General features: G+C 69.1%; 224 protein-coding genes and 3 tRNA genes (2 of these 227 only partly in view). 116 read left to right on the forward strand and 111 right to left on the reverse strand.

Features of this window, described 5'->3' with window-relative positions:
• Together B378_RS0105590 and B378_RS0105595 are read left to right on the forward strand one after the other, a co-directional pair.
• On the forward strand, positions 1-40 hold the final stretch of the coding sequence (locus tag B378_RS0105590; protein ID WP_017342831.1) for a glutaredoxin. It extends 305 nt beyond the left edge of the window; the window shows 40 of its 345 coding nt (coding positions 306-345); its start codon lies off the left edge, out of view; its stop codon occupies positions 38-40.
• Positions 41-220: 180 nt separating this feature from the next.
• Entirely contained in the window at positions 221-790 is a 570-nt protein-coding gene (locus B378_RS0105595; RefSeq protein WP_017342832.1) for a hypothetical protein, read from the forward strand.
• A gap of 11 nt (positions 791-801) precedes the next feature.
• On the opposite strand, the gene B378_RS0105600 is transcribed toward B378_RS0105595, so the two are convergent.
• Together B378_RS0105600 and B378_RS0105605 are read right to left on the reverse strand one after the other, a co-directional pair.
• Positions 802-2,076, reverse strand: coding sequence for an RNA-guided endonuclease TnpB family protein (locus tag B378_RS0105600; protein WP_017342833.1), 1,275 nt, complete (start codon positions 2,074-2,076; stop codon positions 802-804).
• A gap of 188 nt (positions 2,077-2,264) precedes the next feature.
• Positions 2,265-3,506 carry a PLP-dependent aspartate aminotransferase family protein gene (locus B378_RS0105605; RefSeq protein ID WP_017342834.1) on the reverse strand — a complete coding sequence of 414 codons (1,242 nt, stop codon included), beginning with the start codon at positions 3,504-3,506 and terminating at the stop codon, positions 2,265-2,267.
• A 181-nt stretch (positions 3,507-3,687) separates the two neighbouring features.
• Here B378_RS0105605 and B378_RS0105610 point away from each other — a divergent pair, with 181 nt between their 5' ends.
• A complete protein-coding gene (locus B378_RS0105610) occupies positions 3,688-4,404 on the forward strand; it encodes a diphthine--ammonia ligase (protein ID WP_017342835.1) in 717 nt (238 codons plus the stop codon).
• Positions 4,405-4,439: 35 nt separating this feature from the next.
• Here the strand turns inward: B378_RS0105610 and B378_RS0105615 are convergent, their stop codons facing one another.
• The 3 genes from B378_RS0105615 to B378_RS0105625 form a co-directional block, all read right to left on the reverse strand.
• A complete protein-coding gene (locus tag B378_RS0105615; RefSeq protein WP_017342836.1) occupies positions 4,440-5,693 on the reverse strand; it encodes a Glu/Leu/Phe/Val dehydrogenase in 1,254 nt (417 codons plus the stop codon).
• Between the two features lie 155 nt (positions 5,694-5,848).
• Entirely contained in the window at positions 5,849-6,736 is an 888-nt protein-coding gene (locus B378_RS0105620) for a CoA ester lyase (protein ID WP_017342837.1), read from the reverse strand.
• Between the two features lie 605 nt (positions 6,737-7,341).
• Positions 7,342-8,298 (reverse strand): hypothetical protein, encoded by a 957-nt coding sequence (locus B378_RS0105625; protein ID WP_017342838.1) that lies wholly within the window; start codon positions 8,296-8,298, stop codon positions 7,342-7,344.
• A gap of 145 nt (positions 8,299-8,443) precedes the next feature.
• Here B378_RS0105625 and B378_RS17035 point away from each other — a divergent pair, with 145 nt between their 5' ends.
• From B378_RS17035 to B378_RS0105650, 5 genes are read left to right on the forward strand one after another with little or no spacing between them, the layout of a single operon-like run.
• Positions 8,444-8,620: a hypothetical protein gene (locus B378_RS17035; protein WP_004596155.1), complete on the forward strand. Its 177-nt coding sequence runs from the start codon at positions 8,444-8,446 to the stop codon at positions 8,618-8,620.
• Between the two features lie 39 nt (positions 8,621-8,659).
• Complete coding sequence (locus B378_RS0105635) at positions 8,660-9,457, forward strand: hypothetical protein (protein ID WP_017342839.1); 798 nt, start codon at positions 8,660-8,662, stop codon at positions 9,455-9,457.
• A gap of 18 nt (positions 9,458-9,475) precedes the next feature.
• Positions 9,476-9,799, forward strand: coding sequence for a hypothetical protein (locus tag B378_RS0105640; protein ID WP_017342840.1), 324 nt, complete (start codon positions 9,476-9,478; stop codon positions 9,797-9,799).
• Positions 9,800-9,823: 24 nt separating this feature from the next.
• Positions 9,824-10,345, forward strand: a complete 522-nt coding sequence (locus B378_RS0105645; protein ID WP_017342841.1) for a nucleoside deaminase — start codon at positions 9,824-9,826, stop codon at positions 10,343-10,345.
• Positions 10,342-11,457 (forward strand): carbohydrate kinase family protein, encoded by a 1,116-nt coding sequence (locus tag B378_RS0105650; protein ID WP_017342842.1) that lies wholly within the window; start codon positions 10,342-10,344, stop codon positions 11,455-11,457. Before B378_RS0105645 ends, B378_RS0105650 begins: the two co-directional genes overlap by 4 nt.
• Positions 11,458-11,478: 21 nt before the next feature.
• Here the strand turns inward: B378_RS0105650 and B378_RS0105655 are convergent, their stop codons facing one another.
• Positions 11,479-12,306, reverse strand: a complete 828-nt coding sequence (locus B378_RS0105655) for a BtpA/SgcQ family protein (protein ID WP_017342843.1) — start codon at positions 12,304-12,306, stop codon at positions 11,479-11,481.
• A gap of 76 nt (positions 12,307-12,382) precedes the next feature.
• Here B378_RS0105655 and B378_RS0105660 point away from each other — a divergent pair, with 76 nt between their 5' ends.
• The 3 genes from B378_RS0105660 (at position 12,383) to B378_RS0105670 (ending at position 13,821) form a co-directional block, all read left to right on the forward strand.
• Entirely contained in the window at positions 12,383-12,847 is a 465-nt protein-coding gene (locus B378_RS0105660) for a hypothetical protein (protein ID WP_017342844.1), read from the forward strand.
• 77 nt (positions 12,848-12,924) lie between these two features.
• Positions 12,925-13,272 carry a 4a-hydroxytetrahydrobiopterin dehydratase gene (locus tag B378_RS0105665; RefSeq protein WP_017342845.1) on the forward strand — a complete coding sequence of 116 codons (348 nt, stop codon included), beginning with the start codon at positions 12,925-12,927 and terminating at the stop codon, positions 13,270-13,272.
• 66 nt (positions 13,273-13,338) lie between these two features.
• Positions 13,339-13,821, forward strand: coding sequence for a hypothetical protein (locus B378_RS0105670; protein WP_017342846.1), 483 nt, complete (start codon positions 13,339-13,341; stop codon positions 13,819-13,821).
• Positions 13,822-13,843: 22 nt separating this feature from the next.
• Here the strand turns inward: B378_RS0105670 and B378_RS0105675 are convergent, their stop codons facing one another.
• The 4 genes from B378_RS0105675 to B378_RS0105690 all read right to left on the reverse strand — a co-directional run bounded on the left by B378_RS0105675 (position 13,844) and on the right by B378_RS0105690 (position 16,871).
• The gene (locus B378_RS0105675) at positions 13,844-14,758 is read right to left on the reverse strand and encodes a hypothetical protein (protein WP_017342847.1); all 915 of its coding nucleotides are present in this window, start codon (positions 14,756-14,758) and stop codon (positions 13,844-13,846) included.
• The gene (locus tag B378_RS0105680) at positions 14,755-15,063 is read right to left on the reverse strand and encodes a DUF5827 family protein (RefSeq protein ID WP_017342848.1); all 309 of its coding nucleotides are present in this window, start codon (positions 15,061-15,063) and stop codon (positions 14,755-14,757) included. Before B378_RS0105680 ends, B378_RS0105675 begins: the two co-directional genes overlap by 4 nt.
• A gap of 602 nt (positions 15,064-15,665) precedes the next feature.
• A complete protein-coding gene (sod, locus tag B378_RS0105685; RefSeq protein ID WP_017342849.1) occupies positions 15,666-16,265 on the reverse strand; it encodes a superoxide dismutase in 600 nt (199 codons plus the stop codon).
• Between the two features lie 522 nt (positions 16,266-16,787).
• Positions 16,788-16,871, reverse strand: a tRNA-Ser gene (locus tag B378_RS0105690).
• Positions 16,872-16,968: 97 nt separating this feature from the next.
• On the opposite strand from B378_RS0105690, the gene B378_RS0105695 reads away from it, so the two are divergent.
• A complete protein-coding gene (locus B378_RS0105695; protein WP_017342850.1) occupies positions 16,969-18,195 on the forward strand; it encodes a type I restriction enzyme HsdR N-terminal domain-containing protein in 1,227 nt (408 codons plus the stop codon).
• Between the two features lie 44 nt (positions 18,196-18,239).
• Here the strand turns inward: B378_RS0105695 and B378_RS0105700 are convergent, their stop codons facing one another.
• Positions 18,240-18,995, reverse strand: a complete 756-nt coding sequence (locus B378_RS0105700; RefSeq protein WP_017342851.1) for a DUF2064 domain-containing protein — start codon at positions 18,993-18,995, stop codon at positions 18,240-18,242.
• A 99-nt stretch (positions 18,996-19,094) separates the two neighbouring features.
• A complete protein-coding gene (gene idi, locus B378_RS0105705) occupies positions 19,095-19,709 on the reverse strand; it encodes an isopentenyl-diphosphate Delta-isomerase (protein ID WP_017342852.1) in 615 nt (204 codons plus the stop codon).
• A 106-nt stretch (positions 19,710-19,815) separates the two neighbouring features.
• Here idi and B378_RS0105710 point away from each other — a divergent pair, with 106 nt between their 5' ends.
• Positions 19,816-21,267 (forward strand): ATP-binding protein, encoded by a 1,452-nt coding sequence (locus tag B378_RS0105710; RefSeq protein ID WP_017342853.1) that lies wholly within the window; start codon positions 19,816-19,818, stop codon positions 21,265-21,267.
• A 459-nt stretch (positions 21,268-21,726) separates the two neighbouring features.
• Here the strand turns inward: B378_RS0105710 and B378_RS0105715 are convergent, their stop codons facing one another.
• Complete coding sequence (locus B378_RS0105715) at positions 21,727-22,302, reverse strand: class I SAM-dependent methyltransferase (RefSeq protein WP_017342854.1); 576 nt, start codon at positions 22,300-22,302, stop codon at positions 21,727-21,729.
• A gap of 70 nt (positions 22,303-22,372) precedes the next feature.
• Between B378_RS0105715 and B378_RS0105720 the strand changes: the two genes are divergently transcribed.
• The gene (locus B378_RS0105720) at positions 22,373-23,002 is read left to right on the forward strand and encodes a GNAT family N-acetyltransferase (protein WP_017342855.1); all 630 of its coding nucleotides are present in this window, start codon (positions 22,373-22,375) and stop codon (positions 23,000-23,002) included.
• Here B378_RS0105720 and B378_RS0105725 read toward each other — a convergent pair.
• From B378_RS0105725 to B378_RS0105735, 3 genes are all read right to left on the reverse strand, one after another.
• Positions 22,999-23,511, reverse strand: coding sequence for a TspO/MBR family protein (locus B378_RS0105725; RefSeq protein ID WP_017342856.1), 513 nt, complete (start codon positions 23,509-23,511; stop codon positions 22,999-23,001). The two genes, B378_RS0105720 and B378_RS0105725, sit on opposite strands and share 4 nt — an antisense overlap.
• A 36-nt stretch (positions 23,512-23,547) precedes the next feature.
• Positions 23,548-24,564: an AI-2E family transporter gene (locus tag B378_RS0105730; RefSeq protein WP_017342857.1), complete on the reverse strand. Its 1,017-nt coding sequence runs from the start codon at positions 24,562-24,564 to the stop codon at positions 23,548-23,550.
• A gap of 105 nt (positions 24,565-24,669) precedes the next feature.
• A complete protein-coding gene (locus B378_RS0105735) occupies positions 24,670-25,266 on the reverse strand; it encodes a DUF6149 family protein (protein WP_017342858.1) in 597 nt (198 codons plus the stop codon).
• A gap of 156 nt (positions 25,267-25,422) precedes the next feature.
• On the opposite strand from B378_RS0105735, the gene B378_RS0105740 reads away from it, so the two are divergent.
• The 6 genes from B378_RS0105740 (at position 25,423) to B378_RS0105765 (ending at position 31,249) form a co-directional block, all read left to right on the forward strand.
• Complete coding sequence (locus tag B378_RS0105740) at positions 25,423-26,001, forward strand: DUF1684 domain-containing protein (protein ID WP_017342859.1); 579 nt, start codon at positions 25,423-25,425, stop codon at positions 25,999-26,001.
• 142 nt (positions 26,002-26,143) lie between these two features.
• Positions 26,144-27,382, forward strand: a complete 1,239-nt coding sequence (locus B378_RS0105745) for an NAD(P)/FAD-dependent oxidoreductase (RefSeq protein WP_017342860.1) — start codon at positions 26,144-26,146, stop codon at positions 27,380-27,382.
• Positions 27,383-27,490: 108 nt separating this feature from the next.
• The gene (locus tag B378_RS0105750; protein ID WP_017342861.1) at positions 27,491-29,686 is read left to right on the forward strand and encodes a PAS domain S-box protein; all 2,196 of its coding nucleotides are present in this window, start codon (positions 27,491-27,493) and stop codon (positions 29,684-29,686) included.
• A 92-nt stretch (positions 29,687-29,778) separates the two neighbouring features.
• On the forward strand, positions 29,779-29,994 hold the full coding sequence (locus tag B378_RS0105755) for a hypothetical protein (RefSeq protein ID WP_017342862.1): 216 nt from the start codon (positions 29,779-29,781) through the stop codon (positions 29,992-29,994).
• Positions 29,995-30,114: 120 nt separating this feature from the next.
• Positions 30,115-30,531 (forward strand): hypothetical protein, encoded by a 417-nt coding sequence (locus tag B378_RS0105760; RefSeq protein ID WP_017342863.1) that lies wholly within the window; start codon positions 30,115-30,117, stop codon positions 30,529-30,531.
• 43 nt (positions 30,532-30,574) lie between these two features.
• Complete coding sequence (locus B378_RS0105765; protein WP_017342864.1) at positions 30,575-31,249, forward strand: molybdenum cofactor biosynthesis protein B; 675 nt, start codon at positions 30,575-30,577, stop codon at positions 31,247-31,249.
• Positions 31,250-31,261: 12 nt separating this feature from the next.
• Here B378_RS0105765 and trpG read toward each other — a convergent pair whose 3' ends face one another.
• The 6 genes from trpG to B378_RS0105795 all read right to left on the reverse strand — a co-directional run bounded on the left by trpG (position 31,262) and on the right by B378_RS0105795 (position 37,487).
• On the reverse strand, positions 31,262-31,855 hold the full coding sequence (gene trpG, locus B378_RS0105770) for an anthranilate synthase component II (RefSeq protein WP_017342865.1): 594 nt from the start codon (positions 31,853-31,855) through the stop codon (positions 31,262-31,264).
• Positions 31,852-33,555, reverse strand: coding sequence for an anthranilate synthase component I (gene trpE / locus B378_RS0105775; RefSeq protein WP_017342866.1), 1,704 nt, complete (start codon positions 33,553-33,555; stop codon positions 31,852-31,854). The genes trpG and trpE overlap by 4 nt, the downstream gene beginning before the upstream one ends.
• Positions 33,552-34,196 carry a phosphoribosylanthranilate isomerase gene (locus tag B378_RS0105780; protein WP_017342867.1) on the reverse strand — a complete coding sequence of 215 codons (645 nt, stop codon included), beginning with the start codon at positions 34,194-34,196 and terminating at the stop codon, positions 33,552-33,554. Before B378_RS0105780 ends, trpE begins: the two co-directional genes overlap by 4 nt.
• Positions 34,196-35,248, reverse strand: a complete 1,053-nt coding sequence (gene trpD / locus B378_RS0105785; RefSeq protein ID WP_017342868.1) for an anthranilate phosphoribosyltransferase — start codon at positions 35,246-35,248, stop codon at positions 34,196-34,198. Before trpD ends, B378_RS0105780 begins: the two co-directional genes overlap by 1 nt.
• Positions 35,249-35,388: 140 nt before the next feature.
• Positions 35,389-36,090 carry a universal stress protein gene (locus tag B378_RS0105790; protein WP_017342869.1) on the reverse strand — a complete coding sequence of 234 codons (702 nt, stop codon included), beginning with the start codon at positions 36,088-36,090 and terminating at the stop codon, positions 35,389-35,391.
• Between the two features lie 113 nt (positions 36,091-36,203).
• Positions 36,204-37,487 (reverse strand): tRNA pseudouridine(54/55) synthase Pus10, encoded by a 1,284-nt coding sequence (locus B378_RS0105795; protein ID WP_017342870.1) that lies wholly within the window; start codon positions 37,485-37,487, stop codon positions 36,204-36,206.
• Between the two features lie 123 nt (positions 37,488-37,610).
• On the opposite strand from B378_RS0105795, the gene nth reads away from it, so the two are divergent.
• Positions 37,611-38,294 carry an endonuclease III gene (gene nth / locus B378_RS0105800; protein WP_017342871.1) on the forward strand — a complete coding sequence of 228 codons (684 nt, stop codon included), beginning with the start codon at positions 37,611-37,613 and terminating at the stop codon, positions 38,292-38,294.
• Between the two features lie 157 nt (positions 38,295-38,451).
• Entirely contained in the window at positions 38,452-39,006 is a 555-nt protein-coding gene (locus B378_RS0105805; RefSeq protein WP_017342872.1) for a DoxX family protein, read from the forward strand.
• Positions 39,007-39,150: 144 nt separating this feature from the next.
• On the opposite strand, the gene B378_RS0105810 is transcribed toward B378_RS0105805, so the two are convergent.
• Together B378_RS0105810 and B378_RS0105815 are read right to left on the reverse strand one after the other, a co-directional pair.
• Positions 39,151-39,588, reverse strand: a complete 438-nt coding sequence (locus B378_RS0105810; protein ID WP_017342873.1) for a universal stress protein — start codon at positions 39,586-39,588, stop codon at positions 39,151-39,153.
• Between the two features lie 26 nt (positions 39,589-39,614).
• A complete protein-coding gene (locus B378_RS0105815) occupies positions 39,615-40,718 on the reverse strand; it encodes a sulfite exporter TauE/SafE family protein (protein ID WP_017342874.1) in 1,104 nt (367 codons plus the stop codon).
• Between the two features lie 401 nt (positions 40,719-41,119).
• Between B378_RS0105815 and B378_RS0105820 the strand changes: the two genes are divergently transcribed.
• From B378_RS0105820 to B378_RS0105835, 4 genes are all read left to right on the forward strand, one after another.
• A complete protein-coding gene (locus tag B378_RS0105820; RefSeq protein WP_017342875.1) occupies positions 41,120-42,199 on the forward strand; it encodes a glutamate--cysteine ligase in 1,080 nt (359 codons plus the stop codon).
• A 95-nt stretch (positions 42,200-42,294) separates the two neighbouring features.
• Positions 42,295-42,915: a winged helix-turn-helix domain-containing protein gene (locus tag B378_RS0105825; RefSeq protein WP_017342876.1), complete on the forward strand. Its 621-nt coding sequence runs from the start codon at positions 42,295-42,297 to the stop codon at positions 42,913-42,915.
• A gap of 75 nt (positions 42,916-42,990) precedes the next feature.
• On the forward strand, positions 42,991-43,485 hold the full coding sequence (locus tag B378_RS0105830; protein ID WP_017342877.1) for a phosphopantetheine adenylyltransferase: 495 nt from the start codon (positions 42,991-42,993) through the stop codon (positions 43,483-43,485).
• Between the two features lie 32 nt (positions 43,486-43,517).
• Positions 43,518-43,973 (forward strand): hypothetical protein, encoded by a 456-nt coding sequence (locus B378_RS0105835; RefSeq protein ID WP_026046189.1) that lies wholly within the window; start codon positions 43,518-43,520, stop codon positions 43,971-43,973.
• 24 nt (positions 43,974-43,997) lie between these two features.
• Here B378_RS0105835 and B378_RS0105840 read toward each other — a convergent pair whose 3' ends face one another.
• The 5 genes from B378_RS0105840 to B378_RS0105860 all read right to left on the reverse strand — a co-directional run bounded on the left by B378_RS0105840 (position 43,998) and on the right by B378_RS0105860 (position 47,206).
• A complete protein-coding gene (locus B378_RS0105840) occupies positions 43,998-45,446 on the reverse strand; it encodes an FAD-dependent oxidoreductase (protein WP_017342879.1) in 1,449 nt (482 codons plus the stop codon).
• Between the two features lie 141 nt (positions 45,447-45,587).
• The gene (locus tag B378_RS0105845) at positions 45,588-46,025 is read right to left on the reverse strand and encodes an RNA-binding protein (RefSeq protein ID WP_017342880.1); all 438 of its coding nucleotides are present in this window, start codon (positions 46,023-46,025) and stop codon (positions 45,588-45,590) included.
• Between the two features lie 21 nt (positions 46,026-46,046).
• Positions 46,047-46,235, reverse strand: coding sequence for a hypothetical protein (locus B378_RS0105850; protein WP_017342881.1), 189 nt, complete (start codon positions 46,233-46,235; stop codon positions 46,047-46,049).
• A 98-nt stretch (positions 46,236-46,333) separates the two neighbouring features.
• Positions 46,334-46,915 carry a hypothetical protein gene (locus B378_RS0105855; protein WP_017342882.1) on the reverse strand — a complete coding sequence of 194 codons (582 nt, stop codon included), beginning with the start codon at positions 46,913-46,915 and terminating at the stop codon, positions 46,334-46,336.
• 96 nt (positions 46,916-47,011) lie between these two features.
• Positions 47,012-47,206 (reverse strand): methytransferase partner Trm112, encoded by a 195-nt coding sequence (locus B378_RS0105860; RefSeq protein ID WP_017342883.1) that lies wholly within the window; start codon positions 47,204-47,206, stop codon positions 47,012-47,014.
• A 144-nt stretch (positions 47,207-47,350) separates the two neighbouring features.
• On the opposite strand from B378_RS0105860, the gene B378_RS0105865 reads away from it, so the two are divergent.
• Positions 47,351-47,632 carry a ribonuclease P protein component 4 gene (locus B378_RS0105865; protein ID WP_017342884.1) on the forward strand — a complete coding sequence of 94 codons (282 nt, stop codon included), beginning with the start codon at positions 47,351-47,353 and terminating at the stop codon, positions 47,630-47,632.
• 20 nt (positions 47,633-47,652) lie between these two features.
• Here B378_RS0105865 and B378_RS0105870 read toward each other — a convergent pair whose 3' ends face one another.
• From B378_RS0105870 to glpK, 5 genes are all read right to left on the reverse strand, one after another.
• Positions 47,653-48,333 (reverse strand): phosphoglycolate phosphatase, encoded by a 681-nt coding sequence (locus B378_RS0105870; protein WP_017342885.1) that lies wholly within the window; start codon positions 48,331-48,333, stop codon positions 47,653-47,655.
• Between the two features lie 135 nt (positions 48,334-48,468).
• A complete protein-coding gene (locus B378_RS17410) occupies positions 48,469-48,600 on the reverse strand; it encodes a hypothetical protein (protein ID WP_256364742.1) in 132 nt (43 codons plus the stop codon).
• 365 nt (positions 48,601-48,965) lie between these two features.
• Entirely contained in the window at positions 48,966-50,138 is a 1,173-nt protein-coding gene (locus B378_RS0105875; RefSeq protein ID WP_017342886.1) for a Cdc6/Cdc18 family protein, read from the reverse strand.
• A 320-nt stretch (positions 50,139-50,458) separates the two neighbouring features.
• Entirely contained in the window at positions 50,459-51,595 is a 1,137-nt protein-coding gene (locus tag B378_RS0105880) for a hypothetical protein (protein WP_017342887.1), read from the reverse strand.
• Positions 51,596-53,134, reverse strand: a complete 1,539-nt coding sequence (glpK, locus tag B378_RS0105885; protein WP_044965504.1) for a glycerol kinase GlpK — start codon at positions 53,132-53,134, stop codon at positions 51,596-51,598.
• A gap of 380 nt (positions 53,135-53,514) precedes the next feature.
• Between glpK and glpA the strand changes: the two genes are divergently transcribed.
• The 14 genes from glpA to B378_RS0105955 all read left to right on the forward strand — a co-directional run bounded on the left by glpA (position 53,515) and on the right by B378_RS0105955 (position 67,129).
• The gene (gene glpA, locus B378_RS0105890) at positions 53,515-55,317 is read left to right on the forward strand and encodes an anaerobic glycerol-3-phosphate dehydrogenase subunit GlpA (RefSeq protein WP_017342889.1); all 1,803 of its coding nucleotides are present in this window, start codon (positions 53,515-53,517) and stop codon (positions 55,315-55,317) included.
• Positions 55,317-56,696, forward strand: a complete 1,380-nt coding sequence (gene glpB, locus B378_RS0105895) for a glycerol-3-phosphate dehydrogenase subunit GlpB (RefSeq protein WP_017342890.1) — start codon at positions 55,317-55,319, stop codon at positions 56,694-56,696. Before glpA ends, glpB begins: the two co-directional genes overlap by 1 nt.
• On the forward strand, positions 56,693-58,270 hold the full coding sequence (locus B378_RS0105900) for an anaerobic glycerol-3-phosphate dehydrogenase subunit C (protein ID WP_017342891.1): 1,578 nt from the start codon (positions 56,693-56,695) through the stop codon (positions 58,268-58,270). Before glpB ends, B378_RS0105900 begins: the two co-directional genes overlap by 4 nt.
• Positions 58,271-58,428: 158 nt before the next feature.
• Entirely contained in the window at positions 58,429-59,394 is a 966-nt protein-coding gene (locus B378_RS0105905; RefSeq protein ID WP_017342892.1) for a hypothetical protein, read from the forward strand.
• Positions 59,395-59,475: 81 nt separating this feature from the next.
• On the forward strand, positions 59,476-60,882 hold the full coding sequence (locus tag B378_RS0105910) for an ASPIC/UnbV domain-containing protein (RefSeq protein WP_017342893.1): 1,407 nt from the start codon (positions 59,476-59,478) through the stop codon (positions 60,880-60,882).
• Positions 60,883-61,018: 136 nt separating this feature from the next.
• On the forward strand, positions 61,019-61,219 hold the full coding sequence (locus B378_RS0105915; protein WP_017342894.1) for a hypothetical protein: 201 nt from the start codon (positions 61,019-61,021) through the stop codon (positions 61,217-61,219).
• Between the two features lie 98 nt (positions 61,220-61,317).
• Positions 61,318-62,043: a ribosome assembly factor SBDS gene (locus B378_RS0105920; RefSeq protein WP_017342895.1), complete on the forward strand. Its 726-nt coding sequence runs from the start codon at positions 61,318-61,320 to the stop codon at positions 62,041-62,043.
• 96 nt (positions 62,044-62,139) lie between these two features.
• On the forward strand, positions 62,140-62,625 hold the full coding sequence (locus B378_RS0105925; protein WP_017342896.1) for a YbaK/EbsC family protein: 486 nt from the start codon (positions 62,140-62,142) through the stop codon (positions 62,623-62,625).
• Positions 62,626-62,753: 128 nt separating this feature from the next.
• Positions 62,754-63,779: a metal ABC transporter solute-binding protein, Zn/Mn family gene (locus B378_RS0105930; RefSeq protein WP_017342897.1), complete on the forward strand. Its 1,026-nt coding sequence runs from the start codon at positions 62,754-62,756 to the stop codon at positions 63,777-63,779.
• Between the two features lie 103 nt (positions 63,780-63,882).
• On the forward strand, positions 63,883-64,623 hold the full coding sequence (locus B378_RS0105935; RefSeq protein ID WP_017342898.1) for a metal ABC transporter ATP-binding protein: 741 nt from the start codon (positions 63,883-63,885) through the stop codon (positions 64,621-64,623).
• A complete protein-coding gene (locus B378_RS0105940) occupies positions 64,623-65,681 on the forward strand; it encodes a metal ABC transporter permease (protein ID WP_017342899.1) in 1,059 nt (352 codons plus the stop codon). The genes B378_RS0105935 and B378_RS0105940 overlap by 1 nt, the downstream gene beginning before the upstream one ends.
• Positions 65,682-65,768: 87 nt before the next feature.
• Entirely contained in the window at positions 65,769-66,053 is a 285-nt protein-coding gene (locus tag B378_RS0105945) for a hypothetical protein (protein ID WP_017342900.1), read from the forward strand.
• A gap of 79 nt (positions 66,054-66,132) precedes the next feature.
• The gene (locus tag B378_RS0105950; protein WP_017342901.1) at positions 66,133-66,576 is read left to right on the forward strand and encodes a hypothetical protein; all 444 of its coding nucleotides are present in this window, start codon (positions 66,133-66,135) and stop codon (positions 66,574-66,576) included.
• A 37-nt stretch (positions 66,577-66,613) separates the two neighbouring features.
• On the forward strand, positions 66,614-67,129 hold the full coding sequence (locus tag B378_RS0105955) for a DUF123 domain-containing protein (RefSeq protein WP_017342902.1): 516 nt from the start codon (positions 66,614-66,616) through the stop codon (positions 67,127-67,129).
• Between the two features lie 44 nt (positions 67,130-67,173).
• On the opposite strand, the gene B378_RS0105960 is transcribed toward B378_RS0105955, so the two are convergent.
• The 3 genes from B378_RS0105960 to B378_RS0105970 form a co-directional block, all read right to left on the reverse strand.
• Positions 67,174-67,656 (reverse strand): acyl-CoA thioesterase, encoded by a 483-nt coding sequence (locus B378_RS0105960; RefSeq protein ID WP_017342903.1) that lies wholly within the window; start codon positions 67,654-67,656, stop codon positions 67,174-67,176.
• Between the two features lie 82 nt (positions 67,657-67,738).
• The gene (locus tag B378_RS0105965) at positions 67,739-68,197 is read right to left on the reverse strand and encodes a bifunctional nuclease family protein (protein ID WP_017342904.1); all 459 of its coding nucleotides are present in this window, start codon (positions 68,195-68,197) and stop codon (positions 67,739-67,741) included.
• A 67-nt stretch (positions 68,198-68,264) separates the two neighbouring features.
• A complete protein-coding gene (locus B378_RS0105970) occupies positions 68,265-68,987 on the reverse strand; it encodes a winged helix-turn-helix domain-containing protein (RefSeq protein WP_017342905.1) in 723 nt (240 codons plus the stop codon).
• Positions 68,988-69,113: 126 nt separating this feature from the next.
• Between B378_RS0105970 and B378_RS0105975 the strand changes: the two genes are divergently transcribed.
• From B378_RS0105975 to B378_RS17040, 4 genes are all read left to right on the forward strand, one after another.
• On the forward strand, positions 69,114-70,889 hold the full coding sequence (locus tag B378_RS0105975) for a TraB/GumN family protein (RefSeq protein ID WP_017342906.1): 1,776 nt from the start codon (positions 69,114-69,116) through the stop codon (positions 70,887-70,889).
• Positions 70,886-71,560 (forward strand): Zn-dependent protease, encoded by a 675-nt coding sequence (locus B378_RS0105980; RefSeq protein ID WP_017342907.1) that lies wholly within the window; start codon positions 70,886-70,888, stop codon positions 71,558-71,560. Before B378_RS0105975 ends, B378_RS0105980 begins: the two co-directional genes overlap by 4 nt.
• 75 nt (positions 71,561-71,635) lie before the next feature.
• Entirely contained in the window at positions 71,636-72,709 is a 1,074-nt protein-coding gene (purM, locus tag B378_RS0105985; RefSeq protein ID WP_017342908.1) for a phosphoribosylformylglycinamidine cyclo-ligase, read from the forward strand.
• Positions 72,710-72,815: 106 nt separating this feature from the next.
• Positions 72,816-72,977: a hypothetical protein gene (locus B378_RS17040; protein WP_017342909.1), complete on the forward strand. Its 162-nt coding sequence runs from the start codon at positions 72,816-72,818 to the stop codon at positions 72,975-72,977.
• Between the two features lie 43 nt (positions 72,978-73,020).
• On the opposite strand, the gene B378_RS0105995 is transcribed toward B378_RS17040, so the two are convergent.
• From B378_RS0105995 to B378_RS0106060, 14 genes are all read right to left on the reverse strand, one after another.
• Positions 73,021-73,560, reverse strand: a complete 540-nt coding sequence (locus B378_RS0105995; protein ID WP_017342910.1) for a CBS domain-containing protein — start codon at positions 73,558-73,560, stop codon at positions 73,021-73,023.
• Positions 73,561-73,634: 74 nt separating this feature from the next.
• Entirely contained in the window at positions 73,635-74,012 is a 378-nt protein-coding gene (locus B378_RS0106000) for a DUF555 domain-containing protein (protein WP_017342911.1), read from the reverse strand.
• Positions 74,013-74,106: 94 nt separating this feature from the next.
• The gene (locus B378_RS0106005) at positions 74,107-75,105 is read right to left on the reverse strand and encodes an isocitrate/isopropylmalate family dehydrogenase (protein ID WP_017342912.1); all 999 of its coding nucleotides are present in this window, start codon (positions 75,103-75,105) and stop codon (positions 74,107-74,109) included.
• A 4-nt stretch (positions 75,106-75,109) separates the two neighbouring features.
• Entirely contained in the window at positions 75,110-75,733 is a 624-nt protein-coding gene (gene leuD / locus B378_RS0106010; protein WP_017342913.1) for a 3-isopropylmalate dehydratase small subunit, read from the reverse strand.
• On the reverse strand, positions 75,733-77,193 hold the full coding sequence (gene leuC / locus B378_RS0106015) for a 3-isopropylmalate dehydratase large subunit (RefSeq protein WP_017342914.1): 1,461 nt from the start codon (positions 77,191-77,193) through the stop codon (positions 75,733-75,735). Before leuC ends, leuD begins: the two co-directional genes overlap by 1 nt.
• Positions 77,194-77,269: 76 nt before the next feature.
• Positions 77,270-78,328, reverse strand: coding sequence for a ketol-acid reductoisomerase (ilvC, locus tag B378_RS0106020; RefSeq protein WP_017342915.1), 1,059 nt, complete (start codon positions 78,326-78,328; stop codon positions 77,270-77,272).
• A gap of 31 nt (positions 78,329-78,359) precedes the next feature.
• Complete coding sequence (ilvN, locus tag B378_RS0106025) at positions 78,360-79,076, reverse strand: acetolactate synthase small subunit (protein WP_017342916.1); 717 nt, start codon at positions 79,074-79,076, stop codon at positions 78,360-78,362.
• Entirely contained in the window at positions 79,073-80,887 is a 1,815-nt protein-coding gene (ilvB, locus tag B378_RS0106030; protein ID WP_017342917.1) for a biosynthetic-type acetolactate synthase large subunit, read from the reverse strand. Before ilvB ends, ilvN begins: the two co-directional genes overlap by 4 nt.
• A gap of 409 nt (positions 80,888-81,296) precedes the next feature.
• Positions 81,297-82,457 carry a LeuA family protein gene (locus tag B378_RS0106035; RefSeq protein ID WP_192812436.1) on the reverse strand — a complete coding sequence of 387 codons (1,161 nt, stop codon included), beginning with the start codon at positions 82,455-82,457 and terminating at the stop codon, positions 81,297-81,299.
• A gap of 425 nt (positions 82,458-82,882) precedes the next feature.
• Complete coding sequence (locus B378_RS0106040; protein WP_017342919.1) at positions 82,883-83,698, reverse strand: ABC transporter ATP-binding protein; 816 nt, start codon at positions 83,696-83,698, stop codon at positions 82,883-82,885.
• Complete coding sequence (locus tag B378_RS0106045) at positions 83,682-84,551, reverse strand: ABC transporter permease (RefSeq protein WP_017342920.1); 870 nt, start codon at positions 84,549-84,551, stop codon at positions 83,682-83,684. Before B378_RS0106045 ends, B378_RS0106040 begins: the two co-directional genes overlap by 17 nt.
• Position 84,552: 1 nt before the next feature.
• Entirely contained in the window at positions 84,553-85,530 is a 978-nt protein-coding gene (locus B378_RS0106050) for an aliphatic sulfonate ABC transporter substrate-binding protein (protein ID WP_017342921.1), read from the reverse strand.
• 298 nt (positions 85,531-85,828) lie between these two features.
• Complete coding sequence (locus B378_RS0106055; RefSeq protein WP_017342922.1) at positions 85,829-86,107, reverse strand: hypothetical protein; 279 nt, start codon at positions 86,105-86,107, stop codon at positions 85,829-85,831.
• A 40-nt stretch (positions 86,108-86,147) separates the two neighbouring features.
• Positions 86,148-86,690 carry a carboxymuconolactone decarboxylase family protein gene (locus tag B378_RS0106060; RefSeq protein ID WP_017342923.1) on the reverse strand — a complete coding sequence of 181 codons (543 nt, stop codon included), beginning with the start codon at positions 86,688-86,690 and terminating at the stop codon, positions 86,148-86,150.
• Between the two features lie 227 nt (positions 86,691-86,917).
• Here B378_RS0106060 and B378_RS0106065 point away from each other — a divergent pair, with 227 nt between their 5' ends.
• From B378_RS0106065 to B378_RS0106075, 3 genes are all read left to right on the forward strand, one after another.
• Complete coding sequence (locus B378_RS0106065) at positions 86,918-87,847, forward strand: 1,4-dihydroxy-2-naphthoate polyprenyltransferase (RefSeq protein WP_017342924.1); 930 nt, start codon at positions 86,918-86,920, stop codon at positions 87,845-87,847.
• Positions 87,844-88,995, forward strand: coding sequence for a mandelate racemase/muconate lactonizing enzyme family protein (locus tag B378_RS0106070; protein WP_017342925.1), 1,152 nt, complete (start codon positions 87,844-87,846; stop codon positions 88,993-88,995). Before B378_RS0106065 ends, B378_RS0106070 begins: the two co-directional genes overlap by 4 nt.
• Before the next feature lie 112 nt (positions 88,996-89,107).
• A complete protein-coding gene (locus B378_RS0106075; RefSeq protein ID WP_017342926.1) occupies positions 89,108-89,572 on the forward strand; it encodes a DUF5799 family protein in 465 nt (154 codons plus the stop codon).
• A gap of 45 nt (positions 89,573-89,617) precedes the next feature.
• On the opposite strand, the gene B378_RS17045 is transcribed toward B378_RS0106075, so the two are convergent.
• Both B378_RS17045 and B378_RS0106085 read right to left on the reverse strand, forming a co-directional pair.
• On the reverse strand, positions 89,618-89,767 hold the full coding sequence (locus tag B378_RS17045; protein WP_017342927.1) for a hypothetical protein: 150 nt from the start codon (positions 89,765-89,767) through the stop codon (positions 89,618-89,620).
• A 110-nt stretch (positions 89,768-89,877) separates the two neighbouring features.
• Positions 89,878-92,025: a hypothetical protein gene (locus B378_RS0106085; RefSeq protein WP_017342928.1), complete on the reverse strand. Its 2,148-nt coding sequence runs from the start codon at positions 92,023-92,025 to the stop codon at positions 89,878-89,880.
• Between the two features lie 143 nt (positions 92,026-92,168).
• Here B378_RS0106085 and B378_RS0106090 point away from each other — a divergent pair, with 143 nt between their 5' ends.
• A complete protein-coding gene (locus B378_RS0106090) occupies positions 92,169-93,224 on the forward strand; it encodes a phosphotransferase family protein (RefSeq protein ID WP_017342929.1) in 1,056 nt (351 codons plus the stop codon).
• Positions 93,225-93,254: 30 nt separating this feature from the next.
• Here B378_RS0106090 and B378_RS0106095 read toward each other — a convergent pair whose 3' ends face one another.
• Complete coding sequence (locus B378_RS0106095; protein WP_017342930.1) at positions 93,255-94,052, reverse strand: aldo/keto reductase; 798 nt, start codon at positions 94,050-94,052, stop codon at positions 93,255-93,257.
• A 130-nt stretch (positions 94,053-94,182) separates the two neighbouring features.
• On the opposite strand from B378_RS0106095, the gene B378_RS0106100 reads away from it, so the two are divergent.
• Entirely contained in the window at positions 94,183-95,088 is a 906-nt protein-coding gene (locus B378_RS0106100; RefSeq protein ID WP_017342931.1) for a DUF5821 family protein, read from the forward strand.
• 42 nt (positions 95,089-95,130) lie between these two features.
• Here B378_RS0106100 and B378_RS0106105 read toward each other — a convergent pair whose 3' ends face one another.
• Positions 95,131-96,651 (reverse strand): aldehyde dehydrogenase family protein, encoded by a 1,521-nt coding sequence (locus B378_RS0106105; RefSeq protein WP_017342932.1) that lies wholly within the window; start codon positions 96,649-96,651, stop codon positions 95,131-95,133.
• Positions 96,652-96,740: 89 nt separating this feature from the next.
• Here B378_RS0106105 and B378_RS0106110 point away from each other — a divergent pair, with 89 nt between their 5' ends.
• Both B378_RS0106110 and B378_RS17280 read left to right on the forward strand, forming a co-directional pair.
• Positions 96,741-97,478, forward strand: a complete 738-nt coding sequence (locus B378_RS0106110; RefSeq protein ID WP_017342933.1) for a helix-turn-helix domain-containing protein — start codon at positions 96,741-96,743, stop codon at positions 97,476-97,478.
• 345 nt (positions 97,479-97,823) lie between these two features.
• Complete coding sequence (locus B378_RS17280; protein WP_237738321.1) at positions 97,824-98,204, forward strand: hypothetical protein; 381 nt, start codon at positions 97,824-97,826, stop codon at positions 98,202-98,204.
• A gap of 406 nt (positions 98,205-98,610) precedes the next feature.
• Here the strand turns inward: B378_RS17280 and B378_RS0106130 are convergent, their stop codons facing one another.
• Complete coding sequence (locus B378_RS0106130; protein ID WP_017342936.1) at positions 98,611-99,492, reverse strand: proline dehydrogenase family protein; 882 nt, start codon at positions 99,490-99,492, stop codon at positions 98,611-98,613.
• A gap of 181 nt (positions 99,493-99,673) precedes the next feature.
• Between B378_RS0106130 and B378_RS0106135 the strand changes: the two genes are divergently transcribed.
• Genes B378_RS0106135 through B378_RS0106160 form a run of 6 tightly spaced genes read left to right on the forward strand, consistent with a single transcriptional unit; the run spans position 99,674 to position 105,656 of the window.
• A complete protein-coding gene (locus B378_RS0106135) occupies positions 99,674-100,999 on the forward strand; it encodes an ABC transporter substrate-binding protein (RefSeq protein WP_026046194.1) in 1,326 nt (441 codons plus the stop codon).
• 9 nt (positions 101,000-101,008) lie between these two features.
• On the forward strand, positions 101,009-101,968 hold the full coding sequence (locus tag B378_RS0106140; protein ID WP_017342938.1) for a branched-chain amino acid ABC transporter permease: 960 nt from the start codon (positions 101,009-101,011) through the stop codon (positions 101,966-101,968).
• Positions 101,965-103,146 carry a branched-chain amino acid ABC transporter permease gene (locus B378_RS0106145; protein WP_017342939.1) on the forward strand — a complete coding sequence of 394 codons (1,182 nt, stop codon included), beginning with the start codon at positions 101,965-101,967 and terminating at the stop codon, positions 103,144-103,146. Before B378_RS0106140 ends, B378_RS0106145 begins: the two co-directional genes overlap by 4 nt.
• Positions 103,139-103,927, forward strand: coding sequence for an ABC transporter ATP-binding protein (locus B378_RS0106150; protein WP_026046195.1), 789 nt, complete (start codon positions 103,139-103,141; stop codon positions 103,925-103,927). Before B378_RS0106145 ends, B378_RS0106150 begins: the two co-directional genes overlap by 8 nt.
• Positions 103,928-103,935: 8 nt before the next feature.
• On the forward strand, positions 103,936-104,688 hold the full coding sequence (locus B378_RS0106155; RefSeq protein WP_044965613.1) for an ABC transporter ATP-binding protein: 753 nt from the start codon (positions 103,936-103,938) through the stop codon (positions 104,686-104,688).
• Positions 104,689-104,720: 32 nt separating this feature from the next.
• A complete protein-coding gene (locus tag B378_RS0106160) occupies positions 104,721-105,656 on the forward strand; it encodes a DMT family transporter (RefSeq protein ID WP_017342941.1) in 936 nt (311 codons plus the stop codon).
• A 37-nt stretch (positions 105,657-105,693) separates the two neighbouring features.
• On the opposite strand, the gene B378_RS0106165 is transcribed toward B378_RS0106160, so the two are convergent.
• Positions 105,694-106,491 (reverse strand): RIO1 family regulatory kinase/ATPase, encoded by a 798-nt coding sequence (locus tag B378_RS0106165; RefSeq protein WP_017342942.1) that lies wholly within the window; start codon positions 106,489-106,491, stop codon positions 105,694-105,696.
• Between the two features lie 47 nt (positions 106,492-106,538).
• Positions 106,539-108,950 (reverse strand): beta-glucosidase, encoded by a 2,412-nt coding sequence (locus B378_RS0106170; RefSeq protein WP_237738322.1) that lies wholly within the window; start codon positions 108,948-108,950, stop codon positions 106,539-106,541.
• A 90-nt stretch (positions 108,951-109,040) separates the two neighbouring features.
• Between B378_RS0106170 and B378_RS0106175 the strand changes: the two genes are divergently transcribed.
• Complete coding sequence (locus B378_RS0106175; protein ID WP_017342944.1) at positions 109,041-110,189, forward strand: acyl-CoA dehydrogenase family protein; 1,149 nt, start codon at positions 109,041-109,043, stop codon at positions 110,187-110,189.
• 40 nt (positions 110,190-110,229) lie between these two features.
• On the opposite strand, the gene B378_RS0106180 is transcribed toward B378_RS0106175, so the two are convergent.
• Positions 110,230-110,820: a hypothetical protein gene (locus B378_RS0106180; protein WP_017342945.1), complete on the reverse strand. Its 591-nt coding sequence runs from the start codon at positions 110,818-110,820 to the stop codon at positions 110,230-110,232.
• A gap of 145 nt (positions 110,821-110,965) precedes the next feature.
• On the opposite strand from B378_RS0106180, the gene B378_RS0106185 reads away from it, so the two are divergent.
• Positions 110,966-111,472 carry a halocyanin domain-containing protein gene (locus tag B378_RS0106185; protein ID WP_017342946.1) on the forward strand — a complete coding sequence of 169 codons (507 nt, stop codon included), beginning with the start codon at positions 110,966-110,968 and terminating at the stop codon, positions 111,470-111,472.
• Positions 111,473-111,531: 59 nt separating this feature from the next.
• Here B378_RS0106185 and B378_RS0106190 read toward each other — a convergent pair whose 3' ends face one another.
• Entirely contained in the window at positions 111,532-112,050 is a 519-nt protein-coding gene (locus B378_RS0106190; protein WP_026046196.1) for a hypothetical protein, read from the reverse strand.
• A gap of 180 nt (positions 112,051-112,230) precedes the next feature.
• On the opposite strand from B378_RS0106190, the gene B378_RS0106195 reads away from it, so the two are divergent.
• Complete coding sequence (locus B378_RS0106195; protein ID WP_004596324.1) at positions 112,231-112,506, forward strand: cytochrome C oxidase subunit IV family protein; 276 nt, start codon at positions 112,231-112,233, stop codon at positions 112,504-112,506.
• A gap of 815 nt (positions 112,507-113,321) precedes the next feature.
• Here B378_RS0106195 and B378_RS0106200 read toward each other — a convergent pair.
• Positions 113,322-114,809 (reverse strand): aldehyde dehydrogenase family protein, encoded by a 1,488-nt coding sequence (locus tag B378_RS0106200; RefSeq protein WP_017342948.1) that lies wholly within the window; start codon positions 114,807-114,809, stop codon positions 113,322-113,324.
• A 196-nt stretch (positions 114,810-115,005) separates the two neighbouring features.
• Between B378_RS0106200 and B378_RS0106205 the strand changes: the two genes are divergently transcribed.
• On the forward strand, positions 115,006-115,755 hold the full coding sequence (locus tag B378_RS0106205) for a GNAT family N-acetyltransferase (protein WP_017342949.1): 750 nt from the start codon (positions 115,006-115,008) through the stop codon (positions 115,753-115,755).
• 63 nt (positions 115,756-115,818) lie between these two features.
• On the opposite strand, the gene B378_RS0106210 is transcribed toward B378_RS0106205, so the two are convergent.
• Together B378_RS0106210 and B378_RS17050 are read right to left on the reverse strand one after the other, a co-directional pair.
• On the reverse strand, positions 115,819-116,811 hold the full coding sequence (locus B378_RS0106210; RefSeq protein WP_017342950.1) for an NAD-dependent epimerase/dehydratase family protein: 993 nt from the start codon (positions 116,809-116,811) through the stop codon (positions 115,819-115,821).
• Between the two features lie 83 nt (positions 116,812-116,894).
• Positions 116,895-117,038: a hypothetical protein gene (locus B378_RS17050; RefSeq protein ID WP_017342951.1), complete on the reverse strand. Its 144-nt coding sequence runs from the start codon at positions 117,036-117,038 to the stop codon at positions 116,895-116,897.
• A gap of 79 nt (positions 117,039-117,117) precedes the next feature.
• Here B378_RS17050 and B378_RS0106220 point away from each other — a divergent pair, with 79 nt between their 5' ends.
• Complete coding sequence (locus B378_RS0106220) at positions 117,118-117,657, forward strand: zinc ribbon domain-containing protein (RefSeq protein ID WP_017342952.1); 540 nt, start codon at positions 117,118-117,120, stop codon at positions 117,655-117,657.
• Positions 117,658-117,696: 39 nt separating this feature from the next.
• Here the strand turns inward: B378_RS0106220 and B378_RS0106225 are convergent, their stop codons facing one another.
• Positions 117,697-120,195, reverse strand: a complete 2,499-nt coding sequence (locus tag B378_RS0106225; RefSeq protein ID WP_017342953.1) for a cbb3-type cytochrome c oxidase subunit I — start codon at positions 120,193-120,195, stop codon at positions 117,697-117,699.
• Complete coding sequence (gene coxB / locus B378_RS0106230; protein WP_017342954.1) at positions 120,192-120,980, reverse strand: cytochrome c oxidase subunit II; 789 nt, start codon at positions 120,978-120,980, stop codon at positions 120,192-120,194. Before coxB ends, B378_RS0106225 begins: the two co-directional genes overlap by 4 nt.
• 252 nt (positions 120,981-121,232) lie before the next feature.
• Here coxB and B378_RS0106235 point away from each other — a divergent pair, with 252 nt between their 5' ends.
• Positions 121,233-121,655: a hypothetical protein gene (locus B378_RS0106235; RefSeq protein WP_017342955.1), complete on the forward strand. Its 423-nt coding sequence runs from the start codon at positions 121,233-121,235 to the stop codon at positions 121,653-121,655.
• A 46-nt stretch (positions 121,656-121,701) separates the two neighbouring features.
• Here the strand turns inward: B378_RS0106235 and B378_RS0106240 are convergent, their stop codons facing one another.
• Together B378_RS0106240 and B378_RS0106245 are read right to left on the reverse strand one after the other, a co-directional pair.
• Positions 121,702-124,200, reverse strand: a complete 2,499-nt coding sequence (locus B378_RS0106240; protein WP_017342956.1) for an RND family transporter — start codon at positions 124,198-124,200, stop codon at positions 121,702-121,704.
• A gap of 60 nt (positions 124,201-124,260) precedes the next feature.
• Entirely contained in the window at positions 124,261-125,976 is a 1,716-nt protein-coding gene (locus B378_RS0106245) for a COG1361 S-layer family protein (protein WP_017342957.1), read from the reverse strand.
• 184 nt (positions 125,977-126,160) lie between these two features.
• Between B378_RS0106245 and B378_RS0106250 the strand changes: the two genes are divergently transcribed.
• Positions 126,161-126,916, forward strand: coding sequence for a TetR/AcrR family transcriptional regulator (locus B378_RS0106250; RefSeq protein ID WP_017342958.1), 756 nt, complete (start codon positions 126,161-126,163; stop codon positions 126,914-126,916).
• Between the two features lie 32 nt (positions 126,917-126,948).
• On the opposite strand, the gene B378_RS0106255 is transcribed toward B378_RS0106250, so the two are convergent.
• The gene (locus tag B378_RS0106255; protein WP_017342959.1) at positions 126,949-127,650 is read right to left on the reverse strand and encodes an HD domain-containing protein; all 702 of its coding nucleotides are present in this window, start codon (positions 127,648-127,650) and stop codon (positions 126,949-126,951) included.
• Positions 127,651-127,834: 184 nt separating this feature from the next.
• On the opposite strand from B378_RS0106255, the gene B378_RS0106260 reads away from it, so the two are divergent.
• Positions 127,835-128,761, forward strand: coding sequence for a cation diffusion facilitator family transporter (locus B378_RS0106260; RefSeq protein ID WP_017342960.1), 927 nt, complete (start codon positions 127,835-127,837; stop codon positions 128,759-128,761).
• A 69-nt stretch (positions 128,762-128,830) separates the two neighbouring features.
• Positions 128,831-129,541, forward strand: a complete 711-nt coding sequence (locus B378_RS0106265; RefSeq protein WP_017342961.1) for a YqjF family protein — start codon at positions 128,831-128,833, stop codon at positions 129,539-129,541.
• A 524-nt stretch (positions 129,542-130,065) separates the two neighbouring features.
• Here the strand turns inward: B378_RS0106265 and B378_RS0106270 are convergent.
• The gene (locus B378_RS0106270; RefSeq protein WP_026046197.1) at positions 130,066-131,355 is read right to left on the reverse strand and encodes a Glu/Leu/Phe/Val dehydrogenase; all 1,290 of its coding nucleotides are present in this window, start codon (positions 131,353-131,355) and stop codon (positions 130,066-130,068) included.
• 181 nt (positions 131,356-131,536) lie between these two features.
• Here B378_RS0106270 and B378_RS0106275 point away from each other — a divergent pair, with 181 nt between their 5' ends.
• Together B378_RS0106275 and B378_RS0106280 are read left to right on the forward strand one after the other, a co-directional pair.
• On the forward strand, positions 131,537-132,001 hold the full coding sequence (locus B378_RS0106275) for a PH domain-containing protein (protein ID WP_017342963.1): 465 nt from the start codon (positions 131,537-131,539) through the stop codon (positions 131,999-132,001).
• Complete coding sequence (locus B378_RS0106280; RefSeq protein ID WP_017342964.1) at positions 131,998-134,013, forward strand: PH domain-containing protein; 2,016 nt, start codon at positions 131,998-132,000, stop codon at positions 134,011-134,013. The genes B378_RS0106275 and B378_RS0106280 overlap by 4 nt, the downstream gene beginning before the upstream one ends.
• A gap of 18 nt (positions 134,014-134,031) precedes the next feature.
• Here B378_RS0106280 and B378_RS0106285 read toward each other — a convergent pair whose 3' ends face one another.
• Positions 134,032-135,177, reverse strand: coding sequence for an acyl-CoA dehydrogenase family protein (locus B378_RS0106285; protein ID WP_017342965.1), 1,146 nt, complete (start codon positions 135,175-135,177; stop codon positions 134,032-134,034).
• Positions 135,178-135,354: 177 nt separating this feature from the next.
• Here B378_RS0106285 and B378_RS0106290 point away from each other — a divergent pair, with 177 nt between their 5' ends.
• Positions 135,355-136,416: a phytoene/squalene synthase family protein gene (locus B378_RS0106290; protein WP_017342966.1), complete on the forward strand. Its 1,062-nt coding sequence runs from the start codon at positions 135,355-135,357 to the stop codon at positions 136,414-136,416.
• A 52-nt stretch (positions 136,417-136,468) separates the two neighbouring features.
• Here B378_RS0106290 and B378_RS0106295 read toward each other — a convergent pair whose 3' ends face one another.
• The 3 genes from B378_RS0106295 to guaB form a co-directional block, all read right to left on the reverse strand.
• Complete coding sequence (locus B378_RS0106295) at positions 136,469-138,463, reverse strand: DEAD/DEAH box helicase (RefSeq protein WP_017342967.1); 1,995 nt, start codon at positions 138,461-138,463, stop codon at positions 136,469-136,471.
• A gap of 70 nt (positions 138,464-138,533) precedes the next feature.
• Complete coding sequence (locus B378_RS0106300; RefSeq protein WP_017342968.1) at positions 138,534-139,118, reverse strand: HalX domain-containing protein; 585 nt, start codon at positions 139,116-139,118, stop codon at positions 138,534-138,536.
• Between the two features lie 176 nt (positions 139,119-139,294).
• Positions 139,295-140,782 (reverse strand): IMP dehydrogenase, encoded by a 1,488-nt coding sequence (gene guaB, locus B378_RS0106305; RefSeq protein ID WP_017342969.1) that lies wholly within the window; start codon positions 140,780-140,782, stop codon positions 139,295-139,297.
• Between the two features lie 523 nt (positions 140,783-141,305).
• Between guaB and B378_RS0106315 the strand changes: the two genes are divergently transcribed.
• From B378_RS0106315 to B378_RS16340, 5 genes are all read left to right on the forward strand, one after another.
• A complete protein-coding gene (locus tag B378_RS0106315; protein WP_017342971.1) occupies positions 141,306-142,316 on the forward strand; it encodes a DUF5794 domain-containing protein in 1,011 nt (336 codons plus the stop codon).
• A 105-nt stretch (positions 142,317-142,421) separates the two neighbouring features.
• Positions 142,422-142,649 (forward strand): DUF5795 family protein, encoded by a 228-nt coding sequence (locus B378_RS0106320; RefSeq protein WP_017342972.1) that lies wholly within the window; start codon positions 142,422-142,424, stop codon positions 142,647-142,649.
• A 105-nt stretch (positions 142,650-142,754) separates the two neighbouring features.
• Complete coding sequence (locus tag B378_RS0106325) at positions 142,755-143,735, forward strand: hypothetical protein (RefSeq protein WP_017342973.1); 981 nt, start codon at positions 142,755-142,757, stop codon at positions 143,733-143,735.
• An 89-nt stretch (positions 143,736-143,824) separates the two neighbouring features.
• A tRNA-Trp gene (locus tag B378_RS16710) sits at positions 143,825-143,999 on the forward strand.
• A gap of 401 nt (positions 144,000-144,400) precedes the next feature.
• Positions 144,401-144,616, forward strand: a complete 216-nt coding sequence (locus B378_RS16340) for a hypothetical protein (RefSeq protein WP_082224245.1) — start codon at positions 144,401-144,403, stop codon at positions 144,614-144,616.
• Between the two features lie 927 nt (positions 144,617-145,543).
• Here B378_RS16340 and B378_RS0106335 read toward each other — a convergent pair.
• From B378_RS0106335 to B378_RS0106350, 4 genes are all read right to left on the reverse strand, one after another.
• Positions 145,544-145,744 (reverse strand): hypothetical protein, encoded by a 201-nt coding sequence (locus B378_RS0106335; protein WP_017342975.1) that lies wholly within the window; start codon positions 145,742-145,744, stop codon positions 145,544-145,546.
• Between the two features lie 102 nt (positions 145,745-145,846).
• Positions 145,847-146,044, reverse strand: a complete 198-nt coding sequence (locus B378_RS0106340; protein ID WP_008445671.1) for a DUF5800 family protein — start codon at positions 146,042-146,044, stop codon at positions 145,847-145,849.
• Positions 146,045-146,159: 115 nt separating this feature from the next.
• On the reverse strand, positions 146,160-146,408 hold the full coding sequence (locus tag B378_RS16350; RefSeq protein WP_026046198.1) for a hypothetical protein: 249 nt from the start codon (positions 146,406-146,408) through the stop codon (positions 146,160-146,162).
• A gap of 140 nt (positions 146,409-146,548) precedes the next feature.
• A complete protein-coding gene (locus B378_RS0106350; RefSeq protein WP_017342976.1) occupies positions 146,549-146,731 on the reverse strand; it encodes a DUF5786 family protein in 183 nt (60 codons plus the stop codon).
• 169 nt (positions 146,732-146,900) lie between these two features.
• Between B378_RS0106350 and B378_RS0106355 the strand changes: the two genes are divergently transcribed.
• Entirely contained in the window at positions 146,901-148,109 is a 1,209-nt protein-coding gene (locus tag B378_RS0106355; RefSeq protein ID WP_017342977.1) for a polymer-forming cytoskeletal protein, read from the forward strand.
• Positions 148,110-148,218: 109 nt separating this feature from the next.
• Here B378_RS0106355 and B378_RS0106360 read toward each other — a convergent pair whose 3' ends face one another.
• Entirely contained in the window at positions 148,219-148,986 is a 768-nt protein-coding gene (locus B378_RS0106360) for a ribonuclease H-like domain-containing protein (RefSeq protein WP_017342978.1), read from the reverse strand.
• A 98-nt stretch (positions 148,987-149,084) separates the two neighbouring features.
• Here B378_RS0106360 and B378_RS0106365 point away from each other — a divergent pair, with 98 nt between their 5' ends.
• Together B378_RS0106365 and B378_RS0106370 are read left to right on the forward strand one after the other, a co-directional pair.
• Complete coding sequence (locus B378_RS0106365) at positions 149,085-149,843, forward strand: glycerophosphodiester phosphodiesterase (RefSeq protein WP_017342979.1); 759 nt, start codon at positions 149,085-149,087, stop codon at positions 149,841-149,843.
• A gap of 26 nt (positions 149,844-149,869) precedes the next feature.
• A complete protein-coding gene (locus B378_RS0106370) occupies positions 149,870-150,601 on the forward strand; it encodes an SOS response-associated peptidase (RefSeq protein WP_017342980.1) in 732 nt (243 codons plus the stop codon).
• A gap of 31 nt (positions 150,602-150,632) precedes the next feature.
• Here the strand turns inward: B378_RS0106370 and B378_RS0106375 are convergent, their stop codons facing one another.
• Together B378_RS0106375 and B378_RS0106380 are read right to left on the reverse strand one after the other, a co-directional pair.
• Positions 150,633-152,096 (reverse strand): small ribosomal subunit Rsm22 family protein, encoded by a 1,464-nt coding sequence (locus tag B378_RS0106375; RefSeq protein WP_017342981.1) that lies wholly within the window; start codon positions 152,094-152,096, stop codon positions 150,633-150,635.
• 52 nt (positions 152,097-152,148) lie between these two features.
• Positions 152,149-152,922, reverse strand: a complete 774-nt coding sequence (locus tag B378_RS0106380) for a prephenate dehydrogenase (RefSeq protein WP_017342982.1) — start codon at positions 152,920-152,922, stop codon at positions 152,149-152,151.
• Between the two features lie 151 nt (positions 152,923-153,073).
• Here B378_RS0106380 and B378_RS0106385 point away from each other — a divergent pair, with 151 nt between their 5' ends.
• On the forward strand, positions 153,074-154,129 hold the full coding sequence (locus tag B378_RS0106385; RefSeq protein ID WP_017342983.1) for a M42 family metallopeptidase: 1,056 nt from the start codon (positions 153,074-153,076) through the stop codon (positions 154,127-154,129).
• Positions 154,130-154,199: 70 nt separating this feature from the next.
• On the opposite strand, the gene B378_RS0106390 is transcribed toward B378_RS0106385, so the two are convergent.
• A complete protein-coding gene (locus B378_RS0106390; protein ID WP_017342984.1) occupies positions 154,200-155,543 on the reverse strand; it encodes an MFS transporter in 1,344 nt (447 codons plus the stop codon).
• Positions 155,544-155,636: 93 nt separating this feature from the next.
• The gene (locus B378_RS0106395; protein ID WP_017342985.1) at positions 155,637-156,317 is read right to left on the reverse strand and encodes a DsbA family protein; all 681 of its coding nucleotides are present in this window, start codon (positions 156,315-156,317) and stop codon (positions 155,637-155,639) included.
• A gap of 106 nt (positions 156,318-156,423) precedes the next feature.
• Between B378_RS0106395 and B378_RS0106400 the strand changes: the two genes are divergently transcribed.
• On the forward strand, positions 156,424-156,819 hold the full coding sequence (locus B378_RS0106400) for a DUF5779 family protein (protein ID WP_017342986.1): 396 nt from the start codon (positions 156,424-156,426) through the stop codon (positions 156,817-156,819).
• Between the two features lie 64 nt (positions 156,820-156,883).
• Here B378_RS0106400 and B378_RS0106405 read toward each other — a convergent pair whose 3' ends face one another.
• Complete coding sequence (locus B378_RS0106405) at positions 156,884-158,500, reverse strand: long-chain-fatty-acid--CoA ligase (protein WP_017342987.1); 1,617 nt, start codon at positions 158,498-158,500, stop codon at positions 156,884-156,886.
• 99 nt (positions 158,501-158,599) lie between these two features.
• Here B378_RS0106405 and B378_RS0106410 point away from each other — a divergent pair, with 99 nt between their 5' ends.
• From B378_RS0106410 to B378_RS0106425, 4 genes are all read left to right on the forward strand, one after another.
• Positions 158,600-158,839, forward strand: coding sequence for a hypothetical protein (locus B378_RS0106410; protein ID WP_017342988.1), 240 nt, complete (start codon positions 158,600-158,602; stop codon positions 158,837-158,839).
• A gap of 158 nt (positions 158,840-158,997) precedes the next feature.
• Positions 158,998-159,072 (forward strand) — tRNA-Met (locus B378_RS0106415).
• A gap of 253 nt (positions 159,073-159,325) precedes the next feature.
• Entirely contained in the window at positions 159,326-159,937 is a 612-nt protein-coding gene (locus B378_RS0106420) for a translation initiation factor IF-2 subunit beta (protein ID WP_017342989.1), read from the forward strand.
• 73 nt (positions 159,938-160,010) lie between these two features.
• On the forward strand, positions 160,011-161,186 hold the full coding sequence (locus B378_RS0106425; protein ID WP_017342990.1) for a Xaa-Pro peptidase family protein: 1,176 nt from the start codon (positions 160,011-160,013) through the stop codon (positions 161,184-161,186).
• A gap of 42 nt (positions 161,187-161,228) precedes the next feature.
• On the opposite strand, the gene B378_RS17055 is transcribed toward B378_RS0106425, so the two are convergent.
• From B378_RS17055 to B378_RS0106440, 3 genes are all read right to left on the reverse strand, one after another.
• Positions 161,229-161,381 (reverse strand): hypothetical protein, encoded by a 153-nt coding sequence (locus B378_RS17055; RefSeq protein ID WP_017342991.1) that lies wholly within the window; start codon positions 161,379-161,381, stop codon positions 161,229-161,231.
• A gap of 78 nt (positions 161,382-161,459) precedes the next feature.
• Complete coding sequence (locus tag B378_RS0106435; protein WP_017342992.1) at positions 161,460-163,865, reverse strand: ATP-dependent DNA helicase; 2,406 nt, start codon at positions 163,863-163,865, stop codon at positions 161,460-161,462.
• Between the two features lie 115 nt (positions 163,866-163,980).
• The gene (locus B378_RS0106440) at positions 163,981-164,637 is read right to left on the reverse strand and encodes an HAD family hydrolase (RefSeq protein ID WP_017342993.1); all 657 of its coding nucleotides are present in this window, start codon (positions 164,635-164,637) and stop codon (positions 163,981-163,983) included.
• Positions 164,638-164,776: 139 nt separating this feature from the next.
• Between B378_RS0106440 and B378_RS0106445 the strand changes: the two genes are divergently transcribed.
• Complete coding sequence (locus tag B378_RS0106445) at positions 164,777-165,244, forward strand: TIGR00725 family protein (RefSeq protein ID WP_017342994.1); 468 nt, start codon at positions 164,777-164,779, stop codon at positions 165,242-165,244.
• A 9-nt stretch (positions 165,245-165,253) separates the two neighbouring features.
• Here B378_RS0106445 and B378_RS0106450 read toward each other — a convergent pair whose 3' ends face one another.
• Both B378_RS0106450 and B378_RS0106455 read right to left on the reverse strand, forming a co-directional pair.
• Positions 165,254-166,330, reverse strand: a complete 1,077-nt coding sequence (locus tag B378_RS0106450; RefSeq protein WP_017342995.1) for a HAMP domain-containing sensor histidine kinase — start codon at positions 166,328-166,330, stop codon at positions 165,254-165,256.
• Positions 166,331-166,437: 107 nt separating this feature from the next.
• Complete coding sequence (locus tag B378_RS0106455; protein WP_017342996.1) at positions 166,438-167,592, reverse strand: cobalamin-independent methionine synthase II family protein; 1,155 nt, start codon at positions 167,590-167,592, stop codon at positions 166,438-166,440.
• 183 nt (positions 167,593-167,775) lie between these two features.
• Between B378_RS0106455 and B378_RS0106460 the strand changes: the two genes are divergently transcribed.
• Both B378_RS0106460 and B378_RS0106465 read left to right on the forward strand, forming a co-directional pair.
• On the forward strand, positions 167,776-167,976 hold the full coding sequence (locus B378_RS0106460; protein ID WP_007993996.1) for a hypothetical protein: 201 nt from the start codon (positions 167,776-167,778) through the stop codon (positions 167,974-167,976).
• Positions 167,973-168,188 carry a hypothetical protein gene (locus B378_RS0106465; RefSeq protein WP_017342997.1) on the forward strand — a complete coding sequence of 72 codons (216 nt, stop codon included), beginning with the start codon at positions 167,973-167,975 and terminating at the stop codon, positions 168,186-168,188. The genes B378_RS0106460 and B378_RS0106465 overlap by 4 nt, the downstream gene beginning before the upstream one ends.
• A gap of 1,205 nt (positions 168,189-169,393) precedes the next feature.
• Here the strand turns inward: B378_RS0106465 and dph2 are convergent.
• Positions 169,394-170,437, reverse strand: coding sequence for a diphthamide biosynthesis enzyme Dph2 (gene dph2, locus B378_RS0106470; RefSeq protein WP_017342998.1), 1,044 nt, complete (start codon positions 170,435-170,437; stop codon positions 169,394-169,396).
• Positions 170,438-170,615: 178 nt separating this feature from the next.
• On the opposite strand from dph2, the gene B378_RS0106475 reads away from it, so the two are divergent.
• The 4 genes from B378_RS0106475 (at position 170,616) to B378_RS0106490 (ending at position 173,236) form a co-directional block, all read left to right on the forward strand.
• Positions 170,616-171,293 (forward strand): alpha/beta hydrolase, encoded by a 678-nt coding sequence (locus B378_RS0106475; RefSeq protein ID WP_017342999.1) that lies wholly within the window; start codon positions 170,616-170,618, stop codon positions 171,291-171,293.
• A 71-nt stretch (positions 171,294-171,364) separates the two neighbouring features.
• Positions 171,365-171,739, forward strand: coding sequence for a YlbF family regulator (locus tag B378_RS0106480; protein ID WP_017343000.1), 375 nt, complete (start codon positions 171,365-171,367; stop codon positions 171,737-171,739).
• 49 nt (positions 171,740-171,788) lie between these two features.
• Positions 171,789-172,511 (forward strand): P-loop NTPase, encoded by a 723-nt coding sequence (locus B378_RS0106485; protein WP_017343001.1) that lies wholly within the window; start codon positions 171,789-171,791, stop codon positions 172,509-172,511.
• 104 nt (positions 172,512-172,615) lie between these two features.
• Positions 172,616-173,236: a hypothetical protein gene (locus tag B378_RS0106490; RefSeq protein ID WP_017343002.1), complete on the forward strand. Its 621-nt coding sequence runs from the start codon at positions 172,616-172,618 to the stop codon at positions 173,234-173,236.
• 26 nt (positions 173,237-173,262) lie between these two features.
• Here B378_RS0106490 and B378_RS0106495 read toward each other — a convergent pair whose 3' ends face one another.
• A complete protein-coding gene (locus B378_RS0106495; protein WP_017343003.1) occupies positions 173,263-173,523 on the reverse strand; it encodes a hypothetical protein in 261 nt (86 codons plus the stop codon).
• A 109-nt stretch (positions 173,524-173,632) separates the two neighbouring features.
• Positions 173,633-174,568, reverse strand: a complete 936-nt coding sequence (locus B378_RS0106500; RefSeq protein ID WP_017343004.1) for a peptidylprolyl isomerase — start codon at positions 174,566-174,568, stop codon at positions 173,633-173,635.
• 176 nt (positions 174,569-174,744) lie between these two features.
• On the opposite strand from B378_RS0106500, the gene cyaB reads away from it, so the two are divergent.
• Complete coding sequence (cyaB, locus tag B378_RS0106505; protein ID WP_017343005.1) at positions 174,745-175,344, forward strand: class IV adenylate cyclase; 600 nt, start codon at positions 174,745-174,747, stop codon at positions 175,342-175,344.
• Positions 175,345-175,362: 18 nt separating this feature from the next.
• Here the strand turns inward: cyaB and B378_RS0106510 are convergent, their stop codons facing one another.
• Positions 175,363-175,848 (reverse strand): MaoC family dehydratase, encoded by a 486-nt coding sequence (locus tag B378_RS0106510; RefSeq protein WP_017343006.1) that lies wholly within the window; start codon positions 175,846-175,848, stop codon positions 175,363-175,365.
• A gap of 227 nt (positions 175,849-176,075) precedes the next feature.
• Between B378_RS0106510 and B378_RS0106515 the strand changes: the two genes are divergently transcribed.
• The 3 genes from B378_RS0106515 to B378_RS0106525 all read left to right on the forward strand — a co-directional run bounded on the left by B378_RS0106515 (position 176,076) and on the right by B378_RS0106525 (position 180,353).
• Entirely contained in the window at positions 176,076-177,002 is a 927-nt protein-coding gene (locus tag B378_RS0106515; protein WP_017343007.1) for a PHP domain-containing protein, read from the forward strand.
• 79 nt (positions 177,003-177,081) lie between these two features.
• Complete coding sequence (gene glp, locus B378_RS0106520; RefSeq protein ID WP_017343008.1) at positions 177,082-178,338, forward strand: gephyrin-like molybdotransferase Glp; 1,257 nt, start codon at positions 177,082-177,084, stop codon at positions 178,336-178,338.
• Positions 178,335-180,353, forward strand: a complete 2,019-nt coding sequence (locus tag B378_RS0106525; RefSeq protein WP_017343009.1) for a molybdopterin biosynthesis protein — start codon at positions 178,335-178,337, stop codon at positions 180,351-180,353. Before glp ends, B378_RS0106525 begins: the two co-directional genes overlap by 4 nt.
• On the opposite strand, the gene B378_RS0106530 is transcribed toward B378_RS0106525, so the two are convergent.
• From B378_RS0106530 to B378_RS0106540, 3 genes are all read right to left on the reverse strand, one after another.
• A complete protein-coding gene (locus tag B378_RS0106530) occupies positions 180,323-180,820 on the reverse strand; it encodes a PaaI family thioesterase (RefSeq protein WP_017343010.1) in 498 nt (165 codons plus the stop codon). The genes B378_RS0106525 and B378_RS0106530 overlap by 31 nt on opposite strands.
• Positions 180,821-180,893: 73 nt before the next feature.
• Positions 180,894-181,889, reverse strand: a complete 996-nt coding sequence (locus B378_RS0106535) for a hypothetical protein (protein ID WP_017343011.1) — start codon at positions 181,887-181,889, stop codon at positions 180,894-180,896.
• Positions 181,886-183,562: a histidine kinase N-terminal 7TM domain-containing protein gene (locus tag B378_RS0106540; RefSeq protein ID WP_017343012.1), complete on the reverse strand. Its 1,677-nt coding sequence runs from the start codon at positions 183,560-183,562 to the stop codon at positions 181,886-181,888. The genes B378_RS0106535 and B378_RS0106540 overlap by 4 nt, the downstream gene beginning before the upstream one ends.
• Before the next feature lie 145 nt (positions 183,563-183,707).
• Here B378_RS0106540 and B378_RS0106545 point away from each other — a divergent pair, with 145 nt between their 5' ends.
• The 8 genes from B378_RS0106545 (at position 183,708) to tgtA (ending at position 191,631) form a co-directional block, all read left to right on the forward strand.
• A complete protein-coding gene (locus B378_RS0106545; RefSeq protein WP_017343013.1) occupies positions 183,708-184,472 on the forward strand; it encodes a lipoate--protein ligase family protein in 765 nt (254 codons plus the stop codon).
• Positions 184,473-184,538: 66 nt separating this feature from the next.
• The gene (locus B378_RS0106550; protein WP_004596146.1) at positions 184,539-184,943 is read left to right on the forward strand and encodes a 30S ribosomal protein S6e; all 405 of its coding nucleotides are present in this window, start codon (positions 184,539-184,541) and stop codon (positions 184,941-184,943) included.
• 10 nt (positions 184,944-184,953) lie between these two features.
• The gene (locus B378_RS0106555) at positions 184,954-185,421 is read left to right on the forward strand and encodes a hypothetical protein (protein WP_017343014.1); all 468 of its coding nucleotides are present in this window, start codon (positions 184,954-184,956) and stop codon (positions 185,419-185,421) included.
• 75 nt (positions 185,422-185,496) lie between these two features.
• On the forward strand, positions 185,497-186,582 hold the full coding sequence (locus B378_RS0106560; RefSeq protein WP_017343015.1) for an Lrp/AsnC family transcriptional regulator: 1,086 nt from the start codon (positions 185,497-185,499) through the stop codon (positions 186,580-186,582).
• Between the two features lie 31 nt (positions 186,583-186,613).
• The gene (locus B378_RS0106565) at positions 186,614-187,327 is read left to right on the forward strand and encodes a bifunctional precorrin-2 dehydrogenase/sirohydrochlorin ferrochelatase (protein WP_017343016.1); all 714 of its coding nucleotides are present in this window, start codon (positions 186,614-186,616) and stop codon (positions 187,325-187,327) included.
• Positions 187,324-188,664, forward strand: coding sequence for a glutamyl-tRNA reductase (gene hemA / locus B378_RS0106570; RefSeq protein WP_017343017.1), 1,341 nt, complete (start codon positions 187,324-187,326; stop codon positions 188,662-188,664). The genes B378_RS0106565 and hemA overlap by 4 nt, the downstream gene beginning before the upstream one ends.
• A 629-nt stretch (positions 188,665-189,293) precedes the next feature.
• Positions 189,294-190,070 carry a Nif3-like dinuclear metal center hexameric protein gene (locus tag B378_RS0106575; protein ID WP_017343018.1) on the forward strand — a complete coding sequence of 259 codons (777 nt, stop codon included), beginning with the start codon at positions 189,294-189,296 and terminating at the stop codon, positions 190,068-190,070.
• An 82-nt stretch (positions 190,071-190,152) separates the two neighbouring features.
• Positions 190,153-191,631 carry a tRNA guanosine(15) transglycosylase TgtA gene (gene tgtA, locus B378_RS0106580; RefSeq protein ID WP_017343019.1) on the forward strand — a complete coding sequence of 493 codons (1,479 nt, stop codon included), beginning with the start codon at positions 190,153-190,155 and terminating at the stop codon, positions 191,629-191,631.
• A gap of 93 nt (positions 191,632-191,724) precedes the next feature.
• On the opposite strand, the gene B378_RS0106585 is transcribed toward tgtA, so the two are convergent.
• Entirely contained in the window at positions 191,725-192,057 is a 333-nt protein-coding gene (locus B378_RS0106585) for an uS10/mL48 family ribosomal protein (protein WP_004596139.1), read from the reverse strand.
• Between the two features lie 173 nt (positions 192,058-192,230).
• On the opposite strand from B378_RS0106585, the gene B378_RS0106590 reads away from it, so the two are divergent.
• The 3 genes from B378_RS0106590 (at position 192,231) to B378_RS0106600 (ending at position 193,987) form a co-directional block, all read left to right on the forward strand.
• On the forward strand, positions 192,231-192,677 hold the full coding sequence (locus B378_RS0106590; RefSeq protein WP_004596138.1) for a bis(5'-nucleosyl)-tetraphosphatase: 447 nt from the start codon (positions 192,231-192,233) through the stop codon (positions 192,675-192,677).
• A gap of 83 nt (positions 192,678-192,760) precedes the next feature.
• Complete coding sequence (locus tag B378_RS0106595) at positions 192,761-193,756, forward strand: DUF5787 family protein (protein ID WP_017343020.1); 996 nt, start codon at positions 192,761-192,763, stop codon at positions 193,754-193,756.
• Positions 193,757-193,777: 21 nt separating this feature from the next.
• Positions 193,778-193,987 carry a hypothetical protein gene (locus tag B378_RS0106600; protein WP_017343021.1) on the forward strand — a complete coding sequence of 70 codons (210 nt, stop codon included), beginning with the start codon at positions 193,778-193,780 and terminating at the stop codon, positions 193,985-193,987.
• A 48-nt stretch (positions 193,988-194,035) separates the two neighbouring features.
• Here B378_RS0106600 and B378_RS0106605 read toward each other — a convergent pair whose 3' ends face one another.
• A complete protein-coding gene (locus B378_RS0106605; RefSeq protein ID WP_017343022.1) occupies positions 194,036-197,113 on the reverse strand; it encodes an FAD-binding and (Fe-S)-binding domain-containing protein in 3,078 nt (1,025 codons plus the stop codon).
• A gap of 159 nt (positions 197,114-197,272) precedes the next feature.
• Here B378_RS0106605 and B378_RS0106610 point away from each other — a divergent pair, with 159 nt between their 5' ends.
• From B378_RS0106610 to B378_RS0106620, 3 genes are all read left to right on the forward strand, one after another.
• Complete coding sequence (locus B378_RS0106610; RefSeq protein WP_017343023.1) at positions 197,273-197,851, forward strand: LUD domain-containing protein; 579 nt, start codon at positions 197,273-197,275, stop codon at positions 197,849-197,851.
• On the forward strand, positions 197,848-200,127 hold the full coding sequence (locus B378_RS0106615; protein WP_017343024.1) for an LUD domain-containing protein: 2,280 nt from the start codon (positions 197,848-197,850) through the stop codon (positions 200,125-200,127). The genes B378_RS0106610 and B378_RS0106615 overlap by 4 nt, the downstream gene beginning before the upstream one ends.
• A 90-nt stretch (positions 200,128-200,217) precedes the next feature.
• Positions 200,218-200,523 carry a PRC-barrel domain-containing protein gene (locus B378_RS0106620; protein WP_017343025.1) on the forward strand — a complete coding sequence of 102 codons (306 nt, stop codon included), beginning with the start codon at positions 200,218-200,220 and terminating at the stop codon, positions 200,521-200,523.
• 37 nt (positions 200,524-200,560) lie between these two features.
• Here B378_RS0106620 and B378_RS0106625 read toward each other — a convergent pair whose 3' ends face one another.
• From B378_RS0106625 to B378_RS0106640, 4 genes are all read right to left on the reverse strand, one after another.
• Positions 200,561-200,887, reverse strand: coding sequence for a hypothetical protein (locus B378_RS0106625; protein WP_017343026.1), 327 nt, complete (start codon positions 200,885-200,887; stop codon positions 200,561-200,563).
• A 55-nt stretch (positions 200,888-200,942) separates the two neighbouring features.
• Positions 200,943-201,359, reverse strand: coding sequence for a hypothetical protein (locus B378_RS0106630; protein WP_017343027.1), 417 nt, complete (start codon positions 201,357-201,359; stop codon positions 200,943-200,945).
• 78 nt (positions 201,360-201,437) lie between these two features.
• Positions 201,438-202,133 (reverse strand): hypothetical protein, encoded by a 696-nt coding sequence (locus tag B378_RS0106635; protein ID WP_026046200.1) that lies wholly within the window; start codon positions 202,131-202,133, stop codon positions 201,438-201,440.
• A 97-nt stretch (positions 202,134-202,230) separates the two neighbouring features.
• Positions 202,231-202,791 (reverse strand): thioredoxin family protein, encoded by a 561-nt coding sequence (locus tag B378_RS0106640; RefSeq protein ID WP_017343029.1) that lies wholly within the window; start codon positions 202,789-202,791, stop codon positions 202,231-202,233.
• Between the two features lie 127 nt (positions 202,792-202,918).
• On the opposite strand from B378_RS0106640, the gene B378_RS0106645 reads away from it, so the two are divergent.
• Positions 202,919-203,224 carry a DUF433 domain-containing protein gene (locus tag B378_RS0106645; RefSeq protein WP_155118188.1) on the forward strand — a complete coding sequence of 102 codons (306 nt, stop codon included), beginning with the start codon at positions 202,919-202,921 and terminating at the stop codon, positions 203,222-203,224.
• Positions 203,225-203,227: 3 nt separating this feature from the next.
• Complete coding sequence (locus tag B378_RS0106650) at positions 203,228-203,572, forward strand: DUF5615 family PIN-like protein (RefSeq protein WP_017343031.1); 345 nt, start codon at positions 203,228-203,230, stop codon at positions 203,570-203,572.
• A gap of 37 nt (positions 203,573-203,609) precedes the next feature.
• Here B378_RS0106650 and B378_RS0106655 read toward each other — a convergent pair whose 3' ends face one another.
• Entirely contained in the window at positions 203,610-204,554 is a 945-nt protein-coding gene (locus tag B378_RS0106655; RefSeq protein ID WP_017343032.1) for a DUF368 domain-containing protein, read from the reverse strand.
• Positions 204,555-204,641: 87 nt separating this feature from the next.
• Positions 204,642-207,785 (reverse strand): oligosaccharyl transferase, archaeosortase A system-associated, encoded by a 3,144-nt coding sequence (locus B378_RS0106660; RefSeq protein ID WP_017343033.1) that lies wholly within the window; start codon positions 207,783-207,785, stop codon positions 204,642-204,644.
• A gap of 97 nt (positions 207,786-207,882) precedes the next feature.
• On the opposite strand from B378_RS0106660, the gene aglG reads away from it, so the two are divergent.
• The 3 genes from aglG (at position 207,883) to B378_RS0106670 (ending at position 211,115) form a co-directional block, all read left to right on the forward strand.
• Positions 207,883-208,824: a glucosyl-dolichyl phosphate glucuronosyltransferase gene (aglG, locus tag B378_RS0106665; RefSeq protein ID WP_017343034.1), complete on the forward strand. Its 942-nt coding sequence runs from the start codon at positions 207,883-207,885 to the stop codon at positions 208,822-208,824.
• Positions 208,825-208,916: 92 nt separating this feature from the next.
• Entirely contained in the window at positions 208,917-209,939 is a 1,023-nt protein-coding gene (locus B378_RS16360) for a polysaccharide pyruvyl transferase family protein (protein ID WP_082224247.1), read from the forward strand.
• A 9-nt stretch (positions 209,940-209,948) separates the two neighbouring features.
• Positions 209,949-211,115, forward strand: coding sequence for a glycosyltransferase (locus B378_RS0106670; RefSeq protein ID WP_026046201.1), 1,167 nt, complete (start codon positions 209,949-209,951; stop codon positions 211,113-211,115).
• A 6-nt stretch (positions 211,116-211,121) separates the two neighbouring features.
• Here the strand turns inward: B378_RS0106670 and B378_RS0106675 are convergent, their stop codons facing one another.
• The 5 genes from B378_RS0106675 to B378_RS0106685 all read right to left on the reverse strand — a co-directional run bounded on the left by B378_RS0106675 (position 211,122) and on the right by B378_RS0106685 (position 216,567).
• Positions 211,122-212,042 carry a glycosyltransferase family 2 protein gene (locus tag B378_RS0106675; protein ID WP_082224248.1) on the reverse strand — a complete coding sequence of 307 codons (921 nt, stop codon included), beginning with the start codon at positions 212,040-212,042 and terminating at the stop codon, positions 211,122-211,124.
• A 64-nt stretch (positions 212,043-212,106) separates the two neighbouring features.
• A complete protein-coding gene (locus B378_RS16365; protein WP_082224249.1) occupies positions 212,107-213,177 on the reverse strand; it encodes a glycosyltransferase in 1,071 nt (356 codons plus the stop codon).
• Positions 213,178-213,284: 107 nt separating this feature from the next.
• Positions 213,285-214,244 (reverse strand): hypothetical protein, encoded by a 960-nt coding sequence (locus tag B378_RS16715; RefSeq protein WP_155118189.1) that lies wholly within the window; start codon positions 214,242-214,244, stop codon positions 213,285-213,287.
• Positions 214,245-214,341: 97 nt separating this feature from the next.
• Entirely contained in the window at positions 214,342-215,067 is a 726-nt protein-coding gene (gene aglF / locus B378_RS0106680) for a UTP--glucose-1-phosphate uridylyltransferase AglF (protein WP_017343037.1), read from the reverse strand.
• Positions 215,068-215,142: 75 nt separating this feature from the next.
• Entirely contained in the window at positions 215,143-216,567 is a 1,425-nt protein-coding gene (locus B378_RS0106685; RefSeq protein WP_044965517.1) for a polysaccharide biosynthesis C-terminal domain-containing protein, read from the reverse strand.
• Between the two features lie 130 nt (positions 216,568-216,697).
• Here B378_RS0106685 and aglM point away from each other — a divergent pair, with 130 nt between their 5' ends.
• Complete coding sequence (aglM, locus tag B378_RS0106690; protein WP_017343039.1) at positions 216,698-218,020, forward strand: UDP-glucose 6-dehydrogenase AglM; 1,323 nt, start codon at positions 216,698-216,700, stop codon at positions 218,018-218,020.
• A 202-nt stretch (positions 218,021-218,222) separates the two neighbouring features.
• Here the strand turns inward: aglM and B378_RS17285 are convergent, their stop codons facing one another.
• Positions 218,223-218,585 carry an ATP-binding protein gene (locus B378_RS17285; RefSeq protein WP_237738323.1) on the reverse strand — a complete coding sequence of 121 codons (363 nt, stop codon included), beginning with the start codon at positions 218,583-218,585 and terminating at the stop codon, positions 218,223-218,225.
• 78 nt (positions 218,586-218,663) lie between these two features.
• Between B378_RS17285 and B378_RS0106700 the strand changes: the two genes are divergently transcribed.
• Positions 218,664-219,488 carry an SWIM zinc finger domain-containing protein gene (locus B378_RS0106700; RefSeq protein WP_017343041.1) on the forward strand — a complete coding sequence of 275 codons (825 nt, stop codon included), beginning with the start codon at positions 218,664-218,666 and terminating at the stop codon, positions 219,486-219,488.
• 40 nt (positions 219,489-219,528) lie between these two features.
• Here the strand turns inward: B378_RS0106700 and B378_RS15800 are convergent, their stop codons facing one another.
• Positions 219,529-219,690 carry a PIN domain-containing protein gene (locus B378_RS15800; RefSeq protein WP_017343042.1) on the reverse strand — a complete coding sequence of 54 codons (162 nt, stop codon included), beginning with the start codon at positions 219,688-219,690 and terminating at the stop codon, positions 219,529-219,531.
• An 86-nt stretch (positions 219,691-219,776) separates the two neighbouring features.
• On the reverse strand, positions 219,777-221,596 hold the 3' portion of the coding sequence (gene glmS / locus B378_RS0106710) for a glutamine--fructose-6-phosphate transaminase (isomerizing) (RefSeq protein WP_017343043.1). It continues 58 nt past the right edge of the window; 1,820 of the gene's 1,878 nt are visible here — the last part of the coding sequence; its start codon lies off the right edge, out of view; it ends in the stop codon at positions 219,777-219,779.

Genomic DNA, 221,596 nt, shown 5'->3' on the forward strand with positions numbered 1-221,596 from the left:
CGAGCGCGGCGAACTCGCCGCCGAGCTGGGCGCGGAGTGAGGCCCGGCTCCGGTGCCGGATCCCCGCCTCGAAGCGTGAGACGCCGGGCGAGCGCGTCGCGCCGATCTTCACATCTCGAAGGGCAGTCCATATAAACCTACGGTGCCTACACGGTGGTAGGTGCGGCCGTTGCCGCTGCCGCCGTGACCACCGGTTCGACCCCACCGCATTCCACAAACAATGACAGGCCGCGTGTTCCGACTTCATTCGACGCTCGAACTGCCCCTCGAAGACGTAGAGACGTACTTCGACGAAGACCCCGATCTGCCGGAGGAGATCGACGACATCGACATCACGCGTCGAAACAACACACTCATCATCAAGGCCCTGTCCGACGACGAGTCGATCAGCAAGTACACGCCCACGGCGCAGCTGAAGGCGTCGGTCACGGAGACGCGCGTCTGGGAGGAGGAGCCGCCGCGCGCGGGCGGCCCGCAGTGGATGGACGACGAGGAGGAGGAGATCCCCTCCGAGCTCGTCGAGTTCGCCTGCTTCAAGGGCGACCGCGAGACCGTCCTCCAGAACTCCGCGCTCCAGTACCCCATGTTCCGGGTGCTCCGCAAGATCGCGACGCTCTCCGAGAAGGGGACGCTGACCGCGATCACCGAGGAGGACGGCGAGCTCGAGGCGACGCGGATCGTCGAGGGCGAGCCCCGCCCCGCCAGCATCGAGGTCGTCGAGAGCCCGCAGGGCGCGGGTGAGGGCGACGGCGGCGTCAACTGGCGCGACAACGAGTTCATCTCGGAGTAAACTACCCTACCCTACTCGCTCACGGCGCTGCCGTTCGCTTCGTTGAGGGTAGGGCTTTCGCGTGGACTCCCGTTCTGGCCATCGCTGGCAGGCTCGTAATCACCGTTCACGTTCAACGTCCCGCGATTCAAGCGCACGTTTACGGGTGCGCCTCCACCCGACGACGTTTGCGCCGAGCGGAGATGCTTCAGACCGATATTCTTCGCCGCGTTGTAGTCGGCGTTCACTTCGTAACCGCACTTCTGGCAGCAGAACCGCGCTTGTGTCTCGCGGTTTTCTCGGAGTGTCGTCCCGCACTTGGAACACCGCTGGGAGGTGTAGGCGGGACTCACCTGCTCGACGGAGATGCCGACTATCTCGGCTTTGTACTCGACGTACTCGAACACACGTTGGAACGCCCACGCGTGGAACTTCTTGGCGTTCGGCATCCGCTCACGAATGCCGGTCAGGTTCTCGAACGCGATCACGTCACAGTCGTATTCGACGGCTTCCGCGACGAGTTCTTTCGAGACTGTGTGTAAAAAGTGGTCGTAGCGGCCTGTCTCAGTACGTCCGACCGATTGGATGGTTTCGTGAGCGGCCCGCGTCCCGTGCTGTTGGAGCGACCCGCGCCGCTTCTCGAACTCGCGGTGCCAGTGGTTCAACTCTGCCCCGTTCCAGAACGTGCCCGTGGAGGTGACGGCGACGTTTTCGATGCCGAGGTCAACGCCGAGGACTGTGTTGTGCCCGTCGTTGCCGTCGTCGGCAGTCTCGAACTCCGCGTCCGCCTTTGTGCGGACGTGAAGGTAGAACTCGCCGTCGCGGTAGTGGAGTTCCGCGCCTGTCACTTCGTAGTCGTCGTTGAACAGATACTCCGAGTGGGGCGTCTCGCGGTTCTCGTCGGGGAGGACGTACTCTGCGGTGATGCGTCCTTCGACGGTCGAGAGCGTCGCGTGGTCGTCGTTGAACGTCGCACATCGCTTGTCGTAGACGAGCGTCGGTGCGGAGAAGTTCGGCTTCCCCGCGTAGTCACCTTGCTTCCACCGAGCGACGACGCTCTGGACGGCGTCGGCGGCCTTGTTGCGAGCGTTCTGGACGAGATTCGCTTGGAGTCGCGTCTCGGCCCGCACGTCGTCGTAGGTTTCGCGTTGGAGTTCAGCTTTGCTCGTGGTCTTGTATTCGCCTTGCCACGCGTGGTCAACGACGTAGTTGGCGGCCCACAGGAACTCGGAGATGGTTTCGTGGAGGAGGGCGGCGTCGCTGTCGGCCACGTCGAGTTTGACGGGGACCGTGCGACGTACCTCCATCCGTAATTCAGACGTTACGCTAAGTTTTTATAATAATACTGTTTTTGGAGGAGAGGTAGCCACGTGTAGAACGTGGTAATGACGGTATCATGTCGGTTCCCTCCCCGGCCTACTCGCTCCCTTCGGTCGCTCCTTGAGGTCGGGGGCTCCACCTTGAATTACGCTGAAGCAGCGCGCTCGCCGCGGCGTCAGCGGTCGGCCGACGGCGTCGTCGTGCGACGATTCATCGCGTCGAACCCGCCTTTTAAATCCGCGATCAGGTCGTCTACCCCTTCGATGCCGACCGACACGCGGAGCAACGTGTCCGAGATCCCGAGCACTTCCCGCTCCGCGGGCGAGAGCGGTTCGTGAGTCATCGCGGCCGGCAGCTCGATCAGGCTCTCGACGCCGCCGACGGAGACCGCGAGCGTGAACTCAGTCAGCGCCTCGACGAACCGCTTCGCGTCGTCTATCGTCCCGTCGAGTTCGAACGAGAGGATCCCGCCGAACCCGGACATCTGCTCGCGGGCGAGCTCGTGGTCGGGATGACTCGACAGCCCCGGGTAGTACACGTCGCTCACCTCCACCCGTCCGTCGAGGAACTCGGCGACGGCCGTCGCGTTCGCCTCGTGTCTCTCCATCCGCGCGGCGAGCGTCTTGGTGCCGCGTAACACGAGGTAGCTGTCGAACGGTCCGCTGACAGCGCCCACGCCGACTTGCTGGAGGAACCGAATCTCCTCGGCCAGCGCGTCGTCGTCGGTGACGACCGCGCCGGCGATGGCGTCGGAGTGACCGTTGAGGTATTTCGTCGTGCTGTGCGCGACGACGTCGGCGCCCAGTTCGAGCGGGCGCTGGAAGTACGGGCTCGCGAACGTGTTGTCCACGCCGAACAGCACGTCTCGGTCCGCGACCAGGTCGGCGATACCGGCGATGTCACACAGCGCGAGCTTGGGGTTCGTCGGCGACTCCATCCAGACGACGGCGGTCTCCTCGCGGAGCGCGGCCGCCACGTTCGCTGTGTCCGTCGCGTCGACGTACGTGACGTCGACACCGAGGCGCGACCGGAACACGTCGTCGAGCATCCGACGGGTGCCGGCGTACAGGTCCTCGAAGGCGACGACGTGGTCGCCGGGGGTCAGCCGAGCGAGCAGCGTCGTGAATATCGCCGCGGTGCCCGAGGCGAACGCGGCCCCGTGAGCGCCGCCTTCGAGCGCGGCGATTCGGGTCTCCAGCGCGTGTCGGGTGGGATTCGACAGCCGGCCGTAGACGAACTCGCCGGCGGCCGGGTCGACGTCATCCAGTCTCATCTCGGTGTCGAGGCCCGGCAGGGCGAACGTCGACGAGAGGTGAATCGGCGAGACGACGTCGCCCGCCTCGCTCCCGTTCTCGAACGGCTCTTCGCCCTCGGTGACGGCGAGCGTCTCGAACGTCGACTTCGATCGGTCTTCCATACGCGAACTCCGACGCACCGTCGCTAATAGTTTATCATTTTTCATTAATAATACTGGATTTCCGGATAACTCGCGGGGATATTACTGTTCGATCGACAGATCGACGCGTCCGACAGCCGACAGTCGACGGTCGTCAACCGGGACCGTCGACGATTTACGTGGGCCGGGCGTTCCCTCGCCAATGACCGACGACTGGCTGAGCCTCTTTTCGGGCGGCAAGGACTCCTCGTGGGCGCTGTACCGCGCGTTGGAGGAGGGCCTCGACGTCTCCCGACTCCTGACCGTCCACCCCGCCGGCGACTCGTACATGTACCACACGCCGGCGACGGAGCTCGCCGCGCTCGCGGCCGAGAGCGTCGGGATCGACCTCGTGGAGGTGTCGCCCGACGACTTCGGCGCGGACGACGTCGACGACGCGGGCGCGCAGGGCGACGCCGAACTGGAGCCGATGGAGGCCGCGCTCCGCGAGCTCGCCGCCGCGGACGACGTCGACCTCGCGGGTGTCACGGCCGGCGCCGTCGAGAGCGAGTTCCAGACGAACCGGATTCAGGCGATGTGCGACCGTCTCGGGATCGATCTGTTCGCGCCGCTGTGGCAGGAAGACCCGGTCGAACTCGCGGAGCAAATGTTCGACGCCGGCTTCGAGATCCGGATCGTCCAGGTGGCGGCGTACGGCCTCGACGAGTCGTGGCTCGGGCGGCGGTTCGACGCGGACGCGCTCGACGAGCTGCTCGAACTCCGCGAGGAGTACGGCGTCCACCCGCTCGGCGAGGGGGGGGAGTTCGAGACGTACGTCGTCGACGGCCCCCACATGGACCGTCGCATCGACCTCACGTACGACGCGGTGTGGGAGGGCGACCGCGGGCACGTCGAGATCCGGGACGCGCGGCTGGAGTGAGTCGAAGCTGTTTCTGAAGCGGTCGAATCTGCCCGCTACGGCCAGCTACCGGCCTGATCGTACGCGTCCACGATCCGGCCGATGCCGACGACGTACGCCGCGGTGCGGAGGTTGTGGACGTCGTTCGACTCGTAGGTGTCGACGAGCGTGTCGAACGCGTCCGTGATCACGCGTTCCAGCTCCTCGTTGACGCGCTCCTCGGTCCAGCTGAACCGCTGTCGGTTCTGGACCCACTCGAAGTAGGAGACGGTGACACCGCCCGCGTTCGCGAGGATGTCGGGAACGACGTGGACGTCGCGCTCGGCGAGCACGTCGTCGGCGCCGGGCGTGAGCGGCCCGTTGGCCGCCTCGACGACCAGCTTCGCGTCGACGTCCGCCGCGAGCTCTTCGTCGACCGCGTTCTCCAGCGCGGCCGGGACGAGGCAGTCGACGTCGAGCGTGAGCAGCTCGTCGTTCGTGAGCGCTTCGGTGCCGGCGTAGCCCGTCACCGAGCCGGTCTCGGCCTTGTGCGCCTTCACCTCGCGCGGGTCGAACCCGTCGGGGTCGTGGATTCCTCCAGAAGAGTCGGAGACCGCGACCACGCTCGCGCCGAGGTCGTCGAGCAGCGCGGCGGCCACGGAGCCGGCGTTGCCGTACCCCTGAACGGCGACCGTCGCGCCCGCGAGGTCGCGGTCGAGCCAGTCGAACGCCTCGCGGGCCGACAGCGCCACGGAGCGGCCGGTCGCCTCGACACGGCCCTCGCTGCCGCCGGAGTCGAGCGCCTTCCCCGTGATGACGCCGGGCGCGGTGGTGTTTTCGAGGGTCTCGTAGGTGTCTTTGATCCAGTTCATCTCCCGCTGGCCGGTGTTGACGTCCGGCGCGGGGATGTCGCGGTCCTCGCCGATCAGCGGGCGGAGTTCGGTCGCGAACGCGCGCGTCATCCGCTCTAATTCGGCCTCCGAGTAGTCGGCCGGGTCGATCGCAATTCCCCCTTTTCCGCCGCCGTAGGGGACGTCGACGACGGCGCACTTGTACGCCATCCAGCCGGACAGCGCCTTCACCTCGTCGCGGGTGACGCCCGGGTGATAGCGGATCCCGCCCTTGTACGGCCCCCGGTCGCCGTTGAACTGCGAGCGGTACGCGCGGACGGTCTCCAGAGTGCCGTCGTCGCGCTCGAACGTCAGGTTCGTCTCTAACACCCGTTCCGGGTTCTGCAGGCGCTCGATGACGCCTGGGTCGGCGTCGACGACCGCCGCGGCGTCGTCCACCTGCTCTCGCAGACTCTCGAACGGGTTCGCCTCAGAAGACATACCATCACGTGCCGGCGGCCGGAGGTTAACTGTGACGACCGGTACGGAAATTGTGTGTGTCGACACCGCACACAGCCACCCCGGAAGCGCGGACGGGCGACTCGAAGATAGCGCGGACGGGCGACTCGAAGGCAGCGCGGACGGGCGACCCGGCCTCAGCGGTCGCCGTCGGGCGCCCGGTCGAGGATCCGCTCCGCCTGCGCGATCAACGGGGCGTCGATCATCTCGCCGTCGACCTGGAAGACGGCTCGGCCCTCCCGTTCCGCCTCGTCGCGCGCGTCGAGGACGGCCTCGGCCCACTCGACGTCCTCGGGATCCGGCGTGAACGCCTCGGTGATCGGCGCCACCTGCGCCGGGTGGATCGCGAGCTTCCCGTCGTAGCCGAGCCGCCGCGCGAACGCCGCGTCCTCGCGGAGCCCCGCCTCGTCGGAGAAGTCCGTGTACACCGTGTCGATCGCGTCGACGTCGGCCGCGCTCGCCGCGAGGACGACGTGTTCGCGGGCGTACAGCACCTCCGTCCCCTCCTCGGTCCGGGTCGCGCCCACGTCGGCCGCGAGGTCCTCCGCGCCGAACACGAGCGCGTCGGTCGCGTCCGCGGCCGCGATCGACTGCGCAGAGAGCACTCCCGCCGCGGTCTCGACGAGCGCGAAGACCGCGAGGTCGCGCCCGCGCTCGACGCAGAGGTCGGCGACGCGTTCGACCCGATCCGCGGCCTCGACCTTCGGGAGCATCACGGCGTCGAGGCGGACGTCGTCGGTCCCGTCGCCGGTTCCGTCACCGGTCCCGTCCTCGCTACCTCCCCCCAGCACGCCGTCGAGGTCGGACGCGGGCGCCTCGGCGGTCAGCCGCACGCAGACCTCCGCGTCGGGGTCGAACGAGGGGTCCGCGAGGACCTCGCCGACGGCCGCCCTCGCCTCGTCCTTCCGGCCGGGGGCGACGGCGTCTTCGAGGTCGAAGCAGATCACGTCGGCGCCGGCGCCGGGCGCCTTCCGCATGAGATCGGGGCTGTCGCCGGGCGAGAACAGCAGGCTTCGTCTGGCCATGTCGAGGCCTCCCCGCCGTCGGATATAAATCGTGGGCGTCAGGGGTGGATCGTTTATAAATAAACGAGGTGATGCGGTGGCGCGTGCCTGCGAGCGGCCGCCCTCGGCGGCCGCGAGGCAGCACGCGCGAGGGAGTCGCGACCGGAGCGAAGCGGAGGGAGCGACGAGGCTGGGGAGGCGTGAGGTGCGGTGCTGAGTGGGGCGGGACTCAAAGGGGCAGTCGCGAGGAGCGCGGAGGCGTTCACGAGAGCGGAGCTCTCGTGAGCCAATCAGAACGCGAAGCGTTCTGATGACGACGTAAGGACCGCAGGGAACGAGCGGAGCGAGTGACCGAGGACCGCAGCGAGCGTCCGCGCTCCTCGCGGCTGGGGCTTTGGCGGTGTTCGTCGCCGATCTACAGTCGGTTATTTATAAACGACCTTCTGGGAGTTTGGCGGTGTCTACCGCCGATCTATAGTCGCTTATTTATAAGTGAGCGGCTGGGGCTTTGGCGGTGTTCGTCACCGATCCGCTATCAGTCATTTATAAGCGACCTTCTGGGAGTTCACCGATGTTCTCCGCCGAGCCATCTCCTTATAAATAACACCGAACGCGATTCGTCCGATTCAGCCGAACAGTCCCTTGATCCTGTCGACGACCGAACCGTCCTCCTCGGCCTCCGCCTCGGCCTCCTTCCGCTGCTGCTCGCGCAGCTCGCGGAGCTTCGCGGCCTGGTCGTCGGTCCCCTCGCCGCTGTCGGTCTTCACGTCCCCGCCCTGGAGCCCCTTCAACTCGGAGACCGCGTCGTTGACCGTGCCGGAGGTCGTCCGGGTCTCGGTCGCCGACCCCGCGAGCTTCTCGGCGTCGACGTCGGCCTCGTCGACCGCGCTCGTGTTCAGCTCCAGCCGGCGCGTCTCGGAGCGCTCGACGCCGCCCCACGTCAGCTCCGCGTCCTCAAGCTCGCGCTCGATGTCCGCGCGAACCGACTCCTCGGTGACCGCCTCGCCGCCGGATCCGGTCGCTTCCGACCCCGACCCGCCACTCGCGTCCGCGGCGCCACCCCCGGTGCCCGCACCGCCCGCCGCGCTACTCACGGCTTCGCCGCCCGCGACGCGCTCGACGCGGTGTGCGACCAAGGCGCCGCCCGTGGCGCCGATGACCGCCACCAGTCCGAGCGCGTAGACGGCGACGATCTGCGCGCTGTAGTCCGTGTTGACGACGACGTTCCAGTTGTGCGGGTACGCCCATGTGAACGCGCCCGTGGCGGCGAGCGTGACCGCGATCCCGGCGCCCGCGAGGTACAGCATCCGGCGGTCGACCGGCAGGAGAACGACGATGCCGAACAGCAGCGCGGGGAGCCCCACGGCGCCCGCGACCGCGGCGACCTCGCGGACCGCGAACGTCGAGGCCGCGGTCGGGTCGAGCGTCGCGCTGTAGAGGAACACGACGACCCCGATCACCCCGAGCGCGATGCCGGCGGAGAACAGCCCGAAGCCGGCGTACACGTCGATCGTTCGGTCCGGGTCGCCGACGTAGCGACGGTAGTACTCGATGAGGACGTTCTCGGCGTCCGCTTCGCTCATATCCGAACGTTTCCGCCGAGTGTAATGACTGTTACCCCGAGCGCGCGGTCGGGGCCACGCCCTTCGCGACCGAGTCCGCCCTCCGAGTCCCCCACCCGACCCGTGCGTTTTTCACCGCGGGCGACGAGGTTCCACGCGAGAATCCGTGTCGCACGAGTGCCCCCGCTGCGGCGCCGAGCTGTCGTCGCTCTCGCTCGGCGCCGCCACCGCCGTCGCCTGCGACGACTGCGGCTACGCCGACGTCGAGGCCGACCACTCCGGCGAGCCGGAGTTCGCCGAGAGCTGGGCGGACGCGCTCGCGCGCTTCGAGGAGAACCAGTAGCCGCCCGAGCCACAGAACCAGTAGCCCCGGACCCACACTATGCCCACGCTCGACATCACCGACGACCACGCCGACCGGATCGAAGCGCTCCGCGAGGAGCTGGAAGCGGCCCACGCCGGCCCGTACGCCTCCGTCGACCGCGAGGACGCGCTCGCGTACCTGCTCGACCTCGCGGACGCCGTCGACGACCCCGAACGCGTCGCGGCGCCGACGAGCGACGAGGGCGGCGCCGACACCGGCGACGAGAGTGGCGCCGACACCGGCGACGAGAGTGGCGCCGACACCGGCGACGAGCCGACCGACGCCGTGAGCGAAGCGGCGGCGGCCGACGCGGCCCCGTTCGACCGTGACCGCGCCCGCGAACTCCTCTCGGCGCGGAACCGACGGGACGCCGACCCCGACCCGGATGACCCGATGGACCTGTCCGACATCGCCGCCGCCTTCGACGTCACCGGGCGCAGCGAGATGACGAAGGACGAGCTCGTCGACGCGATCCTCGACGCGGCCGAGACCCTCGCCGCCGACCCCCTCGCGCGCGTCGACGTCGACCTCGACGCGGGCGAGGCCGCGGATGAGCCAGTCGAGGACGCCGCTGACGAAAACGACTCGGTCGAGGACGAAGCAAGCGAAGATGACGCCGGTGGAGACAGTACCGGAAGCGACGACGACGGCGGCGCCGGACAGCTGGACGCGATGATGAGCCTCCTCGACACCCACGCCGACAAGTGGCGAGAGGGGGACGGCGACGCGCGGTACGAGGTCGACCTCCCCGACGGGAGCGTCGAGACGGCGCGGACGAAAGACGACGTGCGCGCGCTGCTGTTCAGGAACTACTGACGACGACCACACAGACCCATGGGATTCATCGACGCGGTCCGCGCGTGGCTCTTCGGCGCGGACGAAGCCGACGGCGCGGACGAACCGGGCGACGAGACGGAAGCGAGCGACGCCGACGAGGCCGACGAAACCGCGACCAACGATGACCAACCCGACGGCCTCGACCCCGCGGCCGCCACCGAGACGCGGACCGCGAGCGCCACCGACGACGCGGTCGACGCGCTCCGTGACGTGCGGGAGTCGCAGGGTGTGGGGGATCCGACCGACTCGAACGGAGGGGACTCGAGGCCGCCCGACGACGACCGCCCGAAGTCGTCCGACGACGGCGGTACCAACCGTTAGGTACCCGGAGGCGAACAGGGGGGTATGACAGACGCGGACGCGCCCGGCGACGCCGGCGAGTTTCGGGACCTCGACGATCTCCCCGACGACCCGACCGACCGCGAGTACGTGGAGCGAGCGATCGGGCTCTCGGAGGCGGCCGTCGAGGCAGGCAACACTCCGTTCGGCGCGCTGCTCGTCCTCGACGGCGAGGTCGTCAGCGAGGCGCGCAACGAGACGCGGACCGAGGGCGACGTGGCGGCGCATCCGGAACTGACGCTGGCGCGGTGGGCCGCGCGCGAGCTCGACGCCGACGAGCTGGCGGCGTGTACGATGTACGCCAGCACCGAGCCGTGCCCGATGTGCGCGACCGCGATCCACTACGCGGGGATCGGGCGGGTCGTCTTCGGCGTCGACGGCGAGACGCTCGGCGAGCTCTCCGGCGGCGTGGTGCCGATCCCCCTCGAAGAGGTGATCCGGCGCGCGGACGGCGACACGACCGTCGAGGGCCCGATCGCCGTCGACGCCGCGATGGCGGTCCACGACTCCTTCTTCCGCGAGTCGTGACGCCGGAGTCGGACGCCGGCGACGCCGCGGAGGGGGGTTCGCCGGCGATTCTCTCGGTCGGCGCCGCTGCCATCGACGAGTGGTACGCGGTCAGCAACCTCCCAGAGCCGGACGGCGGCGCGTTCGCCGGCGAGGTCACGTCCGCGTTCGGCGGCGTCGGCGCCAACGTCGCGGTCGCGCTCGACCGTCTCGGCCGCGACGCCGGCCTCGTCAGCCGCGTCGGCGACGACGAGTACGGGCGGCGCGCGCTGGCGTACCTCGCCGAGACCGGCGTGGACGGGACCCACGTCGCGGTCGGCGACGACCCCCACACGCGGTCGCTCATCCTCTGCGACCCCGACGGGGAGCGCGCCATCGTCACCGCGGGCGAGAGCTTCCGCGGCCTCCGGCTCGACGACGACGCGCTCGCGGCGATGGCCGACGCCGACGCCGTCTTCCTCACCGCCTACGCCCCCGACCGCGCGGCGCGGCGGGTACTCGACCGCGTCGAGTCGCTCCGGGAGGGTGCGGCCGACTCGGGCGCGACCCCGCCCGCGCTGATCTTCGACCTCTCCGGGTCCGTCGAGGAGCTGATCGGGCGCGGGACGGAACCGGCGACGATCTACCGGTTCCTCCACCGTGCCGACCTGTTCGTCGCCGACGGGGTCGCCGCGCCCGCGTTCTTCGGCTCGGCGGAGGCGGCGGTCGAGCGGATCGCGGACGCGCAGACCGCCCCGACCGACGCCGGCCCCGAGTCGGGATCGGCGTCTCGGTCGCGACGCGGCCCGACGTGGCCCCGCGCGGTCCTCACGCACGGCGCGGACGGAATGACGGCGGTCGCCGGGGGCGAGGTGACCGAGTTCGACGCGTTCGACGTCGAGACGGTCGACACGACCGGGGCCGGCGACGCGTTCACCGCCGGGCTTATCGACCGGTGGATCGCGGGGGAATCGGCGAAAGCGTCCGCGGATTCATCTGCCGCTCGCGACGGCGTCGCCTCCGGCGTCAGGTTCGCCGCCGCGGTCGCCGCGATCAACTGCACGAGCCGGTTCACGCAGCCCGGACTCCCGACGCGGAGCGAGGTCGAATCGTTCCTCGCGGAGCGGGGACTCGGCCCCGACGGGAGCCGGTAGCGAGGAGGGGACTCGGACGGATCAGCGAACCGCGTCGGCGGCAGCGACGAGGTCGGCGACGCGGTCGGCATCGACTGGGGCCGTCGTCTCGCCGCTCTCCTTGAGCGCGGTGCCGACGACCGCGCCGTCCGCGACGCCGAGCAAGTCGGCGACCGTCTCCGGCGTGACGCCGCTGCCGACGAGGACCGGCGTGTCGAGGCCGTGGCGGTCACGCTCGGCGACGACCGATTCGAGGGCGTCGTCGTCGACCGCCTCGCCGGTCCCGGACCCGGAGGCGATGACGGCGTCGGCGAGGCCGCGCTCGGCGGTGTCCGCGAACGACTCGGCGGTGTAGCCCGCCGGCGTCAGCGGCGCCGAGTGTTTCACGTCGGTGTCGGCGAAGACGCCCACGTCGACGCCGAGGCGGTCGCGCAGGCGGAGCGTCTCGTGGGCGCGACCTTGGACGATCCCCTGATCGGTCACGCGGGCGCCGGTGTGGACGTTCACGCGGACGAAGTCGGCACCGACCGCGGCGGCGACCGAGAGGGCGGCCTCGGCGTCGTTCCGGAGGACGTTGATCCCGAGCGGGAGGTCGGTTTCGTCGGCGACCGCAGTCGCTGCGCGGGTGACCGCGGCGACGACGTGGGGCGGAACCTCGTCGGGGTAGAAGGGCGCGTCGCCGAAGTTCTCGATCACGATCCCGTCGACGCCGCCGCGGTCGAGCGCCCGCGCGTCGCTCGCGGCCCGCTCGACCGCCGCGCGCATCGCCTCCCGCCCGTCGTCCGGCGCTCGGGGGGCGCCGGGGAGCGGCGGGAGGTGGACCATGCCGAGGAGCGGCGCGGCCGTGCCGAAGGTAGATTCGAACTCCATCGTCGGGGCCGAGGAGGCGCCCGGACAAAAGCCTCCCCACAGCGTTTAGGCCGCGGGTCGCCTCCCGCCGAACGAGATGGGAATCGACGCGACGGACCCCGGTGACGGCGACGTGACGCTCGTCTTCTCGCTCGGCGCCGCGCGGTCGCTCGCCGACCCGGCCGCGGCGTTTGCCGACGCGCGCCGGTGGAGCCGCCACGTCGGTATCGTCGCGAACGAGGCGGAGCAGGTCGCGGCGTTCGCCAGCGACCACGGGGTCGACAACGACTACGAACTCACGAACTGGGACAAGTGGGGAACGCTCGCGGACGTCCGCGAGGAGAGCGCCGCCCCGCGGTACGTGTTCGTCGGCACCACCCGCGCGGACGAGCGCGTCGCGTCCGAGACCGGCTACGAGTTCCTGCGGGTCGACGAGGCCGCCGAGAAGGCGGGCTGGGAGCTCTCGGAGCCGGGCGCGGCGGGGAGCGACGAGGACGGCAGCGACGGACGACTTGCCCGACTGCGGAGGACGGTCCGCGACGCGCTCTCGCGGCTCCGGTGAGTTCCCGGGCTCCGCTCGTCGGGATCGGTGGGGCTCGCCCGCGGAAGGTACAAACCGCTCGTCGCCTAACGTGGGGTATGTCCTCACCGCTCGCGGACGAGCCGGTCGAACCGGCCGGCGACGACGCGGAACCGCTCGACGCCGACGAGTGCGCCGACTACCTCGACGACCTGGGCGACGCCTGGGAGGTCGTCGACGACCACCACCTCGAGGCGAGCTACGAGTTCCCCGACTTCGAGACCGCGCTGGCCTTCACGAACGACGTGGGCGAGCTCGCCGAAGAAGAGTGGCACCACCCGGACATCGCGCTGTCGTGGGGCGAGGTCGGGATCGAGATGTGGAGCCATGAGGTCGGCGGCCTGACGCGCGCCGACTTCGTGATGGCGGCGCGGATGGACCGCCTGTACGCCGACTACGACGAGTGACCGGACGCCCCTCGACCTGAGACATCAACGAACGGCTTTAAACCTCTGCCGGCGAAACGACGGGTAATGAGCGAGAACGTCTTCCTGGTCCCGATCGACCCGGAGAACTTCGACCGAACGGTCCGGTCCGCCGTCGACCTCACCGACTACCCGGACCGGCCCGAGCCCCTCGCGGACCTCGACGAGGCCCGCCTGTGGGCCGTCGACGACGACAGCGGCAACGGGTCGACGTTCGAGAAGATGGCGGCGGGCGACCTCCTGCTGTTCTACGCGGACGACGAGTACGTCGCGACCGGCCGCGTCGGCGAGGCGTTTGCGGACGAGGACCGCTGGGCCAGCGGCACGTTCTGGACCGCGTTCCCGACCACGCGGGTGTACACGGTAACCGACTTCAGCGCCGTCTCCGCGCCCAAGCGCGCCGTCAACCGCATCTTCGACTACTCGTCGTCGTACACGCCCGGATTCATGCGCGTCGCGGACAGCCGGGTGAACGCGGACCTCTCGTCGATCGAGTCCGCGCTGGAACACTACACGAACCGGAACGCCTGAGCGCGGGCCGCTCGGCGGCTTCTTACGACTCGACCGAACCGACGAGCGCCGCGTACGCCGATTCGTACCGCGACGCGATCCGAGCCGGATCCCCTCGAACCTCGCCGGACAGCGCCGGCAGCGGCTCGGTCGCGAGCGGTTCGATCATCTCCGTCACCGCGTCGACGTGCTCCTCGCGGGCCCCCTCGCGCGGGCTGCCGGCGGCGACCGCCCGGGCCTTCGCGTAGCGGTCGCCGGCGTAGATCCGGGCGCGACCGGGGTCGACGACGGCGACAGCGTCGGGCACGACCGGTCCGTCGCGAGGAAGGGTCCCGGCGACGTCGGCGTACGACTCGACGACTCGCGGGACCGGGGTCCGCGCGACGCGATCCGCGAGACGTTCGATCGCGGGCAGGTGCGCCTCGGCCATCACCTCGTTGAACTCGGGAACGTCGTACACGCGGGTCGCGTCCGCGAGCGGGAGGCGCTCGGCGAGGGCGTCCGGGAGCAGCCCCGCGTCCTCCGCGGCGCCGTTGACGACGAACCGCGTTCCGGACTCGGTCGTCACGCGGTCGCAGAGGAAGGTGCGGTCGGCGTCGCCGAGCATTCCGGTCCGGCCGGGCGTCGGCTTCCAGAGCCGGTGGACGGGGTTGATCGACTCCGGGGTGACTGCCGAGGGCGACGGCGACTCGTCGTCGACCGTCGCCAGCGCGCGGGTGTTCGCGGCCGCGAGGGTGCGCGCGTCCTTCCCGTAGAGCCGGCCCGCGTCCGTCGCGACCCGGTAGTCGTCGTGGTCGAACCAGTAGTCGTTGCCCGCGCGGGGCTTGACAGCGACCGCGTCGCCCGCGCGCTCGGCGAGGTGCGCGACCAGCCCCGCAGAGAAGGTGGTCTTGCCGGCGTCGACGCGCGCGCCGCCGGCGACGAGGTACGTCGGCGGGGCTGAGGACTCCCCGGTCACGCGGACTCGTCGGTGGCGGTTTCCGCGTCTGGTTCCTCATCCGTCGCGAGCCCGTAGTACCCCGGACCGTCCTCGCTCAGCGGCTCGGCGACGACCATCTCCTCGGCATGGACCATCACCCACGGGACCGCCCAGTCGACCAGCACGGCTTCGGTGTCTGGGTCGACCTCGGCGTCCGGCTCCAGCCCTTGAAGGAGGCGACCGATCTCCGGGATCGTGTACATCTGGTCCGGCTCGAACAGCTCCGCGGGCTCGTAGAAGTCGCACGGGTAGGTGGCGTCGAACGCCGACTTCGGTTCGGGCATGCGCGAGCGTACGCGACCGCGTCCGTAAACGCTGCCGATACGGATTCACCGGTGCGGTGGCGCGTGCCTGCGAGGCCGCTTTGCGGCCGAGCAGCACCGCGCGAGGGAGTCAGTCGCCGGAGCGAAGCGACGGCGACTGACGAGGCTGGGGAGGTGAGAGGCGCGGTGCGGAGCGGTGCGGGGTGGGACTCAAAGGGGCAGCCGTGAGGGCGGCGCAGGCGACGTAAGCACCGCAGCGAGTGAGCGGAGCGAACGAGCGAGGAGCGCAACGAGCGTGCGCCGCCCTCCCGGCTGGGGCTTTGGAGGTGTCCTCCGCCGATCCGTAGTCGAGTGTTTAAAAGCGAGTAACTGCGAATTTGAGGGTGTTCTCCGCCGATCCGTAGTCGAATATTTATAAGCGAGCAACTGGAGATTTGGAGCCATTTTCCGTCGATCCGCAATCAGCTGTTTATAAACGAGCAGCTGAGATTCAGTGGAGTTCACCGCTGACTCACCAGCAATCACTTATAAACCAGTCCGCCTGAACGGACCCGTCACTCACCGTGTAGCGTCCTGCAAAAAATGCGGATCTCGACGCGCGTAACGCGCCCTCTCGAACGCGCTTACTCGAACAGCTCGACGGCCTGCTCGTAGCGATCCGACGGCTCCTCCCAGTCGACGACCTCGAAGAAGTTGTCGACGAACTCGCCGCGAGCCGGACCGTAGTCGTGGTAGTAGGAGTGCTCCCAGACGTCCAGCGCGAGGATCGGGTGACCGCCCCAGATCGCACCCTGGTCGTGCTTGTCGACCACGACGTTGCGGAGCTGGTTCGAGAACGTGTCGTACACCAGAAGCGCCCAGCCGCTGGCCGCGGAGGCCGCCGCCTCGAACTCGCCCTTCCAGGCCTCGTACGAGCCGAAGTCCTCTGCGATGCGGTCGGCCAGCTCACCCTCGGGCTCGTCGCCGCCCTCCGGCGACATGTTCTGCCAGAACAGGTCGTGGAGGATGTGGCCCGAGGAGTTGTGGGTCACGTTGCGGATGGCGCCGCCGGACGAAGAGAAGTCGTGGGACTCACGGTTCTCTTCGAGCGTCTCTTCGGCGGAGTTCCAGCCGTTGACGTACCCCTGATGGTGGGTGTCGTGATGCCATTCGAGCACCTGCTCGGAGATGTGGGGTTCCAGCGCGTCGTAATCGTACGGAAGCGGATCGAGTTCGTAGCTCATGCTTGTATCACCTACCACGAACATGTGTCGGAACGGTGTTAAAGATAATGCGGCACGCGATACCACGCGTCACCGGACGCGAGTGTTATCAGGTGTACGCGACCGTTACCGGTCGTGTTGCGGTTCGGGCGTCAGCGCCGACGACGCACGGTGCCGACCGAAATCGACGGACGACGCGATCCAGTAACCATATCTAGTTTCGCGACCGATCGAGATATCTGCCGCTCTCTGCTTCGAATCCGCGCTCGACACGGTGGGACTGGGATTCGAACCACGGTCGCTCCCTTCGGTCGCTCTCTGATTCGAATCCCAGCTACCGCTCTCTGCTCATTAGCGTTCGCGGAGAAGCGGTGGGACTGGGATTCGAACCGATGCGAGACGGTCGCCCTCGCTGCTCGCGGCTTCGCCGCTCGCTTTCGAGGTGTTCGCGTTGCTCACACCTCGCACCGCTCGGGCGCTGCGACTCGCAGGCTTCGAATCCCGCACAAACCGCGTCCGGCGCGAAGTGCGCCGGACGCGTTACGGTGGGACTGGGATTCGAACCCAGGAAGCCGTGAGGCTACCTGCTTTCAAGGCAGGCGCAATAGGCCGCTCTGCCATCCCACCACACATCACCGCTCGGCGTCGGTCGACTAAGTGGTGTCGGATCGGTGGAAGCCGACTCAGCGGTATTTTAAAAGGCAACGGCATAAATCACACCTCAATGGATCGGAACGAGATCGATGAGTACGTCGACCGATGTCGGGGACTCATCGAAGCATCGCCGCAGATGGACGAGGAGAACACGAAGGTGAAGCTGATCCAGCCCTTCCTCGAACTCCTCGGGTGGGACCTCTACTCGACGGAGGTCGCACTGGAGTACAACGTTCCGATGGCGTCGGGCAGTACGCACGTCGACTACGCCCTCCTCGTCGGCGACTCGCCGGTCGTCTTCGTCGAAGCAAAACCCGTCCGATCGACGCTCTCAGACGACGAAGTCCGCCAGTTACGAAGCTACATGCGGCAAGAGTTGGATGTCGATTGGGGAATTCTGACCAACGGAAAATCATTCGAGGTCCTGACGAAGGATCGCCGCCGTAACGGCGGCGAAGAGATGTCGGTCGTACAGTTCAGCCTCGAAGATCTCAGCGAGCGTCCGGGCGTTCTCGAACTCCTCACGAAAGAGTCGATCCGCTCGGGAAAGTCAGCGGAGATCGCCGAACAAGTCGCGGAAACAAATCGGACGATCCGATATTTAAGCGAGAACGAATCGACGGTCACCGATTCCGTCGCGAGCGCGGTTACCGATGAAGTCGGCGAGTTACCGATCGACCTTCAGGCGCAGTCGAGAGAGTTCGTTCAGGGGCTCGTGTCTTTGTTACGTGAGCAGCGCCAGTTCGTTGGAGAGACAGAAAACGGTCCACCCTCTGGCGACAATCCACCCACGGCTGATGACGACATTCACATCAGTGACGAAACCGGTTCTGCGGATGGTCCCGACAACCGACATCTCGAACCGGTCAAAAATCAGATCGCTGGAACGATCCGCCGCCGAGACATCGACGGAGATCCGGACTCAACGGTGGCGGTATTCCCGACTAGAGAGTCTGGACTTCCATTTTTAAAAGAGAACGAGGCGTGGGGGTTCGTTCGGGTCGGACGCGAGTTCGAATACGTGGCGATGTACGTCACTGGTGACGTTCGACAGGTGAAATATATCGCCGAAGTCGAGCGAGTCGTGTCGCCTGAACAGGCGGATCTGATGCGTGAGCCGTTAGAGTACAAGGATCGGGGCGCAATCGCGGAGGATAAGAAAGTCATCATCTTCAAACCGGGCTCGCTGTACGAACTCGAAGATCCGATCCCCTACGAGACGCGCTATCCGCAGGCGCTGCGGTACACGACCTTAGGGGAGCTCCGGACGGCGGAGACGACTGACGATATGTTGTAATCGGGGTCGGTGTGGCGACTGGTGATCAAACGGTGTGCTGCTTTTTATTCCCGCACCAGCCGCCCCTCGCCGTCCTCGACGACCACGTCCAGCCCCTTCTCGTGGACGAACGCGGCCGTGTAGTCCGGCACGACGCGCTCCGCGGCGAACCGCGCCCGGAGGTTCGGCACCACGTCGAGCAGGTCGTCGCCCGTCTCCAGCGAGGGCGACGGCTCCACGAAGTCGACGGAGCGGTCCGCGTCGCGGCCGCGCTCCGCGAGCGTCGGCAGCGCCGGCGCCTCGAACGCGCCGTCGAAGTCGATCGGCTCGGTGAAGCCGGCGTAGTACGCCCGGCCGTTCGAGGAGGGGCCGAGGACGACCTCGGTCGTCCGGAGCTTCATCGCCGCCGAGTCGACGATCGTCCGCGAGAGCAGCGGCGCGGTCGGGGTGACGACCGCGACCGAGTCGGCGCCCTCCTCGCGCAGCAGGTGCGTGACGGTGTTGCCGGCGCGCGCGCCGAACGAGGAGCCGACCTGCCGCTCGAACCGCACCTCGTCGGTGCCGCCGAGGGTGTCCGCGACGAGCGTCCGCAGTTCGGCCTCCGGGCTCGTCTCGGTCCGATGCTCGGCGGGCAACTGCTCCTCGTCGGGGTAGTTGACGAGGAGCTCGCCGCCCGAGCGCTCGACCGCGAGGACGGCGTCGCGGAACTGCGCCTCGTAGAGGTCGGCCGCCTCGGCGGGCGACAGCGGCGTCGACTCGGCGATCGCGGTTCCGACGAGCCCCTCGCGGGGCGGGTTCGCCAGCAGGGCGACGACGGTCATACCGGATCGCGGCGCGGGAGCGCCTTCAAGTCGCCGCTTCGGTTCGAGAAGAGACCGCGCGCGGACGGGGGCGCCCCGGCCACGGAACGGACCGACCGCTCAGGAGAAGTCGCGCCGCATCGCGATCTCGAACCACGGGCAGAGACGGAGCTGCCGGTACAGCGCGGGGTTCTCGTGGAGGTGGTCGTAGTCGGCCCACAGCATGCCGCCGATCTCGTCGTCGTCCGGGTCGAGCGAGGTGTCGTCGAGGGTCACCTTCAGCACCGCGCACACCTCCCACTCGACGCCCTCGTTGGGGTAGTAGCGCTTGTACTCGAACTTGTCCGTCACGCGGAGGTCGTCGTACTGGTCGGGCGAGATGCCGAGCTCCTCCTCGAGGCGCTGCTCGGTTGCCTCCTCCTGGGACTGCCCCTCGACGGGGTGGGAGGCGACCGTGCCGTCCCAGTGGCCGTCCCAGAGGCGCTTGTTCGGCGCGCGCTGTGCGAGCAGGATCCGGCCGTCGGTGTCGAAGACGAGGCAGGTGAACGCGCGGTGGCGGATCCCGTCGCCGGTGTGCGCGTCGAGCCGGTTCACCGTGCCCTGCGCGACGTCGTCGGGGTCGACGGCGATGACGTCCTGAAGCGCGTTCTCGTGGTCGGTGTCGCTCGTGTCGCCCGTCTCGCTCGCGCCGTCGCCGACGGGGTCTCCCGGCGCGGCCGCGTCTTCGGAACTCATGCGCGGTACGTCGCGGACCAGCGCTAATAAGGATTCGATACGGCGTCCGCCCGCGCCCGCCGGCGCTTCGACGCTCTTAACCGCGTCCCGGCGCTACTTCGCGCGGATGAGTGACCCGGCGCTCGACGTCGTCGAGTTCGTGTTGACGACGCACTTCTACACGCAGGACCGCGACCTCGACGAGAACGACCTGCCTCCGCGCTTCCGGCAGGTGTTCTGGTCGGCCGACGCCGCCGACGACGCCCCCGGCGGCGTGGAGCGACCGCTGAAGGCGACCGACGAGACCACCCGCACCGCCACGGGCGTCGAGCGGCCGTGGGACGCGGTCTCCGACCTCCTCTTCACCCAACGCACGGAGTTCTCCGGCGAGATCTCCCTGACCCAGCCCGCGATGGGACTGGAGTGGTACCGCGACCACGCGGACGACGACCGGCTCGCCGGGAACCCGACGCTCGTCGCCGCGATGGAGGCGGCCGAGGACCTGACGGCGCCGGTGACCCGCGAGGAGGCCAGAGACGACGTGCGGCCGGTCCAGGCCGACCGCGTCTGGATCGACGCGCTGCTCTCCGAGTACTTCGACGAGGACGAGGACGGGGAGATGCTCGACCTCGTCAACGTCCGCGCGCCCGAGGAGATCGAGACGACGCTGGCCGACCTCGTGTTGACCGGCGATCAGGAGGGTGAGATCCAGAAGATCGTCAAGGCGATCGAACACCGCGAGTACCTCGCGGAGATCGGCCTCCGCGAGATCGGGAAGCTGCTGTTCGTCGGCCCGCCGGGCACCGGGAAGACGACCGTGTCGCGCGCGCTCGCCCACGAGCTCGGGCTCCCGTTCGTCGAGGTGAAGCTCTCGATGATCACGAGCCAGTACCTCGGCGAGACGTCGAAGAACGTCGAGAAGAGCTTCGAGGTCGCCAAGCGGCTCTCCCCCTGTATCCTCTTCATCGACGAGTTCGACTCGGTGGCGAAGACCCGCCGCTCGGACGAGCACGCCGCCCTGAAGCGCGCGGTCAACACCCTGCTGAAGTCGATCGACGAGGTGTCGCTCGTGCGCGACGAGGTGCTCCTCATCGGTGCGACGAACCACCCGGACCAGCTCGACGCCGCCGCGTGGCGCCGGTTCGACGAGATCGTCAACTTCCCCAAGCCGGACCGCGACATGCGCGCGGACATCCTCCGCGTCGTGACCAAGGAGATGAAGATCGCCGACTTCGACCCCGAGGAGGTCGCCGACCGGACCAGCGGGCTCACCGGCTCCGACCTCCGGATGGTGCTCCGCGAGGCCGTCCTCGGCGCGCTCACCGAGGACCGGATGACGATCACGCAGGCCGACGTGATGGAGGCCGTCGAGGACTTCGAGGAACGCGACAACCTGAAGAACATGGACATGATCGACGGGGAAGGCGCCGAGGTCCTCGGCGAAACGGGGTCGAACGACGCCCACGACCACGGCGATCACGATCATAGCGACCACGACCACGGCGGGGAGGGTGGCCACGACGAGGACTCTCCGGACCCGACCCGCGGCGCCGAGCCACAGGGGCGGACACAGGACTGAGGCAAACGACCGGATTCATCGACATCGATCGACGCGAACACCGCCGAAGCCCCAGCCGCTCGGCAATACATCTCCATTTATAAAAGGCCGATCGACACGAACACCGCCGAAGCCCCAACCGCGAGGCAATACATCTCTATTTATAAGGGGCCGATCGACACGAACACCGCCGAAGCCCCAGCCGCGAGGCGGGCGTACACTCGCTGCGGTCCTCGTCACTCGCTCCGCTCGTTCCTGCGGTCCTTGCGTCGTCTACGCCCGCCTCGCGGCTGCCCCTTCGGATCCCACCCCGCACCGCTCCGCCCAGCACCTCACGCCTCCCCAGCCTCGTCAGTCGCCTCCGCTTCGCTCCGGCGACTGACTCCCTCGCGCGTGCTCCTCGCGGCCGCCTTCGGCGGCCACTCGGAGGCACGCGCCACGGCACCGCCGATCGGCTGTCTCTTTCTCTGTACTGACCGACTATCGTCGAACGCCGACGACCGTGTAGCCGAACCCGCGGTCGACGATCCGCGGGTCGAGCCCGGCGTCGTCCATCGCGGCCGCGAGCTCGCTGGGGGGCCGGAACCGCGATTCCATCCCGATCGCGTGCTCGCCGGCGACGAGCAGTCGCCCGAGCGGGTGGTCCGGATTAAAATCGCGGACGACGAGCGCGCCGCCTGACGCGAGCACGCGGGCCGCCTCCGCGAGCGCGGCGTCCTGATCCGGCAGGTGATGGAACGCGTCGACGACCGTGACCGCGTCGACGCTCGCGTCCTGGAACGGAAGCCGGCCCGCATCGGCTACGAGTCCCGCGAGCCCGCGGCCGCGACGCGCCCGCGAGAGCATCCCGACGGAGGCGTCGACGACCGTGATCTCCGGACCGGTCAGCGCAGCCGCCGCGCGGCCCGAGCCGCCGCCGACGTCGAGGAGGCGCTCGATCGGCCGCGTCGCGTGGTCGAGGCCGGCGGCCAGCGCCTCGCCGTCCGCCGGCGGCATCGCGAGGTCGTACAGCGGCGCCACCCGATCGAAGAAGCCCACGTCGCCGACTCCGTACATGGGCGAACCGAGCGCGGCGAGGGACAAAGAGCCACCGCCCTATTTACGCTCTCGCCGCCGTACGACGCCCATGGAGTACGCGCTCGTGTGTCCGCCCGACGAGGGAGAGACCCTCCGGCTCGACTACCGGGCGTTCGCGTACGCCGGGAAGTTCGTCGTCGGCGCGCCGGGGAAGTCGGTGATCCGGACGCCCGACGGGCACCCGGCCGCGCCCGACTGGGAGCCGGACGAGCCGCTGCCGGACACGGTCGACCCCGAGGCGTTCGACGAGGACGTGGTCGCGGCCGTCTCCTTCTCGCCCGACCGGACCGACCCCGCGACCTGCCGGCTGCGGTACGTTACGGTCCACGCCGCGCGGCGCGGCGAGGGGATCGGCCCGCGGCTGATCGGCGAGACGGTCGCCGACCTCGCGGTCGCCGGCTTCGAGCGCGTGAAGATCGCCGTGAACAACCCGTTCGCGTACGAGGCGTGCCACAAGTGCGGCTTCGCGTACACCGGCGAGCGCACGGGGATCGCCGAGCTGGAGCTGGCGCGCCCCGCGGCGGCGCCCGCCGACGTGGACCCGGAGCGGTACCGCGAGGGGCTGGCGGCGTTCCGCGAGACGGACGGGGAACTGAGCGGGGCGGAGCGCCGCTTCGTCGCCGAGCGGCTGGAGCGCGGGCCGCCCGACCCCGACCGGTCCCCGCGCGACGGGCGCTAATTGAGCGACCAGATCGCGTAGTTGAGCGCGGTCGCGAAGCAGACCCACGCGAGGTAGGGGACGAGCAGCGCCGCGGCGCGGCGGTCGACGCGGTCGAAGGCCCGGATCGTCGCGACGACCAAGGGGAGGAGGACGACGAGGACGGCGAGCCCGAGGTCGGGGCGTTCGAGCCCCCAGAACACCGGGGACCACGCCACGTTGACGGCGAGCTGGACGCCGAACAGCGCGAGCGCGGTCCAGACGCGCCCCGCCGGCGCTCCCCCGTCGCGGCCAGCGAGGTAGACGAGGGCGGCCGCCGCACCGAGTAACGCGTACAGGATCGGCCAGACGACGCCGAACGCCCACCCCGGCGGGTAGAAGGAGGGCAGTTCCAGCGCCGCGAACCAGGCGCTCTGGGTGGTCGTGAAGGGGACGCCGAGCGCGCCGATCAGGTTGACCGTGATCGCCGCGCCGGCGATGAGGAGGGCGTCCCGGCGGTCGGGGAGTCGGGAGGTCGCGGTCGTCGCCATAGGGAGCCGTTCGCGGTGTGCGGGCTTAAATCCCGCTCAGATCGCGTCGTAGTCCTCGCGGAACGTCTCCAGCGTCGCCGCGAGCACCCCGATCACGATGGGCCCGACGAAGAGGCCGGTGAACCCGACCGAGTAGATGCCGCCGAACACGCCCAGCAGGATGATCGCCGGGTTGAGGTGCGCCTGCTGGTCGATGACGAGCGGGCGGGCGTAGTTGTCCACCATCGCGATCACCGCGACGCCGTAGACGGCGAGGAAGATACCGGCGGTCACCTGGTCGACGATCACGAGGTACGCGGCGGCCGGCCCCCACACGAAGAAGGCGCCGATGAGCGGTAACAGCGCCAACACCGCCATCACGAACGTCCAGAACACCACGTTCGGGATCCCGGCGGCCCACAGCCCGAGTCCCGCGACCAACGCTTGGAGGAGCGCGACGGAGATGTGGCCGATGACGACGCCGCGGGTCATCACGTTGACGCGGTCGACGAGGTCGGCGGTGACCGCCGAGGGGAGCGGGCTCGTCGCCCGGATCCACTTGACGAACGCCGGCCCGTCGATGAGCGTGTAGTACACCAAAAACAGCGCGAGCGACAGCCCGACCGACGCGCGGATCGCCGTGTTCAACACGCCGCTGAACCCGCCGAAAAGCGTCTGGACGAGGAGCTCGCCGATCGTTTGGAGGAGGTCGCCGACCTCCGGGTCCTGTCCCGTGACCGCCGCGATCTCGGCCTCGATGGCGGCGACGTCTATCCCCGTTTCGCCGGCCGCGATCGCGGTGAGGTCGCGGACGAACACCCAGGTGATGTACGCGAGCGGGAGGATGACGGCGACGATCGACGAGAGGATGAGGGTCAGCGCCGACAGCATCTGGCCGAACCGGTTCGAGACGCGCTTCCGGAGCCAGCGGGTGAGCCGGCGATGGAACGGGTAGAGGATGAAGGCGAGAATCGCCGAGGCGATCACGTACTCGACGAACGGCAGGATGACGAAGAGGGTCAACAGCGCGACCGACCCCATGAGGAGCAGGAGGAACGATTGCCCGCGGTTCATACGCCCCCGTGTCTCCGGCGGAGTATAAACGTGGTCGGCGAACGCGCGCGACCGCCGACCCGCGCGGAACCGGCGTTAGAAGGGAATGAAAGAGAGCCGGAAGGCTCAGGCGCTCGCCTCGTCCTCGTCGAGGCCGGGCGCGGTCGCGGCGTCAACTTCGTCCGGCTCCTCCGTGTCGCCGCCGACGACCGTCTCCCCGTCGTCGGTCTCGACGTACACGTCGTCGGCGAAGCCGGCTAAGGCGTTCTCGTACTCGGGCTCGTCGAGCTTCTCGGGTGTCTCCGGCGCCTCGACGACGCCCGCCGCCGGCCGGAACTCGCCGAGCGGGTCGTCGATCGTGATTCCGTACTCCGAGAAGAACGACTCGTACCGGCGGTAGTGCGCTTCTAGCTCGTCGCCCGGGATCTCCATCATCTCCGTCCAGCCGTGGTTGAAGAAGTCGAAGTTCGCCTGGACGTGGGTGATCTCGCGGGCCTCGGCCTCCGGGTAGCCGGCCTCCAAGGCGGCGACGTACGTGTCCATCGTCGCGTCGAAGAAGCTGTCGAGGTGGTCGCGGCGTTCCTCGCGCCGGTCCTCGTCGGCCTTGTTGAGGAAGATGCTCGTGTGGAGGTCGACGAGCTTGTCGTTGGCGACGTCGCCGACCACCGGCGTGGTCAACGCCTTCTTCGCGGCCCAGTGGCGGATGTTCTGCCGGATTTTCATACGCGTCGTTGGGCCGGGACGCTCTTGAATCTGTGGCGTCGCGACCGCGGCGCACGTGCGCGCCTCTCCGCCACCGGCGGGCGGCGCGTGCTCGTGCGCGACGCCGACCGCGCCGCGGAACTGTTATTGCGCTTTACGAACAATATTGTGGTAGACATGGCATCGAAAGAGGCGGACGACGACTGGGCGGCGCAGGTGGAGGCACAGCGGGAGGCGAAAATCGAGCAGTTCCGCGACTCGGCGCGGTCGCCGCTGCCGGTCGCGATGCGGGGCGACGCGTTCCCGGGGCTGGCGTACTTCGATCCGGACCCGGCATTCCGGTTCCACCTCCCGCTCCACGAACACGACGAGAAGGAGACCGTGACCGTCGAGACGACCGCCGACGGCGAGCAGACGTACCGCCGCTGGGGGGAGTTCCGCTTCGAGGTTGACGGGGAGTCGGTGACCCTTCAGGCGTACCGACCGGCCGACGGCGCGGACCGGTTCTGGGTGCCGTTCCGCGACGCGACCAGCGGCGAGGCGACGTACGGCGCGGGCCGATACCTCGACTTGGAGCCCGATCGCGACCGCGTCGACGGCGAGTGGATCGTGGACTTCAACCACGCGTACAACCCGACCTGCGCGTACAACCACGCGTACGAGTGCCCGCTCGTCCCGACGGAGAACTGGCTCGACGTCGCGATCGAAGCGGGCGAGAAGGATTTCCCCGCGGAGCCGGCGGGCGCGGATCACTGACCGGGGACGGATCGCTGATCGGGGGGAGAGATCCACCGCGCGGGGCGGATCGGGACACGCGCTTCGGCGCGGGTGAGGGAGGTTCTCACGCCCCGAGACGCGGATGACAACCCACATTAACCATGAATCCGAACCCCGAGCCATGAGCGATTCGTACGTGATCATCGGTGACGGTATCGCGGGCGCGTCCGCGGCCGAGACGCTGCGCGAGGAAGCGCCCGACGCCGAGATCACGGTTCTCACGGACGAGGGTGAGTCCCTCTACAACCGGATCCTGATCAAGGAGTACGCGAAGGGGAAGCTCCCCGAGGCGCCGATTTCGATCCACGAGGAGGACTGGTACGACGACCACGACGTCGACCTGCGGCTCAACACGGTCGTCGTCGACATCGACGTCGAGGCGGACGCGGTTCACACCCACGAGGGCGAGACGTTCGAGTACGACTCCCTCCTGCTCGCGGTCGGCGGCACGCCCCAGCAGCTCCCGGTCGGGAACGCGGACGCCGACGGGATCCACCACTTCTGGACGTTCCAGGACGCTCGCAAGATCAAAGAGAGCGTCGAGGGCGCAGAGAAGGGCGTCATCGTCGGCGCCGGGCTGCTCGGCATCGACTTCGCGGCCATCTGCGGCGCGCAGGACGTCGAGGCGAAGTACCTGATGCGCGGCGACAACTGGTGGCGCTACGCGCTCTCGGAGGAGGGCGCGGAGATCATGCACGAGGCGATGCGCGAGCGCGGCGTCGAGCCCGTCTTCGGCTCCGGCGTGGACCACTTCGAGGTCGACGACGACGGCCACGTCGAGGCCGCGGTCGACCCGAACGGCGAGCGCTACGAGTGCGACTTCGCGGGCGTCGCCATCGGGCTGAACTTCAACACGGAACTGGTCGAAGACACCCCGCTCGAACTCGACGACGGCATCGTCGTCGACGAGTTCATGCGCACCAACGTCGACAACGTGTTCGCCGCGGGCGACATCACGACGTTCAACGACCTCATCCTCGGCGAGCACGCGAAGAACGGCTCGTGGGGCTCGGCCAAGGAGCAGGGGACGATCGCGGCCCGCAACATGGTCGAGTACGGCAGCGAGGCGTTCGAGTGGGTCTCCTCGTACTCGATCACGCACTTCGACTTCCCGTTCCTCTCGTTCGGTCACCCGACGCTCGGCGACGAGTCGGTGGAGGCGACCACCGCCGAGGGCGAGTGGCGCCGCGTCGCGCTGAAGGACGGGAAGGTGGTCGGCGGCGTGCTCATCGGCGACCTCTCGCCGCAGTCCGCGTTCAAGCAGCTGATGCGCGAGGGGCGCGACGTGAGCGACCAGACGGACCGCCTCATGGAGCCCGGCTTCTCCGTCGACGACCTGGCGGCCCCGACCGAGCAGTAGCCCGCCGACCCCGTCCCCTCCGTCTCGGCGAGCGCCGATCGCGGCGACGGATGCGCGGCCAGCGACGTGCCACGGTGCTTTTCACGGTCGACGCGCTATCTCGTTTATATGTCACCCGGATCGCAAGGGCTTCCGGCCGACTTCTTCGCCTCCTTCGTCGAGGGGTGTTCCGATCCGGTCGTCTCCGTTGACCGGAAGGGGACGATCGTCTACGCGAACCCCGCCACCGAGGCGGTTCTCGGGTACGATCCGGCCGCCCTTCGCGGCCGCGACCTCGCGTCCCTCGTCGCCTCGGAGGCCGCGGACGGGCGCGTCCGATCGGTCCGCGAGCGGTTCGCACAGGTCGACGGGCTCGACGACCGCGGGAGCTTCTCTGTACCGATCAGACACGCGGACGGTCACACCGTGACCTTCTCGGTCCGGTTCCACGAACACTCGACGGGAGAGGGGTGCGGGGGCGGCGGAAGCGACGGCGACCCCGACGCGGAGACCGACGACACCGACGCCGTGTATACCGGTGTCTTTCGCGACGGCGTCGAGGAAGTCGGCGGGGAGACGCTGGAGACGTTCCGCAACCTCGTCGAACACGCCGGCCACGCCATCTACGTCACCGACGTCGACGGGACGATCGAGTACGTCAACCCGGCGTTCACCGACCACACCGGCTACGAGCCGGAGGAGGTCCTCGGCGAGACCCCGGCGATACTCAACTCCGGCGAGATGCCGGACGAGTACTTCGACTCGCTGTGGTCGACCCTGCTGGACGGCGAGGTGTGGGAGGAGGATATCATCGACCGGCGGCGAGACGACGAGCCGTACCACGCCCACCAGACGATCGCGCCCGTACTCGGCGACGACAGCGAGGTGTCGCGGTTCGTCGCGATCCAGACGGACGTTACGGCACGGAAGGCGGCGATGGCCCAGCTGAAACAGTACCGGGACATCGTCGAGCGGCTCGACGACCCCGTCCTCCTCCAGAACCGCGACGGGGAGTTCGAGCTGTTGAACGAGGCGGTGAGCGAGTTCGCGGGCGTCGACCGCGAGGCGCTGTACGGCACCGACGAGTTCGCCTTCATGGACGCGGAGACGGCGGCCGAGGTCGACGAGCGCCGGCGAGGCGTGCTCGACGCCGAGGAGATGGCCGAGTACGAGGTCTCGCCGACGTTTCCGGAAAGCGATCGGGAGGCGACGTTCAGCACGCAGCGGTACCCCTACTACGACGCCGACGGCGACTTGGCCGGCACCTTCGCCATCTGTCGGAACGTCACCGATCGCAAGGAGCGCGAACGGGAGTTGGAGCGGTACGAGCGCGCGATCAACGGGGCGACGGACCTCATCGCCGCGGTCGACCGCGACGGGCGGCTCCTGTTCGCGAACCCGCAGTACCGCGAGTACCACGGGCTCGGCGACCGCGACGTGACGGAACTGACGCTCGCCGATGTCGTCCCGGAGGACGGCTACGAGGACGTCGAGCGACAGGTGGAGCGCGCGCTCCGGGGCGAGTCGGTGGAGTACCGGACGACGCGGACGCACCCGACCCGGGGCACGCGGACGTTCGACGTCCGGTACTACCCGCTCGATAGCCCCGACGACGGGGAGCCCGCCGGGGTCGTCGGCGTGCTTCGGGACGTGACCGACAGCGAGAACCGCGCGCGACAGCTTCGGGTCGTCGACCGGGTCCTCCAGCACAACCTCCGGAACGCGCTGACGGTCGTCCGGGGACGGGCGGAGCAGATCGCCGCGGGCGCCGCCGACTCCGCGGACGCGGCCGAGTACATCGTGTCGCGGGCCGACGGCCTCTTACAGACGAGCGAGAAGGCCCATCACATCACCGAGATACTGAGCGACGCGCCGGAGACCGAACCCGTCGACGTCGGTCGCGTCGCCCGACAGGTGGTAGCGGCGCGGGCCGAGGAGTTCCCGCGCGCGACGGTCGAGGCGTCGGTGCCGGACGACGGGGTCGCGACGGCGTCCGCGACGACGTGGCTCTCCCGGGCGATAGACGAGCTGGTCCGGAACGCGGTCGAACACCACGACCGCGACCGACCGACGGTGACGGTGTCGGTCGAAGTCCACCCCGACGCGGTCGAGGTCCGCGTCGAGGACGACGGGCCGGGGCTGACCGGCATGAACCGGGACGTCCTCGTCGACGGGACGGCGGTCGACGCGCTGTACCACGGAAGCGGTCTCGGGCTGTGGCTCGTCTACTGGGTCGTCCAGCAGTCGGGCGGCTCCGCGGCGGTCGCGGCCGCGGAGCCCCGCGGCACCGTGGTGACGCTCACTTTCCCCCGCGCCGACGACTGAATCGCCGCCGTCGCGTTTGCGAGGCGAGCGAGCCGAACCAGCGTGGCGTCCGCCGCGAAACGCTTATGATTAATCGTGATGTACGGTAACACATGTCACTCAGAGACACCGGGCGACGGCTGCGGCTCCGACGCACCGGCCGCGTTCCGGCGGACGCGCGGGTCCGTCACTACGACGAACTGGACGACGACGAGCAGGGGGTCGTGCGGGAGCTCGCGGACGTGCCGTGGACGGCGCCGGAGACCGGCGACCTCGCCGACGGCGACGTGGTGAAGTTCACCGACTACTACCAGGTTCGCTCGCGGTGAGGGCGGTCGCGTCAGGAGCCGCAGTCGCGCGGCGGTTGGCAGGCGCGCGGCGGTGGGCAGGCGCGGGCGCGGCTGCCCGGAAGCGAAGTTGTTTTCGCCGGTGGGGAGCAAGCGGGTCGCATGGACAGCGGCGGATCTACAGACATGACGCTGGCGTTCGAGTTGGAGGCGCTGAAAGCGCTCGCGGACCCCAACGCGGTGTTCAACAACGCCCGGCAGTGGACCGAGTACGTCGGGGTCGTCAGCGAGAAGCCCACCTACGTCGTCACGAACTTCACGCGGAAACACCGCGTGCGACAGGACTTCTTTTCCGGCCCGCGCGGCGTCGAAGAGAGCTTGGAGAACATCAGCGGGCAGTTCGACACTGACCGCCACGTCTTCGTGGGCGTCGACGACGAGGACGAGGCGGTCGCCGAGGCGACCGGCTGGGAGTTCCTCCACGTCGAGGACGCGGCCGAGGCCGCGGGGTGGACGCTCGCCACCGGTGAGACGGACGAGGAGGCGCCCGAGGAACAGGCCAGAGACGACTGGCCCTGAGGAGACCGGGAGGTGTTTTGACGGGGGCGCCGAAGGCGAGAGTATGACCGACCACGGCGACGACAGTCACGACGGCGGCGACCATTCTGACCACGACCACGGTCACCAGCACGGCCACGACGGTGACGGCCATCAGCACGACCACGACGGTCACCACCACCACGACGTCGACTCGGTCGCGGCCGCGGTGGTCACGGTGTCGTCCTCGCGCGGCACGGACGAGGACCCGGCCGGCGACTACATCGCGGGCGCGTTCGAGGAGACGGGCCACGAGGTCGTCGTCCGCGAACTGATCCCGGACGACTACGACAGCGTCCAGGGGACCGTCGATCGCCTCGCCCGCCGGAAGGACACGGACGTGGTCGTGACCACTGGGGGAACGGGCGTCACGCCAGACGACGTCACGCCGGAGGCGGTCCGGGGACTGCTTGCGAAGCCGCTTCCCGGGTTCGGCGAGCTGTTCCGCCGGCTCTCCTACGAGGAGGTGGGCACGCGGACCATCGGATCGCGCGCGACCGCCGGCGTCGTCTCCGCCACGCCGGTGTTCTGTCTCCCGGGCTCCGAGAACGCGGTCCGGCTCGGCGTCGACGAGATCATCCTCCCGGAAGTCGGCCATCTCGCCGGGCTCGCCGGCAGAGGGCTCGACGAGGCGGAAGAGGACGAAAACCAAGCGACCAACGACGAGGCGGCCGACGACGAGCCGACGAGCGACGAGTGACGCGCCGGCGCCTCAGACTCCGGTGAGGAAGTTCCGAATGAGGTCGTGACCCGACCCGGTCAGCACGCTCTCCGGGTGGAACTGGACCGCCTCGATCGGGTGTTCCCGGTGGCGGATTCCCATCACGATCGACTCGCCCTCGTGGTCGGTGGTGGCCGTCACCGCGAACGCGTCCGGCACCTCGGTCGCCGCCAGCGAGTGGTAGCGGCCGGCGCGGAACCCCTGGTCGAGCCCGCGGAACACGCCCTCCCCGTCGTGGTCGACGGGGAACGCCTTGCCGTGAACCGGTTCGGGGGCGTGCCCGACCGTCCCGCCGTACTCGTAGACGGCGGCCTCTAAGCCGAGACAGACGCCGAGCGTCGGCACCGTCGGCGAGAGGTCGCGTAACACCGGCATCGTCACGCCCACGTCGCGCTCGTTCTTCGGGTGGCCCGGCCCGGGGCTGACGATCACCGCGTCCGGCTCCGCGGCCTCGATCTCCGCGAGCGAGGCGGTGTTTTTGAACACGTCGACGGCGACCGGCTCCCCGTCGATCGTCTGGTCGGAGACGTACTCGACGAGGTTGTAGGTGAACGAGTCGAAGTTGTCGACGACGACGACCCTCATCGCTCGGCCTCCGTGCCGGTGGCGATGGGCTCGTCGTCGCTCTCGGCCTCGCCGTCCCCGTCCTCGCCGTCCGCGTCCTCGCGGATGCGGTCGATCGCGGTCAACACGCCGTCCATCTTCTGTTCGGTCTCCTCGTACTCCGCGGCCGGGTCGGAGTCCGCGACGAGCCCCGCGCCCGCCCGGACGCCGACGACCGACTCCTCGCCCGACTCGTCGAGCGTCGCGGTCCGGATGACGATCGCGAAGTCGGCGTCGCCGGTCCACGAGTAGTAGCCGACGCCGCCGCCGTACGCCTCCCGCGGGGTCGTCTCGAGGTCGTCGATGATCTCCATCGCGCGCACCTTCGGCGCGCCGGTGAGCGTCCCCGCGGGGAACGTCGCACGCGTCGCGTCGAACGCGTCGGCGTCGGCCGCGAGCGTCCCCGTCACGGTCGACTCGATGTGCTGGACGTGGCTGTACTTCAGGACGTTCATGAACTCCTCGACGCGGACGGAGCCGGGCTCCGAGACGCGCCGCACGTCGTTGCGCGCGAGGTCGACGAGCATCGTGTGCTCGGCGCGCTCCTTCCCGTCCGCCAGCATCTCGCCCGCGAGCCGCCGGTCCTCGACCGGGCTGGTCCCCCGCGGGCAGGTGCCCGCGATCGGGTTCGAGACGACGCGGTCCCCCTGGACCGACACGAGCGTCTCGGGGCTCGCGCCGACGACGCTCCGGTCGTCGTGGCGAAGCACGTACATGTACGGCGAGGGGTTCACGTCGCGGAGCGCCGCGTACAGCCCGAGCGAGTCGACCTCGCCGCGGAGCTCGCGGCTGCGCGAGATCACGCCCTGGTAGATGTCGCCGTCGAGGACGTGCCGCTTGGCGGTTCGGACCGCCTCCTCGTACTCCTCGCGCGGGTCGGCGGACTCTTCGCGCACGCTGACCCCGTCCGGATCCGGCGGCGACGCGGCCGCCAGTTCGGCCGCGACGCGCTCGGCCTCCGCGACCAGGTCGTCGTACACCGCGGCGGGGTCGTCGTCGACGCCGATCACCGGGGTGAAGACGAGCTCGGCGCCGCCCTCCTTCTCGTCGAAGACGACGGTCCGCGTCGTGAGCGCGAACTCCGCGTCGGGGAACTCGGTCTCGGGGCGGTCGACGCCGACCTCCTCCAGCCAGAGGTCGTACACCGCCTCGTACGCGAGGAAGCCGACGAACCCGCCAGAGAGGATCTGGCGGTCGGTGTCCGGGAACCCCCGGAGGCTCACGTCCGGGAACGCCGCGCGGACGCGGTCGACCGCGTCGCCCGCGTCGGGGCCGAGGTCTCCCCCGGCGCTCGGGTCGTCGGCGCTTGAATCGGCGGCAGCGCTCTCCGACCCCTCACCCACGAACCTGGCCGCGGGCCCGAGTTCGGTCACCTCGGTGCGGTCCGGGTGGACGGAGACGATCGCCTCGGGGTCGTAGCCGACGAACGAGTAGCGGGCGTGCCTGTCCGCCTTCCCGCCCGAGGTGAACGCGCCGTCGGGGTCGCTGGAGGCGACCTTCTCCCCCGATTCGAGGAGGAACCCGTACGGCCCCTCGCCGACGAGGGTCGCGTACGCGCCGAGCGGGGTGACGTCGGCATCGAGCGAGGCCGACGCGCGGACCACGACCGGCTTCTCGGCGTCGGCGGCGAGCTCGACGAACTCGGCCTTCGAGCGGTCGAGCGAGGGGCCCGCGTCGCTCATGCCAGCTCCATCTCCCGGCCCGCGTTCGCGACGAAGCGGGCGACCGCGTTGTGGTCCTTCCGCCCGCCCTCGATCTCGACGCCGGAGGCGACGTCGACCGCGAAGGGGTCGGCGACCCGGACCGCCTCGGCGACGTTGTCGGCCGTGAGCCCGCCCGCTAACACGACGGGCGTGGTGAGCTGCTCGGCGAGCTCGCCGGTCGCTCGCCAGTCGTGCGTCTCGCCGGTACCGCCGGCGCCCGAGTCGTCGGTCGAGTCGACGACGAAGGCGTCGACCGCGCCGTCGAGCTCCTCGGCGCGCGCCGGGTCGTCGGCGTCGACCGTGAGCAGCACACGCCGCTCCGTCTCCGCGCGGATGAACCGGAGCTCGTCGGCGGTCCACTCGCCGTGGAGCTGGATCGCGTCGGGCGCGACCGTCCGGGCGAGCTCGACCGCGCGCTCGGCGGAGTCGGGCATCGTCACGAGCGTCGCGGTGACGAACGGGGGCACGTCCGCGAGCAGCTCCGCCGCCTCGGCGGGGTCGACCTCGCGCGGCGAGTCGACGGGGACCTCGGTGATGACGCCGACCGCGTCGGCGCCCGCGTCGACCGCGGCGCGGAGGTCGGCCTCCCCGGTGATCCCGCAGATCTTCACCCGCGCCATCAGTCGTCGTCCTCCGCGGTCGCGGTCTCGACGCCGTCGCCGATAGAATCGCCGTCACCGCACAGCGCCGCGAACTTCTCGGCGGCCGCGCCGGAGTCGATCGCGTCGGCCGCGCGCTCGACGCCCGCCGCGAGGGTGTCGGCCTCGCCCGCGACGTAGATCGCCGCGCCCGCGTTCGCGAGGATGAGGTCGCGCTTCGGGCCGGTGACGGAGCCGTCGACGATCCCGCGCAGGTCGGCGGCGTTCTCCTCGGGGCTCCCGCCCGCGACCGCGTCGATCGGGGCCGAGTCGAGGCCGAGGTCCTCGGGCGCGATCGTGAACTCCCGAACCTCCTCACCGTTGACCTCGGCCGCGACCGTCTCGTCGTGAATCCCGATCTCGTCCATGCCGGCGCCGTGGACGACGAGAGCGCGCTCGACGGGCATGTGCGCGAGCGACCGCGCGATGACGGGCACGAGGTCGGGGTCGTAGACGCCCAGCACCTGCGCGTCGGCGCCCGCGGGGTTGGTGAGCGGGCCGAGGACGTTGAATATCGTCCGCATCCCCAGCTCCTTGCGCGGGCCGATGACGGCCTTCATCGCCGGGTGGAACACCGGCGCGAGCATGAACCCGATCCCGTCTTCCTCGATCGCGTCCTCGACGGCCGGCGGCTCGGCCTCGACGTCGGCGCCCGCGACCTCCAGCACGTCCGCGCTCCCGGAGGAAGAGGAGACCGAGTAGTTGCCGTGCTTGGCGATCGGCACGCCAGCCCCCGCGGCGACGATCGCCGCGGTCGTCGACACGTTGATCGTGTCGTAGTCGTCGCCGCCGGTGCCGCAGGTGTCGACGAGCGGCTCGCGGTCCGGCTCGATCGTGCGCGCCGCGTCGCGCATCCCCTGCGCGAACCCGGCGATCTCGGCCTCGGTCTCGCCCTTCGTCCGGAGCGCGGCCAACAGCGCTCCGATCTGGGCCTCCGTCGCCTCCTCGAAGACGAGCCGCGCGGCCTCGCGCGCCTCCTCGACGCTCAGATCCGTCCCGTCCGTCACGCGCTCGACCGTGTCGTTGAGATTCATTGTGTCCACCGATGTAGTATTCCGCGTTGTGATGTACAAGTATGTACACTAATTTAACGCTGTCGCCGTCCGGGAATCGGTAACACGCGACGAGAACGGAAGACGGTACGTGGCTACTGTCGGGAGCGCCGGCTACCTCCCTACTCCGCGTCGAGCGCTGTCGACCCGTCGGCCTCGACGACGACGACGGGGACCTCGGCGTCGCCGACGACCGTGTCGGTGGTGGAGCCGAAGACGAAGCGGCCGACGGTGCCGGTCGTCGGCGCGCCGACGACGACCAGGTCGTAGTACGCCGACTGCTCGACGACCGCGCCCGCCGCGGTCCGGTCCTCCACGAGCCAGCGGTCCGCGCGGTCGAACCCGCCGAGCCGCTCTTCGGCCGCGTTGAGGAGCCGCTCCCCGGCCGCGGCGTAGTCCGTGGCGCCCGGGTCGCCCGCGGCGACGGCGGTCCCGGAGGCGTCCTCGTCGGGGCCGGCGTCGGCGAGCGCCGCGTCCGAGGGGACGACGTGGAACAGTTCGAGCCACGCGTCGGTCGCCGCCGCGATCTCGCGCGCGGCGTCGACGGTCGCCCCCGAGTGCGGGCCGGGGCCGACGGCGACGAGGACCGAGGAGACCCGGTCGGGGCGGTCCGCGCGGTTGGCGCCGTTCAGCGACACGTCGGCGACGGAGGGGGCGTCTCCCGCGTCTTCCACCGCGGGGCCGATCACGGCGTCACCGACCGCCGGCGAGCCCGCGTGACCGGCGCCCCCGGTCCCCGCGGAACCGCCCGCTCCGCCGCGGGCGCCGCCGTTTCGCGTCCCGCCTTCTCGGGCGTTTCCGCCGTCGGCGTCGCTCCCGTTCATACGTGAACGTCTGACGCTCGTCAGATAAATCCCGTTGGTTCCCGGTTCGGTACCGGTTCCGGACGGCGCGCCGTGAGGAGGAGCGGGGCGTCAGACCCGGCGTCCGGAGCGCGCTACTCTCGGAAGAATTCGTCGCGTTCGAACGGTTCGTCCTCGCCCTCCACCGCGAGTACGTCGAGCGCGGTCACCTCGGCGCCGACGCCGAGCAGGCCGGCGAGGCTCGGCTCGGTGCGGCCCTCGTCGCTCGAGATCAGCTCCTTGATGTAGAGGCCCCCTTCCCCGCGGATCTCGACGGTCGCGTGGCGCGGGTCGTCGAGCTCGGCGGTCGCCTCGTACACGTCGCGCTCGCGCGTGATGCTCGCGCGGCGGTGGTCGACCCGGTTGGGGGTGTACTGCTCGACGGTGGCCCCCTCCAGCTGTTCGACCGCCTCGGCGAGGGCGTCGGCGTCGACGTCGGCGTCGAAGGTCACCTGCGCGCGGTACCGCTTTGCGGCGTCGTGCTCCTTCACGCGCTCCACCATGTCGTAGCTCGCGAGGCGGAGCCCCTCGACCTCGACCGCGCCGTCGGCGAACGCGTTGATGTCCGACTGGAGGCGGTCGGTGTCGACCCGGCGCCGGCGCGGCTCCTCGACCTCGATCACGAACGGGCGTCCGGTGCCGAGCATGAGGGCGTCGACGTCCTCGCGGCCCGCGCCGTGGAACGTCGCCTCCGTCCCGTCCATCACGTCCTCGACGACCGGCGCGGTGTACTCCTCGACGCTGTCGTCGTAGAGGTAGCCGGAGCCGCCGCAGTGGTCGCAGGGGTCCGCGCCCTGTCGCCCCGAGCCCTTACACTCGCGGCAGGGCCACTCGGTCTGCGGGATGTCGCGCTCCAGTTTGCGGTACCGGCCGTAGACGAACGTGGAGTTCACCTTCGCGTCGACCTCGTCTTCGGCCAAGTCGATCGTGAACTGGACGTCCGGGCGGTCGAAGGAGACCTCGGTGTCGGTGAGCCGCCCGAACCGCTTGCCGACCTCGCGGTTGAACTCCGACTTGAACGGCTCGCCCGCGTCCTCGTCGAGGCCGACGTCTGCGCGGAGCAGCGCCTCGTTCTCCTCGATCAGCGGCGGCGGGCGCGTGCCGACGTTGTACGTGGCGAACTCGACCCCCTCGACCGCCTCGGCGGCGCGGTCGGCCCACTCGTCGAACTCGGCGCAGCGCCCCTCGCACACCCAGCAGTCCGCGACGTCGACCGGCTCGTGGTCCTCGTCGTCGCGCAGCGCGAGCGACACCCGGAGCGCCGAGCCGCGCTCGGCGTTCGACAGCCCGAAGCTCCGGTCGGCGACGAGTCGGCCGAGACAGGCGTCGCACACCGGTCCGGTCTCGGTCGCGCGCGCCGCGACGTCGAGTACGTCCATACGCCCTCAAACGCGGCGCGTGGTAACTGTCTTACTACTCGGCCGGGGTACCGTCGTCCGGTTGGGCCGCGGGGGGAACGCCGCAGTCGGATCGTTCAATGTCGCCCGGGCGGAGGGGATCGTATGGGAACGCCACTCGACTCGCGCGAGGCGCAGGTCGCCGAGGTGTTGGAGCGGCTCTACGAGGAGTACCCCGACTCGACCATCTCGCTCAACTACTCGAACCGGCTGGAGCTGCTGATCGCGGTGATCCTCTCGGCGCAGTGTACGGACGAGCGCGTGAACGCGGTGTGCGCCGACCTGTTCGAGACGTACGAGACGCCCGAAGACTACGCGAACGCGCCCCAAGAGGAGTTGGCGGAGGCGATCAACTCGATCACCTACTACAACAACAAGGCGAAGTACATCCGCTCGGCGTGTGCGGACATCGCCGAGGAGCACGACGGCGAGGTGCCGGACACGATGTCGGAGCTGACGGACTTGGCGGGCGTCGGCCGCAAGACCGCCAACGTCGTACTCCAGCACGGCCACGACGTGGTCGAGGGGATCGTCGTCGACACCCACGTCCAGCGGCTCACGCGCCGGCTCGGGATTACGGAGGAAGAGCGCCCGGAGGCGATCGAGCAGGACCTGTTGGAGATCGTCCCCGAGAGCGACTGGCAGCAGTTCACGCACCTCATGATCGACCACGGCCGCGCGACGTGCACCGCGATCAACCCCGACTGCGCCGACTGCGCGCTCGCCGACGTCTGCCCCTCCGAGAAGGGCGACTCGGAGGTCGACCTCGCGAGCGGCGAGGCGTGGTAGGCGACGCGTGGGAGCCGGAGCGAACCGATAGTGTTCGGGTAGTAGTATATAAAGACCCGGCAGATGCGGGGAACCCGCCGAATTCGTCCCGCCGAGGGGGAACTCGCTTCTCGATTTATACGGGAATCCGGCGTATCCGTAGGTGAGGAGAGACACAATGTCCACCAAAACCACAAACGAGTTCGGCGGAGAGTTCGGCGGCGTCACGCTGTTAGGGAAGGCGCACTCGCTGTCGGCGCTGTTCATCGTCCTGCTCCGGGCGACCATCGGCGGGATGATCCTGTTCGCGGGCCTCGGCAAGGTCTCCGAGTGGCCGTTCGACGCGGCCGGCTACCTCGCGAACATCGGCTCGGCGAGTCCGGTCAGCGGGATCTACGCCGCCATGGCGTCGAACGCGGCGCTGATGGAGATCGTCAACGTCGTCGTCCCGGTCACGCAAGTGCTCATCGGCGTCGCGCTCATCGCCGGCGCGTTCGTCCGGCTGGCCGCGCTCGGCGGTGCCGTGCAGATGATGCTGTTCTACCTCGGCGGCTGGAGCGGCGAGGCGCTCGCACTGTTCGAGTCGACGCTGATCTACGCGGTCGTGTTCCTCACGGTCGCCGCGTTCGGTGCGGGCCGCGTCCTCGGCCTCGACGCCTACATCGAGCAGATCGAGGTCGGCGGGCAGGCGCTCGTCGAGAAGTTCCCGAAGCTCCGGTACGTCCTCGGCTGAACGGGGACGGTCACCGCTGCGAGGTGGATCGGAGTGACGGCGCGCGACCCGCGCCGCCGACTCGTTTTCGATATCGGCGTCCGGTGCGACCGGACCCGCGTTTCGCGTTCGAGCTATCGACGGATGCGACCGTGACGCGGAGGCTTACTCCTCGGTAATGCGGACCGTCAACACCGGGACCGGTGACTGCCGGACGACCCGCTCTGCGATGGAGCCGATCAGGTAGTGGTCGATCCCCGTTCTGCCGTGTGTCCCCATCACGATGAGGTCGACGTCGGCCGCGTCGGCGTAGTCGAGGAGTTCGGCGTGGGGGACGCCCGACTCGACGTGACGCTCGACCGCGACCTCGCCCGGGATCGCGTCGGCGGCGTCGCCGACGGCCCGCTCGGCGCGTTCGCGCTCGGCGTCCTCCCAGGTCTCGGTTCCCAGCCCCATGTTCGGGCCTTCGAATCGGTTGCGCGTGTCGACGACCGACAGCGCGTGGACCGTCGCGTCGTACTGCCGGGCGAGCGAGCCGACGTGCTCGGCGACCGTCGACATCCCGTCGCTTCCGTCGGTCGGTAGGAGTAGGTGATCGTACATGTGTGGGTGTTGTGTGTCCGCCCGTATCAGATCCCGGCTCCGCCGGCCATCAGGAACAGCGCGAGCGAGATGGCGGCGAAGAGGCCGGCGACGCCCTTCTGGATGGTTCCGGTGTCGAGCGCGTTCGAGACGTACGGAGCGATCTGTCCGCCCGTGACCGTCGCGGGGACCGTGAACACGACCATGTTCCACGGCGTCGAGGCGAGGCTCAGCGAGTGGACTCCGCCGACGCCGAACGCGCCGAGTATCGATCCGCCGAAGACGTGGACGAGCGAGGCGAGGATCGCCGTCGTCGCGACGATGATGTGGTTGGTCCCGATGGCGACTCGGGTGGGGACCCCGGTCCGGAGCTGGGAGATGATCCCGAGTTCGCCGCTCCCGAAGCCGGCCAGCCCCTGGAAGGTCCCGCCGACGCTGTAGTTGGCGAACCGTTCGAGGTATCCCGACCAGGAGTACTCGTACGTGTCGCCCTCGCGGTCGACTCGGGTGACTTCGCCCTCGTCCGTCGCGTTGACGCCCGCGGGACCGAGCTTCTCGTCGTCGTCGGGGAGCTCCGCCGGCGCGCCGCCGTCGGCCGCGACGGCGTCGTCGCTCTCGTCCGGCTCACCGTGGCCGATGTCGGCGTTGAGCATCAGGTAGCCGGCGACGAGCAGCGCCGCGCCGAGCGCCGCGTGGAACAGCGGCTCGGGGATGAAAAAGGACAGCAGCGCCCCGGCGATGACGAACGGGACGCTCCCGACGACGATCGTCAGCGCCAGCCGCCGGTCGACCAGCCCGTACTGGATGAACGCGATCGACGAGGCCGAGAGGCCGAACGACTCGCTGATCAGCCCCACCTTTACGAGCGTCTCCGGCGTGAGCGTCTCCCCCGCCAGCAGCGGGAAGACGAAGATCAGAAACGGTACGAACAGCGCCGAACCGCTGATTCCGACCGTGTTGACAGTCGTCGCCCCGAGCAGGAAGAAGGGGAACAGCCACCAGTACTCCAGCCAGTAGTCCGCCCCGCTACCTCCCCCGGTCGGCGCGGCGAACAGCACCAGCGCCACGAACACCGCCGGCGCCGCGAAGACGAATATGTGCTGATACTTCAGGAACGACTTCTGGAGCCGTTGGGATCGAGTTGCGCTCATCGGTAACAGTGTATCAAGTTATCGCCGTGCGATCGACGGTGAGCGGTTGGATCCCGCCAGTAACCGACGGGCGAGTCGATCTCCGAACGAACCCTCCCGTCCGGTGTGGAGTCCCCGAGAATCCGTCGCGGTGCCGGTTCAATCGTGGGAACACGTGTGACCCGCTTATCAGGAATTCGTATATAAAATATCTCCGTTTCGGAGAATTTATAATCAAAAATACAAATACAGCGGAGAGTCCCAGGCGTTTCTCCCGGGGTCTTCCTTTCCGCGACGCGCGTCAACCCTTGCGGGGGCGTCGGGGCCGGTTCCTGAGTTGCCGGGTACTCGAACGGCCGGTACCCGCCGCTCCGTTTCGGGTTCCAATCCATATAAGACCGCGCGGGCGGAACGGAGGCGTAATGGAACTCGGTTCGCGGGACGCGTTCTCCCGGATGGGGACGCTCGGCATCGAGGAGGAGTTCTACATCGTCGATGCCGACGGCTACCCCACGTCCGGGACCGACGACCTCGTGTACGGCCGCGACCCGCCAGCGGCGGTGCCGGAGGGGTTCGACCACGAGCTGTTCGAGTGTACGATAGAGGCCCAGACCGAGACGATCGAGGACCCGGCGAACGCGGCGGACGCGCTCGCGACGGTCCGCGAGGCGCTCGTCGATCACGCCGCCGCGGACGGGTATCGGATCGCGGCCGCGGGCCTCCACCCGGCGGCGAAGTGGCGCGAGCTCGACCACGTCCAGAAGCCGCGGTATCAGGCGCAGCTGGACCGCATCCAGTACCCCCAACACCGGAACACGACCGCGGGGCTCCACGTCCACGTCGGCGTCGACGACGCGGACAAGGCGGTGTGGGTCGCGAACCGGCTGCGGTGGCACTCCCCGGTGCTGCTCGCCCTGTCCGCGAACTCCCCGTTCTGGAACGGCTTCGACACCGGGCTCGCCTCCGCCCGGGCGAAGGTGTTCGAGAACCTCCCGAACACCGGGATCCCCTCGGCGTTCGACGACTTCGACGCGTTCCGGCGGTACGAGCGCCGGATGGTCGAGACCGACTCCATCGCGGACCGCGGCGAGCTGTGGTTCGACGTGCGCCCCCACACCGGCCACGGCACGGTGGAGGTGCGCGCGCCCGACGCGCAGCGCGACCCCGAGGTCACGCTCGCGCTCGCCGAGTACGTCCGCGCGCTGGTCGTCGACTACGCCGAGCGGTACGCGGACGGCGAGTCGCTCCCGACCCTGCGCCGGGAACTCCTTGACGAGAACAAGTGGCGCGCGATCCGGCACGGCCACGACGCCGCGTTCATCGACCGCGACGGCGAGGGGACGACCGCGCTGGGCGAGGTCGTCGACGCCGAGTGCGACCGGCTCGGAGTCGACGGCATCCGCGAGGTGTACGAGGCCGAGAGCGGCGCCGCGCGTCAGCGCCGGATCCGCGACGAGGAGGGCGCCGACGCGCTGCGTTCGGACCTCCTCGTGAGCCCCTAACCCCGGAATCGAACGCCTCGGGGGCGCTCCCGGAAGTTCCGTCGGAACGAAAGCGACGAGAAACGCTTTTGGCCGCGTAGCCCCCAGTTTCCGGCATGACCACGGACGATTCACCGACCGAGCCGGGAGACGACCCGGAGGAGTCGCCGACGGACCGGACCCGCGAGGAGCTTCGGAAGACGAAAGAGCGGCTCGGCGAGGGCGCCGACAGGGCGGTGAAGGGGTTCGACGACAACGTCGTCGACCTGCTCGCGTGGCTGCTCGACACCGAGACCCGCGCGCGCATCTACGTCTACCTCCGCGACAACCCCCACAGCACGAGCGACGAGGTCGCGGACGGAACGGGCCTGTACCCCAGCACCGTCCGCGAGGCGCTCGCCGAGCTCCACGACGAGGGCACCGTCGAGCGCAGCAAACGGAAGGCGGAGGGCGCGGGCAACAACCCCTACGAGTACGAGGCCATCGCGCCGAGCGAACTGGTCCGCACCGTCGTCGGCGACGTCCAGGCGGAGCTGAACGCCGTCTTCAACCTCGACCGCCGGCTCGGCGGCGAGTCGCCCGACGGCGACACCGAGCCGGTCCAGATCTCCGTCGACGGCGAGGACGGCGAGAGCGGTGACGGCGAGGGCGGCGACGACGAGGCGTCGGACGGAGATGAAGGCGGGAGCGACGAGGACACCGACGGCGACGACGCGGACGACGAGCGGGCGAACTGAGCCGACCGGCACCGACTTCCCCTCGTCCGACCGCGGTTCGGGACGTTTTAAGTTCGACCCGCGCAACGGAGAGGCATGAACGTCGCGCTGGGGGGTACGTTCGATCCCGTTCACGACGGCCACCGCAAGCTGTTCGAACGGGCGTTCGAGCTGGGTGACGTCACGGTCGGGCTCACCTCCGACGATTTGGCGCCGCAGACCCGACACGTCGAGCGGTACGTCCGCCCCTACGACCGGCGCGAGCGCGACTTGGAGGAAGAGTTGGCCCCGCGGGCTGAGGCGCACGGACGCGAGTACGAGATCCGCGAGCTGACGGAGCCGACCGGTATCGCGGTCGAACCGGAGTTCGACGCGCTGATCGTCTCTCCCGAGACGAAGGCTGGCGGCGAGCGGATCAACGAGATCCGCACCGAGCGCGGCCGCGACCCGCTCGACCTGATCGTCGTCGACCACGTTGCCGCCGAGGACGGCGAGCGCATCTCCTCGACGCGGATCGTCGCGGGCGAGATCGACGAACACGGCAACCTCACCCCCGACCGCGAGGGGCGGGGCGCGACGCGACCGGAATGACGGGCGGCGACGCGACGAAGGCGGCGGGCGCGATGGACGGCGACGCGAGCGGAGACGACGCGGCCGAGTCCCGGCGCGCGGCGCTCCGACAGATAGCTCTCGGTGAGTCCGGCTTCGAGCGGGCGACGGTGTGGAGCGCGGTCGGCTTCGCGCTGTCGTACGTCGCCTTCGACGCGACGGCCGCGGTCGGCGTCGGGAGCGCGGAGACCACCGGCGCCCTCGCCGCGGTGACGGCGATCGGCGCGATCGCCTTCGCAGCGACCGGGGGCGGCGTGTTCCCGACGATACTGCTCGCCTACGGACCGTTCGCGGGGACGCTGCTCCGGGGGATCGGACCGGAGCCGTACGTCCTCCCGTTCGCCGCTGGCGCCCCGGCCGCGGCCGCGTTCACCGCTCCGCTTGCCCTCGCCGGCGCGGTCGCGGTCGCGGTGGGCGCCGCGTCGGCGGTCGTCGGCTTCCTCCTCTCCCGGATCGCCGCGTCCCGGTAGCGCCGCGCCGCGATCCGACCTGCCTCAGTCCTCCAGCGTCCCGTTTAGCACCTTCGCGGCGACGAGTATCGGGTCCCACACCGGACTGAACGGCGGGGCGTACGCGAGGTCCAAGCGCTCGACCTCGGGGACGGTCATGTCCGCCTCGATCGCGGTCGCGAGGGTGTCGATCCGGATCGCCGCGCGGTCGGTGCCGACGATGCTCCCGCCGAGCAGGCGCCCGGTGTCGCGGTCGGCGACGAGCGTCACGTCCGTCTCGGCCGCACCGGGGTAGTAGCCGGAGCGCGAGCCGGCAGTCACCGTCTCGCTGACCGGGTCGAAGCCGGCCGCCTCGGCCTTCACCGGGTCGAGTAGCCCGACGCGGGCGGCCTCGGCGTCGAAGGCCTTCACCGCCGCGGTGCCGGCGATGTCGCCGACCGGCGTCGGGTCGCCGGCGACCGTCGCGCCGATGGCCCGCCCGGCGCGGTTCGCGGTGAGGCCGAGCGGGAGCCAGTCGGGCTCGCCGGTCACCGCGTGGCGCGCGGTCGCGCAGTCGCCCGCGGCGTACACGTCCGGCAGGCTGGTGCGGCCGCGGTCGTCGACGCGGATCGCGTCGCCCGGCCCGAGGTCGACGCCGGTGCCCTCCAGCAGGTCGGTGTTCGGCCGGATCCCGACGCCGACGACCGCCATGTCGACGGGGACGCTCTCGGTCGCCGCGCCGTCGCTCCCGCCCCCGACCTCGACCGCCTCGATCCGGTCGTCGCCGACGAGCGCCTCGACCGGTGCGTCCGTGTGAACCGTGACGCCCTCGGCTTCAAGCGCCTCTTCGACGCGGTTCCCAACCGTCTCCCCGAACGGTGAGAGGAGGTGCCCGGACCGGTGGAACACGTGGACGTCCAGTCCGCGCTCGGTCAGCGCCTCTGCGACCTCGACGCCGACGTACCCCCCGCCGACGACCGCGGCGGTCTCGGGGGCCGGCATCGCCGCGTTGCGCTCGACGCGCTCGCGGTCGACCGCGCTCACGTCGGCGCGTTCGGGGTCGTAGGCGTCCGGCTCGGCGACGTACGCGTCGATGGCGGCCGCCGCGTCCATGTTATGTAGCGTGAACGCGCCGTCGACGCCGCGCACGTCGAAGGAGCCGGTGGTCGCGCGGGCGCCGGTCGCGACGAGCAGGTCGTCGTACGCCTGCTCGAAGCGGTCGCCCTCGACCGTCTCGACGGTGACGCGCTTCGCGTCGGGGTCGACGGCGACGACCTCCGACTCGCGTCGGAGGTCGATCCCGCGCTCGTCGACCTCGCTCGGCGACAGCGAGAGGAGGTTCGACATGCGGTCGACGTAACCCGCGATGAAGTAGGGCATCCCGCAGTAGGCGTACGAGATCCAGCGGCCCTTCTCGAAGACGACGACCTCTCGGTCGGGCGCCTCGCGCCGGAACTTGCTGGCCGCGCTCAACCCCGCCGCGTCGGCACCGACGACCACGAACGGATCGCTCATGGCTGGACATCGACTGGCCGGGTGAAAAAGTCACGCCGTGGGTGCGGGGCGGGCGCGCGGCCGTCAACCGCGACGGCGACCGGCGTTGACAGTCGACTGCCACCGGCGTTGACAGTCGACCGCGACCGGCTTCGGTCGCGCTCAGTCCTCGTCCGCGAGCCGCGAGAGCGTCTCGCGGGCGTTCGCGACCGCCTTCTCCTTTTTCGCCGGGTACGCCTCCACCTTCGTGCGGACGGTGACCCCCGGGCCGAGCCGGACCTCGTCGCGGAACGCCGCCTGCTTGTCGAGGCGGAGGAACAGCGCGCAGTTGTCGTCGACGCGCTCGTCGAGCTCGTCAAGGACGCGGTCGAGGTCCTCCAGCTCGGAGAGCCGGTCGAGCACGTGTCGCATCTCGTCGGCGCGCTCGACGCGCGCCGAGAGGACGACGATCCGGTCCCCGTGATGGCCCACGTTCTCGACGCGGTCGAGCTCGACGTCCTCGGGTAACAGAGAGTACAGCGCCTGCTCGACGCGTTTCACGTCCTCCGTGGCGTACGAGAACGCGCGGAGGTCGACGTAGTGGAAGGGGACTTTCGGCATGCGGTACGGGTGGGGGCGGCGTTACTCCTCGCTCTCGACGGCGTCGAGCGCGTCCTCGGGGACGCCCGTCTCCTGGCCGTCCTCGAAGCTGACCGTGTACGTCGCGTCGCCGAACATCGTCTCCATCACCTGCGTAATCTTCCCCGTCTCGCCGTCGTACTCGCTGTGTTTGTCGTGGAGCACGACCTCGTCTTCCTTCTCGAAGCTCATGGCGTTCCGTTCCGGTGGGACGGTTAAAAGCGCGCGGATCCGGAGCGAGACGCGGAGGTCGAGCCGGCGGAGGCCGCGGGGCGGCGACCCCCATCGCCTCACGTCACCGCGAGCAGCGCCGCGCCGAACGCGACCATCAGCGCGATCCCCACCGCGAGCCAGACGACGGCGCTGTCGACGGCCATCGCGACGCCGACCGCGACGCCGACCGCGACCAGCCCGAAGACCGCGCCCGCGACCCCGCCGCGCTGTACCAGGCGGTCGAGCGCGTTCACCGCGCGCTGTCGGGCCGGCGGCTCCGGCGTGCGCTCCGGGGGCGCGGAGAGCTCCTCGTCGACGGCGACCGCCTCTTCGGGGGTCTCCGGCGACGGGTCGACCCGAACGTCGACGTACGTCGTGTTCGACCCGTAGCCGGTGACGATCTTCAGTTTGCCGCGAACGGCCTCGTCGACGTCGGCCGTCGAGACGTGGACGTGGCGGGTGGCCTCGTCGGCGACGAAGTGGTTGCCCTCGTCGAGCGCGGCCACCCGGTCGAGGTCGTCGTCGAAGTGGAGGTGGACGTGCGTCGAGCGCCCGCTGTTTTCGAGCACGACCGGGAACGGCCCGTCAGTGACGAACGAGTCCGGGGCGTCGATGTCGTGGACCGTCTCCCCGTTCAGTTCGACGTCGAGTGTCGGCACGGGTGGGACCACGACCCCGTACTAAAAAAAGATTCACACGAGCAACGAGTTTCCGGGTCGGTCGAGTCAACGCCGCGGTACGCCCGATCCGGGAGCCTACGCCGCGGCCTCTTCGCGCATGTCCGGCGGCAGGAGGTTCGGGATTCCGTCCTCGATCGGGTACGTCTCGCCGCACTCCGTGCAGGTGAGCGTCCCGGCGAGGACCTCCTCGTCGTCCGCCTCGTCGACGTCGAGTTCGAGGGCCGCCTTGTCGAGCGGACAGCAGATCACGTCCATCAGGGATTCCTTCATACCGCTCGGTTGGGTGGGACCGATAAAAAAGCGTGCGGGTCACGGCCGGTCCGGGGACATCGGCGCGTCGAGGGCGGCCGGAACCGGCCGCCGCGAGCGACCCGGATAACAACCTCTTTGCCGCCGCGCGCCCCCCTCTGTGACATGGGCATCCCGGCGGAGCGGATCGAGCGGCTGTTCGTCCTCGCCCGCGAGGCGGTCGTCGACGACGAGTACGACCGCGCCCGCGGGTACGTCGCCCGCGCCCGCCGGATCGCCGAGCGAAACCGCTGCGGGATCCCGTCGGAGCTCTCCCGGCGCGCCTGCGACGACTGCGCCGTCTACCTCCGGCCCGGGAAGACGAGCCGCGTCCGAACGCGACCCGGACGCGTGGTCGTCCGGTGTCTGGAGTGCGGGGCGACGGCGCGGTACCCCTACGGGGAATAAGCGGAAAGAAGACGCTACGACTACTCTGCGCGCTCGCGCAGCCGTTCGAGCACCGAGACCGTCCCGTCCATGAATCCGTCCTCCACCACCTCGTCGGCGGCCTCGCGGGCGGCGGCGTCCGCGTTGGCGACCGCGTATGACTCGCCGGCGACCTCGAACGTGGAGACGTCGTTCTCGCTGTCGCCGATCGCGACGAACTCGTCGGCCGCGAGGCCGAGCGCGTCGGCGACGACGCGGAGCGCGCGTCCCTTGCTCACGCCCGTCGACTTGACGTGGTAGGCGTAGCCGGTGTCCACGACCTCCACGTCGTCGACGGCGGCGGCGACCTCGCGGAGGAGCGCCTCGTCCGCGTCGGTCGAGAGCGCGACCTCCGTCTCGCGCCAGCGGTTCACGGTGTCGCCGTCGCCCCACCCGATCTCCCCGCCGCGCTCGCGGAACGCCTCGACGACAGCCCAGGCTGCGTCCGGGTCGCCGACGACCGTCGTCTCGCCGTCGGCGTACGCGACGCCGCCGTTCTCCGCGATCACCGTCTCCTCGCGGCCGAGGAAGTGCGCGAGCGCGACCGGGTACGGGAACGCCTTCCCGGTCGCGAAGGCTATCGGGGCGTCCCACTCGGGCAGCAGCTCGAAGACCCGCGGGTCGATCCGGTGGTCCGGCGTCGTGAGGGTGCCATCGATGTCGAGCGCGAGGGGCGGAACCATACCCGCGAGTCGGCGGCTCGGAGACAACTGTCTTCCGTTCGATCGGCTCTGGTACGTCGAGGGAGCGGAGCGACCGGATGGTTGTTTATAAATAGTTCGTGACTTCGCGACGAACGCTGCTAAAGTCCCAGCCGCTTATTTATAAATAGTTGCTGGCAGATCGGCGGCAAACATCTCCAAAGCCCCAGCCGCTCGCTTATAAATAGTTGATTTGGGGTCTGCGATGAACACCGCCAAAGCCCCAGCCGCGAGGCGATACGTGACCAACTGTGGATCGACGTCGAACGCCCCCAAAGCCCCAGCCGTGAGGCGGGCGCACGCTCGCTGCGCTCCTCACTCGGTCGCTAGTGCTCCCTCGTTGCGGTGCTTACGTCGCCTGCGCCCGCCTCACGGCTGCCCCTTTGAGTCCCGCCCCACACAGCACCTCACACCTCCCCAGCCTCGCCGTTCGCTCCGGGCTCCCTTCGGTCGCCCGTCGCTCACGGCATCCCTCGCGCGTGCTCCTCGCGCCCGGTGGGCGCTCGGAGGCACGCGCCACCGCAGTCATTTATAAGTAACCTTCGGTGTCGCCTACACCTTTTAAAAAAACCGTATCGCTGCTGTTGATCCGGTTGGGTCGCCCCCTTTGGCCGCTATCCGGTCCGGACGCGCCGGTCGAACAGTTCGCGGAAGACGACCGTCGGGAACAGCGGCACGAGCCGGCTCGGGGGGCGCCCCTTGCCGTCGCTCTGATGGACGGTGACGCGTTCGAGCAGGCCGGCGTCGGCCAGCTCGTAGAGCACGCGCCGCACCGTCGACGCCGAGAGGTCGACGCCGGGGCGCTCCGCGATGGCCTCGGTCGCCACGCCGACCGTCGACCGCTCCTCCTCGGAGAGCCCGGCGAGCTCGTAGAGGAGCCGCTGGCGGCTCTCGGGGAGCGCGAGCACCCGCCCCAGCGCCACGCAGGGACGCGGGACGCCGTCGATGCCGGCGTCGACGTCGCCGGAGCGGACCGTCGACGCGCCCGCCCGCTCCGCGTTGACCGCCGCGCCCATCACGGCGGCGAGCGCGTCGTGGGCGTCGCCCGCGGCCCACTCGACGATCTCGCGGATCTGGTCGTGCGAGAGCGCATCGCGGCCGAGCCCGGTCGAGCACCGGCTCGTCAGCAGCTCGACGAGCACGTGCCGGCGGTACTTCGCGAACTCGACGGTGGTCTCCGGCTCCCAGTCGATCGCGTCCGGCGGGTCGCGGCCGATACAGGCCGGCGTGACCCGATCGCCCACGTCGTTCAGCCAGTCGATAAGCGTCGCCGCTGTCGGCGTCTCGGTCTCGTTCGTGTGGTCGGCTGCGACGACGAGCTCGGGGCCCGTGCGCATCGCGTCGCGCAGCGACTCGGCCAGCTCCTCGGTCCCGATCCCGTGGTCCGGGACGGGCTCGTCGCTCATCGCGGCCAACATTGCGTGATACAGTCGGAAGCGGGTCGACGCGTTCCGCGCGTCGACGTAAACGAACCCGGGGATCGTCGGCTCGACCGCCCGCGTCGTCGTCTGGATGGCGCGCCGCGGCCCGCTGTGGCTCGCCAGCCGGTCGAACAGCGCGGAGACGACCGCCGACTTCCCGCTCCCCTTCGGGCCGTACACGTAGGCGCTCGGCGGGAGCGACCCGGTGAAGGCGGGCTCGAACACGTCGAGGAGCCGCTCTATCGCCGGGCCGCGCCCGACCGGCGAGCCGACGTGGCTGACCGGCGAGACGGCTTCGAAGTCAGCGAGGACGCTCATGCCGGCGTCGTAGCCGAGCCGTCTTTCGATCCGGTCGTCGATGTTCACGGCCGACCCTCCGAGATAGTCGAACAAAACTGGCACGAAGCGGAGTCGGTGCGCGGTCGATCGCGGTCGCGAGCGGCGTCGGCGGCAGGGACGTCGAAAGCGTCGGGTGCGACGTGGCGGCCGCGAGCGACGTGGCGTCCGCGAGCGGCGTCGACGCCGACCGAGGGACGGCCGTCGCTCTCGAACCGAGCGCCTCGGCGTCCGCGTGTCCGGTCTGGTCTCATTGGTATTCGGCGGCTTGGTCAGAGGGTGTTTCGCGCGTGGAACCGTCCTCGGCCGCTACGAGGGAGTCGACGCCGCGTCGGCTCCCGCGAGCGGGCTCAGAGGTACCCGGCGTTCGGCAGGATGCCGAGGATGGCGAGAATGCCCACGACGAGCATCATGATCGCGATGGCCATCGCCGGCGGGTCCACGTGGGTCCCGGAGTGCGAGTAGAACATCCGCTGGGTGACTTCGCCGACGAGGCCGCTGAGGGCCCCGAGGACGCCGCCGGCGAGCAGCGCGACGACGGCGCCGCTCGTGCCGACCGACGCGAGCGGCGTCACCGCGCCGATGTCCCCGAACGCGCCGACGCCGAGAACGGCGCCGACGGAGCCGAGCAGGGTGATGTGGTGTGTCACCGGAATCTTCTCGACGCCGAGGTTCAGGAACAGCAGGCTGATCGCCGAGATACCGTAGCCGAGGAAGATGCTCCCCGTCTGTAGGTAGATGTACCCGCCGAGGATACCGCCGACGAGGCCGATAGTCGTGACTCCCGCCCACTTGTACTGGTGAGGGAGCCACGGCTCGGTCGCCGGGCGACCGGCGTGTTCCTCGGGGCCGCCGTCGGCCTGCGGGTGCATGTCGCCGCGCTCGAACGGTGACATGTCGAGGAGGCCGTCGCCCGCCGGCTTGCCGACGATCGGGTAGCCGAAGACGGGGCGGGCGAGGAACGCGGTCGCGAACACGGATACCGCGATGAAGTCGGTCGGCGGCATCATCCCGAGGACGTTGATGAAGAGGCCGTTGGCGATCCGGGTGAACAGCATCCCGATCACGCCGAAGATCGCTCCCACGGCCAGGATGTCCGGCTTCGTGCCGAACGCGTACGTGATGTCCTTCCCGAAGTGGTAGCCGCCGTCGGCGGGGTTCATGTCGGGGTACTTCTTGCCCGCGTACGCCGAGGCGGCCACGCCGCCCGCGAACGCGATGTGCGGGCCGGTGATCGCCCCGAACCCGATGACGCCGGTGATCCCGGCGGCGAGTTCGCCCGCGGGGATGCCCTCGATCGCACCGATCTGTCGTTGAAGGATGCCGATCCCCTCGCCGAGGAAGACGACGAACCCGGTGAAGATGAACGCCGGGAGCGCGCCGATCGCGGCCCCGAACGCGCCGCCCGCCAGCGCGGTGATGAGCAGCATGACGAACAGCTTGACCTCGATCCCGAGGACCGGGATCTGGAGCAGCAGTTCGTTCATCTACTCCTCCTCCTCGTCGATCGCCCAGTTCTTCGAGCGCTCGACCGCGTCGTCCCAGCGGCTGTACAGCTTGTCGACCTCCCCCTGCGACTTCTCGGGCGTGAACTCGCGGTCGATCTGCCAGTTATCGCGCAGCTCGTCGACGTTGTCCCAGTAGCCGACCGCGAGCCCGGCGGCGTACGCCGAGCCGAGCGCGGTCGTCTCGTCGACCTCCGGCCGGGCGATCTCCGTCTGGATGATGTCGGACTGGAGCTGGCAGAGGAAGTTGTTCTTCACCGCGCCGCCGTCGACGCGGAGGCTCGTCGTCTCCACGCCGGAGTCGGCCTCCATGGCCTCGGCGATGTCGCGGGTCTGGTAGGCGATCGACTCGAGCGTCGCCCGGACGATGTGCTCCTTGCTCGTCCCGCGGGTCATCCCGACGATGGTGCCGCGGGCGCGGCCGTCCCAGTGCGGGGCGCCGAGCCCCGTGAACGCCGGGACCATGTAAACGCCGTCGGTCGAGTCGACCGAGCGCGCCAGCTCCGCGGTCTGGGCCGCGTTGTTGATCAGGTCGACGTCCTCGAGCCACTCGATGGCGGCGCCGGTGATGAAGATGGAGCCCTCCAGCGCGTACTGGACGGGCTCGCCGGACATCTGGAACCCGATCGTCGTCAACAGTCCGTGGTCGGACTCGACGGCGTCGGTCCCCGTGTTCATCAGGTAGAACGAGCCGGTGCCGTAGGTGTTCTTCGCGTCGCCCTCGTCGAAGCAGGTCTGGCCGAACAGCGCGGCCTGCTGGTCGCCTAAGGCGCCCGCGACGGGGACTTCCTCGCCGAGGAAGCCGTCGGGGTCGGTGTGCCCGTAGTAGTCCTCGTCGGAGGAGGGGCGTACCTCGGGCACCATCTCCTTCGGCACGTCGAACTCGTCGAGCAGCTCGTCGTCCCACTCTAACTCCCGAATGTTGTACAGCATCGTCCGGGAGGCGTTGGTGACGTCAGTGATGTGGTTCCCCGTCAGGTTGTAGATGAGCCACGAGTCGATGGTGCCCATCACGAGCTCGCCGGCGCGGGCCCGGTCGCGCAGGTCGCCGCCGCGAGAACTCTGCATCTTGAGTGGCTCGGCGTTGTCGAGGATCCACTCCGTCTTGGTGGCGGAGAAGTACGCGTCGGCCTCGAGGCCGGTCTTCTCGCGGATCTCCTCGACTTTGTCCGCCTCCTGAAGCTCCTCGACGCGGTCGGTCGTCCGCCGGTCCTGCCACACGAGGGCGTTGTGGACCGGTCGGCCGGAGTCTTTGTCCCAGACGATCGTCGTCTCGCGCTGGTTGGTGATACCGATGGCGTCGAGCTGGTCGGCTTCGAGGCCCGCGTCAGCGAGGCCGTCGAGGACGACCTGCTGGGTGTTCTCCCAGATCTCCATCGGGTCGTGCTCGACCCAGCCCGGGTTCGGGTAGATCTGTTCGTGCTGTTCGTAGGCGTTCGCGACGACCTGGCCCTCGTGGTCGAACACCATGAATCGAGTTCCGGTCGTCCCCTGGTCTATCGCACCGACGTACTGTGTCATGTTGTGGATCCCTCCTGTGGCGCTGGTCCGCGCGCGGCGGTGGCCGGGTCGCCCTCGCCGTTGAGGGCGATCCCGGCGCCGCGTTCGCTGTCGCGTCGCGCGTCCGCTCGGTCAGACCCGTCCGGAGCCGACCCGAGGCGGCCGCGAGGCGTATCGACGCCGCCGCGACATATCTTCACGGAAGCTACCACGCCGGTCGTGAACATAATGTACTACCATAATAATCTTCCTGTTAAAATCCGGATGGCGGCGGGAGTGAAAAAGTACAGTATATAAACACACCGACGACGAGGACGAGTACGCTACTTGAATGACCCTGATAGTTATGGGTAGGACGCCTCGGGAGGTAAAGTAAAGTGGTCGTGGTCCAAGGGCCTCGCATGGACAGACAAGTGGACGTCGTCGTCGTCGGTGGGGGGTCGACGGGGTGCGGCGTCGTCAGGGACCTGGCGCGACGCGGGCTCGATACGGTCCTCGTCGAGAAGGGGAACCTGACGCACGGCACGACCGGACGGATGCACGGCCTCCTCCACAGCGGGGGCCGCTACGCGGTCTCCGACCGGAAGAGCGCGAAGGAGTGTATCGAGGAGAACATGGTCCTCCGCGACATCGCGACCCACTGCGTCGAAGAGACCGGCGGGCTGTTCGTCAAGCGACCGGAGGACGACGAGGAGTACTTCCAGGAGAAGCTGGAGGGGTGTAAGGCGTGCGACATCCCGGTCGAGGTGATCGACGGGGAGGAGGCGCGGCGCCGCGAGCCGTACCTCGCGCGCGACGTCGAGAAGGCGATCGCCTTACCGGACGGCGCGGTCGACCCCTTCCGCCTCTGCGTCTCCAACGCCGCCGACGCCCGCGAGCACGGCGCGCGGGTCGAGACCCACGCCCCGGTGACCGACGTGCTCGTCGAGGACGGCGAGGTCGTCGGCGTCGAGATCGAACACGAGACCGGACCGGGCAAGCGCGTCCACCGCGAGCCGGGGACGACCGAGGAGATCCGCGCGCGCCACGTCGTCAACGCGACCGGCGCGTGGGCGGGCAACGTCGGGGAGATGGCCGGCGTCGACGTGGAGGTCCGCCCCTCGAAGGGCGTGATGACGGTGATGAACACCCGGCAGGTCGACACCGTGATCAACCGGTGCCGGCCGAAGGGCGACGCCGACATCATCGTCCCCCACGAGACCGCCTGTATCCTCGGCACGACTGACGAGGAGGTCGACGACCCCGAGGACTACCCCGAGGAGGACTGGGAGGTCGACCTGATGATCGAGACGCTCTCCGAGCTCGTGCCCGCGCTCGAAGACGCCCGGACGCTCCGCTCCTTCTGGGGCGTCCGCCCGCTGTACGAGCCCCCGGGAACGGGCACGGAGGACCCGACGGACATCACGCGCGACTACTTCCTCCTCGACCACGGCGACCGCGACGACCTCCCGGGGATGACGACCATCGTCGGCGGGAAGCTCACCACCTACCGGATGATGGCCGAGTCCATCTCCGACCACGTCTGCGAGACGCTCGACTACGAGGCGACCTGTGACACCGCCGACGCGCCGCTGCCGGGCTCGGAGAGCGAGGCGCGCATGGCGGAGCTGATGGACGAGTTCGGCCTCCGCTCGCCGGTCGCGCGGCGGTCGGGCCAGCGGCTCGGCTCCCGGGCCGACGACGTGCTCGACGAGTACGACCCGAACCCGATCGTCTGCAACTGCGAGAGCGTGACGCGCGCGGAGGTCCAGGACGCGATCGGCGACGCCGGCTCCGACCTCAACGCAGTCCGCCTGCGCACCCGCGCCTCGATGGGGAACTGCCAGGGCGGCTTCTGTACGCACCGGATCGCCGCGGAGCTCGCCGAGGAGTACCCCGAGCCCGTCGTCCGCGACGCCGAGGACGAGCTGTACCAGGAGCGCTGGAAGGGCCAGCGCCACGCGCTGTGGGGCGAGCAGCTCTCGCAGGCGATGCTGAACCACATGCTCCACGCGACGACGATGAACCGCGACGGCGACCCCGCGAACCTCGACGGCGAGGTCGACTTCGGCGCGTTCGACGCGGGCGCCGACGATGGTGCGGCCGACGCCGACGGGGCCGGATCGGCCGGAACTGCGGCGACCGACGGCGGCCGCGCAAACGACGACGCGGCCGCCGATGGTGACCGCGCAAACGACGACGCGGCCACAGACGGGGGTCGCTGATGGCGATAACCAGCGACGTCCTCGTGGTCGGCGGCGGCCTCGCGGCGGTCACGGCTGCGGTGTCGGCGGCCCGCGAGGGCGCGGACGTGCGGCTCGTCTCCCACAAGGCCAGCACCTTGCGGCAGGCGTCCGGGCTGATCGACGCGCTCGGCTACGTCCCGGCGACCGAGCCCGCGAAGCCGCTGCGCGACGGGCCGCCGACCGCCGGCCGCGAGCTCGACCCCGACGAGTGGCCCGATCCGGAAGGACCGCTCGCGGACCCGTACGAGGCGATCGACCGGCTCCCCGAGAGCCACCCCTACCGGGTCGTCGGGGCGGACGCGCTCCGCGAGGGGCTCGACCTGTTCGACGACCTCGCGGGCGACGCCTACCGCGGGGGCCACACCGACAGCAACGCCCTCGTGCCGACGTTCGGCGGGGCGGTGAAGCCGACGGCGCGGTACCCCGCGGCCGCGGAGGCCGGACTCGCGAGCGACGACCGACCGATGCTCGTCGTCGGGTTCCGGTCGCTGACGGAGTACGACGCGCGCGCCTTCGCCGGCCGGCTGGAGGCCGCGGGCGTCCCGTTCGACGTCGCGGGCGCCGAGGTGGAGTTCGCGGAGGCGTTCCGGGCCGACGCGAAGATCACTCGGCTCGCGAAGGCGCTCGACCACGACGAGGAGATCGACGGCGTCCCCGCCCGCGAGGCGCTCGCGAAGGCGGTCTCGCCGCACCTTCACGATGTCGTCGACGGGGACGGCGGCGTCGACCGCGTCGAGCGCGTCGGCTTCCCGGCGTTCCTCGGCGACGACCGGGGCGAGGAGGTCCGCGCGGAGCTCGCCGACCGGCTCGGGGCCGACGTGTTCGAGGTCCCGATGGGACCGCCGAGCCTCCCGGGCCTCCGCTTAGAGGACCGGTTGTTCGACGCGCTCGACGCCGAGGGCGTCCGGTTCGAGACCGGAAACCCCGTGGTCGGCGTCGAGTCCGCGAGCGACGGTCGGGTCGAGGCAGTCGCGGTCGACCGGAAGGGTCGGACGGCGCCGTACGGCGCGGACGCGTTCGTGCTGGCGACCGGCGGCCTCGTCGGGAAGGGGCTCGACTCGGACCGCGAGGGGGTCCGCGAGCCGGTCTTCGACCTCCACGTCGAGCAGCCCGACGACCGGTACGAGTGGTTCGTCGACGACGCGTTCGGCGACCAGCCGTACGCGCGGTTCGGCGTCCGGCCCGACGAGCGGTGTCGGCCGACTGACGCCGACGGGGCGGTAGAGTACGAGAACGTGTTCGCGGCCGGCGGGGTCGTCGGCGGCGCGGACGCGGCGCGGGAGAAGTCCGCGAGCGGGGTGTCGCTCGCGACCGGCCTCGTGGCCGGGCGGCAGGCGGCGACGGAGGCGAACCAATGACACGACACACCGAGGACGACGGCGACGCGGGAGATTCGAACGGGACGAGCGAACCGAACGGCGGGCGCGAGCGCGGCGGCTGCGGGGACTGCGGCTGCGGTGAGCCGACTCCGGGCGTCCCGGAGGCCGGCCGCGACGAGCAGCCGTCGATATTCGTCCCCGACGAGGGGGAGGTGCCCGATTCCGAGGCGGCGAGCGCCGGCGACGTCGACCGCGCCGCCGACCGCGCGGCCACCGACGGCGGCGTCGAGAGCGCGTCGAGCGGGACCGATAGCGCGACCGGGGGGACCGACTCGACCGAACTCGACCCGGACGCGTACGACCCGGTCGACGTGTTCCCGGGCGGCGACCTCGACCTCCGGGAGGGGGCCGACTCCTGTTACAAGTGCACGAGCTGTGACACCTCCTGTCCGGTGGCGGAGGTCGACGACGAGTTCCCGGGGCCGAAGTTCCAGGGCCCGGAGCAGTGGCGGCTCAAGCGGAAGGACGACCACGACATCGACGAGTCGATCACCTCCTGTTCGAACTGTATGCGCTGTGACGACGCCTGCCCCTCCTCCGTGCCGCTCTCGCAGATGCACAACGAGGCGCGCGGGCAGTTCGTCGAGCGGCAGATGGAGAAGCTCTCCGTCGAGTACATTCGGAACCGGATCTTAGCCAACTACCGCACGTCGGCGAGCCTCGCGAGCAAGTTCCCGCGGACGGCGTCGTTCGCGATGAACTTCGGCCCCGCGCGGTGGGCGATGGAGAAGGTGATGGGGATCCCGAAGGAGCGCGACTTCCCCGAGTTCGCCACGGAGACGTTCCGCGAGTGGTGGAAGGCGCGCGGCGGCGCGCAGGTGGAGAACCCCGACAAGCGCGTGGCGTACTTCCACGGCTGCTACTCCAACTACAACACCCCCGAGGTCGGGAAAGCGATGGTCCGCGTCTACGAGCACTTCGGCTACGAGGTCATGGTGCCGCCCCAGAAGTGTTCGGGCACGCCGATGTTCGCGAACGGGATGCTGAAGGACGCCCGGCGTCACGCCGAGACCAACGTCGAGAACCTCGTCGAGGCCATCGGGGAGGGCGCCGACGTGATCGCCTCCTGTACCTCCTGTTCGATGTCGCTCCGGCAGGAGTACCCCGAGCTGTTCGACCTCCACGGGATCGAGGACGTCGCGGAACACACCTTCGAGGCGTTAGAGTACCTCCGGATCCACGAGGACTTAGAGGGCGAGCTCGACGCGGCCGGCGGGCTCGACGACGAGCGCGCGTTCGCGTACCACGCGCCGTGTCACGCGCGCAATCAGGGACTCTCTCGGCAGGCGGTCGAGACGTTCCGCGACGTCGACGGCGTGAACATGGAGGACGTCGGCGACTCCTGTTCGGGCATTTCCGGCACGTACGGCTGGAAGGAAGAGAAGTACGAGAAGTCGATGGAGATCGGCGCGGAGATGTTCGAGCACATGGAGGACGCCGAGGGCGAGGTCGGCATGACGGAGTGTCCGACCTGCGCGATGCAGATGGAACACGGCACCGGCTACGAGATCGAACACCCCCTCCAGCTGCTGGAGGACACGCTCGGCGCGTAGGCGGCACCGGTCCGTTGCCGGTGTCGTCGGACATGGTTCCGCCGGAGCCGCGGGCGCGCCCCGCGGCCGTGGTGTACCCGGTAGCCGGCGTTGGTCGTTCTCAGCGCCGATAACCGAGCGGGAATTCTTATCAACTGAACTCGCTGACTCCGGAGCACGTGACTCTCGAACAGTTTCTCGATCGCTTCGACGGACCCGAGCGCTCCGTGGTCATCGTCAACCGGACCGACCCGGACCCCGTCTTGAACATGCTCGTGGACACGTTCGGCGACGACGCAGTACGGGTGGTGGACGGTCGGGTGACCGACGCCTCAGGCGACCGACGCCTGACCGATGGGGCCGGAACAACAGGTCTCACCGCCCGAGAACTGGCGACGACCGGCGTGGTCGACGGGGAGGGAGAGCCGGTCCCGGCGCTCGACGTCGACGTGCTCCGGCGCCACGACGACGTCCCGTTCGACGGCGACGACCCCGACGAGATCGAGAACCTCGTCCTGCTCATGGAGGGCGACGAGGTGGTGGCCGGCTCGACGCTCGGGGAGCTCGGCGACGCGGTGCTGTTCGTCAACTCGGACCTGTACATCACCGGGAGCCGGTCGCTCGCCGACGTCGACCTCCCGTCGGTGATAAGCGGCCTCGACGACGCGACGTTCACCCTCCGCGGGTACCCCGAGTCGAACCGACAGAAGCTGCTCCTCATCACCATCTCGCGGTTCATCGAGCGGGCGGCGTGGACCGCCGGCGACGGCACCCTGCGCTCGTCATTCCAACGACTCTCGCGCATCGACGACGAGGTCGGCACGCGCGAGGTGTACGAGCGCGTCTCCGAGACCGGGGTCGACACGCACCTCTACGGCGTCCCGGACGAGCTCCCGGCGGATCTCGACGCGGTGATCCACGCCGGCGACGACCCCGACTTCACCGACAGCTGGTTCGTGGTGTACCGCCCCCCGGAGGGACCCCACCCTGCCGAGAGTGACCCGGAAAGCGACCTCGTTCGAGGCGTCGAAGGGGGCGTCGGCCTCCTCGCGGTCGAGACCGAGCCGCGCGTCTGGCGCGGCCTGTGGACGTTCGACGCGGACCGCGTCTCGCGGGTGAACCGGTACATCGAGCGGAACCTGTAGGCTCGTCGGGGATTTCCTCCCGGCGCTCGCCGTCCGTATCCAACCCGTGCGTTCATATTCTCGGAGCGGTGACGGGCGGCCATGTTCACGGAGCGGTCCGCGCTCGTCGACGACGCGCGCCCGATGCGCGGGTACGGCGTGGCGGTGACACCCGGCCGCGACGGGCCGCTCGTCTTCGTCGCCGGCTACGGCGAGCCGAACCGACTGTACGCCCGGGAGGGCGACCGCTTCTCGGACACCGCCTGTGGCATCGTCGCCGACGGGACGCGCCACGGGATGGGGGTGTGCGCGGCCGACCTCGACGCCGACGGCTGCGAGGAGGTGTACGTCCACAACTGCGCGCGCGGCGTCGACGGCGGCGACCCTGACCTCCTCTTGAGCCGCTTAGAGGCGGATCGGTACCGCTGGACCGACGTGTTCGCCCGCGAGGTGAACGCCGACCGCCTTGACGTCCGCGCGGGCCGGTCGGTCGCCGCGCTCGACCGGCTGGGGACCGGCCGGTACGGCGTCGCCGTCTCGGGGTACACCGCGCCGCTCGCGTTCTACGAGCTCGGCGACGACGGCGAGGTGACCGACATGGCCGAGGCGGTCGGCCTGGAGGTCGAGGGGGGTTGCCGGTCGCTGCTCGCGGTCCCGTACCGCTCCCGCGAGGGCGACCTGTTCGCGGGCGTCGAGGGGGGACCGAACCGGTTGTTCAGCAACCGCGACGGCCACTACGACCGCACGGACGGGGGGCCCGACCTCTCGGATCCCGGCGGCGACACGCGCGGCGCCGCGCTCGTCGACGAGGGCGGGACGTTCGCGCTCGCTGTCGGCAACGAGTCGGCGCCGAGCCGCCTCCTCCGCTGTTCGCCGGACGGCGGCTACGAGGACGTGGCCCCCGACCCGCTCCGCGACGTCGGGGCGGTCCGGACCGTCGTCGCCGCGGACTTCGATAACGACGGGCGAGAGGAACTCTTCTTCAACGTCTGCGGCGCCGAGAACCGGCTGTTCGAGCGCGTCGATCGGCCCGGAGAGCCGCCGGCGTGGGAGTCGGCGGACCTCGGCGCGGCCGCGGAGCCGGACGGGTTCGGCACCGGCGCGGTCGCGGCCGACCTCGACGGCGACGGCGCCGTAGAGTTCCTCGTCGTCCACGGCGAGGTCGCCGCGCAGCCGGTGACGGCGTACGGGGACCCGGACGCGCCGGACGCCGGGTGGCTTCGCGTGCGTCCGACGACGCGCCACGGCGCGCCGGCGCGCGGCGCCGTCGTCACCTTGGAGACCGCGGACGGGGTCCAGCGGCGGACGATCGACGCGGGCGGCGGCTGCCTCTGTCAGACCGAGCCGGTCGCGCACTTCGGGCTCGGGGGTGCGGAGCCGCTGCGCGTGGACGTGCGCTGGCCCGACGGCCGCGAGCGGACCGTCGTCGGCCCGAGCGCCGACCGGGAACTGACCGTCAAGCACCCGTCGCGGAAGGCGACCGACCGCGACGCGCGGACGCAGCGGTAGCGGCCGAGACGCACCGGGAGCGGGGGCTCCGGGGCGGTGACCGTCACCGGGCGAGGGGCCCCGAGTCGGCGGCGACCGCCGCGGCCAGAACTGCCGCCCTTCGCGGGTTCAAGTGTCCCCGGGCGTACGGGGAGGTATGGTGGATCCGACCTCGGAACTCGAGGAGGACGTCGACGAGGAGTCCGCACCGAGCTGCGCTGCGTGCGGCGAGCCGGCGCTGGGGACCGGACATCGAACGGTCACGTGGGTCGACGGCGACGACGCCGTCCACCGACACTTCTGTTCCGAGTCGTGCCGCGAGGACTGGGACGACGAGCGGCCGGCGGCGACCGAGTAGTCGGACGCGGCGCGCGAGCTCGACGCCCGACAATCCGATTCGACGCGACCACGGCGACGGCGGGAGGCTTTTTGCCCGCGGGGGTGGTACCGTTCGGTATGATATCGCTCGACGAGGCCGTGACGGCCCGACTGGAGTCACACGGGGAGCGCTTCGAGGTCCTGATCGACCCCGACGCCGCGCTCGCCATCAAGCGCGGGGAGTTCGAGGGGGACCTCGAGGAGGTCATCGCCGCCGAGGACGTCTTCGAGAACGCCTCACGGGGCGATCGCCCCGCGGAAGAGGACTTGGAGACCGTCTTCGGCACCACGGACGCGCTCGAAATCATTCCGGAGGTCGTCGATCGCGGGGAGATACAGATCACCGCCGAGCAGCGCGCGGAGATGCAAGAGCGGAAGCACAACCAGCTCGTGACCACCATCACGCGCAACGCCGTGAACCCGCAGATGGACGACTCGCCGCACCCGCCCGAGCGGATCGAGCGCGCCTTGGAGGAGGCCGGGTTCCAGATCGACCCGATGGAGCCGGTGGAAAACCAGGTCGACGACGCGCTCGACGCGCTCCGCCCCGTGATCCCGATCCGGTTCGAGGAGGTGACGATGGCGGTTCAGCTCCCGGCCGACTACGCGGGGTCCGGGCAGGCACAGATCCGCGAGTTCGGCGACCTCGAACGCGAGGAGTGGCAGAACGACGGCTCGTGGGTCGGTGTGTTAACGTTCCCGGCCGGGCTCCAGAACGACCTCTACGACCTCGTCAACGAGATCACGTCCGGGGAGGGGGACGCCCGCGTGATCAAGGACAAAGACGAGCTCCGGACCCGGTAACGCCGTCCGATCGTCCGCCGCCAAGCCGGCCGCGAGCCCGGCCGGAGTTTCACCGCCTCCGGGAGGTTGATACCGGCGGACCGCGGCTCGGATCGCATGCATCCACGCGCGGCGGAGTTCGAAGAGGAGGCGGCGGAACGCTACGGAGTCGACGTCGACGTGCTGGAGTTCGACGCGGGCACGGAGACGGCGGCGGCCGCGGCCGACGCCGTCGGCTGCGAGACCGGCGCCATCGCGTCGACCATCGTCGTCTCGCTCTCCGGCGGTGACCGGGACGGAGCGCTCGTCGCAGCGGTCACAAGCGGCGCGAACCGACTGGATCTGGACGCGATCGCCGATCACTTCGGTGCCGACACCGCCGAGATGGGCGATCCGAGCCGGATCCGCGAGGTCGTCGGCTGGAGCATCGGCGGCGTCCCGCCGATCGCTCACGACGCCGCGCTCCCGACCGTCTTCGACCCGACGCTCACCGAGTACGACACGGTTTACGGCGCGGCCGGGACGCCGAGCGCGGTGTTCGCGGTCGATCCCGAGACGCTCGCCGAGCTCGCGGACGCGACCGTCGTCGACCTCACGGAGTGACGATCAGCGACTCGCTTCGAGACGCACGCCCGGCGAGTTGTTAAGCGAAGGCGCTCTCTGGCGCTGTGTTATTAACACTGGCTTGTGAAATAATAACTTTTTTCTATTAATCCACGGTACGGATCGGTATGACTCACTCACGGCGGTCGTTGCTGCGGCGCGGCGCCGGGCTCGCGGTCGCGGGGACGGCGGCGTCGCTGGCGGGCTGTGCCGGCGCCGCGGACGGCGGGTCCGAGGGGTTCGACTCGGGGTACGCCGCCTTCTTCACCCTCAACGACTGGGCCAACGAGGTCGCGGACGACCTCGCGAGCTTCGAGGATCCGGTCGACGTGGGGCAGCTCGGGCACGGGTGGACGCCGGACGGGACCCTCGCGGCGGATGTCGCCGCGACGGACGCGTTCGTCTACCTCGACAGCCCGGAGTTCTCGTGGGCGCAGGACCTCGCGGAGACGCTGGAGAGCGACTACGACACGGTCGCGGTGATCGACGCGCTCGACGGCCTTGAAGACGAGCTCCTCGACTGGGACCACACGCACGGCGGAGAGAGCGGGACTCACGACGGGGGGGACGGAAGTCACGACGGCGAGGGCGAAAACCACGACGGAAGAGGCGAGACTCGGTACGACCCGCACGTCTGGGTCGACCCGGTCCTCGCGGGCGAGATGGTCGACACGATCTCGACCGGGCTCGGCGAGGCGGACCCGGACAACGCCGACGCGTACGCTGCGAACGCCGAGGCGTACGCGGAAGAGCTCGGCGCGGTCGACGACGCGTTCGAGTCGATCGCCGACGAGGCCGCGCGCGACGTGGCGGTGTTGGCGGGCCACAACTCCTTCCAGTACCTGGAGGCCCGCTACGGGTTCCGTCTCCGTTCGCCGGTCGGCGTCTCGCCGCAGAACGAGCCGACGCAGTCGGAGATCGCCGACACGATCGAACTCGTCGACAGCGAGGGGATCGACGTCGTGCTGTACGACCGCTTCCAGTCGCCCCGGCTCGCCGAGTCGATCGTCGAGAACAGCGACGCGACGGAGGCGGTCCCCGTCACGCCCGCCGGGGGGACGACTCGGGAGTGGAACGACGCCGGCTACGGCTACCTCGACCAGATGACCGAGGTCAACGTCCCCGCCTTCGAGCGGGCGTTCGGCGCGCAGTGAGCCGATCCGACCTCGCGTCGGCGGTCGAGCGGTCCGGTGACGGCGTCCCCGCCGCCGGACTAAAAGAGCTAAACGTGCGGCCGACCCAGATGGGAGACACGCAGTGAGCGCAATCGTCGACCTCGACGGCGTGACGTTCGCCTACGGCGACACCGTGGCCGTGAGAGACGTCTCCCTCACCGTCGAGGCGGGGGACTTCCTCGGGCTCGTCGGCCCGAACGGCTCCGGGAAGACCACCCTCCTCCACCTCATGCTCGGCCTCCACGAGGCGGACGAGGGGTCGGTCGAGCTGTTCGGGCGACCGATCGAGGAGTTCGACGACGGCGGGCGGATCGGCTACGTCTCCCAGAAGGCGACGAGCCGGGGCGGCGCGATGCCGGTCACCGTCCGCGAGTGCGTCACCATGGGCCGGTTCGCGCACGCCGGACGGGGGCGCCTCTCGGAGGCCGACCGCACCGCCGTCGCCGACGCCATCGAGACGGTCGGCATCGGCGATCTGACCGACCGGCTCGTCTCGGAGCTGTCCGGCGGGCAGAAGCAGCGGGCGTACATCGCGCGCGCCCTGGCGAGCGACGCGGACCTGCTCGCGCTCGACGAGCCGACGGTCGGCGTCGACGCCGAGTCGCGCGACGCCTTTTACGCCCTCCTCGACGACCTCAACGACGAGGGGATCACGATCATCCTCATCGAGCACGACATCGGCGTCGTCACCGACCGCGCCGACCGCATCGCCTGTATCAACACCGAGCTGTACCACCACGGAGACACCGAGTCGTTCGTCGAGAGCGACGCCCTCGCCGAGGCGTACGGGACGACGGGACAAGTCGTCCACCACCACCACTGATGAGCGGGGACTCGCCCACTGAGACCGGACTTCGCGCGGAACCCAAACGCGGCCGCCGCCGAACGGCGGAACTCGTCGGAATCGGGATCACGGGCGTCGTCGCGGTCGGCATGCTCGGCTTCCTCCTGCTGTACTGGGCGCAGGACCTCCCGGTCGCGAGCGACCTGTACGCCGCGTTCCGCTCGCTCGGGCGGGGGATGGACACCGCGTTCGGCACGAACGTGTTCCGGCACCCGATCATGTGGCAGTCGATGGCGGTGGGCGTGCTCGTCGGGGTGGTCGCCCCGCTCGTCGGCTCCTTCCTCGTCCACCGCGAGATGGCGCTGATCGGCGAGACGCTCGCGCACACCGCGTTCGCCGGCGTCGCCCTCGGCATCCTCGTCACCTCCTCGACCGGGTGGAACGGGTCGCTGCTGCTCGTCGCGCTCGCGGTCGGTATCCTCGGCGCGCTCGCGGTCCAGTGGCTCACCGAGCGCACCGACGCCTACGGCGACGTGCCCATCGCGATCATGCTCAGCGGGAGCTTCGCGGTCGGCACGCTGATCATCAGCTACGGTGACGGCCTCACCGGGGTCAACGTCGAGGGATTCCTGTTCGGGAACCTCGCGGTGGTCACGCCGGAGGGCGCGCGCCTGATGGGCGCGCTCTCCCTGATCGTCGTCGCCGGCGTGGCGATGACGTACAAACAGCTCCTCTTCATCACCTTCGACGAGCAGGCCGCGCGGGTCGCGCGGCTGAACGTCACCGGCTACAACACCCTGCTCGTGGTGTTGACCGCGGTCGTCGTCGTCGGCGCGATGCAGGTGCTCGGCGTCATCCTCGTCGCCGCGATGTTGGTCGTCCCCGTCGCGGCCGCCTCGCAGGTCGCCCGGAGCTTCCGCGAGACGATGTACCTCGGCGTGATCTTCGGCCAGCTGTCGGTGCTCGGCGGCTTCGCGGTCTCGATCGGGTTCGGCCTCCCGTCGGGGGGGTCGATCGTCGTCACGGCCATCGCGGTGTACCTCGCGAGCGTCGTCGGATCGGGCTCCTCCGTGACGGCGGTCTCCGCGCACGGATAAGTCCGGATGGCCCCCGCAGTTCCAGTCGGTGAGCCGGGTCGCGTCCGGTTTCCACAGACCCTTATGTCGCGGCCGCGACCCACGCCTATGGGAGACACCGAGACCTACACGGTCACCGGTCCCGACGGTGACGAAGAGTCGTTCGAACTGCCCGCCGGCCTCGTCGACGTGCTCAGCGAGCAGGGCGAGCCCGCGACCGCCGTCGTCTCCGACGTGGTCGTCCAGGCGATGGCCCAGCAGGCGCACGTCATCGTCCACCACAGCGAGGGCGACGTGCCCGAGGACATCGCGGAGATGGAGGAGACGGCCGCGGAGCTGTTCGAGGAGCGGTTCGGACAGCCGCTCGAAGAGGCCCTCGGCCACTCGCACTGAGCGGGTTTGACGCCGCTTTTTCGCCGACTCGCTAGCCGCCGACCGGCCGCTTAAGCCGGTCGAGACCCTATATTCTCGCATGCCTACCGACCCGGACGGCGCGGACGCGCCGGTGTTGATCTTCGACGGCGACTGCCCGTACTGCTCGGTCGCGGCGGTCGCGCTCCGCCGACTCGACGGCGTCGTCGCGGTCCCGTGGGAGGCCGACCCCGTCGGGCCGTTCCTCGACGCGCAGTTCGGCTCGCGTCCGTTCGCGATGGTGTTCGTCGACCCCGCGAAGCGCCGGGTGTACGCCGGGCGGTCGGCCGCCGAGGAGCTGGCGGAGCGCGCGGGCACCCCGGGGATCGTCGGGGGGCTCGTCCGCGACAACTACGACCGCATCGCCGACGTCGTCGGGACGCTCTCCGGCCGCGGACGCGACCCGGCCGACTTCCACGACACGTACCGCCTCGACGACGAGGCGAACGATCTGGTCGGCTCGCTCCGGGCGGCCGCCGACGAGGCGCCGGCCGCGCTGTCGTGAGCGCGGTCGCGAACGCCGCTCTGGCGGTGGTCGACCGATGAGCGACGCCGCTGGCGGCAGCTACACGCTCGTCGTCGCCCTCGCGGACGATGCGACGGTGTCGGCGGGCGCGCTGGGCGAACACCGTCTCCCGGCCGGCGCGTACGCGTACACGGGGAGCGCGCTCGGGTCGGGCGGGTTCTCCCGGGTCGACAGACACCGCCGGACGGCGCGCGGCGATAACGACACCCGGCACTGGCACGTCGACTACCTGCTCGGCCACCCGGCGGCGCGGATCGACCGCGTCGTGCGCAGCGTCGGCGTCGACGTCGAGTGCGCGGTCGCCGAGCGCCTCCCGGCCGGTCCTATCGAGGGGTTCGGCGCCTCCGACTGCGGCTGTCCGAGTCATCTCGCGGGCGGAGATGAAGGCGAACACGCGCGAGGACGCGACGTCGACGCCAACGAGGCGTTCGACGCCCTCGCGGAGCGCGCGCTGGCGGCGCACGAGGCCGCAGTTGCCGAAACCGACGACCCGGACGCGACCGTCGAAGTCGTCGCGGGCTCGGCGGAGTGAGGCCGTCCGGGCCGCGTCCGCTGCCGGCCGGACCGCGTGTCCGGTCAGAGATCGTAGCGTTCGACGACCTGTCGCAGTTGTTCCTCGCGGCCGCTCATGGCGTCTTCGCGGAGGACTTCCTCGTCCTCAGTCGGACAGTCCAGATCGGGGACCGGCGTCGGGCGGCCGTCGTCGTCGAGCGCGACGAACGTGAAGTAGGAGGTGGTCGTCCGTCGCGTCTCGTCCGTGCGGGGGTTCTCGGCGCGCACGTCGACCTTCACGTCGACGCTCGTCCGGCCGGTGTTGAACACGTACCCCTCGATGATCGCGACCTCGCCCATCTCGATGGGCGCGATGAAGTCGACGTGGTCCATCGAGGCGGTGACCACCTGTCGGTTCGAGAAGCGCATGCCGGCGATGGCGCCGCAGATGTCCATCCAGTGCAACACGGCGCCCCCGAGCGCGCGGCCGAGGTTGTTCGTGTCGTTCGGGAGCAGCATCTCCGTCATCTCGGTGTGCGAGGAGGCGAGCGTGGCCGTCTCGTCCATACCCGCCGTGGGAGGGCGGGCGACTTGAACGGCGGGCTTCGTCGGCGGCGCGCCGGGAAGCGAAGCCGATCCCGAAGCCCCTTCAGCGCTCCTCGGGGGGGTCGCCGTCGCCGCCGAACCGGATCGAGTCCTGCGAGCGGCCCGCCTCGTCTATCACCTCGTCGGTCACGATGATCGGACAGTCGACCCGCACGGCGAGCGCGAGCGCGTCCGAGGGGCGGGCGTCGAAGACGAACCGCTCCGGCTCGCCGTCGTCGTAGCGCTCGGCGTCGACCTTCGCGTAGAAGGTGCCGTCGCGGAGGTCGTCGACGCGGACGCGGTCGATGGCGCCGCCGAACTCCGTGAGGATGTCGACGAGCAGGTCGTGCGTGAGCGGTCGGTCGAACGGTTCGCCCTCTAAGGCCATCCCGATCGAGCGGGCCTGATCGCCGCTGACGAATATCGGGACGTACTCGCCGCGCGCGGAGAGGATAACCGCCGGGACGTCGCCGCTCGGCGCCGAGCCCGCGCCGACCCCGACGACCTCGGCTTCGTGTTCCATACGGGAACGTGGTGGCGGCGGCTTGAATAGCTGTCCCACGCGCGGCCTCCGGGCGACCCCGACCTCGTCAGTTCGACGCCCGGTACCAGTACGCCCACGCGAGCGTGAACACGAGCGCGGCGCCGACGAAGAAGACGATCCCGGGCTCGACGAGCGAGACGGCGTACTCGGCGAGCGGGTCGCCGACGAGTTCGATCGCACCGTCCGCGCTCTCGGCTGCGGTGTCCCCGTCCTGAACGCTCTCTACCGTGGGACCGTCGGCGCCGTCCGCCGTGCTCCCGTCGCCGCCGTCGGTGGTGGCCGTCCCCGCGTCGCCGCCGGAGCTGGCGGTGAACTCCGAGCCGCCGGGCGATCCGACCGCGAGGAGGCGCTGGGCCGCGAGCGCGGCGAGTCCGATGATCCCGTAGCCGCCGAGCAGGCGCATCAGCGCGGTCTTGATCCCGCTCGACTCCTCGGAGCCGCCCGAGAACAGCACGAGCGGCTCGTCCGCGGCGGCGTACACGTCCATCTCGCGGCCCTTCTCGGAGTAGGCGGTGTCGACGACGTCGACGAGGTCGGCCTCGTCGAGCCGCGAGAGGTGGTACTGGACGTTCTGGAGCGAGGTGTCGACCTCGTCGGCGAGCTCGGACTTCGTCGCCGGGCGGTCGTGGAGCGTCGAGAGGATGGCCCGCGCCGTCTCGGAGCCGAGGGCGGCGATGAGGTCGTCGGCCTCGTCGTCGTCGACGCCGACGACCCGCGGCTCGCGCTCCTCGGGGGTCGCGTCCGGCAGGGAGGGCAACAGCCGGGACATACGAACACGTGAGACGCGTGAGAATACAAATTTGTTGGATCGTCGGGAACGCGCGGAGGGTCGGCGCGCCCCGGAGCCAGCGACCGACTCACAAACCCTAAACGCGGTGACCGAGTACGACGGGTGATGACAGAGCCGTCACGGGGGAGCGAGGAGCCGCCCCCGTCGACCGACCGATCCCCGCGGGCCGACGGCGGCGACCTCGACGGCGCGCCGCGCGGCGACGCGGCCGGCGAGGGAGAGGTCACGGTCGTCGGGACCGCGCACGTGTCGGAGCGCTCCGTCGACGAGGTCGAGGAGACGATCGAGCGGGAGCGCCCCGACGTCGTCGCCGTCGAGCTCGACGAGGGGCGCTACCGGCAGCTCAACGGCGAGACCCCCGACGACCTCGACGCCGGCGACCTGCTCAAGGGGAACACCGTGTTCCAGTTCCTCGCGTACTGGATGCTCTCGTACGTCCAGACCCAGCTGGGCGAGCGGTTCGACATCGAGCCGGGGGCGGATATGAAGGCCGCCGTCGACCTCGCCGAGTCGCTCGGCATCGACGTCGCCCTCGTCGACCGCGACATCCAGACAACGATCCAGCGCTTCTGGGCTCGCATGACGGTCACGGAGAAGCTCAGGCTCGTCGGCGGGCTGGCGTTCGGCGTCAGCGATCCGCGCGTCGCCGGCGTGATCGGCGGGCTCTTCGTCGGGATCCTCGCCGGCCCGGCGATCGGCCTCTTCGGCGGCGCGGTGGGGATCACCACGGCGATCCTGACGAGCGTCGCCGCGGGCGTCCTCGTCGCGCTCGTCGTCGGTATCGCCGTCGATCAGGTCGGCACGCTCGCGCTCTCGCCGGACCAACGCCTCTACGCTGCGGTCGGCACCGGGCTCGCCGCCGGTGTCGCCGCCGGGGTCACGGGCGTCGCGAACGGAATCGTCTCGACGTACCTCGGCGGCTTCCCCGTGACGGCGATCGGCGGCTTCGGGATCGGGATCGGCCTCGGACTCGTCGTCGGCGCCGTCCTCGCGGTCGCGGTCGGCGCGTTCGCCGGCGGTGAGGTCGACGCCGAGGCGGGCGGGATCGAAGAACTCGACGAGGCGGACCTCACCGACACGGACGTGGTGACGATGATGATGGAGGAGTTCCGGCAGTTCTCCCCGGGCGGCGCGGAGGCGCTCATCGACGAGCGCGACGCGTTCATCGCCCACCGGCTCGTCGCGCTCCGCGAGGCCGGCCACGACGTGGTCGCCGTCGTCGGCGCCGGCCACCGGGCGGGGATCGAGCGGTACCTCGCCGACCCCGCGACGCTCCCGCCGATGGAGGACCTGGTCGGGCAGGAGTCCGGGCGCGGGCTCCCGTGGAAGAAGGCGGTCGGCTACGCGATCACGGTCGGGTTCGTCGGCTTCTTCCTCCTGTTGGCGCTGGGCGGCGCGGGGAACGCGTTCCTGCTCCGCCTCTTCGGCGCGTGGTTCCTGATCAACGGCGCCTTCGCGTTCGCGTTCGCGAAGGTCGCCGGCGCGCGCTGGCTCTCGGCCGCCGTCGGCGGCGCCGTCGCGTGGCTGACTTCGATCAACCCGCTGCTCGCGCCCGGCTGGTTCACCGGCTACGTGGAGCTCCGCAGCCTGACGGTGAACGTCGCCGACATCGGCGCGCTCAACGACCTGCTCGCCGACGAGACGCGCTCCGCGGCGGAGCTGGTCTCCGCGATGCTCGACGTGCCGCTGTTCCGGCTCATCGTCGTCGTCGCGATGACGAACGTCGGGAGCATCGTCGCGAGCTTCCTCTTCGCGGCGTACGTCATCCCGGCGATGTTCGGCGCCGAGGTCGGCGGCGTCGAGGACGTCGGGCGGCTGCTCGTCGAGGGCGCGCTCAACGGCGCCGACCTCGTGCGCGGCGCCGTGGGGGGGATCGCATGAGCGGCGACAGCGCGGTCTCCGGGCGGCGGATCGCGGGCCTCTACTTCAGCGGGACCGAGATCCGCGACCTCCTCGTCGCGTGGCTCGCGCTCGGCGTGGCGTTCATGCTGTTCTTCGTCGGCGGCTCGGGCGGGATCAGCCGGATACTCGCGGCGGGCGTGGTCCCGCCGCTGTTCGTCGCGCTTGCGACCGCCGGGGTCGCCTTCCTCCTCCACGAGGTCGCACACAAGGTCGTCGCGGTCCACTACGACCAGGTCGCGGAGTTCCGCGCGGACAACAGCATGCTGTTTCTGGCCGTGATGAGCTCCCTCCTCGGGTTCATCTTCGCGGCGCCCGGCGCCGTCCACCATCGCGGGCGGTTGACTCCCCGCGAACACGGTCACATCGCGCTCGCCGGCCCCGCCGTGAACCTCGGGCTGATGATCGTCTTCTTCCCGCTGTACGCGCTCGGCGGAATCGTCGGCAGCGAGATAGTCGTCATCCTCGGCGCGCGCGGCATCGCGATCAACGCGTTCCTCGCCGCGTTCAACCTCGTCCCGTACGGCCCGCTCGACGGGAAGACGGTGATGGGGTGGAGCAAGCCGGTCTGGGCGGCCGTCTTCGTCCCGTCCGTGCTGCTCGCCTTCGGGCTCGTCTTCGTCGTCGGGCTCGGGTTCGGCGGGCCGTTCTGATCGCCCGCCGTCCCTCCCGCGACCGCTCCCCGCCGGAACGGTGCGCTTTTGCTCCGCGGGCGTGCCCCCTCACACATGACCGAGGGCAACGGCGGCGACGGCGGATCGGCGGGCGACGACGGGGGACCGAGCGACGGCGACGAGCTCACTTACGCGGACGCGGGCGTCGACATCGACGCGAGCGAGGCCGCGACCGCGGCGCTTATCGGCGCGGTCGGGGCGGATACCGAGGCGGAGGGCTCGGGGAGCGAGTACGCCGGCCTGCTCGACATCGGCGACCGCTACCTCGCGCTCGCGACCGACGGCGTTGGGACGAAGCTGCTCGTCGCGGAGGCGCTCGGCGACTACTCGACGGTCGGCATCGACTGCATCGCGATGAACGTCAACGACCTCGTCGCGGCCGGCGTCCGCCCCGTCGCGTTCGTCGACTACCTCGCGGTCGACGAGCCGGACGAGCGGTTCGCCGAGCAGGTCGGCGAAGGGCTCGCCCGCGGCGCCGAGCTCGCCGACATGGAGCTCGTCGGCGGCGAGACGGCGGTGATGCCGGAGGTTGTACGCGGGCTCGACCTGGCCGGCACCTGCGCCGGCCTCGCCGCGAAGGACGGGGTGTTTGACGGCCGCGCGGAGCCGGGCGATGCGCTGGTCGGCTGGCGCTCGTCGGGGATCCATTCGAACGGGCTCACGCTGGCGCGGGAAGCCGTCACGCGCGACCACGAGTACACGGATCCGTGCCCGTTCGGCGACTACGAGACGCTCGGCAACGCGCTGCTCGAACCGACCGCGATCTACACCGACCTCCTCGATCCGATGCGCGCCCACGGCGTCCGCGGCGCGGCCCACGTGACGGGCGGCGGCTGGACGAATCTGGAACGCCTCGGCGGCCACCGCTACGCCATCGACGACGCGTTCGAGCCGCAGCCGGTCTTCGAGTTCGTCCGGTCGGCGGGGAACGTCTCCGACGAGGAGATGCACCGCACGTTCAACATGGGGACCGGCTTCGTGGCCTCCCTCGACCCCGACGACGCCGAGGCCCTGGCCGACGCGACCGACGGGCGCGTGATCGGACGGGTCGAGGCTGCTGAGGGAGGAGACGGCAGCGACGGCGACGAGGAAGAAGCGACGGTCGAGATCCGCGGACTGGAACTGTAGGCGATCGCGTCCGAGGTAACGGAGAGCGTTGCGTCCGGCGGGGAGACGCGGCGCGTCGTGCCGCCGAATGGCCGCTTATCAGCGGCGTCGGCCTATGTCTTGGCAGATGACCGACGGGGCCGCGGGGAACGACGAGACGGAAGAGGACAGCGACGGCTCCGGACGGGACGACGAAGCCAACGGCAACGCGGACCACCTCGACGACGTGGCGGACGGCGCGGGCTGTACGGAGATCTGGGAGCGGCTCTCCGAGCGACGGGAGGAGTAGGGCGCGGTCCCGCGCGGTCCGGCGCGGTCGCCCCCGCTGAGCGCTACGACAGCTGCGCCGCGATGTCTGCCTCCGTGATGATCCCGACCGTCTCGCCGCCGTCAGTGACCATCACGGCCTTGTAGTGATCGAGGAGGTTCCGGACCTCGTCGACGGTCGCCGACGGCGCGACCGTCGGGAACGACTCACTCATCACCTCGCTGACCGGGTGGTCGCCGACGTTCTCGCCGGCGTGGACGACGTCGCCCTGGCTGATCGAGCCGACCGGCACGCCGTTCTGGAGGACCGGGAGCTGCGAGTACGCCTCCGCCTCCATCAGCTCGACGGCCGCGCTCACGGCGTCGTCCGGCGCGACGCTGATCACGGTCTCGTTCATCAGGTCGGTCGCGCGCACGACCTCGCCTTCGGCCTCTTGGAGGGCGTTGACGATGCGGCGGAGCGTCGAGAGCCGCGGGTCGACGTCGCCGCCTTCGATCCGCGCGATGAGGGGCTGGGAAACGTCCGCGGCGTCGGCGAGCTCGCTCTGGGTCAGCTCCAGTCCGGTCCGGCGCTCGCGGAGGTCCTGTGGCGTCGGCAGTTCCATGCCGACTAATTACTTAAGGTTATTAGAAAAGCTTTCGGCACCGACCGAACTCGCCCCGGAGGGCGGCGTCGCGCCTATCGGTCCGCCGCGTCCTCCTCGTCCTCGTCGGCCTCGGTCTCGAAAACGTCGATGACTTCGAGGGGGACGTCGCGGAGGGCGCCCCCGACCTCGCTTTTCGCGATCCGCTCTGCGTGCTCCTCGCTGTCGGCGTTGAAGACGTCGATTTCGAGGAGGAGTCCGACCAGCGCCGTGTTCGCCGCGAGGAACGCGGCGTCGAACGGCTCGCCGCAGGCCGGACAGCCGGTGACGCCGGGCTCGACCTCGACGTACTGCTTGTCCGTCTCGTTGAGTCGCTTGCCGGCTTCGCTGACCGCGACGCCGATGGCGTCGTCGGTCTCCTCGACGTCACGGACCAACCAGGCTGCTTCCATCGCGACTTCGTAGTTGCTCATATCCGAGCGGAGGGGCCGCAGGGTTTCTTGTCTTGTGGTTCGCCCGCGGTCGGTGGAGCCGCTTCCGGCTGGCCGACCGGCGGTGAGACGCGCCTTACAGCCGGTCGACGATCGCCGCGGTGACCTCGTCGGTCGTCGCCGACCCGCCGAGGTCGCCGGTTCGAGGTCCATCGGAGAGGACGCCCTCGACCGCGTCGCGCACCCGCTGGCCCTCCTCGATGTGGCCGAGGTACTCCAGCAGCATGGCCGCCGAGAGGATCGCGGCCGTCGGGTTGGCGATCCCCTCGCCGGCGATGTCGGGCGCCGTGCCGTGGACCGGCTCGAACAGCGCGTTGTCGTGGCCGACGTTCGCCGACGGGAGCAGGCCGAGCCCACCGACGAGTCCGGCGGCCAGATCGGAGAGCACGTCGCCGGCGAGGTTCGGACAGACGACCACGCCGTACTCCGCCGGGTCGAGCGGGAGCTTCGTCGCGAACGCGTCCATCAGCTCCTCGTCGGCGTCGACGCCGCGCTCCGCGGCGACCGCCATGACCTCCTCGCGGAACCGGCCGTCGGTCTCGCGCATCACGTTCGCCTTGTGCGCGACGGTGAACCCCTCGTCGGGGTCGCCCGCGGGGCCGCGGCCGTCCTCGACGAACTCGCAGGCGTACTCGGCCAGCTCGCGGGAGGCCGACGAGGTGACGACGCGCGTCAGCGTCGAGAGGTCCTCCGAGAGGCGGTCCTCGTGGCCGGCGTAGACGCCCTCGGTGTTCTCGCGGAGGAACACCACGTCCGTCTCCGGGCGGAGCGCGTCGACGCCGGGGTACGCCTTCGCGGGCCGGACGTTGACGAACGAGTCGACCGCCTCGCGCAGCGGGAGGATGACGTCGGCGGCCGTCTCGCCGGCCGCGCCGAACAGGGTCGCGTCCGCGTCGGCGACCAGGTCGTACGTCTCGTCGGGGAGCGCCTCGCCGGTCGCCTCCTTCGTCGCGTCGCCGGCCTCCGCCTCGACGAACTCGAAGTCGAGGTCGAACGACTCCAACACCTCGACGGCGGCGGGCACGACCTCGCGGCCGATGCCGTCGCCCTCGATGACGACGATCTCGTCGGTCATCCGGTCAGTCGTCCCCCTCGACGTAGGGGAGTCCGTCGACCGTCTCGTCGACCTTGCTCCGGTTCGAGTACATCAGGGCGGTAGTGTCCCAGATCCCCTCGACCAGGGCTTCCCGCATCGCGTCGTCGACGTCGACGTCGATGGTTGTGTCGCCGTAGGTGACGGTCTCGCCTTCGACGTCGACCTCGATGTCGCCGTCCGGGTTGGCCTCGATCCACTCCTGGAGTTCGACGGCCGTCTCGTGGTCAGTCGTGACCGCCGGAATGCCGAGCGACTTGCAGTTGTCGCGGAAAATCTCGGCGTACGACTCGCCGACGACGCCGTCGATACCCCAGCGCATCATCGCCTGCGGCGCGTGCTCCCGGGAGGAACCGCAGCCGAAGTTGGAGTTGACGACCGCGATCGACGCGCCCTCGAAGCGGTTGAGGGGGTGGTCGTTGAACTCGCCGTCGTCGTCCCGCCGGGCGTCGTAGAAGAGGTAGTCCGCCATGTTGTCGAACGTGACCTCCTTCATGAACTTCGCCGGCAGGATCTGGTCGGTGTCGACGTCGTCGCCGGGGATCGGAACCCCCGTGCCCGAGACGTCGGTGATGTGCTGGTCCGCGCCCGGGTCGGCGTCGGGGGCCATCAGTCGGCCACCTCCTCGACGCCGCCGGCGCCGCCGGTCGGCCCGTCGTCCAAGTACGCCCGCGCGTCGGCGACCTCGCCCTCGACGGCCGCGGCCGCGACCATCGCGGGGCTCATCAGGACGGTGCGGCCGTCCTTCGACCCCTGTCGCCCGATGAAGTTCCGGTTCGACGAGGAGGCGCACACCTCGTCGCCCTCCAGGGCGTCGTCGTTCATCGCGAGGCACATCGAGCAGCCGGCGCGGCGCCACTGGAAGCCGGCCTCGATGAACGTCTGGTCGATGCCGCGCTCCTCGCACTGCTGGCGGACGGTCTCGGAGCCGGGGACGGCCAGCGCGCGGACGCCCTCGTCGACCGTGTTGCCCTCCAGGATCTTCGCGGCCTCCTCGAAGTCGGAGAGGCGACCGTTGGTACAGGTGCCGAGGAAGGCCACGTCGACGTCGTAGCCGAGCATCGACTGGTCGGCCTCGATCTCCATGTGATCGAGCGCCTGCTCCGCGGCCTCGCGGTCGGTCCGGGCCTCGAAGTCGTCCGGGTGCGGGACCGGCTCCGATATCTCGATCACCTGTCCGGGGTTGATCCCCCAGGTGACGAGCGGGTCGAGCCCGTCGGCGTCGACGGTGACCACGTCGTCGTACTCGGCGTCGTCGTCGGAGGCGATCGACTCCCAGTACGCCTTCCGCTCCTCGAACGCCTCGCCCTCGGGGACGTACTCGCGGCCCTTCAGGTACTCGTAGGTGGTCTCGTCGGGGTTGATGTACCCGGCGCGGGCGCCGCCCTCGATGGACATGTTACACACCGCGAGCCGGCCCTCCATGTCGAGCGCCTCGATGGCGGGGCCGCCGTACTCGTACACGTGCCCGACGCCGCCGTCGACGCCGAGGTCCTGGATCACTTTCAGGATCACGTCCTTCGCGTAAACGCCCTCGCCGAGTTCGCCCTCGACGTTGACTCGGCGGACCTTCTGTTTGTCCGCCGCGATACAGCCGGTCGCGAGCACGTCGCGGATCTGGCTCGTGCCGATACCGACGCCGATGGAACCGAACGCGCCGTGGGTCGCGGTGTGGCTGTCGCCGCAGGCGACCGTCATCCCGGGCTGGGAGAGCCCCAGTTCCGGGGCGACGACGTGGGTGATCCCCTGCTTGCCGGACTCGAAGCCGAAGAACGTGATCCCGCTGTCGCTCACGTTGCGTTCGAGCGCGGAAAGCATCTCTTCGGCCTGGTCGTCGGCAAGGGGGCGCTCGCGCTTGTCGGCCTCGGTGGGCGCGATGTGGTCCGTCGTCGCGAACGTCCGGTTGGGGTACGCCACGTCGAGTTCCCGCTCGCGCAGCATGCCGAAGGCCTGCGGACTGGTGACCTCGTGGACGAGGTGGAGCCCGATGAACAGCTGGTCCTGTCCGTTCGGGAGCTCGGTGACCTTGTGGCGGTCCCACACCTTGTCGTACAGCGTCCCCTCGCTCATCGGGAGTCACCCCGGACCGCCGCGCCGCCGGCCGGCGGCGCGGGCTGCGACGCCGTTTCCGCCTGCGATACGCCCATCACGCGGTCACCTCGGCGCTCTCCTCCTCGTCCTCGTCTCCCGACTCCTCCCACGCGAACAGGCCGCGCAGCTCGTCGCCGACGGCCTCGATCTCGTGGTTCTTCTCCGCCTCGCGGAGCTGGGTGTAGGAGGGCCGTCCCGCCTGATTCTCAGAGATCCACTCCCGGGCGAACTGGCCGTTCTGGACCTTTTCGAGGACTTCCTCCATGTTCTCGCGGGCGTGCTCGTCGACGACTACGTCGCCCTGCGTGAGCCCGCCGTACTCGGCGGTGTCGGAGACGGAGTCCCACATCTCGCCGAGCCCGCCCTCGTACATCAGGTCGACGATGAGCTTCAGCTCGTTGAGACACTCGAAGTACGCCATCTCCGGCGAGTAGCCGGCGTCGACGAGCGTCTCGTACCCCTGCTTCACGAGCGAGGTGACGCCGCCACAGAGGACGGCCTGCTCGCCGAACAGGTCGGTCTCGGTCTCCTCGCGAAACGACGTCTCGACGACGCCGGCGCGGGTACAGCCGATCGCGGCCGCGTACGCGAGCCCCTCGTCGTGCGCGTCGCCCGTCGCGTCCTGGTACACCGCGAGCAGGCCGGGGGTCCCCTGGTCGTTCTCGTAGTTGCGGCGGACGAGGTGGCCCGGCGACTTCGGCGCGACCATCGTCACGTCGACGTCCTCCGGCGGCTGTATCTGGTTGTAGTGGATGTTGAACCCGTGCGCGAACTGGAGGGTGTCGCCCGCGTCGAGGTTCGGCTCCACCGCGTTCTCGTACACGTCCGGCTGGACGGTGTCGGGGACGAGGACACTCACCACGTCGGCCTCGGCGGCCGCCTCGGCGGGGGTCGCCACGCGGAGCCCGTCGCTCTCGGCGGCCGCTCGCGAGGAGCTGTCCTCGCGGAGGCCGACGATCACGTCGACTCCGCTCTCGGAGAGGTTCTGGGCGTGCGCGTGGCCCTGCGAGCCGTAGCCGAGGACGGCCACCGTCTTGTGGGCGATCGCCTCCTCGTCCGCGTCGTCGTCGTAGTATACTGTCGAATTGAACGTCTGCGTGTCGTCTTCGGTCATGTGTATCGTGTGAGTTCGCGTGTGTTCGCTGTCAGTCGTCGTGCGTCGTCGGTTCGCCGGCCGTTCCGGGTTTCTCTCCTGGGGCCGTGGGGGTGTCGCCGCGCGCGAGGGCAGTCGGCCCGGTCCGCGCGATCTCGACGATCCCGAACCGGTCGAAGGCGCCGATCGCGTTGTCAATGTTCGCCTTGTCGCCGGTGAGTTCGACGGTGATTGTCTCCGGGCCGGCGTCGACCGTCCGCCCGTCGTACATCTCGGAGACGGCGTGGACCGCGGCCGGGTCGTCGGCCTCGACCTTCAGCAGGACGAGCTCGGAGGTGACCGCATCGCCGGCGACCTCGCCGACCGAGATGACCGGCTTCAGCTTCGCCATCTGCTTTTCGATCTGGTCGATGCCGGGGTCCGTCTCCTCGACGACCATCGTGATCCGCGAGTGGCCGTCGACGGTCGTCGGCCCGACCGTGAGGCTCTCGATGTTGAACTGGCGGCGAGAGACGAGCCCGGAGACGCGCGCGAGCACGCCGGGCTCGTCCTCGACCAGCGCGGAGATCACCGCGCGCCGCGACTCGTGTTCGGCCTCGACGACGGGATCGATCCGGATCCCTTCGAGGTTCCGGCGCCCCTCGGGGTGGTCGCGCTCGTCCGGCCCGGGCTGCTCGCCCGGGAGCGGTCGGGAGTCGGCGTCGGGAGTCGTGCGCGAGTCGGCGTCCGAGACGGCCGGCGCGTCGCCGTCGGAGGCGTCGCCGCTCATAGCTGGTCCTCCGCGGCCGCGAACTTCCCGTTCGCGCCGCCGCTCGGCACCATCGGCAGGACGTTCTCCTCGGGGTCGACGTGGAAGTCGACCACGGCCGGCCCCTCGTAATCGAGCGCCTCCTCGACGGCGGGCGCGACCTCGTCGTAGTCGTCGACACGCAGGCCGAGCGCGCCGAACGCCTCGGCGAGCTTGTCGAACTCGGGCATCCACGTGTAGTCGGAGGCCATGTGGCGGCCCTCGTAGAAGGCGTCCTGCCACTGGCGCACCATCCCGATGTACTCGTTGTTGAGCACGGCGATAGTGATATCGAGCTCCTCGCGGACCGCGACCGACAGCTCCTGCATCGTCATCAGGAAGGAGCCGTCGCCGTCGAAGCAGACCACGTCGCGGTCCTCCTCGCCCATCGTGTCGGCCGCGACGCGCGCGCCGACCGCGGCGGGCACGCCGTACCCCATCGTCCCGAGGCCGTGCGAGGAGACCCACGTCCGGGGCTCCGAGTACGTCCAGAACTGCGAGGCCCACATCTGGTGTTGACCCACGCCGGTGGTGACGATGGTGTCGTCGTCGGTCGCCTCGTCGAACGCCTCGACGACGAACTGCGGCTTCAGCGGCTCGTCGTCCGGCGTCGCGTACGTGAGCGGGTACGTCTCCTTCCACTCCGCGCACCGCTCGCGCCACGCCTCGGTATCGGGCCCCTCGCGGACCGCCGCCGTCAGTTGGTCGAGGACGCGCCCCGCGTCGCCGATCAGCGGGTAGTCGGCGTGGACGTTCTTGCTGATCTCCGCGGGGTCGATGTCGACGTGGATAACCTCGGCCTCGGGCGCGAACGTGTCGATCCCGCCGGTGAGCCGGTCGTCGAAGCGCGTGCCGACCGCGATCAGGCAGTCGGTGTGGGTGATCGCGAGGTTCGCGTAGCCGGTGCCGTGCATCCCCGCCCACGAGAGGCAGAGGTCGTCGCCCTCGGGGAACGAGCCGATTCCCGGCATCGTCGTCGTCACTGGGATCCCGTAGCTCCGGGCGAACGTCCGCGCCTCGTCGCTCGCGTCGGCCTTGATGACGCCGCCGCCGAACAGGCAGACGGGTCGTTCTGCCGACTCGATAGCGCGAGCAGCCTCCTCGACCGCCTCTTGATCGGCGTTCGGGTCGGGGTCGGTCCCCGCGGGGGGCGTCGCCGGACCGGGCGTCCGGTCGGTCTCGTCCTGCGTGACGTCCTTCGGGAGGTCGACGAGCGTCGGACCGGGCCGTCCGGCCCGCGACAGCTCGAACGCCTCGCCGACGGTGTCGCCGACAGTGTCCGCGCCGCCCGCGAAGTAGTTGTGCTTCGTGATGGGACGGGTAACGCCGACCGTGTCGGTCTCCTGGAACGCGTCGTTGCCGACGAACTCCGTGGGGACCTGGCCGGTCAGCGCCAGCATCGCGTCCGAGTCCATGTCTGCGTCGGCAATACCGGTGACGAGGTTCGTCGCGCCCGGGCCGGACGTGGCCATACAGAGGCCGGGCTCGCCGGCGACGACGCCGTACGCGTCGGCGGCGTGGGACGCGCCCTGTTCGTGGGCCATCGTCACGTGCCGGATCGAGGAGTCGTACAGAGCGTCGTAGACGGGCATGATCGCGCCGCCCTGAACGCCGAAGGCGGTCTTCGCGCCCGCGGCCTCGAGGGCGGCGACGACCGACTCGGCGCCGGTCGAAACGGGGCCTGCCCCCTGTTCCTCGTCCGGATCGGTCGGTTCGTCGGTCGCGGTCGCGTCGGCCGAGGCGTCGTCCGACTCGTCCGCGTCGGATCGCGGCTGTGCTGCTGTGTCGCTCATTGTCGTGGTGGTGTGCGGTGTGGCATCTGGCGGGTTGTCGTGTCGGTCGCTGCGAACGCGGGACAGACCGGGGCGCGGTTCCCGTCTCGGGAGCGGGTCTCCACGTGTGGGAACCGACCCGGTCGCCGGCGTTCGGCGGTGCGTCGCGTTGGTGAGGAAAGGGTAGTGTAGGGGGTTATACCCCTACAATAATCGGCGCGACGGCTCCCGGTACGCTCGCGCGCGCCGCGGCCGTGGTGTGCCGTCGCATCTCGCCCGGAGCAACGCGGCCGGGGTATAAATTCCTGTCGGGCGACGCGGCGCGCGGCACGGCGACGGGCGCCGCGGGGCCGACGCTGGCCCCGGTCAGAGTGCTCCCGCGACCGCCCTCGCGGTCGCTCGGGGGGCGCTCCGGTCGGGGAGGGGGTCATCAGACCCGGACCTCCTCCTCGCGCGTGACGTCCGCCTCCTCGGCGAACCGCTCGACGTCGCCGGCGGTCACCTGCCGCTTGCCGGCACCGTACTCCTTGACCCGCTTCGTAATCGCCCGGACCTCGCTGTCCGTCGGGTCGAAGCCGGCCTCTACCAGATGCTTGCGCACGCTGTGGGTGCCGGTGTGTTTGCCCAGCACGAACTCGCGCTCGGCGCCCACCATCTCCGGGGTCATCACGCCGGTCTCGAACGTGTCGGCGTTCTCGATGACGCCGGCGGCGTGGATGCCCGACTCGTGGGCGAACGCGTTCCGCCCGGTGACGGGCTTGTTCGCTGGCACCGGGATGTCCGAGGCCTCCTCGACGATCCGGGCCAGCTTGGTGATCTGGGTCGTGTCGATGCCGGTGTCGACGCCGTACACCGACTCGACGGCCATGACGACCTCCTCGTAGGCGGCGTTGCCGGCGCGCTCGCCGATCCCATTGACCGACACCTGCGCCTGCTCCGCGCCGTTCTCGAAGCCCATGACCGCGTTCGCCGCGGCCATGCCGAAGTCGTCGTGGGTGTGGACGTCGACGCGGGCGTCGGTCGCCTCGACGACCGCGTTCACCGTCTCGCCGAAGCTGGTCGGCATCCCGACGCCGCAGGTGTCGGGGATGTTGATCCAGTCGGTTCCCGCGTCGGAGACGGCCTCGACGATGTCGATCAGGTAGTCCGGATCCGTCCGAGTGGCGTCCATCGGCGAGAACATGCACTCGACGCCGGCGTCTTTCACCTGCTCGACGGCGTCGACCGCGCGCTGTTTCGCCTCCTCGCGGGTCGCGTGCATCGAGTCCTCCAGCTGAACGTCGCTGGTGGAGACGAACACGTGGACCATCTCGACGCCGGAGTCGATGGCGGCGTCGATGTCGCCCTCGACGACCCGCGCCAACCCGCAGACGGTGGTGTCCGTCGCGGCGGCGATGTCGCTGACGGCCTCGAACTCCGCGTCCGAGTTGACCGGGAACCCCGCCTCGATGACGTGGGTGTTCATGTCGTCCAGCGTCGCCGCTATGCGGCGTTTCTCATCGTAGCTGAACGACGTGCGTGGTGACTGTTCTCCGTCTCGCAGGGTCGTGTCGAAGATCCTGACAGGACCTATATCGACGTTAGAAGCTATCGTGCCCTGGAAGAACTCGATCCGCCGGGGTGTCCGACGAAGCCTCCGTGATGTCTGTCATCGGTTCACGACAAGACGGTCGGATACTTAACGGTTTGGACGATCGCAAAATCAGAGCGGACCGGCAGTTCGGTGGGCCGCGCACGGTGAGCGAAAAACCGCACGACTGCGCCCGAATCCATACACCTTAAACAGGTTATACACACACCGAGGATCGACCCCGTATTCCGATCCGGAACTGGGTTAATAAGTCGGATCGACGTTCGTTTCGTTCGGACGACGGTCGGCGCGCGGTGCGTGGCAGCCATCCGCACCGCCGGAGGGCTGCCGCCGCTCGGGGCGGACTGCGGACACCGTTACCGCCGAACCGCGGACACCGTTACCGCCGAACCGCGGACACCGCTACCGCCGGATCACGCACGCCGCTACCGCCCGAGCGCCTCCGTCACCTCGCGCCGGAGCTCGACGAGCTCGGCGTCAGCGCGCTCGCGGGGGCGGTCGATGTCGACGTCGACGACGGACGCCACCGTGCCGGGTTGGCCGCCGAGGACGACGACGCGGTCCGCGAGGTAGACCGCCTCCTCGACGTCGTGGGTGACGAGGACGACGGTCGTTCCGCGTTCCTCCCACACGTCGAGCAGGTGGTCCTGCTGGTCCGCCTTCGTCAGCCGGTCGAGCGCCGAGAACGGCTCGTCGAGCAGCAGCACCGAGGGGTCGTACGCCAGCCCCCGCGCGAGCGCGACGCGCTGCGCCATCCCCCCGGAGAGCTCGTCCGGGCGGCTGTCGGCGAACCCGTCGAGCCCGACCGTCTCGATAAGGTCGTCGACGCGCTCGCGGGCCGCGGGAGCGTCCGGGTCGACGTCGCCCGGGAGCCCGACCGCGATGTTCTCGCGGACGTCCGCCCAGTCGAGCAGCCGCGGCTCCTGGAACACCATCCCGACGGCGTCGCTGCCGCCGTCGCGCACGTCCGTCCCGTCGACCTCGACACGCCCGTCGAACTCGGCTTCGAGGCCGGAGAGCACGCGGAGCAGCGTCGACTTGCCGCAGCCCGAGGGGCCGACGACGGCGACGAACTCGCCGTCCGCGACCGCGAGGTCGACGCCGTCGAGCGCGACCGTGTCGTCGTACCGCTTCCGGAGACCGTCGACCGCGAGGACGGGATCTGCTTCGGCGGACGCGGCGTCGGCTTCGTCGGCCTCGCGGGTCGGTGTCGCGGCGTCGGCCTCAGCGTCCGACGACACGGTCTCTCACCTCCTTCACCGCGACGTCCGAGCAGTTGCCGAGGAAGGCGAACAGCAGGATCGACCCCACGATGATGTCGGGCCGCGCGAGGGTCCGCCCGTCGCTGAGCAGGAACCCGATCCCCTGGCTCGCCGCGATCAGCTCGGCGGCGACCACGAACATCCACGCCAGCCCGACGCCGCCGCGGATCCCGACGAGCAGGTCGGGGAGCGCGGCCGGGAACACGACCCGGCGCAGCGACTCGACGCGCCCGAGGTCGTACACCTCGGCGACCTCCAGCAGCTCCTCGTCGACCGCGGCGATGCCGGTCGAGAGGTTGAGGTACACCGGGAAGAACGCGCCGACCGCGATGAGCAGCACCTTCGCGGTCTCGCCGATGCCGAACCAGAGCAGGAACAGCGGCACCCACGCCAGCGACGGGATGTTCTTCAGGCTCTGGAGCAGGGGGTCGAGCAGGTCGCTCGCCGTCCGGGAGAGCCCAGTCGCGGTCCCGAACAGGCTGCCGACGACGATCCCAAGGCCGGCGCCGAGGACGACGCGCTGGACCGTGATCGCGACGTGACCCCACAGCTCGCCGGACGCCGCCAGCCCGTACAGCGTCTCCGCCACCCGCAGCGGCGCCGGCAGCTGGTGGGCCGCGAAGACACCAGTCGCGACGGAGAGGTGCCAGACGACGACGAGCGCGGCGGGGACGAGCAGCCCGAGCAGGGGGCGGAACCGCCTCGCGGCGGGGAGGGGAACCGGGCCGAGCCCGTGAGACTCGGCGCCGCCGGCCGACCCGCCCGCCGTCGACCCGCGGCCGGAGTCGGAGTCGCGGGAGACGTCCGACTCCCGGCGGGTGTCGGCGGCCATCTCAGACGACCTCGCTCGCGAACTCGGCGTCGATCAGCTCGTCGACGTTGCCGGCGGGGTCCGCGTCGTCGGTCACGAGGTCCTCGCGTTCGAGGATTGGTGAGAGGTCGGAGAGGAGTTCGCGGTGCGGCTCGCCCGGGATCGGCTCGGAGAGGTCGTTCCGCTGGGTGAACACGCGCTCCGCGACCGGCGCCGACATCTCGGAAGCGTCGGCGAGGATCCCCGCAGTCGCCTCGGGGTTTGCGATGGCCCACTCGCGGCCGCGCTCGTAGGCCTCGAGGACGCGCGTCGCGTCCTCGGTGCGGTCCGCAAGGAACCCGTCGAGGAAGTTCAGGAAGCCGTAGGTGTTGTACCGGGGCTCGCGGAAGAACAGCTCCGCGCCGTCGTGTTCGAGCTCCAGCTCCGCCATGTGGGGGTCGAGCCCGGCCCACGCGTCGACGTCGCCGCGGACCAGCGCGGACTGTCCCTCCGGGTGCTGGAGGTTGACGACCTCGACGTCGTCTTCGCTCAGCCCGGCGTCGCCCAGCGCCTGGAGCAGGAAGAAGTACGGGTCGGTGCCGCGCGTGGCGGCGACCCGCTTCCCCTCCAGGTCCGCGACCGACTCGATCCCGGTCTCCTCGAAGGTGACGAGCGCGGTCCACTCTGGCTCCGAGTAGACGTACGGCGTCGTGATCGGCACGCCGTTCGTGCGGGCCATCAGCGCCGCGATGCCGGCGGTCGAGGAGACCTCGGCTTCGCCGCTCTGGGCGTACTCGTTCGCCTGGTTGCTCCCGAGGCTCAACACCCACTCGACGTCGGTGTCGGTGTCCGCGAACGCCTCCTCGAGCCAGCCCTTCTCGCGCAACACGAGGCTGACCGGGTTGTAGTACGCGTAGTCGACCGTCACCGTCCCGGATTCGCTCCCGCCCCCGACGCAGCCGGCGACGAGCGAGCCGCCGATCGCCGCGCCGGTACCGCGCAGGAATTGTCTTCGTTCCATCGTGACTCCTGCTACCGGTGCCACTCATAAGGGGATATGGCTATGGAGAATATTCAACTCCGGCTATGATGTTCTATGGTTATTTATTTTTGTCAATGAGTGGGGTTCACACGGTCCTTGAACGTCGCCTCACGGCGCCTGACGGCTCGTCGTGCGTTTCCGACCCGACCTCACGGGTCGGCGAAGCAGTTCGGCTCGCGTTCCGGGTGCCGGATCATATTGCTGGTTGTTGGCGCCGCCGGCGCCGTCGACCGCGAGAAACCACCGACTGCGCCGGCCGGGCGGTCCGCCGCCGCAGCTACATCCCCATGTCAGCTGCGGCGTCCGGCACCGGGAGGTCGGGGACGTCGACGCCGAGCAGTTCGGCGGCGTGGTCAAGCGCCATGTCGAACCCGTAGTACCGCTCTAATTCGTCGCCGTCGGGGCCGGACCGGACCTTCAGCATGGCGTACCCCTCGGCGTTCTGCGCGACGGTCGCCTCGCGGCCGTCCCGCGAGAAGGTGAGCAGGCGTTCGCCGTCCGTCTCCTCGTAGCGGGCCGCGACGCCGTTCGCCGTCGCGGTCTCCGTGTCGGTCATACCCGTGATAGGGGCCGGTCCCTGTCGAACCTGTCGGTCGTTATCGGGGGTCCCACCCGTGGAACTCCGTCCCCGACTCCAGTTCGAGGTCGAACGTGTCGATCATCCCGCCGAGCGCGTCGTACCCTTCGGCCGTCGCGGCGATGCCGACGATCGTCTCGTCGTCGTACAGCGCCGCGATCTCGTCGTGGGCGACCGCGTCGACCTCACTGCGGACGACCGCGAGCGCGTACTCGACCAGCGTCGTCTCCCCGTCGCCGAAGGGCCCGGTGTCCCCGCGGCCGAGCGCCGCGATCTCGTCGTCGTCGATCCCCACGCCGCGGGCGATGTTGACGTGCTGGTGCCACTCGTAGCGGTTTCCGACCTCGCTCGCGACCGCCAGGATGACGAGTTCGCGCTCCCGCTCGGTGAGGCCGCTGTCGGCCCACAGCGACCCGAGGAACGACCTGAGCCCCGCCAACACCTCGGGGTTGTTGCCGATCGACTGGTACACGTGGAGCGGTTTGCCCTGAAGCGACGACTCCAGGAGGTCCTCGTACTCGTCCGGCACGTCCGCCGCCTCGGCGTAGGGAACGCGGGCCATGGCGACCGGTCGCGGCGGCGGAGCATAGGTGTACGCGACTCGGTATCGTTCGCCGCGATCGCTACGTCGCTGGCCGCGATCGCTACGTCGCTGGCCGCGATCGCTACGTCGCTGGCTGCGACCAGTATCGATGCAGCCGGTCGGGCCTGGATCGAGGAGCCGTCGGCGCGGTGTCGCGGCGATTCGCGATGGCAAGCTTAAGGGACGCCACGCACCAACTTGCGGTAATGAGTACCGAGGTGACCCGCCGGCGGGCGTGGGTGATGGCCGCGCGTCCCCAGACGCTCCCTGCCGCGGCCGCACCGGTGATCGTCGGCGTCGGGCTGGCGCTTGCCGACGGGGTGTTCGCCCCGCTTCCCGCGCTGGCGGCGCTCGTCGGCGCGGCGCTGATCCAGGTCGGCACGAACTTCGCGAACGACTACTACGACGCGATCCAGGGCGCCGACACCGACGACCGCGAGGGGTTCACCCGCGTCGTCGCCAGCGGCCTCATCGAGCCGGCCGAGGTGAAGCGGGCGATGTGGCTCACCTTCGCTGCCGCGATTCTCGTGGGGACCTACCTCGTCGCCGTCGGCGGCGTCCCGATCCTCGTGATCGGGCTCGCCTCCGTCGCGGCCGGAATCGCCTACACCGGCGGCCCGTACCCCCTCGGCTACCACGGTCTCGGCGACCTCTTCGTGTTCGTCTTCTTCGGCGTCATTGCGGTGATGGGGACCTACTACGTCCAGACGGCGGCGCTCCTTTCTGGATGGTTCCCCGTCGGCATCCCGGCCGGCACCGTGACGCTCGCGGCGCTCGTCGCGAGCCTTCCGATCGCCGCGCTGTCGACGAACATCCTCGTCGTCAACAACCTCCGCGACCGCGAGGAGGACGCCGCGACGGGCAAGCGCACGCTCGCCGTCCGGTTCGGCTACCGGTTCGCCCGCGCCGAGTACCTCGCGATGCTCGCCGCCGCCTACCTCGCCCCGCTGTGGTTCGTCGCGCGCGGCGAGGGCCTCGCGACGCTGCTCCCCCTCGTCACCCTCCCGCTGGCGGCGGCCGTCGCGCGGACGGTGCTGACCGAGACCTCGGGCGAGGCACTCAACCCCGCACTCGAATCGACCGGCAAGCTGCTCGCGGCGTACGCCGTCGCGTTCGCCGTCGGCCTCGCGGTGTGATCGACGACGATCCCCGCGGCGAGAGTCCGGTTCGCGCGATGCGACACCGGTCGTTCGCGCTCGACCTGATCCGCCCGCTCGGCACCGCCCGCGGAGCGATCCGTCGGCGAGAAGGGTTCCTGATCGCGGTCGAACGCGGGAGCGACGGGGACAGCGCGGGGGGCGACAGAGGCGGCGCGGTCGGCCTCGGCGAGGCGACCCCGCTTCCGGGGTGGACGGAGTCACGCGAGGCGTGTGCGGCGGCGCTCGACGGAGTGGGCGGGCAGGGTGGGTCCGAGTCGCCGCTGGAGGTACTCGACGCGGCGTCGACGCCGGCCGCGCGACACGGCATCTCCCTCGCGCTCGCCGACGCCGCCGCCCGCGACGCGGGAGCGCGACTCGCGGACCGGCTCGCGGACGCGGCCGGTGTAACCGCGACGCCCGCGGATGCCGTCCCGGTCAACGCGACCGTCGGCGACGGGTCGCCGGACGAGACCGCTGCCGAGGCGAGGCGGGCGGTCGATTCGGGGTTCGACTGCCTCAAGCTGAAGGTCGGTGCCCGCGACGTCGACGCGGACATCGAGCGCGTCCGCGCGGTCCGCGAGGCGATCGGTGACGCGGTCTCGCTCCGCGCGGACGCGAACGGCGCGTGGGACCGGGAAACAGCTCGCCGCGCGCTCGACGCGCTGGCCGCGTTCGACCTCGCGTACGTCGAACAGCCGCTCCCGGCGGACGACCTCGACGGGCTGGCGGCGCTCCGCGAGCGCGGCCCGACCGACGGCGCGGGCGGCGCGGTCCGGATCGCCGTCGACGAGTCGGTCGCGGCCCGCGGGGTCGACGCGGTGCTGGACGCGGACGCCGCGGACGCGGTCGTTCTCAAGCCGATGGCGCTCGGCGGCCCGGACCGCGCGCTCGCGGCCGCGTTGCGGGCGCAGCGGGCGGGCGTCGACCCCGTCGTCACCACCACGATCGACGCGGTCGTCGCGCGGACGGCCGCAGTCCACGTTGCGGCCGCGACACCCGACGTCCCCCCGTGCGGGCTCGCGACCGGGTCGCTGCTCGACGAGGACTTGGCGTCCGATCCCTGTCCGATCGCGGACGGGCAGATCGCGGTCCCGACCGGTCCGGGGCTCGCGGGCGGCGCGTTCGAGGACCTGCGGCGGTGGTAGCGGACGCGGATCTGACGCCGCTCGGGCTCGTCTCGGGCACGACCCGGGCGACTGGGGCCCCGGCTCGCCGCAGGGGGACGGACTTTTCACCACGACCGGCGAACGGAGGCGTATGAGCGAGTGGACCGACGCCATCGTCGGCGAGCGGATGACCGTCGACAACCAGTTCAACGAGCGCGTCGCGGCGTCGCGCTTCTCCAGCCAGGAGTGGGGACTGATCATGACGGCCACGGAGTTCGAGATCGAGAACGCCGACGACCCCGAGGCCGCCCGGGTCGTCGCAGACACGTCGAGCCTCCCGGCGATCATGCCCGAACTGGAGAACCTCCGGTCGCAGATGGCGGGGATGGGCGGCGCTCCCGGCGGCGACGGCGCCGGCGACTCCGGCGGGTCGGGCGGCGTCGTCGACTCGATCAAGGGCGCGCTCGGGCTCGGCGGCGGGGGCGGATCCGGCGGTCCCTCGGACGAGGAACTGGAGGCCGCCGAGCGCCTCGTTCAGGAGTACGCCGACGAGCTACAGGCGCACTTAGAGGAAGTCGGGAAGTGGGAACAGGTCCGCGTCGCGTATCAGGAGTAGCCGACCCCGCAGTTCGGCCGCTCGGCGGCCGCTCGCCCCGGCTCGTTACTCCACGTCGCTACCGCGGAACAGAGTGAGCTCCTCCGCCTCGTAGATGCTGATGAGCTCGCTGACGATCTCGTCGTACTCCTCGTCGTCGACCCGGAGCGCGTCCAGCCGCTCGACCGTCTCCTCGTCGAGGTGTATCTGGGGCATACGCGGCGGTTCGTCGTCCGGAGAATAAAAGATGTCGGCGGAAACGAGGTCCCGGGAGCGCCCGACAGGACCGCTGCGGACCGGACCGGTTGTCGGCCGTGGACGGGGAGTTAGTCGTGGCACTCGGAATCGGCGCGGAGTTCGGTCGGAGCGTCAGCGCTCGAATCGTCGGCCGCGAGCGCCCGGCGAGCCGACTCTTCGACGTCCTTGACCGTAAGATCGACATTCGGGGACACGAACTGACCGTTGAGGAACAGCGTGGTGTCGGGCTCGGTCGACCAGTCGACCACCACTTCGGAGGGGAGGGTCGGCCGCTCCGTCGGGTCGCGACCGATGAGCCGGGTCTTGTCATCGAAACAGTCGTACACGATCTGATGCTCCGCTCCGAGCCACGAGGCGGGGGAAAGCACCGTTCGCCACGTGAGGCGGTGTTCCGATTCCGTCACGGACTCGAAGAATGAGAGCCGGGGCGTAGGGGGATTCGGAGGGACCACGACCGTAGCGGAGTCGCCCGCGAACCGGACGGGGGACCGACCGGAGAGTTGTAGCGTAGCGAGGGACGTGTCGAGCGCGAGACCCACGGAGGCAAGTAGCTCAACTAGCGTTCGTATCCGGTCGTCCGGAATCCGACCGTCGATCACCGCGGAGCCGGTGCCGCCGCGTCGGACCGCGTCGGCTCCGATCGCGACGCTTTGGCTCCCCTCGAAGACGCTAACCGCCGGGGCCGACCGACCGTCCGCGGCCGCGCGGCGAGGGGTCTCGACCGGATCGGAGTCCGCGACCGGGGTTCCCCCGTCGAGGGGGAGGTCACAGTACAACAGGTCGATCGACGGGTCCGAGAGCACCTCTACGACGGTGTCCGCGGTCGGCGTTTCGAGAACCGAAAGCGACCCGACGCCGGCGGCGAGCGATGGGGTCGTGAGCGCCTCGTGAAGTCGCTGCGCTCGGTCGGCGGACTGGACGAGGAGGGTGACGTTCGCTTCCCCGGGGTTCGGAGTCTTTCGCCGAAGCGCGTGTTCGTACCCTGCCGGGAGCGCTGCGGCGGTCCACGCCGGGAGCGGGTCCGCGTCCGGGTCCGGTACCGGGCCGCCGTCGCGTGGGGGTGACCGCAGACTGTCGGTCGGCCGATCCGCCGTCGTGAGCCCCACTGGGTCTCCCGTGCGTGTCCGCTCGGTCGAACCGCGGACTCGGACGGGTGCGAGGACGTGCGCGAGGTGGGGCAGGACTTCCGCGCTCGCGGGACCGGGACGAAGTACCGCCTCAGTCGACCACTCGGGGGTATACGGTGCGACAGTCTCAGGGTCGACTTCCATGTACTCCATCAGCCGCTCGCTGGGTGAGAGCTCGTCCAGATTCGGCGGATAAAACGGGAGCTGAGCTCCGACCTGATCGTACTCCTCCCTGTCGGAGAGCGTGTAGCCGTCGGTCCGCACGAGCGTGTCGAGGAAGAACCACGTGCGCAGCAGTTCCTCGGCTCGCTCTTCGAGCCCGCGACCGTCCGTCGGGAGCCGCTCCGTGTATCCGTTGTCGAGCCGGACGGCCGGTACCTTGCCGATCGTCATCGGCGCGCCGAGGTAGTACGCGAGCGTCGAGAGGCGGTACACGTCGGCGTACGTCGGTCGGACGACGACCTCGACGCCCGTGTCGGGGACGGTCAACGGGCTCGGAATGTCGAGCGATTCGCCTCGCCGGATTTGAGGGGGATACCCGCGCAGCGTCGGCCAGGACCGCTCCGCGGAGAACTCCCGGATCGACGACCCCAACACCGACACCGCCTCCGCGAGGGCCTCCGGATCGTCGGGGACGGTGATCGTCGCCTCCGGACGAGTGTGGAGCGACCGCGCGCCGAGGCTGACGGTCGTCGGGCGGTCGAGCGCGACCTCGACCGGGTCGGAGCCTTCGACCCCGCTCACGGAGAGTTCTGCGTCTTCGAACCTGAGGGACGCCTTCGTCACGCCAGTGATCTCGATACAGTACGATCCACGCGGGAACTCCATCGGTTCGCTGGGCCGCCCGATGAACTCGCCCCCGTCGTCTCGGACGACGATCGACGTGTACTCCGGAACGGTAAGCGATTCCGCCTCGAAACTGACCGCGTCGTCGACCGGAGACGGGAATAACGCGGGCAGCGCCGGACTGAGATCCGGCTCGCGGTCGACGCCGAGCCGCATCTCCTCGCCCTCGATCACGTCCCGGACGGTGAGCGTCGTCCCGTCGACCTCGAACGCGATGCGCCCCCCGGATGCCCCGTCGTTCACTGGATTAGTCTGATTCGCCAACACGTATGAGGTTGTTGGTAATTATCTCGTTTCGGAGTTCTGAAGCGTGCTACCGTGGTTCTTGCTCGCTTTCGTCCAACCCTGACAACAATCTTAACATCGGCCGACTCGGACGAGTACGCATGGACGGGCCCGGATCGGAACCGATCGACCGCGCGCTCGCCGCGGCGTTTCCTGACCGCGAGGTCGACCGGCTGACCGGCGTCGGCCCCTCCTGGAACGGCGCCAACGAGACGGTCGGCGTCGTCTTCGCCGACGGTGAGCGAGGGTTCCTCAAGGTCGCACTCGCCGACGAGAGCCGCCGGCTCGCCCGAGAGCGCGCCGTGCTCGGATACGTGGGGGAACACGGGCCACTCGCGGTCCCCGAGGTGCTGGCGGCCGACCCGGACGGCGACCCGGCGTACCTCGCGACGGCACCGGCGCCCGGCCGAGGGCTGTTGGGCGTCTACGAGGCGGCGAGCGGCGACGAGCGCGAGCGACTGCTCCGCCGCGTCGGGGGCGCGCTCGCCGCGCTCCACGCCGACCGGTTCGAGAGCCACGGGGAGATCGTCGGCGCGGGAACGGAGACCGGAAGCGCGGCGGAGGGAGCGGTGACGGCGGACGCCGACGCGCCGACCGGACTCGCGATCGAGTTCGCGTCGTGGACGGACGTGCTGCTCGCGACGGTCGAGCGGACGCGTGAGATCGGCACCTCCGAGCGGCTCGCGGACCACTACGACGCCGTCGTCGACTGCGTGCGCGCGAACCGGGACCTGCTCGACGGCGCGCCGGCGGCGCTGCTCCACGGCGACGTCACGAAGCCGAACCTCTTCGTGACGGCCGAAGGCGGCAGGGCGGACGCAACCGCTACCGACGACCCGGGCGTCGCGGCGATCGACTGGGAGCTGTCACACGTCGGCGACCCGGCTCGGGACTTGGTGCGCGCGGAGGACCAGCTGCTCAACGGGTTCGACTCGACCGGCCCGGACCGGTTCGTAGCGGCCCTACGAGAGGGCTACCGCGAGCGTGCGGGGTCGCTGCCGGAGGGGTTCGACCGACGGCGGCCGGTCTACGAGGTCATCAGGATGCTCGGGCGCTCGGAGTTCATCGATCAGTGGGTACCGTACCTCGACGAGCCCCTCGATGCCTTGGTCGAGCGGGCGGACGCCGAGCTGCGGGCGCGGCTCGACGCGGTCTGAGCGCGGCTCCGATGCGGCGAAAGCGCCGCTCTACCGGTTCCACGCGGCGTCGTCGGGATCGATCTGGCGTTCTTCGGGGTCGAGCCCGTCGATCTCATCGAGGTCGGCGTCGGGCAGGTCGACATCGACTGCGCGCAGGTTCTCCCGCAGGTGGTCGCCTCGCCCCTTCGGGATCGGCACGATCCCGCGATCGAGCGCCCACGCGAGCGCGACGACCGCCGGCGAGAGGTCGTTCCGCTCCGCGATTTCGAGGATCGCCGGGTCGTCGAGGATCTCCCCGCGGCCGAGCGGGGAGTAGCCCACGAGCCGGTGGTCGAACTCGTCGGCGAGGGCGCGCAGTTCCGGCTGCCGGAACCGCGGGTGACACTCGACCTGGTGGGCCGCGATCGGCGCGTCGAGGATCTCCCGGGCCTCGCGCAGCAGGTCGGGGGTGAAGTTCGAGACGCCGACGTGGTCCGTCACGCCAGCGTCGCGGAGGTCGTCGAAGGCGGGCAGCGTCGCCTCCGCGTCGTACGCCCGGATCGGCCAGTGGACGTACAGGAGGTCGACCCGGTCGAGGCCGAGTCGGTCGAGGCTCTCGTGTGCGGTCTCGCGCACGTCCTCGGGCGCGAGGTTCTCGGGGTGGACCTTCGTGGCGACGACCACGTCGTCACGGTCGACGTCGCTCTCGGCGATCCCCTCGCCGACGGCGGCCTCGTTGTCGTACATCTGCGCGGTGTCGACGTGGCGGTAGCCGGCCTCCAGCGCCGCGGCGACGGTGTCGGTACAGGTCTCGGGGTCGTCGAGCCCGGACGTTCCGAGCCCGATCGACAGGTCGAGCGGTGGCACGAGTTTCGCTTTCGAGCGCGGGGCCAAAAAGGCGCGCGAGCCGGCACGCCGCGATCCCGCGGCTTCGTGCGTGTCCCGCGTGCCTGCTGCGTCCCGCACCATTAATCCGTCGCGTCCGTAGGACCGGTCGATGGCGACCGGCCCCGCGCTCCCCTCGACCCCGGAGCCGCTCCCGCTTGGCGCGCTCTCCGACCCGCTCCTCGTCGACCCCGGACCGCGGCTGCTCCACGCGGTCGTCGAGGCGTACCGCGAGGCCGCCCCGGCGCTCGTCGAGCCGACCGTCCAGAATCTGTCAGGTGAAGCTGAGGGGGACGTCGAGGGCGGCGAAGAGGGCAACCTCGACTCGTGGGAACTACCGACGCTGAAGGTGGTCGCGGGCGAGAGCGCGATCGACGTCGCGACGGCCGGGTTTCGACCGGCGAGCCGGCTCGCGGCGCTGCTCGACGCGGACCTGCTCGATCTCCGGGTCCTCGACGCGCCGCAGCCGAACCCGGTGCTGGCGGGGGCGGAGACGGGGTTCGCGCTGGTGGAATCGGTGGACCGTGACGCGGCCGGAGCGCCGAGTCGGTGGCACCGCGTCGGCGACGACGCCTCGCTCCGCGAGCGGTACGCCTCGGCGTTCGCGGCGGCCGAGCCGTACGGGCTCCGAACGCCGAGCCGGCGGCGCGTGTACGAGGGGTTCGCGGCGCGGTGCGACGAGTCGGTCGCGACCGCGGTGCTTCGCGCGCTCGACGTTGAACCAGCGGGGAACGGGGGTCCCGACCCGGAGGAGACCCGAATTCGCGCCTACGCGGTCGGCGCCCGCGAAGGCGCCCTCGACCGCACCCTCCGACGGGCCTGCGAGGACGCCGGGCTCGGGAGCCCCTCGACGTTCACGCGAATAAAACGGCTCCTTCGCGAGGCCGACCTGATCGAGACCGTCTCCGAGCCGCAGCCGGTCGGGCGCCCGCGCGAGCGGCTCCCCGCGCGGGGCGCGCTCGCGGCGGCCGAGACGCCCGAAGAGACGGTCGCGGCGGTTCGCGGTGTAACGGAGTGAGAAGCGTTCGGATGCCCGTCTCCGGGCGTCATCCCGGACGGATCAGTCGTCTTTCGTCTTGATGTCCGCCGAGAGCCCCTGCGCCATCTCGATCTCCTTCGAGTTGTTCAGGGTCCACGCGGTGCGGTCGGTGACGGCCTCGATCGCCTCCCGGGCGGAGGGGTAGCCGTTGCCGGACTTCTTCACGCCGCCGAAGGGCAGCTGGACCTCGGCGCCGATGCACGGGAGGTTCCCGTACGCCAACCCTAACTCGGCGCGGTCGCGGTAGTAGTTGATCTGCCGGTAGTCCTCGGAGATGATCGCACCCGCCAGCCCGTAGTCGGTGTCGTTCTGGATCTCGACGGCCTCCTCGATGTCGCCGTCGTACTCCATGAGCGCGACGTGGGGCCCGAACACCTCCTCGTGGGTACACGTCAGGTCGGCGTGGGCGTCGGCCTCGTAGACGAACGGACCGACCCAGTAGCCGTCCTCGTGGCCGTCCGGGATCTCCTCGTCGTCGAGCTCGGTCCGGTCGACGAGCACGTTCACGCCCTCCTCGCGGGCCGCCTCGTTGTTCCGGGTGACCTTCTCGCGGTGTTCTTCCTCGATGAGCGGCCCCATGAAGGTGTCCTCGTCGAGGGGGTCGCCGACCGCGACCGACTCCGCGACCTCGACGAACCGCTCCTTGAACTCGTCGTACACGTCCGTGTGGACGATCAGGCGCTCGGAGGAGACGCAGCGCTGGCCGGTGGTCTTGAACGAGGACATCACTGCGGAGTGGACTGCGACGTCGAGGTCCGCCTCCTCGGTGACGACGATGGCGTTCTTGCCGCCCATCTCGCAGGCGGCGCGCTTGCCGGCGACGCCGCCGAGCTTCTCTTGGATGTGGTGGCCGACCTCGGCCGAACCGGTGAAGATGACGGTGTCGACGTCGTCGTTCTCGACGATCGCGTTGCCCGCGTCGCCGAACCCCTGGACCATGTTGAACACGCCGTCGGGGATACCGGCGTCGTCGAACATCTCCGCGATGATCTGCGCGCACCACGGCGTCTGCTCGGCCGGCTTGAAGACGACGGTGTTCCCCTCCACCAGCGCGATGGCCATGTGCCAGTAGGGGATCGCGACGGGGAAGTTCCACGGCGTGATGCAGCCGGTGACGCCGCGCGGCTTCCGGCGCATGTACGCGTCCTTCGAGGGGATCTCCGAGGGGACGATGTCCCCCTTCGGGTGTCGGGCGTCGCCCGCGGCCCACTCGACCATGTGCGCGGCCTCGACCACGTCCGCTCTCCCCTCGCTGATCTCTTTGCCGCACTCCTTCGTGACGATCTCTCCGAGCTCGTCGGTCCGGTCGCGAAGCTCGTGGTACACGTCCCAGAGGTACTCCGCGCGCTGGACCCGCGAGAGCTCGCGCCACTCCTCGAACGCCGCGTCCGCGGCGTCGACCGCGCGGTCCACGTCCTCGGGGGTTCCCTGGCGGAACTCCCCGAGCGTCGCTCCGGTCGCGGGGTTCTCGCTCTCGAAGGTCTCGGACCCGTCGCCGTCGACCCATTCGCCGTCGATGTAGTGCTGGTAGGGCTGCGCCATGTTCGGGACATCCCGTCGGCACGTCCAAATAACCCACCCTACCATGGTCGGCAGGGTCTTCGTGGTTCGCTACCAAGGAAAGGTGAACAATGGCGACAACCGACGCGGACGGGGCGGGAGAGTGGGCCGGAACCAGGCTCACGCTGGACCTGTGGCATCCGAACTGCTGGGCGATCGAGGCGACGGGCCGGACCGACGGCGGCGTGTTGGCACACGCGATATACAACTCGCCGCGGGCCGAGAGCGACGCGCCGAACACGGTGAACGGCCTTTTCACGGCGTTCGGAGACACGAACGAGGAGGTCGAAGCGCTGCTCGACGCGATCCGCGAGTCCGACCGCGCGGGGAACCTCTTGGAGCTACAGGAGCGGTTCGGGCGCGCCCGGGACGCCCCGGGCAACGTCGTTCGCGAGTTCTTCTTGGAGTACGACCCGGCGGACATGGTGTGTCCGACGCTCTTAGAACACGGCTTTGTCCACAGCGCGCCGGTCCGGATCGAGGGCGGACGCGAGGAGTGGCAGGTGTGTTTCGTCGGCGAGCGCACCGATATCCGGGAGTCCCTCGACGCGGTTCAGGAGGCGGCCGGCGCGGAGGTGACGGTGGAGTCGATGTCGTCGTCGGGCCACGCGGGACGAACTCCCCGCGAGCAGCGGCTCGACACGCTGACCACGACCCAGCGGAAGGTGTACGAACACGCCCGCGATGCGGGCTACTACGAGTGGCCCCGAGAGGCGTCGACGCGCGAGCTCGCCGAGGACATGGACGTCTCGAAGACGACGCTGCTCGAACACCTCCGGAAGGCGGAGTCGAAGCTGCTGGACCCGTGATCGGCGGTGTCGACGGCAGAGCGAGTGTTGCAGAGTGTCGAGCGCGGTACGGTATTTAAATACCCGCGAGCGATAGCGGCGATTGTTTATAAATGAAGGCGGTGGCGCGCCCCGGTGAGCGGCCCGGAGGGCCGCGAACCGACGGCGCGAGGGAGTCGCTGGCGGCGGTCGCCGCCAGCGACGAGGCTGGGGAGGCGTGAGGTGCTGTGCGGTCGCAGTCGGGTGGGACTCAAAGGGGCAGTCGCGAGGACGGCGCAGGTGACGTAAGGACCGCAAGGAGCGAGCGAAGCGAGCGACTGAGGACCGCAGCGAGCGTGCGCCGTCCTCGCGACTGGGGCTTTGGAGGTGTTCGCCGCCGATCTGCTAGCGGCTATTTATAAGCGAGCGACTGGGGCTTTGGAGGTGTTCGCCGCCGATCGGCTAGCGGCTATTTATAAGCGAGCGACTGGGGCTTTGGAGGTGTTCGCCGCCGATCTGCTAGCGGCTATTTATAAGCGAGCGACTGGGGCTTTGGAGGTGTTCGCCGCCGATCGGCTAGCGGCTATTTATAAGCGAGCGACTGGGGCTTTGGAGGTGTTCGCCGCCGATCGGCTAGCGGCTATTTATAAGCGAGCGACTGGGGCTTTGGAGGTGTTCGCCGCCGATCTGCTAGCGGCTATTTATAAGCGAGCGGCTGGGGCTTTGGAGCGTCCGTCGTCGGTCCGTCAATCACTTATAAAAATCTGACCGCATCACCACACTCCGATTGACAGATCGTAACGCCGGATCGCCAGTTCCTGACCCGATTCGTTCAGCAGTTTTCGAGGCGGAGCCTCCGGCCTCAAGGAGCGAGGGGTTCCGACGCTCAGTCGGAAGCGCGACGCGAGTAGGCCGGAGAGGAAGCCGACACGAACTTTCGCAACCACTATGTTACACCATATCTCACTGCCAGCTAGTGCTGTGCGTCCACAAGTGGCGCGCAGTACGGGCCGCAGTAGCCCGGCCCTGAATGGTGGGTTTGTCGACCCCGAAGGGCGTCCGGTAGGCGGGGCGCACAAGACGCCCCGTCGCGCCAACCGAGGGCGAAAACCACATCAAAGCCCCACCCTCAACGAGCGAGGCCGCAAGGCCGAGCGAAGTAGGGTGGGGTCGGTTACTTCCCGACGATCGCGCGCAGCGCGAACAGCGCGTTCGACTTGCGCTCCCGGATCCGCCGGTAGAAGTAGGAGAACCACTTGGACCCGTACGGGATGTACTGGTAGACTTTCACGTCGTCTTCGGCGGCGAGTTCGAACTGCGCCGACTCCCGGACGCCGGTCAGCATCTGTACCTCGTAGGGGGTCCCGTGGTCGGCGTACAGCTCCTTCGCGTACTCGATCATCGCGGGGTCGTGGCTCCCGACGGCGACGCCGTCGTCGAACGCCTCGAACATGTACGCGAGGCAGTCGCGGTACGACTCGTCGACGCGCGCCTTCTTTTTATACGAGATCTCGGCCGGCTCGTCGTACGCGCCCTTGACGAGTCGGACCTTCCCCGGGAGCTCTGCGAGCCGTTCGAGGTCCTCGCGGGTCCGCTTTAAGTTCGCCTGGACGCAGACGCCGACGTTGCCGTCCGTCTCGACCGCGTGCCGTTCGAACGCGTCGAGCGTCACGTCGGTGGTCTCGTGGTCCTCCATGTCGATCCAGACGAAGGTGCCCGTCCCGTCCGCTCCGGTCTCCGCCGACCCGGTCGCGGACGGCGCGTTGGCCGCTTCGACGATCCGCGCGAGGTTCTCCTCGAAGACGTCGTCGCCGATGTCGAGGCCGATCTGACTCGATTTGACGGAGACGCAGGCGTCGACGTCGCGCTCCGCGATCGCCTCGACGAGGTCGACGTACGCGTCGGCGTCGGCGTCGGCTGGGGGCCGTTCCTCGTAGTGTTCGCCGAGCAGGTTCAGGATGCCGGCCACGCCGCGGTCGTTGAGCCCCTCGACGTGAGCGAGCGCCGCCTCCGGCGTCTCGCCGGCGACAAAGTTGCTCGCGATGGGCGGGATCATGCGATCACTGCGGATCCGGAGCGGTATATATTGGCACCCGACCAATCGTTCCAGAAATATATTTTTGTATAAAACGTTTCCAGTGCCACTACCAGCCGATTCATCGATCTGCCCCGCTCGCCCCGACCATGGACGGGCCGGGGTTAAGGTAGCCGAATGTGCTCGGGACTATCGGATACATATGTCACGGGATACCACGGACATGACGGATCGGCGGACGCTGCTGAAACTGACCGGCGGTGCGGGGCTCGTCGGACTGTCGGGCTGTCTCAGCACGACCGACGACGGCGGCGACGGCGAGAACGGGAGCGACGGCGACGACGGCGGCGACGGCAGCGATGGCAGCGACGGCAGTGACGGCGGCGACGGAGACGACGGGGGAGACTCGACCGAGGCCTACGAGATCGGGATGGTCGACTCCCAGACCGGGTCGCTGTCGGCGTTCGGCGAGCGGAACCAGCGCGGCGTCAACCTCGCGCTCTCTCGCGTCAACGAGATCGGGATCGACGGGCGAGACCTCGATATCGTCGTCGAGGACTCCGAGAGCGAGAATCAGGGCGGGATCGCCGCCGCCCAGAAGCTCGTCAACCAGGACGGCGTCCCCTTCCTGATCGGCGCGGTCGGCTCCGGCGTCTCGCTGGCCATCTACGAGAGCGTCGTCGAGGGGACCGACGTCGTTCAGCTGAGCCAGAACTCCACCGGACTCAACCTCACCGAGTTCCCGGGACTGCTCCGGATGTCGCCGTCGGGACGGAGCCAGTCGCTCGCGCTCTCGAACCTCATCACCGACGACGGCTACGACGAGGTGGCGATCACCTACGTCAACAACGACTACGGCCAGAGCCTCACGGACGCGTTCGTCGACGCGTACGAGGGCGAGGTCGTCTACAACACGCCCCACGACCAGGACCAGCAGTCGTACTCCGGCGTCATCTCGGAGATGAACAGCTCCGGCGCCGACGCGTGGCTGTTCATCACCTACCAGGCCGAGTTCGCGACGATGGTCAACGAGGTGTTCTCCTCGGGGTACGAGGCGCAGTTCTACGGCGCCGACTCCGTCTCCGGCGACAACGTCTTGGAGAACACCCCGGAGGGGAGCATCGAGGGGATGAAGATCGTCGTCCCGTCCGCGCCCGTCGAGGAGGAGAACTACCAGTCGTTCGCGGACGCCTTCGAGTCCGAGTACGGCCGACAGCCGACCTCGTGGGCGGCGTACGCGTACGACTGCGTGATCAACGCCGCGCTCGCGATCCAGGCCGCGGACGAGTTCACCGGCGAGGCGCTCCAAGACACCGTCCGGCGCGTCTCCGGCCCGGAGGGCGAGGAGGTGACCTCCTTCGAGGCCGCGAGCCAGATTCTCGCGGACGGCGGCGGGCCCGACGACGTCGACTACCAGGGGGTCAGCGGCCCCATCGACTTCGACGAGAACGGTGACCCGGTCGGCTTCCTTCAGGTCCTGGAGGTCCAGGACCACGAGTACGAAGGCATCGACTTCATCGAAGGCTAATCTCGACCGATGATCGTCCTCGGATACCTGGCTAACGGGCTGGTGTTCAGCAGCATCATCGTCCTCGGCAGCATCGGGCTGTCGCTGGTGTACAGCATCGCGGACTTCGCGAACTTCGCGCACGGCGACACGATGACGATCGGCGCGTACTCGGCGCTCGTGACCTTCGGCGCCGTCGGCGGGCTCGGCGGCGCGGTGTTGGGGCTCCCGTACGGCTTCTTCGTGGCGTTAGTCGTCGGGATCGCCGTCGCCGCGGTCGTCGCGGTCGCCACCGAGAAGCTCATTTACGAGCCGCTCGACGTCGACTCGATCGGCCTGCTGATCACGTCGATCGGGATCGCGTTCATCTACCGCGCGGTGATCCAGATCCGGTTCGGTTCCGACTTCACCCGGTTCGACGTCCAGCCGCTGCGGCCGATCGAGGCGCTGGTGCCGTACGGCGTCCGGATAACGCTCCACGACGTCGCGATATTCGGGTCGGCGGTGGTGCTCGTCGTCGGGCTCCACGTCCTGCTCCAGTACACCGACCTCGGTCGGAAGATGCGCGCGATGGCGGACAACCCCGACCTCGCGCGGGTCAGCGGTATCCGGACGAAGCGGGTCAAGCTGTGGACGTGGGTCATCGGCGCCGGGCTCGCCGGCGCGGGCGGCGTGTTCCTCGGGCTCTTCAACCAGCTCGCGCCCCGGATGGGCTTTAACCTCCTGCTGGTGATCTTCGCGGCGGTGATCCTCGGCGGGATCGGCTCCGTCTACGGCGCGATGGCGGGCGGCTTCCTCATCGGCATGATAAACCAGCTCACGCCGTTCTTCTCCAACGTCGTCGAGGCGCTACCGATCCGTCCGAACTGGCTCGCGACCGTGATCGAGAACATGATCACCATCGAGTACGCGAACGCGATCGCGTTCGTGATCATGGTCGTCGTGCTGTTGGTCCGGCCCAACGGGATCGCCGGGGAGGCCGCGACGTGAGCCTCCTCGACGACCCGAAGGCGGCGTTCGCCGACCTGTCTCGCCCGGAGGGGTGGGTGCTCGGCGTCAGCGTCGCGTTCCTGCTGTTCCTCTTCGTCGCGATGCTCACCGGCGCGCTCGGCCCGACGTACTTCCTGTTCCTCGTCGGATTGGCGGGGATGTACGCGCTGCTGTCGTTCGGGCTGAACGCCCAGTGGGGGTTCACGGGCCTGATCAACTTCAGCGTCGCCGCGTTCTTCGGCATCGGCGCGTACGGCACCGCGCTGATGACCGCGAGCGGCTCGCCGATCGCCGGCGGATTCAGTCCGATCGTCGGGCTCGCCGTCGCGCTCGTCGTCGCGCTCGCGCTGGCGCTACTCATCGGGATTCCGACGCTCCGGCTCCGGGCCGACTACCTCGCGATCGCGTCGCTCGGGCTCGCGGAGGTCGTGCGGCTGATCGTGTTGAACGAGCGCTGGCTGACGAACGGCAGCGCGGGGCTGCGCGGCATCCCGGGCTTCTTTGACGGGTGGCCGGTGCTCTCGACGTTCCCCGAGGCGATGCCGGGGCTCCGGCTGGTGGTGATCCCCGGGTCGCCGGTAATCTTAGAGACGGCGTTCTGGCAGGCGGCGCTGAACGTCCTGTTGGTGCTCGCGTTCGCGGGCGCGGCGTACTTCGTCCTCCGGCGCGCGCACCGGTCGCCGTGGGGGCGCGTGCTGCGCACGATCCGCTCCGACGAGGACCTCGCTCGGGCGCTCGGGAAGAACACCTACTCGTTCAAGATGCAGTCGTTCATCCTCGGCAGCCTGATCATGGCGCTGGCGGGCGTGTTCTACGCGCACCTGAACCTCTACGTCGGGCCGGGCGACCTCGACCCGATCACGACGTTCTACGCGTGGGTCGCCGTGATCTTGGGCGGCAGCGGCTCCAACCGCGGGGCGCTGTTCGGCGGGATCGTCATCGTCACGATCCGCGAGGGGACGCGCTTCCTCAACGACGTGGCGCTGCCGATCGACCCCGCGCCGCTGCGGCTGCTGTTGATCGGCGTCGTCATCGTCGCCGTCATGCGCTACCGGCCGCAAGGCGTCCTCCCGCCGCAGCGGGAGCTGATCTGGCCGAGCGCGGTCGACGGGGGCGGAACGCCCGAGACGCCGGACAGCGGCGTCCGCGAGCGGAAGGGAGGTGGTGACGATGAGTGAGGGCGCGCTTCCCAAGGACGACGCCGTCCTCCGCGTCGACGACCTCCAGAAGTCGTTCGGCGGGCTCGCGGCGACCGACCACGCGACGTTCGCGGTCGAGCGCGGCACCATCACCGGGCTCATCGGCCCGAACGGGGCCGGCAAGTCGACGCTTTTCAACCTCATCTCCGGCTTCTACGAGCCGGACGGCGGGACCGTGGAGGTGAACGGGACCGACGTGACGGGGTTAGAGCCCTACGAGGTCGCGGAACACGGGCTCATCCGGACGTTCCAGACGCCGCGCAAGCTGGAGGGGATGACGGTCCGCGAGGCGATGTTAGTCGGGCCGCGGAAACAGCCCGGCGAGTCGTTCCTCACACTGTTCACCTCGCCGGGAACGGTCGCCGAGAGCGAGTCGGCCAACCTCGCCGAGGCGGAGCGGATCTTGGCGGACTTCGAGATCGACCACCTCGCGACCCAGCCCGCCACCGACATCTCCGGCGGCCAGATGAAGCTCGTCGAACTCGCGCGGGCGATGCTCGCCGAGCCGGAGGTGCTGCTGCTCGACGAGCCGGTGGCCGGGGTGAACCCGACGCTGGCGAAGAAGCTCAAAGAACAGATTCGGCGGCTCAACGAGCAGGGGACGACGTTCCTGCTCATCGAACACGACATGGAGTTCGTGATGGACCTCGCGGACCCGATCGTCGTCTTAGACCAGGGACACGTCCTGACGGAGGGGACGCCGGAGGGGGTCCGGAACGACCAGCGCGTCATCGACGCGTACCTCGGAGGCGGCACATGAGCGACGGTATGACGGACGACACGACCGGGGCCGCGGACGGGCCTCACGGCGGAACCGATCCCGTGCTCTCGCTGTCGGGCGTCGACAGCGGCTACGGCGAGGTGCAGGTGCTCGACGACTGCTCGGTCCGGCTCGACCCGGGCGAGATCGTCTGTCTGGTCGGCCCCAACGGCGCCGGGAAGTCGACGGTCCTCAAGACCGCGTTCGGGATGTTGACCCCGTGGACGGGGACCGTCGAGTACCACGGCCGCGACATCGGCGGGATGGCGCCCGAGGAGATCGTCCGCGAGGGGATCGGCTACGTTCCCCAGACCGACAACGTGTTCGGTTCGCTGACGATCGACGAGAACCTCCGGATGGGCGGCGTCGCCCGCGACGGGAGCCTCGAGGAGGTCATCGAGACGCTGTACGACCGGTTCCCGATCATCGACGAGAAGCGCGGCTCGAAGGCGAAGACGCTCTCCGGCGGCCAGCGGCAGGTGCTCGCGTTCGCCCGCGCCCTCGTGATGGAGCCCGACGTGCTGCTCATCGACGAGCCGTCCGCGGGGCTCGCCCCCAACACGGCTGACGACGTGTTCGAGGACGTCAAAGAGGTCAACGACATGGACACGGCGATCCTCATGGTCGAGCAGAACGTGACGAAGGGGCTCGGCATCTCCGACCGCGGCTACGTCCTCGACCAGGGGACGGTCCGGTTCGAGGGGACGCCGGAGGAGCTGTTGAACGACGAGGAGGTCTCGCAGCTGTACCTCGGCGGCTGAGCCCTCGCCCGGCTCGCCCCGCGCCCCGCTCTATGTCAGCCACGATCGGACGGTACGCGTTCGCGCTCGCACCCCTCGCAGCCGCGGCGCTGTGGGGCGGGATGTACGTCGTCAGCAAGTGGGGGTTCGCGCTGGTCCCGCCGGTGACGCTCGGGTTCCTCCGGGTCGCGCTGGGCGCCGGGGCGCTCTGGCTCGTCGTCGCCGGTCGCGGCGGTCCCGCCCCGGCACGCGACGAGTGGTCGACGTTCGCGGCGCTCGGGGGCTGGGTGACCCTGACGGTCGCGACGCAGTTCGTCGGCACGGAGCTGACGAACGCCAGTCAGGGCTCGCTGCTGACCGTCCTCACCCCGGTGTTCACCGTCGCGCTCGGGGCGCTCGTGCTCGGCGAGCGCGTCACGCCGGCCAAGGCGGGAGGGATGACCGTCGCGGGCGCCGGCACGGCGGTCGTCCTCGCCGGGCGGTACGAGTTCGCGTCGATCGCCGCCGGCAACCTCCTCGGCGTGGCGCTGCTGCTCGTCGCGAGCGCGGCGTGGGCCGGGTACACCGTCTGGGGGCTCCGCGCGGTCAGGCGGCACGGGGCGCTCCGCGCCGCGACGTACTCCTCGCTGGCGAGCGTTCCGATGCTCGGAGCCCTCGCGGCCGGCGAACTGTGGTATCTCGGGCGCTCGCCCGCCGAGGTCCCGCTCACGGTCGAATCGGCGGCCGCCGTGCTGTACCTCGGACTCGCGTCAACGGCGGCTGCGTGGTTCCTCTGGTACAAGGGACTGGAGTACGTCTCCGCGGGGACCGTCGCCGTGTTCTTCTTCGCGCAGCCCGTCGTCGGCGCGGCGCTCGGCGGGGCGCTGCTCGGCGAGGCGCTCGGCCCGGGCTTCCTCGCCGGCGGGGCGCTGATGGCCGTCGGCATCTGGGTCGTCAGCCGCGAACGCGCGGATCCCGCCGACGGGCCGGCGGAGTCGACCGCGGAGTGAGGCGTGGAGTGAGGCGCGGACCGACGGCGAGGAACCCCTATGCCGTGCGCTTCTCGAGCTCGCCCGTCAGCTCCGCGGCGTCGAAGTCGTGGTCGGGGCGGATCGCGACGAAGTCGAGGAACCGGCGCGCCGCGAGGAGTTCGTCGGGCGAGTAGCTCGTCAGCGCGGCCTCGATCGCGTCGGCGGCGCCGATCAGCGGCTCCAGCGCCGCGAGCGCGCTCGCGAGGTCGTAGGCGCGCGCCGCCTCGCGGCCGTCCTCGCTCACGCGGGTCGCGTCGATGACGTAGAGCTCGCCGTCCGCGACGAGGACGTTCTCGGCGCGGAGGTCGCCGTGGGCGAGCCCGGCGTCGTGGATCGTCCGAAGCGTCACGAACAGGTCGGGCGCCAGCCCGGCGACGGTCTCTGCGTCGAGCTCGCCGAGGGTGCGAAACTCGGGGAGGTACTCCAAGACGAGCACGCCAAGGCCGTCGACCTCGAACGCCTCGATCGGCTCCGGCGCGTTGACCCCGAGCTCGCGGACTCGCCGGGTCGCCTCCAGCTCGTGGCGCGCCATCTCGTAGGGAGTCTCGTGGCGCTCGAAGAACCCCTCCGTGCCCGCCGAGAACGCGCCGAGGTTCCGTCCGGTGGTGAACAGCGCGTGGACGAGCGTGTTCTGTCGCGTGATCACCTTCACGAAGAGGTCGTCGTCGACGACCATCGGCGTCGACAGCCAGTTGTCTGCGTCGAGGAACCGCACGCGTATCTCGTCGCGGTCGTACCGGTCCGCCAGCTCTCGCGCGACCCGCTCGATGTCGGGCCAGTCGACGCGACCGCGGACGAGCTGCCGGAACTCCATACCGGCGGAACGCGGCGGCGAAGCTTAAATTGCGTCCTCGGGCGCCGTCACCGCTCGATCGTCGCGGAGCCGCGTCGGTCGCGCGAGGACCGACCCACCTCGACGACGTACTCCCCCGCGTCGACCGTCCACCCCGCGGACGCGTCGTATCGCCCGAATGCGCGCTCGTCGAGGTCGATCTCGACCGTCGCCGACTCGCCGGGAGCGAGCTCGACCGCGGCGAACCCGCCGAGCTCGCGGGGCGGACGAGCGCGCTCGTCGGGGACGTCGGGCGCGGCTGGCGTGTCGGAGACGCCGACGTACGCCTGGACGACCTCCCGACCGGGCCTGTCGGCGACGTTCGAGAGGGTCGTCTCGACCGTCGATGGGCCGACGGCCTCGACGCCCTCGTACCGGAACTCGGCGTAGCTGTGACCGTGTCCGAACGGGTAAGTCGGCTCCGCGTCGGTCGCGTCGAAGTGTCGGTAGCCGACGAGCAACCCCTCGTCGTAAACCGCCTCGCCGTCGACGCCCGGGAAGCGGCGCTCGTCGGCCGTCGGATACGCGCCCTCGGGGGCGAACGTCGCCGGGAGCCGCCCGCCGGGGTCGGCGTCGCCGTAGAGGACCGCCGCGGCCGCCTCCCCGTGCGCTTGTCCGGGATACCACGCCGCGAGCACCGCGTCGACCGCGTCGCGCCACGGCGTCTCGATCGGCCCGCTCGCGTTCGCGACGACGACGGTCCTGTCGGCGGCGTCGGCGACCGCGGCGATCAGGTCGTCCTGTCGCCCCGGGAGTCGGAGCGAGTCGCGGTCGGCCGCCTCGGTCGCGCGGTCGCGGACGAAGACGACGGCGACGTCCGCGTCGGCGGCCGCCGACGCCGCCCCCTCGATGTCGACCGATCGCTCGGCGTCGCCGTCGGCGTCGACGGACCCCGGATCGCCCGGGCCGCCCTCGGGATCGCCCGCATCACCGTCGAGACCGCCCGTGCCGACCTCGGGATCGCCCGCGTCGTCCATCGCCTCGAACATCGAGATTCCCTCGACGCGGGGCAACCCGTGGGCGACCGTCACCGCTCCGTCGGCGCGCGCCTCGATCCCCTCACGGGGAGTCGTCCGGACGAACGGCGTCACCTCGGAGGAGCCCCCGCCTCCGAGCAGCGCCTCGTCGACGTTCGGACCGACGACCGCGACGTCGGCGTCGTCCGCGAGCGGCAGGGCGCCGTCGTTTTTCAGGAGGACGGTTCCGCGGGTCGCGATCGTCGCCGCGAGGTCGCGGTGTTCCGGGGTGTCGAGCGCGCCCGCCGTCTCGTCGCCGCTCGCCTCGTCGTCTCCGTTCGCCTCGTTGTCGCCGCCTGCCTCGTCGTCGAGGTGCCCGACCGCGTCGAGCGACCGGAGGATCCGCGTCACCATGTCGTCGAGCCGGGACTCGGGCACGTCGCCGCGCTCGACCGCGGGGCCGAGCTCCGTCGCGTATCGGCCCCCGCTCGTCGGGTCCGGCATCCCGCCCGCGAACGGGGAGTCCTCGGCCGCGTCGAAGGGGCCCTCAGGGGCGGCTTCTTCGCCCTCGCCGCCCGCTCCCTCCGCGTCGTCTGCCGCCGCGCTGTCCACCGCCGCCGCTGTATCGTCCACCGCTGCCGCGCTGTCCGCCCCCGCCGTGTCGCCGTCCATCTGTTCGGCGGCGGCGTCGGGCGCGACCCCCATCGATTCGATCAGCTCCTCGACCGAGGTACCGGGCATCTGGAGGTCGAGCCCGGCGTTCGCGCTGTCGACGACGCTCTCGGTGCCGAACCAGTCGGAGACGACGTAGCCGTCGAACCCCCACTCGCCTTTGAGCACGTCGGTGAGGAGCCACTCGTGTTCGCTCGCGTACGTTCCGTTGACGCGGTTGTATGACGACATCACCGACCCGGCGCCGGCCTCGACGGCGTCGCGGAACGCGGGCAGGTACAGCTCGCGGAGGACGGGCTCGTCCACCTCGGCGCTGACCTCGGCGCGGCGGGTCTCCTGGCTGTTCGCGACGTAGTGTTTCGGCGTCGCGACGACGCCGGCGGACTGGACGCCCTCGGTCACCGCGGCCGCGAACGCGCCGGCGTGGACCGGGTCCTCGGAGAAGTACTCGAAGTTGCGTCCGCAGTGCGGCACCCGGATCAGGTTCGTTCCGGGGCCGAGGAGGATGTCCTGCCCGCGCGCGGTCGCCTCACGGCCGAGCGCTCGTCCGAAGCGCTCGGCGAGATCGGGGTCGAACGTCGCGGCGAGCGCCGGCGACGAGGGGAAGGCGGTCGCCGGCTCGTCGGTCCGGACGCCGAGCGGCCCGTCGGTCAGCCTGATCGGCGGGATCCCGACGCGCTCGACGCCGGGAACGAACCCCGTCGCCGTCCCCTCGACGTCTTCGGCCCCGTGAACGAGGCCCACCTTCTCCGCGAGCGTCAGCTCCGCCACGACGGCCGCGATCCCGTCTCGGTCCATGTCGACAGAACTCATCGAGGACGCACTTAGCACTTACAGCGACGAGGAGTGCGGTCCGTCACGATCGTTCGCATCGTTTATGCCCGCGGGTCGCAATTCTTGCCCATGGACTTCGAGGTACCCGCCGAACACCGGATGATACGCGACACCGTCCGGGAGTTCTGCGAGGAGGAGATCGCCCCCATCGCACAGGAGATCGAGGACGAACACCGGTTCCCCGAGGAGGTGTTCGACTCGCTCGCTGAGCTCGACATGATGGGTATTCCGGTCGCCGAGGAGTACGGCGGCCTCGGCGGCGACCAGCTGATGTACGCCTTAGTCACGGAGGAGCTCGGGCGCGTCTCCGGCGGGATCGGGCTCTCGTACGCCGCGCACACCTCGCTGGGCGCGAAGCCGATCGACCTGTTCGGCACCGACGAGCAGAAAGAGGAGTGGCTCCGTCCGCTCGCGGAGGGCGAGGGGCTCGGCGCGTGGGCGCTCACGGAGCCGGGCAGCGGTTCGGACGCCTCCGACATGGACACGACCGCCGAGTACGACGCCGACGCGGGCGAGTACGTGCTGAACGGCACGAAGCAGTTCATCACGAACGCGAACGTCGCGAACTCGATCCTCGTGAAGGCGGTGACGGACCCGGACGCCGGCTACGACGGCATCTCGACGTTCATCGTCGACCCAGAGAACGACGACGGGTTCGAGGTGACGACCGTCTGGGAGAAGATGGGGCTCAACAGCTCGCCCACCTGCGAGATAACCTTCGACGACGTGCGGCTCCCCGAAGACCGGCTGCTCGGCGAGGAGGGCGAGGGGTGGACACAGACGATGAAGACGCTCGACGGCGGGCGGATCTCCATCGCCGCGCTCTCGGTCGGGCTCGCGCAGGGCGCCTACGAGGCGGCGAAGGAGTACGCGGGCGAGCGCGAGCAGTTCGGGAAACCGATCGCGAAGTTCGACGCGATCCGCGACAAGGTGGTCCACATGCACCGCCAGATCGAGCGCGCCCGCCTGTTGACCCACCGGGCCGCGTCGCGGTACGACGCCGGCGAGTCGGTCACCCGGGAGTCGGCGCTCGCGAAGCTCGACGCCAGCGAGGCGGCCCGCGAGGTGGCCGAGGAGGCGGTCCAGACGCTCGGCGGCTACGGCTACACCACCGACTTCGCCCCGCAGCGCTTCTACCGCGACGCGAAGCTGATGGAGATCGGCGAGGGAACCAGCGAGATCCAACACGTCGTCATCGGCCGCGAACTGGGGCTGTAGGCGGACTCAACGCCCCGATCGGTTCCGACCGCCGTCGGCCTCAGGGGAACTCGATCAGGTCGTCGTCGACGCCGCGTAAGCTCTCGGCGAGCCGCGAGTCGTCTGGTACCGCCTGCCGAAACGCATCCGAGCCGAACCGGGCTTCGCCGTTGACCGAGACCATCCCGAGGTCGGCGGGGTCGCCGTCGAGTCCCGTGAGGAACGCGACGGTGCGGACGGCGGGGACGTCGCCGGCATGCGCCTCCGGGTCGACGGAGCCGTACAGCGTGCGGTTCGTCGCGACGTGGTGGACGCAGGTTGGCGTCGGCGCGAAACACAGCAGGTAGCGGGCGCCCGGCTCGGTGCGGCCGAGCTTGGGGCGGAGCGCGTGGCGCTCGTCGGCGTGGAAGTACCGCTCCATCCGGCGGTACTGCCGGAGGACCTCGTTCGCGCCGGTGGCCCGGCGGACCGCGGCGTCCGCCTTGAGCTCGATCACGCGGTCGACCGGCTCGGGCGTCCGCGTCCGGACGAACAGGTCGACGACCCCCTCGCGGCCGTCGGCGTCGTACGGCTCTTCGAGCCGGATTTGCGGGTCGTCGACCGTCGCCTCGTAGTGTTCGACGAGCCGGGTCGCCAGCGCGTCTTCGCGCATTTGTCGGCGGGAGGGTCCGGAGCGCGATAAACCCGCCCCTCGCGCCGCGAGACGCCGACGCCGGACGGGTCGAGCGGTGCCGAAATGTTCCCGGTGATCGAGACCCATCCGGGGGTTTGTATATCTTCAGCCCCTACAATAGCTGATGTCTGATAACCTGTCCAGACGGCGGTATCTCGCCGGAACCGGCGCCGCGCTGACCATCGGAACGCTCGCCGGCTGTTCCGGCGGCGGGGACGGCGGCGACGGTGGGGACGGCGGTGACGGCGGGAACGTCATCGAAGATGTCCCGAGCGAGATCGACGACTACCTCTCGGAGGCCCGCATGTACGACGGCACCATGGCGGATCTCACGGGCCAAGACGAGGTGACCATCGACGTCGGCGCCGGCGACGTGGGGTTCGCCTTCTCGCCCGCCGCGGTCCGGATCGACTCGAGTACGACCGTCGTCTGGGAGTGGACCGGGACCGGTGGGGGACACAACGTGGCCTCGGTTGAGGGGTCGGAGTCCGACTTCGACAACGGGGAGACCATCGCCGAGGAGGGGTACACCTTCGAGCAGTCGTTCGACAACACGGGCATCCAGCTGTACCAGTGTACGCCTCACCAAGCGAACGGAATGCTCGGCGCGATCGAAGTCGTCGAAGCCTAGGGGGGTTCTCGGCGGGCCGTTCGGACGCGAAATCGCTTTTTGTAGCGGCGAGACGGAGCTCAGGAGAGGAACGACCAGCGGACGTCGACGATCCGGTCGTGCTCGCTGGTGACCGTCGGCCTCGCGAGGTGGTCGTTGGCGTTGGCGCCGACCTCGGCGAGGTGCGACAGGGCCGCTTCGAGCGTCCGGTCGGAGCGTTTCACGGCGGAGTCGCGCTCGTAGGGGGCATCGATCGGGTCCGCTCGTGAGTTCGATATCGCGATCGCGTCGGTGAGGTCGCCGCCGATCGCGTGCGGCGGCTGGTGGAAGTGCCAGTCGCCGACGGTGAGGAACAGCCACACGTCGCCGTTGATGGCGTGGTACTCGCCGGAGACCCGGTCGGCGTCGTACGCAACGATCCGCGAGAGGACCGCGGTCTTGAGCCGGTAGAGGGCGTCCTTCCGCGCCGAGCGCACGTTGCTCTCGGTGACGTCGCCGCGCTCGTAGGCCGCGGTGGCCTCGTCGGCGAACTGCTTCGCGACCTTGTTGACGACGTACAGCGATTCGAGCAGGTCGTCCGTCGGTTCGAGCGGAGTCACGTGGGGTCCCGATCGCGGACTGCGACCGGCCGCAGTTCCGGCCGTCGCGCGGATAGGCGTTTCGGGATCCGAAACGTCGGCGCGGCCCCGCCCGGCGCCGGCGCGCGGCCCGATCGGCATCGGCGCGCGCGATCCCCCGATGGTTAATTCTTTAAGCGCTGGGACGAAGTGGGAGGTAAGATGGCGCACGACTCCGTGAAACTGTACTCGGCGATCTACGTCGCCCTCCTCGTCGCGGCGACGATGAACTTCGCGCTCTTCGAGACGTCGTTCATCGAGTTCACGTACACGCAGGCGATCGTCGGGACGCTGGTGATCGCGACGGTCAAGACGCTGCTCATCGTCGCGTACTTCCAGCACCTCCGCTGGGAGAATCGCTCGCTCACCTACCTGATGGGGCTCGCGCTCGCGCTCACCATGCTGCTGATGGCGGCCGCGACGTACTCCATCTCGTAGTCGAGAACTGCCCTTCCGCGGTCGAAGCGCGTCGTTCCGTTCCGTTCCGTTTCGCGTCGGCCTCTTTTATTCGCCCTGTCGAGATCCGCAGACAGCGAGTCGAACTAGCGAGGTCCCGGTCAACGCGGATGGATCACGAATTGCTCAGTAGAGCGGTAGCGGCGAGCGATCGCGGGAGTACGTGTAGTACGCCGCTCAGTGTGATGGCGTGGTTGTTTATAAGCTGGACCGCGGTGTTGCTGTCGGCTATTTATAAGTGACCGACGCTGCGGCGGTGAACGTTCCCAAAGCCCCAGCCGCGAGGCCGACGTACGCTCGCTGCGCGCTTCAGTCGCTCACTTCGTTCGCTCCTTCCAGTGCTTGCGTCGCCTACGTCGGCCTCGCGGCTGCCCCTTTGAGTCCCGCCCCGCCCAGCACGGCAACCGCACCTCACGCCTCCCCAACCTCGCCGCTCACGCCCTTCGGGCGTTCGCGGCGTCCCTCGCGGGCTGGCTCGCGGCCTCCGCTTCGCTCCGGCCGCTCGCAGGCGCGCCGACCGCAGCCGCATTTATAATCGATCGCCGCTGTCGCTCAAGACTATTTAAATACTTCATCGCGGCAGCCGATCTGAGATACTCCTCCCGCAACCGGTCAAGAAGCGGCGCTCAGCGGCCGGCCATTTCAGCGGGAACCTACCCCTGACAAATCATTCCAACAGATCCGCGCTGTCGCCTTCCGACGATCGGTCGGCATCCGATTCGGTCGCGTTTCGCCGGCGGCGGGGTTCGATCCGCCCTCGCCGTCAAAACCGCTTCACTCCGACCCCGTCGACCCGCTCAGAACGGGTACTCGCGCGGCTCGTGCTGGATCGAGATCCACTTGGTCTCGGTGATCTCGTCGAGGAAGGCGTCGCTGTTGTAATGCCCGACGCCGGACGCGCCGATCCCGCTGAACGGGACGTGCGCCTCGTCGTTGATCGGCTGGTCGTTGATGTGGACGTTGCCCGTCTCCATGCGGTCGGCGATCTCCTTCGCCGTGCCGAGGTCGCCGGAGTGGACCGCGCCGGAGAGCCCGTACTCCGTGTCGTTGGCGATTTCGACCGCCTCGTCGACGTCGGAGAACGGGATGACGGGCGCGATCGGGCCGAAGTGCTCGTTCGCCGCGGCGGGCATATCGTTCGTCACGCCCGAGAGGACGGTCGGCGCGACGACGAGCGAGTCGTCGACGCCGTCGACGGCGACCGTCTCGCCGCCGGTCTCCAGCGTCGCGCCCGCGTCGACCGTCTCCTCGACGTAGCCGAGCATCTCGTCGCGCTGCGACTCGTCGATGATGGGCCCGACGATCGTCTCCGGGTCGTGGACGCTGCCGGTCGGTAGCGACTCGGCGCGCTCGACGAGGCCGGCGACGTACTCGTCGTACACGTCCTCGTGGACGACGTGGCGGTTGATCGAAATGCACACCTGCCCCTGGTGGACGAAGGAGCCGAACGCGGCGGCGTCGAGCGCGCGGTCGAGGTCGGCGTCCGCGGTGACGACGTGCGCGTTGTTACCGCCGAGTTCCATCGCCGGGACGGCGAGGTTCTCGCCGGCGAGGCCGGCGACGTGCTTGCCCACTTCCGTCGATCCCGTGAACGCGACGACGTCGCTCTCCGGGTGGCTCGCGACGCGGTCGCCGATCTCCGAGCCGCGGCCGGTGACGACGTTCAGGACGCCCTCTGGAAGGTCGGTCTCCTCGAACAGCTTCGCGAACAGCAGCCCGCCGGTGATCGGGGAGTTCGTCGAGGGCTTGAGCACCACCGAGTTCCCGGCCGCGATGGCGGGCGCGACGGCGCGCATCGAGAGGTTCAGCGGGAAGTTCCACGGGGAGATCACCGTGACGACGCCCTTCGGCCCGACCTGGAGCTGGTTCTCCTTGCCGGGGATGTTGGAGGCGGCGTGTTCGCCCTTCATCCGGCGCGGGAGCGTCGCGGCCTCGCTCGCGTGATCGGACGCGATCTGGATCGACGTCTCGCCCATGATGGCGGAGCCGCCGACCTCGTACTCTAACAGCTCGATTATCTCCTCGCTGTGCGCGTCGAGCGCCTCGTGGAACTGCTCGACGACCGCCTGCCTCCGGGCGGGCGGCTGCTCGCCCCACGACTCCTGCGCCTCGGCCGCGGCCTCGTAGGCGGCGTCCACATCGGCCTCGGTCCCCGAGGCCACCTCGGTCACCGCCTCGCGCGTCGAGGGGTCCTCGACGGCGATGGTCTCGCCGCTCTCGCTCGCGCGCCACTCGCCGTCGACGTAGAGCTCGTCCCACGCCGCGTCGATCGATAGGTCGCTCATTACGTTTTACCAAACGGTAGAAGCGGTGAAAAGGGGAGAGATAGCGGAGACCTCCGCCGGTTCGACACGGAGTCGACCCCGAAGCCGTGACCGGTTCGCGCGGCCGTGTATCGCGAATTCGACGACGCGGAGCGACGCGACTCGACGGGGCGGGCCCCCGGCCGAGTTTTTTGTACTCGGGACGAAACCAGCACGTATGGACCTACGCGAAGCAACCGCCGCAGACGTCGACGCGGTCCGGTCGGTCGCCCGCGAGTCGCTCGTGGCGTCGTACGGACACGCGGTCGAGGAGGAACTGTTGGACGAGGCCGTCGAGGAGTGGTACGACGCCGGCGACCTTGGCGACGACGTCGAGGACGACGACGCGGTGTTCCCGGTCGCCGTCGTGGACGGGGTCGTCGTCGGGTTCGCGGAGAGCTACGTCGTCGGGCGCCGCGAGCGCGTCGGCGAGATCGACTGGCTCCACGTCCACCCGGACCACAGGGGGTCGGGGATCGGCTCTGCGCTCCTCGAACGGGTCGAGTCCGCGCTCCGCTCGGCCGACGTCGACCGCATCGAGGCGCGCGTCCTCGCCGACAACGAGGCTGGCACGGCGTTCTACGAGCGCGAGGGGTACGAACTCGCCGGCGAGCGCGAGGTGGACATCGGGGGCCAGACGTTCGCGGAGCGGGAGTTCCGGAAGCAGGTCGGCCGGCTCAGAGGGATCTCCGAGGCGACCTACCAGACCGAGGACGGTGAGACGGTCCACGTCGCGTTCGACGAGAGCGACCGCGGCTCGCAGGCCCCGTTCTACGTCGCGTACGTCGACCCGGACCACGAGCGCCGGTACGGCTACCTCTGTGGCAACTGCGAGGGGACGGACGTCGCGATCGACACGATGGACCGGATGGAGTGTCGCGACTGCGGGAACCGCCGGAAGCCGACGCGGTGGGACGCGGCGTACTGACGCTGCTCGATCCGCTCGTCGCCGCGGCTCTCCTCCTCGCAGTCGTCGCCGCGGTCTCCGCTCTCAGAGGGTCTCTTTCACGCCGATGACGCGCTCCTCGGCCTCGCGGCCGGGGTCCCACTCGCTCCCGTCGCGGTCCGACTCGCGGTGTTCCTCGACGGTCCGTTCCATCGCCTCGTCGACCGGCGTCGACTCCCAGCCGAGGTCGGCGAGCGCGCACGTGTCGAGCAGGTGCGGGTACTCCCGGTAGAGGGTGAAGTCGTCGGGTTCGAGGTCGCCGGCCGCGAGCGCGTCGTCGCTCGCCGTGACGAGCTCGCAGTCGACGCCCGCGACGTCGGCGATCGTCTCCAGCGTCTCCCGCAGCGTGAGCGCGCGCCGGTCGCCGACGTTGTACGCCGCGCCCGGCTCGCCTCGCTCGGCGACGACCCGCAGCGCGCTCGCGACGTCCTCGACGTACGCCCGGTGCCAGAGGTTCTGTCCGTCGCCCGGGACGACCACGCGGTCGTGCGTGAGCACGCGGTCGATCCAGTAGTCGAGCCGCTCCGTGTAGTCGTGCGGGCCGTAGACGATACACGGACGGACGGCCATCGCGGTGACGCCCTCCTCGGCGGCCGCGAACACCGCGCGGTCGCCCTCGGCCTTCCGGTTGCCGTACGTCTCGTGGGCGTCGTCGGTCGCCTGCGCGTCGGTACACGGCTCCAGCGGCGTCTCCCCCTCCCGCTTGGGGATCTCCTCGGCGGCGTAGCTGGAGCCCGACGAGATGTACACGTAGCCGTCGACGTCGGCGAATATCTCGGTCGCGGTCTCCACGTCGGCCGGGTGGTAGGCGACGCAGTCGATCACGACGTCGGGCTCCACCGACAGCTTCGCGGCGCGGAGCGCGGTCTCGTCTTTCCGATCGCCCTCGACGTGGGTGACGCGGTCGTCGTCCGCGAAGGGGTTCTCGTGGTTGCCGCGGTTGAATATCGCGACCTCGTAGTCGTGTGCCAGCAGTTCCTCGACGGTGTGGCGGCCGATGAATCGCGTCCCGCCCACGACGAGCGCCGTGTCTGTCATACTCGCGATCGGACGAGCGAGGTGAAAAGCGTGGCCGAACCGGAACGCGACGGGCCAGCTCAGTCGTCGCCGGGCGTCGCCGCTCAGTCGTCGTTGTCGCGCGGACCGTCGCCGCGCCAGCGCCGGTATAGGAGGTACGCGACGCCGAGCCCGATCCCCCAGGTCCCGACGCCGAACACCGCGAACGCGGCCCCGTAGAGGAACTCGCCGAGCGGAACGCCGAACATACCCCAGTTCGGCGCGTCCGGCACATAAACGCTCCGAGAGATGGGTAGCTTATCGGGGCGGGAACTCCTACGGCCGCCCATGGCTGAACGCACTCGCCGGCGGCCTTGGCTCGCCGCCCTGCTCGCGCTCGTCGTCTCCGGACTCGGTCACGCCTACCTCCGCCGATGGGCCCGGGCGCTCGGCTGGTACGTGGCGGTCACCGCGGCGGTGTTCGTGTTCGTTCCCGAGTCGGCGATCTCGGGCGCGTTCGCCGGAGACCCCCCGACGGTCCGAGAGGTCGCCCCCGCCGCCGCGGTCGTCGGCGCCAGCGTGATCGACGCGTACGTCGTCGCGCGCCGGAACAACCGAGCGTACGAGCGGGAGCGAGAGACAGCGCGCGCGACCGGCCGCACGGAGTCGGCCGACCACGGGACGGCAGAGGAACCGCACGCGCCGTCCGCGAGAACGGCAGAGGAACCAGACGCGCCGTCCGCGAGAACGGCAGAGGAACCGCACGCGCCGTCAGCGGGGGCGGCTGCCGGCGACGGGACCGTGCGCTGTCCGGAGTGCGGGAAGGAGACGGACCCGACGTTCAAATTCTGTCAGTGGTGCGCGGAGCCGATCGGGGAAAGCGAGTGAGGCGACAGAGCCGAAAAGAAAACCGAACCGCGAACCGCCTCAGAAGAGGTAGAACAGCGGGAAGATGAACACCCAGACGATGTCCACGAAGTGCCAGTAGAGGCCGAAGTACTCGATCGGCCGCTCGTCGTCGAGGTAGTGACCCTGGTACGCCCTGACGAACAGGAAGATGGCGATCACTAAGCCGAGCAGCACGTGGATCCCGTGGAGCCCGGTCGTGACGTAGTAGATCGACGCCTGGATCGGGTCGCCGTGGGCGTTCGCGGAGATGGTCACGCCGCGGTCGAAGATCTCGTGGTTCCACTCCCACAGCTTGATCGCCATGAACGTGAACCCGAGCAGGATGGTCGCGCCGAGCGTCGCCAGGAGGCCCTGTCGGCTCTCGCGGCGGGCCGCGACCAGCGCGAGGATCACGGTGAACGAGGACGTGATCAGCACGAAGGTGTTGATGAGCCCCGGCAGCGACTCCGTCAGCGGCGACCAGGTCATCCAGCCCGCGTTGTAGCGGACGAAGATGGCCGCCGAGAGGAACGCGCCGAAGACGATCACGTCGGAGGCCAGGAAGAACCACATCCCCAGCTTCACCTTCTCGACGCCGTTGAACGGCCACCGCTCGGCGAACTCCGATGGCGGCGCGTAGAAGTCCTCAAGCCCCCACTTCACGCCGGTGTAGAGGAGCCCGACGAGGCCGGCCACGATCGCGGTCGGGTACAACGCGTTAGAGATGGTGACGCTGCTCTGCATCGCCGTCTCGCCCAACTCGACGGTGACCGCGTCCGCGAAGCCGGAGAAGCCGAACAGCGTGACGCCGAGCGCCACGGAGAGCGCGAACGGCCAGATGCTGGCGTGGCTCGGGTGTTTGTCCCAGTACGGGTACTCGGAGATGTGCGCCGAGTGGCTGTCGCCGCCGTCGGTGGCGACGTCGCCGTTGTCGTCTGTCTTCATCGCGGGCCCGCCGTCCGGCACGTAGTCTTTCACGAACTCCAGCTTGCCCGACGCGTACGAGGGCCGGTCGGGCCAGTTCTCAAGCGGCGGGGGCGAGGAGACCGCCCACTCCGCGGTCCGCGAGTAGTCCCACGGGTTGTCGCCGGCGGGCTCGCCGGAGACGTAGGACTTCGCGAAGTTGTAGAACATGATGAAGAAGGAGAATCCGAGCACGAAGGCTCCGATCGTCCCGAACTGGTGGTAGATCTGGAACTCGGGGTTGTACTCGAACACCCGGCGGGGAGTCTCCCAGCCGAGGAACATCGAGAAGTAGACGGCGTTGAACCCGATGAAGAAGATCACGAAGTGGAGCTTCCCGAGGAACTCGTCGTACATCTTCCCCGTGATCTTCGGGAACCAGTAGTAGGCCCCGCCGAACAGCGCCGTTGCGCCGCCGAACATCACGTAGTGGAAGTGCGCGACCACCCAGTAGGTGCCGCGGAACTCGTAGTCGAGCACGATGGCGCCGAGGAAGACGCCCGTGATCCCGCCGAGGATGAAGAGCAGGAGCGCGCCGAACGCGAACAGGAACGGGGTCGTGAACTGGATCCGCCCCTTGATCAGCGTGTAGATCAGCGCGAAGACGACGAGGTCGAACGGTAACGAGATACCGATGGTCGTCGCCATCATCAGCGTCTTGATCTCCAGGTTGATCGTCGTCAGGAACATGTGGTGCATCCACACGAGGAACGACTGGACGGAGATCAGACAGATGGAGATGATCACCCACTTCCGGCCGACGAGGCGCCGCCCGGAGAACGTCTGGAACAGCTCCAGCATCACGCCGAGCGCCGGGAAGAAGACGATGTACACCTCCGGGTGCCCGAAGAACCAGAACAGATGGCCCCACAGGAGGGAGCCGCCTTCGGTCGCCGAGAAGTAGACGCTGCCGAGGACGCGGTCCGCTGCGAGGATGAGCCCCACCGCGAGCAGGGCGGCGAACGCGAACAGCATCATCCACACGGTCGCGAGCATCGACCAGGTGAACATCGGCATGTCCATGATCCCCATCCCTTCCGCGCGGGAGTGGTGGATGGACGTGAGGAAGTTCACCGTCGACGCCGTGGTGCCGGTGACGAACATCGCGAGCGCGAGCACCGCGCCGGTCGACCCGATGCTCGGCGTGTACATCGGCACGTTGAGCGGGGCGTATATCGTCCACCCCGCAGAGAGCGTGCCGCCCTGGAAGAAGCTCACCGCGAGCAGGAGGCCCGAGCCCAGGTACAGCCAGTACGATAAGGCGTTAAGGCGCGGGAACGCGAGGTCGTCCGCGCCGATCTGAAGCGGCACGAAGTAGTTCGCGAACCCGAACGCGAACGGCGAGAGGAACCAGAACACCATTATCAGCCCGTGGGCGGTGACGGCCTCGTTGTACGCTAAGCCGGAGAGTATCTGGCTCGTCGGGTCCCACAGCTGCAGGCGGATGAGCAGCGCCATCACGCCGCCGAACAGCAGGAAGAACAGCGCGGTGATCGTGTAGAGGATTCCGATGTCCTTGTGGTTGGTCGTCACGAACCAGCGCTTGACGGAGGTCGTCGGCGGGAGTCCGCTCATGCGCTCACCCCGCTGGGCGCGACGGCTCCGACGCCGGACGCAGCGATGCTAGAGCTGTTGCCGGCGCTCTCGGAGCTGTTCCCCGTACTCGCGTACCACTCTTCCCACTCGTCTTCCGGCAGGACGGTGATCTGTCCCTTCATGGCGGAGTGACCCGCACCGCACAACTCGAAGCACTCGACGCGGTAGGTCGCCTCCCCGCCTTGTGCCTCGACGTCCTCGGAGCTCACGGCGAACCACGTCTCGCTGTAGTCTCCGGGGATGGCGTCGGACTTTATCCGTAAGTCCGACGAGCCGAAGTTGTGCCAGACGTCTCTCGACGTGATGTTGAGGTCGATCCGCTGGTCGGCCGGCACGATCAGCTCCTCGCGTTCGGTGTGGCCGTTCGGGTACTCGAAGGCCCAGCCGTACTGGTACCCTTCGACCATGATCTCGATGTCTCCTTCGTCGCCGGTGTCCGGTCCCTGCTCGACGTAGAGGAGGAGCCCGTACGCGTACACGACGAGGCTGATGACGACGATCGCGCTCAACCCGAACGAGAGGAAGAGCTTCTTCGCTTTCGGACCGCCCTGTCCCGTCGGGAGCTCGCCGACCACCGGCGCGTCGAACTCCTCGTCCGACCGGTTTCCGTCGTCGCGGTACTTGTACACGTTCCACAGCGTGTACGACACGACGATGGTGCCGACGAGGGTACCGAGCGCGAGGAAGACGAAGAAGATCTCGTCGAAGATCTCCGCCTGTGCGCGCCAGTCGCTCCCCTGTTGTAGGATAACTGGATCTATCATGTTCGTCTGTCTGCTCTTGTACCACCCTTAGCGATGGCACACTTATCTCTTGTGTAGCGGGACGGGGGATCGGAGGGTCGGAGCGCCGATCTCCCGCCGCGGACGCGACCCCGCCGATCGGTCGATCGGCGCGTCGAGCGCAGGACCGTCGAGCGTGCCGAAGCCCGCGCGTCGAAGGGTATTTGTACGCGCGAACGGAGCCCCTAACAACGGACATCCATGACATCACTCACCCTCTTGAGTACGGGGCTGATGGGCCTCCTCGTCGTCGCCACGTTCGTCGCGGTCGCCGAGATCGGCGGGAAGCGAGTCGCTCCCGGCCGCGACGGGGACGGCGGCAGCTACGAGGCGATCGTCGAGACGCTCGGCGAGATCGCCCGGACGCCGGTCGTGTGGGCGGTCTCGTTCGTCGGCATCACCGTCCTCGTCGGCGGGAGCATCCTCCTCGGCGTCGGGAGCTTCGGGATTTCCGAGGGGCTCGCCGGAACGCTGGTGAGCGTCGCGTACCTGATCGTCGGGCTGCTCCTCGTCGGCTTCGTCTTCCTCGGCGCCTACTTCGCGACGCGGAGCCGCGGACTCGGCAACGCGCACGGCGTCGCCGCCGGATCCCTCGCGACCGGCGCCGCGTTCCTCGTCCTCGTCACCGTCCAGCTGGTCTTCGGCGTGGTCGGCTGACTCGCCTCGTTTTCGCGTCCGCAGTCCGATCGAAGTCGCTCTCCGGTCAGCGCCCGCCCTCGGCGCCGGACCCGCGGAGCCCGTCGTCGAGACCGAGACCGACTATCCCACCGTACCGGTCCCACACGACGACGAGGGACGGGACGAGCAGGATCGAACAGAGGTACGCGTAGAACACGCCCAGCGCGAGCAGGACGCCGAAGTCGCGGAGCAGGGGGATCACCGCGAGCCACAGGACGCCGAGCCCGGAGACCGTGGTGAGCATGCTGCCGGTGAGCGCGCCGCCCGTCCCGGCGATGGTGACGTCGAGCGCCTCGTCGATCGGGAGTCCCGCCTGGTACTCGTCGACGAACCGGTGGACGAAGTGGACGGTGTAGTCGACCCCGAGCCCGATCGACACCGAGAGGATCGGCGCGTTGATGGGCGTCAGCGGAATGTCGAACAGCCGCATCGACCCGACGAGCAGCCCGACCGTGACGAGGACGGGGACGAGGTTGAGGAGGCCGTAGACGGCCTTCCCTTCGAGGTAGGCGTACGACAGCGCTAAGAACAGCGCCGTGAGCCCGAAGGCGGCGAAGAGGCTGCGGATCGCCGACTCGGTCAGTAGGTCGATCACGGCCTCGTTGACGACGAGGGAGCCGGTCGGCACGGCTTCGAGCGGGGTGCGCTCGGCCAGCTCGCGCACGTCCGCGACCGCCTCCGAGTTGTCGACGCCCGGCTCGATCGTGTAGTCGATCCGCGCGCTGCCGCGGTCGGCGGCCACGTAGCCGCGCGCCTGGCCTTCGGCGGAGGAGTCGAGCAGCGCGTCGTACACCTCGTCGACGTTCCGGTCGGGCACGCCGTTGCCGAGGCGATCGTTGCGCTCGACGAGCGCCGCGAACTCGGGGTCCCGCTCCGCCCGGTCCTCGATCACGGTGACGACGCTCGTCGCCTGCGCGCGGCGCTCGTCGGTCGTCGCGAAGGTGTCCGGCGGGTTCCGCCTGGTCCGATCGATCAGCTCTAAGGCGTCGTCGTCTCGCACCGACTGGTCGATATACAGCGTCACCGACCCCACGAAGTCCTGCTCGAACTCCTCCTCGAAGAGGGTCAACACGTCGAGGAACGTGTACTCCGTCGGCGCGAACGGTTCCGGCAGGTTCGAGTACGTCTCCAGCCGCTCTTCGTCCGGGAAGAACGCCTCCTCCGAGAACTCCGTGTTCACGCCGGTACCGTAGGCGCCGCCGACCGCGCCGCCGACGAGGAGGAGGGCGACGACCGCGACGGGGGCGATCCGCGAGAGGTCGACGCCGACGTGGAGGACGCGGGCGAGCCGCGAGCCGCCGGCGCCGAGCGCGCTCGTGCCGAACTCGGGTATCGGGAGCCGCTCGCGCCAGCGGTCGGCCAGCACCTTCGCGGCCGGGAGGAAGACGCCGAAGATCACCAGCGTGAACGTGATCCCGGCGGCTGCGACGATCCCGAAGTCGCGGTTCGGGTCGAACGGGCTCACGACGTTGGAGACGAGCCCGAACACCGTGGTGATCGTCACGAGCAGGAACGCGATGAGCAGCTGGTCCGTCGTCGTCCGCATCGACGCCTCGATCCCGGTCCCCGTCGCCCGCTCCTCGCGGTAGCGGTTGACGATGTGGATCCCGAAGTCGATCCCGACCGCGAGCAGCAGCGGGAAGACGGTCACGAGCGAGTCGGAGAACGGGATCCCGGCGTACCCCATGAAGCCGAACGTCCACAGGAGCGACAGGAGGAGCGCGGCGATTCCGATCGCCATGTCGAACGGGTCGCGGTACGAGAAGATGAGGAACCCGACGATCAGTATCAGCGCCGCCGGGAAGACGATGATCGCGGTGTCGGTCAGCAGCGCGGTGATCTCCGACTGGAGGACGCCATCGCCGAAGAGGATCGCGTTCTCGCCGGCCTCGTTGCCCGGGACGGAGTCGACGACCTCGACGCTGCGCGTCTGTAGCTCCGTCACCCGCGCCGTCGTCGCCGATTCGGGCAGGTCGTAGGTGATCCCGACGATCGCGGTGTCGGCCGCCTGCGCGGTCGGGTTGTAGTCGACGGACACCTGCGCCGCGATCGCGCCCGCCGCGTCGGCGTCGGCGATGGCGGTCCGCAGCTCGGCGGGCGTCGCCTCGGCCACGGCGTCACGCCGCTCGGCCGCGTTCACCGCGCTCGGGTCCAGCTGCCGCGCGACCGCGTCCGCGTGGCTCGACGTCGACGCGACCCGGAGGGTGGAGCGAGACTCCAGCCGGTGTTGGGTCTCCAGCGTCCGGACCAAGGCGTCGCGGGATAGGACGTTGTCGTCCGAGACGATCACCTGCGCCGACGTCGCGGAGCCGCCGATCGACGTCTCGAACTCCTCGTCGATCTCGTCGAGCGCCCGCTGGGCGGGGATGTCCTGCGTGAACTGGTCCGCGCCCGCGCTCGTCTCGATCCCGGTCAGCCCGCCGGCGAAGCCCGCGGTGACAAGGAGGAACACCGCGATGACCGCCAGCGGCCGCTCCGTGACGACGCGGTCGATCTCCTCGATCAGCCGGTCGGCCGCGGTCACGGAGGCCCCGCTGTCGGGCGCGTCCCCTCTCGGCGTTCTGTGACGTGTCCCCTCATCCGATCACCGCCGTCGGTACCAGACCGCGCCGCCGATCGCGGCGACGACGAGCAGGGCGGCGACGGCGATCAGTCCCACGGGCGTCCCGCCGTCGTCGACGGCCTCGGTCACCGTCACCGGTACCTGGGTGATGTCCGAGATGCGGTCGTTGCCGCGCTCGTCCTCGTACCGGAAGTCGAGCTCGATCGGGTGCTCCTCGACGCTCGCGCTCGACGCCGCGGACACCTCGAACCAGATCTCCTCGGACTCGCCCGGTTCGAGCTCGTCGACGAACGCCTCGTCGTTGACCGCCGTCAGCGGGCTGTCGGCGTAGAGCCCGGCGTTGATCGACGAGAGCGTCTCCGGCCGGCGGTTCGTGATCGTGGCGTTGATCCGCGTGGTCTCGCCGGCGGAGACCGTGGCGCCGTCGACCGCGAGGTCGAACTCGGGCTGTCTCGGAGCGACCTCGACGCGCCGGCTCTCCTCGGTCGCGAGCGTCGCGTCGCCGCTCTCGTACTCGGTCGTGAACCGGAACTGCCGCGGGCCGGGGTCGGCGCTCCCGCTCACGTCGGCGTCGAAGCTGAAGTTCGCCGACTCGCCTGCGGGGATCGTCGGGAGCGCGTACCGGCTCTCGCCGAGGCTCACGCGGTTGCTCCCGGAGTCCGCGACGAGGACCGCGTTCTCGACGTCGAGCGGCCCTTCGTTCGTGATCGTCCCGGAGACCGTGCCGGAGTAGCCGACCTCGAGCGTGCCGGAGATGTCCTCCAGCGAGAACGACTGCTCACGGAGCGGGACGACGCCGGCGCGTGCGGGCGCCGCGGTCTCGTCGATCCCGTTCGGGTCCCGGTACTCGACGGTCGAGGAGAGCGCGTACGCGCCGCCGCCGAACGCCTCGCCGACCGACGAGTCGAACGTCACCGTCCGGTTCTCGCCGGGCGCCCAGTCGCCGACGAACGACTGGCCGCCGCCCTCGCCGGCCCCGAGCCGGACCCCCGGGCTGGTCGTCGTTCCGGAGACGACGGCGTCGCGCGCGGTCTCGTCGCCGACGTTCCGGAGCGTCGCGGTCACGTCGCCGCTGCCGCCGACCTGCGCGTCGGTGTCCGTCTCGAGGACGGCGAACCGCGCGCCGTCGTCGACGACGATCGTGAGGTCGAAGTCGTCGATGCCGCGCCGGTCCTTGTGGTCGTTGAACTCGGGGATGATCTCGAAGGTGTAGCGGTAGCGGGCGGTCGCCTCCACCTCGTACCTGCCGTCGGGCACGTCGTCGGGCACGGTCACGTCCAGCTCGACGGGGACCGGGCTCGCCGACGTCGGCACGTCGCCGACCGGGATCTCGCCGTCCTCGACGTCGATCGGCACGTCACTGTCGTCGATCTCGAGGGTGAGCCCACGTGCGGTGGTGACCCGGGAGTTGAGCTGGTTGCCGATCTCCATCTCGCCGGTGTTGACGATGTCGATCCTGACGGTGGACTCCGCGCCCGCCGGTACCGACCGCTGGGAGGCGAACAGCTCCAACACGGGCGAGCCGCGGACCTGTCTGTCAGTCGGGTCCGATTCGGTACCTGCCTGCGCGACTGCGCCGTCGGCGACCGGGCCGCCGATTCCGGAGAGCGACGCGGCGCCGCCGTCCGCCGTCCCCGCGCTCGGGGCCGCGGCGCCCGCGAGCGAGACGCCGACGAGTAACGCTCCCACCGCGACGACGGCGAGCGCGGCGGTCGCGAGCCGAATCGACCGCCTCATCGGTCGCCTCCGTCGGATCGGTGGGAGGGGCCGGATCGGTGGGAGGGTCTGGTCGCGCGCGGCGACCGGTCGTACCGTGGCGCGTCGGGTCGAGTCATACGTTGCTGTCAGGGGCCCGCGGCATAAGCGTGTTGAATGAACGTTCAATCAGGGCCGATATATACCGGACCCCTCTATGCGTCGTATGAACGACCCGTTCGCGGAGCCGTCGGACACCCGACAGGCAATCCTCGGCGCGGCGTTCCGCGCGCTCTGTGAACACGGGTACGCGAACGTCACGATCCAGCGGATCGGCGACGAGTTCGACAAGAGCCCGTCGCTCGTCTACCACCACTACGACGGGAAAGACGACCTGCTGATCGACCTCCTCGGCTTCCTGCTGGACGCGTTCGAGGCGTCTGTCGCCGACGGCCCCGTCACGGAGCCGCCGGGCGAGGATGCGGCTGCCGCGGGGGAGGACGCGCCGGAGGTGGCTCCCGAAGAGGCCTTCGACCGCTCTGCGCGGGAGCAGCTCGACGGCTACCTCACGGCCGCGGTCGATCCCGCGTCACTCGACGACGCGTACGCGCCCGACGAGCGGTTCGTCACGGTGATGACCGAGCTCCGCTCGCAAGCCGCGAGCGACGAGGCGTACCGCGACCACTTCGACCGCAGCGACCGCGTCTTCGGCGAGTACCTGGAACGGCTCGTCCGCGAGGCGGCGGCCGAGGTCGCCGGTGACAGCGACGAAGTGTCGGGCGGCGGGGACGGAGTGTCGGACGGCGAGCGGACCGTCGCCGCGTCGGAGGTGGCCGCGACGCTCCAGACGTTCGCGACCGGCGGGATGTTCCGCTGGGCGACGACGAACGACGGGGCGTGGGTCGGGGACTCCCGAGCCGGGATCGACCGCTACTTGGAGGCGATGCTACCGCTCGTCGACACGACCGGTTCGGAGGAGTAGGGGCGGGGACGTCCTCAGCGGCCGATGCGTCCTCAGCGGTCGGTGACGCCCTCGGCGTCCATCCGAGAGACCTCCTCTTCGAGCCACTCGCGGAGCCACTTCACGCGCTTGATCCGCTGGTGTGCGATGCCCTCTGCGGTGTCCGAGACGACGCGCTCGGTGTGGTCGTGGGCGCGCTGGAGCACGCGGTCGACCATCTTCGCCGAGTCCATGTGCGTGCGCGACTCGTACCCCATCCGTAACAGCATGAGGACGGCGCCGTTGGCGCCCACCTTGTCGAGCACGTCGGCCTCGATGAGACACCGGCTCTCTAGGGGCACGTCGTCGAGGTCGCCGGTGTAGGAGTGGTCGACGACCGCCCCGCACACCTCCTCGATGAACGACTCGGGGTAGTTGCCGCGGCTCTGGAGGTACTCGCGGGTGACGCGGGCGCCGGCCTCCGCGTGGACGTCTTGTTCGGCCTCCAGCTTGGCGACGTCGTGGAAGACGGCCGCGACCCGCACGACGTCCACGTCGGCGCCCTCGGCCTCGGCGATCTCCGTCGCGAGGTCGACGACGTTGAGGATGTGGTTGAATCGGTACGACGCCGAGTGCCAGGGGTACCAGCGCATCCGTCCGCCGTCGTCCTCGCCCTCGACGCTGGCTGCGAGGTAGTCGCGGACGAACCCCTTCATCTCCTCGAAATCCTCGTCGCTCACCTCCGTTTCCTTAATTTCGACGCCCACCGGGACCACCTCGGACGAAAAGATCGTGATTCATTACCGTCACCGAGGAGCGTTTCGGTCTTAGGCGTTACGACGGAGCCTCCAGCCGACTCGGCGGCGGACATCGCCGGCGCGAGCGGCCCGCTCGCGAGGGGAGGGACGGGCGTCGTCGCGACGCGGGACGCTTAACAGGGGCGCGAGCGCAATGGCGTCTATGTCGAGCCCCTTCGGCGGCGGCGACCGCGCTCGGTTCCAGCGGGCGGCGGCGGTGAACGTCGCCGGCAACGCGGTGAAGATCGTCGTCGAAGGGGCGGTGGGGCTCACGTTCGGCAGCGTCGCGCTGGTGGCCGACGCCGCCCACTCCGTCGCCGACCTCGTCGCGAGCGCGGTCGTGTTCGTCTGGGGGGGCTCGCGGTACGAGAGCGCCGACGAGACGCACCCGCACGGCCACCAGCGGATCGAGCCGCTGACGGCGCTGCTCGTCGGCGCGACCATCGTCGTTCTCGGGCTCCTCCTGTTGCGCGAGTCGGCCCTCGGGCTGCTCGGCGCGCACACTCCGCCCCGGAAGAGCCTCCTCCTCGTCGCCGCGCTGCTGTTCGCGATGGCGGACATGTACCTGCTGTACTGGTACACCGAGCGCGTGAACGCCGACCTCGGCTCGACGGCGCTCGCCGCGCTCGCGGTCGACTGCCTCAACGACATCTACACCACGATCGCCGCCCTCGTCGGCGTGTTCGGCGTGTTCCTGAATGTCCCGATCCTCGACCCGGTCGCCGGCGCGCTCGTCAGCGTCCTCGTCGTCTACCAGGGGATCGAGATCGGCCGCGAGAACGTCACCTACCTCGTGGGCGCCGCCCCGCCGCCGGGCGACCGCGAGCGCGTCGTCGCCGCGCTCCGCGAGTACCCCGCCGTCGAGGGGGTCCACGACCTCACGGTGTACTACGACGGGACCGACCTGGAGGTCGAGGTGCACGTCGAGGTCGACGGGGAGATGACGCTCCGCGAGGCCCACGACGTGGAGACGGAGCTCGTCACGACCCTCCGCGCGATGGAGGACGTCGGCGACGTCCACGTCCACCTCGACCCGTCCGGAGTCGGCGAGTGGAAGGACGCGCCGGAGGGGGCGGACGTCGCGGAGTGAGACCGCGCGAACCGACCTGAAACCGCCGATGGCGTGCGGGTTTTGCCCCTTCGGTCCCTACGGTCCGACATGCTCGGTCGCCGCCTGCTGGAGATGACGTGGCGCGACGCGCTGTTCTGTCACTGGCCCGTCGATCCCGAGGTCGTCTCCGGCACGCTCCCCGACGGGCTCTCGGTCGCCACCCACCGAGGCGACGCGTACCTGAGCGTCGTCGCCTTCGTGATGGACGACATCCGTCCGCGCGGGGCGCCAGTCGGGCTCTCGTTCCCGGAGCTCAACCTCCGGACCTACGTCGAGGGTCCCGACGGTCCGGGGGTCTACTTCTACAACCTCGACGCGGACGACCGGATCGGCGTCGCGGCCGCGCGGCGACTGTTCGCGCTCCCGTACTACCGCGCGGCGATGGACGTGTCTCGCCCCGAAGCCGCCGATCGCTCGAAAGATGCCAGCGGCCCCGTTCGGTTCACCAGCCGCCGGACCCACCCCGGCGTTCCCCACGTGCGGTTCGACGCGACCTACGAGCCGACGGGTGAGGCGTTCGCCGCCGAGCCGGGGTCGCTCGACGAGTTCCTCGCGGAGAACTACCGGTTCTACGCCGCCGGGAACCGGCTCTACTGCGGGGAGATCGCTCACGACCCGTGGCGGCTCCGGGAGGCGACCGTCGACCTCCGGGCGAACAGCCTGTTCGAGGCGAACGGGTTCGACCGGCCCGACGGCGACCAGATCGTCCGCTACGCGGAGCCGATCGAGGTGGGCGCGGACCGAATTCGGTCGGTCTGACGAACGGTGTTTAAACAATTGCGAGCGAGTACGATGATTACTTATAAAGAGCGGTACGGCGGCGCGTGCCTCCGAGCGCCCTTTGGGCGCGAGGAGCGCGCGAGAGGGAGTCGGCCGACCGCAGGGAGGCCGACGAGGTTGGGGAGGTGTGAGGTGCTGTGCGGAGCGGTGCGGGGTGGGACTCAAAGGGGCAGCCGCGAGGCGGGCGCAGGCGACGCAAGCACTGGAGGGAGCGAGCAGCGCGAGTGACCGAAGCGCGCAGCGAGCGTGCGCCCGCCTCGCGGCTGGGGCTTTGGAAGTGTTCGGCGTCGACTCGGAATCAACGATTTATAAGCGAGCGGCTGGGGCTTTGGAAGTGTTCGTTGCTGATCTGAGGCAACTCATTTATAAACGAGTGGCCGGGCCTTCAGAGGCGTTCACCGCTTCGTCTATCGCTTATAAAAGGCCGGCAACGGAACCGAAAATCCACTTATAAACAACCACGCAATTACTCCAATTCGACAACTCCCGCTATCGGTCGCGGTCTACGGGAACAGCCCGCGGTACTCGTGGGCCGTCGCGGTGCGCTCCAAGGCGAGCGTGTACGCGGCGGTCCGCAGGTCGGGGAGGTCCTTCGTGTCGTACTGCTCGATCGTCTCGTCGAACGCGGTGCCGATGCGGCGCTCCAGCTCGGCGTTGACCGTCTCCAGCGGCCACGAGAACTCCTGGGCGTTCTGGACCCACTCGAGGTACGAGACGATGACGCCGCCCGCGTTCGCGAGGATGTCGGGCACGACCTGGACGTCGCGCTCGGTGAGGACCTCGTCGGCGGCGACCGTCGTCGGCCCGTTCGCGGCCTCAACGATAGCCGACGCGCGGAGGTCGTCGACGTTGTCGGCGGTGATCACGCCCTCGACGGCGGCGGGGATGAGTACGTCGACGTCGAGGGTGAGCAGCTCCGCGTTGGTGATCGCGTCCGGGTCGTCCCAGCTGGAGCCGTCCGCGTTCCCCCGGTACTCGCCTGCGACGTACTCCTCGATCAGCCCGCCGGCGTCGACGTGCGCGCCGAGCGCCGCCACGTCGAGGCCGTCCGGGTCGTACGCCGCCCCCGACACGTCGGAGGTGGCGACCACGTTGGCGCCGGAGTCGTCGAGGAGCCGGGCCGCGTTCGACCCCACGTTCCCGAACCCCTGGATCGCGACGGAGGCGTCGGAGAGGTCGCGGTCGAGGTACTCGAAGAGCCGCTCGGTGACGAGCGAGACGCCGCGGCCGGTCGCCTCCACGCGGCCCGGCGTCCCGCCGATCTCCAGCGGTTTCCCCGTGACGACCTGCGGGATGGAGTGGCCCTCGTACATCGAGTAGGTGTCCATCATCCACGCCATCGTCTGCGGGTTCGTGTTCATGTCCGGGGCCGGCACGTCGGTCTCGGGGCCGATCATCCGGCGGATCCCCTCGGTGTACCGCCGCGTGAGCCGTTCGAGGTCCTGGTCGGTGAGCTCCTTCGGCTCGCAGATCACGCCGCCCTTCGCGCCGCCGTAGGGGAGATCGACCAGCGCCGTCTTCCAGGTCATCCACCCGGCGAGCGCCTCGACCTCGCGCTGGGTGACCGAGGGGTGGAACCGGACGCCGCCCTTGAACGGGCCGCGGGCGCTGTCGAACTGGCAGCGGTACCCCTCGAACACCTCGACCTCGCCGGACTCTAACCTGACCGGGAGCGTCACCTTCAGCGTGCGCTCCGGGTGTTTGAGCCGCTCGAACACCCCGTGATCCACGTCTGCGTACTCCTCGGCGCGGTCCATCTGGGCGAGCATGTTCTCGAACGGGTCGTCGGCCATGGCCGGGACGACTCCGTCGCCCGGCATATCGGTTTCGGCAAGTATCGCCTTCGAGAGAGAATAACACGCATTCGAACACACAATTTGCCGGCCGTTCTTCTCGGCCGCTTCCGACCGGACTTATACGTCGGGACCGTCAATCGCCGGTCATGACACACGGACACGCGACGGGGGACCGTCGATGACGGCACAGACGCTTCACCCCCGAGTCCAAGTCGTGTGGGTCCTCCGCGCGGTGCTGCTCTCGGCGCTCGTCACCGCGCCGTTCGCCGGCGGCGCGTACCTCGAATACCTCCCGCGGTGGGCCCCGGTCGCCGTCGGGGCCGTCGTCCTGACGCTCACCGTCGCGCACGCGCTGCTCCGCTACCGCCGCTGGAGCTACGAGATCCGCGAGGACGCGATCTACCTCGACCGCGGCGTGATCACGCAGGTGCGGACGACGGTGCCGCTGGTCCGGATCCAGCACGTCGACTCCCGCCGCGGCCCGATCGAGCGGACGGTCGGGCTCGCCTCCTGCGTGGTGTACACCGCGGGATCGCGCGGCGCGGACGTGCGGATCCCCGGGCTGACGCCGGACGGCGCGAGCGACCTCCGCGAGGAGCTGAAGCGGCTGGCGATCCGCGCCGACGGGGAGGACGCGGTGTGAAGTTAGCGCCGCAGTCGGTCCCGTACCGCGCGCTCCAGAAGGCGGCCGGGACCGCCGTCGCGCTGTTCGTGATCGTGAACAGCGGCGGGTTCGGCCTCCCGCTCGCGGTCGGCGGCGGGGCCGCGATCCTCCTCGTGATGCTCGCCTACGAGGTGGCGTACTACCGCCGGTTCGAGTACGTCCTCACGGAGGACACGCTCGACATCTCCTCCGGCGTCATCTCCCGGCGCGAGCGGGAGATCCCCTACCGGCGGATCCAGAACGTCGACGTGAGCCGCGGCGTGCTCCAGCGCGCGATCGGCGTCGCCGCGGTCGACTTAGAGACCGCCGGCGGCTCCAGCACGGAGGGGTCGATCCGCTTCGTCACGCCCGCGGAGGCGACGCGGCTCCAGCGCGAGGTTCAGCGCCGGAAGTCGGCGAACTCGCGGGCCGAGGACGCTGGCGACGGGGCGGCGACGGACCCGGACGCGGTCGGGGGCGGCCGCGACGACGCGTTCGCGCCCGACGAGGAGGAGCTGTTCGCCATCTCGCCGAGCGAGCTGGCCTTGGTCGGGGCGCTGTCGTTCGACGGGCGCCTGATCGGCCTCCTCGCCTTCCTGAGCTCCGGGTCGTTCCCGGTGTTATCGAGCTTCCTCCCGGAGACGTCGGCCGCCGCGCTCACCGCGACGGCGTTCGTTGGCGTCGCGGCGCTTTTCATCGCGTCGTGGCTGATCGGCGCGGGCGTCGCCTTCTCGAACTACTACGGGTTCCGGCTCTCACGCGCCGGCGACGAGCTCCGCTACGAGCGCGGGCTGTTCCGCCGGTACAGCGGGTCTATCCCCACCGAGAAGGTCCAGACGCTGCGGATCACGGACAACCCCGCCAAGCGCGCGCTCGGCTACGCGAGCCTCTCCATCGAGACCGCGGGGTACGCGCCCGGACAGGACGCGAATTCCGGGAACCAGTCCGCCGTGCCGATCGCCGCGACGGAGCGCGTCTACCGGCTCGCACACGAGATCGAGTCGTTCGGAACGCCGGATTTCAACCGGCCGCCCAAGCGGATCCGGTGGCGGTACGTCATCCGGTACGCGATGATCGTCGGGGTACTCACGGCCGTCGCGTACGGCGTGAACTGGTACGTCTCGCCGTCGCTCCCGTGGTACGGCGTCGCCGGGATCCTCGTCGTCGTTCCGCCCGCGGCGCACCTGAAGTGGAAGCACCGCGGCTACTGGGTCGGCGAGGACCACCTCCTCACGCGGAACGGGTTCTGGAGCCGGACCGTCGCCGTCGTCCCGTACTACCGGATCCAGAACGTGATCGACAGCCGCACCGTGTTCCAGCGGCGGTGGGGCGTCGCGACGATCGTCGCCGACACGGCGGGGACCAGTTCGCTGACCGGCAGCGACGCCGCGGCCGTCGACTTCGAGGTCGACGAGGCCGAGACGCTGAAGGAGACGCTCACAGAGCGCCTCGCGACCGCCGTCGCGGAGCGCCGGAGCGAGGGGACCGACTCCTTCGAGTGGATCGACGACGGCGCGGAGGGAGACGGCAGCGTCGGAGCGGACGAGGCCGTCGAAGGCGACGAACGGACCGGAGCGACGGAGAGCGTCGAAGGCGACGAGGAGCCCGAAGGCGACCAGACCGGCAGCGACGGTCCCGCCGAGGACGCGGTCGTCGACGCGGAAGCGGACGACGCGACGACCGAGGCGCCTGCGGACGACGAGCCAGAGATACCCGACGACGGCGTCGTCCGTCCGGATTTCTCGCCGAGCGACCGCGACTACTCGGAGCCCGCGGAGCGGATCGACACGGGCGGCTACGCGGTCGACCAGAACCCCTCAGACGCCGACGTCGCGCACGGCCCGAACGCGGACGATGAGCGGGACGGAAGCGAGACCGAGGACGACCGGGACGGAGACGAGACGAACGGCGACCGCAACGATGACGAACGGGCGGACGCCGACGACGCTGACGACTATCCCGAGAACGGCGACGAAGGCCCCGAGAACGGCGACTCCGACTCGCGGCCCTGAGCGGCGCAGCGGGCGACGCTACTCTTCGAGCAGCTGCTGAGCGATCGTGTTGCGCAGGACCTCGCTCGTGCCTTCGTAGATCTCCGAGAGCTTCGCGTCGCGGTAGAAGCGCTCGGCGGGGAAGTCCTTCGTGTAGCCGTAGCCGCCGTGGATCTGGATCCCCTCGTTGGCGACTTCGCGGGCGATCTCGGAGGCGTACAGCTTCGCCTGCGCGGCCTCCTTGATGTACTCCTCGTCGCGCATCTTCAGGTCGGCCGCCTCGTGCATTAGCAGCTCCGCGGCGCGCGCCTTCGTGTCCATGTCCGCGAGCTTGTGCTGGATGGCCTGAAAGTCGGAGATGGGGCGGTCGAACTGCTCGCGCTCCTGCGCGTACCCCTTCGCCTCGTCGAGCGCGGCGCGCGCGATACCGACCGACCGTGCCGCGATCGTGATCCGGCCGCCGTTGAGCGTCTTCAGGGCGTGGACGAACCCCTCGCCCTCCTCGCCGAGCCGTCGCTCCTCGGGGATCCACATGTCGTCGAACCGGAGTTCGGCGGTCGGACACCCCTTGTCGCCGAGCTTGTCCTCCGTCCCCTCCACAATGAACCCGTCGTCCTCCTCGGGACGGACGACGAACGACGAGATGCCCTTCCGTCCCGCGTCGGGGTCGGTCTTGGCGAACAGCGTGACCGTGTCCGCGACGGAGCCGTTCGAGATCCAGAGCTTCCCGCCGTTGACCGTGTAGCCGTCGCCGTCGCGCTCGGCCGTGGTCGACATCGCGGGCACGTCGGAGCCGGCCTCGGCCTCCGAGAGCGCGAACGCGCCGATATCCTCGGCGGTGTTCAGGGCGGTGAGGTACTCCTCCTTCTGGGCCTCGTCGCCGAACTCGTAGAGCATGTTGCCGGCCAAGGACGTGTGGGCCGCGACGACGGTGCCGAGCCCGCCGGAGCCGCGCGAGATCTCTTCGAGCCCGATCGCGTAGCTGTGGTAGTCGAGGCCGGCGCCCTCGTACTCGACCGGGAACGGCATGCCCATCAGGCCGAGGTCGGCCATCTCCTCGATCAGGTCTGCGGGGAACTCATCTTTTTTATCGATCTCGGCCGCGCGCGGAACGACCTCCTCGTCGACGAACTCCGCGACCGTGTCGCGGATCTGACGCTGCTCTTCGGTGAGCGTGAACTCCATATCGGAGCGTTCGGCCGGGCGGACTTAGCCGTTTTCACACGGTTGTACACGGGCCGGCGGTTCGTCGGTGCGGGCGGGGACCGGGTCGTGTGGTTTCGTCCGGTCGTCTCGCGGGCGACGCCCGACGGACGTTCCACGAGGGTTTTTATGCGTTGTGCCGTAAAGGCTGGCAACTGAATGAGCGGACGAGAACACGGCCCCGCGGAGGCCGACCTTGCGTGGTGTCACGAGGCGGTCCAGGGGGTCTCGCGGACCTTCGCGCTGACAGTCGACGTGTTAGAGGAGCCGATGGCCTCGCAGATCTGCGTCGGCTACCTCCTCTGTCGCGTCGCCGACACGGTGGAAGACGCCGGCCACATCCCGCCGGACGCCCAGAGCGACGTGTTGCGGACCTACCGACGAGCGATCGACCCGGACGACGAGACCGACATCGGCGCGTTCCGCGAGGCGGTCGACGAGTGGCTGCCCGCCGAGCGCGACGACGACTGGACCGTCGTCGCCGAAGCGCCCACCATCGCCGCGACGTTCGAGGAGCTCGACCCGGAGGCTCAGGCGGCCATCGTCCCGCCCGTGTTAGAGATGGTCGACGGGATGGCGATGTTCGTCGACCGCCACGCCACCGAGGGCGGGCTCCGCATCGACGACCGCGACGAGTTAGAGCAGTACTGCTACTACGCGGCCGGCACCGTCGGCAACCTCATCACGAACCTGCTCACCCGCGAGGACATCGGCGAGGAGCGCGCGGAGCGCCTGCGGGAGACCGCCGAGGAGTTCGGACTCCTCCTCCAGCTCGTCAACGTCTCGAAGGACGTCTACGACGACTACACCGAGGAGAACAACGTCTACCTCCCCGCCGAGTGGCTAGAGGCCGAGGGCGTCGACCAGGAGCGCGTCGTCCACCCCGAGAACCGCGAGTCGTCCGCGCGCGTCGTCGACCGCACCGCCGACTACGCCCGCTCGTTCCTCGACGACGCGCAGGCGTACTTGGAGACGATGCCGCTCTCGAACGGGAACACGATGGAGGCGTGGACCGTGCCGTACCTGCTCGCGGTCGGCACCCTCCGCGAGCTCGGGAGCCGCCCGGAGGACGCGCTCACCGAGACCGGCGTGAAGGTGTCCAGACAGGAGGTGTTCGCGGTGATGTCCGCCGCGAGCGACGTGGGCCGCGACTCGCTCGCGGAGCTCCGCCAGACCATCGCCCGGACCCCGTTCCACCGCGCCGTCGGCTCGGCCGACTGAAGCGCCGACGCCGTGGCCATCGTTTCTTCTCGTCCGTGCTTCTTCCCGTCCCTCACAGCCGCGACCGCGCCCGCGACACCGCGGGGACGGTGACGCCGATCGTCTCCCCGAGCGCCTCGGCCGCGCTCAGCAGCCACTCCGCGCGCTCGACCCGCGAGTCGAGGTCACCGGGGCCGATCCGGTAGCGCTCGACGAGCTCCTCGACGGTCGCCCCGCCGATCCACTCGTCGAGGATGCGCGCCGTCTTTACCGACTCCAGCCACCCCTCGAAGTCGTCCGGTTCGGTCATGTCCGTCGTGAGGTGCGCGGCGTTCGTCCGCGCGAACTGGTAGACGTCCGCGCGCTCGGCGTTCCCGAGATAGGTGTCCTGCATGTCCGGCGTGTCGCAGATAACCTCGAACGCGGTGAGCGTCGTCGCGTCCGCCAGGTCGACCGCCGCCCGGAGCCCGGCGACGATCCGCTCGCCCGTCTCGGGTCGGACGTACTGCTTCGAGGTCGTCTCGCCGACCGCGGTCGCGACGAGTCTGTAGTCCTCGACGCCGCCCGTCTCCCGGGCGATCATCCCGGCCGCGACGAGGTCGTCGACCGCGACGGCGACGGCATCCGCGAGGCCGCCCGCGCCCGCTTCTCGTGCGTAGAACGTCCCCTCGAACACGTCGAGGATCTCCGTCTCGGTCGCGGCGAACTCCGTCGCTATCGCCGCGAGGACGTGGGTCCGGAGCGCGGCCGGGTCGGCGAGCTGCGACTCGACCGCCTCGGGCTCGCCCTCGACGTACCGCTCGTGAACCTCCTCGCGCGTGTCGGCGTCCGCGACGAGCACCGCCTCGCCGTGCGGGTCGAGCCCCGGGCGCCCCGCGCGGCCGCACATCTGGTGAACCTCCAGCGTTGGGATCCACGCCATACCTCCCTCACCGTACCGACGCTGGTCGCGGACGACGACGCGGCGGGCGGGGACGTTGACGCCGGCCGCCAGCGTGGGCGTGGCGCAGATACAGGCCACGTCGCGCTCGCGGAACGCCGACTCGACGACCGCGCGGTGGCCCGACCGGAGCCCCGCGTGATGGAACGCGACGCCCGCGCGCAGGCAGTCCGCGAGCTGTCGGCCGGTGAGGGTGCCGTCCACGTCGGTCGCCTCCTCGGCCGCCGCCGCGGCCGCCTCCTCGACTCCTAACTCTGCGGCGAGCCCCTCCTCGGCGAGCCGCTCGGCGAGGTCGACCGCCTCGCGCCGCGAGCGGACGAACGCGAGACACTGGCCGCCGTCGGCGACGGCGTCCGCGACCAGGGCGGCCGTGACCTCGGTGGGATCGCTCTCGTCCTCGTCGCCGCGCTCGCCGGCGTCGTCGCCGTTGCGCTCGCCGTCGGCCTCCGTCTCACCGGAGTCGACATCGACCGACAGGCTCGTGCCGTCGTCGAACGCGACCTCGCCGCCGACGGCGACGCCGGTCCGGAGCTCGACCGGGCGCCACTCGGACTCGACGAGGGTGGCGTCGAGCCAGTCCGCGATCGCGTCAGGGTTGTTGACGGTCGCCGACAGCGCCACGGTCTGGAGCTCCGGGTTCCGCCGCCGCAGCGTCGCCAGCGTCACTTCGAGCGTCGGCCCGCGCCGCTTCGCGCCGAGGAGGTGGACCTCGTCGACGACGACGCAGGCCAGCTCGTCGACCCACGAGGCGCCGTTGCGGATCGCGGAGTCCACCTTCTCGCTCGTGGCGACCACCACGTCGTTGCCCGCGAGCGCCTCGCCCGTGGCGTCGAAGTCGCCGGTGGAGATGCCCACGTCGACGCCGGGGAGCGCCGCGAACGTCTCGTACTTCTCGCGGGCGAGCGCGCGGAGCGGGCAGACGTACAGGCCGGGGCCGTCCGCGGTTAGCAGCGCGAGCTGGGCGATGAACGTCTTGCCCGACGCGGTCGGCACCGCCGCGACGACGTCGGCGCCCTCGCAGACGCCCGCCTCGACCGCCGCGCGCTGCGGCGGGTACAGCTCGCGCACGCCGCGCTCGGCGAAGTGGTCGACGACGGGCTGAGACAGCGGCAGGTCCCGGACGCGCATATACCGCTCGTTCGGCGGGACCGGTCATAAAGAGTCGGCGGGATACCCCCTCGGTCGGCGTCGGCGCGGGTTATTCGGTGTCGAAGTCCTGGAAGAGCTTCTCGTAGTCCTCGTCGTCGGTCGCGACCGCGTCGCGCGACTCGTCGGCCTGCTCGCGGAGCTCCTCGATCCGGTCGGTGAGCCGCTGGTACTCCTCGTTGTCGGCGAGGTCGCTCGCGCTCTTCTCCGACTCCAGCATCGCCTTCTTCGAGGTCAGCGAGAACAGCTCTTGGACCTCCGTGTCGTACTCGCCGCGGCGCAGTAGTCCCTCCACCGTCTCACGAAGCGTGTCGCTCGTGACAGGCTTGACGAGGTAGTCGTCGAACCCCATCTCTAAGATGTCGAAGTCGGGCTCGACTGCGGTGACCATCGCGACCCGGCAGTCGATGCCGCGGTCGCGGACGGCGGTGAGGACCTCGTCGCCGGAGAGGCCGGGCATCCGGCGGTCGAGGAGGATCGCGTCGACCTCGTCGTCGGCCTCGTCGAGTTCGTCGAGGGCCTCACGACCGCCGTACGCGGTTCGGACGCGATACTCGTCACCGAGCCATGCGGCGTACAGGTCGGCTAAGTCGGGTTCGTCCTCGACCACGAGGACCAGCGGCGGTTGCTCACTCATGGATGACGGGAGCGAGGGGGTGTTCGCTCACACGTTTCATCTCGCCGCTGGCTATATTAAAATACCTCTTCGACGCTCCGCGGGATCGGTCCCGGCGTCCGGCTCGGGTCCGGTCGCGTGCGCCCGAGCCGGCCGTCCGGGTTACCCGGGATACTCCTCCGAGCTACTCGTTCGAGCTACTCGTCCGGGCTGTAGTTGGGCGCCTCGTCCGTGATCATCACGTCGTGCGGGTGGCTCTCGCTCTGGCCCGCGGTGGAGACGCGGACGAACTCCGCGCGCTCGTGGAGGTCGGGGACGGTCTCGGCGCCGACGTACCCCATCCCGGAGCGGATCCCGCCGGTGAGCTGGTGGAGCTCGGAGGCGAGGCTCCCCTTGTACGGGGTCGCCGCCTCGACGCCCTCGGGGACGAACTCCTCGTCTTCGTCCTCCTCCTTGAGGTAGCGGTCGCCGCCACCGGACTTCATCGCGCCGACGGAGCCCATCCCGCGGTACTGCTTGTACTTCTTGCCCTGCATCGTGATGACGCGGCCGGGGGCCTCGTCGGTACCGGCGAAGTAGGAGCCGAGCATCACCGCGTCGGCGCCAGCCGCGAGCGCCTTGATCGCGTCGCCGGAGTAGCGGATGCCGCCGTCGGCGATAACGGGCACGCCGTGGTCGGCGGCGACGTCCGCGACCTCAGCGACCGCAGTCATCTGGGGCATCCCCGCGCCGCTGACCACGCGCGTGGTACAGATCGAGCCCGGCCCGATGCCCACCTTCAGCCCGTCTGCGAAGTCGACTGCGGCCTCGGCGGCCTCGCGCGTCCCGACGTTGCCGACGACGACGTCGGCGTCGACGGTCGCCTTGATCGCCTCCGCGGAGTCGAGGACGTTGAGGTTGTGGGCGTGGGCGCAGTCGATGAAGATGACGTCAACGCCGGCCTCGTCGGCCGCGACGGCGCGCTCCTCCTCGAAGGGCCCGACGGCGACGCCAGCGAGCAGGCGCCCCGTCTCGTCGCGGGCGGCCTCCTCGTGCTCGCGGCGCTGGAGGATGCCCTGCATCGTGACGAGGCCGACGAGCCGGTCGTCGCCGTCGACGACCGGGACGCGCTCGATCTTGTGGTCGTACATCAGCTCCAGCGCCTCGCGGGCCTCGACGTCCTCAGGCGCGGTGATGACCTCGTCGGTCATCGCCTCGCGGACGGCGTCTTCCTCGCCGACCTCGAGGTACGGGCGGATGTCGGTGCCGGAGATGATCCCGAGGACGGCGTCGTCCTCGTCGACGACGGGGGCCCCGGAGACGCCCTGTCGCTCCATCACGGCGTCCGCCTCGCTGACGGTGTCGTCCGGCGAGACGGTGACGACGTTCTCGCGGCGGATGACGAGCTCGTGCGCGCGCTTGACGCGCTCGACCTCGGCGGCCGTCTCTTCGACGGTCATGTTGCGGTGGAGGACGCCGAGCCCGCCCTCGCGGGCCATCGCGATCGCGAGGTCGCTCTCGGTGACGGTGTCCATCGCCGCCGACAGCACGGGCACGGTGAGCTCGACGTGCTTCGACACCCGCGTACTCAGGTCGGCGTCGTCGGGCTCGACCCGGCTCTCCTTGGGTCGGAGCAGTACATCGTCGAACGTCAGCGCTTCCGGAACCTCGAGCTTCGCCGAGAATCGGCCAGAATCTGTCGCCATATAATGCGTCATGAACGGCCGATGAAAAGCGTTGCGAGACGGCACGGACGTGGTGGTTGGTCACATTCGAATCCGTGTTGTATACACGATTATGGATATTTCGGCGGACGAGGCCGCGGCTGCCGCCGGCGCGTGCGTGGCGGCCTCGATCGACCGGCCCGCCCGACGTCCGAGGATTCGAAACCGAGAGATGATCGGAGATGTTCCGGGAATGTCGATGTATCGTCATCGAGGAGCTATTCTCGTCGTCGATCCTTCGTGTCGTGCGGACACGTCTCACACAACCTTTAACGCGACCGAAACACGTATATTAGGTATGGACTCCGACAGTCCCGTGAACGCGCGCATCGCCGGCCAGCCGAACGCCGACCTCGGCGTCCGCTTTACAGCCGGCAATCCGCGCAAACCCTTTACATGGGCTCGTCGGACCCCCCGCGGCGTGGACTCCGCGTGCCGGTCCCCGGACCACCGCGAGTCGCACGCGTCCCACCGCCACCCCGCCGGTCAGGGCTATCGTCCCTAAATGAGCACGTCACGCCACCCGGTCGCCCTGCGGCTCGAACAGCAGGTCGGGAGCGCGACGAAGCTGCTCGCGACCGTCATGGCCCTGCCGCTCGTCGACGGCATCTTCCCCGCTCTCGTCGTCGCCGGCGTCCTCGGATCGGCCACGGGCGTCGTCGAGACCGGTATCCTCATCTTCGGCGGCTCCGCGACCGCCGCGGTGATCCTCGCGGAGATGGACGGCTCCCGCCGGGAGATGGCGGCCTCGATCCTGCTGATCGGCGCGGTGATCATCCCGGTCGCCGCCGTCGAGGCCGCACTCGCGCCGACGCTTCAGGGACTGCTGAACCTACCCGTCTTCGAGCGGTTCGCCGGGCTCGTCATCCTGACCGTCGCCGCCAAGACCGCCAGCTCGGAGGTCGGCGAGTACCTGCCGAGCCCGGGCGTGATCATCGGGCTCGGCCTCGTCGCGAGCTTCGACCCGTCGGGGTTCGCCCTGCGGACCTCGACCGAGTACGTGGTCAACGGCACCGCGGCTGCCTCCGTGGGCGTCGGGTTCGCTCTGTCGATCGCGCTGCTGTCGCCGCACCTCCGCGGCCGCGTCGACATCGACCGATTCCGGTTCGGCTCCGCGGTCGCGCTGGGCGTGCTCGCGTTACCGATCCTGCTCGGCCCGTTCGACCTCATGCAGACGGACGCCCCGATTGCGCTCGCGGTGCTCGCCGTGACGACCTTGTTCGCGTACGACCCGAACTCGGACGGGGTGGCGAGCGCCGCCGGCGATGGCGACGCGCACGACGGCGACGAGTCGACGGACGAGGGCGCTGCCGGGGGAGACGGAGACGCGGCCGACGCCGACGAGGACGCGGATGAGGAGGCGCCGAGCGAGCCGCCGCTCGACGCGCCGCCCGAGGGGCCCGCCCCCATCGTCGACGACGACGTCGCGGTCCTCGCGAACGGCGGCGAGGCGCGCGAGACCGACGACGACCCGGACCCGTTCACGGACGACGACTCCCGGGCGCCGTGGCTGTGATCCGACGGTAATCGACCGCGGACGCGCACGTCCGACCGCCTCGTTCGTCGCTCCGCGTCCCGTGCGTGTCGCCGGGGTTTAGGTACTCGACCCCGAACGGCAGGTATGTCGAACCGCGTCGTTCAGGGGCGGATGGTGACACCCGAGAAGCTCGCAGAGCTGGTCGAAGGAGAGTCGGTACTGGAGGCCGAGTCGATCACGGACGCCGACCGCGACTGCCCGGAGTGCGGCGGCGACGTCATCTCCGTCGGGTACATGCCGAGCGTGACCGAGTTCGTCACCGGGTACAAGTGTCAGGACTGCGACTGGAGCGACGACGACAGGGGGGAGTAGGCCAGCGGCCGACGCCGGGGAGGGCGCCGCGCGCACCCAGGTAGGGGCCGGCTACGGGCCTAGGGATACCATAACTTTGTGGCTCACGGCCGTCCGTCGTCGGTAATGAACTACAAGAGTGTCGCTGACCTCGCCGCCGACACCCGCCGGCTGGCGCGGGACGACCTCTCCGACGTCGACCTGGTGGTCGGCATCCCGAGGAGCGGGCTGTTGGCTGCGAACCTCGTCTGTCTCCATCTCAACGTCCCGATGACGGACGTCGACGGGCTCTGCGAGGGGCGTCGAATGGACTCGGGAGAGCGGTGCGTGGAGGGGCGGTCGTTCGGCGACCTCGACTCCGTGCTGGTCTTGGACGACTCGGTGCGGTCCGGGAGCCAGATGACCGAGACTCGGAACAGGCTCGACGGGCACGAGTTCCCGTTCGACCTCACGTACGGGGCGGTGTACGTCTCGCCGCGTGGGCCCGAGTACGTCGACCGCTGGGCGGAGGTCGTGTCGATGCCGCGGGTGTTCGAGTGGAACGCGATCCACCACCCGGTGTTGAACGACGCCTGCGTGGAGATCGACGGGGTGCTCTGTCGCGACCCCACGCCGGCCGAGAACGACGACGGAGAGCGCTATCGAGAGTTCCTGTCGACGGTGGCGCCGGGCGTCGTCCCGGACCAGCGGATCGGACGCCTCGTCACGAGTCGCCTCGAGAAGTACCGGCCGGAGACCGAGGCGTGGCTGGACGAACACGGGGTGCGGTACGATGAACTGATGATGATGGACCTGTCGAGCAAGGCGGCGCGCCAGCGACGGGGGAACGACGCCGAGTACAAGGCGGACGTCTACGACGCGACCGACGCGTCCCTTTTCATCGAGAGCGACCCGCGGCAGGCGGCGGAGATCGGCCGCCGGACCGACAGGCCGGTCCTCTGTTACGAGACGATGGAGATGATCCAGCCCGGACGGGCGAAGCGGGCGTATCGGACGACGGAGCGGTACGTCTCGCGGTTCAAGGAGAACCCGGTCTCCTTCACCGCGGCGGCGGCGAAACACCTGTGTTACCGCGGGTACCGGACGGTCTCAGGGCGGCTCTCCTGACGGCCGGGCGGAGGCCCCGCCGTCCGCCGATGAACGCGATCGAAACCCCTTTATCCGCGTTTCGGTAACGCTCTGATGCGAGATCACGCGGGGCTGTGGCCAAGCCAGGCATGGCGACTGACTCCAGAGGCTTGCGCCCGGGACGACACTCCAGACTGATATACCGAGCGGCCGACTGATCATCGGTCGTGTTGACGACCCTCTGGAGTTCCGAGGCGCACCGGAGATATCAGTCGATCGGGGGTTCAAATCCCTCCGGCCCCACTTTCTGCCGTCGCGAGCAAACTCGCGAGCGACGGCGACGTGCTGAGGAGGGATTTGAACCCAGCGGACGAGCGGAGCGAAGTCCGCGTGGTTCACAATCCCTCCGGCCCCATATTACTCCGAAACACTCCGTAATTGGCAGCAGAGGCTCTGTCCGTTAAGTTCTCTGCCCCAAGGATAATTGTATTTTATTCGATCAGGGAATGATGACACGCGACATGATACAATTTGGAAAGATGATGTAAAGCGAAGTAGACTATCTTGAGCGTCCTCAATGCGCCGAAGCTCTCCACCCTATTCTGGCAAAAACGCCGTGAGAGGTATAGAAAACAGATAGCTCTCTCAACAGAAATCAGAATCGGAATTCAAATGACCGAGTGGTTGTAACATGGGACGTCCGAATGTCAGAAGATAGCAGTTCTACCCACGTACCCAGCCAGCCCGTTGTTGTCCAAGAGGATACCCATCAAAACGAAATTCCGGAGAATATCGACTCAGAGCTGTATTCGGCAGATAGCCCCACTAACTCGTTCCACGAGTTCACAATCGAGCGTGGAGACGAACTCGTTGAAGCACTCCGCAATAACGGCTACACGGTCAAATTTAGAGAGCGGTGACATTCAGCTTGGACGTCGTTGGGACGCTTAGAAACGGATAGGTTCGGTGTGCTCAGTCCGTCTGAGGCATGGCTCACTCCTCGCAGTCGGTTCCAGCGGAAGACGCTCGGGATCGACATCCTCGTATGGTTTGTCAGAGCTTGAGATGAGATGCCACGATTTTTGGCAGTAGCGGCATGGAACGAATCGAACGCGATCATTCGGTCATCGAGATAATTCACAGCCTTGAGCGCGGTCTGGCGTTCTTCATCGGTCTCAACAGGAACGACTTCGAGCGACTCTGTTGAAACCCTATTCTTCAAATATAACTTGGGATGAAACACCTGGTCGCTGAATGGTGCTTGTTTATCGGTTTCGGGAGTAGGTGTCGTAGGTTGTGAGTGAGGCCATTTATAAGGAGAATAGCTGTGTTGCTGTCGGCTGTTTATAAGTGACTGACGCTACTGCGGTGAGTGCCTCCAAAGCCCCAGCCGTCGAGGCGGGCGGACGCTCGCTGTGCTCCTCGTCACTCGCTTCGCTCGTTCCTGCGGTGTCGCCGGCGGCTTCGCCGCCGGCTTTCAGTGGCGCGTAGCGCCACGCTACTTACATCGCCTCCGCCCGCCTCGACGGCTGCCCCTTTGAGTCCCACCCACTCCGCACAGCACCGCAGCCTCACACCTCCCCAGCCTCGCCGCTCGCTCCGCTCGCGGCGTCCCTCGCGGGCTGGCTCGCGGCCTCCGCTTTGCTCCGGCCGCTCGGAGGCGCGCCACCGCACTCCTTTTATAAGCACTTGTCGCCGTCGCTCGCGGCTATTTAAATACGCTCGTCGCCACCGAGCTGCGATACCTACTCCCGCTGTCGCTCGCCGCTACCGCTGTACTGACCACGCCCCGGTCAGAATGTATCACTTACCGATCGGCGTCGTCGAAAATTCGATTTGGCTTCCAACTACCGACGAGCCACGATCCGCGCGGCCATGACGCCGACGAGCCCGATCATGCCCGCCATCGCGAGGTAGATCCCTAACCCGATCAGTTCGCCGTTCGAGCCGTTCACGCCCGCGAGACCCAGGAACACGACGGCGATGACGGCGTGGAGCGCGAGCACGCCGGACGGGACGTTCGCGCCGAGGTCGAATCCGATCTCCATACCCTCGCTTCGGTGGGCGTGGGAAAAAGTCGTCCGGTCGGAACGCGGGACCGCAGCGGCAGCGCCGCGGTCGAGTGAGCGGGACAGCGCCGTCCCGGGACGCTACAGCACGTCGCCGATTCGGACCGGCTCGCCGTCCAGATTCGGGTCCTCGGCGACGATCGTCAGGACCTCGTGGTCGGTGACGTCGCGGTACGACTTCCCGGTCGCCTCCTCGATCAGCGTCTTCTCTAACTCGAACTCCGTGCCCTCGTAGACGACGTCGACGCCGCGGTCAGTGAACGTCAGGTCCGTGCTCATGGTTCCGAGTACTCCGTTCGAGGTGATAAGGAACACGCACTGCCGGGAGACGACCGTCGCGCGTGCGAACCAGCGGCGCCGGTCTCGCTCGCGCGGACCGCGACCGCAGGCGACCTCAGGTCGCGTCGCAGGCGGCGTCGTAGCCCGACTCGCAGAGCCGTTCGAGCATCTCACAGGCCTGTCCGTTTCCGCCCGCGCAGAGCCGGCGCGCGAGCGCAACCGTCGCAGCAGAGGCCTCGTCGCCGTGGCCGTCTCCTCCGGCGTCGTCGGTCTCGTCCGATCGACCGCTAGAGCGCCCGTGCCCCCGACGACGGGAGCGCGCTCGTCGGCCGAATCGAGGGGCTCGGTTACGTCTCCGTGCCATACAGTACCAACGGGAGCGGTAGAAAATAAATCCAAATCGGGAGTGTGAACGACACGCACACCCACGGTCGGTCCACGCCGTCCGCGTCTCGGGCTACAGAGCGTCTCGGGCTACAGAGCGTCTCGGCGGCGGGCGGCGACTCAGTCCTCGGCTTCGTCGTCGCGCATCTCCGAGAGGCGACCGACGAGGTCGTCGGTGTCGGCGTCGCCCTCGATGGTGACGTCGCCGTCGTGGTCGTTCTCGTGGACGTTCACCGCGTCGTCCTCGTCGGTGTCGACGTCCTGGTCCTTCTGTTCGCTCTCGTCGTACGATCCGAATCCCATGGGTGTCTCTTCGGCGGCGCACTGAAAAGCGCAGCGACCGTGATCCGCCGCGGTAGGGATTCACGTCTCGGTCCGAGAGGGAGTTCTCCGGACCTGACGCTGCGCGCGTGCGTCCGACGCCCGTCCGACGCCCCGCACCGTTTATAAGCGCGGGGCGACTGCTCCCGGTGTGTCGCTGCGAGGAGACGGTCCGATAGAGGAGCTCTCGATCCCGTCCGGGACGACCGTCGAGGAGCACGACGTGGTCGTCGACGGCGACGTGCTCGTGGGCGGACAGTCGACCGTCGAGCTCGGCGTCCGCGGCCGCAACGTCGCGATCGGCGAGCGCGTCAGGGTCGGCGACGATATCGAGGCCGAGGGCGACTGCCGGCTCGACACGTGGTGTTCCGTCGACGGTAACGTGCTGGTCGGCGAGGACGCGTACCTCGGCGAGCGGGTGACCGTCACCGGCCGCCTGATGGTCTCCGGCGACCTCGACATCGGCGACGACGTGACGATCGAGGAGGGGTTCGAGGCCAACGGCTGGATCGTCATCCGCAACCCGGTGCCGACGATCGTCTTCTACTTCATCGTCCTCTCGCAGCTGCTGCGCGTCGGCGAGACCGACGCCGCGGACGAGTTAGCCGAGGCGCTCGCCGACGGCGACGACGTCCGGGATCCCCTGTTAGTCCCGCGGAGCGCCGAGATCTCCGACGACGCGTGGCGCGTGTCGACGCCGGCGACCGTCGGCGACGACTGCCGCCTCCACGGCAACCTCCGCGCCGAGTCGATCCGCGTCGGCGAGCGCAACGAGGTGTTCGGCTCGCTGCGCGCCCGCGACGACGTCACCGTCGGCGCCGACACGGTCATCCACGGCGACGTGACGACCCGCGGAGGAACCGTGACCGTCGAGAGCGGCGCGCGCGTCCTCGGCGATGTCTCCGCGGGCGACCTGGTCGTGTACGACGGCGCGGAGATACAGGGCACCCTCCGGGCGCGCGGCGAGATGAAGCTGATCCAGGAGACGGAAGAAGCGGACGACGATGCGGACGAGACCGACCCCGCCGACGCAGACGAAGCGGCCGACGACGCGAGCGAGACCGACCTCGACGATTCGGACGAAGTGGCTGCCGACGACGCCGACGCCGATACCAACGGCGACGAATCCGAGACGGACGACAAGCCGGTCGAGGACGAACCGTCGGCGTCCGACGGCGCAGATGGACTGGAGGCCGACGACGACGAGACCGTCGACGGCGAAGCGGTCACCGAAGCCGACGCGAACGAGGCCGAAAACGCCGACGACGAGACCACCGACGACGAGACCGCCGACGACGAGACCGCCGAGGAGGCCGCGCCGGTGACCGCCGACGCGCCGACAGCCGACGACGAGTCCTGATCGCGGACGGATCGGGCGTCGAGTTTTGCGAAATTCTCCTGCGAGGTAACGACCTCGACGATCCGTCGCAACGGTTCATACCTCCCGTCCGCTACCTATCGGACCCCTCTCAGTCGCCGTCTCCGTCAGGAGCGACGAACACCTCGTCGTCGAGCCGGTCGCAGACCGCGTCGGCGAGCGTCCGCAGGTTCACGGTGTCCTCGCGGTTGTACGAGACGAGCGTCTCCAGCGCGTCCTCGTCGCCGCGCTCGTACTCGCGCCAGAGACGGACCGCGTCGCGCCCGGAGATGTCCGGGCGGTCGCGCTCGATCCCCAACTGCTTCTCGATCGGTTTCAGTCCCCCAGAAAGACCGATCCGCTTCGCGGGGTACATCAGGTCGAGGTGGGGCGTGTCGATTTCTATGTCGAAGGAGGTCTCCAGGAACGGCACGTCGAATCGGGCGCCGTTGAACGTCGCGAGCAGGCTTGCGTCGGCGAACTGCTCGCGGAGCCGGCGTGCGGTGAGGTCGTCGCCGGCGACGAGCGTCGTCGTTTCGCCGCCCTGATGGAAGCTGACGGTCGTCACGCGGTCGCGCCGCTCGTCGAGCCCCGTCGTCTCGATGTCGAAGAAGCAGGTCTCCTCGCGGAAGTTCTCGTAGAGCCGCCAGCGCTCGCCGGAGGGGAACTCCCGGTCGAAGTAGGCCGAGTCGCCGTCGTCGAGGCGCGCGAGCGCCTCCGCGATGAACGACTCGATCCGGTCGGCGGTCGTCGGGCCCACGCCCGCCACGTCGACCGCGGGGTCGAACTCCTCCCACGTGGTGACCCCTCGCCCCCAGAGGCGCCGTTCGGTCGTCTCGCCCACCCCCTCGACGGGGATGAAGCTGTTCTCGATGCGCATATCCGTCCCGGAGCGGCGCGCGGGCAAAAACCCGACGGGAGCGGTCGCGCGGCGAAGCCGGGGGAAGGGATAACACGGTTCGACCCCGAGGTGAACGCGTGAGCGACCGCGCGAGCCGATGGGGAGCAGACGCGAACGCCGAGGCCGACCGGGCGGAGCCTTCCGACGTCACTCTGATCGCCCACCGCGGCTGCGCCGGCCAGTACCCGGAGAACACGGTCGGGGCCGTCGAGCGCGCGGCCCCGCACGTCGACGCCGTCGAGGTCGACGTGCGTCGGTGCGCGAGCGGCGAGCTCGTCGTCTTCCACGACGCGGAGCTCGACCGACTGACCGACGCGTTCGGGCGCGTCGCGGACGCCGACTGGGAGGCGCTGCGCGATCTGACGGTCCTCGACTCGGGCGAGCCGATCCCGCGGCTCGAAGCGGTGTTCGACGCGGCGCCCGACGACCTCCTCGTCAACGTCGAACTCAAGGAGCCGGGCGTCGCGAGCGACGCGCTCGGCGTCGCTCGGCGGGCCGACAACGAGGTGCTGTTCTCGTCGTTTCACTCGGAGGCGCTGGCGACGCTCCGGGACCGCGATCCCGAGACGGACCGTGCGCTGCTCGTCGCGGACGCGGCCCCCGAGCGCGCGGTCGAGCGGGCGACCGAGCTGGGCTGTATCGCGGTCCATCTCCCGATCGACCTCGCGACGGAGTCGGGGTTCGTCGACGCGGCGCGCGAGGCCGGGCTCGCGGTGAACGCGTGGACCGCGCGCGACCGCGAGGACGCCGAGCGGCTCCTCGCGGCCGGCGTCGACGGGGTGATCGCCGACCGGTGGGACGTCCTCCCGAGGACGGAGCGACGGTCGCGAGATTAAGTGAGTTCCGCTCCAACGTCGTCGACATGTGCGGCCGCTACACGCTGTTCGCGCCGACCGCCGACCTCGAAGCCCGGTTCGGCGCCGACTTCGGCGACCACGAGCCGAGCTACAACTGCGCGCCCGGGCAGTCGCTCCCGGTGATCGCGGACGAGGACCCGACGGTGTCGACCCGGATGGAGTGGGGGCTGACGCCCTCGTGGGCTGACGAGTCGTTCGACCTCATCAACGCCCGGGCGGAGACCGTCCGCGAGAAGCGGAGCTTCGCCGACGCGTTCGAGCGCCGGCGCTGTCTCGTCCCCGCCGACGGGTTCTACGAGTGGGTCGGCGGCGACCGCGGCTCCGGAAAGACCCCCTACCGCGTCGCATTCGAAGACGACCGGCCGTTCGCGATGGCGGGCATCTACGAGCGCTGGGAGCCGCCCGAGCCGGAGACGACCCAGACCGGGCTCGGCACGTTCGGTGGCGGGAACGGGGACGGCGCCGCCGGAGCCGACGACCCGGACGTGGTCGAGACGTTCGCGGTCGTCACCACCGAGCCGAACGACCTCGTCGAAGACCTCCACCACCGGATGGCGGTGATCTTGGACCCCAACGCCGGCGAGGAGAAGACGTGGCTCCGGGGGGACGCGGACGAGGCCGCCGCGCTGCTCGACCCGTACCCGAGCGACGAGCTGACCGCGCACCCGGTGTCGACGCGGGTGAACTCGCCGAGCGTCGACGCGCCGGACCTGATCGAGCCCGTCGCGGGCGACTGACTGGGCGGTCCGACGCCGAAAAGCGGCCCTGTCAGGGCGCGACCAGGTCGACGACCGTCTCGTCGTCGACGACGACGTTGTACGCGCCCTCGTCCTCGTTCCAGAGGACGAGCCCGTTCTCGACGAAGACGACCGACCCGTAGCCGGCCTCGCCGAGGTCGCGGTTCAGCGCCGTCTCGCGCGTACAGACGAGGTAGTGGTCGGTCGCCTGCGAGCCGTCGCCGACGCGGTAGAGCGCGTTTTCCCCCTCGCTCAAGTCGTGGCTCAGCTTCACCGCGAGCAGGTTCACCCGGTCGGTGACGTGGCGCTCGGACTCGGCCATCCGCGCGCACCGCTCCGCGCTCGCCTCGACGTCGACGCGGCGCTTCCCGTCGCGGCGGAGGATCGAGTAGGCGAACTGGACGTCGACGTTGACGAACTCGCCGGGCTCGTCGGTCTCGCCGCGCGCCGTCGCCTCGTCGAGCCGGCGCTGGAACGGCGGCACCGCGAGGTCGGGGGCGACGTCGAACGACCAGCCGGGATCCGTCGGAACCGCGTCGGGCCACAGCCGCAGCGCCGGCGAGTAGATTTCGGCGTCGTTACCGGGGTAGCCGCCGTCGTCGCCCGCGACGAGCGCGCGCTCGACCCGGCGGAGCCCGATTGCGGTGTTCCGGTCGGCCGGCGCGAACGCGACGAGGCTCCCGTCGGCCGCGAGCGCGTCGAGCGCGGCGTCCGCGACCGCGACCGGGTCGGCAAGCTCAGAGAGGACGTTCCCGAAGAGGACGAGGTCGAAGGGGTCGTTCGTCGCGCCGGCGGGCTCTTCTCCCTCGTCGAGGCCGAGGAACGTCTCCGCGGTCGTCTCGTGGACCGTCGTCCGGAAGTTGCGGCCGGTCTCCTCCAACATCCGGTCGAGCACGTCGGTCGCGGCGCTCGGTTCGACGGCGTGGTAGTCGACGACCGCGTCGTCGGGGAGGTAGTCGTGGAGGCCGAGCGCGGGCCCGCCGACGCCGGCGCCCACGTCGAGGACGCGGAGCGTCCGGTCGAGCAGGCCGTTCTCGGTCAGGTCGTCGAGGACGTAGCCGACCGTCGCGTAGTACGCCGGCAGGTGGTATATCGCGTAGCCGAGCGCCGCGACGCGGTCGTACTCGACCTCGTTCTCGTAGAGGTAGTCGGTCTTCAGCCGGCGGACCCGCTCGCGGAGCTCGTCGCCGGACTCGCCGCGGTGCCAGTTGGCGCCGTACTCGCGGACCAGCAGGTCCTCGACCGCGAACGCGTACGTCTCCGGGAGCGCCTCGGGCGCCCAGCCCGGCGGGTCGACGGGCGACTCCTCGACGGGGACGAACGCCCCGTCCTCGCGCTCGCGGAGTCGGAGGTCGAACGCCTCCTCGCGGAGCGTCTCGCGGACGACCGCCGGATGCGGGGTCCCCTCGATGTACTCGGCGATCTCCTCGGGGTCGATCGGTCTGACGTTGCGCAGGTAGTTCGCGTTGTTCCGGACCGCGGTTCTGTCGATCATTGGTGTCTCGTCTGTCTCGCGTGTTGGTGTGTCCCGTCCGCTTCGCGTCGTCTCACTCCAGCCGGTCCCGCCCCTCGCGGTCGCCGCGGGCGCGCTCGTAGAGGGCGGCGAACGCCTCGTCGTCCGCGTCGGCGATCGCCGCCGCGGCGTCGGCCACGTCCTCGGCGCCGTCGAAGGCGCGTTGGATCTCGGCGTACACCGCGGGCGACCCCTCCGTGACGGTGTCGGCGACTTCGTCGAGCGCGGCCGACACGGGGGTGTGGAACTCCTCGCGGACCGGCTCCGCGGCGAGCCGCCACGCGAGGACCGCCGCGTGCGCGCCCGCCTGAACGGTCTCCATCGCCTCGTCGTGTTCGTCCGCGGTCGTCTCGAAGGCGTCGTTGCCGCCGGCCTCGATCGACGCGGTGAGCCCCTCGACGGCCGGCCCGCCCTCGTCGATGACGACCGCGACGTTGCCCGGGACTCGGGGCGGGGCGAACAGCGGGTGGTAGCTCGCCCGTTCGAGGCCGGGAGCGTGTTCGCGCATCGCGGCGAGCGCGTCGGTCATCTCGCCCGAGACGTCGACGATCGCCTCCTCCGCGCGGGGCGCGTACGCCTCGACCGCCGCGGGTACCGCCGACATCGGCACCGCGAGGCAGACGGCGTCGTGGACGGTGTCCCCGTCGACATCGACTGTCCGGGCGTCGCGACCCGCCGCGGCGTCGGCCGCGACTGAGGGGTCGCGGTCGGTGAACGCGACGCTGGCGTCGACGGGTGCGGCGTCGGCCGAGACCGTGTCGGCGACCCAGCGCCCGATCTCACCGGCGCCGACGACGAGGAGGTCCATCGGTTACGGGATCCGAGGCGACGCGACGGTTAAAAGGACTCGCCTCGGGGCGGAGCGGGCGATCGGCGCTGCGTCCCGCCGAGCCGATCGCGGGGGCGCCGGTTCTGCCGCGACCCCCGGACTTTCACGCGCGACCCGCCAAGGTCGGGACGTGACCGCGAACGCCACGCTCGACTTCGACCTGCTCGCGCGACTGGCGGACGCCCCCGGGCCGGTCGGTCGCGAGGACGGCATCCGGGACGTCGTGCGAGACGAACTTCCCCCGGTCGACGCCGTGCGGACGGACGCGATGGGCAACGTCGTCGCGACCGCCGAGGGAGACGCAACTCCCGGCTACGAGGTGCTCGTCGCCGCGCACATGGACGAGATCGGGCTCGTCGTGAGCGACGTCGACGACGAGGGCTTCCTCTCCGTGGAGCCGCTCGGCGGCTGGAACCCGGACGCGCTCCGCGGCCATCCGGTCACCGTCCACGCCGACGACGGGGAGTACGACGCGGTGGTCGGCGTCACGGCCGCGCACACGGCCGCCGAGGCGGCGCCGGACGAGTGGACGCTCGACGACGCGCACGTGTTCACCGGGCTCGACTCCGCGGCGGCCGCCGAGACGTTCCGCGTCGGCGACGTCGTCACGTTCGACGCCGACCTCCGAGAGATCGGGCGGTGCGTCGCCGGCTCCTCGCTCGACGACCGCGCGGGCGTGTACGTGCTCGTAGAGGCCGCGCGGCGCGCGGACCCCGACGTGACGGTTCACTACGCCGCGACCGTCCAGGAGGAGGTCGGCCTGCGGGGCGCGGCCGCCTTAGGTGTGGACGTCGACCCGGACCTCGCCGTCGCGATCGACGGGACGCTCGAACAGTCGTACCCCGGCGTCGACCCGGCGGACGCAATGTCGAAGCTCGGCGACGGCGTGGGCGTGAAGCGGAAGGACGCGAGCGTCGTCCCGACGCCCGCGGTCGTCGAACGGCTCGAGTCCCTCGCGGAGGAGCGCGGAATCGACTTCCAGCGCGAGGTGGCTCGGAACATCGGGACCGACGCCGGCGCGCTCCAGAACGCCGGGGGCGCGCGACCGGTCGGCGCCCTCTCCGTCCCCGTCCGGTACCACCACTCCGCCGTCGAGACGGCCGACGCGCGCGACGTTGAGGCCGCAGTCGACCTCCTCACCGCCTTCCTCGACACCGAGGACGGCGAGGGGTACGCGCCGAGCTGATCCCGGCCCGCGAGGAGGCACGCGACGGCGACGGCGCGTCGACCCCTTTCTCGGGCCGGTCGAAGCGACCTCACCCCTCGGCGCCGAGCCGGCCGATCACGCCCGCGCCGGGCGAGATCGAGCGAACCGCCGGGAGGAGCGCGATCGCGATGGCCAGCTCCAGCCCGCCGACCGCGAGGAACGCGGGCGTGTAGCCGAACGCGTCCGTGGCGCTCCCGCCGATGAGAAAGCCCGTGAGGAAGCCGAGCGAGCCGAACACGTTGAACAGTCCCATCGCCGCGCCGCGGACCTCCGGCTCGACGAGGTCGGTGACGAGCGCCATCGTCGCCGGCGCCATCAGCGCGCCGCAGACCCCGACCAGCACCATCAGCCCCGCGGCGATCGGGTACGCCGGCGCGACGCCCACGCCGATGGTGACGACACCGTACGCGAGCGAGCCGGCGACCACGGGGAGGAAGCGACCGATCCGGTCCGAGAGCGCCCCGAACGGCGACTGGAGCAGCGCGAACGGAACGAAAAAGAGCGCGAGCGTCGCGCCCGCGCCGGCCGCCGAGAGCCCGAACGTCGCCGGGTCCTGGAAGTAGTAGACGCCGACCAAGGCGAAAAAGCCCGCCGTCAGCCGGTCGACGAAGCCGAACGCTAGGGGTACGAGGAGGCCGGGCGTCGTCCGGGCGCGAGCGATCACGGCGCCGAAGCCGACGTCGTCGATCTCAACTGCCTCGGAGTCGACTTCCGGGTCCGTGGAGCCAGCCCCCGCCCGGTCGTCGACGGTCGCCGCGAGCAGGCCCGCCGCGGCCAGCACGGCCCCACCCGCGTACACCGGGTACAGCGCGCCGAGGTCGGCGAGCGCCCCGCCGACGACCGAGCCGACCGCCGCCCCGAGCCCGATCGCGAGCCCCGCGGTCCCCATGTTGCGGCCGTTGCCGCCGCGCAGATCCATCAGCAGCGTGATCGAGAGCGAGAACGCGCCGATGGTGAGCGCGCCCCCGACGACCCTGACGAGGAGCGCGGCCTCGAAGCCGAGTCCGAGCCCCGGCAGCGACGCGAGCGCGACGTACGAGGCCGTGCCGCCGAGCGCGCCGGCGACGATCAGGGGGGTCCGCCGCCCGAGCGCGTCCGAGAGCGCCCCCCAGACGACCGCGAACGTCACGAACGCGCCGAACTCGGCGACGAGGAACCACATCCCCGCGTCGATACCGGCGGGCGCGCCGAGCGCGACGACGAGGTCGGGCACGCCGGGGTAGAGGAGGACCTGCGAGATCAGCACCGCGAGGACGACCGCGCCGAGGCGACGGCGATCGGCGGCGTCAGCCTCGCCCGCGTCGAACGCGCTGCCGTCGGCCGGGCCGGCGGCGTCGACCGAGCGGCCGTCGGCGGAGGGCTCGACCGCGGCGGGGGAGTCGGCGTCGCTCATCTACTTATAAAACGGGTCGAACAGTCAAAAGATCGACGCTCCGTAAAAGTGGCTTCCTGATATTTCCACGGCCGCGACGAGACGCCGTCGGTCTCAGAGTTCGGCGTCGATCGCCACCGCGATCGACTGGGCGCCGTACCCCTCCTCGACGGGGCTCCCGTTCACGAAGATGGTCGGCGTCCCCTCGACGCCCATCGACGCGCCCTCCGACCTATCGTCCGCCGACGCCTCCCCGTACGCCGCGAACCGCGCGTCGGACAGCACCGCGCAGGGGTCCGCGCCGGCGGCCTCCGCGGCGGCGCCGAGCGTCTCCCCGCTGTAGCTCCCCTGCGTCTCGTAGGCCGCCGAGGCGAACTCGAAGAACGCCTCGTCGCCGTTGCGCGCGCCGACGCCGCGGGCCGCGCTCGCGACGGGGACCGCCCACGTCTCGTCGACCGGGATCGGCCAGTCCCAGTGTTCGTACCGTATCTCGCCGGGTTCGATGTACTCGTCGCGGATCGTCGGGAAGTGGTCGAGCTTGTAGCTCGCGCAGTGTCCGCAGGTGAAGTCCTCGAACGCCTGAACGACCACGTCGGCGTCGGGGTCGCCGAGGGTCGGCCGGTAGTCGAGGTTCGGGTCCGACGGCTCCGTCAGGTCGCAGTCGTACTCGCCCGTGTCGAGTTCGACGCCGCTGAGGTCGAGGCTGGTTCCACTGCCACCGCCGAGACACCCCGCCGCGCCGACGACGCCCACCGACGCCGCACTCGCGAGCAGGGATCGCCGCGTGCGTTCCATGTCCGCTGCTGGGGTCGGCGCGTACTTAACGACTCCGCGACCGGGCGGCGTCCGGATGGCAGACCGGCTCCCGAACGCTTTTGCCGCCACCTGTCGACTCCCACGTATGAGCGACTGGGACCTCGACCTGCGGGACGCCGAAGCGAAGATGGACGAGGCGTTCGCGGCGGCGGGCGACGTCGTCCTCGGCGTCTTGGACGGCACGACCGACCCGGAGGAGTGGGTCCGCAGCGTTGATTACGGGAACACGCTGGTGCTGTCGATCGAGGGCGACCTCAACGAGCTCGCCGCCCCCTTCGCGCGCGACGTGAAGGAGATGGACGGCGAGCTGATGCACTTCCGCGGCTTCCTCGTGGTCACTCCACCGGGCGTGAGCATCGAGGCCGACCGGCTGAGCGACTCCGGCGGCGATGACGACGACGTCCGGGACGACGGTGCCAGCGACGCAGACGGGGAGGATACCGGCGCGGACCGGAGCGGCGCGGATGCCGACCAGAACTGAGCGGTTTGCCGAAAAACGGAGCCGTTGACCGTCCGGGGCGCCTCGCGAACTCGGCCGGGGTGCGCTACCCTTCTCCGACCATCCGGTCCTCCTCGTCCCACTCGCGCTCGCGCAGCTCGTACTTCTGGATCTTCCCGGTCGCGGTGGTGGGAAGCTCCGCGACGAACTCCACCTCGCCGGGCGTCTTGTAGTCGGCGACGCGGTCGCGGACGAACGCCTTCAGTTCCTCGGGCGTCGCGCCCGCGTCGTCGGGATCGCCGCTCTCCGGGACGACGAACGCCTTCGGCGTCTCTCCCCAGCGCTCGTCGGGCGCGGGGATGACGGCGACGTCGGAGACGACGTCGTGTTCGAAGAGGGTGTCCTCTAACTCGATCGAGGAGATGTTCTCCCCGCCGGAGATGATGATGTCCTTCTTGCGGTCTTGGATCGAGACGAAGCCGTCCTCGTCGACGACCGCAAGGTCGCCCATGTGGTAGTACCCCTCTAACCGCTCCGAGAACGCCTCCTCGGTGGCCTCGGGCTTGTTCCAGTAGCGGTCCATCACCTGGTTGCCGCGGACGACGATCTCGCCGATCGTCTCGCCGTCGGCGGCCACGTCCTCGCCGTCCTCGTCGACGACGCGCACCTCCGTGCCGAGGTAGCCGATCCCCTGAGTCTTCTTGACGGCGAACCGGTCGTCGGCGCCCTCGTCGAAGTGCCGCTTCGCGTCTGAGGTGGTGATCAGCGGGCCCGTCTCGGTCGCACCGTACACGTGTTTGAGCTCCCAGCCGAACTCCTCCTCGACGGTGCGGATCGTCGCCTCCGGCGGCGCCGCGCCCGCCGTGGCGACCCGCACGTCGTTGTCGCCCGTCGTCGCGCCCCCGTGTTCGGCGTGGTGGTCGCCGAGCATGTTGAGGACGGTCGGCGCCGCACAGAAGTACGAGATGTCCTCGCCGCGGATCCGGTCGAACGTCTCCGCGACGTCGACCCCGCGGGTACAGACGTGCCGGGCGCCCGCCCCCGTGATCGCGTAGATGTGGCCCCAGCCGTTGACGTGGAACATCGGCAGCGTCCAGAGGTACACGTCGTCGTCGGTGATCTCCTGATGGATCGAGATCAGGTACGCGTGGAGCGTCTCCGCGCGGTGAGTCCGGCAGACCCCCTTCGGGTCGCCGGTGGTCCCGGAGGTGTAGTTGATCGTTATCACCTCGTCCTCGTCCATCTCCGGGCGCTCGTAGGCGTCGGGGTCCGCGTCGTCGAGCGCGGCGTCGAACGACTCCCAGTCGCCCTCGACCGCGTCCGCATCGTTCGTGAGGAACGTCTCCGTGGGCACCTCGTCGCGGATCGCCTCGACGTTCGCGGCGTACTCGGCGTCGGCGTAGATGGCGTCGACGCCGGCGTCCGAGAGCATGTACGAGAAGTCGTCCGGCGTGAGCCGGTAGTTCAGCGGCGTGTGAACCGCGCCGACCTGCATCGCGCCGTAGGCGGCCTCCAGATGGTAGTGCGTGTTCGGGTCCAACACCGCCACCCGGTCGCCCTTCTCGATCCCGCGCGCCTGAAGCGCGGCGGAGAAGCGGTCGGCGCGCTCGCCGAGCTCCGCATACGTGTATCGCGTCCCGTCGACCGCGAGGACGGCCTCCTCGTCGGCGTAGTGGCGCCGCGCTCGGTCCAGAAAGTCCGTCGTCAACAGCGGCTTGTGCATCGTCTATCACTATCGATGATGCGTGAAATCGTTTGCGGCCGACGCAAGGGACGGACGGTCGCGGGAGCCTTTTCACGGTCGGCGGCAGAGGGGTGAGAAATGAGCGACGAGTCCGAAGGGTCGGCGTTCGGCGAGGGGTACGTGATTCCGATCGCGGGACTGCTGTCGTTCATGTTCGCGCTGATGGCGGGGCTCACCGCGCAGCGGGCGCTTTCCGGCGACCCGGCCGATGTCGCCGTGACCGTCGGCCTCGCCTTTGTGGCGGTCCTCGCGCTCCGGATCCGCATGAAGGCCGTCGCGGCGCAGACAAGCGACGACGAGGGCGCAGGCGGGGAGTGACGACGGAAAGGCGGTCCGCGAAGCGGCCGCTCGGTGCGATCTGCGGCTCCGATTCGGGCGCCCACGCGAGGGTTCGCGACCGCCGCGGACGCGTGGACGAATCGCACACCGGCGTCGGGATCAGAACCCTTAACAGTCGCACCCGATTGTGCTACGATAGCGGGATGGGATAGCCAGGAGATTCCGCCGGGCTCATAACCCGGAGATCGGTAGTTCAAATCTACCTCCCGCTATCTTTTGTCGACGACAGTGAACGCCGAGCACAGCGAGGCGTGAACGGCGTCGTCGACGAGATAGCCCCGGAGCAGTTTGAACCAGGGAACGGCGCGAAGCGGAGTGACCGTGGTTCAAATCTACCTCCCGCTACTTTCTTTCGAAGCCGACTGACTCCTGACCGGTCATTACACACCAACGTCGTTTCCACCTTCCGGAGCCGCCGCCACCGAACCCGGAAGCGATTTCCGTCGCGCTGTCGTTTCCTCGCGTATGGATTACGAATCGAGCCTCGACCGCGCGATGGATGAGGTACCAGATCTGGGCGGCTCCGACGAGCGGCTGTCGGTCCCGGACCCGGAATGGCAGAAGGACGGGGCGTTCACCCGCCTGACGAATCTCTCGGCGATCGCCGACGCCCTGAGCCGCGACCCCGAACACGTCCACTCGAAGATCCAGCAGGAGCTCGGCACGGCCGGCCAGTACGAGGACGGCCGCGCGCGCTACAGCGGGAACTTCCGCGAGCGCGACTTCCAGGCCGCGATCGACTCGTACATCGAGTCGTTCGTCACCTGCTCGGAGTGCGGCCTCCCCGACACGCGATTAGAGACCGAGAACCGGACGCCGATGCTCCGCTGTGAGGCCTGCGGGGCGTTCCGGCCGGTGGCGAAACAGAACACCTCCAACACCCAGCGGCAGGAGGACGCCGTCGAGTCGGGCAACACGTACGAGCTCGAGATCGTCGGCACGGGCCGCAAGGGCGACGGCGTCGCCGAGCGCGGCGAGTACACCATCTTCGTCCCCGGCGCGCAGGAGGGCGAGACCGTGACCGCCTACATCAAGAACGTCTCCGGCAACCTCGCGTTCGCCCGCCGAGAGAACTGAGCAGAGCCGGAAGAGCCCGTCCCCGCCGTTCCGCTACCCGACCGTTTATCCGCGCGTTCTCGTATCCTGAGCCATGGCCACGCGACTCCCCGAGTCGGCCTTCGCAGACCGGCTCGCAGCCGTGCGGGACCAACTCGCCGACACCGACGCCGACGCCGCGACGTGGGTCGGCGCGACAGCGATAGAGTACCTCACCGGCTTCCACCACATCCAGACGGAGCGCCCGGTGGTCCTCGCGGTCACCGACGACCGCGTCGAGATCACCGTCCCGAGACTGGAGGTCGAGCGCGTCGAGCCGAACCCGCGGATCGACGCCGTCCACGACTACTTCGACTACCCCGGCGGCGAGCCGGTCTCGGTCGCGGTCGAGATGCTGAACGGGCTCGGCGCCGACGCGATCGCCGCCGACGCGGACGGCCCGCCGGGCGTGATGGGGTACGAGGGCCCCGCGTTCTCCGAGTTCCTCGACGTCGAGACGCAGTCGTGGGTCGACCGGATGCGCTGGGCGAAGTCCGACGCCGAGGTCGACCTGATCCGCGAGTCCGCGAAGTGGGCGAACCTCGGCCACCGCTACCTCGCCGACTACTCCGAGCCGGGCGCGCATCCCGCGACCGTCTCGCAGCGCGCGTCCGCCGACGCCTCCCGCGCCATGCTCGACGCGCTCGGCGAGGCGTACAGCGTCCGCGTCCGCGGCGACGGCCCGGTCCACGCCGGCTACATCTCCGGCGAGGAGACTGCGCTCCCGCACGGCCACACGCCGAACGAGCGGCTCTCCGAGGGCGACGTGCTGGTCACCGGCGCGACGGCGAACGTCGACGGCTACCGCTCGGAGTTAGAGCGGACGATGTTCGTCGGCGACTACTCCGACGAGCAGGCGCACTACTTCGAGCTCATGCTGGAGGCGCAGACGCTCGCCATCGACGCCCTGGGCCCGGGCGTCCCGGTCGCCGAAGTCGACGAGGTCGTCTGGGAGTACTTCGAGGAGCAGGGCGTGACCGACCTCGCGCAACACCACGTCGGCCACAACATCGGGCTCGGCGCCCACGAGCCGCCGTACATCGACCGCGGCTGGGGCGAGCGCTACGACGGCGACGACGCCGTGATGGCGCCCGGCCACGTGTACACCATCGAGCCCGGAATCTACACCGACGAGTACGGCTACCGCCACTCCGACACGGTCGCGATCACCGAGTCGGGGACGGAGCGGCTCACGAACTTCCCGCGCGACATCGACTCGAACGTGGTCTGAGTGCGGGCCGATACCGGAGCACGTCGTCGGTCCCGCTCTCGGTTACTCGACCCGTTCGACGGCGACGCGGTGTCCGGTCTCGTCGATGTGGTCCCGACCGATCCCGTCCGCCTCGTCCGGCGTGTCGCACAGGCGTTCCAGCTGACACTCGCGACAAACGACGTGGTACCGTTCGCTTCGGGTTGCGGCGTCCATATCCTCGACACCGTCCCTAACGGCATAGTTACGACCCGATTACCGTCGGATAACGACCCGTTAACCGGCGGGTAGGGTTCACTCGGTGGACCGGCGCGACGCGAACCGGTCGAGCGCGACATCCAGCATGTCCGGGCTGACGGGCTGGTACTCCTCGCGCTCGTGTTCGGGCAGGTACTCTCTGACACCGTTCCACGAGTCGCGCGCGTAGCGGGCGTCGAGCAGGACGCGGACGCCGCGCTCGTCCGGCCCGCGGATGACGCGGCCGACCGCCTGCCGGGCCTTGCGCACGGCGGGGACGGTGAGCGCCGTCTCGAACCCCGACTCGAACCGCCGGTCGTAGGCGGTGATCACCGCGCGGGTCTGCGGTCGCGCCGTGTTGATGATCGGGACGCCGCAGACGACCGCGGCCGCGAGGCGATCACCGCGGTAGTCGACGCCCTCGGTGAGCGTGCCGCGGAGGCTCGTCACCAGCACCTTCCCGTCGCCCGCGAAGAAGTCGTCCTTCAGCGACTCCGTCTCGCGGTCACCGGAGGACTCGTCTAAGAGGACCGGTTTCTGGAGGCGCTCGGAGAGCTCTTCTGCCATCCACGTTGCCTCCGCGTAGCTCGGGGTGCCCACGAGGACGTTTCCCTCGCGGCGCGCGACCGCGGCCGTCGCGTCGAGATGCGCGAGCCGCGTCGGGTTCTCCTCGCCCGGCGCGCCGCGGTTCTGGTGGGTGAACTTCGGCGCGTCGACCGCGAGGCTCGCCCGGTTCTCCTCCGGGAAGGAGAGGCCGTACGTCCGCTCGACGACCGGGCGGCCGCGCTCCGCGAGGTGGTCGAGCCCGGTCACCTCCCGGAACAGGTCCATCGGCTCCAGCGTCGCGCTCATGAGCACGCCGCCGCCGAACTCTGCGAGGCGGTCGCCGATCGGCTCGCTGGGGAGGCAGTTGTGAAGCGCTAAGCGCCCGTTGTACGCCCGGCGCCACGAGTCCGGGGGCTCCGTCTCGTCGAAGGTGCGTTCGAGCTCGATCGCCCGGAAGAAGTCGGTGTGGCCCTCCCGGTACCAGGCGTTAAGCGTGCGGCCGACGCCGGGCGCCGCGCGCTGCTTGTCCTCGTCTTCGAGCGAGTCGAGGACGCGCTTGACGACCGCGCCGACCTGCTCGGCGCGCGCCCAGACGCGCTCGCCGTACCCCTCGCCGTCCGCCCACGCCGTGATCTCGTCTTCGCCCGGCTCCTCGGGGTCGCGGAGCGGGATCTCCTCGTCGTCGAGGTTGCGCATCGACGCCCGCCAGTCGGGGCGCTCGCGGTCGAGGTGCGCGGTCACGCGGCGGTCGAGCTCCGCGCGGAGGTCGGCGTAGAACTCCCGGACCGCCTCGATCTCCTCGATCGTCACGTCCGCGTCTTCCAGCTCGCCGCGGACCAAGGCGGCGTCGTCGGACTCCGCGCCCGCCGACTCGAAGGATAGCGGCTGTACGACGCGGGTGAGCTCGTTCTCGGCGTCGCGGAGGCTGGCGTCCGCGACCGCGTCGCTCACGAGGTCCCGGACGCGCGGTTCGAGCATGTGCGCCTCGTCGCAGACGACGAACGTCGAATCGTCCAGCAACGCGCCGGTGAACGTCCCGGTCGTCACGGGATCGAACGCGTGGTAGTAGTTGCCGATGACGACCTCAACCTCGGGGACGAGCGCGCCCATGATCGAGTGGGGACACGAGCCGTGGCCCGCCGCGAGCCGGACGAGCTCGTCGGCGTCGACGTGACCGAGCTCGGTGACGTCGAACGGGACCGCCTCCGCGGGGTCCCCGTCGTCCGGGAGGTCGTCGAGGAAGCCGGCGTAGAACGGACAGAACTCGACGTCGTCGTACTCCTCGGTGTCGGGGCGGTACGGGGTCGGCTCGCCGTCGACGGAGAGGTAGTCGGCGGCCGGCGCGCCGCCCTCGTCGGACGCGTCGCCCGGCCCGGATCCGTCGCTCGCGGCGGCTCCGGCGGTTCCCGCCGATCCCGAGTCCATCAGCCCCACCTGCTGACTTCGCGCCTCGCTCACGAGGTTCGAGGTCGTCGTCGCGCCGCCGTCGCCGACGAGGTTCCGGGTGCGCTCGCGGAGCCCTTCACAGCGCTCGTACACGTTCTCGCGGTCGATCCCGCCGCGGTTCTCCCGCGCGTACGGGCAGACGTCCGCCTTGCCGACCAGGGTGAGCCCCGAGACCGGGTCGTACTCCTCGGGGAGGTCGTCGTTTATCGTCCGCAGGTCCGTCTCGAACTGACGCAGCTGCTGTTTGACGCTGGTGAGGACGAAGACGCGCTCGAAGTCGGAGTCCGGGTCGCGGACGCGGTCGAGCCCGGCGGTGAGCGCGAGCATCGTCTTCCCCGTCCCGCAGGCGCCCTCCAGCGCGAGGAAGCCGCCGTCCTCGGCGGCGTCGACGGCGGCGTCGATGCCGTCGGCCTGCTCGGGGTAGGGTTCGGGATGGCCGAAGAGGTCGGCCCACGGGGGCGAGTCGGTCACGAGCGCGAGTTACGCCCCATCCGATTTAAACGCTTCATCGGCGGCACGCCGGGTCGCTGCCGACGAGGTCGACGCGTCGCTGCCGGGACGCGGAGTACGCGGGAGCAGTGCGGCCTCACTCCACGATGTCGTGGAGGTCGGAGAGCCGGTCTATCTCCCAGGTCGGCCAGACGTTCAGCTCCCAGTCGCGGCGGTGCGGGCGGCGGATGAACGCCGAGTCGATCCCGGCGTTCTCGGCCGCGCGAACGTCGGACTCGTTGTCGCCGACGAACAGGGCGTTGCCCGCGTCGAGGTCGCCGAGCGCCTGCTCGATGTAGTGGGGGTTCGGCTTGCGGAGCTGGAGCGAGTGGATCGTCGGCTCGCGGCCGTAGGCGGCGCCCATGCGGTCGAAGCCGTCGAAGTGGTCGACGAGGAAGTCGACGGTCGCCTGCTGGTTCGACGAGACGATCCCCATCTGGACGTCGAGGTCCTGGAGCTCGTCGAGGTCGTCGTAGGGGGTCTTGCGTCCCTCGCGCGCCTCCTGCTGTTGGGCCCGCGACACCACGTCGTCGCGCGTCCGCCAGAACGACCCCGGATCGAGGTCGTACGTCTGACAGACCGTGCCGACGCTGCCGGGTGTCGCACCGATGGTCATCTGCTCTACGTCGTCCGGATCGGGCTCCTCGACGCCGCACTCCTCGAACGCGTCCCGGGTCGCCTCCCGGAGCACGTCGAAGCGCGTGCGGCCCACGAGGACACCGTCGTTGTCGAACACGACGGTATCGTACGTCATAGCCCCTATTCACGGCGAGGGGGGATAAGGGTTTCAGTGGCGGTTTCAGCGGCGAGAATCGGCCCGCTGCGGCCTTTTTCCGCCGATAATCGGTTCCCTATCGGTCGGTTTTACTTGCCGGTCGGCCGTGGTGCGGGCCATGCGCGTCAGCGTCATCGGCGGCAGTTCGATCGACGGGGAGACGGCGGCGGTCGCGGAGGCCCTCGGCGAGCGGCTCGCGGAGCGCGGCCACGTCGTCGTCTGCGGCGGCCTCGGCGGCGTCATGGAGGCCGTCTGCCGCGGCGCCCGCGCGGCCGGCGGCGAGACGATCGGAATCCTCCCGACGGACGACCGCGGGGACGCGAACCCGCACGTCACGACGCCGATCGCGACCGGGATGGGTCACGCGCGCAACGCGCTCGTCGTCATGAACGGCGACGCCGCGGTCGCGGTCGACGGCACGAGCGGCACGCTCTCGGAGATCGGGCTTGCGCTCGCACAGGGCCGCCCCGTGGCTGGCCTCGATACCCACGACGTCGACGGCGTCGAGGCCGTCGACTCGCCCGCGGCGGCGGTCGAGTACGTGGAGCGGAGCGTCGGGCGCCCGAGCGGTTCGGAGAGGGACTGACCCGCGGCGTCAGTCGTCCCGCTCGACACCGGTTATCTCGAACCTCGCGCCGCCGCGAGACCCGTCCGAGACGGCGACCTCCCAGCCGTGGGCGCTGGCGACCTCCGAGACGATGTTGAGGCCGAACCCGGTCCCGTCTCGGTCGGTCGTGTACCCGACCTCGAACACGCGGTCGCGCTCGTCTTCGGGGATTCCCGGGCCGTCGTCCTCGACGAAGAACCCCGACGGGAGGACGGCGCCGGCGCGCGTCGTCGTGTACATCGGCGAGATGTCGCCGACGATGACGGTGGCGTCGTCGCCGCCGTGGTCGACCGCGTTCCGGAACAGGTTCTCCAACAGCCGCTTCAGGCGCCCGCGCTCCGCGAGGATCCGCCGATCGGTGTCGACGACGAGCGTCGCGTCGCCGGTCGCGACGTTCGCCCAGCACTCGTCGGCGAGGGCGGACAGGTCGACCGCTTCGAGCTCCCCCGGCTGCTCGCCCTGCTTCGCGAGCGTCAACAGGTCCGCGATCAGTTCGAGCGTCCGGTCGACCGCCGACGCCGCGGTGTCGACGTGTTCGAGGTCCCCTTCGCTTTGCGCCATCTCGAGCCGTCCCTGTGCGACGTTAAGCGGGTTTCGCAGGTCGTGCGAGACGCCGTGAACGAACCCTTCGAGGCGGTCGCGCTGTCGCTCGGCCTCCGCCACCGCGCGGGCGGACGCGACGGCGTTCGAGATGCGGCGAGCGATAACGGGCGCTCGGTCCGAATCGGCCGACGCCCTCGCGACGTCCGTGGCGCCCGCGTCGAACGCCTCGGCCACGCCCGACGCGTCGAGCGCCTCGTCGGGACAGAACACGATCGGCAGTGCCGGGTGCTGGTCCCGGACAGCCTCGACGGCGGGGAGGCCGGTCGGTTCCGCGGGTCGACCGACCGCGACCAGGCAGTCCACCGGCGAGTCCCGGAGGATCTCCAGCGCCGCGTCGACCGTCGCGACCGGTTCGACGGCGAGGCGGTCGTCGGCGCGCTCCAGCGACGTCCGCAGCGCCGCCGCTCGGTCGGACGTGCTCGCGACGAGGACGGCGGCGATCGAATCCCTGACTGTGGACATCGCGGAGAGCCTTCCCTGAACGGCCGTCCGCTCGTGTGATAAACGTTAGCAAGAGTTCTGTCAACTGGAGAACCGTTTCGCGGCGCACAGCGCCGCTCGCGGACCGTTTAGGCGAGCCGCCCGCTGGCGATCTCGGCGCCCTCGACGAGCGCTTCGAGCTTCGCCCACGCGATCTCGGGGTCGACCATGCCGAGGCCGGCCTGCGTGCCGAAGCCGCAGTCGGGCGCGGCGACCAGCGGCGTCCCGTCGTCGACCGCGTCCGCGACGCGCTCTAAGCGGTCGGCGATCGTCTCCGGGTGGTCGATGATGTTCGTCTTCACGTCGACGACGCCCGGAATCAGCGTCCAGCCGTCGGGCACCGGGTGCTCGGCGAACGCGCGGTACTCGTGCTGGTGGCGCGGGTTCGCCTGCTCGACGCTGAGTCCGGTGATGTCAGCCTCGTAGATCAGCGGCAGCATCTCCGCGAGGTCCGTGTCGAGGTGGTGCGGCCCCTCGTAGCTCCCCCAACAGGTGTGGAGGCGGACCTGCTCGGCGGGCACGTTCGTGAGCGCCTCGTTGAGCGCCTGAACGTGGAGTCGCGTCGCGTCCTTCGCGGCCTCCAGCGGCTCGTCCGCGTACGCCGCGGTGTGGCCGACCGTCAGCAGCTCCGGGGCGTCGATCTGGAGCGTGAGGCCCGCGTCGGCGACGAGCTCGTACTCCGTCTTCATCGCCTCGGCGACCGCGAAGAGGAACTCCTCGTAGTCGCCGTAGTGCTCGTCGACGTGGGTGGCGGTGACGACGCTCGGCGACGCGGCGGTCATGAACGCGTCGTCGACGTCGCGGTCTGCGGCCGCGAGCGCGTCGGTGAACTCGTCGATCTCCGCTTCGGCTTCCTCGCGGCCGGTGTACTCGACCGCCTCGGCGACGACCGGGTGCATCGAGAGGTCGATCACGTCGGTCTTGAACGTCTCCTCGGCGTAGGAGGGGAACTCCTGGAGGTCGGCCCACAGCTCGGTCTCCCGCTTTCCGTCGATGCCACTCAGCCGGTCGGCGACGTACCAGTTGAACGAGACGCGGGACTGCTCGCCGTTGTTGATCGAGTCGAGGCCGGTCTCGACCTGCCGGTCGACGACGTCGCGGGTCGCGTCCGCGACCGTCTCGTCCCACTCGTCGGGGTCGACCGACTCGCCGTCCTGACGGCGGGTGAGCAGGTCGAGTAGTTCCGGGGGTCGCGGCAGGCTACCGATGTGTGTGGTGGAGATATGGCCGTCGTTCGTCGTCATCGATTACAACCACGGGTCGCTTCCTCAAAAGGGCCGAGGATCCGGCGGAATCGACAGGTTCGCGCCGCGGTACGGGAGCTTCCTTGCCTCGTCGTCCGTCGACGGACAGGGGTTTCCGGAGCGCGACGGCAAGTAATTAGATGTAATTAAGATTTATCAGATCGCGGCGAGAGGGGTCCGGCAATGAGCGACTACACCACGATCTCGCTGCGGAAGGAGTTCGTTGCGGACGTCGAGGCGTACATCGAAGACGAGCCGTTCGGTTCGGTGAAGGAGTTCGTGAAACACGTCGTCGTCCAAGAGATGGAGTCCGACGAGGGGGTCTCCGAGGCGGAGGCGAAACAGATCGCCCAGAAGCTCCGGGACTTAGGGTACATGGAATGAGCGGGCGGCACCGGGAGGCCCGGTCGCCGGACCTCGGCGGGGTCGACCGCGCCGACCTCGTTCTGCTCGCGATCCCCCTCGCGTTCTGCGCCGCATACGCGGCGACGTCGCTCGTCGTCCGTGGGTACACGCTCCCCGTCGCCGGCGGGTCGCTCGCGGCCGGCGCCCTCGTCGTCGACGGGCTCTTCCTGAACCCGCCGGACGAGGCGTGACGACCGATTGGGACGGAATCAAATCGGAAAGGGGATTTGATGAAATTGGCTCTGTTGAAACCCTATTCTTCAAATATAAATTAGGATGAAACACCCGGTCGCTGAATGGTGCTTTTCGATCGGTTTCGGGAGTGAGTATCGCAGATCGGTAGCAGCGATTCAGTATTTAAATTGCCGTGAGCCACGGCGACGAGCGCTTATAAAAGGAGTGCGGTGGCGCGTGCCGACGAGCGCCCGGAGGGCGCGAGTCGCACGCGCGAGGGACGCCGCGAACGCCCGCAGGGCGTGAGCGGCGAGGTTGGGGAGGCGTGAGGTGCGGTCGCTGTGTGGGGCGGGACTCAAAGGGGCAGCCGTGAGGGCGTCGTAGGCGACGTAAGCACCGCAGGGAGCGAACGGAGTGAGCGACCGAGGAGCGTGGTTCGAGAGAGCAAAGCTCTCTCGTCATCACGAAAGGCGCTTCGCGCCTTTCGAACGACAGCGAGCGTACGACGCCCTCCCGGCTGGGGCTTTGGAGACACTCGCCGCGGTGGCGTCAGTCACTTATAAACAGCCGACAGCAACACCGCACTCTGGTTTATAAATGACCTCACTCACGACGTACTACACGTACTCCCGCTATCGCTCACCGCTACCGCTATACTGACCACGCCCTGGTCAAAGTGTGTCACTTCCTAAGGATTTCAACAGAGCCATGAAATTCTAATTTATAAGTACTATCTCAAGTGAAACGGCCGGTAGATGGATGCTGCGTCTCGATCTCTGTTAGAACGAATACAGTTCTGTCCGAACCAGAGACCACATCGAATTAATTTTCCGGAGGGGCAACCATACTTTCGACAGGTATGCCCTCCGAGAAGACGTGTCCCGATTGCGAGGAACCACTGGAACGGATGGAACTACAAGGAACCGACGCCGTTGGCGAACTATCCATCGTTTCACCATCGACGGACGACGGATTTCTCAGTAGTATCCGAGCGGACGAGATTCTGACGCCAGTTCCGTACGTTTGCCCTGAGTGTCGACGAACCCTCCTGTATGCGGAAACGTAGCCGACATATCAGTCACCCGTACTGAGCGATCGATGGCGGAGAAACAGCGTGTCCGGAGAACGGAAACGGAGTCAGATACCCCGAAGAACTCCCCCAAAGCCCCAGCCGCGAGGACAGCGCACGCTCGCTGTCGTTCGAAAGGCGCTTCGCGCCGCTCTACCAGGTGTCGTGGAACGTGTCGAACTCGATCGAGTCGAGCGGCTTCTCGCCGATGGCGGCCTCGTACTCGCCGGGCGTCAGCATCGGCTTGTGGAACCGCGGGCCGTCGTCGGTCGTGATCCGGGGGCAGCCGGTGTTGACGAACGCGTCCATGTCGAAGTTGCGCAGGCGGTCCGGCGTCACCTCGTCCATGGTGATCAGGTAGGCGTTGTCGTTGTTGTCGACGATCTCCTGGGCCTTCTCCCAGCGGCCCTGCCCGATCTTGGTACAGAAGATGACGCCCCACTTCTCGGCGTCCATCGCCTTGTGGACCGCGGCGTAGCGCTGCTTGAGGAACTGGTCGTGTTCGGCGACCGAGACGGCGTTGTTGACCGGGTCGGCGATGATCACGCGCTTATCGGGGTGCTCCATCGCGAGCCCGACCGGGTGGAACTTCCCGCCGCCGACGTACAGCACCTGCTCGGCGTCGATGTCAGCGGAGGCGTAGTTACAGCCGAGCACCTGCCCCTCCTTCGTGAGGCGGTCGTCGCCCCGGCGGGTGTGGACCTCGTAGCCGCGCTCTTCGAGCCAGTCGGTCATCTCCTCGAACCGGTTCATGTGCTGGGCCGTGGTGACGAGGCCCACGTCGGCGTCCTCCTCCGGAGCGGTCAGCTCCTCGTCGAGCGCGTCCTCCATGATCGGGAAGGGGTCGACGTTCGAGAACAGGGGGACGTAGACGATGCTGTCGGACTCCTTCATCGGCGTGTGGCCGAAGTGGACGAACACGTCCGTGCGGCGCATCAGGTACGTGTCGAGGTCGCAGGCGCCGTAGCAGGGCTGCCCGGAGAGCATGAAGGTGACGTCGTCGGGCGCGACCTCGCGGAGGTCGTCGGCGACCTTCGGACCGCGGCGCTTGAGCCCCTCGGGGAACTGGAGCCCGACCTTCGAGGCGTCGCGCTCCTCGATGGCCTCTAAGATCCGGTCGAGTTCGTAGTCCCACTCGCGGTCGTGTTTCAGGGCCATCCCGGTCTTCGTGAGGTCGCCCTCCGTGGAGCCGCTCATATCGAGCGAATTGTGCGGCAGGACGGTTAAACGGCGCGTTCGGCGACGGATGGTGTAACCCCTCCCGGTTACCAGATTCCGGGCCGACGGCGTCGGCCGGTGTTCACTCTCGCCGAGCGTCCTCGTGTGCCTGCCGCGGCCGACGGACCTAACCGCCGTCCTCGACAAGTCGGCACCCATGTCAGACACCGCGCCCGACGCCGACCTCCCCCTCGAACACGTCCACGTCGCGCCCGACGACGGGACCGACGACGAGCCCGCGCCCGCCGTCTTCGTCCTCCACGGCCGCGGCGCCGACGAAGAGGACCTGCTCCCGGTCGCCGCCGAACTGCCGGACGACCACCACGTCGTCAGCCTCCGCGCGCCCGACCCGCTCCAGGGCGGGTACACGTGGTACGAACTCGACCTCTCGGCGGGGGGACTGGAGTCGAGCCAGCCCGACGCCGAGGACTTCCGCCGGAGCCTCGACCTGATCGTCGAGAGCGTCGAGGCCGCGGTCGACGCCTACGGGCTCGACGCCGACCGGATCGGGCTGCTCGGGTTCAGCCAGGGCGCGATCACCAGCCTCTCGCTCCTCCTCGAAGCCCCCGACCGCTACGCGTGGGTCGTCGCGCTCCACGGCTACCTCGCGGAGTCGCACGCGGACCTTGACCCGGACGGGATCGAAGGCAAGCCCGTCTTCGTCGGCGCCGGCGCGGGCGATCGCGTGATCCCCGAGTCGCGGACGACGGCGGCCGTCGACCAGCTCGAATCCGTCGGCGCAGACGTCACTCACGGGAGCTTCCCGGGCGGCCACGGCATCGGCCCGCAGGAGCTAGAGGCGGTCGTCGAGTTCGTCGCGTCGCGGACGGCGTAGCGGGCACCGAGGTCGACCCCGCCGACCCCCGGCTCCGGCAGGTTCAAACCGCTCGGCCACGATGTCCGGATATGAGCGTCGAACAGGTCTCCATCGAGGACCTCGGCCGAGAGCTCGGCGAGCGGATCGCCGAAACCCCGGAGTACGAGCGCTTCGAGGAGGCGAGAGCCGCGGTCCAGCGCGACGAGGAAGTCCAAGAGCGGATCGACGAGTTCGAGCAGCTGCGCGCGGAGTTCATGCAGGCCCGGCAGACCGGACAGGCGACGAACGACGGGCTCCAGCGCGTTCAGGAGGCGCAGGATGAACTCCACTCGATGCCGGTGATGAGCGAGTACCTCGACGCGCAAGACGAGCTCGAGGACACGCTCGAAGCGGTCAACGAGGCCATCTCCGAGCCCCTCGCGGTCGACTTCGGCGGCGAGGCCGGCGGCTGCTGTCAGGACTAACGCCAGTTCACGGCCGACTTTTTATACCGGATACCGACCCACGCCCGCCGTGATAGCCGTCGCCGGCGGCAAGGGCGGAAGCGGAAAGACGACGACCACCCTCGGGCTCGCCCGCGCGCTCTCGCGGCGCGGCGCGCCGGTCGTCGCGGCCGACGCCGACTGGGACCTCCCGAACCTCGCGCGGCTGGCCGCGGAGACGAGGTCCGAGGGCCCAACGGAGGCCGGAGCCGAGGGCCCGCCGATCAGTGCCGGCCGTCGCGCCGACGGGACTGAGGCGCGGACCGTCCTCGAAGCGGTTCGCGGGACGGAGCCGGTCCGTCCCGACCGCTCGGCGCCGACGGTGCTCGCGGCTCCCGATGCGCCGCGGTCGGTCGACGCGGACGCGACGTTCGACGCGCTCGACGGCGCGACGCCCGAGGGCGCGCCGGTCCTGCTCGACAGTCCGGCGGGCGCGTCGCCGGACGTGGCCGCGCCGCTGCGGGCGGCGGACCGCGCGCTGATCGCGACGCAGCTCCGACGCGCCGCGCTCCGCGACGCCGCGAAGACGGCGGCGATCGCCCGCCGGCTCGACTGCCCGCCGGTCGGAGCCGTCGTGATCGGCGAGACGGACGTGCCGGATCGGGTGGGGACGCTGCTCGGCTGTCCCGTCCTCGGCGCGATTCCGGACGGCGGGGCCGTCCCTCTGTCCGACCCGAGCGTCCGGAGCGCGTACGACGGCCTCGCTTCACGGCTCGGCGAGATCGAGGCGGCGAGCGGATGGCAGATCGCGTGAGGATCGCCCCTACCGGCGGCGCCGAAACGGCGGACGACGGGGTCGCGAGCGGCCGAGAGAGCCGCCATCGACAGACCCAAGCGTCCACAGGCGGCAGCGATCGTATGGAGACGCTTCCGACTGGGATCTCGGTGCTGGACCGACAGTTCGGCGGAGGGCTCCCGAGCGGTAGCGTCGTCGTGTTGAAGGCGAACCCCGACAGCCAGTCCGAACTCATCTTGAACCGGTTCGCCCGGGTCCGGGAGTGCCGCTACCTGACGACCGTCCGGTCCGCCGACGCGGTGGCCGCGGCGCTCAGCCGCGACGGCGACGAGGAGACGAGCGTCGAGGCCACGGACGACGCCGGCGACCTCCACGAGTTGGCGTCGCTGACCGACGATCTCCCCGAGGAGGGCACCCTAATCGTCGACTCCGTGGGGCCGGTAGAAGAGAGCGCGTCCCCGGCGGCGTACGCCGAGTTCCTCGAGGGCGTGCGGTCGCGAGTGGTCGACGCCGGCGGCGTCGCGCTGCTCCACGCGCTCCGCGGCGGCGAGGACCCGCGGACGCGCCGGGTCACGGAGCAGGTCGCGGACGTGGTGTTCGACCTCCGCACCACCGTCACCGGGACCGAGATCGCGAACCGCCTTGTCGTCCCCAAGTTCCGGGGTGGCGCCGCCCTCGAAGAGCCGCTGAAGCTGAAGCTCACCGACGAGGTCGCCGTCGACACGAGCCGCGACATCGCCTGAGGCGGCCGTTCGTCGGCGTTCCGAGCCTACAGTACGGCGGACGCGAGGAGGACGACCGCGCCGACGACGGCCGCCGCGACCGCCCAGTTGCGCGCGGTGTCGAGCGCCCCGTACGGCCCGCCCTTCCGCGAGAAGAGGTACAGCGCGTACACGGCGAGCGGCGCCAGCGTCGGGAGCGTCGCGACCGAGACGACGCCGGTGAAACTCGACAGCAGCGCGAGCGCGACCGTCGCCGCGCCCGCGACCCCGGCGACGAGCGCGTCCTCGCGTGCCCGTTCGATCTCCATACTCGGTGTGGACGCGTCGGCGGGCAAAAGGGATCCGTTCGCCGGGCGGAGCGGTCGCTCGCCGGGCAGGAAAAACGCGAAATTCGGGTGGATAGGAAAGCGGAGTCGACTACTCTTCGTCGATCTCGTCGACGATCTCGTCGGCGTCGACGTCAACGTCTTCGAGCGCCTCCTCGATGTCGACGTCGCCGCCGCCGGCGCCGCCCATGCCGCCCATCATGCCGCCGAGACCGCCCATGCCGCCGCCCTCGATGACCTCCTCGATGACCACGCGGTCGAGGTCGAGGCGGTCCATGAGGTCCTGCGCGATCTGCTGTTTCTGGAACATCCACTGCTGGTTCATCTGCATCGCCTGCGTCGCCGTGACGTAGAGGACGTCCTTCTCGACCTCCTCGGTCTCGACGGTCTCCTCGCCGTCGTCGTCCTCGGTGACGGTCTCCTCCTCCTCGGTCTCCGTCTCGATACGGACCTCGGGGGCCTCCTGGAGGTACATCCCGAGCATGCCGGCGGCCTGCTCTTCGCGGTCGTCGATCGCTTCGAGGATCTCGTACTCGTACTCGAGGTCCTCGCCGGCCAGCGGGTGGTTGAAGTCGACGCGGGCGCGGCCGCCGATGATCGTCTCGAGGTGGCCCTGCTGGTTGTCGATCTGGACCTGCGCGCCGGGGTAGCGGTCGTCCTCGGGGATCTTGTCGGCCTTGACCGTCTCGACCTCGTCGGGGTCGTACTCGCCGAAGGCGTCCTCGGCGGGGACGTCGATCGTGCCCTCGTCGCCGACGGCGCCGCCGACGAACGCCTCCTCGACGGTGGGGAACACGTGCCCGGCGCCGAGCGCGATGATGCGGGGTTCGAAGTCGTACTCGTCGGTGTCGATCTCGGCGTCCTCGGCCGTCTCCTCGTCGGTCGTGTCGATGACGCGGCCGTCGTCGGCCGTGCGGATCGTGTACGCGACGCGGACGAAGTCGCCGTCCTCGAGTCCGCCGGCGTCAGTCTCGGTCTCGCTCTCCTCGGCCTCGTCGGCCGCGTCCGCTTGCTCCTGATCGCTCATACCCGAACGTCACCTGTTACACCCTTAAGAAGCACGGTTCGGCCCGAAGGCCGCCGACGAACGGGCGACAGCGGCGGTTCGGCGGTCGACACGGCCGCCCAGCGGGTCCCGTCGACCGGCCGCCGAGCCCGCGGAGTCCCGCGTCGCTTATGAACGCCCCGGCCGCACCCTCGAACATGTACGAGGTCGAGATCAAGGTCCCGGCCGACCTGGAGGCGACGCGGGAGCGACTCCGCGAGGCCGGCGCCGAGCGCGTCGACGCGCGCCGCCAGCGCGACACCTACTACGACGCGCCGCACCGCGAGTTCGCCGAGACGGACGAGGCGCTCCGGATCCGGCGCGAGACGCCGCTGGCGGAGGACGGGGGATCGTCGTCGGAGGGAGAGGCGCCGTCGGACGCCGAACCCGCCGCGTCTGCGACGGTTACTTATAAAGGCCCGCTCATCGAGGCGGCCTCGAAGACGCGGACCGAACACGAGACGGGCGTCGACGACGGCGAGGCGCTCGCTGCGGTCCTCTCGGGGCTCGGCTTCGAGCCGGCCGCGACCGTCGAGAAGCGCCGCGAGTTCTGGTCGTACGACGGGTTCACGGTGACGCTCGACGCCGTCACCGGGCTCGACGAGTACGTCGAGATCGAGCGGGAGGTCGCGGAAGAGGGCGAGGTCGACACGGCGCGCGAGGCGGCGATAGCGGCGCTCGACCGGCTCGGCCTCGACGCGGACGAGCAGGTCCGGACCTCCTACCTCGGGCTGCTGCTGGCGGGCGAGGAGGACTGAGCTCGACGGAACCGCGCGTCAGTCGTCCGCGTCGCTCTCGGCGTCTTCCGGCCGCTTCTCGGAGAGCACCGTCCGCTCGAGCTCGCAGACGAGGATGTCGTCGTCGCCGTCGACGACCTTGAACGCCTCCACGCGCATGGTGACGACGCCGCGCTCGCCGTCGCTCGTCTCCCGCTTGTCGGTGACCGTCGATTGCGCGCGGATCGTGTCCCCGTGGAACACCGGGTTCGGGTGTTCGACGTCGTCGTACGAGAGGTTCGCGACGATGGTGCCGTCGGTCGTCTCCGGGATGGATATGCCGACCGCGAGCGACATCGTGTACAGCCCGTTCACCAGTCGCTCGCCGAACTGGGTCTCCTCGGCGAAGTCGGCGTCGAGGTGGAGCGGCTGCTGGTTCATCGTCATATCGCAGAAGCGCTGGTTGTCGGCCTCGCTTATCGTCCGTCGCTTCGCGTGCTCGATGGTCTCGCCGACCTCGAACTCCTCGTAGTACAGTCCGGGCATGGACCCTCGCTCGACCGGCGACGTGAAATCGGTACCGCTCTCGACCGTGTGGCCACCCGTAGTGACGCACTCTGAGGTCTAGCCGCTTGCTTATAAATGGCTGCTGGCGGATCGGCGGCGACCACCGCCAAAGCCCCAGCCGCGAGTCAATTTGCGAATGGACGCGAGGCAGTCGTCCGACGGCCGTCGTTCGCCCATTTATATATCCCCCGCCGCGTAGTCCGAGCGTGTCCAGCGTCACCGTCAGTATCGACCCGCACGTCCACTCTGAAGGGAGCTACGACGGCCACGAGCCGGTCGAGCTGATACTCGAACACGCGGCCGAGATCGGGCTCGACGCGGTCGTCATCACCGACCACGACGTGATCCGGGAGTCGAAACGCGCCGCGGCGATCGCCTCCGAGTACGGGCTGATCGGCATTCCCGGCGTGGAGGTGTCGACCGCACACGGGCACCTGCTCGCGATCGGCATCGACCGGATGCCGCCCCGCGGGCGCTCGTACGCCGAGACAGTCCGCTGGATCCGCGACCGCGGCGGGGTCGCCATCGTCCCCCATCCGTTCCAGCGATCGCGTCACGGCGTCCGCCAGCGCAACATCCCGACGCCCGGGTCGGCCGCGGACGCGGACGAACCCGTCGCGGCCGACGGCGCCCCGGAAGGCGAAGGCGTCGAAGCTGACCCGGACCCGGATCCGGGACCAGCCGCGGCGGTCGCCGAGGTGGACGCGATCGAAGTGTTCAACGCGTGGCTGTTCACCGGGTACCGCAACCGTCGCGCGCGGCGGTTCGCGGCCGAACACGGCTACCCCGGCGTCGCCGCGAGCGACGCGCATCACCTCCAGTACGTCGGCCGGGCGTTCACGGAGCTGACGGTCGAAGGCGCCGAGTCGGTCCGCGAGGTCACGGCCGACGACGTGCTGGCGGCGATCCGCCGCGGCACGACGACCGTCGAGGGGCGCCGCGCGCCGATCCGGATGGCGGCGAAACACTACGTCGGTGCGGCCGGGCGCCGCTCGGCGTACTACGCGCGGACCGGCGCGGCCCGCGGCGCGCGGGCCACCAAGCGGACCGCGGTGGACGGTGCGGTGGCCGCGAAGGTCGCCGCGCTCCAGTCGATCCACCGCACGCGGCGGCTCCTCTCCTGGTTCGCCTGACGGGTCGCGGCCGCCGGCGGCCCTCCCGGCGGCGCGCGCGGAGAACGGGGTTTTTGCCCGCGGCCGCGAATGTGATCGCATGAGCCACGACAGACGCGAGTCCGGGTTCAAGCGACGGACCCGGGTCGCGGACGCGAGGGCGACGCTGCTCGACGCCGTCACCCCCCTCGACCGGACGGAATCGGTCCCGGTTGAGGCGGCGGACGGCCGTGTCGTCGCCGAACCGATCGATGCGCCCGCGCCGGTTCCGGGGTACGACCGGGCCGCGATGGACGGGTACGCGGTCCGCGCGAGCGACACCTTCGGTGCGGGCGACCGCTCGCCCGCGGTCCTCGCGGCCAAGCCCGCCGAATCGGACGCGGTCGCGCCCGGCGAGGCCGAGCGCGTTCACACCGGGAGCGCGGTGCCCGAGGGCGCGGACGCGGTCGTGATGATCGAACAGGTGGAAGAAGTCGGCGACGACGTGGAGGTGTTCGACGCGGTCGCGACCGGCGAGAACGTTGGCGAGGCCGGCGAGGACGTCTCCGACGGCCAGCGGCTGTACGAGCCCGGCCACGTCCTGCGCCCCTCCGACCTCGGCCTCCTGCGCTCGGTCGGGCTCGATAGCGTGACCGTCCACGAGCCGCCCGAGGTCGCCGTGATCCCGACCGGCGAGGAGCTGGTCGAGTCCGACCCCGGCCCGGGGGAGGTGATCGAGACGAACGGGCTCACCGTCTCCCGGCTCGTCGAGCGCTGGGGCGGCGAGGCGCGCTACCGCGACGTCGTCACCGACGACCCGGACGCGCTCCGCGAGGCGGTCGCGGCCGACCTCGACGCCGACGTTGTCGTCACCACCGGCGGCTCCTCCGTCGGCGAGCGCGACCTGATCCCCGAGGTCGTCGACGGCCTCGGCGAGGTGCTCGTCCACGGCGTCGCGCTGAAGCCCGGTCACCCGGTGTGTCTCGGTCAGGCCGAGGGGACGCCGATCGTCTCCTTACCCGGCTACCCGGTCGCGTGTATCGTCAACGCGGCGCAGTTCCTCCGGCCCGCCCTGAAGCGCGCGGGGGGGACCGAGGCCGAGCCGTTCCCGACGCGCCGCGCGACGCTCGAACGGAAGGTCGCCAGCGAGCCCGGCGTGCGGACGTTCGCGCGGGTGTCGCTCTCTGAGGACGAAAGCGACGGAGACGGCGACGAGAGCGCCGACGCCCTCCCGACCGCGACGCCGACGCGCGCAAGCGGCTCCGGCATCCTCTCGAGCGTCGCGCTCGCGGACGGCTGGGTCGTCGTCCCCGAGCCGCGGGAGGGGCTCGACGCGGGCGAGACCGTCGACGTGGAGCTGTGGGAGGTGACCGAATGAGCGACCGCAAGGAGTTCCGCGACCTCGCGACCCCCGAGGCCGCCCGCGAGGCGATCGCGTCGCTCGACCTCTCTCCGGCGCCGGAGACGGTCCCGCTGCGCGAGGCCCGCGGGCGCGTCCTCGCCGAGCGCGTCGACGCCGACATCGACGTGCCGGGCTTCGACCGCGCCTCGATGGACGGGTACGCGGTGCGGGCGCGCGACACCTTCGGCGCGGACGAGGCCGACCCCGCCGAGCTCGACCTCGTCGGCGCGGTCCACGCGGGCGCCGCGCCCGACGTGACGGTCGAACCGGGGACGTGCGCCGAGATCTCCACGGGCGCGGTGATGCCCGACGGCGCGGACGCGGTCGTGATGGTCGAGCGCACCGACGAGGTCGGCGGGGGCGGCGACGGTGACGAGGGTTCCGCCCGGATCGCGGTCCGAACCTCGGTCGCCCCGGGCGACCACGTGATGACCGCCGGGACCGACATCGCGGCCGGCGCCCGCGCGCTCGGTCCGGGCACGCGGCTCACGCCCCGCGAGATCGGGCTGCTGTCGGCGCTCGGCGTCGACGAGGTCCCGGTCAGGGGACGGCCGCGCGTCGGCATCGTCTCGACCGGTGACGAGCTGGTCCGACCCGGGGAAGAGCTCGACCCCTCGCGCGGCGAGATCTACGACGTGAACTCGACGACGATCGCCGCGGGCGTCGAGGAGGCGGGCGGCGAGCCGGTGCTGTACCCGCACGCCGGCGACGACTACGACGAGATGGAGCGCCTGCTCCGCCGCGCGGCCGACGAGTGCGACCTCGTGCTCTCCTCGGGGTCGACCTCGGCGAGCGCGGTCGACGTCATCTACCGCGTGATCGAGGCGCGCGGCGAGCTGCTCCTCCACGGCGTCGCGGTCAAGCCCGGCAAGCCGATGCTGATCGGGCGGCTGGACCGTACCGACGAGGCTGACGACTCCCGGGGAAGCGAGTCCGCCTACGTCGGGCTCCCCGGCTACCCGGTGTCCGCGCTCACGATCTTCCGGACGTTCGTCGCGCCCGCGATCCGCGAGGCGGCCGGGCAGCCGGAGCCGGCAACGGCGACCGTCGAGGGCCGGATGGGCGTCGAGGAGCGGTACGGTGAGGGGCGGCTGCGGCTGATGCCGGTCGGCCTGCTGGACCTCGGTGCGGACGCGCGGGACGCGGGCGACGACCGCCCGCTCGTCTACCCGGTCGACAAGGGCTCCGGCGCGACGACGAGCCTCGTCGAGGCGGACGGCGTCGTCGCGGTCGACCCCGACACCGAGTACCTCGACGTCGGCGAGACGGTCTCTGTCGACCTGTTCTCGCCCGACGTGCGCCCGCCGACGCTGCTCGGCGTCGGCGAGGACGACCCCGCGCTTAACCGCCTGCTCGACCGGCTCGACAACCCTCGTTACCTCCCGGTCGGCTCGCGCGAAGGCCTCCGGCGGCTCCGCGACGGCGTCCCGGACGTGGCCGTGACCGCGGGGCCGACCGATCGCGACGTCGACGCCGCGGAGCTCGGCGGCTGGACCCGCGAGTGGGGGCTCGTCGTCCCCGACGGGAACCCCGAGGGAATCGAAGGAATCGCGGACCTGATCGACCGCGACCTCCGCTTCCGGAACCGGCCGACCGTCTCAGGGCTCCGCCGGAGCCTCGACGCCGCGCTCGACGACCTCGCGGCCGAGCGCGACGCCGACCGCCGCGAACTCGCCGAGGATATCGACGGCTACGAGCGGACCGCGAAGGCGTTCGAGAGCCCGGCCCGCGCCGTCGCCGCCAGCGACGCGGATGCCGGCCTCGGCCTCCGCGAGACGGCCGGGCGGCTGGGCTGCGGGTTCGTCTCGCTGGGCGAGCAGTCGGTCGTCGTGCGCGCCGCCGCGGACCGCGTCGACCGCGGGCCGGTCGCTGCGCTGGCGGCGGAACTCGGCGGTGACGACGACGCAGACGCGACTGCGGACGGTGCGGCCCTCGGCGCGATCCTCGCCGACCTCCCCGGCTACTCGCGGAACAGCCGGAACGAGCCCTGACCGACGACGACCTCCGAGCGGTCGGCGTCGCTCGCGTCGTCTCCCGCGGCTCCCTCGCCCCCGTTTCCGGTGGTGGTGACAGTCATCTCGCTGACGCCGATCGATCCCCCGGCCCGCACCACCTCGGCCTCCGCGCGGAGGTCCCCGTTTGCGGGTCGGAGATAGTTCGCGTTGAGGTTCACCGTCGCGACGCCGCCGTCAAGCGGGTCCTCGAACGTCGTACGCTGGGCGACGCCGCCCGCGGTGTCGATAAGCGTCGCCGCGACGCCGCCGTGGATCGTCCGGCCGTCCGCGTTCGTCAGCTTGTCGTCGAAGGGTATCGAGAGCACGACCCGGCCGCGTTCGATCGTCTCTACCTCCGTGTTCAGCCACGAGAGGTAGCCGTGGTCGTCCTCTAACTTCCGCCTGACGAACTCCGTCGCCCCGTCCGGGAGCGGGTCCATCGCCGCGATCTCCGTGCGGTCCATGTTCCGGGGAATATCCCGGGACGGCTTGTACTCCCCGGAAACGCACGACAACCGGCGATCGATTCCCGTCCGCTCACCCGACGCCGAGCCGGATCGGGTCGTCGCTCGGGACGATGTCGAGCGTCACCGACTCGCCGATCTCGAACTCGCGGTCCGGGCAGACCACCTTGACGCCGAACCGATCGCCGCGCGCGGCGAACAGCGACAGCCCGGTGACGCGCCGGCCGTTCGCGCGGACGTCGACTGCCGCCCACTCGACGCGCGGCGCCCCGGCGTCCGTATCGTCCGCTCGGACCGTTCCGACCTTGGTTCCGAGAAGCGACAGCGTCGTCCCGTCTGCCGCGGATGCGCCTTCCTCCGCGTCCCTCGTCGCGGATGCGCCTTCCTCCGCGTCCCCCGTCGTGGGCGCGCCTTCGTCCGCCTCGAACGTCCCGCCGCCCGCGTAGTGCGTCAGCCCGCCGTCGAGCGGAACTCCCTCGTCGCTCGCGAGCGCGGCGAACGACCGGTCGGCGCCGGCAGCGCGTCGCGGGCCGTCGAGAACGACGTGCGTCGGGCCGCGCTCGACGACGGCTCCCGTCCCGTCCCACGCGACCGGCTCGACGGGGACGTCGGCCGCGACCGGCAGCGACCCGCTGGCTCGGAGGGGGTTCGCGCCCGGCGGGCGGAAGCCGAGGTGGACGTGGTCGTCGACCCACTGGCCGAAGAAGCCCGAGCGCGTCGTCGGCCCGAGCGCGTCGCCGACAGCGACCCGGTCGCCGGGGTCGACCTCGGGGATCACGTGGAGGATCCGCGCGACGGTGCCCGGCGGAGCGCCGGCGCGGGCGCACCACTCGTCGGCGAGGTCGACGACGATCAGGTGGTCTTCGGCGGCCGCGTACGAGCGGTCCGGGCAGCCGACGGTGCGGACCTCGCGGACGGTCCCGGCGACCGGAGATCGCCCGACGCCGTCGCCGGGATAGAGGTCGACCGCGCGGCCACGGTCGTGAGCAGGGTACGGGGAGTTGAACCGCGAGAACTTCTCGTACCGCTCGACCACGTCCGCGGGGAGCGAGACCGTTGCGTCGGTCACGACTCCGCCGCCTCCATCCCCTCGATAACGAACTCCGCGCCGCCGGCGTCGGACTCGGCGACCGAGAGCGTCCACCCGTGCGCCTCGACGATGTCGCCGACGATGGCGAGCCCCAGCCCGGTACCGTCGCCGAGCGACACGCCGCGCTCGGTGACGCGCTCGCGCTCAGCGGGCGGGATCCCGGGGCCGTCGTCGCCCACCGCAAGCGCGACCGGGTCACCGTCCGTTTCGACGGTGACGGTGACGGCGACATTCTCGCCAGCGTGCTCGATCGCGTTACGGAACAGGTTCGAGAGCAGCTGTTCGAGGCGGTCGCGGTCGGCCAGCACGGTCGCGTCGCCCTCGACGGTCAGCGTCGCGTCCGCGGTCTCCAGCCGCGACCAGACCCGCCTGGCCGTCGCGTCCAGCGAGACGCGGTCGAGGTCGTCGACCGTCTCCCCCGCCGTCGCCAGCGCGAGGAGGCCCTCGATCATGTCGTCCATCCGCTGGTGGGCGTTCGCCGCCCGCTCCAAGGCGCCGTCCGGGTCGTCGCCGCGCTGGCGGGCCAGCTCGACGGCCGCGGACGCGGCGGCGAGGGGGTTCCGGAGGTCGTGGGAGACGACGCCGGCGAACTCCTCTAAGCGCTCGTTCTGCCGTTCGAGCTCGGCCTCCCGGCGTTCGAGTTCGGTCTGCCGCCGCTCGCGCGCGGTGACGTCGCGCAGCAGGAACACGTGGCCGCGGTCCGTCCCGCGCGGGTCGGTTATCGGGTTCTCCTGAATGTCGAACTGGCGGTCGCCGATGGCGATCGGGTGCTCGTCGCCGCCCTCCAAGCGCGGGAACGCCTCCGACAGCGAGGAGCCGACCGCGTCCGGCGGGAGGATCGCCTCCGCGGCGGGGTTGAGGTCGCGGATGCGGCCGTCGGAGCCGGAGACGATGACGGGGTCTTGCATCACCTCGACGGCGGTGTCGCGCGCGACGACCGCCGCGTCGAGGGTACCGAGCCAGAAGACGGTGCCGTAGAGGAACACGCCGTGGATCACGAACGCCGTCGGCAACCACGAGAGGTTCGCGTAGCTCCCGACGTCGACGAACGTCGCGATCCCCGCCAGGAACGGGAACAGGGTGCCGAGCAGCACGACGAACGTCTGGAGCCGGTAGCGGTTCCCGGTCCGCTCGTAGAGGTCGACCACGAGGAGCGCGCCGGCGACGCACAGCCCGTACGCGAGGAGGACGAACGCGCCCCCGACGGGGCCGAGCCCGTAGCCGAGCAGGGTGAACGGCCCGTCGACCACCGGCGCCACCGAGCGCCGCGCGAGCCCGTGGGTCCCGCTCGACCACGCGAGCAGCACCCAGACGAACGCGGGGGTCGCGAGCGCGACGATCCGGTTCTCCGTGCGCCAGCGGTCGTGCCCGGTGAACGCGAAGGCGAAGAGCATCCAGAGGACGGGTAACGCGCCCATGAGCGGCGTCGCGAGGTTGAGCGCGACCGTCATCGCGACCTCGCCGGGCGCGGCGACGCGGAGCGCGTACAGGAGGGAGACGCCGCCGCCGCACAGCAGGTAGAGGGCGACCTCGATCCCCCCGGGCTCGTCGCGCTCGCGCCACGCGACCCGGCCGAGCCAGAGCCCGATGACACCCGCCAGCAGGCAGGCGGTCAGGTACGCTTGGACCGGCAGCGCGCCGAGGTCGCTCATCGATATCTGAACCACTTCCAGAGCCGACAAAACTGTTGTGTCACGCGCCGGCCGACGGGCCGTCTCGTCACCGGGGCTCGCAGCGCGCCGACGGGCGACTGCGCCCGGCGCAAAGGGCTTGTGCGCTCCAGTCGTCTGGTCCGGCATGCGCGTGTACAGGGGCGGGTTCGCGACGCCCGCCGCGGACCGCGAGCCGACGGCGGACCTCCTCGCGTCGGCCGCGAGCGGCGTCCCGGCCGTGCGCGTCACCGCGCCGCCGCGGCAGGTCGCGTTCGGTCGGCGTGACGCCCGCGAGTCCGGGTTCGAGGCGGCGAAGCGGGCGGCCGAGGCGGCGGGGTTCCCGCCCCTCGAACGCGACGTCGGCGGGCGCGCGGTCGCGTACACGGGGTCGACGCTCTCGTTCGGCGTCGCGGTGCCGACGGGCGACGGGCGCGGGTCGATCGACTCGCGGTACGAGACCGCGACCGAGACGCTCCGCGACGCGCTCCGTGAGTTGGGCGCCGACGTAGTCCGGGGGGAGCCGCCGGACGCCTTCTGTCCCGGCGACCACTCGCTTCGGGTCGCAGGCGGGGAGCGCACCGCGGACGGCGCGGCGACCGAGGACGCAGAGCGCGTCGTCGTCGGCGGCAAGGTCGCGGGCCTCGCCCAGCGCGTCCGCGCCGACGCGGCGCTCGTCGCGGGCGTCCTCGTCGTCTCGGCCGCGGACCCCGGCGCGATTGCGCGGGTCACCGAACCGATCTACGACGCGCTCGACGTGCCGTTCGATCCGGAGTCGGTCGGGAGCGTCGCCGACGCGGGCGGCCCGGACGACTCGGAGGCCGTCGCCCGCGCGGTCGAGGCCGCGTTCGTCGACGGGCCGTGGGGCGACGGCGAGCGCGAGATCGTCCGCGTCGACGGGGCAGACGCCTGAGCGCGCCGCGGCGCGCGCTTTCGACGTTTCGACGTGCTTTTTATGCGCGGGGGACTGGGTTCGCGCATGGCCGAATTCAAAGTCGTCGTCGCCGACCCCGAGACCGGCGAGACGTTCCAGCGAGAGGTCGACGGACAGGACGCCAACCGATTCCTCGGTCGCGAACTCGGCGACGAGATCGGCGGCGACGCGGTCGGGCTCTCCGATCACACCATCGAACTCACCGGCGGCTCCGACGAGACCGGGCGCCCGATGCGCGAGGACGTCTCCGGCACGCGCCTGAAAGAGCTCCTCTTGGAGGGCGGCGTCGGCTTCGAGCCGTCCCGCGAGGGCGAGCGCAAGCGCATCACCGTCCGCGGTCGCGAGATCGACGACGACATCGCGCAGATCAACGCGAGCGTCGTCGACGGCGACGGCGACGTTGCGGCCGCGCTCGGCGAGGGCGACGCGGACGACGACGCCGACGAGTAACGACGCCCCGATGCCTCGCGTCCCCTCCGACGGCGAGGACGTCTCTTCGATCCGCGTCTCGCTCGCCCGGAGCGGCGGCACACGCCGCCCCTGTGTCAGGCTGCCCGATGACGACGCGCTCGACGGCCGCGTCGAGTCCGGAAGCTGCGACGCACTCGACGTGAGTCAGGGCGACCTGATCCGCGTCGCGTTCGACGGGGGCGAGCACCACGCGCGGGTCGCGAGCGACTCCAAGGGCCGCCTCCTCCGCGGCGCGTTCGACAACCGGCGGCTCGCGCGCGAGGCCGGCGAGGGGGCGAACCGCTTAGTCGAGTGGCTCGACGCGAACGACCGGGAGCCCGGCGACAGCGTCGTTCTCGACGTCGTGGTGCCCGGCGAGCTGTACGGCCTCCGGATCCCGGGCGAACGGACCGTGTACGACGCGAACCGCGGGCCGCGCTCGTCGCTCGCGGACATCGCGCGCGACGTCGACGAGTAGCCCCGCGGCGTCAGGCCAGAAGCCCCGCGGCGTCAGGCCGGATCGCTTATTCTCGCTCGGGCCCGATGTCGCGCCATGCAAGAGGTCGACGCGGATCTGACGGCGCTCGACCGCGCGATCATCAACGCGTTCCAGGGCGGGTTCCCGGTGACGGAGCGCCCCTTCGACGCGGCGGCAGCCGCGCTCCGCGAGCGCGGCGTCGACGTGACCGGCCCGGAGCTGTGCGAGCGCGTCCGCGAGCTCGACGAGGAGGGAATCCTCTCGCGGTTCGGCGCGCTCGTCAACGCCGAGGAGATCGGCGGCGCCGCCTCGCTCGTCGCGATGCACGCGCCCGAGGACCGCTACGAGGAGATCGCGGAGGCCGTCAACGAGTTCACCGCGGTGGCGCACAACTACGAGCGGGAACACCCCCACCTCAACATGTGGTTCGTGGTGAGCGTCGCCGACCACCCGGACCCCGACAAGGACGGGAACGACCGGGTGGAGGAGGTGCTCGACGAGATCGAGGCCGCGACGGGTCAGGAGACGTACAACCTCCCGAAGCTCCGGGAGTTCCACGTCGGCGCGAAGTTCCTCGTCGACGGGCCGGTTCCCGAGGGCGACGTGGACCTGTCGGAGTTGGGGCCCGACGTGGAGCCCAGCGACCGCGGGACGCTCACGCCCGACGAGCGCGACCTCGTCGTCGAGATCCAGGGCGGGCTCCCGGTGACGGAGACCCCCTACACCGACGTCGCGGCCGCGCTCGACGCCGACGTGGAGTGGGTGATCGAGACGATCAAGCGGTTCGAGCGGGAGGGGAAGGTGCGCCGCGTCGGCGTCATCCCCAACCACTACGCGCTCGGCTACACGGAGAACGGGATGACCGTCTGGAACGTGCCCGAGGACGTCTTAGACGAGGTCGGCCCCGCGGTGGCGGAACTCGACTTCGTCACGCACTGCTACGAGCGCCCGCGCCACGCGGGCGTCTGGGAGTACAATTTCTTCGCGATGACGCACGGGCGCACGGAGGCGGAGAGCGAGCGCCGGATCGCGGAGGTCAGGGAGCTGATGGACGAGCACTGGGACGTCGGCGCCGACGACTGGGACACCCTGTTCTCGACGCGCATCCTGAAGAAGACCGGCATCCGCATCGCGGACCGGGCGGACAGCAACACGGCGTGATCCGCCGGATCGCGGGATTCAGAGGGCGAGCGTGACCCCGCTCTACCACGACCTCGCGGGCGAGACGGTCGCCGTCTTCGGCGGCGGTGCCGTCGGCTCGCGAAAGGCTGCCGGGTTCGACGAGGCGGGCCGGATCGTCGTCGTCAGCCCAGAGTTCGACGAGCGGGTGCGCGAGCTCGCGGACGAGCGGGATGCGGACCAGCGCGAGGCCGACGAACGAGACGGGGACGAGGGCCCGGACGGGCCGTCGGTCGAACTGGTCCGCGCCGCGCCGGATGCCGACGCCGTCGCGGAGTGGATCGACCGCCTCGATCCCGCGCTCGCGGTCGCGGCGACGGACGACGCCGCGGTCAACGCGGCCGTGGAGTCGGCCGCGCTCGACCGGGGAATCCTCGTCAACCGCACGGACGTGTCGGGCGGTCGCGACCCCGGGAGCGTGGTGGTGCCCGCGACGGTCGAGGACGACCCGGTGACCGTTGCCCTCTCGACGGGGGGAACGAGTCCCGCCTTGGCGAAGGCGCTCCGAGAGCGGATCGAGGCCGAGATCGAGGGTGCGGGCGAGATGGCGGCGCTCTCGGGGGAGATCCGCGAGGAGCTGAAAACGGCGGGTGTCGCCCCCGAAAAGCGGCGGGAAGCGGTCCGACGCGTTGTCAGATCCCGGGGGGTTTGGAAGGGTTTACAAAAGGGGAGATCCAACGGACGGCAAGAGGCTGACACCGTGATTGAGGAGGTACTCGACCGATGAGAGAGACGGGTGCGATCGCCGGCGTGAGCGTCGCCCACGCCGACGCGACCGTCGACGAGATCGAGGCCGCCGGCGGCGACGGCGTCCGCGCGACCGTCTCCGACCTGCTCGCGCGCGAAGGGGTCGAGGAGGCGTTCGCGGTGCAGACGTGTAACCGCTCGGAGGCGTACGTCGTCACCGACCGGACCGTCGACGGCACGACGGCGCTGTCGACGTTCGCGCCGGACGTGCGCGGCGGCGCGGTCCGCCGCCTCGACCACGAGGAGAGCTTAGAGCACCTAATGAGAGTCGCCTCCGGGCTGGAGTCGCTCGTACTCGGCGAAGACCAGATTATCGGCCAGCTGCGCGAGGCCTACGAGGAGTCGAAGTCCGCCGGTGGCATCGGCCCGGTGCTCAAAGACGCCGTGACGAAGGCGCTCCACGTCGGCGAGCGCGCGCGGACGGAGACGGAGATCAACGAGGGCGTCGTCTCGCTCGGCTCCGCGGCCGTCCGGCTGGCGGCCAGCGAGATCGATTTGACGGACGGAACCGCTGTCGTCGTCGGCGCCGGCGAGATGGGAACGCTCGCGGCTCGCACGCTCGACGACACCGCAGTCTCGGAGATCGTCGTCGCGAACCGCACCGTGCCGCACGCGGAGTTCGTCGTCGAGGAGGTCGACACCGCCGCCGAGGCGGTGTCGCTCGCGGACCTCCCTGCGATCATCCCCGACGCCGACCTCGTCGTCACCGCGACCGGGAGCCCCGACCTCGTCGTCCACCCGTCGTACGTCGACGGCGCCGGTCGCGTCGTCTGTATCGACATCGCGCAGCCGCGCGACGTCGACCCCGCGGCCGGCGCCCGCGAGGGCGTCACCGTCTACGACATCGACGACCTCGAAGACGTCACCCGGCGGACCCGCGAGAGCCGCGCGGAGGAGGCCCGGAAGGTCGAGTCGATCATCGACGAGGAGCTCGACCGCATCCTTCAGGCGTACAAGCGCAAGCGCGCGGACGACGCCATCTCGGCAATGTACGCCGGCGCGGACCAGGTGAAGGCGCGCGAGCTCGACCGCGCGATGTCGAAGCTCGAGGCGCAGGGCGGGCTGACCGACGAGCAGCGCGAGACGGTCGAAGACTTGGCGGACGCGCTCGTCGGCCAACTGCTCGCGGCGCCGACGCGCTCGCTCCGGGACGCCGCCGGCGAGGACGACTGGGAGACGATCCGGACCGCGCTCCGGCTGTTCGATCCCGAGTTCACGTCGGGGGCCGAGGGGCCGGAGGAGGCGGACATCGCCGACGCCGCGGCCGGCGGCCCGGACGCGGTCCCCGACTCCGTCGCCGAGGAACTGGACGACTAAGTTTGTTGTTTATAAGCGGTTGTCTGCGGATCGGCGCTGAACTCTTCAGCAGCCCCAGCCGCTTATTTATAAATCACTGCTGGCGGATCGACCGCGACCACTCCCAACGACACAGCCGCTTATTTATAAATCACTGCTGGCGGATCGACCGCGACCACTCCCAACGACACAGCCGCTCGTTTATAAATGGCAGCTGGCAGATCGAGGGCGAATGCCTCCAAAGCCCCAGCCGCTCGTTTATAAATGGCAGCTGGCAGATCGAGGGCGAATGCCTCCAAAGCCCCAGCCGCGAGGCGGACGCACGCTCGTTGCGCTCCTCGTCACTCGCTTCGCTCGTTCCTGCGGTGCTTACGTCGCTTGCGCCCGCCTCGCGGCTGCCCCTTTGAGTCCCACCCGACCGCACCGCACAGCGCCTCACGCCTCCCCAGCCTCGTCGGTCGCCGTCGCTTCGCTCGGCGACCGACTCCCTCGCGCGTGCGACTCGCGGCCTGCGGCCGCTCGTCGGCACGCGCCACCGCGCATTCATTTATAAATGGCCGTCCGTGAAGTTCAAAATCGACCGCACCTGCGAACGGATCCGATCCCGCCGGACCGCCGCGCTTTATTCCCCGCCCGCACGACGGACCGGTATGAAGCTCTCCGAGTACGTCGAGCGACTCGACGACGAACTCGACACGGCCGCGTATGCCGACGTCGACGCGAGCGCGAACGGGTTACAGGTGGGTCCGGACGAGGGCGAGGTCGAGCGCGTCGCCTTCGCGGTCGACGCCGCGACGGCGACCATCGAGGCCGCCGCGGACGCGGGGGCGGACGTCCTCGTCGTCCACCACGGGCTCTCGTGGGGCGGCATCGAGCGCGTCACGGGCCGCGTTCACGACCGGATCGCGGCCTTGGTCGAAAACGACCTCGCGCTGTACGTCTCCCACCTCCCGCTCGACGGGCACCAGGAACTGGGCAACGCGGCGGGGGTCGCGGACGCGGTGGGGCTCTCCGACCGCGACCCGTTCGGCGAGATGGGGCCGGTGACGATCGGGACGATCGGCGAGACTGCGTCGCCGCGGTCGGCGGCCGCGATTCGCGAGACGCTCGACGACTTCGAGGGCCAGCCCGACGGCGAGGCGTCGCCCACGCGGGTACTCGACTTCGGCCCCGACGAGATCGAGCGGGTCGCGGTCGTCACCGGCTCCGGGGTCGACTGGCTCGACGAGGCGGTCGCGGCCGACGCGGACGCCCTGATCACGGGCGAGGGGAAACAGCAGGTCTACCACGACGCGCGGGAGGCCGGAATTACCGTGTTCCTCGCCGGGCACTACGCCACGGAGACGTTCGGCGTCCGCGCGCTCCAGTCGCTGACGGACGACTGGGGCGTCGAGACGACGTACCTCTCGCACCCGACCGGGCTGTAGTCGGCGATCGTTGCGACCGGGCGTCGGCGACGCGCTCGCCGGCGAACGCAACCCTTACCGCTCGCGTCCGCGCAGTCGGGGTATGCGCGATCACTTCGAGATCCGGGACCACGACGCCGCCGGGCGGATCGGTCGGCTGGAGGTCCCGCGCGCCGACGTCACGGTCGAGACGCCGGCGCTTCTGCCCGTGGTCAACCCCAACGTGCTCACGATCGAGCCCGAGCGGCTCCGCGGGGAGTTCGGCGCGGAGATGCTGATCACGAACTCCTACATCATCCGCAGCACGGACCGCATCCGCGACCGCGTCGTCGACGAGGGGCTCCACGACTTCCTCGGCTTCGACGGCGCGATCATGACCGACTCCGGCTCCTTCCAGTTAGCCGAGTACGGCGACATCGACGTGACGACCGCGGAGATCATCGAGTTCCAGCGGCGGATCGGCAGCGACGTGGCGACACCCGTCGACGTGCCCACGCCGCCGGACGCCGACCGCGAGCAGGCGGAGCGCGAGCTGGCGACGACGAAGCAGGCGCTCGCGGACGCGGAGGACGCCGAGACCGGAGAGATGCTGGTCAACGCCCCGGTCCAGGGGTCGACGTACGCCGACCTCCGCGAAGAGGCGGGGCGTCACGCGTCGGGGACCGACCTCGACGTGTTCCCAGTCGGCGCGATGGTCCCCCTCCTGAACTCCTACCGCTACGCCGAGGTGGTCGAGGCGGTGCGCGCAGCGAAGCGCGGGCTCGGCCCGGGCGCGCCGGTCCACCTGTTCGGCGCCGGCCACCCCATGATGCTGGCGCTCGCGGTGGCGGCCGGCTGCGACCTGTTCGACTCGGCCGCCTACGCGCTGATGGCGCGCGACGGCCGCTACCTAACCGTCTCGGGAACGGAACACCTCGAAGACCTCGACTACTTCCCGTGCTCGTGTCCCGTCTGCGCGGACCACACGCCCGCCGACCTCCGCGGGTTCGGCGACGGCGAGACGGAGCGGCTGCTCGCCGAGCACAACCTCCACGTCACCTTCGAAGAGCTGCGCCGCGTGAAGGAGGCGATCCGCTCCGGGAACCTGCTCGACTTAGTCGACCGCCGCGCCCGCGGCCACCCGGCGATGCTCGACGGCTACCGCGCGCTGCTCGACCACGCCGAGGAGTTAGAGCGTACCGACCCCGGCTCGAAGGACGCGTTCTTCTACACCTCTCACGAGGAGGCGCGCCGGCCGGAAGTGGAGCGACACCAGACCCGTCTCGCCCGACTGGCGGCGCCCGACGACCTCCTCCTCACCGAGTCGAAGGCGCCCTCGGACCACGAATACGACGCCGTGTGGCGCGTGAAGCCGCCGTTCGGCCCCTACCCGCCCGCGCTCTCGGAGACGTATCCGCTCACCGCCGAGGTGCCCGAGCGGACCGACGACGCGGCGCAGGTCGCGGCCGCGGAGGGGGTCGTCGCGCTCGCCGAGGCGAACCCCGAGACGGCGCTCACGCTCGGTCACGACGCGTGGTGCGACCGCGCGCTCGAACGGCTGCCAGAGCGCGTCGAGACGGAGAACCTGCGGACCCTCGGCTGACGAGCGGGTGGCTCGCTGGTCTGTGAATGCGTCGCGTGCCCCGAGAAAACCGCAGCCGTGACCGCGTCGCCCGTCGGTTCGGGGGTGGTCGCCTCAGTCTCGGCGGTGGCCGGCCGGCTTCTTCCGGTCGACCTCAACCTCGACGTGGATCGAGTCGGGGAAGTCGCGGCCGACGACGTCGCGCGCGATGTCGTCGGCGCCGTGGATCTCCATCGAGCGGCGATACACGTCGTAGCGCCACGGCGAGAACTCGTCGCCCGGCGAGAGGTTCTTGTACAGCGGAACGGTGACGTTCTCCGAGGGGCTCGCGTGCGGGCCCTTGCACTCGGCGCCTTTGCGTTCGAGCGTCTCTTTGAGTTCCTGGACGGTCTCGACGAGCACGTCGCGGTCGCCGGACGCGAAGTCGAGTTTCGTGACGAAGGTCATGGCTGGGGGTCGTCCGCCAATGGCCGCCCGAGCGGTAAAAACGCATCTACCCGTCGTCGGGCCGGCCGCCCGCGCCGCGAATCCCGCTCGGAGACCGGTCGACGCCGCCGAGACGCTCGTCTCTGTTCGGAAGTCCGACACGCTCTTTAGGGGTGATCGCTTACCTGCGGCTAATGACGGTCGAAGCGACCAGTGCCGGAGCCATCCTCTTCCGCGATACCCGCGGCGAACGGGAGTACTTGCTCCTGAAGAGCCGACCGGGGGACTGGGAGTTCCCCAAAGGCGGGGTCGAGGGGGACGAGGAGCTCCAGCAGACGGCGATACGAGAAGTCGGCGAGGAGGCCGGAATCGAGGATTTCCGGCTGATCGACGGGTTCCGCAGGGAGTACGACTACGTGTTCGAGGCGAACGGGAAGACCATCCACAAGACGGTCCACCTGTTCATCGCCCGCTCGTTCGAGGCGAGCGCGGAGCTCTCGAAGGAACACCGCGACCTCCAGTGGCGCGACTACGACCAGGCGCTCAACACGATCACCCAGGACGGGCCGCGCGACATCTTAGAGGAGGCCCACGACTACCTCGACGAGCGGAAAGACGAGGAGAACGGCAAGTACGTCTAACCGGGACGCTCGGGCGGCGCGGGCGACGACTGCCCCGCCTCCGAGCGGTTCGCTTTTGTCCGCTCCGCTCGACGGGTCGACCAGTGACGCCCGACGCCGAGTTCGGCTACGAGCTTCTCGTCTGCCGGTACGCCGAGCTGGTCTGGCACCCGAGCGAGGGGTCCCGTCCCGCGTTGGTCTCCCGCCAGCTCGGCACCAAGGAACGACGGTGGGACACCGTTGTTATCGAAGTCGACCCGGCCGCGTTCGAACGGCGGCGCGAGTTCGGCGACCGCACCATCGACTCCGACCTCCTCCACGTCGTCCGGGGCGCGCCCGCCGAGTGGGCGTTCTACCGCGACGCGCTGCCGCACCCCGGCTACCCGTGGCGCTACGTCCGGCAGGCGGTCCACCGCGCGGCGGGCCGGGACCTGATCGAGAAGCGCCGCGACGGCAACCGGATCCAGATCCGCCGGAAGCGACCGTACCCGGACTGGGTCGAGCGGATCGTGGCGGTCGAGAACAAGCCGGACTTGGACCGCTCCGCGGCCGACAGGCTCGCCGACCAGCTCGAACACGACATCGAGACCGCGCTCGCCGACGAGGCGTGGCTCGCGACCGAGACGACCGGCGAGCGCGTCGAGCCCGCCCTCCTCCGCGAGATGCCCGTCGAAGCCGGGATCCTCGCGACCGACTTCTCCGCGGGCGTCGACGCCGACGCGGCCGACGTGGCGTGGCACCCGAGCGATCTGGCCCCCGGAGAGGGCCAGCGCCGCGACGCCGGGACCGAGACGCTGCGGCTGGAGATCGCCGAGCGCGCCTACGGGAAGGGGTGGCGCTCGTTCCACGACACGATGCGCCCCGACTGCCGGCATTTCGAACTCCGGCGCGAGGGGCGCGCGCTCGTTCCCTACTGCGCGGCGAAAAGGAAAGTCCCCACCGCGCGGGAGTGTTCGGGCTCGTGTTCCGAGTTCTCGCCCGAACCCCCACAGTGGCGCACGAACGGGTGGCCGATAGAGGGCGGGCCCGGGAAGGGGTTCAAGCGGCTACTACGGAGACGGCGGGAGCACGAGCGGGACCTGGCCGAAAGGGTTGAGTGAGCGGCGGCGCCAGCCGGCCGTATGCGGTTCCCGAACCCGTCGCTCTCCGAGTACGCGCTCAACACGGCCGTCGTGGTCCTCACGCTGGCCGTCCTCCAGTACACCGGGTGGCTCTCTGACGACCCGGCCGGACTCGACCCGGCGTTCCTCGTCGTGGTCGCGGTGACCTTCCCGGCGTTCTCGTACCTGATCGCCCTCGTCGGGGCGAACGTCTGGCCGAGCGCGGAGTGAGTCTTCGGGCCCGATCGATTCGTCCGCAGGTGGCCCGCAGCCGCCTCCCTACACCAGCGCGGCCGCCAGCTTCTCTATCGGGTGCGTCGGCTCCGGCACCTCGCCGGGGCCTTCCTCTAACTGCGTCCGGCAGGAGGTGCCCGGCGCGACGAGGGCGTCGCCGTCGCTGGCGTCGACCTGCTCGAACAGGTTCTCGCCGATGGCCTTGCTCATCGAGTAGTGCTCGGCCTCGTAGCCGAACGAGCCCGCCATCCCGCAACAGGAGGAGTCGAGCGGGTCGACGCCGTAGCCGGCGCGCCGGAGCACACCGACCGCGTGGTGGTCCTTCTTCGTCGCCTTCTGGTGGCAGTGGCCGTGGTAGGTGAGCGACTCGGTGGACGCGTCGAGTGCGAGGTCCTCGTCGAGCCGGTGGGCGTCGACGTACTCCATGACGCCGTAGGCGCTCTCCGAGACGGCCGCCACGTCGGCGTCGGGCACGTCGCTGGCATCGCCGTCGAGCAGGTCGTGGTAGTCTGACTGGAGCATCACGGCGTCCGAGGGCTCGACGACGACCACGTCCCACCCGTCGCGGACGTCGGGGGCGAGCGTCTCCACGGCGGATTTGGCGGTCGCACGCGACACGTCCAACATCCCCTTCGAGTGGGGCGGGCGCCCGCTGCCGTCAACGTCCGGAATCCGAACGTGGCAGTCGGCGGCCTCTAAGACGCGTACAGCGGCCTTCCCCGCGCCGGGGTTCGTGTAGGTCGTGTACACGTCGGGGAACAGCAGGACCTCGCGGGCGGCCTCCTCGCGCGGGACGCCCGCGCCGCCGCGCGCCTCGAACCAGTCGACGAGCGTCTCCGAGCGGAACGTGGGGAGGTCCCGCTCTTTCGCGATCCCGAGCGCCTTCTCCGCGATGAGACCACTCCCGGGAATCTTGTTCGGGAGGTTCGAGAGCGGGGCGAGCTTCGAGGCGAGCGGCGCGAGCGACTCGAAGCGGCCGAGCAGCCGCGTCCGGAGGTCGACCCCGTGCTCCTCGTGGTGGGCGTGCTCGACCTCGGCCTTCAGCTTCGCCATGTCGACGCCGCTCGGGCAGTCCACCTTACAGCCCTTACAGCCGACGCACAGGTCCATCACCTCGGTGACGAACTCGTCGTCGGTCGGGTCGTCGGGGAGCTCGCCGGAGATGGCCCCGCGAAGCATGTTCGCCCGGCCGCGGGTCGCCTGGATCTCCTCCTCCGCCGCGCGGTAGGTCGGACACATCACGCCGCCGGTCGTCTCCTGCGGGCCGCGGCAGCCGCCGCAGCCGTGACAGAGCTCGACCATCCCCTGCATCCCGTTGTCGACCGCCCACTCCATCGCGGGGTCGAAGCCGGCGTCGTACTCGTACTCCGCGTCGAACCGGAGGTTCTCGCGCATGTCGAAGTCGCCGCAGACGTTCCCGGGATTGAGCAGCCAGTCGGGGTCGAACGCGGTCTTCAGCTCGCGGAACGACTCCCAGAGGTCGTCGCCGTACAGCTTCCGGTTCCACTGGGTGCGCGCGCGGCCGTCGCCGTGTTCGCCGGACACCGACCCGCCGAGCCGGACCACCGCGTCGGTGACGCGGTCGGCGATGTCGAGCATCGCGTCGACGTCGTCGACGTCCTTCGTGTTGATCAGCGGGCGGACGTGGAGTACGCCGGGACCGGCGTGCGCGTAGAAGGTGGCGAACGTGTCGTTGTCCTCGAGGATCTGCTGGAACTCGCGGGTGTACTCGGGGAGGTGTTCCGGCGGGATGGCGCAGTCCTCGATGAAGGAGATGTGCTTCTCGTCGGTGGTTCGCGAGAGGAGGATCGGGAGGCCCGCCTTGCGCATCTTCCAGAAGCGGTCGCGCTGCTCCGGGTCGTGCGCCTCCATCGCGTGGGCCGCCCGGCGAGGGTGACTCGTCGTCTCGGCGGCGCCCGCACTCGGGTCGGCCGCGGTGTCGACGCGGGCCGCTGCCGAACTCTCCTCCCCGCCCACTCGGTCCGCGATCAGGTCCGCGACCTTCTGTTTCCCCTCCGCGTCGTTCTCCGCGTAGAACTCGACGAGGAGGACGGAGTCGGTGCCGTCGGGCAACATTCCGACGACGTCCTCGAACTCCGGCGTGTCGGCGGCGAGCCCTAACAGGACGTCGTCCATCACCTCGACCGCGGCGGGGTCGTGTTCGAGACACGCCGCCACGTCCTCCATCGCGTCGAGGAGGTCGTCGTAGGTGAGCAGCGCGACCGCCTTCGTCTCGGGGATCTCGACGAGGGAGACGGTCGCCTCCGTCACCGTCGCGAGCGTCCCCTCGCTGCCGGCCATGAGGCGGCCGAGGTTGACGACGCCTTCCTCGCCGTACTCCCCGCGGTACTCGGCGAGCAGGCGGTCGAGGTTGTAGCCGGAGACGTTCCGCTTCAGCTCCGGGAACCGCTCGTCGATCTCGTCGGCCTCCTCGTCTAAGATACGGACGACTTCGGCGTGGATCCGGGGCAGCAGGTCGTCGGCGTCCGGGTCTGCGGACTCCCGAAGTTCCTCGACCGCGACCTCGCCGAACGTCGTCACGGTTCCGTCGGCGAGGACGACCTCCAGCTCCTCGACGTAGTGGTCAGTCTTCCCGTACTTCAGGGAGTGGGAGCCGGTGGAGTTGTTGCCGATCGCGCCGCCGACCGCGGACTTGTCGCGCCACGCCGGGTCGGGCGCGAACTTCAGGCCGTCGCCCTCGACCGCGGCGTTGAGGTCGCCGACGTACGCGCCCGCCTGAACGCGGGCCCGCTCGGCGTCGGGATCGGTCGAGAGCACGCCGTTCATCTCGCCGGTCAGGTCGAGGACGACCGCCTCGTTGACGGTCTGGCCGGCCAGCGAGGTGCCGCCGCCGCGCGGGAGGACGGGGATCCCCTCCTCGAAGCAGTGCTCGTGGACGGCCGCGACGTCCGCGGTCGACTCCGGGATCACGACCCCGATCGGGGTGACCTCGTACGCCGAGGCGTCGGTCGCGTACAGCCGCTTGGAGTAGTCGTCGAACCGCACGTCGCCCGCGACGCGGCGATCGAGCGCGTCGACGAGATCCGGTCGCTCCACCGCGCCGCCGGTGTAGTCGAAGTCCCCGCCGTCCGCCGGGTCGGGACCCGGGGTGTTTGTCGCCATGCGAACCCCTCGCAGTCGAACCGTGAAAAACTTCCTGCCGTCTGCGCGTCGCGAGAATTCGATCGCCCGTGCGGCGGTCTCGCCCGCCGCGTGCCGGGCGCGCTGTCGCCGCCCGGGAGCCGTCGCAAAACCCATATACTGGCCGGCGAAGGCACGACCATGTCACTCGCAGACGCGTCGACGTTCACCCGGCGGCTCGACGACCTCGGCGTCGCGGTCGCTACGGGCCCGCCTGAGGAGTGCGCGACCATGGTCGAGGCGGCCGCGGGCGAGCCCGTGGTCGGCGTGCCGCTCGGTCGCTCGGGGCCCGAGGGGCTCGCCGACTCGCCCGCGACGCTCCCGGACCGAGTCGAGACGGAGCCGACGACCGCCGACCTGCGCGCGGCTCACACCGGCGTCACCGCCGCGTCGCTCGGCGTCGCCGAGTACGGGAGCGTCGCGCTGGAGGCGGACCCGGCCGGCACGGAGCCGGTGAGCCTCTTCGTCGACCGTCACGTCGTCGTCCTCCGGGAGGCCGACATCGTCCCCGACATGCCCGACGCCTTCGACTGGCTCGGGCCGCGGGCGCGCGACGAGTCGGTCGACGTGGTGTTCGCGACCGGTCCGAGCGCCACCGCGGACATGGGCGGCCTCGTCCACGGCGCGCACGGACCGAAGGAGGTCCACGTGGTCCTGCTGCGCGACGACGACGCGGCGGACGGACCGAACGACACCCCCGACGCGGAGGCCGAACGATGAGCAGCGACGCCGAGCGCGGCGCCGGTGAGGGGCCGGAGGCGAGCGACCCCGACCGCGAGGCGAAGGCCGAGCGGATCCGCGAGCTGCTGGCGACCGAGGGCGACGCGGTCGCCGAGAACACCCGCGGGTTCAACGCGGGGCGCTACGAGTCGACCGGCCGCCTCGACGGCTACGAGGCGCTGAAAGACGAGGCGCGCGCCATCAAGGAGGACGCGATCGAGCGGCTCCCCGATCTCATCGACGAGGTGAGGGAGACGGTGGAGGCCAACGGAGGCACGGTGTACCTCGCCGACGACGCGGCCGACGCGAACCGATACATCCGCGAGATCGCGGCCGAGCGTGGCGCCGAGCGCGCGGTGAAATCGAAGTCGATGACCTCCGAGGAGATCGAAGTGAACGACGCGCTCGCCGCGGACGACGTCGACGTCGTCGAGACCGACCTCGGCGAGTGGGTACTCCAGTTAGCGGACGAGGAGCCCTCGCACATCGTCGCGCCGGCGATCCACAAGTCGCGCGAGGCGATCGCGGAGCTGTTCGCCGAGCGGTTCGACCCGGACGACCCGCCCGAGACCGCCGAGGAGCTCACGATGTTCGCCCGCGAGCGGCTCGGCGAGCTGATCGAGGACGCCGATCTCGGGATGACCGGCGCGAACTTCATCGCCGCGGACTCGGGCACCATGCTCCTCGTCACCAGCGAGGGGAACGCCCGGAAGACGGTGACCGCGACCGACACGCACGTCGCGGTCGCGGGCGTCGAGAAGCTCGTCCCGACCGTCGAGGAGTTCTCTCCGTTCGTCGAGCTGATCGGCCGGTCGGGGACGGGTCAGGACGTGACCTCCTACATCTCGACGCTGACGCCGCCAGTCGACTCGCCGGTGCCAGACTTCGGAAGCGATCAGGAACCGCTCGCCGACGGCTCCGACGCCGACCGCGACTTCCACCTCGTCCTCATCGACAACGGCCGGCTGGCGATGCGCGACGACGAGACGCTGAAGGAGACGCTGTACTGCATCCGCTGTTCGGCCTGCTCGAACGCCTGCGGGAATTTCCAGAGCGTCGGCGGCCACGCGTTCGGCGGCGAGACGTACTCCGGCGGGATCGCGACAGGGTGGGAGGCCGGCATCGAGGGGCTCGACGTCGCGGCCGAGTTCAACGACCTCTGTACCGGCTGCTCGCGCTGCGTGCCCGCCTGTCCGGTCGGCATCGACATTCCGTGGATCAACACCGCGGTCCGCGACCGGATCAACCGCGGCGAGGCCGACCCGAGCCAGCTCGACTGGGCGTTCGAGGAGCTGGTGCCGGACGAGGAGCCCGGCGGACTCGACCTCGGCACCCGGCTGGTCGGCAACTACGCGACGCTCGCGGAGTGGGGGCACAAGACAGCGCCGGTCGCCAACCGCCTCGCGAACGCCGGTCCGGTGCGCGCGCTCGCCGAGCGGGTGGCCGGGATCGACCGCCGGCGCGACCTCCCCGAGTTCGCGCGCGAGTCGCTCGTCGAGTGGTTCGACGCCCGCGGGGGCCCCGCGGTCCCGGCCGACGAGGCGACCCGCGAGGCCGTCGTCTACCCGGACACCGCGACGAACTACGTCGACGTCGAGCGCGGGAAGGCGACCGTGCGCGCCCTGGAGGCGCTCGGCGTTCACGTTCGCGTACCGGACCTCCCCGGGAGCGGCCGCCCGCCGCTGTCACAGGGGATGGTCGCGACCGCCGAGGCCGCGGCCGAGGACCTCTACGCCGGGCTGGCGCCGCACCTCGACGCCGGACGCGACGTGGTCGTCATCGAGCCGAGCGACCTCGCGACGTTCCGCCGCGAGTACGAGCGGTTCCTGCCGAGCGAGTCGTCCGAGCGGCTCGCGGACGCGAGCTACGACGCGATGGAGTACGTCTTCGGTCTGCTGGAGAACGGCGCCGATCCGGCGGGGCTGCGCGCGCCGAGCGAGGGGACCGGGCCGGTCGCGTCCGGGAAACGGATCGCGTACCACCCGCACTGCCAGGCCCGAACGGTCGAGGTGGGCGAGTACGCGACCGCGACCTTCGAGCGGCTCGGCTACGACGTGCGCGTCTCCGACACGGAGTGTTGCGGGATGGCCGGCTCGTTCGGCTACAAGACGGACTACTACGAGCTGAGCGTGGACGTCGGCGAGCCGCTGCGCGAGCAGTTCGGCGACACCGACCGCACGGTCGTCGCCCCCGGCACGTCCTGTACCGAGCAGCTCGACGCCCTGCTCGACGCCGCCCCGAGGCATCCGATCGAAGTGATCGCGCCGCGAGGGTGACCCGGTCCCGGGTACCGGGAACCCGCCGGCGTCGGACGCGCGTCGTTCGACAACGAACGCTTATTAGGCGCGCTCGTGTCCGTATCGTGTATGAACGCAGCCCCCGAAGAGATCACGGCGCTCGTCGGTCGCGAGGTGTACTCGAGCAACGGCGTTTTCGTCGGTGAGATCGAAGACATCCAGCTCGACTTGGACGCGCGCTCCGTGACCGGCCTCGCGCTCGCTGAACTCAACCACGAGCTGTTCGCCGGAGAGGTGGACGGCTCGACCGGCGTCGTCGTCCCGTACCGCTGGGTCCGCGCGGTCGGCGACGTCGTCCTGATCAACGACGTCATCGAGCGGTACGACACCGGCGACTCGGAGGAGGAGCCGAGCGAGCTCGCGGAGTCGACGTAACCGATTCTCGATCAGTCGGCCGCGTCGCGCGCGGCGTTCAGAACGGAAGCGCGTCGCGGAGGCTGGCGATCACGCCGCGCTCCTCGCGGCGCGCCTCGTCGAACACCGGGTATAAGGCGTCGAGAAACGCCGTCTCGTTTTCGAACTCCCGCTTGGGCACGCGGTCGAGCGCGTCCGCGAGCGCGATGGAGCGTCCCTGCGCGTCGTAGGGCACCTCTTGGTCGCCGAGCGCGTCCCGTAGCTCCGCGGCCGTCGCGGGAAACGACACGTCCGCCTCGTCGAGCCGGGCGTCGAGCGCGGCGATCCCGAACTCGATCGCCTCCGGCTCCTTCGTATCGCCGCCGCCGGGTGGCCGTGCTGCCATTACGGCGTGGTACTTCCTCCGACGGCTTGAAACCCCTGCTCTCGGCGCGTCCCGCTCATTCCGGCACGGACTCGGTCGGGGGCTCGGCGTCGACGACGGCGAGCTCGACCCCGTCTCCGGCCCGGTCGAAGGCGGCGACCGAGTCGTCGTCGTACGGCGGGACGGCGACGATCACCACGCCGGCGAGGTCGTCGGTCCGCGAGATTCCGAGGAACCCGTCCGGGTGCGAGACGAACCGCGCACCGCCCTCGCCCGCCGGCGTGCCGAGGTCGACGCCGAACACGGAGCTGACGGACTCCCCCACAGACGGGAGCGTGAAGTGGGTCACCACCGGTGTCTCCGGGTCGAGGCCGAGATTGGTCTCGAACTCGCCGGCGGGCGTCGCCGAGAGGCGAAGGTTCGCCTCGTCGGGGTCCTCGCTCGCGGCGCGCTCGCGCAGCACCGTCAACAGATCGCGGGTGACGTAGATCACTGGTCGGGAGCCGCTACGGGACGCATTGGCAAAAGGTCACGCACGGGTCGCCCGGCACCGCAGCGTTCCTGACCGCGCTCAGAACGGGAGCGCCGACTTGAGCGTCTTCGCGTACAGGCCGGCGGCCTTCGACCGCGAGCCGGACAGCGCGTCCTCCAGGGCGACGGCGGCGCGTTCGTGGACGCCCACGCCGTGCCCGACGAGGACGCGCTCGGGGTCGAGCCCGGAGAGCGCGGCCGTCGGCGGCGTGAGCCGGAGCATCGGGTGGACGCCGAGCCGCTCGCGGTCGCCGCGGAAGTACGAGGCGTTGCCGAGCGACTCGGGAACGATCAGCGTCTCCCCGTCGAAGAGCCCGACCTCCTGCCACGGCGGCAGCGAGGAGTCGCGGATCCGGATCGCCTCGAAGCCGGTGTCCGCGAGCCGCGCGCCGAACCGCTCGACGTCGACGTCCGGATCCAGCTCCTCGGCGACGCCGGTCATCCATTCGGGGACGTACACCGGGGCGTTGTGGCGCGTGGCGAGCTCGCCGCTGTCGCGCACGTGGCGGTCGAGCCCGACCACGACGCCCGCGATGTCGCCGAGTTCGTCGAGCAGCTCGTCGACGCCGGGCGCGTCGACCGGGTCGACCACCCACACGTCGTCCGCGTCCCTCTCGTCGTTCTCGACCGCGAACGCGTGGCTCGCGCGCTCCATCATCTCGTCGGGGTACGCGATCCAGCCGACGCCGCTGTCGTAGCGATCGATCTCGTGGAGGTCCGGCTCGTCGCCTTTCATTCCCATACCACCCGTTCGGCCCGGACGCTTGTTAACCCGTCTCCGGCGGAACCCCGATCCGAGACCACCCGCCGCGTCCGGCGACGGTCCCCGAGCCTCAGGCGTCGGGCCACTTGATTGAACAGCCGCGCGAGGGGCGGTCCGGAATCTCGACGTCCTCGCCCGCGAGGACGGCGTCGACTGCGTCGCGGACGTAGAACTCGGTCGGCTCGTCGTCGGGGTTGAGCGCGTCGTCGAGCCGCCCGTGGTAGCGCAGCCGCCACGCGCCGTCTTCGCGGCCGAAGAGGAACGGGTCAGGGGTACAGACGGCATCGTAGGCGGCCGCGACCTCGCCGGTCTCGTCGCGGAGGTACGCGTCGTACGCGACCGTGCCGTCGGCGACCCGCTCGCGCATCGCCTCGAAGGAGTCCTCGGGGTACGCGTCGGCGTCGTTGGGGTTGATCCCGACGACCGCGAGGTCGTCGTACTCTGCGGCGAGCTCGTTCAGGAGGTCGATCTTCGCCTTCGCGTACGGGCAGTGGTTACAGGTGAAGACGACGAGCAGCGCGTCCGTCTCGAAGTCGTTGAGCGCGTACGTCTCGCCGTCCGCGCCGGGCAACTCGAAGTCGGGGGCGGCGTCGCCACGGTCGAGTTCCGAGTCGGATTCCATCTGGACCATACGCGATCATACGAGCGGGAGGGGAAAAGGCGTTGCGCGACGTATCGATAACCTGTTCAGTCGCAGAACGTTCAGCGCCCCAACGCGCCGGCAAAGACTAAAGGCCACTACGCCGGTAGCTGCTGATATGTCGAGGCAAATGAACACCGTTGTCTCTGGTGACGAGTCGGACGTCCATGACGAGCCGCACGTTCGAGACCGACGAATCACCGTGCGTCATATCCACGCGCTGGTGGAGGAGCGCGGGCTCGACGCACAGACGGTCGCGGATCGGTTCGACCTCACCGCCGCGAAGGTCTACCACGCGCTGGCGTACTATCACGACCACCCGGAGGAGATGCGAACCGTCGAAGAACGCCGTCGGGAGCTACACGACGCCGCAGCGAACGATCCGAACGTCGTCACCGGTCCCGAGGACTTGTCGGACGCGTAGCGCATGCGGGTGTCATTTCTGCTCGATGAGAACATCGCGGCTCCACTGGCAGACAAACTCGCCAAAGCGGGCCACGACGTAGAGCGCGTCGTCGCCGTGAGCGAGCTCGGTGAGGGCGTCGACGACGTCGCGATTCGCCGGTACGCCGTCGAACACGACCGTCTCATCGTCACCAGTGACGACGATTTTGTCCAGATGTCGGTCGACTCGCACAGTGGCGTATTCTACGTGCCCGATCAATCACTCGAAACGCACGAGCTCTATCACATCATCCAGCGCGTCGTCGAGGTGTATCCCGACCGGGACGCCATGAAGGCGGTGACGTACATCACCACCGACTGGTTGTGATTCTCACTCACCGTAGACCAGTGACCGACTCCGCCAGTCAGTACTCGATGGTCGCGGAGTAGCGGTTCAACACGGCCACGAGCACGGCGCCGACGAGCGCGGCCAGCGCGAACCGCGGCGCGGCCGCGCGCCACGACTCGCCGCTTTCGGCTAACCGCGCGGACACCTCCACCAGCGGCGCGCGCAGCGCACCGACGACGAGGCTCACGAGGAACGCGACCGTGGCGCCGCGCGCCCGCGACAGCGCGTAGCGGACGGTGTGCGCGATGGTGAAGAGCCCGCAGACGCCGCCGAGCAGAAACGCCGCCACCGGCGGCAGCGTCTCGACGAGCGTGTCCGTGCCGTCCCCGAGCGCGAGCGCGCCCGCCCCGTCGACGAACCGCGCGACGACGCCGGACATGTACTCGTACTGGCCGAGGACGATAAGCAACAGCGACCCCGAGATGCCCGGGAGTACCATCGCGCTGACGGCAACGCCCCCCGCGAGGAAGACGAGCGGCAGGGGGCTTCCGAGCGCGGTCGCCGCGACGCCGGACGCGAGAAAGGCGAGCGCGAAGCCGGCGGCCGCGGCGGCCTTGCGGCGCGGCGTCGAGAGGTCGACGTCGCCGAGCAGCACCGCAGCGCTCGCCGCGATCAGCCCGAAGAAGAAGCCGTACGTCGCCACCGGCTGGGTCGCGAGCAGGCGGTTCACCGCGCTCAACACGGTCACGACCGCGGTGCCGATGCCGGCGCCCAACACGAGGAGGAACGCGCCGTCGACCTCCCGGAACGCGGCCCGAGCGTCGGCGCGGCGTCCGGGCCGCACGCCCGCGAGTACTCGACGCGCGCGGTCGGGGTCGACGGCGGTGACCGCCGCGATCAGGCGCTCGTAGATCCCGACGATCAGCGCGATGGTGCCGCCGGAGACGCCCGGCACGGCGTCTGCGCTCCCCATCGCGATGCCCTTCAGGTAGATCGTCGCCCACTCGCGGAGGTCGGCCATCTGCTCGCACGAAGCGCAGCCGCAGTAAAGAAGGGTGGGATCGCGCGACCGCGTCGGCCGCCCTGAGCCCGACCTCGGCGCCCGCGGTCAGTTCGGTGCGGTTGCCGTCGTGGCGGCCGTCGCCGTCGTCGCGGCCGGCTCGGCGCCGATCAGCGAGCCCGCGTCGGTCGAGTTCGTCGAGTTCCCGTCGTCGCTTCCATTCTCGTCATCGACGGGGCACTCGGGGTCGCCGCTCGGGCAGTCGATGATCTCCTCTTCGAGTTCGACCGTCGCCGCCGACCCGTCGGCGCCGACGACCTGCCCTTCGGTCACCTCGACCTGCCCGACGCGCTGGGTGGTGTACAGGTCGTCGCCGGTCGTCCGCTCGGTGGTGACGTTGTACGGCCCGGTCGCGCGGACGCTCGTGTTCGTGTACCCGTTCTCGGGGCCGAACTCGTCGTAGCCAGTCGTCGAGTACGGGAGCGTGAGCTCGAAGCTCCCGTCGTCGTCGGCGGTCGCGTACTGGGTGTACTCGAACGTCTGGCCGTTCGGCTTCTCCAACTCGACGGTCGCCTCGACCTCCTCGCCGGGTTCGGCGCCCGAGCCCTCGACCGTCGCGCCCGGCACGCGTTCGAACGTCTTGACGAAGTCGTCGCTGAACGCGCCGAACAGTGACTCGCCGAACGTTGACTGGAGGTCGACGCCGAACCGCTGGGCGAGGATCTGCGCCTGCTGGGCGTACGGCGACCGCCCCGGGGCCTCCGTGGCGTGAACGAGCCGGTAGTGTTCGAGGGCGTCGAGCCGCTCCGAGGGGACGCCCATCACGCCGCCGACCTGCGCCGAGCCGTCCTCTTCGACGTACGACTCCGCCGCGGAGAGGTTATCGAACCGCTGGATCGGCTGCCCCTCGCTCGGCAGGACTTTAATGTCGACCTGCTCGCCGGACTGGGTCTGTGCCGTCTGCGACTGCCAGTCGAGGACGACCGGCTGCGGCTCGACCGCGCTCCCGTAGTGCTGGTAGAGCCGGATCATCTGGCTCTCGTGGTACCGCTGCGTCCGCGTCTGGAGCGCCGGCTGGAGGCCGCCCTGCTGACCGTTCTGTCCCTCCACCTGTCGGTAGAGCAGCTCGTTGAAGTCGTTGACCGTCTCGTTGCCGCTGTAGAACGTGACCGGCGCGTTGAACTTGGAGTTCGGCGACGCCATCTGCCAGTCGACCATCACGTAGCGGGTGTCGTTCCCCTCGGTGCTCTGGCTCGCGAGCACTTCGGCCGCTTCCTCCTCGCTCGGCGCGAGCAGGTAGTCCGCCGCTTCGCCCGCGTTCTGCTGGAACGGGTTCGCGTTCGGGATGCGCTCGGCGCGCGTGGTAATCCAGTGGCCGTAGTCCCACCACGACTGGACGCCGTAGGCGCCCTCCGGGTACTCGAAGTCGCCGTCGGCGGGGCGCTCGTAGGTGCCGTACAGCTCCATCGGGTTGTCCGCGCCTTCGAGCTCGCCCGGTTGGGGCGTCTCGTCGTTCATCCACTGGAGGCTCTCGTCCCACTGGACGACGCTGCCCGGCTGGCTGGAGTTGCCGGCCTGCCAGACCGGGGTGGCGACGCCGACGAGCGGGACGATGAGGATCGCGAGGACGGCGGCGACGGTGAGCACCTGCCACCCCTCGATCTCGCGGACGGCGTCAAGCGAGGCGAGGTCGAGGGCGTCCAGCGCGACCTGGAGGAAGTACGCCGTGCCGACCGCGACGACGACGGCGAAGTAGTAGTTGAACCGGACCTGCGTGAACGCCGCGCTGCCGATGAACGCCGCCCACACGACGAAGTACAGCTCCTCGGCGTCGTACTCGACGAGGAACGTCGCGCCCACGAGGAAGGCGGCGGCGATGAGGAGGCCGATTACCTGCCAGTCGACGCCGACGAGGCCGCCGATTGCTCCGTACGCCTGCGGGACCGCGTAGACGGAGCCGACGACCGCGAGCGCGGCCGGGATGTACAGCGTGTGGTTGGTGTTGTCCGAGCGGTACAGCGGGCGCGCGAGGATGTAGAGGACCGCGGCGAGCGCGAGGAAGAAGGCGAGCCCGTATTGTGAGAGGATGAAGTTCGAGAAGGCGGCGTCTTGGAGCGGGGGTTGCCCCTCACCAATAGTGCGGAACGACGCACTCGCGCTGAAGCCGACGAAGTTCAGGAGGTTCCTTGTGATGAGCGACCACAGGGAGGGGAGCGCGATCCAGACGAAGGCCGCGGACGCGAGAATGAGACCACCGACCGCGGGTGGGTAGTTCGTCGCCTCGATGTCGCGCGACTCCCACTGGCGCGCGAGCCACGCAAGGAAGATGGCGCCGACCGCGACGCCGAGTGGGAGGACGACCTGTGTGAGCGAATAGCTGGTGACACCGAACTCGAGGTTGTCGAGCGCGATAACCTGCATGAGACCCGCGACGCCCATCGAAACCGCGCCCGCGAAGGCGATCGGCTCGGGACTTTTGCCGTGGTGGACATCGCTCGTGATCTTCACCGCAAGGAAGACCCCGGTGATGCCGACCAAGAGGACGCCCGGCTGCCACGTCCATATGTACAGGCCAAGCGCGACGCCCGCAGCGACCGCGTAAGCGGCGGGACGTTTGAGCGCGTCCCAGTCGCGGTCGACGACGAGTTCCCAGACCGGCTTCTCGCGGTTGGCCACGCTAAACGCGACGAGGAAGGCGAGGACAGCCGTGCTCTGGAAGAGGACCTCGGCCGCGCTGTGGTCCGGAAAACCAACGAGCGAGTACCGGAGGAAGGTGCCGGAGAACAAGGCCAGTATCACTGTGCCGGCGAGCGCGGGAACGCGGTCGGTGAACCGACGCGCAATAAAGTAGGTCGGAATCGCGACGAGTGCCCCGACGATGGGGGACATGACGAGCATGACCTCTTCGGGACTCCCCATGATCGGCTGAGCGATCCAGATGCCGACCACCATGATGTGGTCCCACAGTGTGCCGAACTGCCCGGCCGACCGGCCAACGGGGAAACCGGTCCAAGGATCGAACGGCATGGTGTTCGGCCAGTTCTGGAGGAGGTAGCTCGTTTCCCGGAGATGATACCACGCGTCGTTACCCCGGAAGTACACCTCGCCATTACGTACGAAGTTCCCATACGACCGGAGCCGCGTCCAGAGCATGAAGACGACCGTCCCGAGGAGGATCGGGACGTGATACCACCGTTGGAGGACGTCGAGGGGCGACCTTTCTTCCCCCTCGGTGTTGGTTTGCTCGCTCATTACACGGTGTCACTCGCAAAACGTCCATAAGGCTTGTTATAACCGGCCGGCGGGAGGTTCAGAATCCTTATTGATCCGGACGGAAAACTCGGGGTCGATGAAGGTCTCCGTCGTCGTCTGTACGTACACGATGGATCGCTACGACGTGTTCACGGAGGCCGTCGAGAGCGCCCTCGCACAAACCTACGATCCGATCGAGATCGTACTGGTGATTGACGGCAACCCAGAGGTGTACGATCGGGCAGTCGAGGACTTCGGGGACCGCGAGAACGTCGTGATCTCAGATAACGACAAGAACCAGGGGATCTCCTACAGTCGGACGCGGGGCGCGGAGCTGGCGTCGGGGGAGGTCGTTGCGTTCATCGACGACGACGGGGTGGCAGAACCGGACTGGATCGCGAACCTCGTCGACGTGTACGAGGAGACGGACGCGATCGCGGCCGGCGGCGACGTGCGCCCGAACTGGCAAGGGGAGAGGCCCGATTTCTTCCCCGAGGAGTTCTACTGGCTCGTGGGATGCGTCGAGCCGGACTTCGCCGAGGACGGCGAGGAGGTCCGGAACACGTACGGATCGAACATCTCGTACCGGCGGGATGCGTTCTTGGAGGTCGGCGGCTACGATCCGAACACGGGCCGGAAGGGAGACAAGCACCTACAGGCCCACGAGGCGCCCGTCGGGATACGGCTGCTGGAGGAGTTCGGACAGGGAATGGTGTACACTGCTGATGCCGTAGTGTACCACACGCTGTTCGAGTATCGCGGGGAGTTCCGGTGGCTGCTGTTCCGGTCGTTTTGGCAGGGGTATTCCAAGCGTGTGATGGATCTTCTCTACCCGGACGCGCCAGACGCGAAAGGCGACTACTTGAATTGGTTACTGACGGATCGGGTTCCGCGGCGTCTGGCGGGCATATTCCGGTCGCCGTCGCCAGCGGCAGTGAGGCAACTTCTCGCAATATTTGTATTTACCGGCGCAGTGGGTTTGGGGTATCTATACGCGATCCTGACACCAAATGTTTCAGAGAAAGCCAACTCTTCATAGTTAAAATTTAGGTTAGTTATAATCTAGATCTTCACAAACAACCTTACAATGCCCTCAGAGGGCTTTTGTAGCAGAGCATTAAATGGCGTATTATGGATTTGAGAGATCGCGTATTGACTGAGGCTGAAAAGATCAGGAAGGCGGGCGTTCTAGCTAATATGTATCGGAAATCATCTAAAGAGTACGAAATCGGAATTTTTGGGTCGTACGCAACGGGAAATATCGGCGATTTGGCTATTGGAAAGGCCTTACGTGATAAACTCAGAGAGAGTGGATATAATACAGAAATTTTTTCGAGGAAAATAGATGCAGATTGCTCAGTTCAAATACTAGGCGGTGGGGATCAGCTTCATGATATGTCTGAGAAGAAGCTGAAAATGGATCTGGGGTCGCTTACAGCAGGTTCAATGATTATTGGAATTGGTGCTCATGAAATTGTGAATGAAGAGCTCCAAAGATGGGCAAGAGAAAAGCTTGACCAACTCACCCTCATCACGGCTCGAGATATAAGATCTAAGAATATAATACAAAAATATACAGATACAGAAGTAATTCGCACTAGTTGTCCGGCTTTCCTTCATGACGTTCCAGAATCAAAGGCAAGTAAACCATTCACGGGAGTTTCATTTAAGCCTTGGAATCCAGGATACACCCAAGGGGAAAACCCTAGGTGGGATAAGATGGATACTTCAATACCTCCTGATGAGGCTGTTGACAGATATCATCGATCTATTCGAAACATTGTTGATTCGGTGAATAATCCAACACTGATCCCGTTTCACCACTTTGACAGAGAATTCGGCAAGAAATTCAAGAATTTGGATGTGTTCCCGTATAATTTTGATGTTGAGGAAACTCTATCTCGAGTAGCAGCCGCTGACCGAATGGTATGTACCCGATACCATTCGCTCGTCTTTTCTATTTTGTGTAATAAACCGTCAATCGCGATCGCGTATTCTCCGAAAGTTGCGCAGCTTGCGGAGAGAGCGGACATTCCGTATTACCTACAGTATGAGCCGGTTAAATTGAATTTTAAGTTGCCAAACAACCGCCGGGAAATAATGGAAGACGCCTCAAGAAACATTTCACTTATAAATGAACGCATTCAGCTATAGAGAACAACCATGGTAGATGACTGTCGAAACCGCATAAAAACCGCAGTCGCTCACTGGGGTGAACATGTCAACGGCGGCGGAGACAGAGTCGGATGGGAGCTCTCTCGGGTGTTCGAAGACGCCCCCTTCTACGTGGGCTGGCAAGATGAGAGTATCGAACCGGACGACATCGAGGCCGAGCAGTTGATCGACGGTCGAATGAACGAGTGGGCACTCCGGCGGGGCGGCGTCGCGCGTATGCTCGCACACATGCTCGGGTGGCAAGTCGCCGAACCCCTTCGGGATCACGACATACTCGTGACAAGCGGGAATGAGCCGCTGTTCTACGTACCGCCGACAGAGCAAGTCTGGGTCGCATACGTCCACCATACGAACCGACGCCAGTCCGACCAGATCGACGAAGTCGGCGACGGCAGGCTCACTCCGATTAAGCTACTGTTCTACTACCTCATCCGCGTCGCGTTCGACCACAACACCCACAAGCCAGACCTATTCCTCGCCAACTCCGAGCAGGTGAAGCGACGGATGGTCCGCTACTGGGGAATTCCGGCGGAGAAGATCGACGTAGTGTACCCACCGGTCGACACACACGAATACTCACATGAAGATGCCGAAACGGGCGACTACTACCTTACGCTCTCCCGTCTGGACTGGCACAAGAGCGTCGAAGACATCGTCCGGGCGTTTGATGGACTCGACGCTAAGCTCGTCGTCGCCGGCGACGGTCCCGAGCGCGAGAAACTCGAACGCATGGCGGGAGAGAACGTCGAATTCGCGGGATACGTCAGCGAGTCGGAAAAGAAACGATTACTGGCAGGGGCGAAAGCATTCGTCTTCAACGGGCAAGACGAGGACTTCGGCATTTCACCAGTAGAGGCACTCGCTGCCGGAACGCCGTTGATCGGGGTCGAGGAAGGGATGACACAGTATCAGATCGTCAACGGCAAGAACGGATATACATTCACGCGCGACACGAGTGGGGAGCCGATTCGCGAGGCTGTGGAACGTTTCCAGACCGATGGCGTGGCGTGGGACGACGCAGCAATCGCGGAGTTCGCAAATCGATTCTCGGTGGACGCGTTCCACGAGCGGGTTCACGAAGCGGTGGATCGGGCGACCGAGAACGCCGACGTTACTCCAGAGTGGTATGAGGAAGTCGGGGCGGAGTCGCCCTGAGGTACGCTAACGAACGAATCGCTTCGCGAAGTTCAGCAGCGGGCCGTTCCTGTCGATTCCAACGAGCGCTATCACGAACATCGCCCACGAGATCGGTCTGATCGGGTAGCGGAGGATGGCGAGTCCCAAGTGTTTCAGTGCCTTCTGACGATCGCCGTTCGATTCGTAGTCCCGACCGATGACATGGTGGTGGTAGGAGTAGATCCGCGAGCGAGTAATGAAATCGAGATCTGCCGCCCGTTCCTTGATCTTCTCGAACACCGCGAGGTCTCCCTTGATCCGGCTGTCGAAGTCCTTGGAGATGCTGTCCGGTTGCTCCCGCTTGTCGACGAGGATTTCGTCCACGTAGTCCACGGTGTAGTGCTCGGTGATCCGGAGCCAAAGGTCGTAGTCCTGTCTGCTCGGGAGTGAAGTGTCGAATCCACCTACTTCCTCTACTACGTCTCGCTGGACCATCACTGTCGAAGTAGGGTGGACGCGGTCGCGTTCCAGTTCTTCGAGGTAGATGTCTCCGCGTGCCTCGGGGAAGCGTTCCCACTCGCTCCCGTCGAGTTCGTACTGGACGAACCCGGTGTAGACGAGGCCGAGGTCGTCGTCACCGTTCTCGAACACCTCGCGCTGTTTCTCCAACTTCGTCGGTTCCCACGTATCGTCGGCGTCGAGGAAGGCCATATACTCTCCGTCGGCGTGTTCGATTCCAGTGTTACGGGCGGCCGCAGCGCCCAGATTTTCGTCGTGCGTGATGAGCCGTACTCGGTCGTCGTAGGCGTTGACGATCGGTTTGAAGTCGGTGTTCGACGCGTCGTCGACGACCACGACTTCGTAGTCGTTCACGGTCTGTTTGGTGATGCTATTGAGGGCATCTCGAAGGAGGTCTGGTTGCTCGTAGACGGGAATAATAACAGAGATTATTTTCTGACCGATCATTAATATCCGTAGTCAGTGAGAAAGCCAGTCGGACTCCATTCGATACTGGATAGTTCTTTGATCATTATAATGACAAATATATGTCACAAGTCTCTTCGGCCACTCTGTCCCAACTTGATTTTTCCATCTCTGCCAGATTTTTTTCGCCAATTGAAGTCAAATTGGAGGATTTAGCCGCATTAAGCTTTTTTCTGAAAGATTCTCGATCATCTTGTTCGTAGAGTAATTCGGACTGCTGTGCTAACAATTCAGGCATACAACCGATTTGTGGAACAACAACAGGGAGACTGAATGACATTGCGAGAATTGCTGTTCCCGAAGTTAGAATGTCTCGGTAAGGAAGAACAACCACATCAGCGGCATTCATGTATATTTGTATCTCATCATCGGGAACAAATTTCAATACAACATCAATATTGGAGGACTTACTAGCGGACTCATTTATACACCGTTTCAATTTTTTCGTTTTTGGATTGCCAGCTATAAGCAACCGAGAATTTTTTGACTCTATATCTGTAAAGCATTTAATAATCTTGGGAACCTGTTTATATTCACGAATTTGTCCGAAATATAAATAAACAAATTCTTCTGAATCAATTCCAAGTTTCTTGCGTGCATCTGATTCGGAAATGTCGTTTTGATAAGCATTTATATAATTCCCGTGTGGGACTACACTGACTCTATTCGAACACTTGGAAGGTATTTGATATTCTTCTCTCACAAGACTAGCAGCTCGATCGCAGTGGGTGATTAATCTAGAACATAGCCTTGCTGCTATCCGGCGCTGGAATAATTCTGCCCGAGGTGCGCGTCGGTCATGTTCCCGCAGATTATGGACGGTCCAAACGAGTTTTATTCCTAGCAGCCTGACAATTAGAAGCTCAAACGGGAACCGAATAAATTTGAGAACCGATTCAAATGACGAGTCACCATAAAAGAATAAATGGATCCAGTGTAAGTGAATTATATCCGGGCGCTCGTCTGAAAATAATGCAGCACCCAGAATTGGTGCTGCTGGCCACCATGATCCCTGAACGGGATCTATACCATCAACTTCCTCTAAAGCGGAGAGAAGTTCGCGCCTGTAGGTATTAGTATCATCATCATACGGTAGTGTAATCACTCGCTTAGTCATTGATGAGCGTCCGGTTTGTGCTATTGTTCATGTGAATATTAAGTAGTCCATCTGTATCTAATTTCCTTTTTGTTGGAGGTCCATTCATAATATGTGTTTGGAACTCATCATTGGAGATACCCCAGATCCGCAAGCCGGTCGCGCAGTTTCTCGGAGTCATGGTTAACAGGATTCGTACCATCGTCCTTAATGTTGCGAGATACACCATCAATTTGAATTAATGGTACATCAATTAATGACGACAACCGGAGATTGTCTGGGTGGCCGTACGTACGTAATGGAATTGGCCACGAACGCTCACCAAGCGAGTTACCGTGGTCAGAGGTTATAATCAAGTCGTCGTCTATTTTGGAAATCAATTTCTTTACTTCCGGAATTACCACACGAAGATTGTCTTTGTAACCTTCCCAGACAGACTCCTTATCAACCATTCCTCTCTCTAATGCAGTCCAGACACTTCCAACAGACCCCTGTGATTCTTTCGCGGAGTCCAACCCAACGTCCTCAAATTCATAATCAGCATAATTTAGCTCAGAATGACCAACAAACGGGTAATGTGGTTGCATATAGTGTACGATAAGTCGCTTATTAGGGAACTGTTCTCTAGCATCAAGGGCCGCTTCGGTGACTGCTTCCGGCCTTACTACGGACTCCTCAGGGTCGTATCCCCCTTTCCAAGCCTCAATTAGGCTATGAAATGAGCTTGACTTATGTCGAGTGACCATCGGATTTCCTGAAACATAGACAATATCTCCGTGAGAGGACCCGAAAGTTCGTTGTAACCATTCGGGAGTTGAACTCCCGACGCTCTGGGTAATGTCAGGTTTTCCAATGGCACCGGCTTCGTTAGTACTCTCGAAGAGATCTGCACGACAAGCGTCTAAAATAATCAGAGTGCTCCACTGTTCCTCGAGGATGTGCAGCGCATCTTCTCGTGGCTTAATCTCTCCCTGAATCGGAGAATTTATTCGCTGCTGTACCCGGTCTCGCCACCATTCTTCATCTGGTGCGTTCTCACGCAGTTCAGAGATTACGTATTTTGGGTTAAATATCGACTGCTGGCTCATTGTATGATGTATGATCGGAGAGTTATGTTGAGTCTGTACCGTTGTCAATATTAATATTTAATATCGAAATCACACGTTCGGGATTAGAGTTAGGAAGCTACACATCACACTCGTTTCCCTGAATCTTTTCCTCCGCCTCGTCCCGATCTTCAGGATACCCGACGTCGATCCGCCACCCTTTCATGGGGATCGCGTCGATAGTGCGCCCACTCTTAATCAGCAGATCGATCGCGTCCGAGAGTTCGTACTCGTCACGGTCGGACGGCTGCACCAACTTACACGCGTGGAAGATCGCCGGTGAGAAGGTGTAAAACCCCGTCATCACCAGATTGCTCGGCGGGTCGTCGGGCTTTTCCACCACTTCCTGAATCTCTCCGTAGTCGTTCGTGTCACAGACGCCGTAGCGACTCGCCTCCTCGTACGGCACCTCCTCGACCAAGAACGCAGCGTCGGCGCGGTCTTCCTTCTGTCGACTCACCACGTCCTCCAGATTCGCCCTGAAGATGTTGTCGCCGAGCATCAGCATGAATTCCTGATCGACGTGATCCTCGGCTTTCAATAGCGCGTGAGCCAGCCCCTTTTGTTCGCGTTGGTGAGCGTAGGTGATCGGGATGCCTTCGAATTCGTCACCGAAGTGGCTGATGATGTTCTGTTTCTTGTAACCGACGATGACCACGAGCTTCTCGGCGCCGAGCGCCACCAGCTGCTCGAAGCAGTGCGTGAGGATCGGTTTGCCCGCGACCTCGACCATTCCCTTCGGTTTATCCTCGGTGAGCGGGCGGAGGCGCGTACCTTCGCCAGCCGCGAGAACCACTGCCTGCATGGCACGGGGTTGTCGGAGGTGGTTTAAATACTTTTACGAGAAGCACTGATAGCGGACGACGATTGTGCACCACGATCAGCGGCTGATTCCGGGAAGCTCCCACGGGAGATTGTCTTCAACCGTCGTCCGGAATTCTCGTGAGACTGTCACCAGCGATGCGAAGTAGATCACTGCGCCGATCCCGACCAGCACGATCACGACCGGAAGCGAACTCCCGACAAACTCTCGACCGACGAGGACGACCCCAGCCATAGGAACTACCGAGAGGAACTGTTTCGCGACCGGCCGGTACGGCATGTCGACCGTGACGAAGCGCCGGATGGATCGGTAGGCAAGCAAGAGAGAGACAGCGGCTGAGAACGTCGTCGCCACTGCCGCACCGTACCACCCGTACTGCCACACGAGCAGGACGTTTAGGACGACGTTCGATCCGACGAACGCGGTGTTGATTCGGAAGGTGATGTCCGGTCGGTCGATCGCGTCGATAGTGGACATGAACTGCATCTGGTAGGCGTACAACAGTCGGGCGAACGTGAGGATCAGGAGAATGTAGTAACCTGTATCGAATCCGTCCCCGTAGATCGTCAACAATACGTCTCCCACGAGCGCGCCACCGACGAGTCCAGGAATGAGGAATAGCCCTGAGTACGCGAGACCGATCCGGAGGTACTCCGACACGCCCTCATAGTCAGAAGACTCCGAAGAAATCTCGCTGATCTCGGGAAACAGTGTCCGTGCGACTGACGAACCGAAGATGGCGAGCATAGAGGCGACGTTCCAAGCGACTTCGTACACCGCTATTACGCCATTCGTCACAAAGAAAGCCAAAATGATCGTGTCCATGGAGAGGAAAGCTCGTCCCTTGACCTGTGCGAACCACGAGAACTTTGCGTAAGACGTGAGTTGAAGCACGTCCTGCTTAGTGGGCACTGATATGCTGAACCGGACGAAGTACGCGCCCACGGCGGCGGCGACGATGGCCCCCACGAAGTAGCCAAAAAACGCACCATACAGGTCGAACCCAAGAACGACCAAGGAAACTTGGACGGCGCTTCTCGCGATCATTTCCACCGGAGAAATGACGCTGGCAATATGGACGAGATGTTGTCCCTCGAGGATGGCTTGAGCGATCTTAACTAGAAGTTTGACGCCCAGCAAGGCGATGAGGACATTGGTTGCTTCGACACCCAGATACGTGTTGAGTGGCCCGCGAACTGTCCAGAGGACCGAAGCGACCACGAGATACAGCACTAATTGCATTCCTAATCCGGAGACGACGAAATTCCCCTCTGTCGACTCGCTGAGTCGCTTCCGGAGTGCTGGAGCGATCCCTAAATTGCCCGCAATACTAACCCAAGCGAGGACGGAAATCACTACGACATACGCACCGTACGTATCTCTTCCCAAAAGATTCGTTAGAGTTACAGTCGAAATAAATCCTGCGATAGACATGCTGAACCGCGAGAGAAAATTCACGATCGCCGTTCGTCCGTGCTTCATAGACTACTCAGACCAATATATCAAGTAGTTGCCGACGTTCACGTATCAAACATCCGTTTTCTCTCTGCTTCGCCCATCAGCAAAACGCGGGGAGGACATCGATTATTAACCCTGAGCGTCTCCACCCATTATGCGTGTCTCCATCGTCGGCAGCGGCTACGTCGGCACGACCGTCGCCGCCTGTTTCGCGGACCTCGGCCACGACGTGGTCAACGTCGACATCGACGAGTCGGTCGTCCAGACGATCAACGCTGGCGACGCCCCGATCCACGAGGAGGGGCTCGCTGACCTCATCGCCGCCCACGCCGGGCCCAACGGAACTGGTCGTCTCCGTGCGACCACCGACTACGACGCCGTCCTCGACACCGACGTCACCTTCCTCTGTCTCCCAACTCCACAGAACGACGACGGCAGCATCGACCTCTCGATCATGGAGGCGGGTGCGAGCCAACTCGGTGCGACGCTTGCTGACAAACCTGATTGGCACACGGTCGTCGTCAAGAGCACAGTCGTCCCCGGCTCGACCGCGGACACGATCACCCCGATTCTCGAACGCGAAAGCGGCAAGACCGCCGGCGAGGGGTTCGGCATCGGAATGAACCCGGAGTTCTTGCGTGAGGGCACAGCCGTCCACGATTTCCTCAATCCGGATAAGGTCGTCCTCGGTGCGGACGACGACCGCGCACTCGCGGACATGCGCGACGTGTTCGAGCCACTGATCGCGGCCGCCGACGCTCCCGTCGTGGAGACGGACACGCGCACCGCCGAGATGATCAAATACGCCAACAACGCCTTCCTCGCGGCGAAGATCAGCCTGATCAACGACATCGGGAACATCTGTAAGGCGCTCGGCGTCGACGCCTACGAGGTTGCGGACGCGATCGGCCTCGACGACCGCATCGGCGCACAGTTCCTCCAGAGCGGCGTCGGCTGGGGCGGGAGTTGTTTTCCGAAAGACGTACGCGCAATTATCTCCGCGGCGGAGGCGGCCGGCTACGACCCGGCGATGTTGAACGCGGCCGTCGAGGTCAACGACCGCCAGCCGGCGCGGCTGGTCGCGATGCTGGCCGACCACCTCGACGCCCACCGTGACGGTGGGGTCGACGGCGCCATCGTCGCCGTGCTCGGCCTTGCGTTCAAGCCCGGCACCGACGATATGCGAAACTCGCGGGCAATTCCGGTGATCAAGGATCTCCAGGCGCGCGGCGCGACTATTATCGCCTACGACCCGGTCGCGGCCGACAACGCCCCCAACTACGTCGACGACGTGACCTACGCCGACTCGGCCGCGGCGGCACTCGACGGCGCCGACGCGGCGGTCGTCGTCACCGACTGGGACGAGTTCGCCGCGCTCGACGAGGAATTCGACGCGATGGCAACCCCGATTGTCGTCGACGGACGGCGAATCATTGAGCGCCGGGACGGAATCACGTACGAAGGGCTGACTTGGTGACTGCCATCACAGGCAGCTCCGATATCTCTTTCACGAGATTGGTTCGATCCGCTGAATTGAGGCGCTAAGTCTCTCTCCTCCGCGAGCGACCAACGGCAGCGAGCAGAGAGGAGACAGCCCCGCATACAAATGCTTCCTCGGGTTGCTCGATACGGAGTGTGGGCGGTGAGGCCATCAACGAGAGCATACAGGGGTGTGACCATCACTGAGTGCGTTCGAACAGATCTGTGAGTTCGTCGAGCCCGTAGAGGGATGAATCGGACCGATCGGCGGCGATTGTACGGAGTTCGTCGGTGAATCCCGACCGCGAAAAGAGCGCGTAAACCGACTCGATGTCCAGTTCCTCAAGCGCTGTCGTCACTAGCGTTGTCTTCCCGACTCGCCGCCGTCCATAGACAACGAGGAGCTGTCGTTCTTCTCGAGAGAGGTGTGACGTGAGCCTCTCGATCTCCGTTTCCCTGTCAATTATTATGTATACGATAATATTATTTCGATCATAATCGCTGTTGGGAGGGACATTCACTTGGGTCGGACGGAACAGCTGGTCGCCGAAGGGAAGTGACAAACACGGCGCTGGCTCGGGCGACTTCTGTCGATCTAAGCGCAAATTTTTCGAAGTAGCGATGGAACGCTACTTGCGACCATGGACGTGACTGAGGAGGCGGTTCGAGAGATCTGTACGGACGCGGTCTTCGAGCGCGGAGAGACCTATCTCGCCGAGGGCCGTATCCGCGAGATTCACCGCGTCGACGACACTGTGACCGCTATCGTGAGCGGGAGTCGCCAGTACGACGTTCGCGTCGATCTCGCCGTCGAGGGGTTCGACTCGTGGTGTGGGTGTCCGTACGACGGCCCAGGCGCGTGTAAGCACGTCGTCGCGGTGTTGCTCCGCTGTGTCGAGGACGTTCCGCTCGATGAGGGCGACCGACTCGACGCCGCGCTTGATGGCACAGAGCCCGACGACCTCCGAGCGTTCCTCCGCGATGTCCTGGCGACCGACGTCACCCTCCGCGAGCGGTTCTTCGCCCGGTTTGGCGAACCGGTAACCCGGTCGGTCGACGAGCTACGCGCCGCTATCGACCGGCGGTTCGAGGAGACGAATCCCGACTACTACGTCGTCTTTGAGCCGATCGACTTTGCGGAGTGGTTCAACCTTGCGAATGAGTACCGCGAGGAAGGCCGAAACGCGGCGGCGGCCGGGGTGTACCGAGCGCTCGTCGAGTCGCTCGACAACAACATGGATCGCGTCGACGGCGCGTACGACCACTTTTCGCAGGCGTTCTCCCGCGCGCTCGACGGCTATGTTGCGTGTGTCGTGGCCACCGACCGTAAGGCCAATGCGGTCACGGACGCCGTTTCCTTCCTCGAAGAGCGGGCGGCTTCGGGAACGCAGTATCTTACCGATCAGTTCGAGCGCGCGGCAACAGAACTGCGGACGGAACTGGATGAGGGGAGGAGTGCTGAGTGAGTTTGAGACGATCCCCCGAGCGGTACCGGTCGAGACTGCCTCAGCGACAGGAGTCGTCCGCCGTCTCCGGCCGAGTGATACCCTGAACCGCGTCGAAGTCGTCGTCAAACGAGTAGAGGTATTCGATCCCCTCTCGCTTCATGTACACAGCGATAGTCGCGTCGCCGAATGAGAGGCTTTCGTAGGTCCGGAAGCAGTCCACGGCGCTAGTAAAAGGCCGTAGAGAATCGATCCTCTCGCTCCGCAACAGATCACAGATCTCCAGTCAATCTGAGCCTGACCGCGGCCTCACTCCACGGTCACGCTTTTCGCCAGATTGCGCGGTTTGTCGATCGACCGGCCCTTGTCGTTCGCCACGTGGTACGCGAACAGCTGGAAGTAGACGTTCGCAACCAGCGGCTCGACGAGACCCACGTCCGGAACCGGCAGCGACACGTCCAGCGTGGCGTACTCCTCACCGGCGGACACACAGCCGATGGCGGGCGCGCCGCGCGTCTGTGCCTCGGTGACGTTGTTCATCGTCTCGTCGGCGCGCGACCCGTCGGTCAGGACGGCTAACACGGGCGTGTCGGGCGTCACTAAAGCGAGCGGTCCGTGTTTCAGCTCGCCCGCTGCGAATCCCTCAGCGTGGTCGTAGGAGATCTCCTTGAGCTTCAGCGCGCCCTCCAGCGCCACCGGAACGCCAAGCTGCCGCCCAACGAAAAAGAACGCCTCGCTGTCGCCGTACTCGTTGGCGGCCTCGCGGACCTTCGGCTCGGCGTCGAGCACCTGCTGGACCGCGCCGGGGAGGTCGCGGAGCCCCTCCAGGACGGGCCGCGCGTCGGCCGCGGCCAGCGCGCCGCGTTCGCGGCCGATCGCCACCGCGAGCATCGTCAGCGTCGCCACCTGCGAGGCGAACGTCTTCGTCGCCGCGACACCGATCTCGGGGCCGGCGCGGATGAACGCGGTGTCGTCGACCTCGCGCGTGACGGTGCTGCCGAGGGTGTTCGTCACCGCGAACGTCCGCGCGCCGGCGGCGTTGGCGCGCCGGACCGCGCCGAGCGTGTCCGCCGTCTCGCCGCTCTGCGTCACGGCGACAACGAGCGTCCGGTCCGGGCTGCGGCCGGCGCCGAACTCGTACTCGCTGGCGATCTCGACGGTCGCGCGGACCCCTGACAGCTCCTCGAACAACTGCGCGGCGTACCGGCCCGCGTAGTTGGAGGTGCCGCAGGCGACGATCTGGATCTCCTCCAGATCGGCGAGGAAGCCCGGGGGGAACGAGACGTCGAGGTCGACGTTGCCCGCGTCCACGTCGAGCCGCCCCGCGATGGTCTGCCGGAGCGACTCGGGCTGCTCGTGGATCTCCTTGCGCATGTAGTGTTCGTAGCCGCCCTTCTCCGCCGCGTCGGCCTCCCACGTCACCGTCTCGACGCTGCGGTCAACGAGTTCGCCGTCCGCGTATATCTCGACGCCGTCGGCCGACAGCGCCGCCACGTCGCCGTCTTCGAGGTAGGTCACGTCGCGGGTGTGTTCGAGGAACGCCGTCACGTCGCTGGCGACGAACGTCGCGTCATCGTCCCGGCCCAACACGAGCGGGCTCCCGCGGCGCGCGACGACGATCCGATCGTCGCCCTCGCGGACCGCACAGATCGCGTAGCTCCCCTCCAGCCGGTCCTCGACGGTCCGAACCGCGTCGAGGAGGTCGTCCGCGCCGCTTTCGGCCGCGAGTTCCTCCTCGATCAGGTGTGGGATGACCTCTGTGTCGGTGTCGCTCGTGAACTCGTGGTCGGCCAGCTCCGCCTTGAGCGCCTCGTGGTTCTCGACGATCCCGTTGTGGACGACCGCAACGTCGCCGACGCAGTCGGTGTGCGGGTGGGCGTTGGCGTCCGTCGGCGGGCCGTGGGTGCTCCAGCGCGTGTGGCCGACGCCGAGCGCCGCGTCGGGCACGTCGGGGACGGTGAGGTTGTCGACCTCGCCCGACCGCTTCGCGACGGTGAGCCCGCTCGTCTCGCCGACGAGCGCGACGCCCGCCGAGTCGTAGCCGCGGTATTCCAGATTACGGAGCCCCTCGTGGACGATGTCGCCGACGCCGGCGGTCCCGCCGTCGCTCGCGGTGCCCTCGCCGCCGT

It is taken from the genome of Halorubrum sp. T3 (assembly GCF_000296615.1).
In the GTDB taxonomy this organism is placed as follows: Archaea; Halobacteriota; Halobacteria; order Halobacteriales; family Haloferacaceae; genus Halorubrum; species Halorubrum ruber.

Bases quoted from the DNA above. Each gene is read 5' to 3' on its own strand.
- B378_RS0105595 (WP_017342832.1), top strand. From the start codon at position 221: ATGACAGGCCGCGTGTTCCGACTTCATTCGACGCTCGAACTGCCCCTC.
- B378_RS0105600 (WP_017342833.1), bottom strand. From the start codon at position 2,076: ATGGAGGTACGTCGCACGGTCCCCGTCAAACTCGACGTGGCCGACAGC.
- B378_RS0105605 (WP_017342834.1), bottom strand. From the start codon at position 3,506: ATGGAAGACCGATCGAAGTCGACGTTCGAGACGCTCGCCGTCACCGAG.
- B378_RS0105610 (WP_017342835.1), top strand. From the start codon at position 3,688: ATGACCGACGACTGGCTGAGCCTCTTTTCGGGCGGCAAGGACTCCTCG.
- B378_RS0105615 (WP_017342836.1), bottom strand. From the start codon at position 5,693: ATGTCTTCTGAGGCGAACCCGTTCGAGAGTCTGCGAGAGCAGGTGGAC.
- B378_RS0105620 (WP_017342837.1), bottom strand. From the start codon at position 6,736: ATGGCCAGACGAAGCCTGCTGTTCTCGCCCGGCGACAGCCCCGATCTC.
- B378_RS0105625 (WP_017342838.1), bottom strand. From the start codon at position 8,298: ATGAGCGAAGCGGACGCCGAGAACGTCCTCATCGAGTACTACCGTCGC.
- B378_RS0105635 (WP_017342839.1), top strand. From the start codon at position 8,660: ATGCCCACGCTCGACATCACCGACGACCACGCCGACCGGATCGAAGCG.
- B378_RS0105640 (WP_017342840.1), top strand. From the start codon at position 9,476: ATGGGATTCATCGACGCGGTCCGCGCGTGGCTCTTCGGCGCGGACGAA.
- B378_RS0105645 (WP_017342841.1), top strand. From the start codon at position 9,824: ATGACAGACGCGGACGCGCCCGGCGACGCCGGCGAGTTTCGGGACCTC.
- B378_RS0105655 (WP_017342843.1), bottom strand. From the start codon at position 12,306: ATGGAGTTCGAATCTACCTTCGGCACGGCCGCGCCGCTCCTCGGCATG.
- B378_RS0105660 (WP_017342844.1), top strand. From the start codon at position 12,383: ATGGGAATCGACGCGACGGACCCCGGTGACGGCGACGTGACGCTCGTC.
- B378_RS0105665 (WP_017342845.1), top strand. From the start codon at position 12,925: ATGTCCTCACCGCTCGCGGACGAGCCGGTCGAACCGGCCGGCGACGAC.
- B378_RS0105670 (WP_017342846.1), top strand. From the start codon at position 13,339: ATGAGCGAGAACGTCTTCCTGGTCCCGATCGACCCGGAGAACTTCGAC.
- B378_RS0105680 (WP_017342848.1), bottom strand. From the start codon at position 15,063: ATGCCCGAACCGAAGTCGGCGTTCGACGCCACCTACCCGTGCGACTTC.
- sod (WP_017342849.1), bottom strand. From the start codon at position 16,265: ATGAGCTACGAACTCGATCCGCTTCCGTACGATTACGACGCGCTGGAA.
- B378_RS0105695 (WP_017342850.1), top strand. From the start codon at position 16,969: ATGGATCGGAACGAGATCGATGAGTACGTCGACCGATGTCGGGGACTC.
- B378_RS0105700 (WP_017342851.1), bottom strand. From the start codon at position 18,995: ATGACCGTCGTCGCCCTGCTGGCGAACCCGCCCCGCGAGGGGCTCGTC.
- idi (WP_017342852.1), bottom strand. From the start codon at position 19,709: ATGAGTTCCGAAGACGCGGCCGCGCCGGGAGACCCCGTCGGCGACGGC.
- B378_RS0105710 (WP_017342853.1), top strand. From the start codon at position 19,816: ATGAGTGACCCGGCGCTCGACGTCGTCGAGTTCGTGTTGACGACGCAC.
- B378_RS0105715 (WP_017342854.1), bottom strand. From the start codon at position 22,302: ATGTACGGAGTCGGCGACGTGGGCTTCTTCGATCGGGTGGCGCCGCTG.
- B378_RS0105720 (WP_017342855.1), top strand. From the start codon at position 22,373: ATGGAGTACGCGCTCGTGTGTCCGCCCGACGAGGGAGAGACCCTCCGG.
- B378_RS0105725 (WP_017342856.1), bottom strand. From the start codon at position 23,511: ATGGCGACGACCGCGACCTCCCGACTCCCCGACCGCCGGGACGCCCTC.
- B378_RS0105730 (WP_017342857.1), bottom strand. From the start codon at position 24,564: ATGAACCGCGGGCAATCGTTCCTCCTGCTCCTCATGGGGTCGGTCGCG.
- B378_RS0105735 (WP_017342858.1), bottom strand. From the start codon at position 25,266: ATGAAAATCCGGCAGAACATCCGCCACTGGGCCGCGAAGAAGGCGTTG.
- B378_RS0105740 (WP_017342859.1), top strand. From the start codon at position 25,423: ATGGCATCGAAAGAGGCGGACGACGACTGGGCGGCGCAGGTGGAGGCA.
- B378_RS0105745 (WP_017342860.1), top strand. From the start codon at position 26,144: ATGAGCGATTCGTACGTGATCATCGGTGACGGTATCGCGGGCGCGTCC.
- B378_RS0105750 (WP_017342861.1), top strand. From the start codon at position 27,491: ATGTCACCCGGATCGCAAGGGCTTCCGGCCGACTTCTTCGCCTCCTTC.
- B378_RS0105755 (WP_017342862.1), top strand. From the start codon at position 29,779: ATGTCACTCAGAGACACCGGGCGACGGCTGCGGCTCCGACGCACCGGC.
- B378_RS0105760 (WP_017342863.1), top strand. From the start codon at position 30,115: ATGGACAGCGGCGGATCTACAGACATGACGCTGGCGTTCGAGTTGGAG.
- B378_RS0105765 (WP_017342864.1), top strand. From the start codon at position 30,575: ATGACCGACCACGGCGACGACAGTCACGACGGCGGCGACCATTCTGAC.
- trpG (WP_017342865.1), bottom strand. From the start codon at position 31,855: ATGAGGGTCGTCGTCGTCGACAACTTCGACTCGTTCACCTACAACCTC.
- trpE (WP_017342866.1), bottom strand. From the start codon at position 33,555: ATGAGCGACGCGGGCCCCTCGCTCGACCGCTCGAAGGCCGAGTTCGTC.
- B378_RS0105780 (WP_017342867.1), bottom strand. From the start codon at position 34,196: ATGGCGCGGGTGAAGATCTGCGGGATCACCGGGGAGGCCGACCTCCGC.
- trpD (WP_017342868.1), bottom strand. From the start codon at position 35,248: ATGAATCTCAACGACACGGTCGAGCGCGTGACGGACGGGACGGATCTG.
- B378_RS0105790 (WP_017342869.1), bottom strand. From the start codon at position 36,090: ATGAACGGGAGCGACGCCGACGGCGGAAACGCCCGAGAAGGCGGGACG.
- B378_RS0105795 (WP_017342870.1), bottom strand. From the start codon at position 37,487: ATGGACGTACTCGACGTCGCGGCGCGCGCGACCGAGACCGGACCGGTG.
- nth (WP_017342871.1), top strand. From the start codon at position 37,611: ATGGGAACGCCACTCGACTCGCGCGAGGCGCAGGTCGCCGAGGTGTTG.
- B378_RS0105805 (WP_017342872.1), top strand. From the start codon at position 38,452: ATGTCCACCAAAACCACAAACGAGTTCGGCGGAGAGTTCGGCGGCGTC.
- B378_RS0105810 (WP_017342873.1), bottom strand. From the start codon at position 39,588: ATGTACGATCACCTACTCCTACCGACCGACGGAAGCGACGGGATGTCG.
- B378_RS0105815 (WP_017342874.1), bottom strand. From the start codon at position 40,718: ATGAGCGCAACTCGATCCCAACGGCTCCAGAAGTCGTTCCTGAAGTAT.
- B378_RS0105820 (WP_017342875.1), top strand. From the start codon at position 41,120: ATGGAACTCGGTTCGCGGGACGCGTTCTCCCGGATGGGGACGCTCGGC.
- B378_RS0105825 (WP_017342876.1), top strand. From the start codon at position 42,295: ATGACCACGGACGATTCACCGACCGAGCCGGGAGACGACCCGGAGGAG.
- B378_RS0105830 (WP_017342877.1), top strand. From the start codon at position 42,991: ATGAACGTCGCGCTGGGGGGTACGTTCGATCCCGTTCACGACGGCCAC.
- B378_RS0105835 (WP_026046189.1), top strand. From the start codon at position 43,518: ATGGACGGCGACGCGAGCGGAGACGACGCGGCCGAGTCCCGGCGCGCG.
- B378_RS0105840 (WP_017342879.1), bottom strand. From the start codon at position 45,446: ATGAGCGATCCGTTCGTGGTCGTCGGTGCCGACGCGGCGGGGTTGAGC.
- B378_RS0105845 (WP_017342880.1), bottom strand. From the start codon at position 46,025: ATGCCGAAAGTCCCCTTCCACTACGTCGACCTCCGCGCGTTCTCGTAC.
- B378_RS0105850 (WP_017342881.1), bottom strand. From the start codon at position 46,235: ATGAGCTTCGAGAAGGAAGACGAGGTCGTGCTCCACGACAAACACAGC.
- B378_RS0105860 (WP_017342883.1), bottom strand. From the start codon at position 47,206: ATGAAGGAATCCCTGATGGACGTGATCTGCTGTCCGCTCGACAAGGCG.
- B378_RS0105865 (WP_017342884.1), top strand. From the start codon at position 47,351: ATGGGCATCCCGGCGGAGCGGATCGAGCGGCTGTTCGTCCTCGCCCGC.
- B378_RS0105870 (WP_017342885.1), bottom strand. From the start codon at position 48,333: ATGGTTCCGCCCCTCGCGCTCGACATCGATGGCACCCTCACGACGCCG.
- B378_RS0105880 (WP_017342887.1), bottom strand. From the start codon at position 51,595: ATGAACGAACTGCTGCTCCAGATCCCGGTCCTCGGGATCGAGGTCAAG.
- glpK (WP_044965504.1), bottom strand. From the start codon at position 53,134: ATGACACAGTACGTCGGTGCGATAGACCAGGGGACGACCGGAACTCGA.
- glpA (WP_017342889.1), top strand. From the start codon at position 53,515: ATGGACAGACAAGTGGACGTCGTCGTCGTCGGTGGGGGGTCGACGGGG.
- glpB (WP_017342890.1), top strand. From the start codon at position 55,317: ATGGCGATAACCAGCGACGTCCTCGTGGTCGGCGGCGGCCTCGCGGCG.
- B378_RS0105900 (WP_017342891.1), top strand. From the start codon at position 56,693: ATGACACGACACACCGAGGACGACGGCGACGCGGGAGATTCGAACGGG.
- B378_RS0105910 (WP_017342893.1), top strand. From the start codon at position 59,476: ATGTTCACGGAGCGGTCCGCGCTCGTCGACGACGCGCGCCCGATGCGC.
- B378_RS0105915 (WP_017342894.1), top strand. From the start codon at position 61,019: ATGGTGGATCCGACCTCGGAACTCGAGGAGGACGTCGACGAGGAGTCC.
- B378_RS0105920 (WP_017342895.1), top strand. From the start codon at position 61,318: ATGATATCGCTCGACGAGGCCGTGACGGCCCGACTGGAGTCACACGGG.
- B378_RS0105925 (WP_017342896.1), top strand. From the start codon at position 62,140: ATGCATCCACGCGCGGCGGAGTTCGAAGAGGAGGCGGCGGAACGCTAC.
- B378_RS0105930 (WP_017342897.1), top strand. From the start codon at position 62,754: ATGACTCACTCACGGCGGTCGTTGCTGCGGCGCGGCGCCGGGCTCGCG.
- B378_RS0105940 (WP_017342899.1), top strand. From the start codon at position 64,623: ATGAGCGGGGACTCGCCCACTGAGACCGGACTTCGCGCGGAACCCAAA.
- B378_RS0105945 (WP_017342900.1), top strand. From the start codon at position 65,769: ATGGGAGACACCGAGACCTACACGGTCACCGGTCCCGACGGTGACGAA.
- B378_RS0105950 (WP_017342901.1), top strand. From the start codon at position 66,133: ATGCCTACCGACCCGGACGGCGCGGACGCGCCGGTGTTGATCTTCGAC.
- B378_RS0105955 (WP_017342902.1), top strand. From the start codon at position 66,614: ATGAGCGACGCCGCTGGCGGCAGCTACACGCTCGTCGTCGCCCTCGCG.
- B378_RS0105960 (WP_017342903.1), bottom strand. From the start codon at position 67,656: ATGGACGAGACGGCCACGCTCGCCTCCTCGCACACCGAGATGACGGAG.
- B378_RS0105965 (WP_017342904.1), bottom strand. From the start codon at position 68,197: ATGGAACACGAAGCCGAGGTCGTCGGGGTCGGCGCGGGCTCGGCGCCG.
- B378_RS0105970 (WP_017342905.1), bottom strand. From the start codon at position 68,987: ATGTCCCGGCTGTTGCCCTCCCTGCCGGACGCGACCCCCGAGGAGCGC.
- B378_RS0105975 (WP_017342906.1), top strand. From the start codon at position 69,114: ATGACAGAGCCGTCACGGGGGAGCGAGGAGCCGCCCCCGTCGACCGAC.
- B378_RS0105980 (WP_017342907.1), top strand. From the start codon at position 70,886: ATGAGCGGCGACAGCGCGGTCTCCGGGCGGCGGATCGCGGGCCTCTAC.
- purM (WP_017342908.1), top strand. From the start codon at position 71,636: ATGACCGAGGGCAACGGCGGCGACGGCGGATCGGCGGGCGACGACGGG.
- B378_RS17040 (WP_017342909.1), top strand. From the start codon at position 72,816: ATGACCGACGGGGCCGCGGGGAACGACGAGACGGAAGAGGACAGCGAC.
- B378_RS0105995 (WP_017342910.1), bottom strand. From the start codon at position 73,560: ATGGAACTGCCGACGCCACAGGACCTCCGCGAGCGCCGGACCGGACTG.
- B378_RS0106000 (WP_017342911.1), bottom strand. From the start codon at position 74,012: ATGAGCAACTACGAAGTCGCGATGGAAGCAGCCTGGTTGGTCCGTGAC.
- B378_RS0106005 (WP_017342912.1), bottom strand. From the start codon at position 75,105: ATGACCGACGAGATCGTCGTCATCGAGGGCGACGGCATCGGCCGCGAG.
- leuD (WP_017342913.1), bottom strand. From the start codon at position 75,733: ATGGCCCCCGACGCCGACCCGGGCGCGGACCAGCACATCACCGACGTC.
- leuC (WP_017342914.1), bottom strand. From the start codon at position 77,193: ATGAGCGAGGGGACGCTGTACGACAAGGTGTGGGACCGCCACAAGGTC.
- ilvC (WP_017342915.1), bottom strand. From the start codon at position 78,328: ATGACCGAAGACGACACGCAGACGTTCAATTCGACAGTATACTACGAC.
- ilvN (WP_017342916.1), bottom strand. From the start codon at position 79,076: ATGAGCGGCGACGCCTCCGACGGCGACGCGCCGGCCGTCTCGGACGCC.
- ilvB (WP_017342917.1), bottom strand. From the start codon at position 80,887: ATGAGCGACACAGCAGCACAGCCGCGATCCGACGCGGACGAGTCGGAC.
- B378_RS0106045 (WP_017342920.1), bottom strand. From the start codon at position 84,551: ATGGCCGCCGACACCCGCCGGGAGTCGGACGTCTCCCGCGACTCCGAC.
- B378_RS0106050 (WP_017342921.1), bottom strand. From the start codon at position 85,530: ATGGAACGAAGACAATTCCTGCGCGGTACCGGCGCGGCGATCGGCGGC.
- B378_RS0106055 (WP_017342922.1), bottom strand. From the start codon at position 86,107: ATGACCGACACGGAGACCGCGACGGCGAACGGCGTCGCGGCCCGCTAC.
- B378_RS0106060 (WP_017342923.1), bottom strand. From the start codon at position 86,690: ATGGCCCGCGTTCCCTACGCCGAGGCGGCGGACGTGCCGGACGAGTAC.
- B378_RS0106065 (WP_017342924.1), top strand. From the start codon at position 86,918: ATGAGTACCGAGGTGACCCGCCGGCGGGCGTGGGTGATGGCCGCGCGT.
- B378_RS0106075 (WP_017342926.1), top strand. From the start codon at position 89,108: ATGAGCGAGTGGACCGACGCCATCGTCGGCGAGCGGATGACCGTCGAC.
- B378_RS17045 (WP_017342927.1), bottom strand. From the start codon at position 89,767: ATGCCCCAGATACACCTCGACGAGGAGACGGTCGAGCGGCTGGACGCG.
- B378_RS0106090 (WP_017342929.1), top strand. From the start codon at position 92,169: ATGGACGGGCCCGGATCGGAACCGATCGACCGCGCGCTCGCCGCGGCG.
- B378_RS0106100 (WP_017342931.1), top strand. From the start codon at position 94,183: ATGGCGACCGGCCCCGCGCTCCCCTCGACCCCGGAGCCGCTCCCGCTT.
- B378_RS0106105 (WP_017342932.1), bottom strand. From the start codon at position 96,651: ATGGCGCAGCCCTACCAGCACTACATCGACGGCGAATGGGTCGACGGC.
- B378_RS0106110 (WP_017342933.1), top strand. From the start codon at position 96,741: ATGGCGACAACCGACGCGGACGGGGCGGGAGAGTGGGCCGGAACCAGG.
- B378_RS0106130 (WP_017342936.1), bottom strand. From the start codon at position 99,492: ATGATCCCGCCCATCGCGAGCAACTTTGTCGCCGGCGAGACGCCGGAG.
- B378_RS0106135 (WP_026046194.1), top strand. From the start codon at position 99,674: ATGTCACGGGATACCACGGACATGACGGATCGGCGGACGCTGCTGAAA.
- B378_RS0106140 (WP_017342938.1), top strand. From the start codon at position 101,009: ATGATCGTCCTCGGATACCTGGCTAACGGGCTGGTGTTCAGCAGCATC.
- B378_RS0106150 (WP_026046195.1), top strand. From the start codon at position 103,139: ATGAGTGAGGGCGCGCTTCCCAAGGACGACGCCGTCCTCCGCGTCGAC.
- B378_RS0106155 (WP_044965613.1), top strand. From the start codon at position 103,936: ATGACGGACGACACGACCGGGGCCGCGGACGGGCCTCACGGCGGAACC.
- B378_RS0106160 (WP_017342941.1), top strand. From the start codon at position 104,721: ATGTCAGCCACGATCGGACGGTACGCGTTCGCGCTCGCACCCCTCGCA.
- B378_RS0106165 (WP_017342942.1), bottom strand. From the start codon at position 106,491: ATGGAGTTCCGGCAGCTCGTCCGCGGTCGCGTCGACTGGCCCGACATC.
- B378_RS0106170 (WP_237738322.1), bottom strand. From the start codon at position 108,950: ATGAGTTCTGTCGACATGGACCGAGACGGGATCGCGGCCGTCGTGGCG.
- B378_RS0106175 (WP_017342944.1), top strand. From the start codon at position 109,041: ATGGACTTCGAGGTACCCGCCGAACACCGGATGATACGCGACACCGTC.
- B378_RS0106180 (WP_017342945.1), bottom strand. From the start codon at position 110,820: ATGCGCGAAGACGCGCTGGCGACCCGGCTCGTCGAACACTACGAGGCG.
- B378_RS0106185 (WP_017342946.1), top strand. From the start codon at position 110,966: ATGTCTGATAACCTGTCCAGACGGCGGTATCTCGCCGGAACCGGCGCC.
- B378_RS0106195 (WP_004596324.1), top strand. From the start codon at position 112,231: ATGGCGCACGACTCCGTGAAACTGTACTCGGCGATCTACGTCGCCCTC.
- B378_RS0106200 (WP_017342948.1), bottom strand. From the start codon at position 114,809: ATGAGCGACCTATCGATCGACGCGGCGTGGGACGAGCTCTACGTCGAC.
- B378_RS0106205 (WP_017342949.1), top strand. From the start codon at position 115,006: ATGGACCTACGCGAAGCAACCGCCGCAGACGTCGACGCGGTCCGGTCG.
- B378_RS0106210 (WP_017342950.1), bottom strand. From the start codon at position 116,811: ATGACAGACACGGCGCTCGTCGTGGGCGGGACGCGATTCATCGGCCGC.
- B378_RS17050 (WP_017342951.1), bottom strand. From the start codon at position 117,038: ATGTTCGGCGTTCCGCTCGGCGAGTTCCTCTACGGGGCCGCGTTCGCG.
- B378_RS0106220 (WP_017342952.1), top strand. From the start codon at position 117,118: ATGGCTGAACGCACTCGCCGGCGGCCTTGGCTCGCCGCCCTGCTCGCG.
- B378_RS0106225 (WP_017342953.1), bottom strand. From the start codon at position 120,195: ATGAGCGGACTCCCGCCGACGACCTCCGTCAAGCGCTGGTTCGTGACG.
- coxB (WP_017342954.1), bottom strand. From the start codon at position 120,980: ATGATAGATCCAGTTATCCTACAACAGGGGAGCGACTGGCGCGCACAG.
- B378_RS0106235 (WP_017342955.1), top strand. From the start codon at position 121,233: ATGGGCCTCCTCGTCGTCGCCACGTTCGTCGCGGTCGCCGAGATCGGC.
- B378_RS0106245 (WP_017342957.1), bottom strand. From the start codon at position 125,976: ATGAGGCGGTCGATTCGGCTCGCGACCGCCGCGCTCGCCGTCGTCGCG.
- B378_RS0106250 (WP_017342958.1), top strand. From the start codon at position 126,161: ATGAACGACCCGTTCGCGGAGCCGTCGGACACCCGACAGGCAATCCTC.
- B378_RS0106260 (WP_017342960.1), top strand. From the start codon at position 127,835: ATGTCGAGCCCCTTCGGCGGCGGCGACCGCGCTCGGTTCCAGCGGGCG.
- B378_RS0106265 (WP_017342961.1), top strand. From the start codon at position 128,831: ATGCTCGGTCGCCGCCTGCTGGAGATGACGTGGCGCGACGCGCTGTTC.
- B378_RS0106270 (WP_026046197.1), bottom strand. From the start codon at position 131,355: ATGGCCGACGACCCGTTCGAGAACATGCTCGCCCAGATGGACCGCGCC.
- B378_RS0106275 (WP_017342963.1), top strand. From the start codon at position 131,537: ATGACGGCACAGACGCTTCACCCCCGAGTCCAAGTCGTGTGGGTCCTC.
- B378_RS0106285 (WP_017342965.1), bottom strand. From the start codon at position 135,177: ATGGAGTTCACGCTCACCGAAGAGCAGCGTCAGATCCGCGACACGGTC.
- B378_RS0106290 (WP_017342966.1), top strand. From the start codon at position 135,355: ATGAGCGGACGAGAACACGGCCCCGCGGAGGCCGACCTTGCGTGGTGT.
- B378_RS0106295 (WP_017342967.1), bottom strand. From the start codon at position 138,463: ATGCGCGTCCGGGACCTGCCGCTGTCTCAGCCCGTCGTCGACCACTTC.
- B378_RS0106300 (WP_017342968.1), bottom strand. From the start codon at position 139,118: ATGAGTGAGCAACCGCCGCTGGTCCTCGTGGTCGAGGACGAACCCGAC.
- guaB (WP_017342969.1), bottom strand. From the start codon at position 140,782: ATGGCGACAGATTCTGGCCGATTCTCGGCGAAGCTCGAGGTTCCGGAA.
- B378_RS0106315 (WP_017342971.1), top strand. From the start codon at position 141,306: ATGAGCACGTCACGCCACCCGGTCGCCCTGCGGCTCGAACAGCAGGTC.
- B378_RS0106320 (WP_017342972.1), top strand. From the start codon at position 142,422: ATGTCGAACCGCGTCGTTCAGGGGCGGATGGTGACACCCGAGAAGCTC.
- B378_RS0106325 (WP_017342973.1), top strand. From the start codon at position 142,755: ATGAACTACAAGAGTGTCGCTGACCTCGCCGCCGACACCCGCCGGCTG.
- B378_RS16340 (WP_082224245.1), top strand. From the start codon at position 144,401: ATGTCAGAAGATAGCAGTTCTACCCACGTACCCAGCCAGCCCGTTGTT.
- B378_RS0106335 (WP_017342975.1), bottom strand. From the start codon at position 145,744: ATGGAGATCGGATTCGACCTCGGCGCGAACGTCCCGTCCGGCGTGCTC.
- B378_RS0106340 (WP_008445671.1), bottom strand. From the start codon at position 146,044: ATGAGCACGGACCTGACGTTCACTGACCGCGGCGTCGACGTCGTCTAC.
- B378_RS16350 (WP_026046198.1), bottom strand. From the start codon at position 146,408: ATGGCACGGAGACGTAACCGAGCCCCTCGATTCGGCCGACGAGCGCGC.
- B378_RS0106350 (WP_017342976.1), bottom strand. From the start codon at position 146,731: ATGGGATTCGGATCGTACGACGAGAGCGAACAGAAGGACCAGGACGTC.
- B378_RS0106360 (WP_017342978.1), bottom strand. From the start codon at position 148,986: ATGCGCATCGAGAACAGCTTCATCCCCGTCGAGGGGGTGGGCGAGACG.
- B378_RS0106370 (WP_017342980.1), top strand. From the start codon at position 149,870: ATGTGCGGCCGCTACACGCTGTTCGCGCCGACCGCCGACCTCGAAGCC.
- B378_RS0106375 (WP_017342981.1), bottom strand. From the start codon at position 152,096: ATGATCGACAGAACCGCGGTCCGGAACAACGCGAACTACCTGCGCAAC.
- B378_RS0106380 (WP_017342982.1), bottom strand. From the start codon at position 152,922: ATGGACCTCCTCGTCGTCGGCGCCGGTGAGATCGGGCGCTGGGTCGCC.
- B378_RS0106390 (WP_017342984.1), bottom strand. From the start codon at position 155,543: ATGAGCGACGCCGACTCCCCCGCCGCGGTCGAGCCCTCCGCCGACGGC.
- B378_RS0106395 (WP_017342985.1), bottom strand. From the start codon at position 156,317: ATGGAACGCACGCGGCGATCCCTGCTCGCGAGTGCGGCGTCGGTGGGC.
- B378_RS0106400 (WP_017342986.1), top strand. From the start codon at position 156,424: ATGAGCGACTGGGACCTCGACCTGCGGGACGCCGAAGCGAAGATGGAC.
- B378_RS0106405 (WP_017342987.1), bottom strand. From the start codon at position 158,500: ATGCACAAGCCGCTGTTGACGACGGACTTTCTGGACCGAGCGCGGCGC.
- B378_RS0106410 (WP_017342988.1), top strand. From the start codon at position 158,600: ATGAGCGACGAGTCCGAAGGGTCGGCGTTCGGCGAGGGGTACGTGATT.
- B378_RS0106420 (WP_017342989.1), top strand. From the start codon at position 159,326: ATGGATTACGAATCGAGCCTCGACCGCGCGATGGATGAGGTACCAGAT.
- B378_RS0106425 (WP_017342990.1), top strand. From the start codon at position 160,011: ATGGCCACGCGACTCCCCGAGTCGGCCTTCGCAGACCGGCTCGCAGCC.
- B378_RS17055 (WP_017342991.1), bottom strand. From the start codon at position 161,381: ATGGACGCCGCAACCCGAAGCGAACGGTACCACGTCGTTTGTCGCGAG.
- B378_RS0106440 (WP_017342993.1), bottom strand. From the start codon at position 164,637: ATGACGTACGATACCGTCGTGTTCGACAACGACGGTGTCCTCGTGGGC.
- B378_RS0106445 (WP_017342994.1), top strand. From the start codon at position 164,777: ATGCGCGTCAGCGTCATCGGCGGCAGTTCGATCGACGGGGAGACGGCG.
- B378_RS0106450 (WP_017342995.1), bottom strand. From the start codon at position 166,330: ATGTCCACAGTCAGGGATTCGATCGCCGCCGTCCTCGTCGCGAGCACG.
- B378_RS0106455 (WP_017342996.1), bottom strand. From the start codon at position 167,592: ATGACGACGAACGACGGCCATATCTCCACCACACACATCGGTAGCCTG.
- B378_RS0106460 (WP_007993996.1), top strand. From the start codon at position 167,776: ATGAGCGACTACACCACGATCTCGCTGCGGAAGGAGTTCGTTGCGGAC.
- B378_RS0106465 (WP_017342997.1), top strand. From the start codon at position 167,973: ATGAGCGGGCGGCACCGGGAGGCCCGGTCGCCGGACCTCGGCGGGGTC.
- dph2 (WP_017342998.1), bottom strand. From the start codon at position 170,437: ATGAGCGGCTCCACGGAGGGCGACCTCACGAAGACCGGGATGGCCCTG.
- B378_RS0106475 (WP_017342999.1), top strand. From the start codon at position 170,616: ATGTCAGACACCGCGCCCGACGCCGACCTCCCCCTCGAACACGTCCAC.
- B378_RS0106480 (WP_017343000.1), top strand. From the start codon at position 171,365: ATGAGCGTCGAACAGGTCTCCATCGAGGACCTCGGCCGAGAGCTCGGC.
- B378_RS0106490 (WP_017343002.1), top strand. From the start codon at position 172,616: ATGGAGACGCTTCCGACTGGGATCTCGGTGCTGGACCGACAGTTCGGC.
- B378_RS0106495 (WP_017343003.1), bottom strand. From the start codon at position 173,523: ATGGAGATCGAACGGGCACGCGAGGACGCGCTCGTCGCCGGGGTCGCG.
- B378_RS0106500 (WP_017343004.1), bottom strand. From the start codon at position 174,568: ATGAGCGATCAGGAGCAAGCGGACGCGGCCGACGAGGCCGAGGAGAGC.
- cyaB (WP_017343005.1), top strand. From the start codon at position 174,745: ATGTACGAGGTCGAGATCAAGGTCCCGGCCGACCTGGAGGCGACGCGG.
- B378_RS0106510 (WP_017343006.1), bottom strand. From the start codon at position 175,848: ATGCCCGGACTGTACTACGAGGAGTTCGAGGTCGGCGAGACCATCGAG.
- glp (WP_017343008.1), top strand. From the start codon at position 177,082: ATGAGCCACGACAGACGCGAGTCCGGGTTCAAGCGACGGACCCGGGTC.
- B378_RS0106525 (WP_017343009.1), top strand. From the start codon at position 178,335: ATGAGCGACCGCAAGGAGTTCCGCGACCTCGCGACCCCCGAGGCCGCC.
- B378_RS0106530 (WP_017343010.1), bottom strand. From the start codon at position 180,820: ATGGACCGCACGGAGATCGCGGCGATGGACCCGCTCCCGGACGGGGCG.
- B378_RS0106540 (WP_017343012.1), bottom strand. From the start codon at position 183,562: ATGAGCGACCTCGGCGCGCTGCCGGTCCAAGCGTACCTGACCGCCTGC.
- B378_RS0106545 (WP_017343013.1), top strand. From the start codon at position 183,708: ATGCGCGTGTACAGGGGCGGGTTCGCGACGCCCGCCGCGGACCGCGAG.
- B378_RS0106550 (WP_004596146.1), top strand. From the start codon at position 184,539: ATGGCCGAATTCAAAGTCGTCGTCGCCGACCCCGAGACCGGCGAGACG.
- B378_RS0106555 (WP_017343014.1), top strand. From the start codon at position 184,954: ATGCCTCGCGTCCCCTCCGACGGCGAGGACGTCTCTTCGATCCGCGTC.
- B378_RS0106560 (WP_017343015.1), top strand. From the start codon at position 185,497: ATGCAAGAGGTCGACGCGGATCTGACGGCGCTCGACCGCGCGATCATC.
- hemA (WP_017343017.1), top strand. From the start codon at position 187,324: ATGAGAGAGACGGGTGCGATCGCCGGCGTGAGCGTCGCCCACGCCGAC.
- B378_RS0106575 (WP_017343018.1), top strand. From the start codon at position 189,294: ATGAAGCTCTCCGAGTACGTCGAGCGACTCGACGACGAACTCGACACG.
- tgtA (WP_017343019.1), top strand. From the start codon at position 190,153: ATGCGCGATCACTTCGAGATCCGGGACCACGACGCCGCCGGGCGGATC.
- B378_RS0106585 (WP_004596139.1), bottom strand. From the start codon at position 192,057: ATGACCTTCGTCACGAAACTCGACTTCGCGTCCGGCGACCGCGACGTG.
- B378_RS0106590 (WP_004596138.1), top strand. From the start codon at position 192,231: ATGACGGTCGAAGCGACCAGTGCCGGAGCCATCCTCTTCCGCGATACC.
- B378_RS0106600 (WP_017343021.1), top strand. From the start codon at position 193,778: ATGCGGTTCCCGAACCCGTCGCTCTCCGAGTACGCGCTCAACACGGCC.
- B378_RS0106605 (WP_017343022.1), bottom strand. From the start codon at position 197,113: ATGGCGACAAACACCCCGGGTCCCGACCCGGCGGACGGCGGGGACTTC.
- B378_RS0106610 (WP_017343023.1), top strand. From the start codon at position 197,273: ATGTCACTCGCAGACGCGTCGACGTTCACCCGGCGGCTCGACGACCTC.
- B378_RS0106615 (WP_017343024.1), top strand. From the start codon at position 197,848: ATGAGCAGCGACGCCGAGCGCGGCGCCGGTGAGGGGCCGGAGGCGAGC.
- B378_RS0106620 (WP_017343025.1), top strand. From the start codon at position 200,218: ATGAACGCAGCCCCCGAAGAGATCACGGCGCTCGTCGGTCGCGAGGTG.
- B378_RS0106625 (WP_017343026.1), bottom strand. From the start codon at position 200,887: ATGGCAGCACGGCCACCCGGCGGCGGCGATACGAAGGAGCCGGAGGCG.
- B378_RS0106635 (WP_026046200.1), bottom strand. From the start codon at position 202,133: ATGAAAGGCGACGAGCCGGACCTCCACGAGATCGATCGCTACGACAGC.
- B378_RS0106640 (WP_017343029.1), bottom strand. From the start codon at position 202,791: ATGGTCCAGATGGAATCCGACTCGGAACTCGACCGTGGCGACGCCGCC.
- B378_RS0106645 (WP_155118188.1), top strand. From the start codon at position 202,919: ATGTCGAGGCAAATGAACACCGTTGTCTCTGGTGACGAGTCGGACGTC.
- B378_RS0106650 (WP_017343031.1), top strand. From the start codon at position 203,228: ATGCGGGTGTCATTTCTGCTCGATGAGAACATCGCGGCTCCACTGGCA.
- B378_RS0106655 (WP_017343032.1), bottom strand. From the start codon at position 204,554: ATGGCCGACCTCCGCGAGTGGGCGACGATCTACCTGAAGGGCATCGCG.
- B378_RS0106660 (WP_017343033.1), bottom strand. From the start codon at position 207,785: ATGAGCGAGCAAACCAACACCGAGGGGGAAGAAAGGTCGCCCCTCGAC.
- aglG (WP_017343034.1), top strand. From the start codon at position 207,883: ATGAAGGTCTCCGTCGTCGTCTGTACGTACACGATGGATCGCTACGAC.
- B378_RS16360 (WP_082224247.1), top strand. From the start codon at position 208,917: ATGGATTTGAGAGATCGCGTATTGACTGAGGCTGAAAAGATCAGGAAG.
- B378_RS0106670 (WP_026046201.1), top strand. From the start codon at position 209,949: ATGGTAGATGACTGTCGAAACCGCATAAAAACCGCAGTCGCTCACTGG.
- B378_RS0106675 (WP_082224248.1), bottom strand. From the start codon at position 212,042: ATGATCGGTCAGAAAATAATCTCTGTTATTATTCCCGTCTACGAGCAA.
- B378_RS16365 (WP_082224249.1), bottom strand. From the start codon at position 213,177: ATGACTAAGCGAGTGATTACACTACCGTATGATGATGATACTAATACC.
- B378_RS16715 (WP_155118189.1), bottom strand. From the start codon at position 214,244: ATGAGCCAGCAGTCGATATTTAACCCAAAATACGTAATCTCTGAACTG.
- aglF (WP_017343037.1), bottom strand. From the start codon at position 215,067: ATGCAGGCAGTGGTTCTCGCGGCTGGCGAAGGTACGCGCCTCCGCCCG.
- B378_RS0106685 (WP_044965517.1), bottom strand. From the start codon at position 216,567: ATGAAGCACGGACGAACGGCGATCGTGAATTTTCTCTCGCGGTTCAGC.
- aglM (WP_017343039.1), top strand. From the start codon at position 216,698: ATGCGTGTCTCCATCGTCGGCAGCGGCTACGTCGGCACGACCGTCGCC.
- B378_RS0106700 (WP_017343041.1), top strand. From the start codon at position 218,664: ATGGACGTGACTGAGGAGGCGGTTCGAGAGATCTGTACGGACGCGGTC.